Source organism: Herbaspirillum sp. Her4, from assembly GCF_057961335.1.
In genome coordinates this window covers 2,911,696-3,141,572 of record NZ_CM176330.1, presented here as the reverse complement: position 1 = coordinate 3,141,572, position 229,877 = coordinate 2,911,696, and the positions used below count along the sequence as shown (strand labels likewise).

Annotated in this window: 209 protein-coding genes, 3 tRNA genes and 3 pseudogenes (2 of these 215 only partly in view); 78 read left to right on the top strand and 137 right to left on the bottom strand. The window is 61.7% G+C overall.

The features are described 5' to 3' along the window. From ACWFUC_RS14200 to ACWFUC_RS14190, 3 genes are all read right to left on the bottom strand, one after another. Positions 1-311: the 5' portion of an outer membrane lipoprotein gene (locus ACWFUC_RS14200; RefSeq protein WP_034336617.1), read on the bottom strand. It extends 142 nt beyond the left edge of the window; the window shows 311 of its 453 coding nt (coding positions 1-311); its start codon is at positions 309-311; the stop codon falls past the left edge of the window. A gap of 166 nt (positions 312-477) precedes the next feature. Next, positions 478-924, bottom strand: coding sequence for an Mpo1 family 2-hydroxy fatty acid dioxygenase (locus ACWFUC_RS14195; RefSeq protein WP_121039254.1), 447 nt, complete (start codon positions 922-924; stop codon positions 478-480). A gap of 33 nt (positions 925-957) precedes the next feature. Then, a complete protein-coding gene (locus ACWFUC_RS14190) occupies positions 958-1,707 on the bottom strand; it encodes an SDR family oxidoreductase (protein WP_489637203.1) in 750 nt (249 codons plus the stop codon). Positions 1,708-1,963: 256 nt separating this feature from the next. Between ACWFUC_RS14190 and ACWFUC_RS14185 the strand changes: the two genes are divergently transcribed. Further along, entirely contained in the window at positions 1,964-2,485 is a 522-nt protein-coding gene (locus tag ACWFUC_RS14185) for a DNA-deoxyinosine glycosylase (RefSeq protein ID WP_489625540.1), read from the top strand. 120 nt (positions 2,486-2,605) lie between these two features. Here the strand turns inward: ACWFUC_RS14185 and ACWFUC_RS14180 are convergent, their stop codons facing one another. The 3 genes from ACWFUC_RS14180 to ACWFUC_RS14170 are packed head-to-tail and all read right to left on the bottom strand — an operon-like array spanning position 2,606 to position 3,849. Beyond that, positions 2,606-2,782 carry a type II toxin-antitoxin system Phd/YefM family antitoxin gene (locus ACWFUC_RS14180; protein ID WP_489625231.1) on the bottom strand — a complete coding sequence of 59 codons (177 nt, stop codon included), beginning with the start codon at positions 2,780-2,782 and terminating at the stop codon, positions 2,606-2,608. Next, entirely contained in the window at positions 2,779-2,997 is a 219-nt protein-coding gene (locus tag ACWFUC_RS14175; protein ID WP_489625230.1) for a hypothetical protein, read from the bottom strand. The genes ACWFUC_RS14180 and ACWFUC_RS14175 overlap by 4 nt, the downstream gene beginning before the upstream one ends. Positions 2,998-3,033: 36 nt before the next feature. Then, positions 3,034-3,849 carry a MetQ/NlpA family ABC transporter substrate-binding protein gene (locus ACWFUC_RS14170; RefSeq protein WP_209568382.1) on the bottom strand — a complete coding sequence of 272 codons (816 nt, stop codon included), beginning with the start codon at positions 3,847-3,849 and terminating at the stop codon, positions 3,034-3,036. Positions 3,850-4,027: 178 nt separating this feature from the next. On the opposite strand from ACWFUC_RS14170, the gene ACWFUC_RS14165 reads away from it, so the two are divergent. From ACWFUC_RS14165 to ACWFUC_RS14155, 3 genes are all read left to right on the top strand, one after another. Then, positions 4,028-4,852, top strand: coding sequence for a class I SAM-dependent methyltransferase (locus ACWFUC_RS14165; RefSeq protein ID WP_100245612.1), 825 nt, complete (start codon positions 4,028-4,030; stop codon positions 4,850-4,852). Positions 4,853-5,006: 154 nt separating this feature from the next. Continuing rightward, positions 5,007-5,082 (top strand) — tRNA-Lys (locus ACWFUC_RS14160). Positions 5,083-5,154: 72 nt separating this feature from the next. Next, positions 5,155-5,230 (top strand) — tRNA-Lys (locus ACWFUC_RS14155). 194 nt (positions 5,231-5,424) lie between these two features. On the opposite strand, the gene ACWFUC_RS14150 is transcribed toward ACWFUC_RS14155, so the two are convergent. Next, positions 5,425-5,883, bottom strand: a complete 459-nt coding sequence (locus ACWFUC_RS14150) for a helix-turn-helix domain-containing protein (protein ID WP_240733881.1) — start codon at positions 5,881-5,883, stop codon at positions 5,425-5,427. Between the two features lie 80 nt (positions 5,884-5,963). Here ACWFUC_RS14150 and ACWFUC_RS14145 point away from each other — a divergent pair, with 80 nt between their 5' ends. Further along, positions 5,964-6,158: a hypothetical protein gene (locus tag ACWFUC_RS14145; protein WP_489625229.1), complete on the top strand. Its 195-nt coding sequence runs from the start codon at positions 5,964-5,966 to the stop codon at positions 6,156-6,158. A 57-nt stretch (positions 6,159-6,215) separates the two neighbouring features. Here the strand turns inward: ACWFUC_RS14145 and ACWFUC_RS14140 are convergent, their stop codons facing one another. The 6 genes from ACWFUC_RS14140 to ACWFUC_RS14115 form a co-directional block, all read right to left on the bottom strand. Further along, positions 6,216-7,022 carry an alpha/beta fold hydrolase gene (locus tag ACWFUC_RS14140; protein WP_489625228.1) on the bottom strand — a complete coding sequence of 269 codons (807 nt, stop codon included), beginning with the start codon at positions 7,020-7,022 and terminating at the stop codon, positions 6,216-6,218. A gap of 241 nt (positions 7,023-7,263) precedes the next feature. Beyond that, positions 7,264-7,992 carry an ABC transporter ATP-binding protein gene (locus ACWFUC_RS14135; RefSeq protein WP_034330243.1) on the bottom strand — a complete coding sequence of 243 codons (729 nt, stop codon included), beginning with the start codon at positions 7,990-7,992 and terminating at the stop codon, positions 7,264-7,266. 2 nt (positions 7,993-7,994) lie between these two features. Then, complete coding sequence (locus ACWFUC_RS14130) at positions 7,995-9,962, bottom strand: branched-chain amino acid ABC transporter ATP-binding protein/permease (RefSeq protein ID WP_489625227.1); 1,968 nt, start codon at positions 9,960-9,962, stop codon at positions 7,995-7,997. A 4-nt stretch (positions 9,963-9,966) separates the two neighbouring features. After that, positions 9,967-10,857 (bottom strand): branched-chain amino acid ABC transporter permease, encoded by an 891-nt coding sequence (locus tag ACWFUC_RS14125; RefSeq protein ID WP_039786681.1) that lies wholly within the window; start codon positions 10,855-10,857, stop codon positions 9,967-9,969. Between the two features lie 176 nt (positions 10,858-11,033). Beyond that, positions 11,034-12,185 carry an ABC transporter substrate-binding protein gene (locus tag ACWFUC_RS14120; RefSeq protein ID WP_034337699.1) on the bottom strand — a complete coding sequence of 384 codons (1,152 nt, stop codon included), beginning with the start codon at positions 12,183-12,185 and terminating at the stop codon, positions 11,034-11,036. A 156-nt stretch (positions 12,186-12,341) separates the two neighbouring features. Then, the gene (locus ACWFUC_RS14115) at positions 12,342-12,767 is read right to left on the bottom strand and encodes an acyl-CoA thioesterase (RefSeq protein ID WP_088754193.1); all 426 of its coding nucleotides are present in this window, start codon (positions 12,765-12,767) and stop codon (positions 12,342-12,344) included. Positions 12,768-13,208: 441 nt separating this feature from the next. On the opposite strand from ACWFUC_RS14115, the gene ACWFUC_RS14110 reads away from it, so the two are divergent. Further along, positions 13,209-14,885 carry an electron transfer flavoprotein-ubiquinone oxidoreductase gene (locus ACWFUC_RS14110; RefSeq protein ID WP_489625226.1) on the top strand — a complete coding sequence of 559 codons (1,677 nt, stop codon included), beginning with the start codon at positions 13,209-13,211 and terminating at the stop codon, positions 14,883-14,885. 79 nt (positions 14,886-14,964) lie between these two features. On the opposite strand, the gene ACWFUC_RS14105 is transcribed toward ACWFUC_RS14110, so the two are convergent. The 21 genes from ACWFUC_RS14105 to ACWFUC_RS14005 all read right to left on the bottom strand — a co-directional run bounded on the left by ACWFUC_RS14105 (position 14,965) and on the right by ACWFUC_RS14005 (position 34,281). Further along, entirely contained in the window at positions 14,965-15,540 is a 576-nt protein-coding gene (locus tag ACWFUC_RS14105; RefSeq protein WP_134135085.1) for an NUDIX domain-containing protein, read from the bottom strand. A gap of 110 nt (positions 15,541-15,650) precedes the next feature. Continuing rightward, positions 15,651-15,965: a DUF2818 family protein gene (locus tag ACWFUC_RS14100; RefSeq protein WP_259434758.1), complete on the bottom strand. Its 315-nt coding sequence runs from the start codon at positions 15,963-15,965 to the stop codon at positions 15,651-15,653. A gap of 12 nt (positions 15,966-15,977) precedes the next feature. Beyond that, positions 15,978-17,486, bottom strand: a complete 1,509-nt coding sequence (gene nuoN, locus ACWFUC_RS14095; RefSeq protein WP_489625225.1) for an NADH-quinone oxidoreductase subunit NuoN — start codon at positions 17,484-17,486, stop codon at positions 15,978-15,980. Positions 17,487-17,641: 155 nt separating this feature from the next. Further along, positions 17,642-19,132: an NADH-quinone oxidoreductase subunit M gene (locus ACWFUC_RS14090; RefSeq protein ID WP_039786695.1), complete on the bottom strand. Its 1,491-nt coding sequence runs from the start codon at positions 19,130-19,132 to the stop codon at positions 17,642-17,644. Between the two features lie 22 nt (positions 19,133-19,154). Further along, entirely contained in the window at positions 19,155-21,245 is a 2,091-nt protein-coding gene (gene nuoL / locus ACWFUC_RS14085) for an NADH-quinone oxidoreductase subunit L (RefSeq protein WP_034337678.1), read from the bottom strand. Between the two features lie 114 nt (positions 21,246-21,359). Then, positions 21,360-21,668 carry an NADH-quinone oxidoreductase subunit NuoK gene (nuoK, locus tag ACWFUC_RS14080; protein ID WP_013233782.1) on the bottom strand — a complete coding sequence of 103 codons (309 nt, stop codon included), beginning with the start codon at positions 21,666-21,668 and terminating at the stop codon, positions 21,360-21,362. An 18-nt stretch (positions 21,669-21,686) separates the two neighbouring features. Then, positions 21,687-22,349 (bottom strand): NADH-quinone oxidoreductase subunit J, encoded by a 663-nt coding sequence (locus ACWFUC_RS14075; protein WP_034337675.1) that lies wholly within the window; start codon positions 22,347-22,349, stop codon positions 21,687-21,689. 144 nt (positions 22,350-22,493) lie between these two features. Next, positions 22,494-22,982: an NADH-quinone oxidoreductase subunit NuoI gene (gene nuoI, locus ACWFUC_RS14070; protein ID WP_039786702.1), complete on the bottom strand. Its 489-nt coding sequence runs from the start codon at positions 22,980-22,982 to the stop codon at positions 22,494-22,496. Positions 22,983-23,003: 21 nt separating this feature from the next. Further along, a complete protein-coding gene (gene nuoH / locus ACWFUC_RS14065; RefSeq protein ID WP_121039202.1) occupies positions 23,004-24,074 on the bottom strand; it encodes an NADH-quinone oxidoreductase subunit NuoH in 1,071 nt (356 codons plus the stop codon). Between the two features lie 2 nt (positions 24,075-24,076). Further along, complete coding sequence (gene nuoG, locus ACWFUC_RS14060; protein WP_489625224.1) at positions 24,077-26,404, bottom strand: NADH-quinone oxidoreductase subunit NuoG; 2,328 nt, start codon at positions 26,402-26,404, stop codon at positions 24,077-24,079. Positions 26,405-26,486: 82 nt separating this feature from the next. After that, the gene (gene nuoF / locus ACWFUC_RS14055) at positions 26,487-27,782 is read right to left on the bottom strand and encodes an NADH-quinone oxidoreductase subunit NuoF (RefSeq protein ID WP_008327658.1); all 1,296 of its coding nucleotides are present in this window, start codon (positions 27,780-27,782) and stop codon (positions 26,487-26,489) included. Further along, a complete protein-coding gene (gene nuoE, locus ACWFUC_RS14050; RefSeq protein ID WP_006712943.1) occupies positions 27,779-28,270 on the bottom strand; it encodes an NADH-quinone oxidoreductase subunit NuoE in 492 nt (163 codons plus the stop codon). The genes nuoF and nuoE overlap by 4 nt, the downstream gene beginning before the upstream one ends. 88 nt (positions 28,271-28,358) lie before the next feature. Beyond that, entirely contained in the window at positions 28,359-29,612 is a 1,254-nt protein-coding gene (locus ACWFUC_RS14045; protein ID WP_034330584.1) for an NADH-quinone oxidoreductase subunit D, read from the bottom strand. Further along, complete coding sequence (locus ACWFUC_RS14040; RefSeq protein WP_034330585.1) at positions 29,612-30,208, bottom strand: NADH-quinone oxidoreductase subunit C; 597 nt, start codon at positions 30,206-30,208, stop codon at positions 29,612-29,614. Before ACWFUC_RS14040 ends, ACWFUC_RS14045 begins: the two co-directional genes overlap by 1 nt. Positions 30,209-30,217: 9 nt before the next feature. Then, positions 30,218-30,694 (bottom strand): NuoB/complex I 20 kDa subunit family protein, encoded by a 477-nt coding sequence (locus ACWFUC_RS14035; protein ID WP_006712940.1) that lies wholly within the window; start codon positions 30,692-30,694, stop codon positions 30,218-30,220. A 3-nt stretch (positions 30,695-30,697) separates the two neighbouring features. After that, positions 30,698-31,057 carry an NADH-quinone oxidoreductase subunit A gene (locus ACWFUC_RS14030; protein ID WP_006712939.1) on the bottom strand — a complete coding sequence of 120 codons (360 nt, stop codon included), beginning with the start codon at positions 31,055-31,057 and terminating at the stop codon, positions 30,698-30,700. Between the two features lie 119 nt (positions 31,058-31,176). Continuing rightward, positions 31,177-31,261: transfer RNA gene (locus tag ACWFUC_RS14025), tRNA-Leu, on the bottom strand. 109 nt (positions 31,262-31,370) lie between these two features. Next, positions 31,371-31,745 (bottom strand): preprotein translocase subunit SecG, encoded by a 375-nt coding sequence (gene secG / locus ACWFUC_RS14020; protein ID WP_084320059.1) that lies wholly within the window; start codon positions 31,743-31,745, stop codon positions 31,371-31,373. An 88-nt stretch (positions 31,746-31,833) separates the two neighbouring features. Continuing rightward, entirely contained in the window at positions 31,834-32,583 is a 750-nt protein-coding gene (gene tpiA / locus ACWFUC_RS14015; protein WP_489637202.1) for a triose-phosphate isomerase, read from the bottom strand. A gap of 111 nt (positions 32,584-32,694) precedes the next feature. After that, positions 32,695-33,672, bottom strand: a complete 978-nt coding sequence (locus tag ACWFUC_RS14010) for an NAD(P)H-quinone oxidoreductase (RefSeq protein ID WP_489625222.1) — start codon at positions 33,670-33,672, stop codon at positions 32,695-32,697. A 36-nt stretch (positions 33,673-33,708) separates the two neighbouring features. Further along, positions 33,709-34,281, bottom strand: coding sequence for a winged helix DNA-binding protein (locus ACWFUC_RS14005; protein WP_084320063.1), 573 nt, complete (start codon positions 34,279-34,281; stop codon positions 33,709-33,711). 196 nt (positions 34,282-34,477) lie between these two features. Here ACWFUC_RS14005 and pxpB point away from each other — a divergent pair, with 196 nt between their 5' ends. From pxpB to ACWFUC_RS13975, 6 genes are all read left to right on the top strand, one after another. Further along, positions 34,478-35,131 (top strand): 5-oxoprolinase subunit PxpB, encoded by a 654-nt coding sequence (gene pxpB / locus ACWFUC_RS14000; protein WP_489625221.1) that lies wholly within the window; start codon positions 34,478-34,480, stop codon positions 35,129-35,131. Next, positions 35,128-36,162, top strand: coding sequence for a 5-oxoprolinase subunit C family protein (locus tag ACWFUC_RS13995; protein ID WP_489625220.1), 1,035 nt, complete (start codon positions 35,128-35,130; stop codon positions 36,160-36,162). The genes pxpB and ACWFUC_RS13995 overlap by 4 nt, the downstream gene beginning before the upstream one ends. A 9-nt stretch (positions 36,163-36,171) precedes the next feature. Beyond that, on the top strand, positions 36,172-36,912 hold the full coding sequence (pxpA, locus tag ACWFUC_RS13990; protein ID WP_204725291.1) for a 5-oxoprolinase subunit PxpA: 741 nt from the start codon (positions 36,172-36,174) through the stop codon (positions 36,910-36,912). 260 nt (positions 36,913-37,172) lie between these two features. Then, the gene (locus ACWFUC_RS13985) at positions 37,173-37,898 is read left to right on the top strand and encodes a DUF969 domain-containing protein (protein WP_013233768.1); all 726 of its coding nucleotides are present in this window, start codon (positions 37,173-37,175) and stop codon (positions 37,896-37,898) included. Then, on the top strand, positions 37,895-38,881 hold the full coding sequence (locus tag ACWFUC_RS13980) for a DUF979 domain-containing protein (RefSeq protein ID WP_489625219.1): 987 nt from the start codon (positions 37,895-37,897) through the stop codon (positions 38,879-38,881). The genes ACWFUC_RS13985 and ACWFUC_RS13980 overlap by 4 nt, the downstream gene beginning before the upstream one ends. 73 nt (positions 38,882-38,954) lie before the next feature. Continuing rightward, complete coding sequence (locus tag ACWFUC_RS13975) at positions 38,955-39,959, top strand: DUF2891 domain-containing protein (protein WP_489625218.1); 1,005 nt, start codon at positions 38,955-38,957, stop codon at positions 39,957-39,959. 80 nt (positions 39,960-40,039) lie between these two features. On the opposite strand, the gene ACWFUC_RS13970 is transcribed toward ACWFUC_RS13975, so the two are convergent. From ACWFUC_RS13970 to rpsO, 3 genes are all read right to left on the bottom strand, one after another. Next, positions 40,040-41,332: an NAD(P)/FAD-dependent oxidoreductase gene (locus tag ACWFUC_RS13970; protein ID WP_252696316.1), complete on the bottom strand. Its 1,293-nt coding sequence runs from the start codon at positions 41,330-41,332 to the stop codon at positions 40,040-40,042. A 308-nt stretch (positions 41,333-41,640) separates the two neighbouring features. Next, positions 41,641-43,776 carry a polyribonucleotide nucleotidyltransferase gene (gene pnp / locus ACWFUC_RS13965; RefSeq protein WP_039786731.1) on the bottom strand — a complete coding sequence of 712 codons (2,136 nt, stop codon included), beginning with the start codon at positions 43,774-43,776 and terminating at the stop codon, positions 41,641-41,643. A 336-nt stretch (positions 43,777-44,112) separates the two neighbouring features. Next, on the bottom strand, positions 44,113-44,382 hold the full coding sequence (rpsO, locus tag ACWFUC_RS13960) for a 30S ribosomal protein S15 (protein WP_006712917.1): 270 nt from the start codon (positions 44,380-44,382) through the stop codon (positions 44,113-44,115). Between the two features lie 219 nt (positions 44,383-44,601). Between rpsO and ACWFUC_RS13955 the strand changes: the two genes are divergently transcribed. Beyond that, complete coding sequence (locus ACWFUC_RS13955; RefSeq protein WP_121039164.1) at positions 44,602-45,126, top strand: hypothetical protein; 525 nt, start codon at positions 44,602-44,604, stop codon at positions 45,124-45,126. Positions 45,127-45,241: 115 nt separating this feature from the next. Here the strand turns inward: ACWFUC_RS13955 and ACWFUC_RS13950 are convergent, their stop codons facing one another. From ACWFUC_RS13950 to ACWFUC_RS13935, 4 genes are all read right to left on the bottom strand, one after another. Beyond that, positions 45,242-46,594, bottom strand: coding sequence for a GntP family permease (locus ACWFUC_RS13950; protein ID WP_039786736.1), 1,353 nt, complete (start codon positions 46,592-46,594; stop codon positions 45,242-45,244). Between the two features lie 188 nt (positions 46,595-46,782). Beyond that, positions 46,783-47,166 (bottom strand): RidA family protein, encoded by a 384-nt coding sequence (locus tag ACWFUC_RS13945; protein WP_017450656.1) that lies wholly within the window; start codon positions 47,164-47,166, stop codon positions 46,783-46,785. Between the two features lie 111 nt (positions 47,167-47,277). Continuing rightward, positions 47,278-48,768: an N-acyl-D-amino-acid deacylase family protein gene (locus ACWFUC_RS13940; RefSeq protein WP_489625217.1), complete on the bottom strand. Its 1,491-nt coding sequence runs from the start codon at positions 48,766-48,768 to the stop codon at positions 47,278-47,280. 1 nt (position 48,769) lies between these two features. Continuing rightward, positions 48,770-49,654 carry a MurR/RpiR family transcriptional regulator gene (locus ACWFUC_RS13935; RefSeq protein ID WP_489625216.1) on the bottom strand — a complete coding sequence of 295 codons (885 nt, stop codon included), beginning with the start codon at positions 49,652-49,654 and terminating at the stop codon, positions 48,770-48,772. A 157-nt stretch (positions 49,655-49,811) separates the two neighbouring features. Between ACWFUC_RS13935 and ACWFUC_RS13930 the strand changes: the two genes are divergently transcribed. Together ACWFUC_RS13930 and ACWFUC_RS13925 are read left to right on the top strand one after the other, a co-directional pair. After that, on the top strand, positions 49,812-51,104 hold the full coding sequence (locus tag ACWFUC_RS13930; protein WP_489625215.1) for an amino acid deaminase: 1,293 nt from the start codon (positions 49,812-49,814) through the stop codon (positions 51,102-51,104). A gap of 35 nt (positions 51,105-51,139) precedes the next feature. Next, positions 51,140-52,063, top strand: a complete 924-nt coding sequence (locus tag ACWFUC_RS13925) for a sugar kinase (RefSeq protein ID WP_489625214.1) — start codon at positions 51,140-51,142, stop codon at positions 52,061-52,063. 28 nt (positions 52,064-52,091) lie between these two features. Here the strand turns inward: ACWFUC_RS13925 and ACWFUC_RS13920 are convergent, their stop codons facing one another. Next, positions 52,092-53,423 carry a class I SAM-dependent DNA methyltransferase gene (locus ACWFUC_RS13920; RefSeq protein WP_489625213.1) on the bottom strand — a complete coding sequence of 444 codons (1,332 nt, stop codon included), beginning with the start codon at positions 53,421-53,423 and terminating at the stop codon, positions 52,092-52,094. Positions 53,424-53,553: 130 nt separating this feature from the next. Beyond that, the gene (locus ACWFUC_RS13915; protein ID WP_489637623.1) at positions 53,554-55,056 is read right to left on the bottom strand and encodes an aminotransferase-like domain-containing protein; all 1,503 of its coding nucleotides are present in this window, start codon (positions 55,054-55,056) and stop codon (positions 53,554-53,556) included. A 202-nt stretch (positions 55,057-55,258) separates the two neighbouring features. Between ACWFUC_RS13915 and ACWFUC_RS13910 the strand changes: the two genes are divergently transcribed. The 3 genes from ACWFUC_RS13910 to ACWFUC_RS13900 all read left to right on the top strand — a co-directional run bounded on the left by ACWFUC_RS13910 (position 55,259) and on the right by ACWFUC_RS13900 (position 58,006). Then, on the top strand, positions 55,259-55,612 hold the full coding sequence (locus ACWFUC_RS13910; RefSeq protein WP_204725283.1) for a hypothetical protein: 354 nt from the start codon (positions 55,259-55,261) through the stop codon (positions 55,610-55,612). Between the two features lie 179 nt (positions 55,613-55,791). After that, the gene (locus tag ACWFUC_RS13905; RefSeq protein WP_489625212.1) at positions 55,792-57,291 is read left to right on the top strand and encodes a sensor domain-containing diguanylate cyclase; all 1,500 of its coding nucleotides are present in this window, start codon (positions 55,792-55,794) and stop codon (positions 57,289-57,291) included. Between the two features lie 4 nt (positions 57,292-57,295). After that, positions 57,296-58,006 (top strand): alpha/beta fold hydrolase, encoded by a 711-nt coding sequence (locus ACWFUC_RS13900; RefSeq protein WP_489625211.1) that lies wholly within the window; start codon positions 57,296-57,298, stop codon positions 58,004-58,006. A gap of 26 nt (positions 58,007-58,032) precedes the next feature. Here the strand turns inward: ACWFUC_RS13900 and ACWFUC_RS13895 are convergent, their stop codons facing one another. The 8 genes from ACWFUC_RS13895 to ACWFUC_RS13860 all read right to left on the bottom strand — a co-directional run bounded on the left by ACWFUC_RS13895 (position 58,033) and on the right by ACWFUC_RS13860 (position 65,483). Next, positions 58,033-58,518: a hypothetical protein gene (locus ACWFUC_RS13895; protein ID WP_489625210.1), complete on the bottom strand. Its 486-nt coding sequence runs from the start codon at positions 58,516-58,518 to the stop codon at positions 58,033-58,035. 195 nt (positions 58,519-58,713) lie between these two features. Then, entirely contained in the window at positions 58,714-59,574 is an 861-nt protein-coding gene (pssA, locus tag ACWFUC_RS13890) for a CDP-diacylglycerol--serine O-phosphatidyltransferase (protein ID WP_121039133.1), read from the bottom strand. 118 nt (positions 59,575-59,692) lie between these two features. Further along, entirely contained in the window at positions 59,693-60,337 is a 645-nt protein-coding gene (locus ACWFUC_RS13885) for a phosphatidylserine decarboxylase (RefSeq protein ID WP_489625209.1), read from the bottom strand. A gap of 177 nt (positions 60,338-60,514) precedes the next feature. After that, positions 60,515-61,045, bottom strand: a complete 531-nt coding sequence (locus ACWFUC_RS13880) for a vesicle formation protein (RefSeq protein ID WP_121039130.1) — start codon at positions 61,043-61,045, stop codon at positions 60,515-60,517. Positions 61,046-61,166: 121 nt separating this feature from the next. Further along, on the bottom strand, positions 61,167-61,955 hold the full coding sequence (locus tag ACWFUC_RS13875; protein ID WP_489625208.1) for an SIMPL domain-containing protein: 789 nt from the start codon (positions 61,953-61,955) through the stop codon (positions 61,167-61,169). A 222-nt stretch (positions 61,956-62,177) separates the two neighbouring features. Then, positions 62,178-63,194: a ketol-acid reductoisomerase gene (gene ilvC / locus ACWFUC_RS13870; protein WP_034334512.1), complete on the bottom strand. Its 1,017-nt coding sequence runs from the start codon at positions 63,192-63,194 to the stop codon at positions 62,178-62,180. 77 nt (positions 63,195-63,271) lie between these two features. Further along, positions 63,272-63,763, bottom strand: coding sequence for an acetolactate synthase small subunit (gene ilvN, locus ACWFUC_RS13865; RefSeq protein WP_008327594.1), 492 nt, complete (start codon positions 63,761-63,763; stop codon positions 63,272-63,274). Position 63,764: 1 nt separating this feature from the next. Further along, a complete protein-coding gene (locus tag ACWFUC_RS13860) occupies positions 63,765-65,483 on the bottom strand; it encodes an acetolactate synthase 3 catalytic subunit (RefSeq protein WP_489625207.1) in 1,719 nt (572 codons plus the stop codon). 544 nt (positions 65,484-66,027) lie between these two features. Here ACWFUC_RS13860 and ACWFUC_RS13855 point away from each other — a divergent pair. The 5 genes from ACWFUC_RS13855 (at position 66,028) to ACWFUC_RS13835 (ending at position 69,698) form a co-directional block, all read left to right on the top strand. After that, positions 66,028-66,606: an RNA polymerase sigma factor gene (locus ACWFUC_RS13855; protein ID WP_039786760.1), complete on the top strand. Its 579-nt coding sequence runs from the start codon at positions 66,028-66,030 to the stop codon at positions 66,604-66,606. Continuing rightward, positions 66,603-67,010: a DUF3619 family protein gene (locus ACWFUC_RS13850; protein WP_489625206.1), complete on the top strand. Its 408-nt coding sequence runs from the start codon at positions 66,603-66,605 to the stop codon at positions 67,008-67,010. Before ACWFUC_RS13855 ends, ACWFUC_RS13850 begins: the two co-directional genes overlap by 4 nt. Positions 67,011-67,014: 4 nt before the next feature. After that, the gene (locus ACWFUC_RS13845) at positions 67,015-67,887 is read left to right on the top strand and encodes a DUF3106 domain-containing protein (protein WP_489625205.1); all 873 of its coding nucleotides are present in this window, start codon (positions 67,015-67,017) and stop codon (positions 67,885-67,887) included. Between the two features lie 260 nt (positions 67,888-68,147). Further along, complete coding sequence (locus tag ACWFUC_RS13840; protein ID WP_489637201.1) at positions 68,148-68,672, top strand: RDD family protein; 525 nt, start codon at positions 68,148-68,150, stop codon at positions 68,670-68,672. Between the two features lie 96 nt (positions 68,673-68,768). Further along, positions 68,769-69,698 (top strand): esterase/lipase family protein, encoded by a 930-nt coding sequence (locus tag ACWFUC_RS13835; RefSeq protein WP_209581034.1) that lies wholly within the window; start codon positions 68,769-68,771, stop codon positions 69,696-69,698. A 108-nt stretch (positions 69,699-69,806) separates the two neighbouring features. Here ACWFUC_RS13835 and ACWFUC_RS13830 read toward each other — a convergent pair whose 3' ends face one another. Both ACWFUC_RS13830 and ACWFUC_RS13825 read right to left on the bottom strand, forming a co-directional pair. Beyond that, a complete protein-coding gene (locus tag ACWFUC_RS13830) occupies positions 69,807-70,154 on the bottom strand; it encodes a hypothetical protein (RefSeq protein WP_034334487.1) in 348 nt (115 codons plus the stop codon). 124 nt (positions 70,155-70,278) lie between these two features. Beyond that, the gene (locus tag ACWFUC_RS13825) at positions 70,279-71,124 is read right to left on the bottom strand and encodes a ferritin-like domain-containing protein (protein WP_489625203.1); all 846 of its coding nucleotides are present in this window, start codon (positions 71,122-71,124) and stop codon (positions 70,279-70,281) included. Positions 71,125-71,287: 163 nt separating this feature from the next. Here ACWFUC_RS13825 and ACWFUC_RS13820 point away from each other — a divergent pair, with 163 nt between their 5' ends. Both ACWFUC_RS13820 and hslO read left to right on the top strand, forming a co-directional pair. Beyond that, positions 71,288-71,812 (top strand): gamma carbonic anhydrase family protein, encoded by a 525-nt coding sequence (locus ACWFUC_RS13820; protein WP_489625202.1) that lies wholly within the window; start codon positions 71,288-71,290, stop codon positions 71,810-71,812. Positions 71,813-71,832: 20 nt separating this feature from the next. Next, a complete protein-coding gene (gene hslO / locus ACWFUC_RS13815) occupies positions 71,833-72,762 on the top strand; it encodes an Hsp33 family molecular chaperone HslO (protein ID WP_489625201.1) in 930 nt (309 codons plus the stop codon). A gap of 82 nt (positions 72,763-72,844) precedes the next feature. Here hslO and ACWFUC_RS13810 read toward each other — a convergent pair whose 3' ends face one another. Together ACWFUC_RS13810 and ACWFUC_RS13805 are read right to left on the bottom strand one after the other, a co-directional pair. Beyond that, entirely contained in the window at positions 72,845-73,567 is a 723-nt protein-coding gene (locus ACWFUC_RS13810; protein WP_489625200.1) for a pseudouridine synthase, read from the bottom strand. A 1-nt stretch (position 73,568) separates the two neighbouring features. Next, on the bottom strand, positions 73,569-74,396 hold the full coding sequence (locus ACWFUC_RS13805; RefSeq protein WP_134221981.1) for an RNA methyltransferase: 828 nt from the start codon (positions 74,394-74,396) through the stop codon (positions 73,569-73,571). Positions 74,397-74,714: 318 nt separating this feature from the next. Here ACWFUC_RS13805 and ACWFUC_RS13800 point away from each other — a divergent pair, with 318 nt between their 5' ends. The 5 genes from ACWFUC_RS13800 (at position 74,715) to ACWFUC_RS13780 (ending at position 79,174) form a co-directional block, all read left to right on the top strand. Continuing rightward, on the top strand, positions 74,715-75,512 hold the full coding sequence (locus ACWFUC_RS13800) for an inositol monophosphatase family protein (RefSeq protein ID WP_034334500.1): 798 nt from the start codon (positions 74,715-74,717) through the stop codon (positions 75,510-75,512). Between the two features lie 95 nt (positions 75,513-75,607). Next, a complete protein-coding gene (locus ACWFUC_RS13795) occupies positions 75,608-76,132 on the top strand; it encodes a VOC family protein (protein ID WP_039786773.1) in 525 nt (174 codons plus the stop codon). Between the two features lie 30 nt (positions 76,133-76,162). Beyond that, positions 76,163-76,918, top strand: coding sequence for an alpha/beta fold hydrolase (locus ACWFUC_RS13790; protein ID WP_489625199.1), 756 nt, complete (start codon positions 76,163-76,165; stop codon positions 76,916-76,918). 172 nt (positions 76,919-77,090) lie between these two features. Next, positions 77,091-78,626: a DEAD/DEAH box helicase gene (locus tag ACWFUC_RS13785; RefSeq protein ID WP_252696337.1), complete on the top strand. Its 1,536-nt coding sequence runs from the start codon at positions 77,091-77,093 to the stop codon at positions 78,624-78,626. A gap of 62 nt (positions 78,627-78,688) precedes the next feature. Then, a complete protein-coding gene (locus tag ACWFUC_RS13780) occupies positions 78,689-79,174 on the top strand; it encodes a GNAT family N-acetyltransferase (protein WP_039786778.1) in 486 nt (161 codons plus the stop codon). Positions 79,175-79,272: 98 nt separating this feature from the next. On the opposite strand, the pseudogene ACWFUC_RS13775 reads toward ACWFUC_RS13780, so the two are convergent. Beyond that, a pseudogene (locus ACWFUC_RS13775) lies at positions 79,273-79,488 on the bottom strand (arginase family protein); the annotation flags it as partial. 232 nt (positions 79,489-79,720) lie between these two features. On the opposite strand from ACWFUC_RS13775, the gene ACWFUC_RS13770 reads away from it, so the two are divergent. The 5 genes from ACWFUC_RS13770 (at position 79,721) to ACWFUC_RS13750 (ending at position 88,459) form a co-directional block, all read left to right on the top strand. Next, positions 79,721-82,519: a type VI secretion system Vgr family protein gene (locus ACWFUC_RS13770; RefSeq protein ID WP_489637200.1), complete on the top strand. Its 2,799-nt coding sequence runs from the start codon at positions 79,721-79,723 to the stop codon at positions 82,517-82,519. 18 nt (positions 82,520-82,537) lie between these two features. Continuing rightward, a complete protein-coding gene (locus tag ACWFUC_RS13765; RefSeq protein WP_489637199.1) occupies positions 82,538-84,868 on the top strand; it encodes a DUF3274 domain-containing protein in 2,331 nt (776 codons plus the stop codon). After that, positions 84,865-86,535 carry a type VI lipase adapter Tla3 domain-containing protein gene (locus ACWFUC_RS13760; protein WP_489625196.1) on the top strand — a complete coding sequence of 557 codons (1,671 nt, stop codon included), beginning with the start codon at positions 84,865-84,867 and terminating at the stop codon, positions 86,533-86,535. The genes ACWFUC_RS13765 and ACWFUC_RS13760 overlap by 4 nt, the downstream gene beginning before the upstream one ends. Before the next feature lie 82 nt (positions 86,536-86,617). Then, positions 86,618-88,168: a type VI lipase adapter Tla3 domain-containing protein gene (locus tag ACWFUC_RS13755; RefSeq protein WP_489625195.1), complete on the top strand. Its 1,551-nt coding sequence runs from the start codon at positions 86,618-86,620 to the stop codon at positions 88,166-88,168. Positions 88,169-88,192: 24 nt separating this feature from the next. Then, a complete protein-coding gene (locus ACWFUC_RS13750; RefSeq protein WP_034329955.1) occupies positions 88,193-88,459 on the top strand; it encodes a PAAR domain-containing protein in 267 nt (88 codons plus the stop codon). 229 nt (positions 88,460-88,688) lie between these two features. On the opposite strand, the gene ACWFUC_RS13745 is transcribed toward ACWFUC_RS13750, so the two are convergent. From ACWFUC_RS13745 to ACWFUC_RS13720, 6 genes are all read right to left on the bottom strand, one after another. Continuing rightward, the gene (locus ACWFUC_RS13745) at positions 88,689-89,822 is read right to left on the bottom strand and encodes an ABC transporter ATP-binding protein (protein WP_034329957.1); all 1,134 of its coding nucleotides are present in this window, start codon (positions 89,820-89,822) and stop codon (positions 88,689-88,691) included. Then, the gene (locus ACWFUC_RS13740; RefSeq protein ID WP_039786787.1) at positions 89,819-90,469 is read right to left on the bottom strand and encodes an ABC transporter permease; all 651 of its coding nucleotides are present in this window, start codon (positions 90,467-90,469) and stop codon (positions 89,819-89,821) included. Before ACWFUC_RS13740 ends, ACWFUC_RS13745 begins: the two co-directional genes overlap by 4 nt. Positions 90,470-90,479: 10 nt before the next feature. Beyond that, the gene (locus ACWFUC_RS13735) at positions 90,480-91,394 is read right to left on the bottom strand and encodes a glycine betaine ABC transporter substrate-binding protein (RefSeq protein WP_209533330.1); all 915 of its coding nucleotides are present in this window, start codon (positions 91,392-91,394) and stop codon (positions 90,480-90,482) included. Between the two features lie 72 nt (positions 91,395-91,466). Then, on the bottom strand, positions 91,467-92,180 hold the full coding sequence (locus tag ACWFUC_RS13730) for an ABC transporter permease (RefSeq protein WP_489625194.1): 714 nt from the start codon (positions 92,178-92,180) through the stop codon (positions 91,467-91,469). 607 nt (positions 92,181-92,787) lie between these two features. Then, complete coding sequence (locus ACWFUC_RS13725) at positions 92,788-93,495, bottom strand: DUF4197 domain-containing protein (protein WP_489625193.1); 708 nt, start codon at positions 93,493-93,495, stop codon at positions 92,788-92,790. 58 nt (positions 93,496-93,553) lie between these two features. Then, complete coding sequence (locus tag ACWFUC_RS13720; RefSeq protein ID WP_051156462.1) at positions 93,554-94,888, bottom strand: MFS transporter; 1,335 nt, start codon at positions 94,886-94,888, stop codon at positions 93,554-93,556. Positions 94,889-95,234: 346 nt separating this feature from the next. Here ACWFUC_RS13720 and ACWFUC_RS13715 point away from each other — a divergent pair, with 346 nt between their 5' ends. Then, positions 95,235-95,642 (top strand): NINE protein, encoded by a 408-nt coding sequence (locus tag ACWFUC_RS13715; RefSeq protein ID WP_286866817.1) that lies wholly within the window; start codon positions 95,235-95,237, stop codon positions 95,640-95,642. A gap of 28 nt (positions 95,643-95,670) precedes the next feature. Here the strand turns inward: ACWFUC_RS13715 and ACWFUC_RS13710 are convergent, their stop codons facing one another. The 9 genes from ACWFUC_RS13710 to ACWFUC_RS13670 form a co-directional block, all read right to left on the bottom strand. Beyond that, positions 95,671-95,847 carry a DUF1289 domain-containing protein gene (locus ACWFUC_RS13710; protein ID WP_088754304.1) on the bottom strand — a complete coding sequence of 59 codons (177 nt, stop codon included), beginning with the start codon at positions 95,845-95,847 and terminating at the stop codon, positions 95,671-95,673. A gap of 282 nt (positions 95,848-96,129) precedes the next feature. Further along, the gene (gene paeA, locus ACWFUC_RS13705; protein ID WP_134135052.1) at positions 96,130-97,506 is read right to left on the bottom strand and encodes a polyamine export protein PaeA; all 1,377 of its coding nucleotides are present in this window, start codon (positions 97,504-97,506) and stop codon (positions 96,130-96,132) included. 149 nt (positions 97,507-97,655) lie between these two features. Beyond that, positions 97,656-99,161 (bottom strand): sulfite reductase subunit alpha, encoded by a 1,506-nt coding sequence (locus ACWFUC_RS13700; RefSeq protein WP_489625192.1) that lies wholly within the window; start codon positions 99,159-99,161, stop codon positions 97,656-97,658. 8 nt (positions 99,162-99,169) lie between these two features. After that, entirely contained in the window at positions 99,170-100,177 is a 1,008-nt protein-coding gene (locus ACWFUC_RS13695) for an FAD:protein FMN transferase (protein ID WP_489625191.1), read from the bottom strand. 90 nt (positions 100,178-100,267) lie between these two features. Beyond that, positions 100,268-101,098: a DUF4198 domain-containing protein gene (locus tag ACWFUC_RS13690; protein WP_489625190.1), complete on the bottom strand. Its 831-nt coding sequence runs from the start codon at positions 101,096-101,098 to the stop codon at positions 100,268-100,270. Positions 101,099-101,151: 53 nt separating this feature from the next. Beyond that, complete coding sequence (locus ACWFUC_RS13685) at positions 101,152-101,697, bottom strand: DUF2271 domain-containing protein (RefSeq protein ID WP_034333040.1); 546 nt, start codon at positions 101,695-101,697, stop codon at positions 101,152-101,154. Between the two features lie 73 nt (positions 101,698-101,770). Continuing rightward, positions 101,771-102,439 (bottom strand): PepSY-associated TM helix domain-containing protein, encoded by a 669-nt coding sequence (locus tag ACWFUC_RS13680; RefSeq protein WP_489625189.1) that lies wholly within the window; start codon positions 102,437-102,439, stop codon positions 101,771-101,773. Positions 102,440-102,592: 153 nt separating this feature from the next. After that, the gene (locus ACWFUC_RS13675) at positions 102,593-103,537 is read right to left on the bottom strand and encodes an alpha/beta hydrolase (RefSeq protein WP_489625188.1); all 945 of its coding nucleotides are present in this window, start codon (positions 103,535-103,537) and stop codon (positions 102,593-102,595) included. Further along, entirely contained in the window at positions 103,537-105,636 is a 2,100-nt protein-coding gene (locus tag ACWFUC_RS13670; protein ID WP_489625187.1) for a TonB-dependent receptor domain-containing protein, read from the bottom strand. The genes ACWFUC_RS13675 and ACWFUC_RS13670 overlap by 1 nt, the downstream gene beginning before the upstream one ends. Between ACWFUC_RS13670 and ACWFUC_RS13665 the strand changes: the two genes are divergently transcribed. The 3 genes from ACWFUC_RS13665 to ACWFUC_RS13655 all read left to right on the top strand — a co-directional run bounded on the left by ACWFUC_RS13665 (position 105,635) and on the right by ACWFUC_RS13655 (position 108,009). Next, positions 105,635-105,772, top strand: a complete 138-nt coding sequence (locus ACWFUC_RS13665) for a hypothetical protein (protein WP_166675051.1) — start codon at positions 105,635-105,637, stop codon at positions 105,770-105,772. The genes ACWFUC_RS13670 and ACWFUC_RS13665 overlap by 2 nt on opposite strands. A 129-nt stretch (positions 105,773-105,901) precedes the next feature. Next, positions 105,902-106,645, top strand: a complete 744-nt coding sequence (locus tag ACWFUC_RS13660; protein WP_489625186.1) for a response regulator — start codon at positions 105,902-105,904, stop codon at positions 106,643-106,645. 17 nt (positions 106,646-106,662) lie between these two features. Next, the gene (locus ACWFUC_RS13655; RefSeq protein WP_489625185.1) at positions 106,663-108,009 is read left to right on the top strand and encodes an ATP-binding protein; all 1,347 of its coding nucleotides are present in this window, start codon (positions 106,663-106,665) and stop codon (positions 108,007-108,009) included. A gap of 20 nt (positions 108,010-108,029) precedes the next feature. On the opposite strand, the gene ACWFUC_RS13650 is transcribed toward ACWFUC_RS13655, so the two are convergent. Next, positions 108,030-108,701, bottom strand: coding sequence for a glutathione S-transferase family protein (locus ACWFUC_RS13650; RefSeq protein ID WP_121039040.1), 672 nt, complete (start codon positions 108,699-108,701; stop codon positions 108,030-108,032). A 58-nt stretch (positions 108,702-108,759) separates the two neighbouring features. On the opposite strand from ACWFUC_RS13650, the pseudogene ACWFUC_RS13645 reads away from it, so the two are divergent. Beyond that, a pseudogene (locus tag ACWFUC_RS13645) lies at positions 108,760-110,204 on the top strand (aminotransferase-like domain-containing protein). Positions 110,205-110,365: 161 nt separating this feature from the next. On the opposite strand, the gene ACWFUC_RS13640 reads toward ACWFUC_RS13645, so the two are convergent. From ACWFUC_RS13640 to ACWFUC_RS13630, 3 genes are all read right to left on the bottom strand, one after another. Then, positions 110,366-110,650, bottom strand: coding sequence for a helix-turn-helix domain-containing protein (locus tag ACWFUC_RS13640; RefSeq protein WP_489625184.1), 285 nt, complete (start codon positions 110,648-110,650; stop codon positions 110,366-110,368). An 11-nt stretch (positions 110,651-110,661) separates the two neighbouring features. Beyond that, positions 110,662-112,989: an FdhF/YdeP family oxidoreductase gene (locus ACWFUC_RS13635; RefSeq protein WP_121039031.1), complete on the bottom strand. Its 2,328-nt coding sequence runs from the start codon at positions 112,987-112,989 to the stop codon at positions 110,662-110,664. A gap of 505 nt (positions 112,990-113,494) precedes the next feature. After that, the gene (locus ACWFUC_RS13630) at positions 113,495-113,983 is read right to left on the bottom strand and encodes an Lrp/AsnC ligand binding domain-containing protein (RefSeq protein WP_026051927.1); all 489 of its coding nucleotides are present in this window, start codon (positions 113,981-113,983) and stop codon (positions 113,495-113,497) included. A gap of 151 nt (positions 113,984-114,134) precedes the next feature. On the opposite strand from ACWFUC_RS13630, the gene ACWFUC_RS13625 reads away from it, so the two are divergent. Further along, positions 114,135-115,436, top strand: a complete 1,302-nt coding sequence (locus ACWFUC_RS13625; RefSeq protein WP_034337215.1) for a D-amino acid dehydrogenase — start codon at positions 114,135-114,137, stop codon at positions 115,434-115,436. Between the two features lie 93 nt (positions 115,437-115,529). Here the strand turns inward: ACWFUC_RS13625 and ACWFUC_RS13620 are convergent, their stop codons facing one another. Together ACWFUC_RS13620 and ACWFUC_RS13615 are read right to left on the bottom strand one after the other, a co-directional pair. Next, complete coding sequence (locus ACWFUC_RS13620; protein ID WP_489625183.1) at positions 115,530-117,170, bottom strand: methyl-accepting chemotaxis protein; 1,641 nt, start codon at positions 117,168-117,170, stop codon at positions 115,530-115,532. Between the two features lie 156 nt (positions 117,171-117,326). Continuing rightward, positions 117,327-118,139, bottom strand: a complete 813-nt coding sequence (locus tag ACWFUC_RS13615; protein ID WP_489625182.1) for an AraC family transcriptional regulator — start codon at positions 118,137-118,139, stop codon at positions 117,327-117,329. A gap of 170 nt (positions 118,140-118,309) precedes the next feature. On the opposite strand from ACWFUC_RS13615, the gene ACWFUC_RS13610 reads away from it, so the two are divergent. Further along, positions 118,310-119,200, top strand: coding sequence for a DMT family transporter (locus tag ACWFUC_RS13610; protein ID WP_489625181.1), 891 nt, complete (start codon positions 118,310-118,312; stop codon positions 119,198-119,200). Between the two features lie 24 nt (positions 119,201-119,224). Here ACWFUC_RS13610 and ACWFUC_RS13605 read toward each other — a convergent pair whose 3' ends face one another. The 5 genes from ACWFUC_RS13605 to ACWFUC_RS13585 all read right to left on the bottom strand — a co-directional run bounded on the left by ACWFUC_RS13605 (position 119,225) and on the right by ACWFUC_RS13585 (position 124,787). Then, positions 119,225-120,142: an SMP-30/gluconolactonase/LRE family protein gene (locus ACWFUC_RS13605; RefSeq protein WP_489625180.1), complete on the bottom strand. Its 918-nt coding sequence runs from the start codon at positions 120,140-120,142 to the stop codon at positions 119,225-119,227. A gap of 35 nt (positions 120,143-120,177) precedes the next feature. After that, complete coding sequence (locus ACWFUC_RS13600; RefSeq protein WP_489625179.1) at positions 120,178-121,140, bottom strand: ABC transporter permease; 963 nt, start codon at positions 121,138-121,140, stop codon at positions 120,178-120,180. After that, positions 121,137-122,111 (bottom strand): ABC transporter permease, encoded by a 975-nt coding sequence (locus ACWFUC_RS13595; RefSeq protein WP_489625178.1) that lies wholly within the window; start codon positions 122,109-122,111, stop codon positions 121,137-121,139. The genes ACWFUC_RS13600 and ACWFUC_RS13595 overlap by 4 nt, the downstream gene beginning before the upstream one ends. Continuing rightward, positions 122,108-123,628 (bottom strand): sugar ABC transporter ATP-binding protein, encoded by a 1,521-nt coding sequence (locus ACWFUC_RS13590; RefSeq protein WP_489625177.1) that lies wholly within the window; start codon positions 123,626-123,628, stop codon positions 122,108-122,110. The genes ACWFUC_RS13595 and ACWFUC_RS13590 overlap by 4 nt, the downstream gene beginning before the upstream one ends. Before the next feature lie 91 nt (positions 123,629-123,719). Next, complete coding sequence (locus tag ACWFUC_RS13585; RefSeq protein WP_039787515.1) at positions 123,720-124,787, bottom strand: ABC transporter substrate-binding protein; 1,068 nt, start codon at positions 124,785-124,787, stop codon at positions 123,720-123,722. A 1,252-nt stretch (positions 124,788-126,039) separates the two neighbouring features. Here ACWFUC_RS13585 and ACWFUC_RS13580 point away from each other — a divergent pair. The 10 genes and pseudogenes from ACWFUC_RS13580 to ACWFUC_RS13535 all read left to right on the top strand — a co-directional run. Next, positions 126,040-126,687, top strand: coding sequence for a 2OG-Fe(II) oxygenase (locus ACWFUC_RS13580; protein WP_489625176.1), 648 nt, complete (start codon positions 126,040-126,042; stop codon positions 126,685-126,687). Continuing rightward, positions 126,684-127,328, top strand: coding sequence for a DUF6817 domain-containing protein (locus ACWFUC_RS13575; RefSeq protein ID WP_489625175.1), 645 nt, complete (start codon positions 126,684-126,686; stop codon positions 127,326-127,328). Before ACWFUC_RS13580 ends, ACWFUC_RS13575 begins: the two co-directional genes overlap by 4 nt. Further along, a complete protein-coding gene (locus tag ACWFUC_RS13570) occupies positions 127,321-127,812 on the top strand; it encodes a GNAT family N-acetyltransferase (RefSeq protein ID WP_489625174.1) in 492 nt (163 codons plus the stop codon). Before ACWFUC_RS13575 ends, ACWFUC_RS13570 begins: the two co-directional genes overlap by 8 nt. 94 nt (positions 127,813-127,906) lie before the next feature. Further along, entirely contained in the window at positions 127,907-128,893 is a 987-nt protein-coding gene (locus tag ACWFUC_RS13565) for a hypothetical protein (protein WP_489625173.1), read from the top strand. A gap of 15 nt (positions 128,894-128,908) precedes the next feature. Next, complete coding sequence (locus tag ACWFUC_RS13560) at positions 128,909-137,368, top strand: beta strand repeat-containing protein (protein ID WP_489637198.1); 8,460 nt, start codon at positions 128,909-128,911, stop codon at positions 137,366-137,368. Positions 137,369-137,521: 153 nt separating this feature from the next. Beyond that, a complete protein-coding gene (locus ACWFUC_RS13555; RefSeq protein WP_489625171.1) occupies positions 137,522-139,654 on the top strand; it encodes a type I secretion system permease/ATPase in 2,133 nt (710 codons plus the stop codon). A gap of 13 nt (positions 139,655-139,667) precedes the next feature. Then, positions 139,668-141,089 (top strand): HlyD family type I secretion periplasmic adaptor subunit, encoded by a 1,422-nt coding sequence (locus ACWFUC_RS13550; protein ID WP_489625170.1) that lies wholly within the window; start codon positions 139,668-139,670, stop codon positions 141,087-141,089. Further along, positions 141,079-142,548 carry a TolC family protein gene (locus tag ACWFUC_RS13545; protein WP_489625169.1) on the top strand — a complete coding sequence of 490 codons (1,470 nt, stop codon included), beginning with the start codon at positions 141,079-141,081 and terminating at the stop codon, positions 142,546-142,548. The genes ACWFUC_RS13550 and ACWFUC_RS13545 overlap by 11 nt, the downstream gene beginning before the upstream one ends. A 418-nt stretch (positions 142,549-142,966) precedes the next feature. Then, entirely contained in the window at positions 142,967-144,106 is a 1,140-nt protein-coding gene (locus tag ACWFUC_RS13540) for a dienelactone hydrolase family protein (protein WP_489625168.1), read from the top strand. A gap of 300 nt (positions 144,107-144,406) precedes the next feature. Continuing rightward, positions 144,407-144,675 (top strand): annotated as a pseudogene (locus tag ACWFUC_RS13535) (transposase); the annotation flags it as partial. Positions 144,676-145,495: 820 nt separating this feature from the next. Here the strand turns inward: ACWFUC_RS13535 and ACWFUC_RS13530 are convergent. The 4 genes from ACWFUC_RS13530 to ACWFUC_RS13515 all read right to left on the bottom strand — a co-directional run bounded on the left by ACWFUC_RS13530 (position 145,496) and on the right by ACWFUC_RS13515 (position 155,663). Next, the gene (locus ACWFUC_RS13530) at positions 145,496-145,912 is read right to left on the bottom strand and encodes a hypothetical protein (RefSeq protein WP_489625167.1); all 417 of its coding nucleotides are present in this window, start codon (positions 145,910-145,912) and stop codon (positions 145,496-145,498) included. Between the two features lie 9 nt (positions 145,913-145,921). Then, positions 145,922-146,413 (bottom strand): hypothetical protein, encoded by a 492-nt coding sequence (locus ACWFUC_RS13525; protein WP_489625166.1) that lies wholly within the window; start codon positions 146,411-146,413, stop codon positions 145,922-145,924. Positions 146,414-146,601: 188 nt separating this feature from the next. Then, complete coding sequence (locus ACWFUC_RS13520) at positions 146,602-146,991, bottom strand: hypothetical protein (protein WP_489625165.1); 390 nt, start codon at positions 146,989-146,991, stop codon at positions 146,602-146,604. Then, positions 146,988-155,663 (bottom strand): two-partner secretion domain-containing protein, encoded by an 8,676-nt coding sequence (locus ACWFUC_RS13515; RefSeq protein ID WP_489625164.1) that lies wholly within the window; start codon positions 155,661-155,663, stop codon positions 146,988-146,990. Before ACWFUC_RS13515 ends, ACWFUC_RS13520 begins: the two co-directional genes overlap by 4 nt. A 241-nt stretch (positions 155,664-155,904) precedes the next feature. On the opposite strand from ACWFUC_RS13515, the gene ACWFUC_RS13510 reads away from it, so the two are divergent. Both ACWFUC_RS13510 and ACWFUC_RS13505 read left to right on the top strand, forming a co-directional pair. Then, positions 155,905-157,617 (top strand): ShlB/FhaC/HecB family hemolysin secretion/activation protein, encoded by a 1,713-nt coding sequence (locus tag ACWFUC_RS13510; RefSeq protein WP_489625163.1) that lies wholly within the window; start codon positions 155,905-155,907, stop codon positions 157,615-157,617. A gap of 134 nt (positions 157,618-157,751) precedes the next feature. Beyond that, positions 157,752-158,987, top strand: a complete 1,236-nt coding sequence (locus tag ACWFUC_RS13505) for a DNA topoisomerase IB (protein ID WP_489625162.1) — start codon at positions 157,752-157,754, stop codon at positions 158,985-158,987. An 11-nt stretch (positions 158,988-158,998) separates the two neighbouring features. Here ACWFUC_RS13505 and alkB read toward each other — a convergent pair whose 3' ends face one another. From alkB to ACWFUC_RS13485, 4 genes are all read right to left on the bottom strand, one after another. Beyond that, complete coding sequence (gene alkB / locus ACWFUC_RS13500; RefSeq protein WP_489625161.1) at positions 158,999-159,652, bottom strand: DNA oxidative demethylase AlkB; 654 nt, start codon at positions 159,650-159,652, stop codon at positions 158,999-159,001. Then, positions 159,649-160,560: an alpha/beta hydrolase gene (locus ACWFUC_RS13495; protein WP_204725251.1), complete on the bottom strand. Its 912-nt coding sequence runs from the start codon at positions 160,558-160,560 to the stop codon at positions 159,649-159,651. Before ACWFUC_RS13495 ends, alkB begins: the two co-directional genes overlap by 4 nt. 53 nt (positions 160,561-160,613) lie before the next feature. Continuing rightward, on the bottom strand, positions 160,614-161,756 hold the full coding sequence (gene ada, locus ACWFUC_RS13490; RefSeq protein ID WP_489625160.1) for a bifunctional DNA-binding transcriptional regulator/O6-methylguanine-DNA methyltransferase Ada: 1,143 nt from the start codon (positions 161,754-161,756) through the stop codon (positions 160,614-160,616). A gap of 185 nt (positions 161,757-161,941) precedes the next feature. Beyond that, positions 161,942-162,460 (bottom strand): Lrp/AsnC family transcriptional regulator, encoded by a 519-nt coding sequence (locus tag ACWFUC_RS13485; protein ID WP_039785713.1) that lies wholly within the window; start codon positions 162,458-162,460, stop codon positions 161,942-161,944. Positions 162,461-162,607: 147 nt separating this feature from the next. Between ACWFUC_RS13485 and hppD the strand changes: the two genes are divergently transcribed. Together hppD and ACWFUC_RS13475 are read left to right on the top strand one after the other, a co-directional pair. Further along, positions 162,608-163,723 (top strand): 4-hydroxyphenylpyruvate dioxygenase, encoded by a 1,116-nt coding sequence (hppD, locus tag ACWFUC_RS13480; RefSeq protein ID WP_134221953.1) that lies wholly within the window; start codon positions 162,608-162,610, stop codon positions 163,721-163,723. 194 nt (positions 163,724-163,917) lie between these two features. Continuing rightward, positions 163,918-164,265, top strand: coding sequence for a FlxA-like family protein (locus tag ACWFUC_RS13475; protein WP_039790353.1), 348 nt, complete (start codon positions 163,918-163,920; stop codon positions 164,263-164,265). 47 nt (positions 164,266-164,312) lie between these two features. On the opposite strand, the gene ACWFUC_RS13470 is transcribed toward ACWFUC_RS13475, so the two are convergent. The 10 genes from ACWFUC_RS13470 to ACWFUC_RS13425 form a co-directional block, all read right to left on the bottom strand. Continuing rightward, positions 164,313-165,683, bottom strand: coding sequence for an MFS transporter (locus tag ACWFUC_RS13470; protein WP_489625159.1), 1,371 nt, complete (start codon positions 165,681-165,683; stop codon positions 164,313-164,315). 106 nt (positions 165,684-165,789) lie between these two features. Beyond that, positions 165,790-166,638, bottom strand: coding sequence for an ABC transporter substrate-binding protein (locus ACWFUC_RS13465; RefSeq protein ID WP_489625158.1), 849 nt, complete (start codon positions 166,636-166,638; stop codon positions 165,790-165,792). Positions 166,639-166,813: 175 nt separating this feature from the next. Next, the gene (locus tag ACWFUC_RS13460; RefSeq protein WP_489625157.1) at positions 166,814-168,178 is read right to left on the bottom strand and encodes a cytochrome c; all 1,365 of its coding nucleotides are present in this window, start codon (positions 168,176-168,178) and stop codon (positions 166,814-166,816) included. Next, on the bottom strand, positions 168,171-169,775 hold the full coding sequence (locus ACWFUC_RS13455; RefSeq protein WP_039790359.1) for a GMC family oxidoreductase: 1,605 nt from the start codon (positions 169,773-169,775) through the stop codon (positions 168,171-168,173). Before ACWFUC_RS13455 ends, ACWFUC_RS13460 begins: the two co-directional genes overlap by 8 nt. An 18-nt stretch (positions 169,776-169,793) precedes the next feature. Continuing rightward, the gene (locus tag ACWFUC_RS13450) at positions 169,794-170,297 is read right to left on the bottom strand and encodes a sugar dehydrogenase complex small subunit (protein WP_121040314.1); all 504 of its coding nucleotides are present in this window, start codon (positions 170,295-170,297) and stop codon (positions 169,794-169,796) included. Positions 170,298-170,495: 198 nt separating this feature from the next. Next, complete coding sequence (locus ACWFUC_RS13445) at positions 170,496-171,200, bottom strand: ABC transporter ATP-binding protein (protein WP_134224057.1); 705 nt, start codon at positions 171,198-171,200, stop codon at positions 170,496-170,498. Further along, complete coding sequence (gene livG, locus ACWFUC_RS13440) at positions 171,200-171,976, bottom strand: high-affinity branched-chain amino acid ABC transporter ATP-binding protein LivG (RefSeq protein WP_134221947.1); 777 nt, start codon at positions 171,974-171,976, stop codon at positions 171,200-171,202. The genes ACWFUC_RS13445 and livG overlap by 1 nt, the downstream gene beginning before the upstream one ends. Continuing rightward, positions 171,973-173,199, bottom strand: a complete 1,227-nt coding sequence (locus ACWFUC_RS13435) for a high-affinity branched-chain amino acid ABC transporter permease LivM (protein ID WP_121038907.1) — start codon at positions 173,197-173,199, stop codon at positions 171,973-171,975. The genes livG and ACWFUC_RS13435 overlap by 4 nt, the downstream gene beginning before the upstream one ends. A 43-nt stretch (positions 173,200-173,242) precedes the next feature. Then, the gene (gene livH / locus ACWFUC_RS13430) at positions 173,243-174,169 is read right to left on the bottom strand and encodes a high-affinity branched-chain amino acid ABC transporter permease LivH (RefSeq protein WP_034350126.1); all 927 of its coding nucleotides are present in this window, start codon (positions 174,167-174,169) and stop codon (positions 173,243-173,245) included. 99 nt (positions 174,170-174,268) lie between these two features. Beyond that, positions 174,269-175,390, bottom strand: a complete 1,122-nt coding sequence (locus ACWFUC_RS13425) for a branched-chain amino acid ABC transporter substrate-binding protein (protein WP_039790367.1) — start codon at positions 175,388-175,390, stop codon at positions 174,269-174,271. 412 nt (positions 175,391-175,802) lie between these two features. On the opposite strand from ACWFUC_RS13425, the gene ACWFUC_RS13420 reads away from it, so the two are divergent. Continuing rightward, positions 175,803-176,615, top strand: a complete 813-nt coding sequence (locus tag ACWFUC_RS13420; RefSeq protein WP_039790369.1) for a phosphodiester glycosidase family protein — start codon at positions 175,803-175,805, stop codon at positions 176,613-176,615. Positions 176,616-176,984: 369 nt separating this feature from the next. Here the strand turns inward: ACWFUC_RS13420 and ACWFUC_RS13415 are convergent, their stop codons facing one another. Continuing rightward, the gene (locus ACWFUC_RS13415; RefSeq protein WP_034338034.1) at positions 176,985-177,269 is read right to left on the bottom strand and encodes a hypothetical protein; all 285 of its coding nucleotides are present in this window, start codon (positions 177,267-177,269) and stop codon (positions 176,985-176,987) included. A gap of 219 nt (positions 177,270-177,488) precedes the next feature. Here ACWFUC_RS13415 and ACWFUC_RS13410 point away from each other — a divergent pair, with 219 nt between their 5' ends. From ACWFUC_RS13410 to ACWFUC_RS13400, 3 genes are all read left to right on the top strand, one after another. Next, positions 177,489-178,355 (top strand): M15 family metallopeptidase, encoded by an 867-nt coding sequence (locus ACWFUC_RS13410; RefSeq protein WP_489625156.1) that lies wholly within the window; start codon positions 177,489-177,491, stop codon positions 178,353-178,355. A gap of 145 nt (positions 178,356-178,500) precedes the next feature. Beyond that, complete coding sequence (locus ACWFUC_RS13405; protein ID WP_083859771.1) at positions 178,501-178,701, top strand: hypothetical protein; 201 nt, start codon at positions 178,501-178,503, stop codon at positions 178,699-178,701. Between the two features lie 126 nt (positions 178,702-178,827). Further along, positions 178,828-179,307, top strand: coding sequence for a GNAT family N-acetyltransferase (locus ACWFUC_RS13400; RefSeq protein WP_489625155.1), 480 nt, complete (start codon positions 178,828-178,830; stop codon positions 179,305-179,307). A 19-nt stretch (positions 179,308-179,326) separates the two neighbouring features. On the opposite strand, the gene ACWFUC_RS13395 is transcribed toward ACWFUC_RS13400, so the two are convergent. From ACWFUC_RS13395 to ACWFUC_RS13335, 13 genes are all read right to left on the bottom strand, one after another. After that, positions 179,327-180,262: a CysB family HTH-type transcriptional regulator gene (locus ACWFUC_RS13395; RefSeq protein ID WP_121038898.1), complete on the bottom strand. Its 936-nt coding sequence runs from the start codon at positions 180,260-180,262 to the stop codon at positions 179,327-179,329. Further along, positions 180,259-181,338: a sulfate/molybdate ABC transporter ATP-binding protein gene (locus tag ACWFUC_RS13390; protein WP_489637197.1), complete on the bottom strand. Its 1,080-nt coding sequence runs from the start codon at positions 181,336-181,338 to the stop codon at positions 180,259-180,261. The genes ACWFUC_RS13395 and ACWFUC_RS13390 overlap by 4 nt, the downstream gene beginning before the upstream one ends. A gap of 9 nt (positions 181,339-181,347) precedes the next feature. Continuing rightward, the gene (cysW, locus tag ACWFUC_RS13385; protein ID WP_489625154.1) at positions 181,348-182,253 is read right to left on the bottom strand and encodes a sulfate ABC transporter permease subunit CysW; all 906 of its coding nucleotides are present in this window, start codon (positions 182,251-182,253) and stop codon (positions 181,348-181,350) included. A 1-nt stretch (position 182,254) separates the two neighbouring features. Continuing rightward, the gene (gene cysT / locus ACWFUC_RS13380) at positions 182,255-183,145 is read right to left on the bottom strand and encodes a sulfate ABC transporter permease subunit CysT (protein ID WP_204725235.1); all 891 of its coding nucleotides are present in this window, start codon (positions 183,143-183,145) and stop codon (positions 182,255-182,257) included. Positions 183,146-183,305: 160 nt separating this feature from the next. Next, positions 183,306-183,890, bottom strand: a complete 585-nt coding sequence (locus tag ACWFUC_RS13375; protein ID WP_489625153.1) for an RBBP9/YdeN family alpha/beta hydrolase — start codon at positions 183,888-183,890, stop codon at positions 183,306-183,308. A 39-nt stretch (positions 183,891-183,929) separates the two neighbouring features. Then, positions 183,930-184,766 carry an EAL domain-containing protein gene (locus tag ACWFUC_RS13370; protein WP_489625152.1) on the bottom strand — a complete coding sequence of 279 codons (837 nt, stop codon included), beginning with the start codon at positions 184,764-184,766 and terminating at the stop codon, positions 183,930-183,932. Between the two features lie 63 nt (positions 184,767-184,829). Next, on the bottom strand, positions 184,830-185,045 hold the full coding sequence (locus ACWFUC_RS13365) for a TOBE domain-containing protein (RefSeq protein ID WP_006464491.1): 216 nt from the start codon (positions 185,043-185,045) through the stop codon (positions 184,830-184,832). Positions 185,046-185,290: 245 nt separating this feature from the next. Beyond that, on the bottom strand, positions 185,291-186,124 hold the full coding sequence (locus ACWFUC_RS13360; RefSeq protein ID WP_489625151.1) for an ATP-binding cassette domain-containing protein: 834 nt from the start codon (positions 186,122-186,124) through the stop codon (positions 185,291-185,293). Positions 186,125-186,154: 30 nt separating this feature from the next. Continuing rightward, a complete protein-coding gene (ssuC, locus tag ACWFUC_RS13355) occupies positions 186,155-186,994 on the bottom strand; it encodes an aliphatic sulfonate ABC transporter permease SsuC (protein WP_489625150.1) in 840 nt (279 codons plus the stop codon). A 7-nt stretch (positions 186,995-187,001) separates the two neighbouring features. Continuing rightward, a complete protein-coding gene (ssuD, locus tag ACWFUC_RS13350) occupies positions 187,002-188,168 on the bottom strand; it encodes an FMNH2-dependent alkanesulfonate monooxygenase (protein ID WP_329802221.1) in 1,167 nt (388 codons plus the stop codon). Positions 188,169-188,216: 48 nt separating this feature from the next. Next, entirely contained in the window at positions 188,217-189,200 is a 984-nt protein-coding gene (locus tag ACWFUC_RS13345) for a sulfonate ABC transporter substrate-binding protein (RefSeq protein WP_329802223.1), read from the bottom strand. Positions 189,201-189,312: 112 nt separating this feature from the next. Further along, positions 189,313-189,909: an NADPH-dependent FMN reductase gene (ssuE, locus tag ACWFUC_RS13340; RefSeq protein WP_034329678.1), complete on the bottom strand. Its 597-nt coding sequence runs from the start codon at positions 189,907-189,909 to the stop codon at positions 189,313-189,315. Between the two features lie 63 nt (positions 189,910-189,972). Next, entirely contained in the window at positions 189,973-190,986 is a 1,014-nt protein-coding gene (locus ACWFUC_RS13335) for a sulfate ABC transporter substrate-binding protein (protein ID WP_489637196.1), read from the bottom strand. A 331-nt stretch (positions 190,987-191,317) separates the two neighbouring features. Here ACWFUC_RS13335 and ACWFUC_RS13330 point away from each other — a divergent pair, with 331 nt between their 5' ends. Next, positions 191,318-192,103: an IclR family transcriptional regulator gene (locus tag ACWFUC_RS13330; protein WP_489625148.1), complete on the top strand. Its 786-nt coding sequence runs from the start codon at positions 191,318-191,320 to the stop codon at positions 192,101-192,103. A gap of 18 nt (positions 192,104-192,121) precedes the next feature. On the opposite strand, the gene arsC is transcribed toward ACWFUC_RS13330, so the two are convergent. The 5 genes from arsC to ACWFUC_RS13305 all read right to left on the bottom strand — a co-directional run bounded on the left by arsC (position 192,122) and on the right by ACWFUC_RS13305 (position 196,720). Continuing rightward, a complete protein-coding gene (arsC, locus tag ACWFUC_RS13325) occupies positions 192,122-192,547 on the bottom strand; it encodes an arsenate reductase (glutaredoxin) (RefSeq protein WP_489625147.1) in 426 nt (141 codons plus the stop codon). A gap of 40 nt (positions 192,548-192,587) precedes the next feature. Continuing rightward, positions 192,588-193,877, bottom strand: coding sequence for an arsenic transporter (locus ACWFUC_RS13320; RefSeq protein WP_489625146.1), 1,290 nt, complete (start codon positions 193,875-193,877; stop codon positions 192,588-192,590). A gap of 13 nt (positions 193,878-193,890) precedes the next feature. After that, positions 193,891-194,247 (bottom strand): ArsR/SmtB family transcription factor, encoded by a 357-nt coding sequence (locus ACWFUC_RS13315; protein WP_489625145.1) that lies wholly within the window; start codon positions 194,245-194,247, stop codon positions 193,891-193,893. Between the two features lie 173 nt (positions 194,248-194,420). Then, a complete protein-coding gene (gene pbpG, locus ACWFUC_RS13310; RefSeq protein WP_121038858.1) occupies positions 194,421-195,521 on the bottom strand; it encodes a D-alanyl-D-alanine endopeptidase in 1,101 nt (366 codons plus the stop codon). Positions 195,522-195,958: 437 nt separating this feature from the next. Further along, complete coding sequence (locus ACWFUC_RS13305) at positions 195,959-196,720, bottom strand: class I SAM-dependent methyltransferase (RefSeq protein WP_489625144.1); 762 nt, start codon at positions 196,718-196,720, stop codon at positions 195,959-195,961. Between the two features lie 130 nt (positions 196,721-196,850). Between ACWFUC_RS13305 and ACWFUC_RS13300 the strand changes: the two genes are divergently transcribed. Further along, entirely contained in the window at positions 196,851-197,657 is an 807-nt protein-coding gene (locus ACWFUC_RS13300) for a helix-turn-helix transcriptional regulator (protein ID WP_252696805.1), read from the top strand. Between the two features lie 24 nt (positions 197,658-197,681). On the opposite strand, the gene ACWFUC_RS13295 is transcribed toward ACWFUC_RS13300, so the two are convergent. Then, entirely contained in the window at positions 197,682-198,581 is a 900-nt protein-coding gene (locus ACWFUC_RS13295; RefSeq protein WP_039790411.1) for a DMT family transporter, read from the bottom strand. Between the two features lie 44 nt (positions 198,582-198,625). Further along, positions 198,626-199,534: a histone deacetylase family protein gene (locus ACWFUC_RS13290; RefSeq protein ID WP_489625143.1), complete on the bottom strand. Its 909-nt coding sequence runs from the start codon at positions 199,532-199,534 to the stop codon at positions 198,626-198,628. Positions 199,535-199,920: 386 nt separating this feature from the next. Here ACWFUC_RS13290 and ACWFUC_RS13285 point away from each other — a divergent pair, with 386 nt between their 5' ends. Beyond that, a complete protein-coding gene (locus tag ACWFUC_RS13285) occupies positions 199,921-200,484 on the top strand; it encodes a phasin family protein (RefSeq protein WP_134221927.1) in 564 nt (187 codons plus the stop codon). A gap of 81 nt (positions 200,485-200,565) precedes the next feature. Here ACWFUC_RS13285 and ACWFUC_RS13280 read toward each other — a convergent pair whose 3' ends face one another. From ACWFUC_RS13280 to ACWFUC_RS13260, 5 genes are all read right to left on the bottom strand, one after another. After that, on the bottom strand, positions 200,566-201,372 hold the full coding sequence (locus tag ACWFUC_RS13280) for a competence/damage-inducible protein A (protein WP_489625142.1): 807 nt from the start codon (positions 201,370-201,372) through the stop codon (positions 200,566-200,568). A 113-nt stretch (positions 201,373-201,485) separates the two neighbouring features. Continuing rightward, positions 201,486-202,331: an EI24 domain-containing protein gene (locus ACWFUC_RS13275; protein WP_489625141.1), complete on the bottom strand. Its 846-nt coding sequence runs from the start codon at positions 202,329-202,331 to the stop codon at positions 201,486-201,488. Beyond that, the gene (locus tag ACWFUC_RS13270; RefSeq protein ID WP_034340837.1) at positions 202,331-203,317 is read right to left on the bottom strand and encodes a sterol desaturase family protein; all 987 of its coding nucleotides are present in this window, start codon (positions 203,315-203,317) and stop codon (positions 202,331-202,333) included. Before ACWFUC_RS13270 ends, ACWFUC_RS13275 begins: the two co-directional genes overlap by 1 nt. An 81-nt stretch (positions 203,318-203,398) precedes the next feature. Continuing rightward, entirely contained in the window at positions 203,399-204,220 is an 822-nt protein-coding gene (locus tag ACWFUC_RS13265) for a polysaccharide deacetylase family protein (RefSeq protein WP_489625140.1), read from the bottom strand. A gap of 28 nt (positions 204,221-204,248) precedes the next feature. After that, a complete protein-coding gene (locus ACWFUC_RS13260; RefSeq protein WP_134134945.1) occupies positions 204,249-205,241 on the bottom strand; it encodes a YVTN family beta-propeller repeat protein in 993 nt (330 codons plus the stop codon). Between the two features lie 324 nt (positions 205,242-205,565). Between ACWFUC_RS13260 and ACWFUC_RS13255 the strand changes: the two genes are divergently transcribed. Both ACWFUC_RS13255 and ACWFUC_RS13250 read left to right on the top strand, forming a co-directional pair. Continuing rightward, positions 205,566-205,922 carry an FKBP-type peptidyl-prolyl cis-trans isomerase gene (locus tag ACWFUC_RS13255; protein WP_039787583.1) on the top strand — a complete coding sequence of 119 codons (357 nt, stop codon included), beginning with the start codon at positions 205,566-205,568 and terminating at the stop codon, positions 205,920-205,922. An 18-nt stretch (positions 205,923-205,940) separates the two neighbouring features. Beyond that, entirely contained in the window at positions 205,941-206,198 is a 258-nt protein-coding gene (locus tag ACWFUC_RS13250; RefSeq protein ID WP_034340818.1) for an acyl-CoA-binding protein, read from the top strand. A gap of 111 nt (positions 206,199-206,309) precedes the next feature. Here ACWFUC_RS13250 and ACWFUC_RS13245 read toward each other — a convergent pair whose 3' ends face one another. The 5 genes from ACWFUC_RS13245 to ACWFUC_RS13225 all read right to left on the bottom strand — a co-directional run bounded on the left by ACWFUC_RS13245 (position 206,310) and on the right by ACWFUC_RS13225 (position 212,412). Beyond that, positions 206,310-207,290 (bottom strand): 2-hydroxyacid dehydrogenase, encoded by a 981-nt coding sequence (locus ACWFUC_RS13245; RefSeq protein ID WP_489625139.1) that lies wholly within the window; start codon positions 207,288-207,290, stop codon positions 206,310-206,312. Between the two features lie 50 nt (positions 207,291-207,340). Continuing rightward, positions 207,341-208,705 (bottom strand): sodium:proton antiporter, encoded by a 1,365-nt coding sequence (locus tag ACWFUC_RS13240; RefSeq protein WP_489625138.1) that lies wholly within the window; start codon positions 208,703-208,705, stop codon positions 207,341-207,343. A gap of 191 nt (positions 208,706-208,896) precedes the next feature. Further along, on the bottom strand, positions 208,897-209,709 hold the full coding sequence (locus ACWFUC_RS13235) for a hypothetical protein (RefSeq protein WP_489625137.1): 813 nt from the start codon (positions 209,707-209,709) through the stop codon (positions 208,897-208,899). A 79-nt stretch (positions 209,710-209,788) separates the two neighbouring features. Continuing rightward, positions 209,789-210,964 (bottom strand): nicotinate phosphoribosyltransferase, encoded by a 1,176-nt coding sequence (gene pncB, locus ACWFUC_RS13230; protein WP_034340811.1) that lies wholly within the window; start codon positions 210,962-210,964, stop codon positions 209,789-209,791. Between the two features lie 194 nt (positions 210,965-211,158). Continuing rightward, positions 211,159-212,412, bottom strand: coding sequence for an ABC transporter substrate-binding protein (locus ACWFUC_RS13225; RefSeq protein ID WP_329802232.1), 1,254 nt, complete (start codon positions 212,410-212,412; stop codon positions 211,159-211,161). Positions 212,413-212,797: 385 nt separating this feature from the next. On the opposite strand from ACWFUC_RS13225, the gene fdxA reads away from it, so the two are divergent. The 3 genes from fdxA to ACWFUC_RS13210 all read left to right on the top strand — a co-directional run bounded on the left by fdxA (position 212,798) and on the right by ACWFUC_RS13210 (position 216,061). After that, the gene (gene fdxA, locus ACWFUC_RS13220) at positions 212,798-213,121 is read left to right on the top strand and encodes a ferredoxin FdxA (protein WP_039787587.1); all 324 of its coding nucleotides are present in this window, start codon (positions 212,798-212,800) and stop codon (positions 213,119-213,121) included. 313 nt (positions 213,122-213,434) lie between these two features. Next, positions 213,435-214,508, top strand: a complete 1,074-nt coding sequence (locus tag ACWFUC_RS13215; protein ID WP_039787591.1) for an NAD(P)/FAD-dependent oxidoreductase — start codon at positions 213,435-213,437, stop codon at positions 214,506-214,508. 317 nt (positions 214,509-214,825) lie between these two features. After that, on the top strand, positions 214,826-216,061 hold the full coding sequence (locus ACWFUC_RS13210) for a polyhydroxyalkanoate depolymerase (RefSeq protein ID WP_489625135.1): 1,236 nt from the start codon (positions 214,826-214,828) through the stop codon (positions 216,059-216,061). Here ACWFUC_RS13210 and ACWFUC_RS13205 read toward each other — a convergent pair. Beyond that, positions 215,983-216,207, bottom strand: coding sequence for a hypothetical protein (locus ACWFUC_RS13205; protein ID WP_489625134.1), 225 nt, complete (start codon positions 216,205-216,207; stop codon positions 215,983-215,985). The two genes, ACWFUC_RS13210 and ACWFUC_RS13205, sit on opposite strands and share 79 nt — an antisense overlap. Between ACWFUC_RS13205 and rsxB the strand changes: the two genes are divergently transcribed. Together rsxB and nth are read left to right on the top strand one after the other, a co-directional pair. Beyond that, entirely contained in the window at positions 216,191-216,913 is a 723-nt protein-coding gene (gene rsxB / locus ACWFUC_RS13200; RefSeq protein ID WP_489625133.1) for an electron transport complex subunit RsxB, read from the top strand. The genes ACWFUC_RS13205 and rsxB overlap by 17 nt on opposite strands. Further along, entirely contained in the window at positions 216,910-217,560 is a 651-nt protein-coding gene (gene nth / locus ACWFUC_RS13195) for an endonuclease III (protein WP_039787592.1), read from the top strand. The genes rsxB and nth overlap by 4 nt, the downstream gene beginning before the upstream one ends. A gap of 7 nt (positions 217,561-217,567) precedes the next feature. Here the strand turns inward: nth and ACWFUC_RS13190 are convergent, their stop codons facing one another. Then, positions 217,568-218,749, bottom strand: a complete 1,182-nt coding sequence (locus tag ACWFUC_RS13190; RefSeq protein ID WP_489625132.1) for a branched-chain amino acid ABC transporter substrate-binding protein — start codon at positions 218,747-218,749, stop codon at positions 217,568-217,570. 274 nt (positions 218,750-219,023) lie between these two features. On the opposite strand from ACWFUC_RS13190, the gene ACWFUC_RS13185 reads away from it, so the two are divergent. Further along, entirely contained in the window at positions 219,024-219,455 is a 432-nt protein-coding gene (locus ACWFUC_RS13185; protein ID WP_088754068.1) for a DUF1841 family protein, read from the top strand. A gap of 81 nt (positions 219,456-219,536) precedes the next feature. Here ACWFUC_RS13185 and ACWFUC_RS13180 read toward each other — a convergent pair whose 3' ends face one another. The 3 genes from ACWFUC_RS13180 to ACWFUC_RS13170 form a co-directional block, all read right to left on the bottom strand. Next, positions 219,537-219,890, bottom strand: a complete 354-nt coding sequence (locus tag ACWFUC_RS13180; RefSeq protein ID WP_489625131.1) for a c-type cytochrome — start codon at positions 219,888-219,890, stop codon at positions 219,537-219,539. 13 nt (positions 219,891-219,903) lie between these two features. Continuing rightward, the gene (locus ACWFUC_RS13175; protein WP_039787601.1) at positions 219,904-220,224 is read right to left on the bottom strand and encodes a c-type cytochrome; all 321 of its coding nucleotides are present in this window, start codon (positions 220,222-220,224) and stop codon (positions 219,904-219,906) included. 364 nt (positions 220,225-220,588) lie between these two features. Beyond that, positions 220,589-222,838, bottom strand: coding sequence for a site-specific recombinase (locus ACWFUC_RS13170; RefSeq protein WP_489637195.1), 2,250 nt, complete (start codon positions 222,836-222,838; stop codon positions 220,589-220,591). 202 nt (positions 222,839-223,040) lie between these two features. On the opposite strand from ACWFUC_RS13170, the gene ACWFUC_RS13165 reads away from it, so the two are divergent. The 3 genes from ACWFUC_RS13165 to ACWFUC_RS13155 are packed head-to-tail and all read left to right on the top strand — an operon-like array spanning position 223,041 to position 225,721. After that, positions 223,041-223,916, top strand: coding sequence for an AAA family ATPase (locus tag ACWFUC_RS13165; protein ID WP_034335413.1), 876 nt, complete (start codon positions 223,041-223,043; stop codon positions 223,914-223,916). A gap of 26 nt (positions 223,917-223,942) precedes the next feature. Continuing rightward, complete coding sequence (locus ACWFUC_RS13160) at positions 223,943-224,530, top strand: GNAT family N-acetyltransferase (RefSeq protein WP_039787606.1); 588 nt, start codon at positions 223,943-223,945, stop codon at positions 224,528-224,530. A 21-nt stretch (positions 224,531-224,551) separates the two neighbouring features. Next, the gene (locus tag ACWFUC_RS13155) at positions 224,552-225,721 is read left to right on the top strand and encodes a vWA domain-containing protein (protein ID WP_489625129.1); all 1,170 of its coding nucleotides are present in this window, start codon (positions 224,552-224,554) and stop codon (positions 225,719-225,721) included. Positions 225,722-225,725: 4 nt separating this feature from the next. Here the strand turns inward: ACWFUC_RS13155 and ACWFUC_RS13150 are convergent, their stop codons facing one another. Beyond that, positions 225,726-225,926 carry a heavy-metal-associated domain-containing protein gene (locus tag ACWFUC_RS13150; RefSeq protein WP_039787609.1) on the bottom strand — a complete coding sequence of 67 codons (201 nt, stop codon included), beginning with the start codon at positions 225,924-225,926 and terminating at the stop codon, positions 225,726-225,728. A gap of 164 nt (positions 225,927-226,090) precedes the next feature. On the opposite strand from ACWFUC_RS13150, the gene ACWFUC_RS13145 reads away from it, so the two are divergent. The 4 genes from ACWFUC_RS13145 to ACWFUC_RS13130 all read left to right on the top strand — a co-directional run. Next, positions 226,091-228,343: a heavy metal translocating P-type ATPase gene (locus tag ACWFUC_RS13145; protein WP_489625128.1), complete on the top strand. Its 2,253-nt coding sequence runs from the start codon at positions 226,091-226,093 to the stop codon at positions 228,341-228,343. A 2-nt stretch (positions 228,344-228,345) separates the two neighbouring features. Next, positions 228,346-228,768, top strand: coding sequence for a Cu(I)-responsive transcriptional regulator (gene cueR / locus ACWFUC_RS13140; protein WP_134221910.1), 423 nt, complete (start codon positions 228,346-228,348; stop codon positions 228,766-228,768). Continuing rightward, positions 228,765-229,736, top strand: coding sequence for a Gfo/Idh/MocA family protein (locus ACWFUC_RS13135; protein ID WP_489625127.1), 972 nt, complete (start codon positions 228,765-228,767; stop codon positions 229,734-229,736). Before cueR ends, ACWFUC_RS13135 begins: the two co-directional genes overlap by 4 nt. Positions 229,737-229,874: 138 nt before the next feature. After that, a protein-coding gene (locus ACWFUC_RS13130) for an alpha/beta fold hydrolase (protein WP_489625126.1) crosses the window boundary here: on the top strand, positions 229,875-229,877 show its start. Its footprint extends 900 nt past the window's final position; only the first 3 of its 903 coding nucleotides appear in the window; it begins with the start codon at positions 229,875-229,877; its stop codon lies beyond the right edge, outside the window.

Here is a 229,877-nt window from a genome sequence, read left to right as displayed (position 1 = left end):
TTCAGGTGGGCTTCAGCCTGGTTGCCCAGGACGCCACCCGCCAGCGCGCCGACGATACCGGCCGCCAGGGCACCATTTCCGCCGCCGATGTTGGAACCGGCCGCAATGCCGCCCAATGCTGCGCCGCCGAGGGTACCGACACCGCTCGAACCCTTGTCGATGGTGACGTTGCGGATCGACTCGACCACGCCCATGCGCACGGTCTGCTCACCCTGCGCCTGGCGGGTGTTGTAGACGCTGGCCGAGTTGGGGGTTACTGCGCAGCCGGCTACCAGGGAGCCCAGGGCTGCGATCACAATCAATTTCTTCATACTAAAAACTCCGACTGAGAACTGTTTGGCCCGTCTCCGGGCAGCGGGGGGATTCGAGCGTCCGCGCGAACGCAACATGATCGCGCATCCGGCGCGGAAGCACACATTCCTTTACATCTTAATACAAAGAGGCCGCGCGTCGACAATCGTTCCCGCAAGGACGTTTTCAGTAGGCGATGTGCCAACGCCGGTACAGGAAAGCCAGCACAAACAAGGGCCCGACCAGCAGAAAACGCAGGTCCTCGAAGAAGGATGGCTTTTTGCCTTCAATGCGGTGGCCGATGAACTGGCCGATCCAGGCCAGCACGAAAACCGTGGCCGATACCGGCAGGACCGCTCCCAAGGGCAGCCGCGCCAGCACCACCAGCATTACCGCCGACATGGCCAGCATGCCCACCGCAAAGGGCGGCGACAGGCGTAGGTACCAGGCCAGCGTAGCGGCAGCCACCAGCAGGGCCACGGCTGGCGACACGATCCAGCACAGCCCCAGCAGCGAAAACACGATGGCCGGCACGCAGATGCAGTGGATCAGTTCATTCATCGGATGGCGATGGCTCTCGGCATAGCGGGCCAGCAGTACATCGATGCGGCGCGGTGAAACGGTGCTGTCCATGGTGAGCTCCCTGATCAATGGCCGGCCAGACGTTCAGCGGCCACCGGAAACGTCGATGAAAGTCCCCGTGGCATACGAGGACTCGTCCGACAGCAGCCACAGGATGGCATGGGCCACTTCCTCGGCGGTGCCGCCGCGCTTCATGGGGACGGCATCCTTGAGCCGGTCGACACGGCCCGCCTCGCCGCCGCTGGCGTGGATGTCGGTATAGATCAGACCCGGACGCACGGCGTTGACGCGAATGCCCTCGGCGGCCACTTCCTTGGCCAGGCCGATGGTGAAGGCATCGATGGCGCCCTTGGAGGCGGCGTAGTCCACGTATTCACCGGGGCCGCCCAGCTTGGCGGCCATCGACGACAGGTTGACGATGGCCCCACCCTGCCCGCCGTGGCGGGTGGACATGCGCTTGACCGCCTCGCGCGCGCACAGCAGGCTGCCGGTGACGTTGGCGATGAGCACACGGGTGATGCGTTCGGCGCTCATGGCCTCCAGGCGTGACTGGTGTTCCAGGATGCCGGCGCTGTTGACCAAGGCGGTGACGCGGCCCAACTCCTGGTCGGTGGTGGTGAAGAGGCGCAGCACGTCCTCCTCTTTGGAGACATCGCCGGCCACGGTGATGGCGCGGCCGCCGGCGGCTCGGATCTTCCCGGCCACCGATTCGGCGGCTTCGCGGTTGGACACGTAGTTGACGCACACGGCGTAGCCACGCTGGCCCGCCAGCAACGCGGTGGCCGCGCCGATGCCACGGCTGCCGCCGGTGACGATGATGACTTTATCTGTCATGTTCAGTTTCCCTTGAATGAATGGCCCGGCGCGTGACGCCAAGGCAGCTTACGCTAAGATGTGAATTCTTGTGCATTTTGCCGCAAGCCTGACGCCTCTGCAGCCGCGCCATTGTGCACGGACTGGGATGCGGGTAGCGCTTGCTGAAATTCTTTTCATCCCGGCCGCTTCCATGCCTGCTCGCCCTTCCTCTGCCGCCGCCCCTTCGCCTGCCCTTGAGGCTGCCCGCGCTGCCGATACCGCCACTAATGATCCCCTGCTGGCCAGCTTTGCGCCGGTGGTGGCGCCGGATACGCGCATCCTTATCTTGGGCAGCTTGCCGGGAACGGCTTCGCTGGCGATCCGGCAGTATTACGGGCATCCGCGCAATGCGTTTTGGCGGCTGGTGGGTGAAGTAATCGGGGTTGACCTTTACGCGATGGACTATGCCGCCAGGCTTGCCACCTTGCTGCAGCATCGCATCGGCCTGTGGGACGTCATTGCCCAGGCCAGGCGCATCGGCAGTCTCGACAGCGAAATCCGGGATCACAGCGGCAATGATTTGCTGACGCTGATCGCCAGGCTGCCGGCATTGGAGACTATCGCTTTCAATGGCGGTACCGCCGGCAAGATCGGGATCAAGGCACTGGGCGCCAAGGCGGAAAACTATCGGGTGGTGGTGTTGCCGTCGAGCAGTCCGGCGCATGCGGCGTTGGCGTATGAGGACAAGCGTGCGCGCTGGCTGGCCGCACTGCGCTCATCATCGCCGCCGATGTCGCCTGCCGGGCCTCAAAGGTAATGATAGCGACAGGCAAAGCAGCTGAATGATGCGGTTGAGCCTCTTTCTTGTCCCGCGTTTGCCAATACTGGTAGTCGTGCGAGGCTGGCGCCCTGACTGTGCTTCCTCGACTAGCGCTTATTACTCATCCAGCTTCTTTTCCTCGATCTCGGCGGCCCGAAGTTGGGCAATCGAGCGCTCCAGATGGGCGACGTTGGCAGGCGAGCGCAACAGATGAGCCGTTTCCATCGGGCTACTGAAGCAATCGTGCGAGACCAGCTCCCCATTGGGATTGTCGCCAGGCTGTCTTGGCTTCATTTTCTGAAAAACAGATAGTCATAAAACTCCCCCGAAAACCCGCCATTGAAAATCAAATACTGCAACGCCTTCGCGAAAAACACGATGGCGCAGAAGACGATGGCCAGCTTCAGGCAGAGGATGAGGTTCTTGAACATGGCGCAAGTGTAATGGAGCACCGGCCGCCAGCGCACCACCCCGACGGGAAACGCACAAAAAAAACCGCCCGGCCACACGGCGGGCGGTGCACAGAGCTACGCTTGGGGCGGAATTCAGAACGCCGGCACCAGCGATCCCTTGAACTCGGTCTCGATGAACTTGCGCACTTCCTCCGACTGGTAGGCCTGCACCAGCTTCCTGGCCCAGGGCTTGTCCTTGTCCTCGACGCGGGTGGCGATGATGTTGGCGTAACGGCCGCGCGGATCTTCCACGGCGATGGTGTCCTTCTGCAGGGACAGGCCGGCCTTGTAGGCGTAGTCATTGTTGATCGAGGCGGCCGCCAGGTCGTCCAGCGAGCGTGGCAGTTGTGCCGCATCCAGTTCGATCAGCTTGAGCTTGCGCGGGTTGTCGATGATGTCCAGCGGAGTGGCGTTGACGCCGTTTTCGCCCACCCCCGGCTTGAGCTTGATGAGGCCGGCTTTCTGCAGCAGCAGGAGCGCACGGTTGCCGTTGGAGGGATCATTCTGGATGCCCACCTGCGCACCGTTGGGCAGTTGGTCCACCGACTTGAACTTGCGCGAGTAAATGCCCAGCGGGGCCGTGATGGTCAGGCCGACCGGCACGATCTTGTAGCCACGTGCTGCAATCTGGCTTTCCAGGTAGGGACGGTGCTGGAAGGCGTTGGCATCGAGGTCGCCGGAGGCCAGTGCCGCATTGGGCTGGAGGTAGTCGCTGAAGACCACGGTCTGGATCTCCAGGCCGTCGCGTGCGGCGACTTTCTTGACGACGTCGAAGATGGCTTCGGCACTGCCGACCGAGATACCGACCTTGATCTTGTTCTTGTCCTGTGCGCTGGCGCCGTGCGGCGCCAGGACCAGGGTCAGCGCAGCAGCGGCGGCGATGCGCTTGATGATTGCAGCCAATGGCATGGTAACTCCGGAAATGATGAGGCCCGCATCCTCCCATACGCGCGCGCCCGGCAGAAGGAATGATTTCGCATGTCGATATGCGCAAAGCGTGCAGCGGCCGATGGCAGGCTCCCAAGGCAAGGTATCATTCGGCATCCGCAGGCCGCCTCCCCGGCTGCCGCGCCGTTTCATTCATATCATGCTCATCCGAAGAAAATCCATCGAAGCCCAGGCCAATACCAAGGCCGGCCCCAATCGTCGCCGTCACCAGCTGGAAGCCGACGCCAGCAAACCGCGCAAACCGAAATATGCCCCGGTCACGCTCTCCGAGCTGGAAGGCGTACGCTATCTGCACTTCGGCACCGAATGGGTACAGGGCGCGATGCGCATTCGCAAGCCCGACTGGATCGAGCTGGAATACGCCCAGCAGATGATGGCGTGGATGCTCTTCAACCGTACGCCGCGACATATCGTGCAACTTGGGCTCGGAACCGGCGCGCTGACCAAGTTCAGCTACCGGCAATTCCCGCAGGCGCAGGTGACGGCGGTGGAGCTGAATCCGGCTGTCATCGCCATCTGCCACAGCATGTTCAAGCTGCCCGAGCCGGACGAACGGCTGATGCTCATCGAAAGCGATGCCATGGATTTCATCGTCCATGCTGCCACGCACGGCATCATCGATGCCTTGCAGGTTGATCTCTACGACGCCACTGCACGCGGGCCGGTGCTGGACACTCCCGAGTTTTACCAGGCCTGCTATGACAGTCTGGCACCGGGCGGCGTGATGACGGTCAATCTCTTTGGCGATCATCCGAGCTATGCCAAGAACCTGCGGGCGATGGAATACGCCTTCGATACCGTGGTGTCGCTGCCGGAAGTCCATGACGGCAACGTGGTGGCACTGGCCTTCAAGGGCGCAGTGACGTTCGATTTCCCCGAGTTGTATGCGCGTGCGGCACTCATCGAGAGCCAGACCAGGCTGCCGGCCAAGTCCTGGGTCAATGGAATCAAATCGGGCTTGTAACGCAAATTGTGCGCAAAAGGAGGCCGGGCGTGGCGCGGGCGCCGAAGAGATAAAATATTTTCATCTTTTCTCAAAAAAAGCTTGCACCACCCCGACCTCCCTCCTATAATGCGCTCTCTCTTGCAGCACTGAGGCAACAACGAAGTGCAGCAACGGGGCGTTAGCTCAGCTGGTAGAGCAGCGGACTCTTAATCCGTAGGTCCACAGTTCGAATCTGTGACGCCCCACCAAAATTTCAAAAGGCCTCTCAACCCGAGGCCTTTTTCACTTCCCGGTTGGCCTGATCGTTTCAGGAACACCACGGGGCGTTAGCTCAGCTGGTAGAGCAGCGGACTCTTAATCCGTAGGTCCACAGTTCGAATCTGTGACGCCCCACCACTAACGAAAAGCACCACGAGTGATCGTGGTGCTTTTTTCGTTTCTGCGCCTCTTTGCGTGCTTCTGCGAACTTCCTGTCTCAACCCCTCAAGACCCCCTCAAGAATCGCACCTCTTCGCGATCACATTCAGTCTCTTGGTCTTTTGCTCTTGCGCTACCGCCCCCCTTAGCGGCCTTTTTTTACCATCGGCCATTCACTCCCTCATCTGGGCAGAAACGGTAGCGCCAGACTCTTCACCGCTCCCGCTCTGCGCCGATCCCGGTGCGCCCTTGCGCTGCCGCCCCGGACGGATGCGCTTGGCCTCGGAAGCTGCTGGCAGATCGCGCTTCTTCTTCCCCGTCTTGGCCATCTGCGACAAGCCCGACAAGAGCTGAACCAGGGAACTGCGCAGCACCGGATCCACGGCGCGATAGCAGGCAATCAGCTCGCTCTCCTGCTGGGTCGGCGTACTGCCGCGCACACCGGTCAGCACATAGGTAATATCGATCCCGATCTCCCCCAGGCCGTGCAGGTAATAAGCGTCCGGCGCGGTCTCGCCGATCTCGTACTTGATTTGGGTACGTGCCGTGATATCGAGCTGGTCCGCTACCGATTTCTGGGTATGACCGCAGCGGCCACGCTCTTGCGCAAGGCGATCGCCAAGTACTGTCAAAAATTCACTCTTATTCGATGACATATGAAAAGGACCTCTCCTAGAATGTTGCTTTCAGCTCAACAGCGAGGAGACATCTTATGGCACCCAAGCAACAAAACGAACGCAAGCCCGCAAAAGGAACGACGCGTCTGGTGAATTTTCGATTAAATGAGGCGGAATTCGAGGAAGCTGACCTGTTGGCACAACAAACCTACCGCTCGCGCGCTCTTTTCATTCGCACGATATATTTGCTGGGACTGCAGACGTATCGCCGCCAGCATCCTGTCGACTGAGATCGCGCACACGCATTCGCTTGACCAGGATGACGATGAACGGCGCGGCTGAACGGGTCAGATGAGGCCGTGGCGCAGCAGGAACTCCCTGGCTGCCTGCATCACCTGATCCGCTTGCTCGCGGTGCGGGACATGGCCACATTGCGCCAGCAGCCGCGACTCGCCCTGCCCCGGGAACGCTGCGGGCAAGCTGACAATCATGCGCGGATGCGTGAGACTGCCAAACTCATCCAGATCGCCATGCAGCGCCAGCACCGGACAGCGCAGCCGCTCCAGCATGGGGGCCAGCGACCAGTGCGCAAAGGACGGCGAGAGCCAGGTGTCGATCCACGCCGAGAGCACCCAGCGCGCCTGTTGCAGGTCGTTGCCGTGGTACTTCGCCAGGCGCGCGAGTTGTACCGGATCGGCAAAGTGGGTTCGCGCCTCCCGAATGCCCTGCAAGGTCCGCTCCTCCACGAAGGCTTGTGCCGATTCGGTGATGACGGCCAGCACTCGCTGCGGCCACTGTGCCGCCGCCGACACGGCCATGCCACCGCCGACGCTGTGGCCAAACAGGATCACCTTGTCCACTGCGAAATGCTGCAGGACCGCGGACAGCGACGTGGGCGCTTCAGCAGAGATGAAATCCAGCGCCAGTCCATCCGTCCTCGCCGAGGACTGTCCGAAGCCGGCCCGATCATAGGCAATGACGGGAAGTCCGGTCTGCGCCGCCAACCGGGCAGGAAAGTCGCGCCACAAGGCGACCGACCCCAGCGAGTCGTGCAACAGCACAATCGGCGTGCGTGCCTCGGGCGAACCGCCCCACACGCTGGCATACAGGGTTCCGCCCTCGGTCTCGATATACGCGTCCTGCCGTTCGGACATGCTCGCTCCTCTGCTTGGGTACTGACGCATTGCGTGCGGCCGCCGCCCCCCCCCCCTACCTGCACACGGCACCCAAAGGGGCAAACGGCAAATAAAAAGGCGCACCGGGGGGTGCGCCTGAATCAGCCTTCAAGGGGGTATGGCTCCCCCGCAATATACCGGACACGCTATCAGCTTGCGCGACGTGCGAGCCCCAGTATCACGCCAGGCGCATGGCTGATGCTGCTTTGCTTGCAGTCCATCAATGATGCGCGCCGCCGCCCAGATAGGCGGCCTTGACCGCCGGGTCGTTCTGCAGCTTGTCGGCGGGTCCGTGTACGGAGATCTTGCCATTCTCCAACACATAGCCGTAGTCCGCAACATTGAGCGCGGCAGCGGCGAACTGCTCCACCAGCAGCATGGTCACGCCCTGCTCCTTGAGCCGCACGATGATGCGGAAGACCTCATCCACCAGGATCGGCGCCAGCCCCATCGATGGCTCGTCCAGCAGGATCACTTCGGGGTTCAACATCACCGCGCGCGCCATGGCCAGCATCTGCTGCTCGCCGCCCGACAGGGTACCGGCCAGCTGCGTCTGCCGCTCCTTCAGGCGCGGGAACAGCTCCAGGGCGCGTTCCAGGTCGTGCGCGATATCGCCCTTGGGGCGGGCCCGCGTAAAGCGCGGGAAAGCGCCCAGCAGCAGGTTGTCGGTCACGCTCATGGTGGCGAAGACGCGCCGGCCTTCCGGCGAGTGCGCCAGGCCGTAGCGCGCGATGCGGTGCGAGTCCAGGCCGGTGATGTTCTTGCCGCCGAGCGTGACTTCCCCGCCCTTTGGTTTGATCATGCCGGAAATGGCGCGCATGGTGGTGGTCTTGCCGGCACCGTTGGAACCGATCAGGGTCACCACCTTGCCCTTGGGGACGTCCATCGAAATGCCATGCAGCACCTCGACCTTGCCGTAAGCGGCGTGCAGATTGGAAATGGTCAGCATGTTCAGGCTCCCGCGGGGCTGGGTGGGTTGTCGTGGGCATCGCCTGCGCCACTGCCGAGGTAGGCTTCGATGACCTTGGGGTCAGCCTGGACCTGGGCCGGCTTGCCTTCGGCGATCTTCTGGCCGAAGTCGAGCACGGTGACGGTATCGCAGATCGACATGACCACGTCCATGTGGTGTTCGATCAGGATGATGGTGATGCCGGCTTCGCGGATCTTGCGGATGATGGCGACGAGCTCCTTGATGTCCGGCGCCGTCAGGCCGGCGGCCGGTTCATCGAGCAGCAGCAGGCTGGGGTTCAGGCCCAGCGCACGGCCGATCTCCAGCAGGCGCTGCTTGCCGTAGGGCAGGTTGCGCGCCTCCTCGTTGGCCAGGTTGGCCAAGCCGACAAATTCCAGGATCGCAGCGGCGCGTTCCCGTGCGGCCTGCTCTTCGCGCACGTAGCGCGGCGTATTGACCATCACGTCGACCACGTTGCTGTTGAAGGTGTGGTGCAGGCCGACCAGCACGTTTTCAGTGGCCGTCATTTCACCGAACAGCTGCACGTTCTGGAAAGTGCGCGCCACGCCGCCCAGGGCGATGGTCGAAGGCGTATTGCCGGAGATCGGGCGACCGTCGTATTCCACCACGCCATCGGTAGGACGATAGATGCCGGTCAACACGTTCATCATGGTGCTCTTGCCCGAGCCGTTCGGGCCGATCAGGCCGTGCACGCTGCCTTTGCGCACATCCAGGTCAACCCGGTTCAAGGCCTTCAGGCCACCGAACTGCATCAGGATCTGGTTGACCTTCAGCAGCGTTGCGCCCTCGTCCTTGACGGAGTCGGTGGTGATGACGGCGCGCTCCTTGTCACCGGCGATCTGTTGGGCCACGGGCACGTGCTTGCTTAGCATGCGGCCGAACAGGCTGCGGCAGAAGCCGACGATGCCGTCCTGCAGGTAATACACGACGAACAGCGTCATCAAACCGAAGATGGTCAGGCGCCAATCGGTGATGTTTTCCAGCTTGTATGAGAAGGCGGCCATGGCGATGGTCGCCACCACCGGCACCGCGATGCCGCGGGCGGTCTTGGTCCCCTTGGCCAGCTGCACGCCGGCGCCGATCACCACGATCACGGCCAATACGGTAGCGATCTGGCGGAACAGGGCGATGTCAGACAGCAGGCTGGGCAGCATCACCACGATCAACGCGCCGATCAGCGAGCCGATGCGCGACTTGCGGCCCCCCATGATCACCGCCAGCAGGAACAGGATGGTCAGTTCGAAGTTGTAGGTATTGGGCGAGATGTACTCTTCCGAATACGCATACAAAGCGCCCGACAAACCGGCCAGCGCCGCGCTGATGATGAAGGCATAGACCTTGTAGCGATACACCGATACGCCCATGCAGTCCGAGGCGATCGGACTGTCGCGCAGCGCCTGGAAGGCACGGCCCAGGTTGGACTTGAGGATGCGATGCACCACCAGCATGGAGATCACCATCAGGATCGCCACCAGGTAGAAGAACTGCACTTCGTTCATCTTCTCGCCACCCATCATCGGCTTGGCGACCTTGATCCCGAGCGGGCCTTCGGTGAGGAAGGTCATCTCGTTGATCAGGATCTGGATGATGGTCCCGAAGGCCAGCGTCACCATGGCCAGGTAAGGACCGGTCACGCGCAGCGCCGGCAGCGCCAGGATGGCACCGAAGACGGCAGTCACGGCAATGGCCGCCGGAATCGTCACGAAGATCGGCAGGCCCAGCTTGAAGAACAGCACGCCAGCCGCGTAGGAGCCGATGCCGAACAGGCCCGCATGGCCCAGCGAGACCTGGCCGGTGTAGCCGACCACGATATCGAGCCCGAACAGCAGGATGGCGTAGATGAGGATGGTTTCGATCAGGTGCAGGTAATACGGGTTGTGCACCACCATGGGAATGCCGCCCAGCGCGGCGATGCCCAGCAAGGACAGCAGCAGGATTTTCTTGTTCATGGTGTCAGACCTTCTTGATCGCAGTTTTGCCGAAGAGGCCCGCAGGTTTCACCGCCAGCACCAGCAGCAGCAGCACCAGTCCCGGTACTTCCTTGTAGCCGGTCGAGATATAGAAACCGGTCACGGTTTCGGCCACGCCCAGGATCAGGCCGCCGACGATGGCGCCCATGCCCGAAGTCAGGCCGCCAATGATGGCCACCGCGAAGGCTTTCAGCCCCAGTGCCGCGCCCATGGTGGCGCCGGTCAGCGTCAGCGGCGCCACCAGCACGCCAGCGAAGGCGGCCGTGGCCGAAGACAGGGCATATGAAAAAGTGATCACCATGCTGGTATTGATGCCCATCAAGCCCGCCGCATCTCGGTCGTTGGAGGTGGCCACCACGGCCTTGCCATAGATCGACTTGCGATTGAACAATTCGACCGCCGCCATGATGAGCAAGGCACCGATCACCACCAGCACCTGCATCGGCTGCACGTTGGCACCGAAGACCTGGAAGGGCGTGCCGGAGATGGGCGACGGGAACGGCAGGTCGTCCTTGCCCCAGATGTTCTCGGCGACGTTCTTGAAGATGATGGCCAGCGCGATGGTGGACATGATCCAGCCGAATTCGGACTTGATCTTGATGGCCGGACGCACGCCGATCCATTCCACGAACATGCCCTGCAGGGCACCGAAGACCAGCACGATGGGGATCATCAGCCAGTAGTTGAGATAAGGCCCGCCGTGGATGTTGCCCACCACGGAGAGCCCGACCAGCGCGCCCAGCATCAGGGCTTCGCCCTGGCCGAAATTGAGCGTGCCGGACGTGGCAAAGGTCAGTTGGTAACCGAAGGCGATCACGGCATAGATCATGCCGAGCGCGATCCCGGAGAAGACCAGTTGTAAGAGGATGTCCATTGTATTTCCCAAGAAGCGGCTACCGCCGGGTGGCGGCGTAGAGCTGCAACGATCCCGCGGCGACCGCCCCCGGCGCCGTTAGAAATTCGTCAACAGATCGTGTGAAAAAGGCCAGCCCCCGGATCGCAAGGACTGGCCTCTTCGACTGCGTTACGTGAAGTGAAGCGAGTCGATTCTTATTTGCCGAGGATGACGCGGCCGTTCTTGACCTCGCCCATCACGACCATGCCAGGCTTGATGGCTTCGTGATCGTCATGGGTGAACGGCTTGTCATAGGTGGTGACCACGCCTTCGACCTTGGTGTTCAGGTTTTCCAGCGCAGCGCGAACCTTGTCGCCATCAGTGGTGCCAGCCTGCTTGATGGCAGCGGCCAGCAGCAGGATGGAGTCATAGCCCTGGGCAGCCGAGACGGCCGAAGGCATGCGGTCAACCTTGTAGGCCTTCTGGTAAGCCTCGATGAAGGCCTTGCGCTTGGGCGTGTTGCCGTCCTGAATGAAGGTTTGCGGCATGCGGGCACCATTGCCGTTCTTGCCGGAGTTGTCGATGAAGTTGCCCATCGACAGCGGCCAGCTGCCGATGATGGGCACTTGCCAGTTCAGCTTTTCCATGCCGTTGGCGATCTGCGCCAGTTCCGGGCCGATACCGTAGGTCAGCACGGCTTGTGCGCCGCCCTGCTTGGACTTGAGCAGCTGGGCCGTCATGTCCACATCCTTGATGTTGTACTTTTCGACGGCCACCGGGGTGACCTTCTTGTCGGCCAGCACCTTTTCCAGGTCTTCACGGCCGAGCTGGCCGTAGTTGGTGGAGTCGGCCAGGATGGCGACCTTGGTGAACTTCTGCTTGTCGACCGCTTCATCGGCGATCATCTTGGCCTGGATCTTGTCAGCGGCCGAGGTGCGGAAGATGTAGTTGTCCTTTTCCTTCTCGAACTGCTTGGTGATCACGGTGCCGGTCGCCACGTTGTTGATCACCGGGATCTTGGCTTCCTGGTAGAAGCGCTGCGAGGCCAGGGCCACGCCGGTGTTGATGAAGCCGACGGTGGCAACCACCTTTTCCTTGTTGATCAGTTCCTGGGCGATCTGCACGCCGCGTTCGTTCTTGGCTTCATCGTCGCGCTCGACCAGCTGGATCTGCCGGCCCAGCACGCCGCCAGCGGCATTGATCTCGGCCACGGCCAGCTTGACGCCATCACGCATGGACACGCCCATCGGGGCAGAGCCACCGGTGTAAGGGCCGGAAACGCCGATCTTGATCGGATCCGCAGCCTGCGAAGTGAGCGCCAGGCTCATCAGGGCAGCTGCAACAAAGGCTTGGGTCTTGTAGCTCATGTCATCCTCCAGAATGTAATTGTTGGCTAGCACGCGAGCGGGCGTAGCGCTTTTGGAACCCGCTCCGTGTGAACGAATTCTCCGCTCCCCTTCGCTCTGTGGCGAATCCTAGCGGGAGTGTCGGGCCGATTCTGTCCCAGTTTCCTTGCGCCAAACTTACAGGCTTGTCAGGAGCTGTCGCAGCTTCTCAGGCAGTGCAGTGGATTTCTCTTTCTTGAAATCGACCCAGACGATTTTTGCGGCACCGTCAGCATAAATGATCTGTTCATCGGCAGCGTCGCGGATGACATACGTAGTTTCCACACTCGTGCGCCCCAGGTGCCCCGCGCCCATCTGCACCAGGATGCTGGCGGGATACTTCATCTGCCGACGGAAATTGCAGTGCGCATTGACGATCACCGGGCCCTCCTCGCCTGCGATGGTGGGCCCGAACACCTCTTCCAGCCACTCGATGCGGCACTGCTCCATGAAGCGGAAATAGAGCGTGTTGTTGACGTGGCCGAAGGCGTCCATGTCGCCCCAGCGGATGCGCTGCTGCGAGACGTACAGGGGCTTGCTTGCGGCGGCTTCGTGACTGCTCATCGTGTGTCCTTTCCCGGTTTGATTCATCAATAACTGAAATTTTTTTCATGCGCGGCAGGGGGCCGCTGTCGCATTTGCGACGCAATGGCGACCCGCATGCTGCAGCATTTCCAGCGTCATTACCGATTCATGTTGCTCGCCCGCACAAGTTCATGACCTACAGAGGTCATGAGCGCCGGTAATGACATCCGCCGAATACGGCATGAGACCTGCCCTGAAAATCCCATAAAATACGGCACCTGCGGAAACCAACCAGCGCGGCGCGATAGACCGATTGACGCCGGCACCGGCTTCAGTTTGTGTGCATTGTTTCAGACATGAACGAAGGATGCTGAATAAAAAGGCTGCGAAATCGCCATTCCCTCTAGCGTTCCTTCGAAAAATACTTAACAATAGCACGATCGTTCGAAAAACAGGCAGTTCACATAACACGGGACACCCATGACTTCTTCTCAAGACTTGCTCGCACAATACGGCCCTCGCGAATCGATGGAATATGACGTCGTCGTCATCGGCGGCGGGCCCGCTGGTTTGTCGGCAGCGATTCGCCTCAAGCAGCTGGCTGCGCAACAGAACCGGGAAGTCTCGGTCTGCGTGCTGGAAAAAGGCAGCGAAGTCGGTGCCCACATCCTCTCCGGCGCGGTGATGGACCCGCGTGCATTGACCGAACTGATCCCCGACTGGAAGGAACAAGGCGCGCCCCTGAATACACCGGTGACCGAAGACCGTTTCCTGTTCCTCTCCGAGAGCAAGGCCTACAAGACCCCCAACTGGCTGCTGCCGACCTGCTTCCAGAACCATGGCAACTACGTGATCTCGCTGTCCAACGTCACCCGCTGGCTGGGCCAGCAGGCCGAGGCGCTGGGCGTGGAGATCTTCCCCGGCTTCCCGGCGGCCGAAGTGCTGTATCACGAGGATGGCTCGGTCAAGGGCGTGGCCACCGGAAACCTGGGCATCAACAAGGAAGGCGAACCGACCGGGGACTTCCAGCTGGGCATGGAGCTGCACGCGAAATACACCTTCTTCGCCGAAGGGGCGCGCGGCCACCTGGGCAAGCAGCTGATCGCCAAGTACAAGCTCGATGCCGGCCGCGACCCGCAGACCTATGCCATCGGTATCAAGGAACTGTGGGAAGTGAAGCCCGAAGTACACCAGCCCGGCCTGGTGGTTCACACCGCCGGCTGGCCGCTGGCCAATGACACCTATGGCGGCTCCTTCCTGTATCACCTGGAAAACAACCAGGTCGCCGTCGGCTACGTCGTAGGACTGGCCTACCAGAATCCATATCTTTCGCCCTTCGAGGAATTCCAGCGCTACAAGACCCATCCGGAGATCCGCAAGTTCTTCGAAGGTGGCAAACGCATCTCTTACGGCGCACGTGCCATCACGGCCGGTGGCGTGCAATCGCTGCCCAAGCTGGTCTTCCCCGGTGGCACCCTGCTGGGTTGCGATGCGGGCTTCCTCAATGCCTCGCGCATCAAGGGCAGCCATGCCGCCATCAAGAGCGGCATGCTGGCCGCAGATGCCGCCTTCGCGGCGCTGGGCGAGAACCGCCAGTCCGATGAGCTGGCGGCTTACCCGGCCGCCTTCGAGGCTTCCTGGCTGAAGGAAGAACTGCACAAGGCACGCAATTTCAAGCCGTCGATGAGCAAGGGATTGATCACCGGTACCCTGCTGGTCGGCATAGACCAGGTGCTCTTCGGCGGCAAGGCGCCGTGGACGCTGCGCCATACCCACGCCGACCACGAATGCCTGCGCCCGGCTTCGGACTTCGCGCCGATCGCCTATCCCAAGCCGGATGGCAAGCTGACCTTTGACCGCCTGTCTTCGGTCTTCATCTCCAATACCAACCACGGTGAAGACCAGCCCGCGCACCTGACGCTGAAGGACAAGAATGTTCCGGTGCAGGTGAATCTGGCCAAGTACGCCGGCCCGGAATCGCGCTACTGCCCGGCCGGGGTGTATGAATTCGTCAAGAACGAGGACAATTCCGATCGCCTGCAGATCAACGCGCAGAACTGCGTGCACTGCAAGACCTGCGACATCAAGGACCCGACACAGAATATCGTGTGGGTCACCCCGGAAGGCGGCGGCGGGCCGAACTACTCGGGCATGTAAGCGCCCTTCCCTGTCTCGCAAAAACGAAAGCCGCATCCTTGTCAGGGATGCGGCTTTTTTCGTTGGGTCAGCACAGTTCTCAGATGCCGGCCGGGCGTTCGGGCGGGGTCCAGCTGCCATTGATTATCTTCTCCAGCCAGAACACCCCGATCACGGTCTTCACATCCGTGATCTGGCCATTGCGTACCTGTTCCAGCAGCTCGGCCAGCGGGGCCTTGTAGATGTCGAGGAATTCACCTTCATCCAACTCCCGCTCGCCCTCTTTCAAGCCACGCGCCAGATACAGCACCAGATGTTCATCCGAATAGGCGATGGCATTGTGAATGGTGCACACGTATTGCCATTCTGTGGCGGTATAACCGGTCTCTTCCTTCAGTTCGCGCTTGGCGCACTCCAGCGTATCCTCGCCCGGATCGATCTTCCCGGCCGGGAATTCGATGAAGACCCGGTGCAGCGGATAGCGGAACTGGCGCTCCATCAACACGCTGCCGTCCTCGAACAGTGGCAGCACCGTGACTGCACCGGGGTGCTTGATGTATTCGCGGCTGGTTTCCTTGCCGTCCGGGAGCACGATGGTGTCCTTTTGGACCTTGAGGAAATGGCCGTCGTAAACCTGGCGAGTGTCTTTCTGCGTCTCTTTGAGATGGGCGTCCATGAGTTGTGCGAGGGGATGAGGTTGGAGAAGAAAAACGACTGGCCGCGCCCGACCGGCACGCACCAAGAAAAAAGGCGCCAGTCAGTGACCGACGCCTCTTGCAGGCTGCTTCAGGCGTGCTGCTTGCGCAGGTATCGCATCACATAGCCAGGATAGGCCAGCACCAGGAACAGACAAGCGGTGATGGCATAGAATTCCCAGCCCTGCGAAAAGACGTTGCCGATGCCGCTTTCCAGCAGATGGGCAGCGACGCCGACCAGGAAATACAGCACCACCAGTTCCAGCAGCCGCAGCCAGATCGGTTTGACCCAGGCGGCGTCCTTGTTCAGCGGAATCAGGCCGAACAATTGCTGGTTGAAGAAAGGCAAATTGGCCGCCACGGCGGCCAACAGGATGACGATCCAGCTGAACAGGGAAACGTTCATTTCCCTGTTTCCTTACGCCACGACCTTGCTGAGGAAGGTCGCCAGGGTGCTGACGATGGCGTTGGTGCAGGCATCCATCAGGTGCCCCGGCCACAGGCCGATGGCCAGGGCGGCGATACCGTTCAAGCTCAGCACGACACGCATTTCAGGCGTAGCGACGATCTTGCTGGTGTCGGTGGGCTCATCGAAATACATCACCTTGACCACGCGGATGTAGTAGAAGGCACCGATCAGCGAGAAGACCACGGCCAGCACCGGCAGCCAGATCTGGCCAGTGGCCATGGCGGCCTGCAGCACCGACAGCTTGGCGTAGAAGCCCACCAGCGGGGGAATACCGGCCAGCGAGAACATCATGATCATCATCACGGCGGCGAACCACGGGCTACGCTGGTTCAGGCCCTTGAAGTCGTCCAGGGTGTCAGCTTCGAAGCCCGAGCGCGACAGCAGGATGATGACGCCGAAGGAACCCAGGGTAGTGATCACATAGGTCACCGCGTAGAACAGCGAAGAGCTGTAGGCGTTGACGGCCGAGAACAGGTTGCCGTCCACCACGCCCGACAGCATGCCCAAGAGCATGAAGCCCATGTGCGAGATGGTCGAGTAGGCCAGCATGCGCTTGATGTTGGTCTGTGCGATGGCGGTGACGTTGCCCAGGATGATGGACAGCACGGCCAGCACCATCAGCATCTGCTGCCAGTCCACGGCCAGCGGCAGCATGCCTTCGACCAGCAGACGGAAGGTGATGGCGAAGGTCGCCAGCTTCGGTGCGGCACCCAGCAGCAAGGTCACCGGGGTGGGCGAACCTTGGTAGACGTCAGGCACCCACATGTGGAAGGGCACGGCACCCAGCTTGAAGGCCAGGCCAGCCACCACGAACACGATGCCGAACACCAGCGGGGTGCGGTCAACGGTACCGGAGACGATGGCGCGGAAGACTTCGTTCAGTTCCAGGGCACCGCCGGTCGCGCCATAGAGCATCGACATGCCGTACAGCAGGAAACCGGAGGCCAGTGCACCCAGGATGAAGTACTTCATGCCGGCTTCGGTCGAAGCGGCGTGGTCACGGCGCAGGGCCACCAGGGCGTACAGCGACAGCGACATCAGTTCCAGGCCCAGGTAGATGGACAGGAAGCTGTTGCCGGAGATCATGACCATCTGGCCCAGCAGCGCGAACAGCGCCAGGGCGTAATATTCGCCGCCCAGGGGACCACCGGTGATGCCGCGAGCAGTGTTGTACTGGCGCGAGTAGATGAGCGTGACGCCCACCCCCAGGTAGGTGAACAGCTTCAACAGGTTGGCCAGCGGATCGGACACGAACATGTTGTTGAACGTGTAGACCGTAGCGCCCGTGTTGAGGTCGGCAAAGGTCAGTACCGCACACACCACCATCGCTGCCAGGGACAGCAGATAGGTAATGACGCGCTTGCTTTCCGGCAGGAACATATCGATCAGCAGGATCGCGGAAGTCGCGATCAGCAGAAATATTTCCGGATAGACAGGGATCAGATTCATGTTATTCATTTAGTTACTACCGCTTGTGTACGCCCGCTTGTGTCGCGACCTTGATCGCGCCGCCCGACCGGCAATGCCACACCGGCTCGTCTCGTTACTCGTTGTTGCCCAGCTTGGTTGTCGGCGGGACGCGAGCGCCCCGCCCTTCACTTCTTCTGCGCAGATCAGTTGATCTTGGAGACCGCCACGTGCTTCAGCAGGTCGGTCACCGAGGTCTGGATGCTGTCGGTGATGATGCCGGGATAAATACCCATGACCAGGGTAGCGATCGCCAGCAGGCCCAGGATGAAGAACTCGCGGCCATTCACATCCACCAGTTCAGCCACGTGATGGTTGGTCACGGCACCGAAGATCACGCGCTTGGCCAGCCACAGCGAGTACGCCGCGCCCAGGATCAGGGCGGTAGCAGCCAGCAGGCCAATCCAGAAATTGAACTTCACTGCACCCAGGATCACCATGAATTCGCCGACGAAACCGGAAGTGGCCGGCAGGCCGCAGTTGGCCAGCGAGAACAGGATGAAGAAGAAGGCGAAGCGCGGCATCTTGTTGACCACACCGCCGTACTGCGAAATCTCACGGGTGTGCATCTGGTCATACAGCACGCCGATACACATGAACATCGCGCCGGAGACGAAACCGTGCGAGATCATCTGCACGATACCGCCCTGCACTGCCATGTCGTTGAACATGAAGAAGCCCAGGGTGACGAAGCCCATGTGGGCGATCGACGAGTAGGCGACCAGTTTCTTCATATCCTGCTGGACCAGGGCCACCAGACCGATGTAGATCACGGCCACCAGTGACAGGAAGATCATGAAACCCGACAGCGCATGGCTGGCGTCCGGCAGGATTGGCAGCGAGAAGCGCAGGAAACCGTAGGCACCCAGCTTCAGCATGATGGCAGCCAACACGATGGAGCCACCGGTCGGTGCCTGCACGTGGGCGTCAGGCAGCCAGGTGTGCACCGGCCACATCGGCACCTTCACCGCGAAAGCGGCCAGGAAGGCGAAGAACAGGATCTTCTGTTCCATCATCGACAGCGGCACCTGATGCCAGGTCGGGATCTCGAAGCTGCCGCCCGACACGTAGTACAGGTAGATCAGGGCGATGAGCATCAGCAGCGAACCCAGCAGCGTGTACAGGAACAGCTTGAAGGCTGCATACACGCGGTTGTCGCCGCCCCAGACGCCCACGATGATGAACATCGGGATCAGGGTCGCTTCGAAGAAGGCGTAGAACAGCATCGCATCCAGCGAGGAGAACACGCCGATCATGATGCCGGAGAGGATCAGGAAGGCACCCATGTACTGGGCCACGCGCTTCTGGATCACCACCCAGCCGGCCAGCACCACGATGACCGTGATGAAGGCGGTCAGCGGCACGAACCACAGCGAGATGCCGTCCAGCCCGAGGAAGTAGCTGATGCTGAAGCGGTCGATCCAGGGCGTCTTTTCGACGAACTGGTAACCGTGCGCCAGCGGATCGAAGTGCTGGATCAGCGGGAAAGTAACGACCAGGCCGACCAGCGACCCGAACAGCGCCAGCCAGCGGGTCAGGCCCGGATTGCTGTCGCGGCCCAGTGCCAGGACGAGGATGCCGAAGACGATCGGTACCCAGATCGCGAGGCTCAAGATGGGAAATGTTGACTGCATCATGGTTGTTATTTACTCGGACAGCTTATTTGGCGAACGGGAACGGCATGAACCACACCAGGAAACCCAGCACCCCGATGATCATCACGAACGCATAGTGATAGATGTAACCGGACTGCCAGAGACGCGTGAATTTCGAGAACCAGCCGACGACCTTGGCGCTGCCGTTGACGAACAGGCCGTCGATGATGCCACGGTCGCCCACGGTGGACAGTCCGCTGCCCAGCAGGCGGGCACCGCCGGCGAAGACGACTTCGTTGAACTTGTCCATGTAGTACTTGTTGTCCAGGATGGTGTAGATGATGCTGAACTTTTCCTTGAACCAGGCCGGCACGCGCGGGTTGATCATGTAGCAGTAGTACGCCACGACCACACCGGCGATAGCCAGCCACAGCGGCGCGCTGGTGAAGGCGTGCAGCACCATGGCCACCGGGCCGTGGTATTCGTGGGCCAGTTCTTCCATGACCTTGTGATTTTCACCGAAGAAGATCACGCCCTTGAAGAAGTCGCCATACAGCATCGGCGAGATCGCGAAGAAACCGACGATGACCGAGGGAATGGCCAGCAGGATCAGCGGCAGGGTCACCACCAGCGGCGACTCGTGCGGCTTCTGACCCGGGGCCAGGCCGTGATGATGCTCATCGTGGCCGTGATCGTCGTGGGCATCGTGCGCATGGTCGTCATGCACGCCGTGGGCCGCAGCCGGAGCGTGGTGATCGTCATGGCCGTGCGCTTGGCCGAAACGCTCCTTGCCATGGAAGACCATGAAATACATGCGGAAGGAGTAGAAGGCCGTCACGAAGACGCTGGCCAGCACGGCGAAATACGCGAAGCCCGAACCGGCCAGGTGCGACTCGGCCGCGGCTTCGATGATCGAATCCTTGGAGTAGAAGCCCGAGAAGAACGGGGTGCCGATCAGCGCCAGCGAACCCAGCAGCGAAGTGATCCAGGTGATGGGCATGTACTTGCGCAGGCCGCCCATGTTGCGCATGTCCTGGTCGTGGTGCATGCCGATGATGACCGAACCGGCACCCAGAAACAGCAGTGCCTTGAAGAAGGCGTGGGTCATCAGGTGGAACACGGCCACCGAGTAGGCCGACGCACCCAGTGCCACGGTCATGTAACCCAGCTGCGACAGAGTGGAGTAAGCGACCACGCGCTTGATGTCGTTCTGCATGGTGCCCAGGAAGCCCATGAACAGCGCCGTGATGGCACCGATCACCAGGATGAAGGACAGCGCCGTGTCGGACAGTTCGAACAGCGGCGACATGCGGGTCACCATGAAGATACCGGCCGTCACCATGGTGGCGGCGTGGATCAGCGCGGAAATCGGGGTCGGGCCTTCCATCGAGTCCGGCAGCCAGACGTGCAGCGGGAACTGGGCCGACTTGCCCATGGCACCCACGAACAGGCAGATACATGCCACGGTCAGCAGCATCCAGTCGGTACCCGGCAGGGTCAGCTGGGCCAGCTCGGCGCGCTTGTCGAAGACTTCGGTGTAGTTCATCGAACCGGCGTAGGCCAGCAGCAGGCCGATACCCAGGATGAAGCCGAAGTCACCCACGCGGTTGACCAGGAAGGCCTTCATGTTGGCCTTGATGGCGGTCGGGCGGGTGTACCAGAAACCGATCAGCAGGTAGGACACCAGGCCCACCGCTTCCCAGCCGAAGAACAGCTGCAGGAAGTTGTTGCTCATGACCAGCATGAGCATGGAGAAGGTGAACAGCGAGATGTAGGAGAAGAAGCGGTTGTAGCCTTCATCTTCGGCCATGTAGCCGATGGTGTAGATGTGCACCATCAGGGACACGAAGGTCACCACGCACATCATCATCGCGGTCAGGCTGTCGACCATGAAGCCGATCTCCAGCTTGAGGCCGGCCACCGTCATCCAGTTGTACAGCGTACCGTTGTAGGTCGCGCCGTCCAGCACTGCGAGCAGGGTCTGGATGGAGATGATGGCGGCGATCAGCACGCCCAGGATGGTCGCGGTATGCGACACCTTGCGGCCAACCACGTTGCCGAAGAATTTGGTACCCAGCAGACCGGCGATGGCCGAGCCTGCCAGCGGCGCCAGGGGTACAGCAAGAAGAAGATGTGGGTTAAGTTGCCCAGCCATGATGAACCTTATCGCTTATTGGCTGCCCCGCCCGCAGCGCTGCTGCAAGGGGGCCTCCCATCTTTAAATGAAATTCAAACCAGAACGCAAAAACAGGACGCTGCGGATGCCGACTCAGCCCTTGAGGCTGTCGAGGTCTTCCACGTTGATGGTATCCAGGTTACGGAACAGCACCACCAGAATCGCCAGACCGATGGCGGACTCAGCCGCAGCCACGGTCAGGATGAAGAACACGAAGATCTGTCCGCCCGCGTCACCGAGGTAATGCGAGAAAGCAATGAAGTTCATGTTGACCGCAAGCAGCATCAGTTCGATGGCCATCAGCAGGACGATGACGTTCTTGCGGTTCAGGAAAATGCCGACGATCGAGATCGCGAACAGGATCGCGCCGATGATCAGGTAGTGGGAGAGCGTGATTGCCATGATTCTTGTGCGCCCTTCTTAAGATTGTTGACCGGCGGCCGGCTTGTCGGCCGCTGCAGCGGCAGCGTCGGCTGCGGGTGCATTGCGGGTGGATTCGGCCTTCATGCTGACCAGGCGCACGCGGTCCGATGCCTTGACCTTGACGGCCTGGGCCGGATCGAAGTACTTGCTGTCCTTGCGCTTGCGCAGGGTCAGTGCCACGGCGGCGACGATGGCCACCAGCAGGATCACGGCCGCCACTTCAAAGGCGTAGACGTATTCGGTGAAGATCAGCTTGCCCAGCGGCTTGGTCTGGCCCAGCGTGTCGGAGACGGCCGGCACCTGCGATTCGTAGACCCAGAAGCTGTTGAGCAGCACGGCTGCCATTTCCAGCACGATGATCACGCCGATGGTGGCCGCCAGCGGGAAGTAGCCCCAGAAGCCTTCGCGCAGCTTGTCCATGTTGATATCGAGCATCATCACCACGAACAGGAACAGCACCATCACCGCGCCGACATAGACCAGCACCAGCACGATGGCCAGGAACTCGGCCTTGAGCAGCATCCAGAGGCCCGCTGCCGAGAAGAAGGACAGCACCAGGAACAGCGCCGCATGCACCGGGTTGCGGGCCGTGATGACGCGAACGGCGGCGATTACCACCAGCACCGCGAACACGTAGAACAAGACAGTTTTAAATTCCATAATCAACCAGAAGTTGGTTCATCCAATCAGCACGGGGACCGCACAGCAGGCCACCCCATCGCAATACATCCGACACCTTGCCGCAAGCCCTGGACCACCCTGCCCGGCTGCCCCGTATTTCGCAGGGCCACCCGGCAGCACCGATCAACGGTAGGCGGCGTCGGCCGCACGTGCAGCCGCGATTTCGTTTTCGTAACGGTCGCCCACTGCCAGCAGCATTTCCTTGGTGTAGTACAGGTCGCCCCGCTTTTCACCGTGGTATTCCAGGATGTGCGTTTCGACGATCGAGTCGACCGGGCAGGACTCTTCGCAGAAACCGCAGAAGATGCACTTGGTCAGGTCGATGTCGTAGCGGCTGGTGCGACGGGTTCCGTCGTCACGCTGCTCGGATTCGATGGTGATGGCCATCGCCGGGCAGACCGCTTCGCACAGCTTGCAAGCGATGCAGCGTTCTTCACCGTTGGGATAACGGCGCAGCGCGTGCAGGCCGCGGAAACGCGGGGACATCGGCGTCTTTTCCTCGGGGAACTGCACGGTGATCTTGCGCTTGAACAGGTAGCGACCGGTCAGGGCCAGGCCCTTGAACAGTTCGCGGAGCATCAGGCTGCCGAAAAAATCCTTAATAGCTTCCATTTTTAGCCTCAGCCTTCCAACTTATTTCCAGATATTCCAGGGCGACTGGATCCAGATCGCCACGACCACCAGCCAGACCAGGGTCAGCGGGATGAACACTTTCCAGCCCAGACGCATGATCTGGTCATAGCGGTAGCGCGGGAACGATGCGCGGATCCACACGTACAGCGACAGGAAGAAGAAGGTCTTCAAGCCCAGCCAGATCCAGCCCGGGATGAAGTCCAGCGCGGACACCGGAGCCGACCAGCCGCCGAAGAACAGCAGTGCGGTCAGGATCGAGATCAGGATCATCGCGGCGTATTCGGCCAGGAAGAACATGGCGAAGGACATGCCCGAGTATTCGATCATGTGACCGGCCACGATTTCGGATTCACCTTCCACCACGTCGAACGGGTGGCGGTTGGTCTCGGCCACGCCGGAGACGAAGTAGATCACGAAGATCGGCAGCAGCGGCAGCCAGTTCCAGGACAGGAAGTTCAGGCCCATGCCGGCGAACTGCCCCTTGGTCTGGGCCAGCACGATGTCGGTCATGTTCAGGCTGCCGGTGACCATCAGCACCACCACCAGGCAGAAGCCCATCGAGATTTCGTAGGACACCATCTGTGCCGAAGCGCGCATCGCACCCAGGAAGGCGTACTTCGAGTTCGAGGCCCAGCCGGCGATGATGATGCCGTAGACTTCCATCGAGGTAATGGCCATCAGATACAGCAGGCCGGCGTTGACGTTGGCCAGCACGTGTTCCGGCGAGAACGGCACCACCGCCCAGGCGGCCAGCGCCGGCATGATGGTCATCACCGGCGCCAGGTAGAACAGCGCCTTGTTGGCCTTGGACGGCGTCGAGATTTCCTTGAAGATCAGCTTGACGGCGTCAGCGATGGGCTGCAGCAGACCGGCGGGACCCACACGGTTCGGGCCCAGACGCACGTGCATCCAGCCGATCAGCTTGCGCTCCCAGTAGGTCATGTAGGCCACGCACACCAGCAGCGGCACCATCACCACCAGGATCTTGACCAGAGTCCACACCAGCGTGAACAGGGTCGGACCCAGCAGCGCCGGTCCCACATTGTTGATTTGGGCGATCAGGTGATCCATTTTTACGCTTTCTCCACGACGATTGCGCCAAACATGCCGCCCAGTGCAGCGGTGGAGGCGTGCGCAGCAGCGACGCGAACCACGTTTTCCGGCAGTTTCTTATCGATGGCGGCGGTCAGCGCAGCGCTGCCCGAGCCTTGCTTGACGTTGACCTTGTCGCCTTCAGCCACACCCAGCTTGGCGGCCAGGGTAGCCGACAGCCATGCCTTCGGAGCCTGGCCGTCGCGGGTTTCCAAGAGCGGCGGCGAACGGCGTGCGATGGCGTCGGCGAAGTAGATGGGCACATCGGCCACGCGCTCGACACCACCGGCGGCGGCTTGCACAGCCTGCGCTTGTACGCTGGCAATGTTGTTCAGGCGCGCCGACAGGTCGGTTTCTTTGCCCAGCAGCTCGTCGCGGATGGATTCGGCGGTTTCGTAATCGAAGTTTTCCAGTTCCAGCAGGTTGCCCAGCACGCGCAGGACCTTCCAGCCCGGACGCGCATCGCCGGCCGGCTTGACGGTACCGTTGAAGCTTTGCGCACGGCCTTCGGCATTGACGAAGGTGCCGGCGGTTTCGGTGAAGGGCGCGATCGGCAGCAGCACGTCGGCGTAGTCGGCACCGTGCTGGTAGGCCGACATCACCACGACCATCTCGGCCTGGTTCAGGGCGGCACGCGCAGCTTGCGGATCGTAGCTGTCCAGTTCCGGCTCGGCGTTGAGCAACAGGTAAGCCTTGCGCGGCTGTGCGAATGCGGCAGCGGCGTTCGCGCCCTTGCCCGGGGTCGGCACGGCGTTGGCCAGGTAGCCACCGACGGCGTTGCCACCATCGGTCAGCACACCCAGCTTGGCACCGGTCTGTTCGGCGATCCACTGTGCGGCGGCATGCAGTTGCGCAGCTTGCGGATGCTGGACGGCGGCGTTGCCGAGGAAGACGCCACGGCCTTCACCCGACAGCAGGCTGGCAGCGGTTGCCTTGGCAGCGTCCGATGCCACCACGCCAGCGTAGGCGGCAGGAGCAGCCACACCCTTGGCTTCAGCCACGGCCACGGCCACTTCGGCCAGGGCGGACAGCCATGCCGAGGGAGCGGCGATGATCTTGTTGGCGATCGGCATGAGCAGATCGTCGTCGGTGGCGTGCAGCACGCTGACCTTGGCACCGCTCTTGGCGGACTGGCGCAGGCGGGCCGACAGCAGCGGATGATCCTTGCGCAGGAAGGAACCGATCACGAAGACGCGGTTCAGCTGCGAGAATTCGACGATGGACATGCCCAGCCACGGCTTGATCTGGCCATCCAGGCCGAAGTCGGACTGGCGCAGGCGGAAATCGACGTTATCCGAACCGACACCGCGCACCAGCTTCTGCAGCAGGCTCAGTTCTTCCAGCGTGGAGTACGGGGTAGCCAGCGCGGCGATGGAATCAGCACCGTGCTCGTGACGGATGTTGCGCAGGCCATGGGCGACGTATTCCAGCGCGGTCTGCCAGTCCACTTCCTGCCACTTGCCGTCTTGCTTCAACATCGGCTTGGTCAGGCGTTGTTCGCTGTCCAGCGCTTCGTAGGCGAAACGGTCCTTGTCGGAGATCCAGCACTCGTTGACTTCTTCGTTTTCGAAGGGCAGCACGCGCATGACCTTGCCATTCTTGACCTGGACGATCAGGTTGGCACCAACGCTGTCGTGCGGGCTCACCGACTTGCGGCGCGACAGTTCCCAGGTACGGGCGCTGTAGCGGAACGGCTTGGAGGTCAACGCACCGACCGGGCACAGGTCGATCATGTTGCCCGACAGTTCGGAGTCCACGGTCTTGCCGACGAAGGTGGTGATCTCGGAATGCTCACCGCGACCCAGCATGCCCAGCTCCATCACGCCGGCCACTTCCTGGCCGAAGCGCACGCAGCGGGTGCAGTGGATGCAGCGGTTCATTTCCTTCATGGAGATCAGCGGACCGACGTCCTTGGGCTCCACGACGCGCTTTTCTTCCTGGTAGCGCGAGGAGGAACCGCCGTAACCGACGGCCAGATCCTGCAGCTGGCACTCACCGCCCTGGTCGCAGATAGGGCAATCCAGCGGGTGGTTGATCAGGAGGAATTCCATCACGCCCTTCTGGGCCTTGACCGCCTTGTCGCTGGCGGTGCGCACGATCATGCCGTTGTTGACCGGCGTGGCGCAGGCAGGCAGCGGCTTCGGGGCCTTTTCAACCTCGACCAGGCACATGCGGCAGTTGGCCGCGATGGACAGTTTCTTGTGATAGCAGAAGTGAGGGATGTACGTGCCGATCTTGTTGGCAGCGTCCATGACCATGCTGCCTTCTTGCACTTCAACCTTCTTGCCGTCTATTTCGATTTCAACCATGGCTGTTTGCCCAAGCTAAATATTCTTTGCCAACGATACCGACGGAAGGCTTATCGCATCCCGCCAGCATCCCCTGCCTTGTTCAGATGTAAGCCGGAACCAGGCAGTGTTTGTGCTCGATGTGGTATTCGAACTCTTCGCGGAAATTCTTCACGAACGCGCGTACCGGCATCGCCGCTGCATCACCGAGCGCACAGATGGTGCGACCCTGGATGTTGTCGGCTACCGAGTTCAGTACGTCCAGATCTTCCATCTTGCCGTGACCGTTTTCGATACGCTCCACCATGCGGTACATCCACCCGGTGCCTTCGCGGCACGGTGTGCACTGGCCGCAGGATTCTTCATAGTAGAAGTAGGACAGGCGCAGCAGCGACTTGACCATGCAACGCGTCTCGTCCATCACGATCACCGCGCCCGAACCCAGCATCGAGCCGGCCTTGGCGATGGCATCGTAGTCCATGGTGGTGTCCATCATGACGTCGCCACGGATCACCGGTGCGGACGAACCACCCGGGATGACGGCCTTGATCTTCTTGCCGCCGCGCATGCCACCGGCCAGTTCCAGCAGGGTGGAGAACGGCGTGCCCAGCGGGATCTCGTAGTTGCCCGGACGCTCGACGTCGCCCGAGATCGAGAAGATCTTGGTACCGCCGTTGTTGGGCTTGCCCATCTCGGCGTAGGCCTGCGGGCCCACCTTGAAGATGAAAGGCACGGCCGCAAAGGTCTCGGTGTTGTTGATGGTGGTCGGCTTGCCGTACAGGCCGAAGCTGGCCGGGAACGGCGGCTTGAAGCGCGGCTGGCCCTTCTTGCCTTCCAGCGACTCCAGCAGTGCGGTTTCTTCGCCGCAGATGTAGGCGCCATAACCGTGGTGCGCATGCAGCTGGAAGCTGAAACCGGTACCGAGGATGTTGTCACCCAGGAAGCCGGCCGCACGGGCTTCTTCCAGGGCTTCTTCGAAACGCTCGTACTCGGCGAAGATTTCACCGTGGATGTAGTTGTAGCCGACCGTGATGCCCATTGCGTAGCCGCCGATGATCATGCCTTCGATCAATGCGTGCGGATTGTAACGAATGATGTCACGGTCCTTGAAAGTGCCCGGCTCACCTTCATCTGTATTGCACACGAGGTATTTCTGGCCCGGGAACTGGCGCGGCATGAAGCTCCACTTCAGGCCGGTCGGGAAACCCGCACCGCCGCGGCCACGCAGGCCCGAGGCCTTGAGGTCGGCGATGACTTGTTCCGGAGTGATCTTCTCGTTGAGGATGCGCTTGAGCGAATCGTAGCCGCCGCGCTTGACGTAATCCTCGAGATGCCAGTTCTCGCCATTCAGGTCGGCGAGGATCAGCGGTTTGATGTGGCGGTCGTGCAGGCAGGTCATTTCTTCAGTTCCTCCAGCAGCGCGTCGATCTTTTCGTTGGACATCCAGCTGCACATTTGATGGTTGTTGACCAGCATGACCGGTGCGTCGCCGCAAGCGCCCATGCATTCGCCTTCCATCAGCGTGAACTGGCCGTCGGCCGTGGTTTCGCGATAATCGATGCCCAGCTTGTGCTTCAGGTGATGGGCAGCACGCTCGCCACCCGACAGCAGACACGGCAGGTTGGTGCACACGGTGATCTTGTGCTTGCCCACCGGGCTGGTGTTGAACATGTTGTAGAAGGTCGCGACTTCCTGCACGGCCACGGCGGGCATGCCGATGTAGTCGGCAATTTCCTGCTGCAGCTCGGCCGGCAGCCAGCCATGTTCCACCTGGGCGATGCGCAGCGCGGACATGACCGCAGACTGGCGCTGGTCCGCCGGGTATTTCGCGAGTTCGCGATCGATTTTCTTAAGGGCTTCTTGACTTAACAGCATATCGTTGGCCATCCATGCGCATCAGTACTGCGCGGTTATTGGATATTCCCCAAACTTGACGGGCTTCCTGAGAAGCCCGCCTTGACTCTTACACTTCGACTTATCGGTCGATTTCCCCGAACACGATGTCTTGCGTACCAATGATGGTGACCGCATCGGCAATCATGTGGCCCTTGGCCATTTCGTTCAGGGCTTGCAGGTGGGCAAAGCCCGGGGCACGGATCTTCAGGCGGTACGGCTTGTTGGCACCGTCGGAGACCAGATAGATACCGAATTCACCCTTGGGATGCTCGACCGCAGCATACGCTTCGCCGGCAGGCACACGGAAGCCTTCGGTGAACAGCTTGAAGTGGTGGATCAGGTCTTCCATGTTGGACTTCATGTCCGCACGTTTGGGAGGCGCGATCTTGTGGTTGTCGGTAATGACCGGACCCGGATTGTTGCGCAGCCACTCCACACATTGCTTGATGATGCGGTTGGACTGGCGCATTTCGGCCACGCGCACCAGGTAACGGTCGTAGCAGTCGCCGTTCTTGCCGATGGGGATATCGAAGTCCAGCAGGTCATACACTTCATACGGCTGCTTCTTGCGCAGGTCCCAGGCGATGCCCGAGCCACGCAGCATCGGACCGGTGAAGCCCATCTGCAATGCACGTTCCGGCGAGACCACGCCGACGCCGACCAGACGCTGCTTCCAGATACGGTTGTCGGTCAGCAGGGTTTCGTATTCGTCGACATAGGTCGGGAAACGATTGGTGAAGTCTTCGATGAAGTCCAGCAGCGAACCCTGGCGATTTTCGTTCAGTTCGCGGATGGCCTTCTCGTTGCGCACGATGGACGCCTTGTACTGCGGCATGCTGTCCGGCAGGTCGCGGTAGACGCCGCCCGGACGGTAGTAAGCCGCGTGCATGCGGGCGCCGGAGACGGCTTCGTAGCAGTCGAACAGGTCTTCACGCTCACGGAAGGCATACAGCAGCACGCCCATGGCGCCCACGTCCAGCGCGTGCGCGCCGATCCACATCAGGTGGTTCAGCAGGCGGGTGATTTCGTCGAACATCACGCGGATGTACTGCGCGCGCAGCGGCACTTCCAGACCCAGCAGGCGCTCGATGGCCAGCACGTAACCGTGCTCGTTGCTCATCATCGAGACGTAGTCCAGGCGATCCATGTAAGGCACGGATTGCAGGAAGGTCTTCTGTTCGGCCAGCTTTTCGGTACCACGGTGCAGCAGGCCGATGTGGGGGTCGGCGCGCTGAATGACTTCACCATCCAGCTCCAGCACCAGACGCAACACGCCGTGCGCGGCCGGGTGCTGGGGACCGAAGTTCAGCGTATAGTTTTTGATCTCTGCCATTATTTGATCCCGTAGTTTTCTTCACGAATGATGCGCGGGGTGATTTCGCGCGGCTCGATCGTTACGGGTTGATAGATGACGCGTTTCTGTTCGGCGTCGTAACGCATTTCGACATAGCCGGACACCGGGAAGTCCTTGCGGAAGGGGTGACCAATGAAGCCATAGTCGGTCAGGATGCGGCGCAGGTCGGGGTGGCCATCGAAGAGGATGCCGTAGAAGTCGAACGCTTCACGCTCGTACCAGCCAGCCGAATTCCAGATCGGATCGACCGAGGCCACGATGGGCAGGTCGTCATCCGGCGCGAACACGCGCACACGCACACGCCAGTTGTGCGAGATCGACATCAGGTGCGACACCACGGCAAAGCGCGGACCGTCCCAGGCACCATCGCCATAGGTCGAATAATCCACGCCGCACAGGTCCAGCAATTGTTCGAAACGGGTGTCGGCATGGTCGCGCAGCACGCGCATGGCCGACAGGTAGTCAGCGGCCTTGACCACCACGGTGACTTCACCGAGGGCCACGGTCAGGTTCTGAAGATACCCTCCAAGCGCATTACGCAGGGCGGCTTCGAGAGTTTCCAATTTTGTCGTCATACTGCCCTCTTAGCGCGCGATGGTGTTGGTGCGCTTGATCTTGTTCTGCAGCTGGATCACGCCATACAGCAGCGCTTCCGCCGTCGGCGGGCAACCCGGCACATACACATCGACCGGCACGATGCGATCGCAGCCACGCACCACCGAATACGAATAGTGGTAATAGCCGCCACCATTGGCACAGGAGCCCATGGAGATCACCCAGCGCGGTTCCGGCATCTGGTCGTAGACCTTGCGCAGCGCCGGCGCCATCTTGTTGCACAGGGTGCCGGCCACGATCATCAGGTCGGACTGGCGCGGCGACGGACGGAACACCGCACCGAAGCGGTCCAGGTCGTAACGCGACGCACCGACGTGCATCATTTCAACCGCGCAGCACGCCAGACCAAAGGTCATGGGCCACAGGGATCCGGTACGGGTCCAGTTGATTACCTTATCCAGCGAGGTGGTAACAAACCCCTCATTCAATACGCCTTCAATAGACATGGCTTACTCCCAATCCAGGGCACCCTTTTTCCAGATGTACCAAAATCCGACAACAAATTCAGCGATGAAGACCATCATCGTGACGAAACCTTGCCAGCCCAGCTCACGCATGGACACGCCCCAAGGGAAGAAGAAGGCGGTTTCCAGATCAAACAGGATGAACAGGATGGCGATCAGGTAGTAGCGCACATCGAACTTCATGCGCGCATCTTCGAATGCTTCGAAACCGCATTCGTAAGGAGAAGTTTTTTGAGCGTCCGGCTTGTGCGGACCAAGAAGACGACCGAGGAGCTGGGGAGCGACACCGACACCGATGCCGACAAGAATAAACAGGAGGACTGGGAAGTAATTTTCGAGGTTCACGATTGGCCGCTATGCGTTGGTTTATCGATGGGAATGATTCTCAATATCAATCAGAAACTTCCTCGACAAAAAGCCAGCTCAGGCACTAGGACCTTCGCTGGCTTTTCATTTCATTTCTATGGTGCCGACGACGAGACTCGAACTCGTACAGCTTTCGCCACTACCCCCTCAAGATAGCGTGTCTACCAATTTCACCACGTCGGCTTGAAGCAGCTATTGTACCTTCATTTGTTACTCTTGTTCAATGCACAATCAGCGAAAAAGAAAGATTCTTCCTACTTTATTCTTCGATTATTTCAGTATCCGCAAAGGCTTATTTCGGAATCTGGTTCGACTGGTCGCCCGGCTTCGCAGCCTCGGTCGGCGCAGCAGGTGCAGCCGGTGCAGCTTGCTGCGCAGGAACGGCCGGCGCCTGCAGATTATCCATCACGCTGCCGCTTTGTGCAGTGTGATGATTGCCGATGAAGGTCAAGCCCAGGGTTGCCACGAAGAAGATGCCGGCAGCCACCGCGGTCGACTTCGACAGGAAGTTCGACGAGCCGGTCGCACCGAAAAGACTGCCCGACGCGCCGGAGCCAAAGGCCGCACCCATGTCAGCGCCCTTGCCGTGCTGCAGCAACACCAGACCGATGATCGCCAGCGCTGCCAGCACCTGAACTACAACCACTACCAAAAACAAAGTATTCATTTAAACAAGTCCACTCTTGATGTTTCAATCGCCTGCTGCATCTGCGTCAAAGTATCGCTTCCGCAACTGACAAACCCCTTACTTCACTTCAGGCCGCTGCCTTGATGATGGCCAGAAAATCTGCCGCCTTCAATGCCGCGCCGCCAATCAGGCCGCCATCGATGTCGGCCATGGCCAGCAATTGCTCGGCGTTGTCCGGCTTCATGCTGCCGCCGTACAGGACGCGCACCTTGGCCGCCGCTTCCGCACTCTTGGCGCCGAGACGCGCACGCAGCATCGCATGCACTTCCTGGGCCATTTCCGGCGTGGCAGTCTTGCCGGTGCCGATCGCCCAGACCGGTTCGTAGGCCACCACGATGCGGGCCGCTTCTTCCACGCTCAGCGCCGCGAGTACGACGTCGAGCTGGCCACCCACGATTTCGTTGGTCTGGCCGGCTTCGCGCTGTTCCAGCGTTTCGCCCACGCAAACCACCGGCACCAGGCCAGCCTTCAATGCTGCTACCGTCTTGGCCGCCACCGCTGCATCGCTCTCGCCATGATAGGCGCGACGCTCGGAGTGACCCAGAATGACATATTGCACACCAAATTCCTGCAGCATCGCCGCAGACACCTCGCCGGTGAAGGCACCGGAAGCATGCGCGGACATGTCCTGCGCACCCAGCGCCACGGCCGAACCGGCCATCGCGGCCTGCACTTGCGCCAGATAAGGCGCCGGCACACAGACAGCCACGTCACCTACGTCAGCCGGCAGGCCTTCCTTGATACCAGCCACCAGGGCTGCATTGGCAGCCAGGCTGCCGTTCATTTTCCAGTTACCGGCTACGAGTTTGCGACGCATAGGCTGATTTCTACGAGATGGGTGTCAATTTGGATAACCTCGCATTGTAGCCGGTACAGGCGCTTGGCGCAAAGCCGGACTGTCTCGGCCGTGCGCCCTGCGCTCATCCGGTCACAGTTCCAGCATGATCTTGCCGATGTGGGCGCTCGATTCCATCATGGCATGCGCCTGTGCCGCCTGCTCCAGCGGGAAGCGATGATGGATCACCGGCCTGATCTTGCCGGCCTCGATCAGCGGCCACACGTGCTGGCGCAAGTTCGCTGCAATGGCAGCCTTGAAGGCGATCGGGCGCGGACGCAGGGTCGAGCCGGTGATGGTCAGGCGGCGGCGCATGACCTGACCCATGTCCAGCTCGCCCTTGCTGCCGCCCAGCTGGGCGATGAACACCAGGCGGCCATCATCGGCCAGGGACTTGATCTCGCGCGGCAGGTAATCGCCGCCGACCATGTCCAGAATCACGTCCACACCCTTGCCGCCAGTCAATTCCTTGACCACGGCCTCGAAATCCTCGGTTTTGTAATTGATGGCGCGTTCTGCGCCCAATTCTTCACATGCACGGCACTTGTCAGCGCTGCCGGCCGTGGCAAACACGCGATGTCCCAGCGCACGGGCGATCTGGATGGCCGTCACGCCGATGCCGGAAGAACCACCCTGCACCAGCAAGGTTTCTTCACCTGACAGCTGGCCACGGTCGAAGACGTTGCTCCACACGGTGAAGTAATTTTCCGGCAGGGCCGCTGCCTCCAGCGCGCTCAATCCCTTGGGCACCGGCAGGCACTGGGCCAGCGGCGCCGCGCAGAACTCGGCATAGCCGCCGCCCTGTACCAGCGCACAGACCAGGTCGCCCAGCTTGAAACCGCTGTCGCCCAGGTCGCCGGCCACGATCTCCCCGGCCACTTCCAAGCCCGGCAGGTCCGAAGCACCCGGCGGTACCGGATAGTTGCCGGTGCGCTGGAATACGTCCGGGCGGTTCACGCCCGCCGCATGGACCTTGATGAGCACTTCACCTGCCTTCAACTCCGGCACGGACCGCTCACAGGCCTGCAATACCTCGGGGCCGCCAAATTGCTTGATTTCGATTGCGCGCATGTGTCCTATCCTTCAATTCAATGGGGTGTGATGAGCTCAAAGCGAAGCCGCTGCCCGCGCCGCCGTGTCGTACAACCCGGAAGCATTGCGCAGCAGCTGGGCTGCCTCGCCGATGGCCTGGTTGGGGATGCCGCTCTCGACCTGCACCTCAATCAGGCAGCGCTCGCGCACCTCGCGGTACTTCATGCACAGCGCCTGCCCGGCTGGAGTCGTCGAAAACAGCAGTTCCTTGCCCGCCTTCTCGCTCTTGACGTAGCCGGCCTTCACCAGCTTCTTCAAGGCATAGGTGACCACGTGGGTGTCCTCGACGTTCAATACGAAGCAGATATCGGCCAGCTTTTTCTTCCGGTCCCGGTGATTGACATGATGCAGCAGCGAAACCTCGATGGCCGTCATGTCCTTGGCACCGGCGGCGGCCATGCAGCGCACCATCCAGCGGTTGAAGGCATTGCTGGCCATGATGAGGGCGTATTCCAGCTCGGAAAGCTCGGCACTCCGTTCGGACACCAGATGCTGCGACGACACGATCTTGGTCGGACGCGGTGCCGCAACGGCCTCGGGCAATTCAGTCTGGACGGGCTTGGACGTCTCGTTGTTCTCTTGGCTCATGGGAAGCGTGGGGCTCAGGACGACAGAATGGCAACACTATAGCGCAAAGATTAAATAAATAATTTATCGACATATTGTTTATATTTTCTTTGAAATGTAATATCCGCAAAAAAGCAGGGCATCACCAGACGCACCTTGACCCCGACAGCGGCACGGCCGGGTTCTCAACAAAAATCTCAGCCGAGGCGAGAGACACATGCAGCCACCCCAGCTCCACCCCTTGGGCGACCGCGCACTGCTCTGCAGTTTGCCGGCCCCTGCCACCCTGCCCCAGCAGCAACGCATCTGGGCACTGGCCACGCTGGCCAGTGAATGGGAAGAAGTCAGCGAAGTCGTGCCCGGCATGAACAACCTGACCTTGATCACCAAGCGCCCCGTGGCCGACCTGGACATCCTGACGCAACGCGTCCTGAAGAGCTGGCCCAAACTCGCCACCACAGCCAGCGAAGGCCGCACGGTCGAGATCCCGGTGGCCTACGGCGGCAGCGCCGGTCCTGACCTGGACAACGTGGCCCGTCACACCGGCCTGTCGACCAGCGAAGTCATCGAACGCCACAGCCAGGCCGAGTACGTGGTGTATTTCCTGGGATTCCTGCCCGGCTTCGCCTACATGGGCGGACTCGACGCCAGCCTGGCCACGCCGCGCCACACCACGCCGCGGGTGAGCATCCCGGCCGGGTCAGTCGGCATCGGCGGCGAACAGACCGGCATCTATCCGATGGCCTCCCCCGGCGGCTGGCAACTCATCGGCCGCACCGCCCTGCAACTGTTCGATCCTTCCCAGCAACCGCCGACGCTGCTGCGTCCCGGCGACCGTGTACGCTTTACCGTGGAGCGCGTGGCCTCATGATCGACATCATCCAACCCGGCATGCTGGCCTCGGTGCAGGACATGGGCCGCACCGGCCATCGCAGCCTCGGCATCCATCCCGGCGGCGCCCTCAATACGCTGGCCCTGGCCAGCGCCAACCTGCTGGTGGGCAATCCGGCCGACGCGGCCGGACTTGAAATCACCATGGGCGTGGCCGAGCTGCGCTTCACCCGCGACACCCGCATCGCCCTCGGTGGCGACGACATCGGCGCCACCCTCGATGGCAAACCCGTCGCCGCCTGCTGGAGCATTCCGGTGCGCGCCGGCAGCGTGCTCAAGCTGAGCCTGGCGGCCGCCGATTCCCCCGAGCAGGCACCACGCCACAGCATGCGGACTTATCTCGCTGTAGCGGGTGGCATCGATGTCCCTGTGGTGCTGGGCTCGCGCAGCACGGACCTGAAGGCCGGTTTCGGCGGCCATCAGGGACGCGCCCTCAAACGTGGCGACAAGCTCCCCATCGGCGACGCCAGCGCGGCCTCTGCAGCGGTCCACGGCCCCGCCTTCGGCGTGCGTTCTCCGCGCTGGAGCGGCCTGGCCCTGCGCGCCGATGAACACAGCCAGCACGTCACCCTGCGCGTGCTGCCCGGCCCCGAATTCGATCAGTTCAGCAAGACCTCGCGGGAAGCGCTGTGGTCCGACACCTGGCGCGTCACGCCCAACAGCAACCGCATGGGCTATCGCCTCGAAGGCCCGGAGCTCAAGCGCAAGCAAGGCCGCGACATGCTCTCGCATGGCGTCGTGCCGGGCGTGATCCAGGTGCCACCGTCGGGCCAGCCCATCATCCTGATGGGCGATGCGCAGACCACAGGCGGCTATCCCAAGATCGGCGTGATCATTGGTGCCGACCTGTGGAAGCTGGCACAGGCCCCGCTGAACGCCACCCTGCGGCTGGAACCCTGCGCGCTGGCCGATGCCCTGGCCGCCGCCGAAGAACAGCAGCGCTATCTCGATTCCATCCGCGCCACGGTCGCTGCTCTGGACTGGTCGCGCGCCACGCTCTACAAGAAATAAGGGAACGCCATGCATATCGATCTGAATGCCGACCTCGGCGAAGGCTGCGACACCGATGAACAACTGCTGACCCTGGTCAGCTCCGCCAACATCGCCTGCGGCTGGCATGCCGGCGACGCCAGCACCATGCGGCGCAGCGTGCGCTGGGCGATCCAGAACCACGTGGCCATCGGCGCCCACCCCAGTTTCCCCGACCGTGAAAACTTCGGCCGCAGCGCCATGCAATTGCCGCCTGAAGAGATCGTCAGCGGCATGCTCTATCAACTCGGTGCGCTCGATGCCATCGTGCGCGCCGAAGGCGGCCGCATGACCCACGTCAAGCCGCACGGCGCGCTCTACAACCAGGCCGCCAAGGATGCCGTGCTGGCCAATGCCATCTGCGCCGCCATCCGCACCTTCAATCCGGAACTGAGCCTGTATGGCCTGGCCGGCAGCGAACTGATCGCCGCCGCCCGCCATGCCGACCTCAATGCGGTGGAAGAAGTGTTTGCCGATCGTGCCTATGAAGCCGATGGCAGCCTGGTCGCGCGCAGCAAGCCCGGCGCCATGATCGAGAACGATGCCGACGCCATCGCCCAGACCCTGATGCTGGTCAAGCAGAAAAAGGTCAAGGCCATCGACGGCAGCCTGGTCGAAGTCAATGCACAGACCGTATGCCTGCACGGAGATGGCGCGCACGCTCTGGATTTCGCGCGCCAGATTCGGGCACGCCTGCACGCCGAGCAGATTGCCGTGCGCGCGGCGATATGAAGGATTTTTCCGGCGTCGTCGCAAGACGCAGGAAAGTAGGCACCCGCAGTTGAACACGGGGTGCTGCAAGCTGTAGTTCCGTTCCGAAAACAACAAGAAAAGCCGTCAGCCTGAGGCCCGCGAGGTCGCAGGAAAAGTCACGCCCCTACTCTTTGCAGATTCCCGCAAAGCCAGTACGGGCGCGGCTTTCCGCGACATCGCTGGCACGGACCTTGCACCATGGCGGCAGGATTTTTCCTCATTCACATAGGGAGTTTTTCATGGAGAGTACGACACTGTTGCCACTGATCGGGATACCGATCGTCGTGGCCGGTTTTGCCTTGCGTTTCAACCCGCTGCTGGTGGTCACGGTCGCGGGTCTCACCACCGGCCTGTCGGTCGGCATGGACTTCGGCATGCTGCTGGAAACCTTCGGCGAGAAGTTCGTCAACAGCCGTTCGCTGGCGACCTTCCTGCTGATCCTGCCGATCATCGGTCTGCTGGAACATTACGGCCTGAAGGAACGCGCCCAGGCGTGGATCTCCAGCATCGCCAGCGCCACCTCGGCGCGCATCCTGATGCTCTACTTCATCCTGCGTGAAGGCACGGCCGCACTGGGCCTGATCTATCTCGGCGGCCAGGCGCAGACGGTGCGTCCGCTGCTGGCACCGATGGCCGAAGGCGCAGCGGTCAACGCCTATGGCGAAGACCTGCCGCAACACATCCGCGACAAGATCAAGGCCCATGCCGCCGCCTGCGACAACATCGCCGTGTTCTTCGGCGAGGACATCTTCATCGCCTTCGGCGCGGTGCTGCTGATGGATGCCTTCCTGAAGGAAAACGGCATCACCAACATCGAGCCGCTGCACATCGGCCTGTGGGCCATCCCCACTGCCCTGTCGGCACTGGTGATCCACATGTTCCGCCTGACCCGTCTCGACGCTTCCATCCGCCGCGACGTCGATGCGTGGAAAGCCACCCAATCCGCTGCCAAGGTGTCCGCATGAATACGCTCATCTCGATCAACCGCATCTACTACCTCATCGGCATCATCGTCATGATGCTGACCGTGATGACCTTGCGTGACAAGGGCAACCCCAAGCGCTTCACCACGGCCCTGTTCTGGTTCCTGTTCGGCGCCGTGTTCCTGTTCGGCGACCTGCTGGTGGAAAGCCTGGGCAAGTCCATCGCTCACCGCATCATCGGCGGCACCGTCATCATCATCTCGCTCATCGCTGGTACCGGCATGCTCTCCATGGGCAGCTATGCGACCTCCACGCATGACGAACGGGTGGCGTCGGCCAAACGGCTGGGCAACTGGCTGTTCTTCCCGGCGGTGCTGATCCCGGTCATCACGGTGGCCTGTACCGTCCTGCTCAAGGGCGTCTCGGTCGGTGGCCTGATGCTGCTGGACCAGAAACAGCTGACCCTGGCCGCCCTGTGCGTGGCTTGCGTGTGTGCGCTCATCGCCGGTTGCGTGCTCACCCGTGGCACGCCGCTGCAAGCGGTACGCCAGTCGCGCCGACTGGTGGACTCCATCGGCTGGGCCGCGATCCTGCCGCTGATGCTGGCCATGCTCGGTGGCGTTTTCGTCGCCGCCAAGACCGGCACCTCGGTGCAGCAGGTGGTGAGCCTGTTCGTCAATCCGGACAATCGCTTCCTGGTGGTGGTGATCTATTGCGTGGGCATGGCGCTGTTCACGATGGTGATGGGCAATGCCTTCGCCGCCTTCCCGGTGATGAGCGCGGGCATCGCGTTGCCCTTCCTGATCCTGGGGCATCACGCCGATCCGGCACCGCTGGTGGCCATCGGCATGTATTCCGGCTATTGCGGTACGCTCATGACGCCCATGGCCGCGAACTACAACATCGTGCCGGCCGCGCTGCTGGAACTGAAGAACAAGTACCAGGTCATCAAGGTGCAGATCCCGACTGCACTGACGCTGCTGACCGTGAACGTGTTCCTGATGTACTTCCTTGCCTTCCGCTGATCTGAACGGAAGGCCTGACCTGGCCGCATTCACTGTTGCGGCCCGGTCGCCCCACTTGCTTCAAGGAGTCCCCATGCAACTCACTCTCGACCGGGCGGAACAATTTGCCCGCATGCCGCTGGCCTATCTGCGCCAGGAATATCCCAACCACATCATGCATCTGCTCAACGATGAGGGCGATGTGCTCTCCCCGCGCGCGATGCATCCGGTCTTCTACGGCTGCTATGACTGGCACTCGGCGGTGCATGGCTACTGGCTGCTGTTGCGCTGCCTGCGCCAGTATCCGTCGATGGCGGTCACTGACGAGATCACGGCGATCTTTGACGAGCATTTCACCCCTGAGCTCATGGAGCGCGAAACGGACTATTTCCGTGCGCCCAATCGTGCGCCCTTCGAACGCCCCTACGGCTTCGGCTGGTTGCTGGCACTGGACCAGGAACTGTTGATGTCGGCCCATCCCCGTGCGGCCGAATGGCATGCTGCGATGAAAGCGCTGACCACCGAGATCAGGCGTCGCCTGTTCGACTATCTGTCGAAGCTGAGCTATCCGATTCGCGTCGGCACGCACTTCAACACGGCGTTTTCACTTGCCCTGGCATTGGATTACGCGCGTCACGTCACCGATACCGAACTGGAAGCGCTGATTGTCGATTGGTCGAATCAACACTACGGCAAGGACACCGACTATCCGGCTCACTATGAGCCGGGTGGTGACGAATTCATCTCTGGTGCGCTGACCGAGGCCTTGTTGATGAGCAAGGTGCTCTCGTCCGATGCATTCACCGCATGGTTCGATCTGTATCTGCCTCGCATTGCCGAAGTCACCCAGATCACGCATCCCGCCTACGTATCCGACCCGACTGATCCGAAGGTCGCGCACCTGGATGGCCTGAACCTCTCGCGTGCCTGGTGCATGAAGAACGTGCTGCGTCACCTGCCCGCCAATCACGCGGCACGCAGTGCGATCGAAGCGGCGATCCAGCGTCACATCGCGGCCTCCATCGACCAGGTGGTCGGCAGCCATTACAGTGGTGGCCACTGGCTGGCCAGCTTCGCCATGCTGGCGCTGGAAGACTGATCCACACGCCGCGCTCCTGCGAAAAAGCCCTCGCTCCCGATGACGGAAGCGAGGGCTTTTTGCTGGAATGCGGACCGGATCTACTCAGCCACTTCCTTGCGCAAGGGCGTCTGCTCGGTGTGCGTTGGCATGGTCGCCGAGATCACCCGCGCACTGCGCTTGAAGGTGAAATACGCCCAGGCCCAATCAGCCATCACCATGATGCGGTTGCGGAAACCAATCAGGAAATACACGTGCACGAACAGCCAGAACAGCCAGGCCGGATACCCCGAGAACTTGAGCTTGCCGACCATGGCAATGGCCGCGCGGCGACCGATGGTGGCCAGCGATCCGTAGTCCTTGTAGACGAAGCTCTCGGCCGGCTGTCCGGCAATGTGATGCTTGATGTTGCGCGCGGCCACGCGGCCCATCTGCTTGGCCGCCGGTGACACGCCCGGCACCGGCTTGCCGTCCGACTGTGCGGCAGCCAGGTCACCGATCACAAACACTTCGTCGTGGCCACCGATACAGAGCTGCGGCGTGACCGGTACACGACCAGCACGGTCCACCGGTACACCCAGTTGCTTGCCCAGCGGCGAGGCCGCTACACCTGCCGACCAGATCACGGTGCGCGTGGCCAGGCTCTGCTCGCCATCGAAATTGGCATAGCGCACGCAGGTCTCGTCGATGTGCACCACGCGGCAACCGGTCCGCACGTCCACACCGAGCTTGTGCAGCTGTTCGCGGGCTTTCTCGGAGAGGTCCTCGGGATAGGCCCCCAGCACGCGCTCCGAGCCTTCCACCAGCACCACGCGTGCCGAATGCGGATCGATATTGCGGAATTCGCCCGAGAGCGTATGGCGCGCGATTTCCACCAGCGTACCGGCCATCTCGACGCCCGTGGCCCCGCCGCCGATGACGGTGAAGGTCAGCCATTCCTGGCGACGGCGCGCATCGGTCTCGCGCTCGGCATGTTCAAAGGCCATCAGGATGCGCTTGCGGATCTCGAAGGCATCCTCCAGCGTCTTCAGGCCCGGCGCCAGCGCGCTCCATTCATCGCGGCCGAAGTAGCTGTGCGTGGAGCCTGCGGCGACGATGAGATAGTCATAGGACAGCTCGCTGCCGTCTTCCAGCGTGACGGACTTGCCGGCGGTATCGATCCCGGTCACCGCCGCCATCAGCGTGGTGAGGTTGCGCTGCTGCGCCAGGATGGCGCGGATCGGCGCGCTGATGGCCGGGGCCGACAGCCCGGCCGTGGCCACCTGGTACAGCAAGGGCTGGAACAGGTGGTGGTTGCTGCGATCGATCATGGTGATGCGCACATCGGCGTGGGCCAGTTCGCGCGCAGCGGCCAGACCGCCGAAGCCGCAACCGATGATGATGACGTGGGGCATTGCCTTCCTTTCAAAAGTAACGTGTTGTTCTGTCCGCGCAGGCCGGTCAGGTGAATCTGGCCTGGCCGCACGGCTGTCCCCTACTCTCTATTCGGATCTGCGGATCTGCCTGTTGGCAGTACCACGCCCTCCCCTGATGAGCGCGGCACACCGGAACCTTGATGTCCCTCAAAGCAGACGGACAGAATCGCATACTTTTGGTTCGAAATCACTTGGGCAGATTGTCCGCATCAACTTGCGCGCATAAAAAAAAACCCCCGGCCTTGCGGCACGGGGGATTTTCTTGTTGCCTGTTCAGGCAGAAGGGATTACTGCGCTTCTTGCGGAGCGGCAGCGTCGCCTTCTTCAGCCTGGGCAGCCTTCATCGACAGCTTCAGGCGGCCGCGGTCATCGGTTTCCAGAACCTTGACGCGCACTTGCTGGCCTTCCTTCAGGTAGTCGGCCACGGCGTTGACGCGCTCGTTGGCGATCTGGCTGATGTGCAGCAGGCCATCCTTGCCCGGCAGGACCTGGACGATGGCGCCGAAGTCCAGCAGCTTCAGGACGGTGCCTTCGTAGATCTTGCCCACTTCCACGGAAGCGGTCAGCTCTTCGATGCGGCGCTTGGCTTCCTGGCCAGCCGACGCATCCACGGAGGCGATGGTGACCACGCCTTCGTCGCTGATGTCGATCTGGGTGCCGGTTTCTTCGGTCAGCGCGCGAATGACGGCGCCGCCCTTGCCGATCACGTCACGGATCTTTTCCGGATTGATCTTGATGGTGATCAGGCGCGGGGCGAAGTCGGACAGCTCGGCACGGCCAGCCGGCACGGCTTCCTGCATCTTGCCCAGGATGTGGTGGCGGCCTTCCTTGGCCTGCTCCAGCGCGACCTGCATGATTTCCTTGGTGATGCCCTGGATCTTGATGTCCATCTGCAGGGCGGTAATGCCGTTGGCAGTACCGGCCACCTTGAAGTCCATGTCGCCCAGGTGATCTTCATCGCCCAGGATGTCGGTCAGCACGGCAAACTTGTTGCCTTCCTTGATCAGGCCCATGGCGATGCCGGCCACGTGGGCCTTCATCGGCACACCGGCGTCCATCAGTGCCAGGCAGCCGCCGCACACCGATGCCATCGAGGAGGAACCGTTGGACTCGGTGATTTCCGAGACCAGGCGCACCGAGTAGCTGAACTCGTCAGCAGCCGGCAGCGCGGCGATCAGCGCGCGCTTGGCCAGGCGGCCGTGGCCGATTTCGCGGCGCTTCGGGGTGCCCACGCGACCGGTTTCGCCGGTGGCGAACGGAGGCATGTTGTAGTGGAGCATGAAGCGGTCGGAGTATTCACCCAGCAGACCGTCGATCTTCTGTTCGTCGCGTGCGGTACCCAGGGTCGCGATGACCAGGGCTTGCGTTTCGCCACGGGTGAACAGGGCCGAACCGTGGGTACGCGGCAGCACGCCGGTACGGATCGAGATCGGACGCACGGTGCGGGTGTCGCGGCCGTCGATGCGGGGTTCGCCTTCCAGGATCTGCGAACGCACGATCTTGGCTTCCAGGTCGAACAGGATGGAACCGACTTCGGCAGCATCCGCAGCCACGCCGTTGTTGGCAGCGGCTTCAGCGACCAGGGCTTCGTTGACCTGGGCAGTCACGGCCTTGAGCTTTTCGGTACGGGCTTGCTTGTCCTTGGTCTGGTAGGCTTCGCGCAGCGGGCCTTCGGCCAGTTGCGAGACGCGTGCGATCAGGGCTTCGTTCTTGGCCGGGGCGGTCCACTGGACTTCCGGCTTGCCGCCGTCACGCACCAGGGCGTGGATGGCTTCGATGACGGCCTTGGACTGGTCGTGACCGAACACGACAGCGCCCAGCATGACTTCTTCGGACAGTTGATCGGCTTCCGATTCCACCATCAGCACGGCGGTTTCGGTACCGGCCACCACCAGGTCCAGCTGCGAGGACTTCAGCTGCGAGGTAGTCGGGTTGAGGACGTACTGGCCGTCGATGTAACCCACGCGGGCTGCGCCCACCGGGCCATTGAAGGGGATGCCGGCCAGCGACAGGGCTGCCGAGGCACCGATCATGGCGGGGATGTCCGGATCGATTTCAGGATTCACCGACAGCACGTGGATGATCACCTGCACTTCGTTGAGGTAGCCTTCCGGGAACAGCGGGCGGATCGGACGATCGATCAGGCGCGAGGTCAGGGTTTCCTTTTCGGAAGGCTTGCCTTCACGCTTGAAGAAACCGCCGGGGATGCGGCCGGCTGCATAGGTCTTCTCGATGTAGTCGACCGTCAGGGGGAAGAAGTCCTGGCCGGGCTTGGCTTCCTTGCGGGCCACCACGGTGGCCAGGATGACGGTGTCTTCCACCGACACCACCACGGCGCCAGAAGCCTGGCGAGCGATTTCGCCGGTTTCCAGGGTCACTTGATGCTGACCGTACTGGAAGGTCTTGGTTACTTTATTGAACACGGTATTTCCTTTCTTTTATGGAGCCGGCCCCGACTGTGTCCGCGGTGCACGGCTTCCTTTTGCCGACAGATTTTCAGGCGCTGTCGTTCACCTCACCACAGTGGCCGGCGAAACCGGTCACTCACGACGAACGCGGCATTGATCACACAAACAGCCTGCCGCGATGAAACGATGATGCATTCCTGCCCCGAGGGAGGGCGTTTTGCGAGGATGCTTGCCCCGGCTTATGCCTGAGCTTGCGGAATCGCAAAAAACAAAATGCCCGCGTCAACGAGTGACGCAGGCATTTCGTGGTGGTCCGGGGCGCAAACCCCGGGACCCAGACGCGGAGTCAAATTACTTGCGCAGACCGAGTTTCTCGATCAGGGCGCGGTAACGATCAGCGTCCTTGTTCTTCAGGTAGGACAGCAGGCTCTTGCGACGGTTGACCATCTTGATCAGGCCACGACGGGAGTGGTGATCCTTGACGTGAGCCTTGAAGTGGCCGTTCAGGTCGTTGATGCGTGCGGTCAGCAGCGCGACTTGCACTTCCGGAGAACCGGTGTCGTTCGTGCCGCGAGCGTTTTCGGAGATAATGGCAGCCTTGGCTGCTTTTTCGATGGACATTGCTTTTACCTTTCACAAGCGGTGTGCGGAGCGTCGAAAACTGGCCTGCCCTGCATACCGTGAACAAAAAATGAGAATCCGGTCAAACCGACCGGACGCGAAATTATATAGCAAAAAACCATTCCGACCAACATTGGCAAGCACAGCCGCACACTTGCCGCCAATGACGCTGCGTCCCTGCCACAGCCGGACGGAATGACAACTTACTCAGGAGTCGACATGCCTTCCCCCGTTTCCCTCATGCAACGCGCCCGCCCCAGGCTGGCTGCCGCCCTGCTGGCCGCTGCCGCCCTGTCCGGCTGTGCCTCGCTGCTGCAACCACCGGTGCAGCCGGGCGAGCCCGAAGAACAGGTCGTGGCCCGCCTGGGCGCGCCCACCAATGTGTATCCGGATGGCAACGGCCGCGTCTTTGAATACGCTGCCGGTGCCTTCGGCCAATACCAGTACATGGCCCGCATCGGTCCCGATCATCGTTTGATTTCCTACGAGCAAGTGTGGACGCTGCAGAATTTCCACGCCATCCGCGCCAAGCAGGACACCAAGCTGGATGTGCTGCGCCGCGTGGGCCGTCCCACCGAAGTGACGCGCTATGCCCGCATCCCCTTCGAGGCGTGGAACTATGGCTTCAAGGAAAGCGGCGTCTGGAATTCGCAGATGACCGTGTATTTCAACGACCAGGGCATCGTGGAGAAGATCGAGAACGGTCCTGATCCGCGTTTCGATGATTCGCGTTTCCGCAACTGAGCACGCGCATCCCCTGCCCTGCACCTGCACCTGCACCTGCACGATGAAGAAAGAAGAAAGGCTGCCCGGATCACCCCGGGCAGCCTTTTTTTTCAGCGCAAGCACTGCAGCGTACTTACACCACCGTCGCCAGCGCCAGCGTGAACAGCAGGGCCAGCACCGAGACCAGGGTTTCCATCACGGTCCAGGTCTTGAAGGTTTGCGGCACGGTCATGTTGAAGTATTCCTTGACCAGCCAGAAACCGCCGTCATTGACGTGCGACAGGATCAGCGAGCCGGCACCGGTGGCCAGCACCATCAGCTCCGGACGCACGCCACCGACCGTGGAGACGATGGGCGCCACGATACCGCAGGCGGTCGTCATGGCCACCGTCGCCGAACCGGTCGCCACGCGGATCAGCGCAGCGACGAACCAGCCCAGGATCAGCGGCGACAAGTGCGCATCGGTAGCGATGCCGACGATGGCCTTGGAGACGCCGCCATCCATCAGGATGCGGCCAAAGCCCGCACCCGCACCGACCACCAGCGTGATACCGGCGATGGGCGCCAGGCACTCGTTGGTGAATTTCAGGATCTGGTCGGCACCGAAACCACGGGCGCGGCCGAAGGTCCAGAAGCTCACCAGGGTGGCGATCAACAGCGCGATCACGGAGTTGCCGATCAGGCGCAGGAAATCATTGGCGAAGGTCTTGGGGGCGAAGAACAGGTCCGCCCAGCTGCCGATCAACATCAGCGCCACCGGCAACAGGATGGTGAAGAGCGTGATGCCGAAGCCCGGCAGTTCACGATCCTTCTTGCTCTCATCGACGAATTGCGAGATCAGCGGATTGTCCGGATTGGGAATCACCACCTTGGAGATCAGCTTGCCGAAGATCGGACCAGCGATGATGGCCGTAGGAATACCGACGATCAGCGCATACAGGATGGTGCGGCCGATATCGGCGCTATAGGCGGTCACCGCCAGCAGCGCTGCCGGGTGCGGCGGGATCAGGCCGTGCACCACCGACAGGCCGGCCACCATGGGAATGCCCACCAGCACCATATTGGTCCCGGTGCGCTTGGCGACGTTGAAGGCGATCGGCACCAGCAGCACGAAACCGACTTCGAAGAACACCGGCAAGCCGACGATGAAAGCCACCGTCATCATGGCCCAGTGCACGTTCTTTTCACCGAAGGCCTTGATCATGGTGTTGGCGATGCGCTCGGCGCCGCCCGATTCGGCCATCATCTTGCCCAGCATGGTCCCCAGGCCCACCACCAGTGCGATGTGGCCCAGTGCATTGCCGACGCCAGTCTCGAAGGCCTTGACGATATTGCCCATGGGCATGCCCACGGCCAGGCCCAGCACCAGCGACACCACGATCAGCACGATGAACGGGTTCATCTTGAATTTGGCGATCAGCACGATCAACGCGATCACCGCTACCAGTGCATAGACCAGTAGCGCACTTCCTTGTACAGCCTCCATCTGTTGCTCCTCTTCAGAAGGTAAAAGACACCGCCGGCGATACGACACCCCTGCCGGCAAATTGGCACTGCGAAATCGGAAAATCTTTTAAATCTTTTATATCGTTTATTCTTTTTGTTCTTCTTGTTCCGTCTTGCCCGGCAAGGGGCAGGGCAAGGCAGTTCCACAACTGCCCTGCCCCTGCTGCATCAGCGCTTGAAGGCGACGCAATCGACCTCGACCTTGCAGTCCACCACCATGCTGGAGACCACGCAGGCACGGGCCGGCGGGTTGGCACCGAAGTATTCCTTGAAGACCTTGTTGAAGGAGGGGAAGTCGCGTGCATCATCGAGCCACACGCCACAGCGCACCACGTGCTCGGGGCCGTAGCCGGCTTCCTTCAGGATGGCCAGCACGTTCTGGATGGCCTTGTGCGACTGCGCCACGATGCCGCCGTCGATCACCTCGCCGTTTTCCATGGGCACCTGGCCCGACACGTACAGCCAGCCATCGGCGGCCACTGCGCGTGCGAACGGCAGATGCTGGCCACCGGTGCCGCTGCCACCTTCCACACCAAATCGTTGAATGCTCATTGCTGCTCCTTTACTGAACTTGGATTGAACTCGGATACCAATCTGAAAAATGAATCTGAAAAGCGATTTGCAACTTGAAGTTGATAATCGCCCGCTGATGTTTTCTGCAACTCAGGCTGACGTTTTCTGCACCGTGCGCGCCAGGAAGCGTCCGGCGCGCGCGCTGGTGGATTGCTTGTCCTGGCCGCGATAGGCCAGTTGCCCGTTGACCCACACCGCCTCGATGCCATGCGCCGGCTGCATGGGATCAGTAAAGCTGGCGGCATCACGAATGGTCTCGGGATCGAACAGCACCAGGTCGGCGTGATAACCCTCGCGCACGAAACCGCGCTGTTCCAGGCCGAAGCGCTGGGCCGACAAACCCGTCATCTTGTGCACGGCAGTGGCCAGCGAAAACAGTTTCTGCTCGCGGCTGTAATAGCCCAGCACCCGCGGGAAAGCGCCCCACAGGCGCGGATGCGGCAAGGGATCGTTGGGCAGGCCATCGGAACCGACCACCGTGGCCGGATGCGAGAGGATGCGATTGACGTCGTCATCCGACATGCAGTGATACACGGCCCCGGCCGGCATCAGGCGCGCGGCAGCGGCGTGCAGGTCCACGCCCCAGTCGGCGGCGATCTGCTTCAACATCTTGCCGCCCTGCTCCGGATGCGGCTCCGACCAGGTGACCTGGATGTCGTAATCGGCGGTGACCTGTTTCAGGTCCAGCGTGGAAGAGCTGGCGGTGTAGGGATAGCAGTCGCAGCCCACATGCTGATGGCGCGAGGCGGCTTCCAGTGCCTGCAGCACTTCACTGCTGCGGCCCCAGTTCTCCACGCCCGCGCACTTCAGGTGCGAGATCACCACCGGTACCCGTGCATGCTTGCCGATGCGGAAGGCTTCCTCCATCGCATTGAGGATGTCGGCGAATTCGCTGCGCAGGTGCGTCGCGTAAAGCCCGCCGAACTCGGCCAGCGGCTCGGCCAGGGCCAGCACTTCTTCCGTGGGGGCGTTGATGGCATTGCCGTAGGCCAGTCCCGTGGAAAGACCCAGCGCACCATGCTCCAGCGCCTCGCGCAATTGCGCGCGCATGCCGTCGATTTCCGCATCGCTGGCCGCACGATCGAGACGGTCCATGTGGTTGTTGCGCAAGGCCGTGTGACCGACCAGCGCAGCCACGTTGATGGCCGGCTGCGCGGCATTGACGGCCTCGACATAGCTGGCAAAGCTCGGATAGTGGAACGCCTCGGACTTGCCCAGCAGGTTCATCGGGTCCGGCGGATCACCCTTGAGCGTGACCGGTGCGGCACTGATGCCGCAGTTGCCGACCACCACCGTGGTCACGCCCTGCGACAGCTTGGGGAACATCTCCGGCGTGCGGATGACGTTGGTATCGTCATGCGTGTGCGCATCGATGAAGCCGGGCGAGAGCACGCGCGCGGCGCCGTCGATTTCCTGCTCGGCCTGCCAGCCCGCAAGCTGGCCGACGGCGACGATGCGGCCATTGCGCACCGCTACGTCGGCGGGTACCGGCTCGGCCCCGCTGCCATCGATGACAAGAGCGTGGCGGATCAGAATATCGCAGTGCCGGGGGCTGCCCGACGATTGCTGCGTGGATGTCATGTCAGTCTCCCAGTGGCTGGTGCAAGTCGCCGCCGCCACGATGGGCATCGAGCACGTACTTGAGGCGGCGCAGGCGTTCCTGGCTGCTTTCCTTGTGCAGCAAGGCCAGCTCCAGCACCAGCATGTCCAGCGTCGCCATCATGGCGTAGCGCGACGAGGACGGTTTGAAAATCAGGTCGGTTTCCAGCGTCTTGATGGGCAGCAGCACGTCGGCCATCTTGGCCAGCGGCGATCCGAGGGTGGTGATGGCGATCAGCTTGACGCCGTATTCGCGCGCCACCTCGCAGCTGGCCAGCAGCTCGGGCACGCTGCCGGTGGTCGAGAAGACCAGCAGCACGTCGTCCTTGTCGAGGGTGGCCGCCACCATCTTCTGCAGCACCGCATCGTGATAGGTCGCCACCGGACGGCCCAGGCGCACCAGGCGATAGCGCGCCTCGTCGGACATCATGGTGGAGCCGCCGCCCATGCCGAAGCAGTAGATCATGCGCGCGCCCAGCAGCAGGTGCGCGGCTTGCATCAGCATGTCGGGGTTGAGCATGGCACGGTTCAGTTCCAGCACCGCGTGGATGTCGCGGTAGACCACGTCGGCCAGTTCCGGCGGCTGCTCGGAGGGCACCGTCTTGGCACCATCGAAGAAGCGCTGCCCCACCGCCACCGCCTGGGCCAGCAGGAACTTGAATTCGCGCACGTCGCGGCAGCCCATGGCTTTGGCAAAGCGGGTCACGCTGGCCACCGAGACGCCCGCCTTCCCGGCCAGCTCGCCGATGCTGGCGCTGGCAGCAGCGGCCAGATCGCCCAGGATCGCTTCAGCCACTTTCTGTTCAGCCAGGCGCAAGGTACTGCTGCGCTCGGTGATGCGGGAAATGATGTCCAATGTCTGCGCCATGGGAAGGAAAATTCAGTCTGCGGGAATGGGCGGGCCATGCAACCAGCGACCCCGGAAGGTGCCGCGCAAACAATTTATGTTATTTACTAACACGGCGCAAACATAGTAAATTCAAGGCTATTATTACGTCAATCCTAATTTCACAGGAATTAAAGCGATGAGTGATACAAACTACCAGAGCCAGTTTCAGGCCGGCATGATCGACCCGCTCAACAAGGGCCTGGGTGCGCTGGCGCAACCCCTCACCCCGCAACAGGCGGGCAAGGTGCGCTGGAACCTGCTCAATGAAGACATCAGCCTGCCGGCTGCGGTGTTGTATGAAGAAAAGATCGCCCACAACCTCAAGTGGATGCAGGACTTCGTCGGCCAGTACCAGGTCAAGCTGGCCCCGCACGGCAAGACCACCATGGCCCCCAAGCTCTTCGCACGCCAGCTCGACACCGGCGCCTGGGGCATCACCTTGGCCACCGCCCACCAGACCCTGGCCGCCTATCACCACGGCGTGCGCCGCGTCATCATGGCCAACCAGCTGGTGGGCAAGCGCAACATGGCCATCATTTCGGAGTTGCTGGCCGATCCCTCTTTTGAATTCTTCTGCCTGGTCGATTCGGCTGCGCTGGCCGATCAGCTGGGCCGCTTCTTCGCCGAGCGCAAGCAGACCCTGAACGTCCTGCTGGAACTGGGCCCCGCAGGCGGCCGCACCGGCGTGCGTGACGACGCGCAGCAGCAGGCGGTGCTGGCCGCCATTGCGCGCTGGGACAGCCTGGCTCTGGCGGGTGTGGAGGTTTATGAAGGTGTGCTCAAGGAAGAGGACGACATCCGCCGTTTCCTGCAGCGCGCGGTGGCCTGCCTGAAGGATCTTTCCGCGCAAGGCCAACTGGCACGCCGCCTGGCGCAGGGCCCGGCGATCCTGACCGGGGCCGGTTCCGCCTGGTACGACGTGGTCGCCGAGGAATTCGGCCAGGCCGACATCGGTGCCGCGCTGGACGTGGTGCTGCGTCCGGGCTGCTATCTCACCCATGACGTGGGCATCTATCGTGCCGCGCAATCGCAGATCCAGGTCCGCAATCCGGTGGCGCACAGCATGCGCAGCCAGCTGCAGCCGGCGCTGCAGCTGTGGGCCTACGTGCAATCCATCCCCGAGGCCGACAAGGCCATCATCGCCCTGGGCAAGCGCGATGCCGCTTTCGATGCCGGCCTGCCGGCCCCGGTCACGCGCTTCCGCCCGGGCCAGGATACCCAGCCGCAAGCCACCCCGGCGCACTGGGAAGTGACCGGCATGATGGACCAGCACGCCTACCTGAAGATTGCCGAGGGCGACGATATCCAGGTCGGCGACATGATCGCCTTCGACATCTCCCACCCCTGCCTGACCTTCGACAAGTGGCGTCACCTGGTCGTCGTGGACCAGCGTTTCGATGTGACCGACATCGTGCAGACCTTCTTCTGATCGATGCCCGGGAAAGAAGAGCGAAAGAACAGCACATGAACAAACCCATCCTCGCCTACGGCGAAGCCATGGTCGAATTCAACCAGCGCATCGACACGCCGCGCCAGTACCTGCAAGGTTTTGGCGGCGACACCTCCAACTTCGCCATCGCGGCAGCCCGCCAGGGTGCCGCGTCGGGCTATGTCAGCGCCGTGGGGGACGACCACTTCGGCCAGGACCTGCTGGCGCTGTGGCAGCGCGAGCAGGTCGACGTACAGCACGTGGCGGTGCAAGCCAATGGCAGCACCGGCCTGTACTTCGTCACGCACGACGATCAGGGACATCACTTCCACTATCGCCGTGCCGGCTCGGCAGCCAGCCGCTACACGGTGGGCGACTTGCCTTTGCAAGCCATCGCCGCAGCGGGTGCCCTGCACCTGTCAGGCATCAGCCTGGCCATCAGCGAGAGTGCCTGCGACGCCGGCCTGGCTGCGATGGCGCATGCGCGCGCCGCTGGCGTAACCACCTCGCTCGATACCAACCTGCGGCTGCGTTTATGGCCGCTGGAACGCGCACAGGCGAAAATGGCCGAGGCCTTCCGCCTGTGCGATGTCTGCCTGCCGAGCTGGGAAGATGTATCGATGCTGACCGGACTCAATGACCGGGACGCCATCGTCGATCACCTGCTGGATTACGGTGTGAAGCTGGTGGCCTTCAAGCTGGGCCATGAAGGCTGCTATGTAGCTACCCGCCAGGAGCGCCGCATGGTCTCGCCCTATCCGGTGCAGGCGCTGGATGCGACGGGTGCGGGGGACTGTTTTGGCGGGGCCTTCATGGCCGAGCTGATGGCCGGGCGCGATCCCTTCCAGGCAGCGCGCTATGCCAACGTCGCGGCCGCCCTCTCGACCACCGGCTACGGCGCAGTGGACCCCATCCCTCGGCGTGAACAGGTGGAAGCGACGCTCAAGGCCGCAGCCTGACCGATGCCGTCCCTCGTGGCGCGTCGCTTCACTGCCGGCGCGCCACGAACAGCATGCCGGCCACTGGCTGGCGCACTTCCTCGCGCAATACTTCATCACGCTGATGCAGCGGCTCCATGCCCTGTGCCTGCAGCAACGTGCGCACATAATCGCGGCCATGGCGGTAGCGTCCGCTGGCATGCAGCCGATGGCCTTGCTCCACCCCGTCCTGGGGCGTGAGCACCTCCACCGTGAAGACGAAGTACCCGCCCGGTTTCAAGACAGCAGCAACCGCCTTGAACACGTTCTCCAGATCCCCGAAATAGATCATCGTATCCGCCGCCGTGACCAGGTCGCAGCTTTGCGGATGACGCAGGAGGTAGTCGGTGATCTCGGCCTTTTCCAGCTGATCGTAGTGGCCGGTGGCCGCGGCCTTTTCCAGCATCTTGCCGGCCAGGTCCACGCCGGTCAGATGCTGCGAATAAGGCCGCAAATAGGTCCCGCACAGCCCGGTCCCGCAACCGATGTCGATGGTGACAAACTGGCGCGCCGCCTGCGTGACCAGGCCCACGCCCTGCCCGATCAGGCTGGGGCCGCGATAGCCGAGGCTGTGCAGCAAATTGGTTTCAAACGTCTCGGCGTAGCGGTCGAAGTGCGATTCGAGGTAACGATCCGAGGCGCGCGTGGGCACATCCAACTGCGAGCAGGCGGCCAGCATGTGGGCCGCAATCGGATTGTCGGGTTCGCTGGCCAGCCAGGCGCGATAGGCTTCTGCGGCTTCGTCCAGGCGGCCGAGGAAGTAGAAGGAAATGCCGACCATCTCCCAGGACTTGCCCTCCATCGGCGGCAACACGTAGGCGCGGCACTGATAGTGCGAAGCCTGCATCTTGTCGCCGGCAGCCTCGAAGAGATTGCCCAGGTGCAGCAGCGCCGGCAGGAATTCGGGGGCGATCTCCACCGCACGCTGAAAGGCGGCAATGGCCTCCTCATTGCGGCCCCGCTGCATGTGCGTGGCCCCCAGGTTGTTCCAGATCGTGTGATCTGCGGGCGCGGCTTCCAGCGCCGCTCGATACGCCTGCGCAGCACCGTCCAGCTCGCCCAGCGCAAACAGGACATTGCCCAGGTCGTTGTGCCAGGCGGCATTCTCGGGTTCCAGCGCACTGGAGAGCTCCAGCTTGTCCAGCGCCTCGGCATGGCGTCCGGCCTGGTGCAGCCAGATGCCGTAGAAGTGCAAGGCGACCGGCTCGATGGGATCGTCTTCCAGCACGGCTTCGTAGACGGCGCGGGCTTCTTCGCGGCGGCCCGCCATGTGGGCATTGATGGCCGCGTTCAGGCGGACTGCGTGCGGTGACTGGATCTGCGTAGTCTGCTGCTCAGGCATGAACGGCTCCCCTCGTAAAGCGCATGGAGGCACCGGACGAAAAGTCCGGCGCTCTTTACATTGTCTTTACAAGTCTGCAGCAGACTGCCCTTTCGGGCAATGCCTGATTCTCCTGAAAGCTTGCCAAGCTCTACAAGAAAGCCAGGCTGTGCCCGATGCTGCCCAGTCGGCGCAGGGCCTGGTCGAGTTCGCGGGTGAAGGGATGGCCGCAGCAGATGCGCAGGAAGTGACCGTAGCGGTTGGAATTGGAGAAGATGGCCCCCGGCGACCCCCCCACGCCCTCCAGCAGCGCCCGCTCGAACAACTGCTGCGAGCAGACCTGCGCCGGCAGCTCCACCCACAGCCCGACGCCGCCATTGGGAACATTCAGGCGCGTACCTTCCGGGAAATAGGCTGCGATCGACTCGGCCATGCGTTCACGCTGTTCCTTGAGCAACTGGCGCAGGCGGCGCAGATGGCGGTCATAGGCGGGGCTGGCGATGAAGTCGGCGGCGGTGACCTGGGTCCATTCCTCGTTGGCGCGGGTGTGGGTGAACTTGAGCATCTTGACCCGCTCATGCCAGCGCCCGCCATTCATCCAGCCCAGCCGCATGCCGGGCGCCAGCACCTTGTTGAGCGACGCGCAATAGATCACATTGCCGCTGCGGTCGCGGCTCTTGAGGCTGGAGGGCGGCACGTTGCCGTCGGCCAGCTCGGTATAGGCGTCGTCTTCGATCAGGGGCAGGCGCAATTCTTCACACAGGCGTACCAGCTTGTCCTTGTGCTCGTCGGGCATGATGCAGCCCAGCGGATTCTGCAGATTGGGCACCACCACCACGCCCTTGATGTTGCCGTAGGTGCGCACGGCCAGTTCCAGCGCTTCTACCGAGATGCCGGTGTGCGGGCTGGTCGGGATTTCCAGCGCCTTCATGCCGAGGTTTTCCAGTGCCTGCAGCAGGCCGAAGTAGGTCGGCGACTCCACCGCGATCGTGTCGCCCGGCCCCGCCACCGCGCGCAGGGCCAGGTTGAGCGCCTCGATGCAGCCGTGGGTGACGACCACTTCTTCATGATCGATGCGCATGCCGTGATGCAATGCGCGCCGCGCCACCGCCTGGCGGAAGGTAGCATTGCCGTTGTGCGGCATGGCGCTGGTGAGCAGTTCGGGGCGCTCGCGCAGGGCCCGCATGGCGGCCTGCTTCAGGGTTTCCACCGCATAGAGCTCGGGCGCACAGGTCATGCCGGACAGGTCGATGCGCGGTGCCCCGCTCTGGCGCAGGGCGATGTACTTGGAGACCTTTTCGTGGATGCCCGCATATTGCTCGGGATCGATGGCCATCAGGCTCTTGGGCTCCTGCACCGGCCGGATCGCCGAACGGCGCGGCTGGCGCACGAAGTAGCCGGAACGCGGACGCGCTTCCAGCCAGCCGCCCTCTTCCATATGGCGCAGCGTCTGCAAGGACGTCGACAAACTCACCTGGTGCTGGCGCATCAGGTCGCGCACCGAGGGCATGCGGTCGCCGGCCACCAGGGTGCCGGACTGGATGGCTCCTTGATAATGCTCGGCCAGACGACGGTACAGGGGCTGGCGTCCGTTGTCGGGGGCGGCGGCAAGGGCGGCCGATGCAGTGGCCGGCGGCGGTGCCGCGGGCTTCATGTCGGGGAGGTGCGGGCGGGTATCCATAACAGTCATCATCTTCGTGAGGACGAAACCAGAACAGATACAGAGTAGGCGAAAAGCAGGGGTAACAGAGCAAAAAGCTGCAGCCTGTTACGCAGCAGAGTGAATTTTCCTGTGCCTGTTGTCGCCGCGCCGCCCTCCCTAGACTGCAGGCTGGCCCATCAACAAGGAGAACACCATGCCCGCCCCGCTGACCGCCCGTACCACCACCCAGGTCCTGCCACTGGCCGCCGGCCAGCATCTGCAACTCTGGCTGCCTGCCGGCAGCCAGCTGCTGTGCCAGGCGCCGCAAGTGCGCGTGACCGAATCGGCGCAATGGCAGGCGGACCGTCTGGTGAGCCGCCAGACCCGGCTGAGCGACGGAGAAAGGATGGTGCTGGCGCACGAGGGCTGGATCGGTGTGCTGGCCACGCACGAGGGTGAACTGCTGTGCCTGCGTCCGATAGCGCAGGCATGGTATGCGCCCTTGGTGGTCTGGCTGCGCACGCTGCGGAGCGGGCGGAGCGCGCCGGAATGGGGTCCTGGCCATTGAGCAATCAGGCCACGGGCAGCCGGATGGATTGATGAAAATTAACTTTTAGTTAACGATTTCGCATCATTCGCGCTTTTCGAGCAATAAAATTGCGCAAAACGGGGTGAACGGGCGATGGAAGAGCTGCAGGAGTTTCCGTAAAACTATTACACTTCATCATCAGCAAAAGATGAAGTGTCATGCAGAACGAATCCTCCCTCGCCCGCTCCGTTCCGGCTTCCATCCCGGCCCTTTCCGAACAAGAGACCTTCGACCTCACGCCCATTTCCTTATGGAAAGAGGACTACAGCGGCCTGAAGCGCCTGTTCGACCAGTGGCGCGCCGACGGCGTGACCGACCTGCGCAGCTATCTGACCGTGGATCCCAGCCGCGCCCAGGCCTGTGCCATGCAGATCCGCGTGGTCGACGTCAACCGGCGCACCCTGGAATGGTATGAAGCGCGCGACCTGGCGCACCTGGTGGCCAACCTGGACAAGATCTTCCGGGATGACATGCTCGACACCTTCATCGATGAAATGGTGCAGTTGTGGAATGGCGGCACGACCTTCTCCAGCTATACCGTCAACTACACCCTGGGCGGCAAGCGGCTGGACATCCAGCTCTCCGGGCGCATCATGCCCGGCAGCGAAGAGAGCTGGGATTACGTGCTGCTGGCCATCGAGAACGTCACCGAGCGCGAGACGGCCCGCAAGAAGCTTTCCCGCAGCGAAAACTATGCGCGCGGCCTGTTCGAATATTCACCCATTTCCTTGTGGGTGGAAGATTTCAGCGCGGTCAAGCGCCTCTTCGACGACCTGCACCGCATCGGCATCACCGATTTCCGCACCTTCACGGATGTGCATCCGGAATTCGTGGAGCGCTGCATGCAGGAAATCCGCGTCATCGATGTGAACCTGCAGACACTGTCCATGTTCGCTGCCCCGGACAAGGCCACCCTGCTCTCGCGGCTGTCCGACGTGTTCCGCGACGACATGCGTCCGCATTTCAATGAACAGTTGATCGAGCTGTGGAACGGCAACCTGCTGCACCACCGTGAGGTAGTGAACTACTCGCTGACCGGTGAAACCCTTCACGTCCATCTGCAGTTTTCTGTCTTCCCCGGTCACGAGAAAAACTGGGACCTTGTGCTGGTGGCGCTCACCGACATCACCGCCCGCAAAAAGGCCGAAGCCTATCTGGAATTCCTCGGCAAGCACGATGAACTGACCAAGCTGCACAACCGCGCCTACATGGTCGACGAACTCAACCGCCTGGAGCGCAAGGGTCCCTTCCCGGTCAGCGTGATCGTGGCTGACCTCAATGGCCTGAAGGAAGTCAACGACGAGCTGGGCCACGCCACCGGCGACGCCCTGCTGCGCCGCGTGGGGGAAGTGCTGGGCAAGGCGGTGGAACGTCCCTGCAGCGTGGCGCGCACCGGCGGTGACGAATTCGCCATCCTGCTGCCGGCCACCGACGAGCGTGGCTGCCAGTTGCTGATGGACCAGATCCAGAAACTGGTCGAAGTGAACAATCAGTACTATTCGGGCGTCTCGTTGAGCCTGTCGATGGGCGCGGCTACCGGCGTTCCCGGCGAGCGTCTGGAGCAGGTGGTGCAGCGGGCCGACAGCCTGATGTATGAAGCCAAACGCCATTATTACGCCAGCACGCCAGGCCTCGAACGCCGTCATCCGGACGCCTGAAAACGTGTCCGCGCGCTATCCCTGCCCGCGTGAAGAACTGGCCCTGGCGGCGGGCGCGGAAACGCTGGCGGCCGATATTCTGCGCAGCGCGCCCGGCCAGCCCGTCCATACACTGGTGCTGCACGGGGCCGGGCAAGGGGATCGGCAGCGCCAATGGCCACTGCGGCAGGCCCTTGCCGCACGAGGCTGCGGCAGTGCCGCCATCGATTTTTCCGGCCATGGGCAAAGCAGTGCCCTGCTGCCCAATTCCCTGTCCAAACGCCTGGTCGAAGCGCAAGCCGCGCTGGACCGCCTCACCGTCTCGCCGCGCACCGTCGTGGGCGTGAGCATGAGCGGCGAAATCGCCCTGCGCCTGGCCTGCCGGGCGGAAAACCAGATCGCCCATGTCGTCACGCTGGTCGGTGCGCTCTATGACGGTGCCGCCTTCATGTTGCCTTTCGGGCCGGCCTTCAGCGCGGCCTTGCGGCGCCCGCACAGCTGGCGGGATGCCGAAGTGCTGCAGATGATCCGTGCTTATCGCGGACGGCTCACCCTGATCCGCGCCAGCGAGGATGCCGTCATCCCGGCCGAGATCGCCGAGCTGATCCGCCAGCACGCCAGCTCGGCCAGCGACTGCCGCATCGTCGACCTGCCGGGCGTGGATCATCGCGTCAGCGAACGCAGCGCGCAGGATGCCGCGCTATGCGCACAGCTGGCCGCACTCATCACCGACTGAACTGCCAGGAATAAAGGGACGCCGCCTCAGGCCATGGTCGAGATCAGGCCGCCGACCACGTTCTGGTTGACGATGTCCTCGACGATGGAACCGGTCAGATCAGGCTGGGATTTGAGTAGCAGGGAGAGCTGCGAACTGAGCTCCTCGCCGGCGAACACGCCTGAGCCATCATAGATGCCCGAAGTCGTCCCCGGCGTGACGATGCTGCCCAGCACCCCCTGGTAATAGCTCTGGGTGGCCTGGTTCTGGGTGAGATCGGTGGAGGTGCCGGCCGACGAACCGGCATTGACGATGGAATCAAACAGCCCCGCCGCATTGTAGGTGAGGCCGGAATTGGCGGAGGACCCGCCGCCCAGAGTCACGATCACCGAGGCCTCCGACGACAGCTCGACCGCCTGCGCTACGGCCGCAGGATTGCTGGCTGCAGTCACCGGATTGGAAGTGCCGCTGCTGCCCAGGCCGTAGGGATCCAGGCTGCCCAGCGTGGTCAAGGTGGAGGATGTGATCGCCATGTTCATACCATCAACGCGCGATATGCAGCAACGCGCTTACCATGGGATTCTAGGAAACTCTGCCCCGCTCGGCAAGGCAGACGTGACGGTGCTGACCGGCCGATGCCCGGCGCAATGCAAAACACCCGGCCGGGGCCGGGTGTTTCTTGTCCTGCGGGAAGATGCTCGGTGAACCTCAACGGGCATCACCGGGCATCAGTGCGGCAGATCGCCATGCTCATCCTTGGTCTGCACGATACTGACCGGCTTGCCCTTGATGCGGCGCCAGATGTAGACGCCATAGCCGGACAGGCCATACAGCACGAACAGCCCGAACAGCACCTTGGACGGATCGCTGGAAATGAGCACCAGCGCCACCACCACCAGCAGTGCCGCAATGAAGGGCACCGGCTTGCGGAAGTTGACATCCTTGAAGCTGTAGAACGGCACATTGGTGACCATGGTGATGCCGGCGTAGAGGGTGATGACCCAGCCATACCAGCTCAGGTCAGTGCCGGCAAAACGCAGGTCATCCATCAGCCAGACGAAGCCGGCCACCAGGGCCGCAGCCGCGGGGCTGGGCAAGCCCTGGAAGTAGCGCTTGTCGACCACGGCGATGTTGGTATTGAAGCGAGCCAGGCGCAAGGCACCGCCGGCGCAATACACGAAGGCTGCCAGCCAGCCCAGCTTGCCCATGCCGCGCAGCGACCATTCATAGACCACCAGGGCCGGGGCGGCACCGAAGGAGACCATGTCGGAAAGGCTGTCGTACTGGGCGCCGAATTCGCTTTGCGTATTGGTCATGCGGGCCACACGGCCATCCAGGCTGTCGAGCACCATGGCCACGAAGATGGCGATGGAGGCGTAGTCGAACTTCAGGTTCATGGCCATCACGATGGCGTAGAAACCGCAGAACAGCGCGGCCGTGGTGAAGGCGTTGGGCAACAGGTAGATGCCGCGCGAGCGCCGCCGTGCCACTACCTGCCCGGCCTCGTCCAGTTGCGCAGCCTTGGGGCGGCGCAGCGATTTCGGGAAGGGAATGCCGGCTTTGGCCTTGCGTCGTCGTAATGTGGGCATCGATGTCTATCAGTGAGGAGGACGGAAATCGCAGCACGCAGTCTGCGCCGGGGCCTCATCCGTGACGCCGCTGCAAGCACAGGCTGGCGCGCGGCACGGTGAGGCCTTCAGGGTGTGATCAGAGTTCGGCCAGAATGGTTTCGGTGGCCGAGACCTTTTCACCGACGGTGACCTTGGGGGTGGCCGTCAGCGGCAGGTAGACGTCCACACGCGAACCGAAGCGGATGAAACCGTAGCGCTGACCACGGGCCAGGGTATCACCGGCCTTCACATAGCAAAGGATGCGGCGCGCGATCAGGCCGGCCACCTGCACGCAGGTCACGCTGTGACCACTGGTAGTGGTGATGGCCAGGGCATTGCGCTCGTTTTCCAGCGAGGCCTTGTCGAGGTCGGCATTGACGAACTTGCCGGGGAAGTACTGCACCTTCTCGATCTTGCCATCCACCGGGGCACGGTTGGAGTGGACGTTGAAGACGTTCATGAAAACGCTGATCTTCAGGGCTTCGCGGTCGGTGTAGGGGTCATGGGCGCGGGCCACGACGACGATGCGGCCATCGGCCGGGGACAGCACGGCATTGGCGGATTGCGGGATCACGCGCGGCGGATCGCGGAAGAACTGCAGGACGAACAGCGCGATGATCCACAGCGGGAAGGACCAGGCGCCGCAGAAATAGGTTGCCAGCGCTGCCACGACCACGGCGATGGTCAGGAAGGGCCAGCCTTCGCGGGCGATGATGGGATGGGGATAGTGGTTATTGTTCAATGTTGCTCCAATGATCGCGCGGTACTCGCGGAAAGTTCAAAAGTAAAAGCGTGCCTATTCTAGTCCAGCGCCCGTTAAATGCAATGAAATGCACCGCCATCCGGCCGGTGGCGGTGCATCTCGGGGCATCCAGGACAATTTTTCGAGAACCGGGCCCGGGCATTGCCCGGCACGGGCTCAGCGCGGCTGCGGGCGGGAGAAGCTCAGCTTCAGTTCATTGCGCGCCAGCCCGCGCGGACCGGTCAGTTGCATCTGTCCGATCAGGATCGTCACTTCGGCATCGGCATAGTCCAGGCCGGTGACTTCGGTGATCTGGCGCAGGTCGCCTTGGCGGCGTTCCTGCGGCTCGTCGGCGATGATGCCTGGCGGCTCCTTGGCCAGCGGTGCACAAGCCTTCACATCGTTGACCAGGCGCTGGTAGGCACGGCCCATGTCAGCTGGCGTCGAATAGCGCCAGATGCAGGTATAGACCGAGGAATTGTCGGCAATGGCGCAGCTCTCGGCACCATCCAGCATGAAGTTGGAGAGATAGACAGGGCCGCGCTTGTCGCCCTTCATGACGGCATCGGGGCCGTCTTTCTTCCAGCCGTCGAAGTGCGATTGCGACTGCTGGTGGATGGCACGCAGGTCGGCACAGATGTCGGCATGCGCCGTGCTGGCCACCAGTGCGGTGAAGAGTGGCAGCAGCAGCTTGGTGATGGTCCGCATGATGAGATGATCTTCTTGAAACGGAAAAGGAGGCCGATTATAGCCTCCCTTCCCTGCCGACCCGAGCGGGTTGACGATTCTTGATATGAACTGTCCGGCGCGAACAGTCCGGTATGTTCGCTTACTTGAAGCGCACCTTGCCCACCAGACGCATGCTCACGGTGGATTCACCAGGTTCGAAGCTGGGCTCGGCCACCGTCGTGCTTTCCTGGACCATGTCGGCACGCATGGCCTTGGCCATCATCGGGGCGGGAGCGGGCGCGGCGTAGTTGCCCGAGCCTTCGAAGTCCACGGTTTCAATCACGGCATCCGACGGGGCGCGATGCATGGCATTGGCGATGAAGCCGATGCGCTCTTCCAGGTTGCGGTAGGTGGCGTGGACCAGCGTGGCATCCAGCTTCTTGGCGGCCGCCGGGCTCAGGCCGAATTGCAGGCCGTTCAGGCTCATCAGGGCCTGGGCCGAAGAGACGGTCTTGGGCAGCGCGGCCAGGTTCTCGGTGGTCATCTCCAGATACTGGCCGACGCGCCATCCCACGACTTGCCGTGCCTTGGCTGGCTGGCGGGGCTGTTGCGACGTGACTTGCGGCGGTTCAGCATAGACCGCATAGGTGTAATAGCCGTAGCTCTTCAACGCCGCTTGCGGGTCCTGGCGCTTGAGCAGGTCAATGCCCTGCTTCATCTTCTGGTTCACGCGGGAGGCGGCAGCGGCCTTGTCCTTGTCCTGCTCTTCCACTTGCAGGGTGACGCGAGCCTGGTCGTTCGGTACGCTGATCTCGCCGTTGGCTGGCACCACGACCATGGTGCCGGTGGTCGGGACCGGGGCCGGCGCGCTCATGGCGGTCTGCGCCTGGGTGGCAATACAGGCGGTGGCCAGGACGGCACCCAGCATCAGTTTGCGGGAAGGTGTCATAAGGGATCCTCTTTATTCTTGGTCGGTGACGGGGTGATGATAGCTTCATAGCGAAAGCATCAACCCTGCACTTCGACGAGCGCCGTCAAGGATTGGTTCTTGGCCAAGTGCAACAAGGCGTAACACAATGACAATTCCACCACCCTTCCCTGGCTCACGGACCAAAAAAAAACGCCACGGCGAACCGTGGCGTTTTTCTCGATTGCAGCTTGTAGCGGCAGATCAGTTCTTGGTCTGGTCGACCAGCTTGTTGGCCTTGATCCAGGGCATCATGGCGCGCAGCTTCTCGCCCACGATTTCGATCTGGTGTTCGGCGTTGATACGACGACGCGACATCAGGGTCGGAGCACCGGCCTTGTTTTCCAGGATGAAGCTCTTGGCGTATTCGCCGGTCTGGATGTCTTCCAGGACCTTCTTCATGGCAGCCTTGCTCTCGGCGTTGATCACGCGCGGGCCGGTCACGTACTCGCCGTATTCGGCGTTGTTGGAGATCGAGTAGTTCATGTTGGCGATGCCGCCTTCATAGATCAGGTCGACGATCAGCTTGAGTTCGTGCAGGCACTCGAAGTAGGCCATTTCCGGCGCGTAACCAGCTTCGACCAGGGTTTCGAAACCGGCCTTGATCAGTTCCACGGTGCCGCCGCACAGCACGGCTTGTTCGCCGAACAGGTCAGTTTCGGTTTCTTCGCGGAAGTTGGTTTCAATGATGCCGGCACGGCCGCCGCCGTTGGCGGTCGCGTACGACAGGGCCAGGTCACGGGCCGAGCCGGACTTGTCCTGGTGCACGGCGATCAGGTGCGGCACGCCGCCACCCTGGCTGTAGGTCGAACGCACGGTGTGGCCGGGGGCCTTGGGGGCGATCATGATGATGTCCAGGTCAGCGCGCGGCACGACTTGGCCATAGTGGATGTTGAAGCCGTGCGCGAAGGCCACGGTCGCGCCTTGCTTGGCGAAGGGAGCGACGTTTTCTGCGTAGACCTGACCGATGTTTTCGTCCGGCAGCAGGATCATGATGACGTCGGCGTCCTTGACCGCGTCGTTGACTTCGGCGACCTTCAGGCCAGCCTGTTCAGCCTTGTTCCACGAAGCGCCGCCCTTGCGCAGGCCGACGGTCACCTTGACGCCGGAATCCTTCAGGTTCAGGGCGTGGGCGTGGCCTTGCGAACCGTAACCGATGATGGTCACGTTCTTGTTCTTGATCAGGGACAGGTCTGCGTCTTTGTCGTAGAAAACTTTCATGATTTTTTCCTATGTTCCGAGTAACTCGAATTTGAATGTATGTATGTGTGTGTGATGCGTACTGCTGGCGCGGTCGATCAGATCTTCAGGATCCGTTCGCCGCGGCCGATGCCGGAGCCGCCGGTACGGACCGTTTCCAGGATCGCGGTGCGATCCAGGGCGTCGATGAAGGCGTCCAGCTTGCTCTTGGCGCCGGTCAGCTCGATCGTGTAGGTCTTCTCGGTGACGTCGATGATGCGGCCGCGGAAGATATCCGCCGTACGCTTCATCTCTTCCCGTTCCTTGCCCACTGCGCGCACCTTGATCAGCATCAGTTCGCGCTCGATGTGCGCGCCTTCGGTCAGATCGACGACCTTCACCACCTCGATCAGGCGGTTCAGGTGTTTGGTGATCTGTTCGATCACATCATCCGAACCCGAGGTCACGATGGTCATGCGCGACAGGGTCGAATCTTCGGTGGGTGCAACGGTGAGCGTTTCGATGTTGTAGCCGCGTGCGGAGAACAGGCCCACGACACGGGACAATGCGCCGGCTTCGTTTTCCAGCAGCACAGAAATGATATGGCGCATGTTAGAGATCCTCCGAACCCAGCAACATTTCAGTCAAACCCTTGCCCGCCTTGACCATCGGCCAGACGTTCTCGGTTTGATCCGTGATGAAGTTCATGAAGACCAGCCTGTCCTTCATGGCGAAGGCTTCGCGCAGCGCGCCGTCGACATCGCCCGGTTTCTCGATTTTCATGCCGACGTGGCCATAGGACTCCGCCAGCTTGTTGAAGTCCGGCAGCGAATCCATGTAGGACTCGGAATAGCGCGAACCATAGTCGATCTGCTGCCACTGGCGCACCATGCCCAGGAAGCGGTTGTTCAGGAGAATGATCTTGGGCGTCAGGTGATACTGCTTGCAGGTCGCCAGTTCCTGGATGCACATCTGGATCGAGGCTTCGCCGGTGATACAGGCCACCGTCGCATCGGGGTTGGCCATCTGCACGCCCATGGCGTACGGCAGGCCCACGCCCATGGTGCCCAGGCCACCGGAATTGATCCAGCGGCGCGGCTTGTCGAAACCGTAGTACTGCGCGGCCCACATCTGGTGCTGGCCGACGTCGGAGGTGATGAAGGCATCGCCCTTGGTCACTTCCCACACCTTCCGCACCACGGATTGCGGCTTGATGAATTCGTCGGAGGTAGCGAACTTCAGACAGTCACGCTTGCGCCATTCGTTGATCTGCTTCCACCAGGCATCCAGCGCCGCGCCGTTCTGGCGGGTCTCGGCTGAATCCAGCTGCGAGAGCAGTTCCTGCAGCACGTCCTTGACGTTGCCCACGATGGGGATGTCGACCTTGACGCGCTTGGAAATCGACGAAGGGTCGATATCGATATGAATGATCTTGCGGGCGTTCGAGGCGAAGTGCTTCGGGTTGCCGATCACGCGGTCATCGAAGCGCGCACCGATGGCGATCAACACGTCGCAGTGCTGCATGGCCATGTTGGCTTCGTAGGTACCGTGCATGCCGGGCATGCCGACGAACTTGTCGCTGGACGAACGATACGCGCCCAGGCCCATGAGCGTGTTGGTACAGGGATAGCCCAGGCGATCGACCAGCTTGTTCAGCTCGGGCGAAGCATTGGCCAGGATGATGCCGCCGCCGGTATAGATCATCGGACGCTCGGCCGACAACAGCAGCTGCAGCGCCTTGCGGATCTGGCCCGAGTGGCCCTTGTCGACCGGCTTGTAGGAACGCATTTCCACCGCCTTCGGATACTCGTAGGCGCAGGTATGCATGGTGATGTCCTTCGGGATATCGACCAGAACCGGGCCGGGACGGCCGGTGGTGGCGATAAAGAAGGCTTTCTTGACGGTCTCCGCCAAGTCCTTCACATCCTTCACGAGGAAGTTGTGCTTGACGCAGGGGCGGGTGATACCGACGGTGTCGCACTCCTGGAACGCGTCCTGGCCGATGGCGGTCGACGGCACCTGGCCGGAGATCACCACCATGGGAATCGAGTCCATGTAGGCCGTGGCCAGGCCGGTGACCGCATTGGTCACGCCGGGGCCGGACGTGACGATGGCCACGCCGACTTTCTGCGAGCTGCGCGAATACGCATCAGCGGCATGCACGGCGGCCTGTTCGTGACGAACCAGGATGTGCTGGAATTTGTCTTGCTTGAAGATTGCGTCGTAGATATAGAGGACGGCGCCACCAGGATAGCCGAAGACGTGTTCAACACCCTCTTCAGCGAGGCAACGGACGAGTATGTCCGCGCCGGTGAGTTGCTCAGCACTCATGCTGCTTCCTTTCAAGGTCCATTGGAAATTGATCGGATGTTCTCTCCTGACGGAATCGCATTCATCGTCTTGCCGGCAGCATCCCTTTATTGTGCGGTCACGCCGTTTCTGCGCTCCAACCGTAGTGGAGTTTGAAACGCCGCTCAACGCGACTCGTTCAGCCTTGGTACAAATCGACTTCTACAGATTCCTCGCGCTTGTGGCACGGGTTAGAACAAACAAGCTTTAAACCTATAAAGCGTTTCCTCGAACCGGCACGACCTTATGTGAAGCACCGGCAAGGAACAAAAACGCCCCAGATGTGGGAGGCGGGAAACAGGACAGTAATGCGTTGCATCATTTTGGTCAAGCGAATTCCTGTGAAATCGTTGCCAATACTCGCGTTCGCTGGGGCCGCCGAGGATAAACTTCAGGACAAAGAGGACCATTTTTGCTAGCATTCGGTCTGCTTTTTGACGATTTCTTGCATTTTTCGCATCTACGCCGGCCAGGATGCAGGTTTTTAACTGATCTGACCGGTGACCCATCCGGCACACCGTATTGCATGGCAACTGACAAAGAACTCTCCGATTTTCTTGAAAGTGTCGAACGCCGCGCCTTCAAACAGGCGGTGTATGCCGTGCGCAAAGATGAAGCCGCGTTGGACATCGTTCAGGATGCAATGATCAAGCTGGCCGAGAAATACGGCGACAAGCCTGTCGATGAACTGCCGATGCTGTTCCAGCGCATCCTGCAGAACACCATTCATGATTTCTTCCGCCGCGAAAAGGTGCGCAACACCTGGGTGAGCCTGTTCTCCAGCTTCGGGGGCAATGGCGGCGACGGCGAGGGCGGCGACGATTTCGACCTGCTGGAAAGCCTGGAATCGGAGGACGGCTCTCAGGCCGCCGAATCCAGCGCAGACAAGGTCGAGCGCGAGCAGACGCTGAACCTGATCGACGCCGAAATACAAAAGCTGCCAACGCGTCAACGGGAAGCATTCCTGATGCGTTACTGGCAGGACATGGACGTGGCGGAAACAGCCGCCGCCATGGGTTGCTCCGAAGGTAGCGTCAAAACCCATTGCTCCCGCGCAACGCACGCGCTGGCTCAAGCTCTCAGAGCCAAAGGAATCTCATTATGAACAACAAGGAAATGCAATTCGCCTACAAGGTGAAGCTGGCGCTTGACGCCAATCTTGACAACCTGTCCGACGACACCTTGCAAGGCCTGTCGGCCGCGCGTCGCGTGGCCTTGGCGCGCAAGAAACAGGCCCCGATCCACAAGCGCGTGGAACAGCCGGCGCTGGCCGGTGCCTTCGGTGGCACCATGATGTCGCCCGAGAAACCGTCGTGGTGGAGCCGCCTGGGCGTGGCGGCACCGCTGCTGGTGGGCATCATCCTGTTCGCCGGCATCTATCAGCATGAAAACGCCAAGCGCGTGAGCTACCTGGCCGACATCGACGCGGCCGTGCTGTCCGACGAGCTGCCTCTGTCGGCGTATCTGGATCATGGTTTCAACGCTTTCCTGGCTGAAAAGGGACAATAAGACGATGCACAAGACCACCGGCACTCCTTTGAAGGCTTCCGTCCGCCTCTCGCGCATAGCGCTGGCGCTGGCGGTGCTGGCCGGTGGATTGAGCTGCGCCTGGACCGTGGCGCAGAACGCGCCCTCCACTGCAGCGGCACCGTCGGCCACGCCCGCCACACCTGCACCAGCCGCCAGCCCCGCCGCAACGGCACCAGTGGCCGGCACACCCGGAACAGCTGCAGCACCTGCCGCACCGGCCGCCACCCATGCCAGCAAATCCGCCGGCAGGTCCATAGCACGCAAGCCCGAGAACAAGCTGGCCTGGTCCAATCTCTCGCCCGCCCAGCATCAGGCGCTGGAACCGCTGACCGGCGAATGGCCGCGCATGAGCGAACTGCAGAAAGAAAAATGGCTGGAAATCGGCAAGCGCTACGCCAAGATGAAGCCGGAAGAACAGCAGCGCCTGCATGAACGCATGCGCGACTGGGTCAAGCTGACCCCGGCCGAACGCAGTGCCGCCCGCACCAACTACGCCCGCGCCAAGAAGCTGGATGCGGAAGAAAAGCACGAGCAATGGACCAAGTACCAGCAACTGTCTGAAGAGCAGAAAAAGAAACTGGCCGAGTCCAAGTTGCCCAAGCGCGTGGCCAAGCTGCCGACCTCGCCGTCGGCCGCCGCACCGACCATCCAACTGCCCACCGAGGCGCTGGATCGCTCTCTGCCCGTGACACCTGCTCAGGTCCCGGCTCCGGCGGTGGCTCCCGCGCCGTCTCAGGTGCCTGGTTCGCAAGCCACGCCAGTGCCTGCGATTGCACCGACTGCGGCGCTGCCCACGACCGTGGCCGTCAGCGCTGCGGTGACTCCTGTGGCAAGCACCGCCAGCGACGGCAAGTAAGCCTACCTCTTCCGCTCCGCCTCCTCCGCCAGATTGATTGAAACCGCCCCCTTGGGGCGGTTCGCGTTTCCACCCTCGTCAAGACCGTGCGTGAAGCCGCAAAGGCATACCTCCCCTGCCACGCAGGCTTGCCCCTTGCTCTGCCTCAAGCCTTCACATAGGCAAGCGCGCCTGATTGCATTACCATCTGCCGGCCACAGCGTGCACGGTGTGCGCTGCTTCTTCACTCCACCCTAGCCAGAACGGAACAAACAGGAACCATGCCGGAATTCACCACGCCCTCCCTGCGCCGCCGCATGAGCAGCATGCTGTACGAATCCATGCTGCTGTTTGGCGTACTGTTCATGTCGGGCTGGCTGTTTTCCACGCTGCTGCAGCAGCGTCATGCCCTGTATCTGCGCCATGCGCTGGAAGGCTGGCTGTTCCTGGTTCTGGCGATCTATTTCGTCTGGTTCTGGACCCATGGTGGCCAGACCCTGGCGATGAAGACCTGGCGTTTCCGCGTGGTCGACCGCGACGGCCAACCCTTGCGGCTGGGACGCGCGCTGTTGCGCTTCGTGCTGGCCTGGCTGTGGATCCTGCCAGGACTGGCCCTGGCCTCGCTGGCAAGGGGCCCGGCCTGGTTGCTGGTGCTGATCCCCGCCGCCAACCTGCTGTTATGGGCCATGACGTCGCGCCTGGATGCGCAAGGACAATTCCTGCACGACCGCCTGGCCGGCACCCGCCTGGTCGACATCACGGCCCAGCCCAAGGCCACCGGCAACACGGCCGAGGCCAAGTCATGAAGCGGACATGAGCGCCTCGCCGCGCTCTGTTATGCTCTCGGGCGAACGCATGCAGCCGCATGCCCTTGGACCTGATCGCCTCCGACCGACGCCCGCATGATTTCACGCATCTCCAGAACCCTGCTCCTCATCCAGTTCGGCATTGCGATCCTGCTCTACTTCCTGCTGCGGCATTTCGACTGGCCCATCCTGGCCGCAGCTGCCGGCGGCGTACTGATCGTATTGCTGCTGCGCGCCCAGATCACCGCCAACAGCTTCTTCCTGACCTGGCCCTATCGCGGCCGCACCTCCAACCCGGTAACCATCACCTGGCTGCAGATCGCCACCCTGTTCCTGCGCGAATTTCGCGCCACCATGCTGTGTTCCTCGTGGGGCATGCCCTTCCTGCGCTTCGACCAGTTCAGCTATCCCGACACCACCTCGCTGCCGGTGCTGCTCATCCACGGCTACGGCTGCAACAGCGGCTACTGGCGCTGGCTGAGCCTGGAGCTGCGCGAAGCTCACATCACCCACTATGCGCTGGACATGGAACCGGTGTTCGGCAGCATCGATGAATACGCCCCGCTGGTGCATGCCGCCGTCCAGCGCGTGCTGGCCGAGACCGGACAAAAGAAGATCGTCATCGTCGCCCACAGCATGGGTGGCCTGGCCGCGCGCGCCTACCTGCGAGACCACGGCTGCGACAGCGTGGCCCGCGTGATCACCCTGGGCTCGCCGCACCATGGCACGGCCATTGCCAACTTCGGCATTGGCATCAACTGCGGTGAAATGAACTGGCTGGGCCGTTATGAAGAAGGACGCAGCAGCGAATGGCTGCAGAAGCTCGCGGCCACCGAAGAAGCCGATGCGCTGGGCCACATCGTGTCAATCTATTCCCACCACGACAACATCGTGTCGCCGCAGACCTCAGCGCATCTGGAGGGCGCCTGGAACATCCCGGTCATCGGCATTGGCCACGTGGCGCTGGCACTGGAACCGTCCATTCACAAGATGGTGATCGAACTGATCCACAACGCCCGCGACTGACGCAGGCGCTCGCGGACACCGCAAAGCAAAATGCCGTCCCGGCACGAAGCGCGGGACGGCATCTCGGTGACAACGAGGACGCGCCCAGCGGCTGCCCCCTCAACGGACTTACTTCTTGGAAGCGTCCTGGATCTTCTGCCCGGCCTCTTCCACCTTTTCACCGGTCTTCTGCGCCAGATCCTTGGCACCTTCCTTGGTCTTTTCGTAGGCTTCCTTGGCGTCGGCCTTGGCCTTGTCCAGCGCGCCATCGAGCTTGGAGCCGGATTCAGCGGCCTGATCCTTGGTCTGGCCGGTCACTTCATCGAGCTTCTTGCCGGCATCCTGCACGGCACCGTCTATCTTCTTGCCCAGCGCTTCGGCCGGACCCGGTTCTTCCTTCTTCTGGCAGGCTGCCAGCAGGGTAATGGCGGCCACGCTCACAGCAACACCGGCCAGCAGTTTGGACATCTTGTTCATGTTCTCATCCTTTCCGTTCATATTTGACGATCCCGATCTGTCGGGATTCGAGGTGAAGATAGCACAGCAGCATGTGTCGGCCTGCCGCTGCCAAATTTGCTTACATTTCTTGCAAATACGTCGATCATCGCGAAACATCGCTGAACATCAGCATTTCCTCTTCTGAAAAACCCGCCGCGCGCCGCGCTTCCAGATTGAAGGGGCCGCGCAAAGGCGGTGCGCGATGGCGCTGGCACAATTCGGCGAAAGTCGTCACCGGGTCCAGCTGGCGCTGCTCGCACAGCCAGTTGAACCAGCGATTGCCGATCAGCACATGGCCGACTTCGTCACGCATGATGATGTCCAAGATCTCGGCGGCCGCCAGGTCGCCCGCCTGCGCCAGCTTGGCGCGTACCGGCGGGGCGGCATCCAGCCCGCGCGCTTCCAGCGTGCGCGGGACCAGGGCGATGCGGGCCAGGACGTCATTCTTGGTGGACTCGGCCATGTCCCACAGGGCGTTGTGGGCGGTGAAGTCGCCGTAGGCATGACCCAATGTCTTCAGGTGATCGGCCAGCAAGCTGAAGTGATAGGCTTCCTCATCGGCCACCTGCAGCCAGTCATCATAGAACTCGCGGGGCATGCCGGCGAAGCGCCAGACCGCATCCAGCGCCAGGTTAATGGCATTGAACTCGATATGCGCCAGCGCATGGATCAGTGCTGCCCTGCCCTCTGGCGTGCCCATGGAACGGTGCTTCACCTGCAGCGGAGAAACCAGCTCGGGCCGCGCCGGGCGGCCAGGAATGCCGCTGCCGGATTCGGCGGCGGCCAGGTCATCGGTTTCCAGCGCTAACTGACCGGCCTGCCAGGCGGCACGCAAGGCCCGCACGGAACTGCACTTGACGGCGGGATGCATTTCCTTCAGGCAAGACAACGCGGCGCTACGCACGTGGGTGAATGAAAAGACTTCATCTGGGGACGAGACGTGATCCAAGGAACTGACTTTCAGGGAAGGTAAAATACGCGGTTGAGGACGCCGGCTTTGCCACCATATGAAGATAAATGTCCAATCTTGCAATACAGGGACAAGGCAAGGACAAGGCAAACAAGCCCGGCACCATCCACCGACCAGCAGGTAACGAGGAGACAATTTTATTATGGCGATCTACCAATTGGCGCAGGACATTCCCGAGATCCACGAGACCGCCTTCGTGGCCGAGTCGTCCACGGTGGTGGGCAAGGTCAGGATGGAAGCCCATTCCAGTGTCTGGTTCAACGTCGCCATTCGTGGCGACAATGAACTCATCACCATTGGTAAGAACAGCAATGTGCAGGAAGGTGCGGTATTGCATACCGATCATGGCTATCCGATGGTGATCGGCAAGAACGTCACCGTGGGACACCAGGCCATGCTGCACGGCTGCACCATCGGCGAGGGCGCGCTGATCGGTATCCAGGCGGTGGTGCTCAATGGTGCCAGGATCGGCAAGAACTGCCTGGTCGGCGCGGGTGCCCTGGTGACCGAAGGCAAGGAGTTTCCCGACAACTCCCTGATCATCGGTGCGCCTGCCAAGGCGGTTCGCCAGTTGAGTGAAGAAGATATCGCGCGCATGCGGGCTGGCACCGACAGCTACGTGCAGCGCGCGCAACAGTTCAAGACCCAGCTCAAGCGCATTGCCTGAGCGGTCAAGCAAAGGAAACGATGAAAGACACGCTGCAAAAATTCCTGGTCGACAACGCGCCCGTTCGCGGCGAGCTGGTCGAGATTTCGGACACCTGGCGCCAGGTGCAAGCCCGCCGTGACTATCCGGTCGCGGTGCGCACGCTGCTGGGCGAGATGCTGGCGGCGTCCGCCCTGCTGTCGGCCAACCTGAAGTTCAACGGCATGATCGTCATGCAGATCCATGGCGACGGCCCGGTCAAGCTGCTGGTGGTCGAGTGCGACTCCGAACTGCAACTTCGCGCTACCGCCAAGCTGTCCGATGATGCCGAGATCGCTGACGATGCAACGCTGACCGATCTGGTCAATGCCAATGGCAACGGCCGCTTCGTCATCACCCTCGACCCCAAGGACAAGCTGCCCGGCCAGCAGGCCTACCAGGGCGTGGTCCCGCTGGATGGCGAGAGCGTGGCCACCGTCATCGAGAATTACATGCTGCGTTCCGAACAGCTCGATACCAAGCTTTGGCTGGCAGCCGATGAAAAGGTCTCGCGCGGCCTGCTGCTGCAGAAGCTGCCGTCCATCGGCGGCAATGCGGCTCCGACCGCCAAGCCGGAAGGCGAGCTGGAAGACTGGAACCACATGGTCATGTTGGGCGACACCCTCAAGCGCGAAGAACTGCTTTCCACCGATATCGCCACGCTGATGCATCGGCTGTTCTGGGAACAGACCATCCGCGTCTTCGATCCGGTGCATCCGCAATTCCACTGCTCCTGCTCGCGCGAGAAGGTTGGCAACATGCTCAAGATGCTGGGCCAGGAAGAAGTGGCTGAAGCCTTGTCACAGATGGAAAAACTGGCCATCGACTGCGATTTCTGCGGCCAGCATTACGAGTTCGATGCGGTGGACTGCGCGCAGCTGTTCGTGGCCGATGTGGGTGGCGCGAGCGAGGCGAGCGACGCGCGGCATTGAACCATCCATGACGGTCGCACAGCAATAAAAAAACGCCATCGGCTTGCCGATGGCGTTTTCCTTTGTGGACCGCACTCGCTGGTCACTCCGCATCCGGCACCAGCAAGGCCATCTGCTCCGCATCCAGATAAGTCCACTCCCCTTCTTCCAGTTCCAACGCCTGCAGCTGCAAGCCGCCGATGGCAGTGCGCCGCAAGGCACTGCAATGATTGCCGGCCGCGGCCAGCATGCGCTTGACTTGGTGATACTTGCCCTGCTCCAGCACGATTTCCAGCAGGTTCTCACCCAGTTGGCGGCAACGGGTCGCGGCCAGCGGCGCCGGCTCATCATGCAGTTGCACACCGGCCTTCAGTTGCGCGATCAAGGCCTCGGTCACCGGCTCGGCGGTGGTGGCGGCATACACCTTGGGTACGTGGCGCTTGGGCGAGGACTGCGCGTGAATGAAAGCACCATCATCCGACATCAACAGCAAGCCGGTCGTATCGTGATCCAGCCGGCCCACCGGCTGCACGTCGCGCCAGGTGAACTGTTCCGGCAGCAGCGTCAACACCCCCGGATGATGGCTGGGCTTGCGCGAGCATTCGATGTTCTGCGGCTTGTTGATGGCGATGTAGACGTGCTCGCGGTATTCCCACTCTTCCTCGAAGATGGTCAGCACCAGGCCACTGGTATCGGGTGTAGCGCGGTAATCGTCCACGACCTCGCCATTGATCGACACTTCACCATCCTCGATCAGCTCGCGGCAATATTTGCGCGAACCGAAACCCTGCGATTGCAGGATGCGGTCCAGGGTCAGCTTGGCCATGTCAGCCTTCTCCTTGTTCGTTTTGTTCTTGCCGGCCGGCCTTGGCCTGCTTCGGTTCCAGGATCTGGCGGGCGATGCCGCGCAGGATGTTGACCTCTTCGGTCTCCAGCTGGGCGCGCGAAAACATGCGTTTCAGACGCGGCATCAGCTTCTTGGGATTGTCGGGATTGAGGAAATCGATGGCCACCAGCGCCTGTTCCAGATGCGCGAACATGCCCTCGATCTCGGCCACGCTGGCACTCTGCCCATGAAAACCCACCTCGCCCGGCGCGCGTGCATCGCCACTGGTCTGCATGGGGCCACCCTGCAGTTCCAGCTCGGTCATGCGGCATTCATAAGCCAGCACCTGCACCGCTTGCGACAGGTTCAGCGAGGAATAGTCCGGATTGGCAGGGATATTGAGCAAGGCATTGCACTTCTGCACCACCTCATTGGGCAGGCCAAAACGTTCATTGCCGAACAAGAGGGCGGCATTCAAGCCGGTATCACGCGACAGCTGCCCCGCCAGCTCGCGCGGCGAGACCACCGGCGGCGAGAATTCGCGCAAACGGGCACTGACGGCCGCGGCGAAGTTGCATCCCTGCAACGCTTCTTCCACGCTGCCGACGATGCGTGCATTTTGCAACACATCCAGCGCACCACTGGCGAAGGCAATGGCTTCATCTTCCTTCACCGCGTCCGGAAAGCGCGGATTGACCAGCACCAGCTCCGAAAAGCCCATGGTCTTGATGGCCCGTGCGGCCGAGCCGATGTTGCCCGGACTGCTGGTATTGACCAGCACGAAACGCAAACGGCTGAAAAGAGATTGTCCTGACACTTGCTTGTTCATTTAAAATAGCTGGATTCGCGCCCCAGGATCAGATGTTGGCAAAACGCCAATGTTGCAGCAAGGCTGTCAACCCAGGTCGACTTTGTTCGCCGACTTGACCGACGCCACTGCCCCTGGACTGCCTGGCAAACCCGCAAGCATAACAGCCGCGGGCGGCGCAACGCTCATTAATTTCATCGTCGCACTGGTTTGACTGCCGGGTTTCGCCTGGCCAGCTGTTCCGCATGCTTGTCGCGGAAGGCTGGCTGGTCGGCCATGGCGACGATGAGCAACGCAGCCATCGTCTTCGGTGGCCGCAATTTTAACGGAACCATCGGAATGATCATCCCACCCATGCTCAATACGGCGATCAAGGCAGCCCGCCGCGCCGCTACCATCATCAACCGCGCGTCCTTCGACGTGTCGCTGCTGAAAGTGTCGAAGAAGTCGCACAACGACTTCGTCACCGAGGTGGACAAGGCAGCCGAGGATGCGATCATCGACGTGCTCAAGAACGCCTACCCCGACCACGCCATCCTGGCCGAGGAATCGGGTGCGTCCGACAACCTGCACGATGAAAACGAAAACGTCTGGATCATCGATCCCTTGGACGGCACCACCAACTTCATCCACGGTTTCCCGCAATACTGCGTCTCGATCGCCCTGCAGCAGCGCGGCATCATCACCCAGGCGGTGGTCTATGACCCGACCCGCAACGACCTCTTCACCGCCTCCAAGGGTGCAGGTGCCTACCTGAACGAAAAGCGCATCCGCGTGGGCAAGCGCGACAAGATCGCCGATGCCCTGATCGGTACCGGGTTCCCCTTCCGCGACCTCGATGGCCTGAACGAATACGTCAAGATGTTCAAGGTCATGACCGAGCACAGCGCCGGCCTGCGCCGTCCGGGTGCCGCTGCCCTGGACCTGGCCTATGTGGCCGCCGGCCGCCTGGACGGCTTCTTCGAGAAGGGCCTGAAGCCCTGGGACATCGCCGCCGGCTCCCTGCTGGTGACCGAAGCGGGCGGTATCGTGGGCACCTTCAAGGGCGACTCCGACTACCTCTACAAGGGCGACGTCATCGCCGGCAGCCCGAAGATCTTCGCGCAGCAAGTGAACCTGCTGTCTGAATTCGCCTGATTCAGCCGGATCGTTTCTCCTGCAACAAACCGTCTCCTCATTGCGTCCGGCATTGCTGCTATAGTGCGGCTACCGGCGCAGACCGAGGAGACGACATGAACCTTCCTTCCCAGCAAGCCAGCAACGACCAGGCCACTTGCGCGTTGCCACCCGGCTACCACAGCGTCACCCCCTACCTGATCGTCAAGACATCCGCCGAGGCCATCGCCTTCTACCGGCGCGCGTTCGACGCGGCCGAGATCATGCGGCTCGACGGTCCGCACGGCAAGGTCTGGCACGCAGAGATCCAGATCGGCAATGCCCGCGTGATGCTGGCCGACGAACATCCCGAACTCGGTTTCCTCAGCCCCCAGACCCTGGGCGGTGCAGGCGTGAGCCTGCTGGTCTACGTGGCCGATGTCGATGCCGTCTTCACCCAGGCGCTGGCCGCAGGTGCAGTCCAGCTGCGCCCCGTTCAGAACCAGTTCTACGGTGATCGCTCCGGCACGCTGCGCGATCCTTTTGGCCATGTATGGTCGATCGCCACGCATATCGAAGACCTCAGCAATGAAGAAATCTGCGCGCGCTCGCGCGAGATGCTGGCGCGCCGCTGCAAGAAGCTGGCCGACGAGAAGAACTGACCCAACCTGACCAACCCTGCACGCATACACATGCCCTTTGCCCTCAGCGACCACCGCAAGATCCACTACCAGATCGAGGGCAACGGCCCGCCCCTGCTCCTGCACCACGGTTTCACCAGCAGCCTGGAAGCCTGGCGCTTCTTCGGCTTCACGGAGGTGCTGCGCGAGCATTTCCAGGTCATCCTCTTCGACGCACTGGGCCACGGTCAAAGCGACAAGCCGCACGATCCCGCCGCCTATACCCAGGTGCAGCGCTGCCGCGATGCCCTCGCGGTGTTGGATGCCGCCGGTATCGAGCGCGCCCATTTCTTCGGTTATTCGCTGGGCGGCTGGGTCGGCTACGGCCTGGTGCGCCATGCACCGCAGCGCCTGCGCAGCCTCATCCTGGGCGCAGCCCATCCCTATGAAGATCGCAGCTGGGACGGCTTCCACGGCATCGACGGACGCGATCCGGAAGCCTTCATCGCCACCTTCGAAGGCCTGCTCGACGAGCAGATCTCGCCGCAGGTGAAGATGCTCATCCGCGCCAACGACCTGGTGGCACTGGCCGCCGCCGCCCGGCAGCCGCGCCCCTCGCAGGAAGACCTGCTGACCCGCATGGACCTGCCCTGCCTGCTCTTCTGTGGCGATGCCGATGCGCGCCATGCAGCCGTCCAGCGCACGGCGGCGCTGTTGCCGCAGGGTGAATTCGTCAGCTTGCCGGGGGTGACGCACTTCGGCGGGCTGATGCAAAGCGCGCTGGTTTTGCCGCACGTGCTGCGCTTTTTGGCGCAGCAACAAGGATGAGCTGAGCCTCACGCTTCCTCAAAATAATTCCCTTGGTGCGCGGGCTGCGCTGTTATACTGCGGCCTGCGCGGCGTATAGCCAGTCAAGTCCGCGCCCTCCTCAAGTTCCAACCCGTTTGCCTGCGACTGGCGCCCTCACGGGGCCACAGGCCAAACCCAATTTCAGAGTCTCATGTCATTTTCCGCGCTCGGCTTGTCCGACGAAATCGTTCGTGCCGTTTCCGAACAAGGCTATACCTCCCCTACCCCGATTCAGGCTCAAGCCGTTCCCGCCGTACTTTCCGGTGGTGACCTGCTGGCCGGCGCCCAGACCGGCACCGGCAAGACCGCCGGCTTCACCCTGCCGCTGCTGCAACGCCTGTCGGCCATGCCGCGCCAGAAAATCAACGGCCACCTGCCGATCCGCGCGCTGATCCTGGCGCCCACCCGCGAACTGGCCGCCCAGGTCGAAGAAAGCGTGCGCCAGTACGGCAAGTATTTGCCGCTGACCTCCGCCTGCATCTTCGGCGGCGTCGGCATCAATCCGCAGATCACCCTGTTGAAGCGCGGCGTCGACATCCTGGTGGCCACCCCTGGCCGCCTGCTGGACCACATGCAGCAAGGCACCGTGAACCTGCAGCACATCCAGATCCTGGTGCTGGACGAAGCCGACCGCATGCTGGACATGGGCTTCATCCGCGACATCCGCAAGGTGCTGGCCGCCCTGCCGCCCAAGCGCCAGAACCTGCTGTTCTCGGCCACCTTCGCCGACGAGATCAAGAAGCTGGCCGACAGCCTGCTGAACAACCCGGCCCTGATCGAAGTGGCACGCCGCAACTCCACCGTGGAAGTGATCGCCCAGAAGATCCACCCGGTCGACCGCGACAAGAAGCACCCGATGCTGGCGCACCTGATCAAGACCCACCAGTGGAAACAGGTGCTGGTCTTCACCCGCACCAAGCACGGCGCCAACAAGCTGGTCGAACAGCTGGCCCGCGACGGCATCACCGCCATGGCAATCCACGGCAACAAGAGCCAGTCGGCCCGCACCAAGGCCCTGGCCGAATTCAAGGACGGCAAGCTGACCGCCCTGATCGCCACCGACATCGCTGCTCGCGGCATCGACATCGACCAACTGCCGCACGTGGTCAACTATGACCTGCCCAACGTGCCGGAAGACTACGTCCACCGCATCGGCCGTACTGGCCGCGCTGGCGCCACCGGTGAAGCCGTGTCGCTGGTCTGCGTGGATGAACGCGATCTGCTGCACGACATCGAGCGCTTCATCAAGCGCGAGATCCCGGTCGAAGTGATCGCCGGTTTCGAACCGGACCCGACCGCCAAGCCGCAGCCGATCCAGCTGCGCAGCGGCCAGGGCCGTCACCAGAACGGTGGCGGACGCGGTGGCCAGCGCAGTGCCCCGCGCAAACCCGCCGGCAACGGCAATGCGGCGGCACCGAAGCCGGCTGGCGGCAACGCCGGCCATGGCCAGGCAGCCAAGCCGCGCGCGGCAGCCAATGGCAATGGCAACGGCAACGGCAATGCCGCCCGAGGCCAGGGTGGACGTGGCAATGGTGGCAATGCCGGCAACGGCGGCAACAATGCCAACCGCGCACCCAAGCCGGCCAATGCCAATGGCCAGCCGCGCAGTGCCGGTCAGCCGCAACGCCAGGGTGGTCCGCGTCCGTCGGCCCTGACCCATGGCGGCCAGCGCGCAGCCGGCAAGTAAGCAGGCTTCAAGCCGCTTTCCGGGCAGCATCGTTCATCGTCCATCACAAGAAAAGGAAAGACATGAGTGTGACCGTCATCAAGGCCGACCTCGGCAACGCTGCCCACGCGGCAGCGCTGTTCGAGACCCTCAATGCCTACGCTTCCGACGCCATGGGCGGCGGCAAGCAGCTCTCCGACTACGTGCGCGAGAACCTGGCCGCCGAGCTGAAGAAACGTCCCACTGCCCATGTCTTCCTGGCCTTCGATGGTGAAACGCCAGCAGGCCTGGCGACCTGCATCGAAGGTTTCTCGACCTTCGCCTGCAAGCCGCTGCTGAACCTGCATGACCTGGCCGTGATGCCTGCCTATCGCGGCCAGGGCGTGGCCAAGCTGCTGCTGGCGGCGGTCGAGGACCAAGCCCGCCAGCTGGGCTGCTGCAAGCTCACGCTGGAAGTCCTGGAAGGCAATGCCGTGGCGCGTTCGCTGTATCGCGCCTGTGGCTTCGAGGGGTACGAACTCAAAGCCGAAACCGGCAAGGCCATGTTCATGCACAAGCCACTGGCCTGAACACTGCCCGCCTGATTGCTTAAAAAAATGCCCGCATCAACCGATGCGGGCATTTTGCTTTTTGGCCTGAAACTTCACATCCCATCCACCCTGCTGACTCAGGCGCGGTATTTCACGCCCGGCAGGATGCACAACATTTCATAGGCCAGATTGGCGGCCACCAGTGCGGTGGTCGCGGCCTGGTCATAGGATGGCGACACCTCGACCACCTCGGCCGAGACGATATCGAGCCCCTTGCAGCCACGGATGATCTCCGGTCCAAGCCCATGGATATCGCCGGGCAGACAAGCCTGCACCGCCCGCTCGGGATCCAGCAAACTTGTTCGCAGGCACGCCGGAAGGACATTCTGTGCGCGACCCAAGTAAAAATTTCAGTCAGCACACATCCGAAGTGAAACCTTCTTCACATTCCCATAGTCTGATAAGCGACCTTTGACGAGCTTTGTGCAACATCGTTCGTCCCTCGCGTCAAAAAATTAAAACTATTGCAATTGGGAGCGCCACCATGGCGACATCATTCATTCCCGCGTCGACCGGAGCCGCGCCATGAATCTGGCCGACGCATTGCAGGCATTTGCCTCCTCCTCCCTGAACCAGAGCAACCGGGCCATCCGGCTGCACTGGGGCAAGGCGCAAAGCACGCTGGAACAGGTGCTGGTCGTACAGCGGATCGACATCCGGGAAGGCCTCTACACGGGCATCGAAGGACACCTGACCTGCCTGTCCACCCGCTCCGACCTCCCCCTTAAAACCTTCCTCGGCCTGCCGGTGGCGGTGCGGCTGGTCACGGATCGCGGTGCCCTGCACGAGATCTGCGGCCTCATCACCGATGCCCGGGCCGGGCAATCCGACGGTTCGCTGGCGACCTATCAGCTGACGATCCGCGATGCCTTGTCCGTCCTGGAGAGGCGGGTCAACACCCGCATCTTCCGCAGCAAGAGCGTGCCGGACATCATCGACACCCTGCTCAAGGAATGGCAAACCCGAAGCCCGGCGCTGGCCCGCGCGTTTGATTTCGACCTGGCCGCCACGGATCGCAGCCGCTATCCGCAGCGCGAGATGACGCTGCAGTTCAACGAATCCGATGCCGACTTCATTCGCCGCCTGTGCCGCCGCGAAGGCATTGCCTGGTTCACGGCCGCCGGCAAGCGCGCTCAGGAGGCGGCCTCTTCCGGCGACGCCGGATTGCCGATCCACACGCTGGTCTTCTGCGACGATCCGATGAAACTGCCCCAGGCGAGCGCCGGCATCGTGCGCTATCACCGCGAGGCCGCAACGGAAGAGCGTGACGGCATCACGCTGTGGTCGGCCTCGCAGCACATCGTCTCCGGCAGCGTCCAGCGCGCCAGTGCCGACTACAAGCACGGCGCGATGGATCAGTCCTCGCAGGTCAGCATCCTCGACCAGGGAGAGGCCGGCAATGACCTGGCCCAGCTGCTGTCTGACAGCTTCATCGACGTGCCGCACGCGGCCGACTCCAGCGACGACTACCAGCGCCTGGCCACCGCCCGGATGCTGTCGCACGAACTGCGCGCGGCCAGCGTCGAGGGCAGCAGCGGCGTGCGTGACCTGGCCGTGGGCCGCTGGTTCGAGCTGACGGGTCACCCGGACGTCAGTCAGCTGCCGCCGGAACAACGCCAGTTCATGGTCACGCGCCTGCATCATCGCGGCCAGAACAACCTGCCCAAGGCGCTCAACGAACGGGCGCAGCTCCTCTTCGACAGCAGCCGCTGGAGCAGCGGCCTGCCCGATCTCATCACGCAGTCGGCCACCTCCGCCACGGAAGAGACCCGTTATCAAAACAGCTTCAGCTGCGTGCGGCGCGGCGTTGCCCTCACGCCGACCTATGATCCGCGCATCGACCTGCCGCGCGTTCACCCGATGACGGCACGGGTGGTCGGTCCGAAAAACGAAGAGGTGCATTGCGACGAACTCGGCCGCATCAAGGTCCAGTTGCTGGGCCTCAATCCTGAGGATCACGCGCACGCCCAAGGCGCGGGCACCAGCGGCACCGATGCCGACAGTGCCTATGTGCGCGTGAGCAGCAGCTGGGCCGGCAATGGCTATGGCCACGACACCTTGCCGCGTGTGGGCATGGAGGTTGCGCTGGATTTCCTGAACGGTGATCCGGACAAGATGTTCGTCACCGGCGTGCTGCACAACGGACCGAACAAGCCGGCCACCTTCAGCCATGCGGGCGGCTTGCCGGGCAATCGTTTTTTGTCGGGGATGAAGACCAAGGAGATCCTGGCCAACCGCTACAACCAGTTGCGCTTTGACGATACGCCCGGCCAGATCAGCAGCCAGCTGGCCAGCGAACATGCGGCCAGCGAACTGAACCTGGGCTACCTGACCCAGCCGCGCACGGACGGCAACGGCCAGGCGCGCGGCGAAGGGGCCGAGCTGCGCACCGACGCTGCCGCCTCGCTGCGTGCCGCGCAGGGCATCCTGCTGACCACCTATGCGCGCAACAAGGCAGCGGGGCAGATGCTGGATCGCGACGAACTCAACGAGCTGCTCGGCCAATGCACCGAACTCTTCAAGTCCCTGGGTGACTATGCCGGCCAGCACGGCGGCCAGGCGGCCGACAGTGGCGGCCAGAGTGCGCTGGCGGGAGCCTTCCGGAACTGGGATGCGGGCAGTACCAGTGGTGGACAGGACAGCACCGCATCTGCCACTTCTGCCGCGCACGCCATCATGGCCTTCGGCGCGGCCACGGGTTCGGTGGCGGTGACGCCCAAGACGCAGCTGAACTATGCCGGTGAGAACATCGACCAGGTCGCGCAACAGCATCTGCAACTGATGAGCGGCCAGCGCTTCAACGCCACGGCGGGCCAGGGGATGCAGCTGTTTTCTCGTGGCACCGGCATCCAGGCGATTGCGGGCGAAGGGCCGGTGCTGCTGCAGGCGCAGAACGCAGCGCTGACTGCCAATGCGCAGAAAGGCGTGAAGATCAGCACCAACGAAAACGAAGTGCTGATCACCGCGCCGACCATCCGCCTGGTGGCGGAAGATGGCAGCTACATCAAGATCGGTGGCGGCGTGACCATGGGGACCCAGGGCGACATCAAGCTGCTATCGGCGTCCCATCAGTGGGGCGGTCCGTCGACGCAGCAAGCGGCCAAGACCAGTTTCAGCAATGCGCCGACGGATCAGCGTTTCCGTTTGCATTATCCGGGCGAGTCCGCAGAGACCGCGCCTGCTGCGGCCAATCAGTCTTACCGCATCACGCTAGACGATGGCCGGGTGATCGAGGGCAAGAGCGATGCGAACGGGCTGACTGAATTGGTCAAGGATGATGCCATGCGCATACTCAAGATCGATATTTTGAAACCTGCGTTATAAAAAGGAACAAGAATCATCATGGCACATGCCAACGACGAATATCATGTGATCGGAGAAGGGGCGGCTGTCACCTTTGCCAACCGAGGAAACGACAGGCCAGCAGAACTGCCTCGGGACTTGCCCGGCATTGTGATTTTCATTCACGGGGTCAATGATCCTGGGGCTGTTTATTCCTTTGTTGAGGAGGGGCTTTGTCAAGGGCTCAATGAACGATTGGATCGTAAGGACTTGAAGCCAGGAAGCTATGGCGCGCAGTACAAAGAGATAAAGGCAAAGAAAAATCCCGGCACGCTAGATCAAGACAAGTTGTCTGATCCTGACACCTATCTTTACCAGCGCAACGAGATCGCCGGGTCGACGAAAAGCGTCTTCATTCCTTTTTATTGGGGCTACCGGGCACAAAACGATGAAATTGCGCGCTTCGACTCCAAGGGAAAGAGCAATACCGCTGAAGTAAAGGGCGGGGTCGATGACGGACAAGGCTTCCAGACGATCCGCGGCCAGTATCAGGACATTCACGGAAATCGCCTTGATAAACATTTCGGTAAAGCAGGTGGTTTCTTTGCCAATGCGACAAATAATATTCCGGACATGTATGGTGCCGGATTCAGGGCGGACTGGAAGACTCGCAGGGTGACTAAAAACACACTGGGAGGCAATTCGATGTACGCGGCAGATGGGCCTGATCGCCGATACTTCGTACTCGCAGCGACTCGCCTGGCGCATCTGATCAACCTGACGCGATCAATCAAGCCCTCTGCCGTGGCCAATGCACATGGCATGCAGCCGGAACATGAAACCATCACCATCATGGGGCATAGCCAAGGAACCATCCTGACCCTGCTCGCGCAAGCGATTTTAAAAAAGAATAATCAGCGCTGTGTTGATTGCATCATTATGGTGGATAGCCCCTACAGCCTCTACGAGACCAGCGGCTGCAACCAGACCGGTTCCGCCAAGCTTCAGACCCTGATCAACATCGTCAATGCCGTGACGGAACAGCCGTACAAGATTCCAGATCTTGCTCAGATGCTGATCGACCATGACAAGCATGGTGGACGAGCAGGAGTGAACTGGAGCGCGACACAGGGCAAGCGACTGGACAAGAGCGGCAAAAACTGGGTGACCTTTGATGAGCGAGATAATCGTGGCAAGGTCTATTTGTATTTTTGTCCGGAAGATACGGTCGTGGGGCTCAGTACTGTGCGCGGCATAGGAACCTTTGGGGTACCAGATGAGGTGCCCGCAGATGCGATACCCGCAGACGAGGAAGCAAAAACTGCTAAAAACAAGACCATGGGTGCCATGAGTGTGTTGGAACACAAGCGGTTTTTCCAACGCATGTGGACACGTATGGAACGTGATAAAAACTTCGACGGGAAGTACAAGAAGGTGCTGGTCGGCACCAAGCCCGAACGCGTACCGGTGCGCGATCAATTCGAACGTTTGTCTCCTGGACCTGATGCCGGACCTAAAAATATGCTGGTCAACGCTGCTCTACAGACAAATTTCAAAAGAAACGATATTCGCTTCATCAACGGCGAAGAGTTGAAGCCCCCCTGCGAACCGAATCTTTATGGCGGTGAAGTCAAGGGAAGGACAGGTGGCCCCAGGCCCGGGCATGTTGACCAAGCGGGAATGATGGCACCAGATGACGTCACCAAGGATGTTATCGTGGCGAATCAGTACGTTACGTTGCAATGGAAGACGGTAGAACGCACCGTGAACCCGTTTTATGACCTGAACAAAGCAAAAGAGGCTTTCAATGCCGGCAAGCCACTGGACGAGCAGTCTCACAACTGGCGCATCACTCACCCACTTGCCGTCGCCGGACTGGTAGGGGCCTATGGCGTAGTAGAACGCGAAGAAACACCCCAAGAAGCAAAAAATCGTATGGCCACTACGGCGGACGAATACGAAGCCAATAACTACCACTCGGGCATGTTGCATGCTACAGAAAATCATCGCTGGGTCACGGCGATGGATGTGGCTATCGGTCAGGCGATTACACTCGATGATCCAGTCTGGCGTGATTTACTGATACGTATTGCGGATTGGAAGATGGATAAACAGGCCTTTTCTACGATTAGCCAAAATAGGGCATACAAAGAAAAACTTTCCCAGGACGAAAAGGACTTTATAAAAGCCTGCAGCAATTACTATCAAAAAGGCATATTTCCCGGAGAGCAATTTGTGTCGATGGCGATGCCAAAGTTGGTGACCAGTGAATTAACGCGAGAGGCGACTCAAGAGCAGCAACGCGCTGCTGCTCTTGAGAGAGAGGCAGAAATGCGTTTCTATCAGAATCAAGTGCCCCAAGGCATGGCCAACTTGGGGAATTTACGATGAAACCGCGTATCTGGCCTTATGCGGTCGCATTTTTAGTTGGCGTGTTTCTCTGGACCGGCAACATCATGAACGAGAGCTACCATTATTGGCAGACAACAGGACAGGAGATGGTGGATATGGGAAGCAGTATTCGGAACGGTGTATTAGCTGTACTTGGCATCACAGTGTTAGCTTACGCCGGAAGCTGGGCTTGGATACATCGCACTTCGAATGGAAGCACAGATGCAGCCACGAAGGCACAGGTCGCTCCAGCAGCGGTCGAAAATAATCTTTCCGAGAGCCAGGCAATGCTTGCTCAAATGGGGAAGAAATTTGTGCTGGAAGTGCGAGGCATGGGCGTCGTCGTCGGCGAAAACACTGACGAAGAGATATGGCGAGCCATTGAAAAGAAGGCAGACAATCATGCTACTTACCTTTCGCAGAATCCGGAAGACTATACAAATAGCGCCGACCAGCGATTATCAGATTTAGGCGCGGTGACTGGATTGTCTTTTAAACGAGCGGCAGGCCGTGCGGTAGATCAGTGGCCGCTGCCTGTGATTATCTGGTATCCACCAAAGTCGCAGCGCACCCATCGTCCATCAGAGGATCTCGCCGGTCTACGTCAACAAGCGGGCCTGGGTGTAACGCTTCTGCTATGGCAAGAGGACGCCAACACTGATGACGGTGCGGCCATGATTGAAAAACTCTTCTCCTTCTTTGATACGCATCCAGATGTTCCGGCAGCATTGATATACAGCGAAGATGGCTCCCTGACGCGTTCTCTAGTGGCAACGCCTGGCCACGTGGACACACCCGAAGTTGGCCATGTTATTCCAGCGATGCCGGATAGCGTGGCCGCATTCTTGGTCACCAGATCAGATCGCGTCGATAAACTCATCAGGCCTTTCGCAGTCCAGCAGCGGTCTAACATCAACAAGAACGACACCGAATACGACATCGTCAAGCTGTGGAATTTCTTTTGGAAAAAAAATGACGACCAAGGCCCCAATAGCTTCGACGCCCAGTATGTCAAAGAAGAGAAAGCAGCCGGAGTAGACACGCCCTCCTCGGGAGCAATGTCCTCAACCTGGTGGCACGCCCAATTACCAGAGTTATGGAAAACCATCAGCAACCAAGGCCCGGGCGATTTCAAGCCAACACCGTATATCCCCGTGCGATGGACTGATTGGCAGCTGAAGCAATACGACAGCGCCCCCCTGCTCGGCTATCTCCATCGCCCAGTCGACGTAAAACTCACCGATGACAAAGGCCAACCGCTGAAAACCGCCCTACAAGCAGCCGCCCTGAAAGCCGGCTGGGAAGCGGCCATCGCCGGCTTGCCTGAAGCCACCGAACCCAAACGCGTCTTCTACGACACCACCGGCAACAAGCAATGGGTCATTCCGCTGAACCAGGCCTTAATGCAAATGGGTGCCTCGGCACCGCATCCAGACGAGGTCAAGGAAGGCTACGACATCGGCGCACGCATCGGCAACACCGGCACCAGCTCACCCATGGTACAGATCGGTCTCGGCCTGATCGCCAGCTATCACCAGGGCGGTGCCAGTGCGACGGTGAACCGCCGCCCGAACGGCATGGCCAGCATCATCATGGTCAGCCCGCCAGATGAAACGACCAAGGCTACGTGGGCCAAGAATCACGCGGGCAAGAGCCCGTTTGATTGATGATTACAAGACGCGTTGATGCCTGCATCAACGCGTGACGATAAGAGAGACATGATCTTGCAACTTCAAGTCATCAGCGGATATGGCAAATAGTTTTCGGAATAGTGCATTAGCTGCGCTTGGCGTTGCCGTCCTCGCATTTGCTGGAAGTTGGGTCTGGATGCATCGTTCATCGAATGCAGCCAATGGTGAAACAGCTCAACAGCAGCTTACGTCGGAGGCGGAGACACATCATTCCAGCAACCAAATCATGCTAGCGCAGACAGGACAGAAGTTTGTGTTGGAAGTAAGAGGAATGGGCGTCGTCGTCGGCGAAGATACTGACGAGGAAATATGGCGACTTATTGAGAAAAAAGCCAACAACCAAGAGAGTTATCGCTCAAAAAATCCGGACGACTACACGAATAGTGCTGACGAACGCTTATCCAAATTGGGTGTTGTAACTAGCGTTTCTCTTGAGAGAGGCGCTCGACATGCCGTCGACCAATGGCCCCTCCCCGTCATCATCTGGTATCCGCCGAAGACAAAGGACGGAACACGACCCGCCGCAGACTTGGCAGGCCTGCGTCAAATGGCAAGTCTCGGTGTGACCTTGCTGTTGTGGCAGGAGGATGCCAATACCGAGGACGGTGCGGGGATGATAGAAAAGCTGTTCGCCTTTTTTGATACTCATCCAGATGCGCCCGCAGCACTGATCTTCAGTACTGACGGCTCAATGATGCGGTCGTTAGTAGAGACGCCAGGTCGCGTGGACACACCAGAAGTAGGCCATCACATTCCAGCGATGCCGGACAGTGTCGCAGCCTTCCTGGTCACCCGCTCGGACCGGGTCGACAATTTAGTCCGCCCCTATGCTGTCAAGCAGACTGCCAACATCAATAAAAACGACACCGAGTATGACATCGTCAAGCTATGGAATTTCTTCTGGCGAAATAGCCACGATCAAGGCCCGGACAGTTTCAATGCGTATTTCATCAAGAAAGAAAAGGAAGCCGGGGTCGCCAATCCTTCGGCCATCGGTGTCATGTCCGCAAAATGGTGGCAAGAAAAATTACCGGAATTATGGAAAACGATCAGCAACCAAGGCCCCGGCGACTTCAAGCCCTCCCCCTACCTCCCGGTGCGCTGGACCAACTGGCAAGTCGAGCAATTTGACGATGCTCCCCTGCTCGGCTATCTTCATCGCCCAGTCGACGTAAAACTCACCGACGACAAAGGCCAGCCGCTGAAAACCGCCCTGCAAGCAGCCGCCCTGAAAGCCGGCTGGGAAGCCGCCATTGCCGGCCTGCCTGAAGCCACCGAACCCAAACGCGTCTTCTACGACACCACCGGCAACAAGCAATGGGTCATCCCGCTGAACCAGGCATTGATGCAAATGGGTCCCTCCGCTCCGCATCCAGACGAGGTCAAGGAAGGCTACGACATCGGCGCACGCATCGGCAACACCGGCACCAGCTCACCCATGGTGCAGATCGGTCTCGGCCTGATCGCCAGCTATCACCAGGGCGGTGCCAGTGCGACGGTAAACCGCCGCCCGAACGGCATGGCCAGCATCATCATGGTCACCCCGCCGGATGAAACGACCAAGGCTACGTGGGCCAAGACGCACGGCGGCCGGAGCCCCTTTGAATGACATCACCCCACAAGGACCACTGACATGCGCGGCATCATTCGTCTCGGCGATTCCACCAGCCACGGCGGCAAGGTCGTCACCGGACAAGACAAATCCATCGTCATGGGACGCGCCGTCGCCTGCGTCGGCGATCACTGCAGCTGCCCGATCTCCGGCCATCACGATTGCGTCATCGTGGAAGGCGATCCCAACGTGCTGATCGACGGCAAGGCCGTCGCCTTCGAGGGCCACAAGACCTCCTGCGGGGCCTCGCTGATCTCCAGCATGGAGTCGTCAGGACGAACCGCGTAAATCATTTCGCATCGGCCCGCATCCCGCAGGCCAGACTGCATTGTCGGAGTCGCACATCTTGAGCGAGAATGAGCGCCGGCAAGCCTTCCTCGACGATCTGCAGCAGGCACGATAAAAAAGGGCAATGCCTGCGCATTGCCCTTCTGCTTTACTAATGTCTTGCTGTCCTGCTGTCCTGCCTTGCGTTTTTGCCGTTTGCTTCACATCGGCAATCGCATCAATCGGGCCATCAAGCCGCCATCGCCATCCCGCGCGACTTGCCGGAGCTCAGGTAGCTGGCGATGGAATCCTGCGTCACTTCGCCCACGTAGCTGCCATCGTTGGCAATGACCGGCATCCAGCTGGTGCTGTGCTTGTACATCTTGGAGAGCACCACGCGCAGGTTCTCGTCCGGATCGGCATTCATGGTGAAGGGACGCACCATGTCCTCGGCCACACCTGTGTTGCCGCGCACATCCCGGCGGGTCAGATAACCCAGGGCACGGTTGTCGGCATCGATGATGGTGAGATAGCGCGAATCCTGGTCATCCATCAGCGCCAGCGCCTGGTCGCACGATACGTCCGGGTGGGCGGTGGCCGGGGTGGTCGCGGCCTCGCCGGCACGCACCAGCAGCAGGCGCTTCAAGGTGTGATCCTGACCCACGAAGGCGCTCACGAAATCATCCTTGGGACGGGCCAGCAAGGTGTCCGGATTGTCGAACTGCACCAGCTTGCCGGCGCGGAACACGGCCACCTTGTCGCCCAGCTTGATGGCTTCGTCGATGTCGTGGCTGACCATGATGACGGTCTTGTTCAGCTGGCGCTGCATCTGGAAGAACTCGTTCTGGATCGATTCGCGATTGATCGGATCGACCGCGCCAAACGGTTCATCCATCAGCAGCACCGGCGCATCGGCCGCCAGTGCGCGGATGACGCCGATACGCTGCTGCTGGCCACCAGACAGCTCACGCGGGTAGCGCTTGAGGAATTTCTTCGGGTCCAGTGCCACCATGGCCATCAGTTCGGTGGCACGTTCCTGGCAGCGCTTCTTGTCCCAGCCCAGGAGGCGCGGGACGATGGTGATGTTTTCTTCGATGGTCATGTTGGGGAACAGACCGATCTGCTGGATCACGTAGCCGATGTGGCGGCGCAGTTCCACTTCATCGATGCCGGAGGTGTCCTGGCCGTTCAGCAGTACGCGGCCGGAGGTCGGGTTGATCAGGCGATTGATCATCTTGAGGGTGGTGGTCTTGCCGCATCCCGAGGGGCCGAGGAAGACGCAGATCTCCCCTTCAGCCACCTTCAGGCTGACGGCGTCCACCGCCTTGACCTGCGTGCCATCCTTTTGAGTGTAGGTCTTGCTCAGTTGGTCCAGTTCGATCATTTTTGTACTCCTTTCGGTGTCAGGATTTTCTGCAGACGTTGCAGCAGGGTGTCCGCAATGATGGCCAGCACGCTGATCATCACCGCGCCCACCACGAGTTTTTGCATGTTGCTCTGGCTGATCGCATGCAGGATCAGCACGCCCAGCCCACCAGCACCAATCACGGCCGCAATGGCCATGACGCCGATGTTCATCACGACGGCGGTACGCACGCCGCCCAGGATGACAGGCACGGCCAGCGGCAGGTCCACCATGCGCAGGCGCTGCCAGAAGGTCATGCCGATGCCGATGCCGGCTTCCTTGATGCCGGCTTCAATGTTCTCCAGCGCCAGATAAGTGTTGCGCATGATCGGCAGCAGCGAATACAGGAACACGGCGGTGATGGCCGGCAAGGGGCCGATGCCGGCACCGAATTGCGAGAACACCGGAATCATCAGGCCGAACAGTGCGATGGAAGGCAGCGTCAGCACAATGGTCGCCAGCCCCATCAAAGGACCGGCCAGCCAGCGCACCCGCACGATCAGGATGCCCAGCGGTACGCCGATGGCAATGGCCAGGCTCACCGCAATGCCCACCAGTTCAAGGTGCTGCAGGGTCAGGTCGAGGATGTTGCGCCAGTCCGATTGCAGGTATTGGAAGATGTTCATGGTCCCCTCCTCAGATCAGGCCGGCTTGCTTCAGGAAATCGGCCGCCACCTTGGCCACCGGTTCCTGGTCGATGTCGACGCGCTTGTTCAGCTCGGTCATGGTCGCCGTGTCGATCTTGGCGGCCAGGGCGTTCAGTTGCTCGGCCAGCTTGGGGTTCTTGTCCAGGATCTCCTGGCGCACAACCGGGGTGGCCTTGTAGGCGGCAAAGTAGCCCTTGTCATCCTCCAGCAGCTGCAGGTCGAAACCCTTGATGCGGCCATCCGAGGCGTAGGTCAGGCCGACGAACAATTGTTCGTTCTTCAGGGCCGTGTAGACCAGACCCGGGTCCATCTGCTTGACTTCGCTGCGATCCAGCTTGAAGCCATACAGCGCCTGCATCGGGCCCAGGCCGTCGGGACGGGAAGCGAATTCATAGTCCACGCCCAGCAGATGCTGCTTGTTGCCTTCCTTGTCGTCTTCATTGATGCGGTTGGCGAGATCCTGCAGCGAGTGGATGTGATACTTCTCGGCCACTTCACGCGGCATGGCGAAAGCGTAGGTGTTGTTCAGCTCCGACTGGTTGAGCCAGGTCAGGCCGCGCGGCGCGTCCAGTTCCTTGACCTTCTGGTAGATCTGGTCGGGATCGAGCTTGTCCTCGATGTGGTTGTAGACGATCAGGGCGGTGCCGGTGTAATCCCAGACGATGTCGATCTGGCCGCTCTCCAGCGCCGAGCGCATCAGGGTGGTGCCGAGGCCGTTCTTCAGGTCGGTGTCGTAACCCTTGGCGCGCAGGTATTGCGCGGTCATGTCCGATAGCAGCAGCTGCTCGGTGAAGTTCTTGCCGCCGATGACCAGGTTCTGGGCCTGAGCGCGGGCCGTGCCGAACATGGCCAGGCCAAGCGCCAGGGCGCACAGGGCATATTTTGCGATGGTCTTCTTTGTCATGCTTTCCTCTCTACCGCTGTGCCGGAAAGGGCTGGCGTGCGGTCGTTCTTGTGATGGGAATGAGCTGCCGGATCAGGTGCGCAGCCCGCGACGCGCCAGGTAGAAACCCGACAGCGAAGTCACCAGGGCATCCAGCACCAGCGCCAGCAAGGCGGTGGCGGCAGCGCCCAGCAGCAGCTGGCCGTGATTGTTCAGATAGATGCCGGGGAAGATCAGGCCGCCGAGACTCTCGCCGCCGATCAGCATCGACAGCGGTGCGGTGCCGACATTGATCGCCAGCGCAGTACGCACGCCACCGACGATGATCGGCAGCGCATTGGGCAACTCCACGCGGAACAGGATCTGATGCGGCTTCATGCCGATGCCGCGAGCAGCTTCCTTCATGGCGGCCGGCACGTTCTTCAACCCCTCGTAGGTGTTGCGCACGATGGGCAGCAACGAAGCCAGCCACAGGGCCAGGATGGTCGGGCCATTGCCGATGCCGAAGGCGGCCAATGCCAGCGCCAGCACGGCGATGGAGGGGATGGTGTTGCCGATGTTGAAGATCTGGATGAACTTCTCTGCACTGCGTTGCGCGCCCGGGCGGGATAGCGCGATACCGGCCGGAATGCCGGTGACCAGGGCCAGCACCATCGAACTGAAGACCAGTTCCAGATGCTTGCCGGTGTAGTAGACCAGGTCACCGCGATACTTCTGGATGACGTCCGGACCGATCCACCAGACCAGGCCTGCAATAACCAGCGCAAAACCGAACGCGCCGGCGAAGACGTGACGAACACGTGTCATGTTACCCCCTGTTGGTATAGCCGACACGACATGACGCCGCGACGACGGGTTTCTGGGATCAAGTTGTATAGGGTTCGCTTGCCCCGTTGGGCGTATCGTTTGGATGCGAACCGAAAGCTGCAAGGGCAGCGATGAAACCGAAGCGATGAAACCAGCCTCGGCATAGTGCACACCGGACAGGGATGGGAACGGTTCACCGTGGAGAACGGGAGGGCGTTCGCGCTGCCAGCCGGAAATTCGGACAACCCGCACACTGCGGATCGGACACTGCTAAGAGTCGTTGTTGAACAAGTGATTTCGCGAGCAAGATGCCGCGAAAGAACGATAGTTTAAAGCAATCGCTTAATGCTGTCCAGCAATGTAGCAATGTGAATCGATAACTTACAGATCTGAAGCACTTTTAAAAGTTCCCAACGGCGGTCAATATGCCGTTAAAAGTGGTCATCCTGAAAACCGCCAGCGCGGCGCTATCCCTTGCCCCATGCGGCTCCCGCCGAGCTTGACTAATGAGCAACATGGGGCAAAAAAAATCGCCGGACCTCTCTGCGAGGCCGGCGAAAAATTTTTCAGAAGCGCGGCAGGAGGTCGCCGCGTCGGTGCTGCGCTGTCAGCGCATGGCGCCGAACACCTTGCCCAGAATGGCGCTGCCGGTCCCGACCGGATCCTTGCGGATGGCTTTTTCTTCCTCGCCGATCATCAGGAACAAGCCATCCAGCGCACGCTGGGTGACATAGCCTTCCACGGTGCTCTGCTCGGCGCTCACCAGCCCGGATTTGGCGACCTGGCCCCTGACGGCGTTGTAGCGGCCGGAGAGGCCGTTCTTGTCGGTGATCTGCTTGACGATGGGCAGGAACTTCACGGCCAGTTCGGCCGAGGTTTTCTGGCGGAAGAAATCGGTCACGGAGGTATCGCCACCAGCCAGGATGTTCTTGGCATCGCTCACCGACATCGACTTGACGGCATTGACCAGCAGCGGCTTGGCCATCGGCACGGCGGCCTCGGCGGCGTGGTTCATGTCGGCCACCAGGCCATCGACCTGGCCGCCCATGCCGGTCATGCGCAGCAGCGGCATGGCCTGCTCCAGCGCACCGGGCAGCTGGATCTTGACCTTGTCATTGCCGAGGAAGCCGTTGGGCCGGCCCAGGTTGGCCACGGCGGTATTGGCGCCCTTCTCCAGCGCGGCTTTCAGGCCAGCGGTGGCGTCCTGGTTGCTCAGGTCGGACAGCGAAAAGGCCAGGGCACCGCAGCTGGCCAGCAAGAGACTGGCCGCCAGCGTGCGGCGCAGTGCGGAAACGGGGAAACGGGAAAAGGACATGCGCGACTCCAAAGTTCAGGATGCCGGGATGATAGCAGCCCGGCATGACGGCACCAGCTCACTTGCCGCGCGAGAGCTCCAGCCCGGCATTGTGCGGCAGCTTGCCGCTGATCGGCACCGAGGCCACCGAGAACAGGCCGATGACCAGGAAGGCCGGCCAGAAATCGGCCTCGACGATGCTCGCGTGCCCCTGCAGATGATTCGACAGTTGCAGCACGATGCCCGCCACCGTCACGCCCAGGCCCAGCGACAGCTGCTGGATCACGCTGGCCAGGCTGGTGACGCGGCCGGCGTCGCGGCTGTCGATGTCGGCATAGGCGATCGAATTGAGGCAGGTGAACTGCAGCGCCGGGAACACCCCGCCCATCAGCACGATGGTGACAATGAGCAGATAAGGCGTATGCATGCTGAAGATGCCATAAGCCGCCAGCGCGATGCCGGCGAACACGGCATTGACCATCAGCACGGTGCGGAAGCCATAGCGGCGCAGCACCCGGCTGGCCAGCAGACGGATGAAGAGCGAACCGAAGGCCGAGGCACAGGTGATGCTGCCGGCCTGGAAGGCGGTCATGCCCAGCCCTTCCTGGAGCGCCAGCGGCAGCAGGAAAGGCACCGCGCCCAGGCCGATGCGAAACAGCGAGCCCCCCACCACGCTGGCATGCAGCGTGGGAATGCGCAGCAGGCGGAAGTCCAGCAGCGGATAAGGGATCTGGGTGGAATGACGGTAATACATCACCAGCGCAATGGCGCCGATGGAACACATGGCCACCGGCGTGGCGCCGTCGACCAGCTGGCTGCCGAACAGCGACAGACCCAGCATGATCATGGCCGCGCCCACCGAGGTGAGTACAAAACCCTTCACATCCAGCGGGGCCGGATTGTCTTCCTTGAAGTTCTGGATGAAGCGCTTGGCCAGATACAGGCCCAGGAAACAGAACGGGATATTGATCAGGAACACCCAGCGCCAGTGAAAGTAGGTCGTGAGAAAGCCGCCCAGCAGCGGCCCGACCACCGGTCCCAGGAGCGCCGGCAAGGTGAGATAGCTGACCGCCTTGACCAGTTCGGACTTGTCGACCGAACGCGCGATGATGACCCGCCCCACCGGCACCATCATGGCCCCGCCGATACCCTGCAGAAAGCGCGCCGCCACGAAGGTCACCAGCGAGCCGGAGACGGCGCACAGGATGGAGCCGGTCATGAAGACGATCATGGCCCAGCTGAACACCTTGCGCGCGCCCAGCTTGTCGGCCATCCAGCCGGAGATCGGGATGAACACGCCCAGCGCCGCGACATAGGCGGTCATGGCCAGTTTCAGGGTGATCGGGTCTTGATGGAGATCGCGCGCGAGCGCGGGGAGCGAGGTGGCCAGCACGGTGGCGTCCATGTTTTCCATGAACAGCGCACAGCCGACAATGAGCGGAATGAGCAGCGAGGGTCGCACGGTAGGCAACGGGGCAACAGAGCGGGTGACAGTGGCGGAATTCCAGGGAGGCTCTTCGTTGCACGGCCTCCTGAAGAGTCATAGTTTAACCCAGCTGGCCTTTTCTTGCGGGCAAGCCGTCGGATCGCCGCAACGATGTGAAGACTTTGGCAGACAGTCGGCCGCCATCGGACACGCCACTTCACTCTGCGCAAAGGGCACTTTCAGGATGAGCCCATGTCACAATGCAGCACGGCGCATCGTGCGAAACAATCTTCATATCACGCTATAACCTGCCCCACCCTCATTTGGAGCCTGGATGAACAACAACATCAACAACACCCACAGCAAAACCCTGGGCTATCTGCTCTGGATCTTCGGATTTCTCGGCGCGCACCGCTTCTACTACGGCAAACCCGTCACCGGCACGATCTGGTTCTTCACGCTGGGCCTGTTGGGCATTGGCTGGATCGTCGACCTGTTCCTGATCCCCTCGATGGATCGCGAAGCCGACCGCCGTTTCGTGGCCGGCGAGGTCAACTATTCGGTGGCCTGGCTGCTGCTGACGTTCCTGGGCATCTTCGGCGCGCACCGCCTGTACATCGGCAAGTGGATCAGCGGCATCGTCTATTTCTTCACCGGCGGCTTCTTCCTGCTGGGCGTGCTGTACGACTTCTGGACGCTCAACGCCCAGATCTCCGAACGCAACCACGGCGCACGCGCCTGAACCCTGCCGGCGGCCCTTCCCGGCCGCCCTACTTCTTTTTCAATGCCTTCATGCGCTTGGCGGCCAGCTCCACGGTGTGGAGCTGCTCCTTGCGCTTCATCGATTTCCAGTCCTTGATTTCATCCCGGGTGCGGCCGCAGCCGGTACAGACTTCGTGCTTGAGCTTGCACAGCGAGACACAGGGGCTCTTGACGTCTTTTGCCACTTGCGGATTCCACTTCATTCATATTCAGACAGTCCTGACTGTACTGCAATGCCGGAAAGCCTGCTGACGCCCTGCCCCATGAAAAAGGCCCGCATCCTTGCGAATGCGGGCCAGCCCACGACTACCTCTGCTACGGTTACTACAGTGCTACAGGTACTGCAGCCGCCTGCTTTCCCCGAGTACCAGTCTTTCAAGCAAGCGACTGGACGGGAGTATCCCGGTTTACGGCGTTCATGGGCATAGGAAAAGTCTGAAAAAACGAGATCAAGTTGTGCCGGACTGCTATTCCGTTTTGCCGGACTGACTTGTCTTATCGGATTTGTCCGATTTGTCCGTTTTATCTGCCTTGTCCGATTTTTCTCCCTTGTCCTGCTTGAAGCGGGTCACCAGCAACTGGTTGATGCGATTGCCTTCGATGTCCACCACCTCGAACTTGAAATCGGAGAAGAGCACGAAATCGGTCTTCTTCGGAATCTTGCGCAGCATGTACATGATGAAACCCGACAAGGTCTCATAGCCCACCGGGTTGGGATACTCGTCGATGTCCAGTTCGTTCATGACATCGTTCAAGGGCGTCAGGCCATCCATGAGCCAGGAGTTCTCGTCACGGCGCACGATCTGCTGCTCTTCCTCGGTGATGGCCAGCAGATTGCCCATCAAGACGCCCGTCACGTCGGTGATGCTGATGATGCCGACCACCAGTGCATATTCGTTCACCACGATGGCCAGGTCTTCATCCATGGCCTTCATGCGTTCCAGCACTTCCCACAGGTTCAGGGAATCGGGAATGGACAGCGGTGTGTGCACCAGACCCTTGTCGGCCAGGGAGAACTGTTCACCCTTGAGCAAGCGCTTGAGCACATCCTTGCTGTCGATGTAGCCCAGCACCGCATCGATATGCCCATCGCAGACCAGGAAGCGCGAATGCGGGTGATCGATGATCTTCTGGCGGATCATGTCTTCGCTGTCGGTCAGCAGGAAGTAGACGATGCTGTCGCGCGGCGTCATGGCCGAGGGCACGTAGCGGCTTTCCAGCTCGAACACGTTCTCGATCAGGTGATGCTCCTGCGTCAGCAGCACACCAGCCTGCGCGCCCGCATCGACCATGGCGTGAATCTCGCTGGGCGTGATGACGTCCTGGCGCACCTGCGGCAAACCGAACAGCGTGAAGATCCACTTCGACAGACTGTTGAAGAACCACACCAGCGGCCTGAAGAGCGTTTCCAGCAGCAGCATGGGCTGCACCAGCGCCACCGCGGCGCGCTCGGGTGCGGCCATGGCCAGGCGCTTGGGCATGAGGTCGGCAAAGAGGATGAAGAAAGCCGTCACCACCAGGAAGGACATCGCAAAGCTGATGTTCTCCAGCAGCGGGCCGACGTAGAAGGTGCTGACGATCTCGCGCATGTGCGGCGTGAGCGCCGGCTCGCCGACCACACCGCCGAGGATGGCCACCGCGTTCAGGCCGATCTGCACCACCGTGAAGAAATTGCCCGGCTGGGCTTGCAGCGAGAGGACCCGGTCGGCGTTGTGCACGCCCTCCTTGGACATCATCTCAAGACGGATCTTGCGCGAGGCGGCAATGGAGATCTCGGCGCAGGAAAGAAAGGCGCTGACCACGACCAGGAGCAGGATCAGCAGCAGACTGGTGAATATGCTCATGTTGTTCATGTTGTTCTTATCTCATTGATTTGACGTGACATTCTCTCGCGCAACGGGGAGAAAAAGCAAATTCACGCCAATCAACGGCCAAGTGAAGCCTCCTGCCGGCCGCGCAGCAGGGGCCTCCAACACAAACTTCGCTCACTGCTTCAATACACGTCGCGCCGGTAACGCCCTTGTTCCGCCAGCGCCTGCAGGGCGTCCTCACCCAGAATCTCCTGCAGGGCCAGTGCCACGCCCCCTGCCATGCCCTGCAGGCTGCCGCAGACGTAGAGGCTGGCACCCTCCTCCACCCATTGCCGCAGGACATCGGCGGCTGCGCGCAGCTTGTGCTGGACATAGATACGATCGGGCTGGTCACGCGAGAAGGCCAGGTCCAGCCGTTGCAGCCAGCCTTGGGCCTGCCACTCCTGCAGCTCCTGCTGATGGAAGAAATCGTGCTCACGCGAGCGCTCGCCGAACAACAGCCAGTTGCGCCGCTGACCCGCCGCCACGCGCTCGCGCAGATGCGCCCGCAGGCCGGCCAGCCCGGTGCCGTTGCCGATCAGGATCAGCGGGCGATCATCGCCGGGGCCATGGAAACTGCGGTTGCTGCGCACACGCAGGGCGATCTCCTGCCCCGGCTGCGCATGCAGCCCCAGCCAGCCGGAACCCAGACCGGCGCGGCCATCGGGCAGGCGCATCAGGCGCACCATCAGTTCGAGAGCGCCATCGGCGGGCAGTGAAGCAATCGAATAGGCGCGATGCGGCAGCGCTGGCAAAGCGGCCAGCAATTCCTCATCGGGCAAGCTGCGCAATGCGGCGAGCTGGTCAGCCTCATGCGGCAGCAGGCGCGTGGCCAGCGCTGCGCGCAGGGAATCGTCCTGGCGGCCAATCGTTTGCAGGAAGGTATCAACAGCCGCCCCGCTGTTGTGCGGGCCGATCTCGGCGATATCCCCGGCCTGCCATGGCGGGGATGGCAGATCCAGCGGCGTGAGGCTCAGGTGAAACACCGGCTCCCCCGCGCTGCCCGGATTGAGCACGCGCCGCCCGGCCAGACGCCAGCGGCCATAGGCCGGTGCTCTCCAGTCGGCTTCATCGCTATGGCCACTCAGGACACCCAGTTGATGCTGCCAATGCCGCAGCGCGCCCTCATCCCCGTTGTCCACCTCGATGGCATCGAACAGCGGCTGCGCATGGCGGCGGCACAGCCAGGCGTGCAGCGCGTGGCCGAAGGCGCAGTATTGCTGATAGCTGCGGTCGCCCAGGGCCAGCACGCCGAAACGCAGGTCCGGCAATGCGGCACTGTCGCAGCGGCCCAGTTGGCGGGCCAGTGCGGATGCGTCATCGGGGGCATCCCCCTCACCGGTGGTGCTGGCCACGAACAGGGCCAGGCGTGTGGCTTGCAGATCGGCATCGGTCAACTGTCCGGCAGGCAGCACGCGCACCACCAGGCCACCTGAGCGCAAACTTTGCGCGGTCTGCCAGGCCAGTTGCTCGGCTGTACCGGTCTGGCTGGCAAAGACGACCAGTACGGTTTGCGGGCCAGTGGCCTGTACAGTTCCCCACTGGGCCAGCTGCAACTGCTGCGCGCGACGATGCCGGAGGAAGGTCATCACGCAGAACACCAGGTAAGTCAGCGCCACCAGCGCGGCCATCAGGTATCGGGTCTGCATGGCGTCGCTCACTGCAACATGGCGGCCAGGGCCGGGGTGAGGCTCTCACGGAAGCCATCGGCTTCGCGGGTGATGAAAAGAGCGGCAATCCCGCGTTCGCGGGCAAAGGACAGTCCGTCTTCCTCGCCCAGTACAGTCAACACGGTCGCCAGGGCATCGGCCACCATGCATTGCCGGTGCAGTACCGTGACAGACGCCAGTGCACTGCGCACAGGTGTACCGGTACGGGGATCGATGGTGTGGGCGTAGCGCAGGCCGTCGTGATCGACATAGCGGCGATAGTCGCCCGAGGTGGCGATGGCCAGGCCGTGCAAGGCGACCACCATGCCGGCGCTGTCATCCTGCGGCGGGCGTTCCAGCGCCACCCACCAGGGCTGGCCATCGGCCTTGACGCCCTCCCCGACCAGTTCGCCGCCGACCTCGACCAGCCAGCTCACGCAGCCGCAATCGCGCAGTGCCTGCGCGACCAGGTCCACCGCATATCCCTTGGCGATCCCGGAAAAATCCAGATGCACGCCGCCCGCCTGCTGTACCTTGCGCTGCGCACGGTCGAACACGAGACGCTGCCAGCCGCAACGCTGGCGGGTCGATTCAAGCAAAGTCGGGTCTGGCAGGCGCAATGCGTCGCGCTGCACGCTGCCCGCGCCGAATCCCCACAAGTCCACCAGCGGACCGACCGTGGGATCGAAGGCCCCGGCGCTGTCCACGGCCATGGTGAGCGCGGCATCGAGCACGGTGAAGAAGTCCTCCGGCAAGGCATGCCAGCTGCCCGCAGGGGCGCGGTTGAAACGGCTGATGAGGGAATCGGCTTGCCAGGTGCTCATCTCGTCGATAACCCGCTGCAGCCGGGCCGCGATGGCCGTTGCGATCGTCTCCTGCGTGACGCTGCGCGAGGCCAGCGCCTGCACGCTCCAGGTGGTGCCCATGGTCTGCCCGGACAGGCGCTGGAGCGCCACATCAGGCGGCAGGAGGGACGGGGCTTGCAGGTCGACGGGGATCAGGACGCGGTGGGACATCGTCATCTTCAGCAATGAAAACGGCACCTGCAATGCAGGTGCCATCGGGGTCAATCAAATGCCATCAAAGGCGATCAAGCGATCACGCGATCAGGGCAGCACTTCGATGGTGGCGATGTAGGTGGCACGACGTTGCGTGGCCTGCGGCAGCGATGTCTTCTGGTCGGAGACGCTGGCTTCCATCCAGTACATGCCCGGGCCGGTCCACTTCACGCTGAACTTGCCGTCGGCATCGGTCTTGAGCTTGCTGTCCAGCAGCTTGTCGCGATAGCGGATGCCGCCGGGTACCAGTTCCACTTCCACATCCGACGCCGGCTTGCCATCGAGCAGCAGCTGGAAAGTCGCGGTGTCGCCCGCCACCAGGTCGGTGGGATGGGTCACCGGTTGCAGCTCCAGGCCCACGCCGGTCGGGGCCAGCGCGCCCTTGCTCGGCTTGCCGGCGGTGACGAAGGTTTCCACGCGGCTGTTCATCTGGGTCACCTTCAGATCGGTGGCATTGGCCGGGATTTCCTTGGCCAGGGTCTCGGCGGTGCCGCGCCAGCGCTTCTGCTGTCCATCCACCTTGTAGCTGGCGAAGACGCCATTGTTGACCACGGCAATCTTGTAGGTGCCGGGCTGGCTCAGCTGCACGTCGAAGGTGCTGCGGTACTTGCCGGTGGCGGCGTTGACGGCTTGCACCGGCTTGCCTTCGGGGCCGGTCACGACCAGGCCGTCCAGGCGCAGCGGGAAGTGTTCGAAGTAGAACAGGTCATTGGAAACGGCGGCGTCCACCGTGACCCAGGCTTCATTGCCCGACAGGACGGTGGCCGAGGGCAGCAGCCACTGGCGGTGTGCCTGGGCCGACAGCGGCAGGCTGATGGCCAGGGCCAGGGCGGCGATCTTCATGGAGCGGCCGGCGAAATGCTTGAGGGAAAACGACATGGCAGGTTCCTTGTTCTGGTTGATCTTGTTGGGGAGTCAGAGATGGCAAGCCATCAGGGCTTCAGTTCCAGGGCCACGGCACCCAGCTCGCTGCTGCCTTGGGCCTTGGCGCTCTGGGCGGCCTTGGGCGGCCACTGGAACGGCACCTTGACCAGCTCGCGGCCGCCGACTTCACGCGCGGCTTCCACCATCAGCACATAGTCGCCGGGAGCGAGATTGGCGAGCGGTCCCTTGCCGGAGCCGAAATTGAGTTTCTGTTCACCCGGTGCACGGGTCGCACCGCTGACGCCATCGATGGGCATCTGCTGCTCACGCCCGCTGCGACGCCACCATTGGCGCATGTCCTTCAACCACTTCTCGCCTTCCTTGTCCTTTTTCTTCACGTCGTACCAAACCGCCAGGTTGGCGGCCACGCTCTGGTCGGCGCGTTCGATCCAGGCGGCAAGATAGGGCCGGTGATATTCGGCCACGTTCAGGGTCGGGATTTCAATCTTGACGTTCATCTCCGCTGCGCCGGCCGGGGCGGCAGCGGCAAACAGCGCCGCCATGGCCAGGGCCAGGGCGGTCGGTTTCAACAGGGCGGACTTGCTACGCTTCATGGGACCTCGCTAAGAAAACAGGATGACTGGCTGCAAGCCGCAAGGGCCTGTCTGGCTAAGGGAAACGACGAATTCAGTGAATGAAGACCAGCGCCAGCAGCAAGGGCGCTACCAGCCCCAGCGCCACCAGCGGCCAGGTAGCCGGGCGCTTGCCGGCATGCATCTGCAGCAGGAACAGGCCGGTGATGCAGAACACCAGGCAAGCCACCGCAAACACATCGATGAACCAGCTCCAGGCGGCGCCCGTATTGCGGCCCTTGTGCAGGTCATTGAAATAGGAAATCCAGCCACGGTCGGTCTTCTCATACTCGACCTGGCCGTCCTCCAGCGCCACGCGCACCCAGGCATCCCCGCCCGGCCGCGGCAGCGCCACGTAGACTTCATCGGCCGACCATTCGGCGCTCTGCTGGTCCACCGTCACCGCCAGTTCTCGGCCGACCCAGTCGCGCACCGCGGGCGGCAGCGCGGCCTTGCTGCTGCCTTTGGCATCGGCCGCTTCGGCCTGTTGGCGCAGCGGGGCCAGCAGGGATTCGGGCAGCGTGGCCTTGCGATGGGTGACCTGCGGCTTGGCCTCGATCTGCGCCGCGTGATTGAGCGTGAGACCGGTGGCGGCGAACACCAGCATGGCCACCAGACAGATGCCGGAACTGATCCAGTGCCATTGATGCAGATGCTTGAGCCAGAAGGCACGGCGTTTCTGGTCGGCAACGGCAGGCAGGGAATGGGCGGCAGCGGGCTTCATGAGACGGCAGCAGAATCGGGAAGAAGGAGCAGGACGAGGACCCTCGGATCTCGCACCAAATAATAATAATTCTCAATTATATCTGGACTCATCCATGCCTCGCTAGCCGGCCGGCGGACTTTTACTTTGCGATACATGAGGATACAAATCCCATCAGGGAGCCAGCCCCGCCGCGATACGCAGCGCCGGTGCCAGCGAGGCCGGCAGCATGGGACCATGGGCCAGTCCCGGAAAACTTTGCCACTGCACCGCCAGGCCGTGCCGGTCGCGCAGACGGCCGGCCAGTTCCGGCAAGGCCTGCGGCGGGATGGCTGCGCGCGCGGCCAGCATGGCGCGGGTACGTGCATCGTCCGCCTCTGCGGGCATGCGCTCGCGCCGTTCTGCCTCCCCCGCCATCAGCCACATCCGGGCGCCGGGCGCTCCCGGAAAACCCTGCTCTTCCTGCAGGATCACCCCGCCCTGCCACCACAGCGAGGGACTGGCCGCGATATAGCGGCTGAACAGGCCGGGCCGGGTGAACAAGGTGTGCAGCACGCACAGGCCGCCATAGGAGTGGCCCCACAGGCTCAGTTGCGTGGCGTCCAGTGCCACCTGCTGGCGCACCTGGGGCAGGATGCGATCCTGCAGCAGATCCAGGAATACCGTCGCGCCACCGCCCCGTCGTCCGCGCGAGGTTTCCTCATCGACCTGACCGGCAGGGATGGGCGGCGTGTAGTCATACGCGCGGGCAGCCACGTCGAAGCGCAGCGCCGTGTCGTAGCCCACGGCCACGATGACCGGTGGCGAGCCCTCCTGCAAGGCCTGCAACTGCGGCTCGTCGATGGCCGCCAGCGCCGCATTGCCATCGAGCAGCACGATGGCCGGATAGCCCTGCCGCGGTGGCGGACGCAGCGGCACGCCCAAGGTGATGCGGTAGCTGCGCTGACCATCCACGGAACCCAGCGTGAAGCGACTGAAGCGATACCAGGCCGAGCCCGTGTCAGCGATGGTGGGGCCCAGCGGACGCGACAGATCCGGCTGGGCCGTCGCCCGGATGGGCAGGCAGGCGAGCATCGCCGCCCCCAGGATACGCCGGCGGCCCGGCAGCAGCGGCGCCATCAGAAGCGCTGGGTCAGGCTGACCCACAGGCGGCGGCCCTCGCCGACGGTGTTGAAGCTCTGCTCGTCCAGGCGCTTGTCGGTGAGGTTGTAGATGGCCGCGCTCACCGAGGTGCGCTGGTTGATCGCATGCGTCACGCCCAGATCGGCCAGCGTATAGGCTTGGTACTCCTTCACGCCCGAGGACGAGATGGTGGTCCCGGCCGTGCCCACGCGCGCGGCGGCGTTGACTTCCTTGCCGTGGTAGTTCAGCGCGGTCCACACCGTCCAGGCGTCGGCCGGGGTCCAGTCTGCGCGCAGGTTGAACATGTGGCGCGGCGTGCGGGCCAGCGCATAGCCATCGTAGCTGCCGCCCTTCTGGCGCGAATCGGTGAAGGTGTAATTCGTCTTGAAAGCCAGGCTGCGCGTGGCCTGCCAGCGACCGCTCAGCTCCAGGCCCTTGATGGTGGCGCGATCCACGTTGTAGCTGTACCAGAGACGGTAATTGTTGTTGGCCGACCAGCGGGCGATGGAGCCATCGGCGTTGTAGACCAGGGCATTGCTGACCTTGTCCTTGAAGTCGGTGTAGAACAGCGTGGCACCGCCGGAGAGGCCGGCATGGTTGTCCCACAGGGCGCCCAGCTCCCAGCTGGTGCTGGTTTCCGGTTTGAGGTTGGGGTCGCCGATGATGACGCCGCAGGTGCCGGTGGGACCGACGGTGCAGCCGGCACCGCCGGTCGTGTAGGCGTAGCCCGGCGCGATGGTACGAATGTCCGGTGCCTTGAAGCCGCGCGAGACCCCGCCCTTGATGGTGAGCTGCTCGCTGCCATGCCACACCGCGTAGAGGCGCGGGCTCCAGTGGTTGCCGTAGACCTGGTGGTTGTCCAGGCGCAAGCCGCCGGTCAGGGCCAGGCGCTCGGTGAGTTTCCACTCATCCTCCACGAACAGCGCCTTCTGGGCAATGCGGAATTCCTGCACGCGGGTACTGCTCACGCCGGGATTGACGTCGGTGAGCGTGGCCTCGTTCCACTGCCCGCCCAGCACCATCCAGTGCGCGCCCAGCGGCACGGACAGCTTGCCGTCCAGTACCAGATTCTCGATCTTTGGCGCGCGCGTGGCCTGGGTGTAGCGATCGCTGCCGACGGGACTCTCGGTATAAGTTTTGCGTTGCGCCTTCTCGTAGGCGATCGAGACATCCGAGGTGGCCCAGCCGTAGCGGCCCGTATGCGACAGTGCCATGTGGTCGCGCGGGTTTTCGGTATAGCTGTCGGCGGTGGTACGGGTCGCGGCCAGCGTGTGATCGCTGGAGGCGTCGCGGCGCACCTGGGATGTGCCGATCTCGGCCAGGATGTCGTGATTCTTGTTGGGCGTGAGCGCCAGGCGCGCGGTGAAATCAGTATCGAGCGCCTTGGTATTGCCGTTGAGAATGCGATCTTCCTGGCGCTTGTAGACCTTGCCCCACAGTTGCAGGCCCAGGACATCGCTGGCGATCGGACCGTTGACGTAGAACTGGCCCTGATAGGCGTCGCCCGAGTCGCCGTGCTGCTGCAGCGTGGTGTCTACGCTCAGCGAGCCGCCCCATTGCCGCGCCACTTTCTTGGTGATGATGTTGATGACGCCCCCCATGGCATCGGAGCCATACAGTGAAGACATCGGTCCGCGTACTACCTCGATGCGCTCGATGGCCTCCAGCGGCGGAATGTAGGACTGCTCGAAGCCGGAATTGCCATTGGTCCGCGCATCGCGCGTGCTCTGGCGCTTGCCGTCCACCAGGATAAGCGTGTAGGCACCGGGCAGGCCACGAATGAAGATGTCCTTCTCGCTGGCCGTACCGGTGATGGTGACGCCCTCGACATCACGCAGGGCATCGGTGAGATCGCGGAAAGGACGCTTCTTCAATTCCTCCTGGCTGATGACGGTGATGCTGGCCGGTGCGTCCACCACCTCCTGTTCGAAGCCGGTGGCGGTGACCACCACTTCCTTCAGGCCAGCCCCGGCATCCTGCGCCACGGCCAGGCCGCAACCGGAGACGTACAAGGCCAGCGCCGCCGCTACCGCCTGCGTCATGCGCGTAACGGACAGCGCGCCAGGCGCAGGAAGGTGATGGTGCGGATGATGCATGATGAATTCCCCTGTGGTGATGACGAGCCAGGGTCCGGGCGCAAGTCCGCCCCTGCAGGCGGCAACGGCAGCCCGCATCGATGCGGATGCATGGGAAGGCGAACGGGACCGGCACGGCCCGGACAATGGCGATTGATTTGCGAATGAGAATTATATTCATTTAAAATTGGCAAAAGTTTGTCAAATTGTGGCAAGCCGCACGGTGCGCGCGACCCATCCGGGCGCATTGCGCGCACCGCCGTCATCGAGGGGAAGGAACAAGAACATGCACGCGCAACGTCACGTCCTGGTGGTGGACGATCATGCGGACATCAGCGAGCCGCTAGCGGCCTACCTGCGCCGGCAGGACATGCAGGTCAGCCTGGCCGCCAATGCGGCGGAGGCACGGGCGTTGCTGCAGGTGCAGGCATTCGACCTGGTGGTGCTGGATGTGATGATGCCGGGCGAGGACGGTCTTTCGCTGTGCCAGAGCATCAGCCAGCAGCATGGCACCCCGGTGATCCTGCTCACTGCGCTGGCAGCCAGCAGCGATCGCATCCGTGGCCTGGAGACCGGTGCCGACGATTACGTGGTGAAACCCTTCGATCCCCATGAGTTGCTGGCCCGCATCCGCAGCGTATTGCGCCGGGTGGCACGACAGTTGCCGGTCCCGGCCAAAGCGGCCAGTACCGGCACGGTGCAGCGTTATGTCTTCGACACCTGGACACTTGATGTGCAACGGCGCGAACTGCGCGACCGCGACGGCACCCTCGTGACCCTCTCCAGCGTGGAATATCGCCTGCTGCGGGCGTTGGTGGAGCATCCCAACACGGTCCTGTCGCGCGACCGCCTGCTGGACCTGACCGCCGGCAGCGACGCACTGGCCTTTGACCGCAGCATCGACAGCCAGGTCAGCCGTCTGCGCAAGAAACTCGAACCCGATCCGCGCAAGCCCGGCCTACTCAAGACGGTCTGGGGTAACGGCTACCTGCTGGCCGCGCACGTGAGTGCCGACCCGGCCACGCCATGAGGGCCTGGCCGCGCAGCATGACCGCACAATTGCTGGCCCTGCTGCTGCTGGGTCTGGTGGCGGCACACCTGATCGGACTGCTGCTGGTGCAACCGAATGGCACGCGCATCCACGTCATCTCGCGCGACCAGATGGCCGAGCACGCTGCCGTGGCCTGGCGCCTGGCGCAGCTGCCGGCGGCGCAAGCGCAGGAGGCACTGGCACGTGCCAGCGACGGCGACACGCGCTACCGGCTCGATCCGGATCCGCAGATCGATGCCGCCCATGAAGAGGGCGGCGACCAGGATCTGCTGCGCCAGCGACTGCAGGCGCGACTGGGCCTGCCGCCCGAGGCGCTGCGCATCAGCCTGCGCGATGCCGACGATGGCCCTGCCCTGCTGCGCATCGCGCTGCGTACGCCAGCGGGCCTGTGGGTCAACACGCAACAGCAGCCCTTGATCACGCAGGGCTGGGTCCGGCCACTGCGGTTTTCAGTCCCCGTGAGCACCCTGCCGGTGTTGCTGATCGTGGCCTTGTTCCTGCGCCGCATCCTGCGTCCGGTCAAGGCGCTGGCCCAGGCGGCAGAACGGGTGAGCCGCGGCGAGGAAGTGGCGCCACTGCCGCTGACCGGCCCGCAGGAAGCGCGCGAGGTCAGCGCTGCCTTCAACCTGATGCAGCAACGCCTGCGCCGCTTCGTCGAGGACCGCACCCGCATGCTGGCGGCCATCAGCCATGACCTGCGCACCCCGATCACCTCACTGCGCCTGCGTGCGGAACTGGTCGATGACGCGGCCCTGCGCACGGCGATGATCCGTACTTTGGACGAGATGCGGGTGATGGTGGAAGAGACCGTGCGCTTCGCACGCGATGATGCGCATGCCGAAGCCACGCAGGAAATCGACCTGGCGGCGTTGCTGCAGGAACTTGCTCAGGAGCACGCCAGCCAAGGCCGCGATGTACAGATCAGCGTGCAGAAAAATGTGCAGCAGAAAGTGCAGAACAAGGTAGCGCATGACCCCCTGGCGCAGCAGGACGCTCCCCTGCGCTATCGCTGCCGGCCCGTCCATCTCAAGCGCGCGCTCTCGAACCTGGTGGACAACGCCGTGCGCCACGGCCAGCGGGCGAGATTGTCATTGATCGTGGAGCACGATGGCAGCCTGTCCATCTTCGTCGACGATGACGGCCCCGGCATTGCGGAGGAACACTTGCAGGAAGTCTTCAAACCCTTCGTGCGCCTCGACCCGGCACGCTCCGGCGGCAACTTCGGCCTGGGCCTGGCGATCGCCCGTTCCTGCATCGAGGCCCATGGTGGCCGGCTGGAACTGCGCAACCGCCAACAGCCGGGCGACCAGGGCCTGCAAGCCTGCATCAGCCTGCCGGCCTGAACCGGAGCAATGCGCAGGCCTCAGCGCAGCAGTTCGTAAGGCCCGCCCTTCTCCAACGCACGCTGATAGGCCGGGCGCGCATGGATGGCTTCGAGGAACTTGAGCAGATTGGGATGGCGGCCATCGAGCCCGCCACGTGCCCGCATGCCCTCCACCGGGAAGCTCATCTGGATATCGGCCCCGGTGATGCTCTTGCCGGCGAACCAGCCATCCTTGCCCAGTTCGGCTTCCATGTAGCGCATCTGCCGCTCGATCTGCGGTGCCACCAGACGGCTGCGCATGCCCTCGGACAGCATCCGAGCAATCGGACGGATCAGCGCCGGCACGGCCTTGGGCATCTTGCTGAAGATCAGCCCCAGCAGCAGCCAAGGCATGGCCGAGCCCTCGGCAAAGTGCAGCCAGTAGCGGTAGCGCAGGCGCTCGGGCGTCCCGGGTGCGGGCAACAGGCCGCTGTCGGCACCGTAACGCTCCAGCAGGTATTCGACGATGTTGCCCGATTCGGCCACCGTCAGATCGCCATCGGTGATGACCGGCGACTTGCCCAGCGGATGCACCTTCAGCAGCTCGGGGGGGGCCAGCATGGTCTTGGGGTCGCGCTGGTAAAACTTGATCTCGTAGTCCAGGCCCAGCTCTTCCAGCAGCCACAGCACGCGCTGCGAGCGGGAGTTGTTCAGGTGATGCACGGTGATCATGGCGCGGTCCTTGTAAAATGCGAAGCGACAACTCTAACACCATCAAGAAACCCGCCCCATGGCCGTCACGCCTCTTTACAAACAATTTGCCGACCAGCTCGCGGCCTCCATCCGCGACGGCGTGCTGCGCCCGGGCGAGCGCATCGCCTCGGTGCGCATCGCCAGCCAGCAGCACAAGGTCAGCGTCACGACCGTGGTGCGCGCCTACGAACTGCTGGAAAGCCGCGGCATCATCGAGAGCCAGCCACAGTCCGGCTACTTCGTGCGCGAACAAGCCGAGAGCATTCCCCGCCCCGTCATCAAGCCGCCCTCGCAGGCCGATCATCCGGCCTGGCAGGAATCCACCGAGGTCGACGTCAGCCGCCTGGTGCTGGCGACCCTGAAGACCATCCAGCAGGACGGCACCGTGCCGCTGGGTTCACCCTATCCCAACCCGGCACTGTTTCCTTCGCACCGGCTGGCGCAATACGCCGGCCGTATTGCGCGCCACGCCAGCCAGTCCAGCGTGTTCGACGACCTGCCCCCGGGCCATCCGGACCTGCTGCGCCAGATCGCGCGCCGCTATCTGGAAAACGGCCTCAAGGTCGATCCCGAAGAAATCGTCGTCACCGTCGGTGCCACCGAAGCCATCAATCTCTGCCTGCAAGCCGTGGCCCGTCCCGGCGACACCATTGCGGTGGAGACCCCGACCTTCTACGCCATGCTGCACGCCATCGAGCGCCTGGGCATGCGGGCCCTGGAAATCCCGACCGATCCGCAGCGCGGCCTCGATGTCGGGGTGCTGGAAGAACGGATGAAGACGCAGCCGGTGGCGGCCTGCATGGTGATGCCCAACTTCCAGAATCCGCTGGGTTTCCAGATGCCGGACAGCGAAAAGGAAAGACTGGTGCGCCTGGCCGAACAGCACCAGATGCCGCTGATCGAAAACGCCGTCTACAGCGAGCTGTATTACGGCAATGCGCATCCGTCGTCGCTGAAGAACTATGACCGCGAGGGACTGGTGCTGCATTGTTCTTCGTTTTCCAAGAGCCTGACCTCGGCCTACCGCATCGGCTGGGCGATGCCCGGGCGCTATCGGGCGCAGGTGGAAAAACTCAAGTTCCTCAACACGCTGGCCACGCCGACCGCGCCCCAACGCGCCATCGCGGAATACCTCACGCAGGGCGGCTACGAACGCCACCTGCGGCGCGTGCGCCGCGTCTTCGCGCAGCAGCGCGACATGATGCGGCACTTCGTGCTGCGCTTTTTTCCCGGCGGGTACGCAGGTGTCCGAGCCGCAAGGCGGTTATGTGCTGTGGGTGGAATTGCCGCAGGGGGTGGATGCGATGGAACTGTATCGCCGCAGCCTGGCGCTGGGGATCACGGTGGCACCGGGGGCGCATCTTTGCGGCGACCAACCGGTACAGTCATTTCATTCGGCTGAACTACAGCTATGCCTGGTCCAAGGAGACCGAGCAGGCATTGAAACTGGTGGGGAAACTGGTGGAGGAACTGGCAGGGTGAATTGAGTCTGCGCGCCTTCGATACGGCGCGTTGCGCCTACTCAGTCCGAACGGATTTTTGTTTGCGGCTGCATCCATACAACCGTTCGGACTGAGTAGGCGCGGGAGCGCCGTATCGAAGCCTGCCCTGAGCTCGTCGAAGGGCCGCTCCGTCAGCAATGCTTACTGAGGCGACACCAGCAAGCTCACGCTGCCGGTTCCATCCTCATTCATCTCGACCTTCACCACCCCGGCCTCTTCCAGCGCCGACAGGAAGCGCCGCAAGGTACTCATGCGCAATTGCGTGCGCTTGGACAGGCGCGCCAGCGACAGCGCCCCGCCCTCCTTCTCTTCGGCATCCGCCTGCAGGGTTTCCACGATCAGCAGCACTTCGGGCGGCACGCCCATCTGCTGCGCGCGGGCCTGCAGATCGGCGTCCTCCTGGGCGGGCATCTCGGCCACACTCATGTCGGCCTCCATCACGCTGCAGAGCGCTGCACCGCCGAACGCGACAACAGCACCGGAATGGATTTGGAAGTGGGCGTGCGCGCCTTGTCGGCAAAGCTTTCCAGCGGCACCAGCGGATTGGTCTCGGGATAGTAACTGCCGATACAACCGCGCGGAATGTCATATTCCACCAGCAGGAAACCATCGGCACGGCGCTCCACGCCGTCATCCCAGACGCTGGTGATATCGACCCATTCACCATCCTTCAAACCCAGCATCTGCAGGTCCGCCGGGTTGATGAAGACCACGCGGCGCTGGCCGAACACGCCGCGATAACGGTCGTCCATGCCATAGATGGTGGTGTTGTACTGGTCGTGCGAACGGGTGGTCATCAGGGTCAGCAGCTTCTCGCCATGAATCGCGCGGGCACGATGGATGGGCGTGTCCTTGGGAATGTCATGGACGATGAAGTTGGCCTTGCCGCTGCCGGTCTTCCAGACGCGATCGCGCGAGGCCACGCCCAGGTGGAAGCCGCCCGGATTGGCGATGCGCTCGTTGTAGCCCTTGAAGGCGTCATACACCTTCTCGATGGCGTCGCGGATGCGCGAATAATCTTCGGCGTACCACAGCCAGTCGATCTTCGGACCATTGTTGCGCGACTTCATCGTCGCTTCGGCGAGATGCGCCACGATGGCCGTTTCCGACATCAGGTGTTCGGACGCCGGCTTGTTGATGCCGTAGGAGACGTGGACCATGCTCATCGAATCTTCCACCGTCACGCCCTGCGGACCGGACTTCTGCACATCGATCTCGGTGCGGCCCATGGTCGGCAGGATCAGCGCATCCTTGCCATGCACCAGGTGGCTGCGGTTGAGCTTGGTGGTGATGTGTACCGTGAGGTTGCAGGAACGCATGGCCTCGAAGGTGCGCGGCGTATCAGGCGTGGCCATGGCGAAGTTGCCGCCCAGGCCGATGAAGACCTTGGTACGGCCTTCCAGCATGGCCATCACCGAACCGACCGTGTCATTGCCGTGATGGCGCGGGGCCTTGAAACCGAATACCTGTTCCAGGCGATCCAGGAAAGCTGGTGTCGGCTTCTCGTCGATGCCGACCGTGCGGTCGCCCTGCACGTTGGAGTGGCCGCGCACCGGGCACAGGCCCGCACCCTGGCGGCCGATGTTCCCGCGCAGCATCATCATGTTCGACAGCAGCTGGATGGTGGCCACCGCGTACTTGTGCTGGGTCAGGCCCATGCCCCAGGTGGCGATCACGGCCTTGCCCTTGACGTAGACCTGGGCCAGTTTCTCGATGTCCTCGCGGGAGACGCCGGACTCGGCGATGATGTCGTCCCAGCTTTCGGCGCGCGCCTGGGCGGCGAATTCCTCGAAGCCGGCGGTATGTTCCTCGATGAACTTGACGTCGATCACGCGCTCGGCACCGGCCGCCTTGGCCGCGTCATCCAGTTCGATGGTGCGCTTGATGACGCCCTTGATCAGGGCCAGGTCACCGCCCAGCGTGGGATGGATGAACATGGAACTGATGCGGGTGCTGCCCATGGTCAGCATCTCGACCTTGCTCTGCGGATCGGCAAAGCGCTCCAGGCCGCGTTCCTTCAAGGGGTTGATGGCCACGATGGTGGCACCGCGCTTGGAGGCGTGGCGCAGCTCGCCCATCATGCGCGGATGGTTGGTGGCCGGGTTCTGGCCGAACAGCAGCAGCGTGTCGCAGTGATCGAAATCTTCCAGCAGCACCGTGCCCTTGCCGATGCCGACCGTGCCCGGCAGGCCCACGCTGGTGGGTTCGTGGCACATGTTGGAGCAGTCGGGGAAATTGTTGGTGCCGTACTGGCGCACGAACAGCTGGAACAGGAAAGCCGCTTCGTTGCTGGCGCGGCCGGACACATAGAAGTCCGCCATGTCCGGATCGGGCAAGGCATTGAGATGCTTGGCCATCAGCTCGAAGGCAGCGGACCAGTCGATCTTCTTGTACTTGTCGGTGGCGGCGTCATACACCATCGGATGCGTCAGGCGGCCGTGTTCTTCCAGCTCGTAATCCGATTGCTGCATCAGCTCGGTGACGGTGTGCTTGTCGAAGAACTCGGGGGTGACACGCTTCTTGGTGGCTTCGGCGGCCACGGCCTTGACGCCGTTCTCGCAGAATTCGAAGGTGGAAGTGTGCTCGCGGTCCGGCCATGCGCAACCGGGGCAATCAAAGCCGTCAGGCTGGTTCTGCGACAACAGGGTACGCAAGCCCTTGCCGTCGGCTACGTGTTCCTTGACCAGGTTCAGCGCGACATACTTCAGTGCGCCCCAGCCGCCTGCGGGTTGATTGTATTGCTCGATTCTTGGTTTGGAAGGCATGTTGTCTCGGGATGGAGTGGAGTCTAGGGCCTGTTCACATTCAATCTGTGAGATGCGTTGCCCCCAGAAGGCGTGGTGGCAAGGCGCGCGTCAGGGCTGGTGGTGGTGCCACCAGTCCTGACGTGCAACGCGGCCAGCGCGCCTTCTGGGGGCAACCCTCCGGGAGAGGCCGCCAAGCGTCGCCTGCCGTTGTTGCAGCTCCTTGCCGTGGCACCACCACGGCGCGTCGCCGCGCCTAGGCAGTCAACGCTTGGCGACCTCTCGCACTCACAGATTGAATGTGAACAGGCCCTAATGTAGGTGAAGTCTAGGACACGCACGCTGCAACCGGAATGCACAGGGAGCGGCGACGGATTCAAGCACAGTGCCTGTCAAGCCGCGCGCGCAAAGACTCGCCGACGATGTGTACAGTAGCTGAAGTTGCGGGTGTCTGCTTTTCTGTACCGGAACTGTCCGGCCACTGTACTGTTATCCGTACGCCCATCCGTACCGGCTGCTGCCGGGCTCAGTCATCCAGCGGCAGCGCCAGCGTCTCCTTGATCTCTTCCATCACTACATAGCTCTTGGACTGCGCCGCCCCCGGCAGCTGCAGCAGGATGTCGCCCAGCAGCTTGCGGTATTCCGCCATGCCCCGGATGCGTGCCTTGATGAGGTAGTCGAAGTCGCCCGAAACCAGGTGGCATTCCTGCACTTCGGGAATGCGCAGCACCTCGCGGCGGAACTGCTCGAACATGTTGCCGGACTTGTGATTGAGCGTGATCTCCACGAACACCAGCAAGGTCGCCCCCAATGACTCGGGATTGACGCGCGCGTAATAGCCGCTGATGACACCATCGCGCTCCATGCGCCTGACCCGTTCGATGCAGGGCGTGACTGACAAACCGACCTGCTCCCCGAGCTCCTTCATGGAAATGCGGCCATCCTTTTGCAGCACGGCCAGGATGCGGTGATCGAGCTTGTCGAGGGTGCGGATGGACTGTTGCTGAGTTCTCATGAAATTTTCCCGTTTCAGCGCGATTTTCATGAACCGTTCATGAAATCAGCCATAAATACGCGAACAAACACTATTTATTCACCCATATGATAGCTGAATCTTCTAATCCAACAGCCTTTTGCAGCGGCATCAACGAAACGGGGAGTTCAGCATGCGCGTCGTCATTCTTGGAAGCGGTGTCATCGGGGTCACCAGCGCCTGGTATCTGGCCAGGGCCGGTCACGATGTGACCGTGCTGGACCGCCAGCCCGGCCCCGCGCTGGAAACCTCCTTCGGCAATGCCGGCCAGATCTCTCCCGGCTATGCCTCGCCCTGGGCCGCGCCCGGTATTCCCCTGAAGGCCATCAAGTGGATGTTCCAGGAACATGCCCCGCTGGCCATCCGCCCGGACGGCACGCTCAACCAGCTGCGCTGGATGTGGCAGATGCTGCGCAACTGCAACGCCGAAAGCTACGCCGTCAACAAGGAACGCATGGTGCGCCTGGCTGAATACAGCCGCGACTGCCTGCGCGACCTGCGCGCCGATGTCGGCATCCCCTATGAAGGCCGCCAGCAAGGCACGCTGCAACTGTTCCGCTCGCAAGAACAGCTCGAGGGTGCCGCCAAGGACATCGCCGTGCTGCAGGAAGCCGGCGTCCCCTTCGAACTGCTGACCCCGGAACAACTGGGCGGTGCCGAGCCGGCGCTGGAGAAGGTGCGCGGCAAGCTCACCGGCGGCCTGCGCCTGCCCAATGATGAGACCGGCGACTGCCAGCTCTTCACCACCCGCCTGGCCAAGATGGCCGAGCAACTGGGCGTGAAATTCCGTTATGGCGTCTCGATCGACGCCCTCACCATGGCCGGTGGCAAGATCGCCGGTGTGGTCTGCGGCAAGGAACTGGTGCAGGCCGACAGCTATGTGGTCGCCCTTGGCTCCTACTCGCCGCAACTGCTGCGCGACATCCCCGGCCTGCCGGGCATTCCGGTGTATCCGCTCAAGGGTTACTCGATCACCGTGCCGATCACCGATGCATCGGCCGCACCGGTCTCCACCATTCTCGACGAGACCTACAAGATCGCCGTCACCCGCTTCGATGACCGCATCCGCGTCGGCGGCATGGCCGAGATCGTGGGCTATGACACGGCCCTCAAGGCCAAGCGCCGCGCCACGCTGGAACTGGTGGTCAACGATCTGTTCCCCGGTGCAGGCGATACGAAGCAAGCCAGCTTCTGGACCGGCCTGCGCCCGATGACCCCGGACGGCACGCCCGTGGTCGGTGCCACCCCGGTCTCGAACCTGTACATCAACACCGGTCACGGCACGCTGGGCTGGACCATGTCCTGCGGTTCGGGCCAGCTGCTGGCCGACCTGATCTCGGGCCGCCGCCCTGCCATCGCCCATGAAGACCTGTCGGTGGCGCGCTACATGGCCTCGGGCAGCACCGTGCAGACGCCGCGTCTGGCAGGGGCCTGATCGCTGCAACAGGACATCCTCGATAGTCTCTTCTGCATCCCTCGCAGAATGGTTGGCCGGAGTGAAATGCTCCGGCCTTTTTTATGCGCGCAGTCAAGCCAGCGACAAGGCCCTTGAAACGGGCACCACCGCTGTCGAAGAAGCCGCCACCGCAGTCGGCACGTCCGCTTCGCCGGGCAATTTGAAGGCCTGCATCAGCGTCACCAGCCGGCTGGCCTGCGCGCTCAGGCTTTCCGCAGCGGCGGCCGATTGCTCCACCAGCGCGGCATTCTGCTGGGTGACGTCATCAAGTTGCTGCACGGCGGTCCCGACCTGCGAGATGCCCTGGGTCTGCTCCTGCGTGGAAACGCCGATCTCGCCCACCAGCGCCGCCACCTGGCGCACCTGCGTGACCACGCCACCGATGGCCTGCGAGGCTTCTTGCACCTTGGCGTAGCCGCTGTCGACCTTGTCCACGCTCTCTTCGATGAGGGTCTTGATTTCGCGCGCGGCCTGCGCAGAACGCTGGGCCAACGTACGCACTTCCGAGGCCACCACCGCAAAACCGCGCCCCTGCTCGCCGGCCCGCGCCGCCTCGACCGCCGCATTGAGGGCGAGGATGTTGGTCTGGAAAGCAATGCCATCGATCACCGAGATGATCTCCTTGATGCGCGCCGAACTGGACGCAATGCCCCCCATCAGATCCACCACGCCCGCCACCGCTTCGCCGCCCTGGCTTGCGGCCTGGCTCACGGCATCGGCGCGCTGGACGGCCTCGCCCACGGTCTGCGCATTGTGCCTGACGGAGCCGGTCAGCTGCTCCATCGAGGCCGCCGTCTCTTCCAGGTTGGAAGCCTGTTCCTCGGTGCGCTGACTCAGGTTGAGGTTGCCGTCGGCGATCTCGGAAGCGCCGGTATCAATGGCGTGGCAGCTCTTGTAGACCTCCTGTACCAGATGCGACAGACGCAGGCGCATGCCTTCCATGGCGGCCAGCAGGCTGTGCTGATCGCCCTCACGCAGACGCACCGCACTGGCCAGATCACCCTGCGCGATGGTCTGCGCCACCTCCATCGCATAATGCGGCTCGCCGCCCAGCTGGCGCGTGATCGAGCGCTGGATCAACGTGGCGAAGGCCACTCCCAGCACCACCATCGCACCGAGCAAGGCCACCAGATACCAGGCCGTGCGTTCGACGCTGGCGGCGGAACGATCGATATGGTCCTGCACCGCCTGGTCATAGATCTTGACGATCTTCAGGAAGACGTCGCGCAGCTTGACGTGCGCCGGATCCGTATTCTTCTGCAACTCGGCCAGCGCGCCGGCGGTATCGCCCTGGTCGGCCTTTTCCATCAGGGTCTGGAAGGACTGGCGGTAGACCGGCCAGGCCTGGTTCAGGGCTGCCACCAGCGGCTCCAGTTCAGGGGGCTTCTCGGTGCGCTGCAGATAGTCGAAGGCCTCCTGGATCTGCGCTTCCGCCTTCTGGTTGAAGGTCCGGGTGCCGATGCGCGAGTTGGGATCGCCGGCATTCGGATAGAGGTAGGAATAACCGCGCCGGAAATGAATCGCCATGGCCAGCGCGGCGGTATTGAGCGTCTGCATCGGTGCCAGCCGCTCCCGGTACATCTCCCGTTCCTGCGCACTGATGCTGCGCAGACTCAGAATGCTCCAGCTGACCATGACCAGCATGGCGACCAGAAAAAGGGCAGACAGCAAGGCCAGCCGCGCAGAGACGCGCAGCGATTGCAGAAATGACATGGTGAATCCTCCCGAGTATGGCGAACTATCGTTGTTGTTTGCTGCGCACCCCTGCGCGAATGCCATCGTTACGCCGGTGGCCGGCAAGTTGTACGATGTCGGTCTAATTTACACCAGAGTGAGCCAGAATATGAAGTAATTTACCTAACAAGCGGCTCACGGGTTGCCACGATGCGCCGCCAGAGCCGCCACATGGGCGGAGGGGACCTGCCCCGTCATGCGTTTGAACATGGTCGAGAAGGTCGCCGGCTGTTCGTAGCCGAGGTCGTAGGCAATCGCCGTCACCGAATGTCCCAGCGCCAGCCGCGAGATCGCATTGACGATGCAGGCGCGCAGCCGCCATTGCTGGAAGCCCATGCCGGTCTGCGCCAGGAATCTGCGGGTGAAGCTGCGCTCGCTCATGTGCAATTGTTCGGCCCACTCGGCCGGGCGCGCGCGGATCGAGGGCGATCGCATGAAGTCGCGACACAGCGCCCCCAGCTTCTCCTCCTGCGGCAGCGGCACGTACATGGGAATCTCGCGGGCGCGGGCGATCTCCTTGAGCAGCAGGTGCATCAGCGCCTCCTCGCGGCTATCGGGTGCGTAATGCGGATCGATGCGGGTGGCTTCGATCAGCAGCTCGCGCAGCAGTGGATGCACCTCCAGCACCTGGCAGGTCCGCGCGGCGCGCGGCGCATGTTCGGGCTCGACGAAGGCGCTGCAGGTCGTCACCGGCAAGAGCATGCGGCTCTGGTGCTCGCGCCCGGAAGGAATCCACACCGCGTGCTGCGGCGGCACCACCCAGGCCCCATCCTGCGTCACCACCTGCATCAGTCCCCCCAGCCCGAACAGCAACTGCGCCCGGCGATGGCTGTGCCAAGCCTGCAGCGAATCGCGCGCGTAATCGGCGCCGGCGGCCACCACCGGGCGCGCGATGCGGTCCACCCGGTCGATGGGCAGCGGGGAACGGGAGGGAGAAGGCTTGCGCATGGTCTGGTCTCACTTGGCGTACATGCAAAGATGACGCACCGATGATGGAAACTCCGCCACCACGAAGCTTGCCTCGCAGCTTGGCGTAAATTCAAACATTCTTGACCCAAGTACGAAAGTCAGTCAACCGGCCCTGCCCTACTGTACGGTTTTCATCCAACGATTTCGCCATGCCTCCTCCCCTCCTCTCCGGCATCCTGGTCGCGCTCATCTGGGGCCTACAGCCCGTGATCTCGCGCTACGGCTTGCAGCAAGGGCTAACGCCCCTGGATGCGACCTTGATGCGCTTTCTCACCAGCGGCCTGCTGATCCTGCCCTTTGCCTGGCGGCGCGGGCTCTGGCAGGCCTGCGGTGTCGGCTGGGGGCGCGGGCTGGTGCTGTTCCTGCTGTCGGGCCCCTTGTTCAGCCTGGTGCTGGTGGCGGGCGTGAACTACGCGCCGGCTTCACATGGCGCGCTGATCCATCCGGCCCTGACGCCGCTGTTCGGCATGGCGATCAGCCGCTTCGCCCTCGGGCAGCGCGAACGCATCTCCCTGTGGGGCGTGCTACTGCTGCTTGCCGGACTGGTACTGGTGGCGCTCAATGGCATCCTCGCCAGCGGCGGACTGGCTCCCGATGGCGCGTGGCGCGGCGATCTGCTGTTTGTGCTGTCGGCGCTGATGTGGTCGAGTTACCTGATGCTCAATCGCGCCTGGAAGATTGCGCCCCTGGATGCGGTGGCGCTGACGCAAGTGCTGTCGCTGGCCTGCATGCTGCTGGCGCTGCCGTGGCTGGGCACGCAGACTTTCAGCAAGCCGGCCTCGGCACTGCTGCTGCAGAGCGCCTACCAGGGCGTGCTGGTGAGCATCGTCAGCGTGGCCATGTTCAACTGGGTGGTAGCGCGGCTGGGCGTGAAAGCGCTCATGCTCAATGCGCTTTCGCCGCTGTTCGGCGTACTGGCCTCGGCGTGGATCCTGGGCGAGACGCTGTCGGTGTCGATGATGACGGGTGCCGTGGCCATCGTCGCCGGACTGGGCGTGACCATGAAAAAGAAACGCCCGGTGCGCACACCGGGCGACTGATGCAGACGGCGCGCCTGCGGCCGCTCAGGGCCGCACGGCCCCGTTGACCGCCAGATACACCGCATACAGCGAGGTGGTGGCGGTGATGAAGAGGCGATTGCCGCGCGGCCCGCCGAAGACCACATTGGACACCACTTCCGGAATCAAAATCTTGCCCAGCAAGGTGCCATCCGGCGCATAGCAATGCACGCCATCGCCGGCCGAGGTCCAGATGTTGCCCTGGGCATCGAGCCGGAAACCATCGGCCAGCCCCGGATCGATGGTTGCAAACACCTCGCCGCCCTTGAGCGTGGCGCCCTCCACCACATCGAATACGCGGATGTGATGCGGCCCGCCCGCACGGTGCGTGAGGCCGGTATCGGCGATGTAGAGGCGGCTTTCATCGGTGGAGAACGCCAGCCCATTGGGGCGCTCCAGGTCGCTGCTGACGATGCTGATGTCACCGCTGTCGCCATCGATGCGATAGACATTGCACGCACCGATTTCGCTCTCGGCCTGATAGCCTTCGTAATCGCTGTTGATGCCGTAATCCGGATCGGTGAACCAGATCGAGCCATCGGACTTGACCACCACGTCATTGGGCGAATTGAGACGCTTGCCCTGCCAGTGCGAGGCCAGCGTGGTGATGCTGCCATCGTGTTCGGTGCGGACCACGGCGCGGCCACCGTGCAGGCAGCCGACGATGCGGCCTTCACGGTCCAGCGTATTGCCGTTGTTGAAGTTGGAGGGCTCGCGAAATACGCCCGCCCCTGCGCCCTCGGACCAGCGCATCAGGCGATTGTTGGGGATGTCGCTCCAGATCAGTTCCTGCGTGGCCGGCAGCCACACCGGGCCTTCGGCCCAGCGGCAGCCGTGGTAGAGACGATCGACCTGGGCGGTGTCGATGACCATGCGGCGAAAGCGCGGATCGAGATGCTGGAAGGGGGTATCGGGCAAGGACATGCGTTCTCCTTTTCGGTGTAATTGACGCTGACGCCTCAGCGATACTGGCGGCGGCGGCCGGAACAGACGATCACGGCGATGATGATGAGCCCCGACAGCACCGAGCGTTCGCCCGCCGACAGGCCCACCACGTTCAACAGCGTATTGGTGAAATACAGGAACAGCGCCGCGCCCCAGATCCCGGCCACGCTGGGCCGGCCACCGGTGACGCTGGTGCCGCCGATGACCACCACGGCCACCGACATCAACAGGTATTCATTGCCCATGTCGAGCGAGGCACCGCCCGAGAACCCGGCGATGAGCAAGGCGCACAGCGCCGCAAAGACCGCGCACAGCACGTAGCACAGGCAGCGGATGCGTTCCACGCCGATGCCCGCCAGCCAGGCTGCACGGGCATTCTGGCCGACTGCCGAGAGGAAGCGGCCGAACAGCGTGCGCCCCAGTATCCAGGCCAGCCCCAGCGCCACGGCCAGCACCAGCCAGGCCAGTTGCGGAAGGTGCACCAGCCATCCGGTCGCGAAGCTGGCCAGCAATTGCGGTGGCGTGATTTTGAGGCCCTGCCCGACATGAATCGCCAGCGACTGCAGGATGAAGGACGAGGACATGGTGGCAATGATGGGCGGAATCTGCAGCAGACGGATCAGCAGATAATTGGCCAGCCCGATGCCGACACCCACCCCGAGCGTGACCAGCAGCCCGAGCAGGATGCCGCCATCCTCGCCGCCCATGGTACGCAAGCCCAGCGCCCCGGCCAGCGCGATGGTGGACGGAATGGAGAGATCGATGTTGCCTGGCCCGGTGGTCACCACCAGCATCTGCCCCAGGCCCACCAGCACCATCAGCGCCCCGAAAGAAAACGCAGACAAGCCGATATTGAACGCCGCCTCCGGCCCGGCCACCGCCAGCGTGGCCAGCCACAGCAAGGCCGCCCCCATGAAGGACCAGACCCAGGGCCGCTGTTGCAGCGCGGCCCCCATCGTTGCACGCGCGGCGCTCATTGACGTTCTCCCCGTGCCGACAGCAGGATGCGCATCGACAACACGATGATCAGGATCGCGCCCTGCAAGCCGATCTGCCACTTCGGCGCGATGTTGAGGAAGGACAGGAACGAGGCCGCAATCCCCAGCGTGATGGCCCCCAGCGTGGCACCGATGGGCGAGACCTTGCCGCCGATGAAGCTGCCGCCGCCCAGGATCACGGCGGCAATCGAGATCAGCGTGTAGCGCTGCGCAATATTGGCATCGGCCGAAGTAGTGATGCCGACCAGCGTCAGTGCAGAGAGAATGCCCAGCACGCCGGCCAGCCCGTACATCAGCGCCTTGGCGCGCACCACCGAACCGCCGCTGCGCACGATGGCCTTGGGATTGCCGCCGGCACCGCGCAGCCGCACGCCCAGCGAGGAACGCATCAGGAACCAGTGTCCGCACAGCGCGATGACGACTGCATAGACGATGGGCGTGGGCACCACCGGAATGGCCAGGTTCATCACATCCTGTATCCATTGCGGCGTGGCACCGCCCGGCATGGGCAGCAGGATCAGCGCCCATCCGCCCCAGACGAAGGACAGGCCCAGCGTTACCACGATGGACGGCAGATCGAACAATTCCACCAGCGCGCCGATGGCCGCGTACAGCAGCAGGCAGGCAATCAACGCCGCCACGCCCAGCAGCGGACGCTCCGGCAACCAGGTCACGGCGATGCAGGAGACCAGGCTGATGAAGGCACCGATGGACAGATCCAGGTCATTGACGGCAATGATGCACAGCTGCGCCATGCTGGCCAGGATCATCGGCACGGCCAGATTCAGCAGCAGACCCAGCCCGAAATAACTCATCGTATTGGGATTGATCCAGAAGATCGGTGCCAGCACCACGGCCAGCGTGGCCATGGGCAGCAGCAGGGTCTGGATCTCGTGGCGCGACAGCAGGCCGTGGCGCGCGCGCACGGGGGTGCGGGCAAGCGTAGTCATGCGCGGGCTCCTTCGAGTGGGGGTGTGACGGTGGCGCCATCGGCGCGCACGTTGCCGAAGGACGCGGCGATGATGCGTTCCTCCGAGAGTTCATGGCGGGCCAGTTTCAGGGTGACCCGCTGCTGGTAGAAGACGTAGGTCGCATCGCAGTATTCGAGCTCGTCGTTCTCGGTGGTGTACCAGACGAAGCTGCGGCCGCGCGCCGCTTCTGCGCGGATCAGGCGATACATGTCGACCTTGGTGCCGAAGTCGACGCCGCGCATGGGATCGTCCATCAGGATCAGTTCCGCATCCGACGACAAGGCCCGCGCAAACAGCACCTTCTGCTGGTTGCCACCGGACAGCGAGAGGATATTGTTGGACAGGTCCGGCGTACGGATCGCCACACGTTCATGCCACTGGCGGCCCAGTTCGGCTTCGGCGGCACGATCGATCACGCCGCCGCGCGCCAGATGCGGCAGCTCGCGGATGCTCAGGTTGCGCAGGATGCTCCACAGCGGGAAGTTGCCATCGCGCGCGCGATCCCCGGCCACGAAGGCCACCCGCATCTTGCCGCGATATTGCTCGAAGAGCCGGATCAGCATCTCGGTCTGCCCCTGCCCTGCCAGCCCGGACAATCCGACCACCTGGCCACGGCGCACGCCCAGTGCACCGACCGGTGACGCTGCCGGCAGTTTCACTTCCAGCAGTTGCTGGCTTTGCACGTCTGCGGACTCCGATTCCTGCTGCGCCTGCTGTTCGGCCTGACGCTCGATCTGCTTCTGGTCGGCGTGGCCCATGGCGTGGACCAGCGCATCACGCGTGAGATGGGCGGTGTGATCCTGCAAGACCAGCTGTCCATCGCGCATGACGGCAATGCGATTGCAGCAGTCAAAGATCTCGCCCAGCATGTGCGAGATGAAGACCAGGCTCATACCGTCTTCAAGACGCCGGCGGATGTAGGCTGTCAGCCGCGCTGCCGTTTGCGCATCGAGACTGGAGGTCGGTTCATCGAGGATCAGCAGGCGCACCGGCGCATCGACCACCGTGAAGGCGCAAGCGATTTCCACCATCTGGCGCTGGGTGATGCTGAGTTCGCCGACGATGCGATCGGGATCGATGCCATGGCCGGGGAAGATGTCATCGAGCTTCTCCGTCACCAGCTTGCGCGCCCGGCGCCGCCAGCCCCAGCCCTTGAGCTGCGGATGAAACACGCAGAGGTTTTCGGCCACATTGAGGTTCTGGCACAGGGACAATTCCTGGAAGACGCAACGCACGCCCAGCCGGTAGGCGGCCTGCGTGGTGTAGTTCTGGCGCGCCTGACCGTCGATGATGATCTGGCCGTCGTCACCGGGCAGCACGCCGGCCAGCACGTTCATGAGGGTGGACTTGCCCGCGCCGTTGTGACCGACCAGGCCCCAGCATTCACCGGGCTGGATGTCCACGCTCACATCTTGCAGCGCCTTGACGGGACCAAAGGACTTGCGGATATGCGACAGGCTGCACAAGGCGGCCGAGGGGGGATGGCTGGCGTTCACGCTGGATCACCTGTGTTCTTGAGGCAGTGGATGCGCCCATGGCCCGCGCGCCACCTTCATTGAGGCGGTCTGCGCGGGGATGGGACAGGACTTACTTGGACTTCGGCGTATCGAGCAGCTTGACGGTATCGGCCTGGGAGAAGCCGATATCGGCCACCCCGCCCTGCGGCGTCTTGGCCAGCGCATCCGGCAGTTGTTCCGCGGTCAGGTAGAGCAGCGGTGCCACGATATCGACGTCCTTGGGGATCTTCTTGCCGGCCAGCACCTGCTGCGCCACCCAGAAGGCCACCGTCACTGCGCCGGGCGGATTGGAAGCGGAATAGGTCTTGTAGCCGCTGGGGATCTGGGTCTTCCACCATTGCAGTTCGTCCTCGCGGTTGCCGAGGATGATGATGGGCAGTTCGCGATTGGCGGCCTTGAAGGCTTGCGCCACGCCGAAGCCATCGCCGCCCTGGGTGACCACGCCATCGACCTTGGGCAGGGTCGGCAGAATGCCGGCCACGGCCTTCTGGGCCACGGTCTGCGCCCAGTCGCCGTTGACGGAGCCGACGATCTTGAGGCCCGGATGCTTCTTGAGGCCGTCCATGATGCCGGCGTGGATTTCACCATCGACCGACACCCCGGCCAGGCCGCGGATTTCGAGGATGTTGCCCTTGCCGTTGAGACGCTCGGCGAGGTAGTCGACCTGGCGTTCGCCCATCTTGCGGAAGTCGAAGGTGACGCGATAGGCACAGGGTTCGGTGACCACGCCGTCATAGGAGACCACCACCACGCCGGCGGCGCAGGCTTTCTTGATGGTGCCGTTGAGGGCCGTGGGCGAAGCGGCATCGACCACGATGGCCTTGTAGCCTTGCAGGATCAGGTTCTGGATCTGCTGGGCCTGTTCGGTGGGCTGGTTTTCGGAAGTGGTGAAAGCGGGGGCGGCGGCCACCAGCTTGCGTTTGACGGCATCGTCGGCGGTCGCGGCCCAGGTCTTGAGCATGGACTGACGCCAGGCATTGGCCGCGTAGTTGTTGGACAGGGCGATCTTGGCTTGCGAGGTATCGCCGGTGGCGACCTGCGCGTTGGCGTGGCCGGCGCCGAGGATGAGGGTGGCCGAAGTGGCTGCGATGGCCGCGAGATGCAGCCCGACGCCACGGCGTCGTACCAATGCGTTCATATTGTCTCCGTTGTTGGCTATCAAAGCGGACTTGTTGAACGTCCGCGTATTGCTGCAATTTCTTCTTATATGAAACGATGGCCTCGTCGTTCAGAGGTCAACTTGTATGACGATTTATTCTAGAGAGCAGGGTCAGGGATGTCAAATGGTCAGACCACATGGCCGGACGCTGAGCTAGGAGTGGGTTTTTGGGGGATTGGTTCTCGCAGGATGGGTGGACTGCGGGAGTTGTGAGGATTTGAGATGAAGCGGGATATGAATTTTCTGACTTTGTCGGGCTGCTATCGGGGTGCAGAGCTTCATATCGGCATTTCACGCGTCCGGGAGCGCTGGTGGGCGCTGCTGAGAAAGAACATTCATTTCATTGCGCCACCGTTAATCCGGAGACATCCAGTTCGGGCAGATCTTCTTTTGAATGGTCCGTTTGATCGAGGACTGAAGGTGGCGAAGAGTTGCTGGAGCTCCGGGAGGGCGAAAGGCACTACCGCAGATAACTCCAGCAAACGGAGAATCCGGGAATGACCCGCACCCTGCATTGAACACGGCCTTGTACATCGAGGCTGGCCAGCAGGTATGGCCCGATGTTGTCCGTCAACAGGGCAAGCTCCTGCAAACCATCCAAATCCATCCGCATCTCTTCCCCCGTCTTCATCACCAATGAGGTCATGAATGACGGCATGTAATGACCCACTAAAAACCTGAACAAGGCCAGAGGGCGCGGCGCTTTCAATGAGCTGACGAAATGGTGCTATCCGTCTCGTCCTTTCGGACTTTGCGTGACACGCCGAGTGCAAAAGCCAGTAAAGATCGCGTAACTATATATTTCTATGTCTTGAGCGCTTTCGGCGTCGTCGAAACTTGATGCGAAGAAAAATATTATATTTTTCAAACACTTAGAGTAATTTTTTATTACATTTTTCGGGCCTTGAATGTAAAACATTTCCTAACGAACCCTGGCGAAGAGTTAATGGCCGGCGCCGACAGCTATTCGTCAGTATTTGGTCAGTAGTTGGTCAGGTATCAAATCCGAAATCACGTCAAAATCTTACAAAACTTAATTTCCCGTCTGACAGGAGCTGCTGAGCTGATGTGGCTTGGCATTGTTAGTCGGTAGTCGGGATGGCTGCCAGGTGGAAATCCGATAGCGAAACTGCTTTAAACGGGGCTGGGTGGAGTGTTAACGACTCGGTTCTTTCTGAGCAGCTTCTTCTAACCAGTACAACGATATAAAAATTTCTAAATAGGTGCTGAGATGGAGATCAAGTCTTTCCCAACGCATCTGGGACCACTTTTGGTCACCGATGATTTTGTGCCGGCTCAACTACAGCACGCTTTATCGGAGATGATTCGGCAACCTATCTGGAAATATGGATGGCGTTCTAACACTAGGCGAGATCGTTATTGCTACTGGCACGCACATGTCGCGGGCGGAGACGGTGCTGCGCGTATTAACTGCGAGCCCGAGTTGGCTGCACAGCCCGCCTATTCTGCAATCTATGCTTTGTTTAAGATTCTTCAGGCAGGGCCCCTAAGAGGGCATGAACCTGTGCGGGTCTACATGAACAGTCATACCTTCGGCATCGAAGGCTATGTGCATCAAGACAATACCGATACGGAAAACTATTTTTCGACCGTCTACTACGCACATCCGGTCTGGCACCAGAATTGGTCGGGGGAGACCGTGTTCTACAACCGCGACGAGAGCGACATATTAACCAGCGTGTTTCCTCGCCCGGGGCGCGCTGTGACCTTCCATGGCGCTGTCCCACACTGCGCTCGCGCACCCAGCCGGGACTGCAATGAGCTGCGGGTATCGATAGTGATAAAGACGCAGCGTCAGGCGCAGTCAGTTGGTAACGCAAACCCACTGGCTGGACTGACCGGCGAAGGTGGAAGATGAGCGTATCTCCAGTCATCAACGGCTCTTCGGTGCTACCTGACATTAGCGGTTTATCCAATGAGGTCATGTCGTTGTTGCGCCAATGCGGTGCAATGCAACGTCCGCATAGCGGAAGAACTCTGCTCGATCATCTGGTCGGAACGCATGAACTCCTGCGTGCTTGGGGAAATTCTTCAAGCGTATGCCTAGGTGGCCTCTTCCACAGTATCTATGGAACGAATGCGTTCCGCCATGAGAGCTTGTCTGAGCGAGATCGCCCTCTGCTGCGTGGCGTCATCGGATACGAGGCGGAAAGTCTGGCATGGGACTTTTGTCACGTCGATAGACCAGCAGCGATCATTGCCGCCATTCATCAGGGACGCGATCACTCGGCTGCGAATCCAGCATCAATGCTTGGGAGTGTGGTAGGGCCCGATTGGATTTCGCTGGCAGAGATAGAAGTGGCCAATCTGCTTGAGCAGGGAAGTCATAGTCCTGCGTTGCGCCAGCTGTTTTTTCTGGGGATCGAGAAGTTGGGCGTATTGAGTTCGGGGGCGCAAGCAGCCCTCAAGAACACGCTGTCCGCCCAACTGCGAATGAACACCAAGCCACCCGTTCTGATACCTTCCACCGTGCTCATCTGCGGAGGCAGAGATGAGTGAGGTACGGTTTGCACGAATCGAAGATATTCCCTTACTGGTCGACTTCGGCAGGAAGCTGCACGTGCAAAGCCGCTATGCGTGGATGCAATTCAACGCAACTCGTCTATGGAATAGCTTGGAGGCCGCAATCAGTAACAAGCAACACTGCGTGATCGTAGCTATTCGTACCCATCAGGAGACATCGGCTCAGGGCGATACACAAGAGGTGATCGGCGTGTTGTGGGCATATGCCGTGGCACTTCCGTTCAGTAGCGACTTCGTTGCACATATTGACTACCTTTATGTCCTTGCACGATATCGCGGGACGCCAGTGGCCATGAAGATGATGGCAGGACTGCGCCGTTGGGCGAACAATCGACAAGTATCAGAACTATTGCTGGCTAACGCTTTTGCTGGTGATCCGACATATAGCGGGAAGTGGCTGGGGAAGCTGGGGATGAAGCCGGTAGGTGGGCTGCATTCGATGTGGACGGATCGCCAATGAAAATTTCGTTGCTGCGATGTGCCGGAATTTTTCTTAGAGCCGTTCTCTAGATTTTCCTGATTCTTCATAGGTAGTTCACACAGTGGAAATCGAGGTGCGTGTTCCATTCGTTGTGATGTCAGGCTCGGTAGAAGAAGTGCTTTCTGAATCAAGTTGGCAGGGAAAAATGATGAAAAAAATCATAGAACGTGTCTTGGTGATTACATCGCTTTTGCTCACTGCTTGCATGGTGACTGCGTGTCACGATGAGACTGAGTCACAGGCTATAGAAGACACATCGCCGAAAATTAAAGCGACTCCCAACATGGATTTATCCAGGTTTTCGGTGCGGACACGGTTGCCATTGAGGGCCGGTGAGATTGCTGATCCCAATAGTGATTTTGTCAAAAAATGGACCGGAAAGAGTATGCCGGTGAAGCTAAATGAGCACTTGGTTTTAGCTGTTCCGGAGGAGTACAGAGAGTTCTGGAGGCCACCTTACCCCCGTGAAGAGAATTACAGCGACCCAGCCGTTTTTAATGCGCTACCTACGAACACTTTCTTCAGCGTGTTTATGCATATGCCCGACATGAGTGGATTCACGCTTCAGAATTTCGAATTAACGAAAGATGGCGTTTCTTTTGACGACAGTCTGATTCGGGTCATTGGCGTGAATGCAAACGAGGACAGAGCAATTCCGAGGATTCCCGACTCGGTAGCCGATTTTCCTCCAACGGCATTTAAAAGGCTCTCGAGTGGAGATTATCCGCGTATCGATCTTTTGCACTACGAAGAAAAATATGGACTTAGATGTTACGGACTTCCACCTGAAACCGAAATGAAACTGGTGACGAAGGATAACAAGCGCTATTGCTATGGCTTAAAAGATAAGCAGTCCGGGGAGTACATATTGTTGCAGACCACCTCTCCTCTTTATGAAGAAAATAGTCCCTTCAATAACATGGAGGCGCACTATTTCTCACCTCAATATGGTGGTGTCACCATGTGGTGGGTAGCAAGTATGAAGCATTTCTCTCAATGGAAAGAAATCGATTCCGGAATATGGGAAAGGTTTCGCGAATGGAACATCGTCAAAAACTAACCGGAATCAACCATTATGGCTGACGCAACTACTGGAAACTACCTTGCCATTCCCTCTTCTGTAATGGCTCAAATAAAAATAGCAGGTGATGCGGGTCGTTACAATGAGATGTACTCGATAATTGCTAATGCAATGTCGTCAAACCAAATCTCGGGGTGGACTCCCGCACAGCTATATTGGTTTCAACAGGCTTCGCAGATTAATCAAGGGATTAACGCCGGGCAGTTTTCATCCGCATCCGCTTTTTTTATTAATGATATCGACAGGATCGCACTAAGTGGTCAGAGCAGTATTGATTCCACTATCGTGAACATGACGAACAACATTGGTCTAAACGTCTATCAAAGCATAATCAAAGGTGATCCAAGCCAAGGAGGTGCGGGTAATCAAATTCCTCCCTTCTCCGCCCAGCTCACGGCAGATATTCAAGCTGCTACTGACATCGGGAAAATGAGCATCGGCTCCTGGGGCGGGGCATTCTATTATTGGAACCAAACATTTACGCCGTCGAACTCGGTCGTTCCAACGACTGTTGGACAATACATATCGAGTGATCCCAGTCGCCTCAGCCAATTCGTGACAAATACAGCACGTGCCATGGCTGATACCGTTGAGAACATCGGATCAACAGTCGGACTAAGCAGCGAAAATGGGAAAGCTGCCGTTAATGCTTTTCTCCAGGGGTTTCAAAATTTTGGTCCTTCTTCAGGCTCATCGCTCATCGGGAGCGCAATTTTTGGAAAAGTCGTCGCCAATATTGTGCAGGATAATCCTGTTACCTCAGTAGTAGTTCTTGGCTTTGTATCAGAAGACTTGGCGATAGCTTTGGGGGCGACTCTAGTTGCCAACAAAGCACTATCTTATTTCCATATGTCTGATAGCGATGCCACTGCGCTTGGTGACTATGCATCCACCATCGCGTCTTCCATTTATCCCGACTCATCAGGACCTACAAGTGATTCCGGTGTCAGCGCCAAATCGCTATTGGCTTCCTCAGTCAAGGAAGAACTCTCCAATCTGAGTGGTGATGTCAAGGTATACCAGGATGGAAGCAACGTCATTCTGGTAGGAGAGAACGGTGTTTCTACGGTCAGCTTGACAGGCGCGAGCAAGGTGTCCGTACTCGTTAGTGGCAGCGGTTCGATTCAGACAACCACGAATTACAACACCTTTTCCGGAGCAGTCAGTTCGGTTTCTGCGATAGTTTCAGGGCAAGGTATTGTGAGCGCCATCAATGGTGCTAGCGTTACCCTGAATCAGGGCGCCTCTGCGATTTTCACCGGGAGCGATAACATCTTTAGCGTCGCGCCCGGCGCCACTCTGCAAATCGCCGAGTCGAGCAGCAATAGTACTCTGCAGTTTGGTAGCCCTGGAGCTGTCTTGTCGGTTAGCTTGGGGGCCGGTGGTGCGCAGGTGTCGGTCAGTGCCGATGGGAGCGTGATGAATGTCCGGGATGGCTCCGGAAGTTTAAAGACGAACATCGCCGTTGCTCCTGCGACGGATAGCTCTCCTATTTCTACGACACGAACTGACTATCCAGATTCCAATGATCTGAATGTCAGGAACATCACCATTTATGATGCATCCGGAAATGTCTCGAATACGAGTACCATTTCTCAAGCAATTGATACCGTTGTCGATAGCCCGACTTTTGGGCAGGTCGTGCCCAATCTTTACAATATCGTCAATAGGGACGCCAATGGAGAAATCCTCTCTACTGGCCAACGGGAGCTGAACCCTGTTGATAAAAGCTACCAGGATTCACTGATACAGTCTGCCTCACCCGACAATCCCAATGGGGCCTTGACGGTAAACGTCACTAATAGCCAAGGCGTTACCACTACATTGCTCAGCCAGGCGGCTCTTGCAAATTTGGGTAACGCAGTATCCGTTCTGGGAGATGAGTTTGCGATTGTCCAGGCGATAAAAAATGGCCAACCTCTTCCGCTCGTTGCTTCAGGTTTGCACTTGGCAAATGACGTTGAACATAGTGGGGTGTGGTCATTGAACATGGCCAGCAATGCGGCAAGCATCGTTACTACTTTGGTCGGCCTGGAACAAGCAGTCAAGTCTGGGGACGGTCTGGCGGCTGCAGCCGATACTGTAAATTTGATTTCAGTCGCAGGAAATACCTATGTAAGTGCATTGGGCTATAGCGCAAGCCTAGCCGCCGATGGGACGCAGATCACGGCTTTACAAGCGGCGGCGGCAGACAATGCAATTTCCTCTCAAACTGCCACATTTGTCTCGGACGCAGGGGAGATTGCTCCGTACCTGACTATCGCTGTCGATCTGGAACATGGCGACTATGTTGGTGCAATCGCCACCGGTATCGGTTTCGCAATGGGAGGCCCAATCGGTGCGGCGATCGGCAGCGTCGTTGGCTCCATATTTGACGACATCTTCGGTGATGATCCGCCACCACCGTGGGGGAATGCCTCCGCATCCTGGAATGGAGCTACTACCACGATTAAGATCGATACGGTGGGAGACCAAGGGGGCGACACGGTGGCCCGCAACGTATTGAGCAATTTGATTGGCGGCTTGCAAAACGTCGCTAATCAATACAACAGTCTCGGCCAACCCGGGCTGCAGCTGGGCATCATTCCGGAGCGACTCGGCAGCATTTCTTTCAACAACAATCAGTTTCAGGTCAATACCGTCGATGCTGTAACGGGCCAGTCGATCAATCCGGATCTTTACTACGATACCAATGGTAACGTCGCTTTTGGTAGCAGCTACGACGGGAACAATGCCTATTTCCAGACACTCAACCAGTACTATGCGAACAACGCTCTTGCGCGTCAGGCCATCGCCCCAGAATGGGAAGTGCAAACTGCAGAAATGCAGGCGGCTGCAGGATTGTCCAATGCAGGACTGACGGAAACACAACGTGCAGCTAATCTGGGAGAACTGGCATCGGCAGCAGGCAGCGGTTCTTCGGTGGAGGAATGGAACCCGATCGCATTGGATTTCGGCGGTGGTCTCTCGACCACATCCCTGGCATCCAGCAACATCCAATTTAACGTTGATGGTACTGATAATCTCGACGCCAATTTGATCGGTACAGCTGATACACAATATCTCCATCGAACCTCCTGGTTGAACAAAACGGACGGGTTCTTGGTCTTGGACGAAAACTTGGACGGGTCCATCGACAATGGCGAGGAAATGTTCAGCGACAGCAAGGTTGCCGCCGGCTATCGCGGGATCGCCAGCTTGACAACCTATGATGCCAATGGAGATGGGGTGATCAACGCGACAGATCCGGTGTTTGCCCAGTTAGGCGTTTGGATCGATGCGCAGGGCACTGGGCAGATGACCTCAGCGAACTACCATAGCTTGGCCAGCTTGGGCATCGCCAGTTTGAATTATCGTTTAGGGACCTATACAAGAAATGATGGCAGCGTGCATGAAATGGGCACGCTCAGCTTGCAGGCCGATACCCTGGGAACCAGCTATACGCCTGCGCCGAACGGAATACAACTGACCACTACCGACGGACAAGTCACCTTGGAAGTCACCCGTCTCAATGACCTCTCCAGTGTTCAGGCCAATGAAGTGAGTTTTGCTACCGACGAAGATGTACCCGCAGTGATCCAGGTGCGAGGCAATGGCAGCTCGGTTCAAGGCCTGCTTGATACCGACAGCGTGAGCAATGCTCCTAACGCCATTCTGCAGCTGCAAAGTGTTCAAAATTCCCAGGGCGGAACGGTGACCTATAACGCCCAGAACGGGACCGTCACTTTTACACCCACGACCGGCTACTCTGGCACGGCAGGATTTGACTACACCATCGATGCCGGTGCATATGGAACGGCTACGGCCCACGTACAGGTCGATGTAGCGCAAGTCGACCATCCGCCTATTATCACGGGCGACACCTTGCAGCCAATCCCCATCTACGGATATGAATATACCCAAGACAGTGCTGGAAACGTCTCGTATCTGCCGATATTTCAACCGGGCTCGGGCTTCGGTGATTCTAATGGTGGTGGGGGGTATTCATACCGCTCGACAGCCGTTGGCTATCAGCAAAATCCTGATGCAGGGACTTTGTCCGTCACGGACAAGGACTTCCCGGCCAGCGCGTTGACCTGGAGTGTCATTGACCAGGCGCGATATGGTACGGCCTCGATCGATGCCAACGGTGACTGGTCGTTTTCACCCACTAACGCTATCGGCGGAACGGACGCGTTTGTGGTTCAGGTCCGTGATCCGCTGGGTGGCGCTGCGCAGTACACGATATCAGTCCCATTACCATCGCCTGCGCCACCGCCATCGGACGGCGGTGTAGATGGCGGTGGCGAATCTGACGACTCTGATTCAGACTCAGATTCCGGCGGTGGTGACGGCGGTGGAGACGGCGACGGTGGTGACGGCGGGGATCCGCTGATTCTCGATCTTAGAGGCAATGGCTTCCATTTCTCCTCCGTGAATGACTCGAACGTATTCTTCGAGCAAGCAGCTGATGGATTGCGTCACCAAACAGCTTGGTTTAACGGCGGAAACGGTGTACTTGCCTACGACAAATATGGTGATGGCAGCGTCCGGGATAGCAGCCAGATCAATTTCTACAACCAGGTAGCTGGCGCTACCAGTGACTTGCAAGCTTTGCAGATCCTCGCTGGTGGCGCGTCTAAGCTCGACAGCTCCAGCGCGATCTGGTCTCGGCTTGGGGTATGGGTCGATGCCAACGGAGATGGGGTATCCGAAGCAGGAGAATTCGAGACCTTGTCTCAGTTGGGCATCACTTCCATCAATTTCAACGCACAACCGTCATTCTCACTCAATGAAGGCGTAGTCATCCACGAAATGGCGACGTTCACCTATGCGAACGGGACGGTCGAAAACATGGCAGAGGTGACGCTGCCGTTCTCGAACAACGTGCTTGTGTCGGATGGCAACGGAGGAACGCGAGTTACACAGCTGAGTCAAGGCTCGCTGGCTCAGCCGATCACTGTAGGCGACGGAAATAATCTGGTGTTGGGCCATGTTGGAGACAACAATATCAGTGCAGGAAACGGTAACAACGTCGTTATCACCGGAACGGGGAATGATCTCATCAAGGTGGGAGATGGCAATAACACGATTCAAACCGGTTCTGGTGCTGACCTGATTGTCGCCGGCAACGGCGACAACACTATCCTGTTGGGGGCAGGGCCACAAACCGTGATTGTCGGAGGTGGCAATAATCTGGTTACCGGTGGCGGAGGCAATGACATCATCATGGCCGGGCAAGGCAACAACGTCTTGTATGCTGGTAATGGCAATAGCCTGGTATCCGCGCGCGATGGTGCCAATACACTCGTCGGCGGCGCTGGTTATGACGAATTGATCGCCGGGAACGGGAGCAATATTTTCATGGATGGCGGCGGCAGGGCTGACATGAGTGCCGGGACGGGTAGCAACACTTTTGTTGTCACGAATACGCTCGATACCATTACAGTCGCAGCTCCATCAGGAACAACGGCGGTTGGCATCAATACAGTCAAATCCAGTGTCAACTGGACCTTGGGTGCTAACCAGCAAATTCTCTGGGGCACCGGAGACAAGGCATTGACGCTTACCGCGAATAACGCCGGTGATCAATTAATCGGCAACGGCGCAGCCGACACACTGATCGGTGGCAGCGGCAACGATACGCTAGCCGATAGCGGTGGTGCCGCCCAGATGATCGGTGGTGGCGGTAATGACACATTCGTTGTGAGTAACACTGCCTCGGTGGTCCAAGAGACTGCCAACTCCGGTATTGCCACGGTCAAGACGAGCGTCAGTTACAGCCTGCCGGACAACGTTCAAAATCTGATCGGCACTGGTAATGCGGCGGTAATCCTGCGTGGAGGTGCGCAAGATGGCACGACCATCACCGCCAACGACGCCAATGACACACTCATCGCGGGTACTGGTGTCAGTACGCTGATTGGTGGAGCCGGTAGCGACACCTTCGTCGTCAATAATGTCAACGATATCGTGCAAGCACAGGCTGGCGGGATCAACACCGTTCAAACCAGCGTGAACTATACCGCCGGTCTCCACGTGCAAAATCTGGTAGGGACGGGGGCAGCTGATTTGATCCTGACAGGTAATGGCGCAGGCGACACGGTCCAAGCCAACGCTGGTAATGACACGCTCATTGCTGCTGCAGGTGCTGATAGCTTCATCGGTGGTAGCGGCAATGACACCTACCAGCTTGGAGACGGTAACGAATCGGTGCTTCTGGGAGCAGGCAATAGTATCGTTACGGGCGGTCGGGCCAATGCTGTTATCAATGGTCTGGCCAGCGGGGTTGCGAATATCACATTGGGCGACGGTCAGGTACAAATCGATCTCTCCCAAAACAATCAAGCCAATGCCATTTCCTTGGGTAATGGCGCTGATTCTGTATCGTCAGGCAATGGCAACAATACGATCAGCGTCGGCGATGGTACGGATCTCATTACCACAGGCGATGGTAACAACCTCGTCAATGCCGGCAACGGGAATGATGTAATCACCGTCGGCAACGGTAACAATCGAATTGCGATCGGTTCAGGGACAAATCAAGTCACTGTAGGCACCGGTACTGATGTCGTGACGAACTGGAATGGCAATGACACACTGCTGCTGGAACAAAATGTTCCTGCCGACACCGTGAACTTTGTCAATCTCGGCAACGACATCCAGATCAATGAGTCCTTGAGCAATGGCAGTGTGCGAGTCGTTGGCGCAAGCGCTACACCTTCGTCGGCGCTAGGCCGATATGTGCTTGGAAACGGCAATGACACGGTCTCGCTGGACGCGAGCAGCTATCAAATTCGCGCTGGAAACGGTAACGACAACATTACCGGCCTCAATGCCAGCGAAACCTTGAGCCTGGGTAATGGCAACAGTCAGGTCACGTTGGGCGACGGTAGTAACCAGGTCACCGTCGGCAACGGAAATAACACGCTTTCCTTTGGCAACGGCGATAACAGCATCGTCAATGGAACTGGAAATAATCTGATCCGTTTTGGTGTGGGCAACAATGCGCTGGCCAACAATGGAGGATTTGATCAAGTTACCTTTGATGCTGGTTCCAATGGTGGCATCGTCAACTACACAGTCAGCGGGCAGGACGTAATTGTTGGTTCCCCTTCGTGGGCTGCCGGTGGTTCGGTAAAAGTTCTCAATGCCCAATCCAGCGGCGCGGGAACGACCGAGTTTGTGTTCGATAACAGCAACTACGATGTCGGTTTCGGCACTGCCAATGCTGGATTCAAGGCCGGCAATGGCAATAACACGGTCATCGGTGACGACGGCAATGATCTGGTTGCGTTAGGTAACGGAGTCAACTACGTCCAGCTTGGCAATGGCAATGACAAAGTCACGACTTCCGATATCTCTTATGTCACCAACACGATCATGCTGGGAAATGGTAACGATCAGGTTCAGGTCGGGGACGGCAATAACTATGTGTCAGTCGGCAGTGGTATCAATACTCTTACCGGTGGCGATGGAAATAATGATTTCGCATTGGGCGCAGGACGTAATCAAGTCAATATAGGCAACGGAAACAATTCTGTCGTTCTCGATCAAGGCCTGGACCAGCTCACCCTGGGCAACGGCAACAACACGCTCAAGGGTAGTGAGAATGCTGGGGTCAGCAAGACGGTGGTCGCTGGGAACGGCAACGACCAGATCTCCCTCGGGCAGGGAGACGACACACTTTCATTGGGCAGCGGTAGCCTAACTATCACGCTTGGCGACGGTAAAGACAGTATTCGGGCGCAAGATATCTCGACCAGCACCAGCAGCATCACCGTTGGCAACGGAGCCGACACCATTACCCTGGGCGATGGTGCTGACAACATCTACCTTGGTAATGGTAACGACCAGGTTTCTGCCGGCAATGGCAACGATCAAGTCTATGGCGGCTCAGGCAATAATCAGGTCAGCCTTGGAAATGGCAATAGCACCGTCTCTCTGGGCGATGGTAATAACAAGATTAGCCTGGGTAACGGGAACAACGTTGTCGACCTTGGCAACGGCATCAATGTTCTTTCGGTCGGTAATGGTAACAATACGATCAATCTGAATGGAAGCGCGGGCAGCGATATTCTGATCCTGGGTAACGGTGCCGATACGGTCAGTTCAAGTGGCAGCACGCAGGATTACCAACTGGGTTCGGGGCAGTATGTCATCAATAACTGGAGCGGGCTGGACAACATCACCTTGACCACGGCCAATGCTTCTCAGCTTTGGTTCCAGCAGCAAAACGGTGATCTGGACATCACGGTGCTGGGCTCAAATGAGAGCGTCAAATTGACCAACTGGTTCTACGGTAGTGCGGCTAGCAGCATCACTACGGCGGACGGGGCCACCATTGATGACGCGACCGTCGCTAACCTGGTTCAGGCAATGGCAGCGTTTTCACCACCCGCCCCCGGACAGACCAGCTATACCGCTGCCGAACAGTCAGCAATTGAACCTCTTTTGGCTTCCAGTAGGCATTAACCGAAACGGTGGCAGCGGGTCGGGTATCACGAGCCCGCTGTCGACTAGACTGGCTTAATACAAGGTTGTCCGAGCTGTTTCATGCCGTAAGCAGAACTGGGACCTCATCCCAAATGAGGTCCCGTCCGCTCTACGCGTTGAGGTAGGGAATTCATGCAACAAACCGTCTTACCGCCATTGGGGGCCGAGCGCGATCCCGGTCTCGCTGCGCTTGTACTGATTGCGCGCTTTCATGGCATCGCTGCGGATCTGGAGCAGATCCGCCATCACTTCGCCATTGTCAACGGAGCGGCAAAAGAACCGGATCTGGTATTGGCTGCCCGCTCCATCGGCTTAAAAGCCCGTAGCGTAAAGCTGGCATCCGACCGCATATCCACTACGCCGTTTCCCGCCCTTGTGTTGTGCAAAAGCGGTCAGCACTTCATCCTCGCAGGCGGAGATGCGGAAAAGGCGTTGATCCTAGAGGCCAACGAGAGCTCTCCCCGACAGGTTCCAGCCAGTGAAGTGATGGAACGTAGCCTGGGACGCATGCTGCTGTTTGCCTCCCGCGCTTCGCTGGCAGGTGAACTCGCGCGCTTCGACTTCTCGTGGTTCATTCCCGCAGTCGTCAAATACCGCCGGTTGCTGCTGGAGGTGTTCGCTGTCTCAGCCGTGCTGCAACTGTTTGGCCTGGTTTCTCCCCTGATGTTTCAAGTCGTTATGGACAAGGTGCTTGTCAACCGAGCCTTTAGTACCTTGAACGTCGTCTGCTTCGCATTGCTGGTGAGCGCTATCTTCGAGATCCTCCTGACCGGATTGCGAAACTACGTTTTCTCTCACACGACCAATCGTATTGACGTCGAGCTAGGGGCTCGACTTTTTCGACATCTTCTTACGCTACCTCTCAGTTATTTCGCAGCCAGGCGCGTGGGTGATACGGTGGCCCGGGTGCGCGAGCTGGAGAATATTCGCAACTTTCTGACCGGTCAGGCGCTGACCGCTGTACTGGACTTGATCTTTTCAGTGATCTTCATCGGTGTAATGTGTTTCTACAGCGTCTGGCTCACATTGATTGTGGTCATTTCTTTGCCGATGTATGCGGTCATCTCGGCAGCGATCAACCCTGCATTGCGGACCCGTCTCAATGAAAAATTTGCCCGCAGCGCCGACAACCAGTCCTTTCTGGTGGAAGCGGTGTCCAGCGCTGAGACGGTCAAGTCGATGGCGGTCGAGCCGCAGTTCATACGGCGCTGGGATGATCAGCTCTCTGCTTATGTGGCAGCTGGATTTCGCGTTAGCTCCCTGGGCAACCTGGGGCAACAGCTTATTCAATTCATCGGCAAGCTCGTCACGCTACTGACTTTGTATTTCGGTGCGAAGCTGGTCATCGATGGAAAACTGTCGGTCGGTCAGTTGATTGCCTTTAACATGATGTCGCAGCGAGTCGCCGCCCCTGTACTGCGGTTGGCCCAGCTGTGGCAGGACTTTCAGCAGGTCGGGCTGTCAATGCGGCGTCTTGGAGACATCCTCAATACCCGGAATGAACTTCCCCAGAGCCGACAGGCACTACCGCCCATCAAAGGCGATGTCAGCTTCGAGGACATCCGCTTTCGCTACCGTCCGGATGGCCCACCTATCCTCAATGGAGTTTCCCTCCATATCCAGCCGGGCCAGGTCATCGGGATCGTTGGCCGCTCGGGCTCAGGCAAGAGCACACTGACCAAACTGCTGCAGCGGCTATATGTCCCGGAGCATGGACGAGTACGCGTAGACGGCATTGACCTTGCTCTGGCCGACCCGGCATGGCTGCGACGCCAGATCGGTGTCGTGCTGCAGGAAAACGTCCTTTTCAATCGCTCGATCCGAGACAACATTGCCGTCACGGACGCGGGCATTCCACTGGAACAGGTCATCCACGCCGCCACACTTGCCGGTGCTCATGACTTTATTCTGGAGTTGCCGCAAGGTTATGACACGATTGTGGGCGAACACGGGTCGGGGTTGTCCGGAGGGCAGCGTCAACGTATCGCAATTGCGCGTGCCCTGGTCAGCAACCCACGCATCCTGATTTTTGACGAGGCCACCAGTGCGCTCGACTTCGAAACTGAGCGAATTGTTCAGCAAAATATGCGCGCGATGTGCCAAGGACGGACCGTCATCATCATTGCCCATCGACTGACGGCTGTTCGACACGCGGATTGCATCATTGCGATGGACAAGGGCGCTATCGTGGAGAGCGGAAGTCACGATCAGCTTATCGCGCAGGCGGGATATTACGCGCATCTGGTTTCCTTGCAGAATAGTTGATTGGCCTTCCTACATGCGATTTCCTCATCTCACTGCAATAGCAGATCTGGCTCACCGCTATCACTCTGTATTCAGGACTGCATGGTCGATCCGCCGGCAGCTTGATGGCAAGTACCGACTTTCGCACGAGCTGGCATTTCTCCCATCGAATCTCGAACTAGTCGAAACACCCGCGCATCCAGCACCTCGATGGACCATGCGAATCATCGTGTTGTTGGCAATGATAGTGGTCGCCATTGCTTTGTTTGGCCAACTGGATATCGTCGCTTCGTCCAAGGGAAAACTTTTGCCGGATGCCCGGGTAAAGATCATCCAACCAGCTATTACCGGCGTGGTTCGGCATATCTGGGTACATGACGGCCAGCGCGTTGCCGCGGGGGCGGTACTGATGGAATTGGATCCGACGCAGGCTGCCGCAGACGCCGACAATGCGCGTTCCGCAAAAATCAGCGCTCAGTTAGCGATGGCTAGATCCCAGGCCCTGCTAGATGCACAGAGGACCCAGCAGTCGCCCAAGGTGGCGATCGTGGCTGGTGCCCCGGAGGAAGATCAGCGACAAGCCCAGCATTTTGCCGATGGCTTTTATCGTGAATATCAAGACAAATCCGCCAGCGCCCAGGCTGAACTGGCCAAGCGGGTCGCCGAACTGGATAACACCAACAAGGAAATTGCGAAGCTGGAGGCAACCGCGCCATTGGCTCGCCAGCAAGCCAATAACTATCAAGCGCTGTTGGCGGATAAGTATGTCGCCAAAAACGACTATCTCGACAAGGAGCAGACCGCGTTGGGGCAAGAGCATGAACTGGCAGCATTGCGCAGTCATGCGCACCAGCTCAACGCGGCAATACAGCAACAAAGGGCGGAAATATCGGCCTTGAACTCGCAGTTCCGTCGCGAGCAGCTCGATTTCCTGGACAAGGCCAGTCAGCAGTTCACCCAAAACGCAAACAATGAGACCAAAGCACAGACACGCCAAAATCTCATGCGTCTAACTTCACCTGTGGCAGGTACCGTCCAGCAATTGGCTATCCACACCTTGGGCGGCGTCGCTTCAGCCGCTCAGCAGGTGATGGTGATTGTTCCTGACGATGGCGTAGAGGTAGAGGTCAGTGTCGAAAATAAGGACATTGGTTTCGTCAAGGCTGGGCAGCAGGCGGTGGTCAAGCTGGAAGCCTTCCCTTATACCCAATATGGCTACCTGACAGGAACAGTCGTCTCGGTTTCCAACGACGCGGTACAAGACAAGAAGCTCGGACTTGCTTTCCCAGCGCGTATTCAGCTGCCCAGCAACAAGATACGTATCCATGACAAATGGGTCAATTTGACTTCCGGGATGGAAGTGACAGCCGAAATCAAGACCGGTACGCGCAGCGTAGCGCACTATTTCCTTGATCCGCTGGTGCAGACAGCGCAGGAGAGCATGCGTGAACGTTGAACGTACTGTAAGGCTGAATTGGCTCTGTCTTTTTGTCTTGAGTGTGGTTCTGCTATCGCAACCGGCCGTTGTCAAGGCGATCGATATATTTCGTACCGATCTGGCGGTTCCTCCCGAACCCTCGGGAGCTATGCTGGAAGGCATCGAGAAGAGGGATGCCTGTGAATTCGAGGCGCTTGGAACGACGCTGGAGCTCGGTGAAGCGCTGGAGCGAGCACTGTGCAACAACCCGAAGACGCGCGAAGCATGGACGTCCATCAAAGTTCAGACTGCCGCCGTAGGGATTGCGAAGGCCCCGTTCTTGCCTACATTGACCGGTTCCTGGCAAAAGACCCGCAACGACAATGCAACCACCGTGGAAGGCTTCCCTACCCTCAGTTCTCAGCAAAAAGCGACTGAGCGTGCCTATAGCGCTTCATTGAATTGGATTCTCTATGATTTTGGCGCGCGTGGTGCCGCGCTAGAAAATGCTGAACAGCTTTTGGCGGCTGCCCAGACTAACCATGATCAAGTCTTGCAGGAGACATTCATGAACGTCGCCAAGGACTTTTACGCAGCGCAGGCCGCTTTCGCGAGCCTGGCGGCATCCACTGATATAGAGAATATCTCCAAGCAAAGTCTTGCAGCTGCAAGCGGCCGGGTTGACAAGGGAATTGCGCCGATCAGTGACCAGCTCCAGGCGCAGACGGTATATGCGCAGGCTGTATTCAGCCGTACCAAAGCGCACGGGGATTGGCTCATCGCAGTCGGTGCGTTAATGTCTGACATGGATATGGATCCCCGCGCGGATATTCAATTTCCGGACATCGAGGAAATGATCATGCCTGTCTCGGACTTCGCTCGCTCATTGGACGAGCTGATTGCCCAAGCGAAGGAAGACCATCCGAGCGTGAGGACAGCGTTTGCGCAATGGAAAGCTGCGTTAGCCAAGGCTGACCAGGCAAAGGCCGAGGGGCTGCCGAACGTCAGCATGATCGGGAAATACAGTTGGAATAATCAACCAGTCAGTCCTTCGATAGGGCAACCGGGACTGCCAGCCTGGGCCAGCGAGAAATATATCGGCATTCAAGTGAATGTGCCAATCTTTGATGGCTTCAATCGCACCTACCAAGTAAGGCAAGCTCAGGCCCAAGCTGAACTCGCGAAAGTCACCTTGGAAGAGGCTCAGCGTAAGGTGGCGTCAAATGTTTGGTCCAGTGAGCAAGCCTTACGCACTGCCACGGAAAACATCGGAAATAGCGCGTCTCTGCTGGACATCGCACAAAGATCATATGACGCCGCCCTACATCGCTATCTGTCAGGCGTGGGCAATGTGATTGAGTTACTCAGTACTCAATCAGCTCTAGCGACTGCGCGCAAGCAGCGGGTTCAAGCTTTGGCTGATTGGCGTACGGCGCGCTTGCAACTTGCAGCTGCGTTAGGGCGTATAGGCATGCGGAGTCTTAGAGCCGGCGAATAATTATCTGCCCAGAGTCCACTTGGGTAGAGATTGCTGCGGGTGGTGAAAAACGCCAGCTCTACAGTCTGCGTTATGAAAATAATCACGGTCTTCGCGATCCACTCCGAATATCACATCAACTCCGGAACTGAAAGACGAACGAATGTACTTTAATCAAATTTCCCCTCGTGGCAAGCATACTTGGCATGTGCTTTTTTCTCTTTGGCTAATGTTCTTTTTCCAAGACGCTCGTTCAATGGACTTCAGAATTAACGTCCCTATCGTCTAGCTGAAGCATTTTGCTGGCTTCGACATTTAGGATATTCGAAAGAGTGACTAGTCTCTGGGACGGAAAACAGGCGGATCTCTTTACGGCAATGTGTGATCCGACCAATTCTTGTGATCTGTGCGGACTTTTTCTTATGTACTGCCCTCAAAAATGAATAAAAAAATATTTATCGCATTGACGATGGTCCTCGGTTTTATACAGTTGCCGGCTTCAAGCGCAGAACCCCCGTTGAATAGTCGTTTGCGGGAAGAAATTATTACGATTCCGTCAAAAGCTGGACCATTCACTGTGCAACTACAGGCGACTACTTATCGACCGCCAGGTGAAGGTCCATTTCCGCTGCTCATCATGAATCACGGAAAAGATCCTGGCCTACCTTCATTCCAAGGGCGTTATCGGGGGCTAGTCATCGCAACGGAATTCGTCCAGCGCGGATATGCGGTCATCCTCCCCATGCGTACCGGATTCTCGAAATCCGAAGGAATGTATGTGGACGGAGGCTGCAATATCACTAGTAACGGTGTCGCACAGGCCAAGGACATACAGGCGACATTGGACTATGCCAGCGGGCTACCATGGATTGACAATAGCAAGATTATCGTGATGGGCCAGTCCCATGGCGGATTGGCTACCATGGCGCTGGGAGCGAGTAATCCTTCCCATGTAAAGGCCTTGCTTAATTTTGCCGGCGGGCTTCGCTACGACATGATTGGCTGCTCTTGGAAAGATGCACTCATTGACGCCTTCGCGTATTACGGTAAGACTACAACGATCCCGAGTCTTTGGTTCTACGGTGAAAACGATAGTTTTTTCAATCCCGAAGTAGTTCGCAAGATGTTCGTTGCCTATACCAAAGGAGGTGCGGATGCAAAGTTGGTCGCGTATGGTCCCTTCAAGAACGATGCGCACGGTATGAGCGGAAGCCGCGATGGAGTTGCAATCTGGTGGCCAGAAACCGAAGCGCTTTTAAAGCGGATTGGTCTGCCAACCGAAAAGACAATCAGTCTCGCCACCAGACTGCCCAGTAGCGGTTTCGCAAAATTGGAGGACAGCGCTTCCGTTCCCTTCTTGAACGAAAGAACACGCGAGTTCTACGAAAAATTTCTCAAATATGAACTACCTCGTGCATTTGCCATATCACCTTCCAATCACGTTGGCTGGGCTTGGGGCGGAGACGATCCTTCGCAGCGAGCTCTCGAAAATTGCCAGAAGAATTCGAAGGATCTCTGCCAGCTATACGCTATCGATGAGGATGTCGTTTGGCAAAAAAGCGGAGCTGCTGGGAAGTAGGCGAGGAAGCGGTCCCCCGAGAGATATAGTACTGTTAAATGGTCTAATTACTCAGACAGCCTGGCTGGCGCTAGCACCCCTTCGATCGCAACTAAGAGACTGTTGCAAAATTAGATTTCTGGGCTGTTAACTTGCCCGACTTGATGTTGACTTCCTGTCTTGTTTTACCTGACGGTATGTGACCCTACCCCAATAAATAGTACCGCTTAGAAATAGAAATTCCGGCATGCTTTTGATCTCAAAAAGAGGAGTCATGCCATGAAGAGAAGCAAATTTACCGAACAACAAATTGCCTAAGCATTGAAGCAGTCCGAGTTGGGAACGCCGGTAGAAGAGGTGTGCAGGAAGATGGGAATTTCGGATGCGCCCTTCTACAACTGGAAGAAGAAATACGGTGGATTGGGGCCGTCAGAAGTAAGACGGCTAAAACAGCTGGAAGAAGAGAATACCAAACTCAAAAAGCTGGTAGCAGACCTGTCTCTGGACAAAGCCATGCTTCAGTATGTACTGGCAAAAAAGCTCTGAAGCCTTCTCGCAAGCGGCTGCTGATTGAAGAGTTGCGTAACCGATGATGGCCTGGCTGCTGCTGTCATCCGTGGTCACGGTACGCGAGGCCAACATGCCGCCGCTGTCGCTATTCTTGTGCTGATCTCGCGCACTGGCCGTGCTCACATCGGTACCGATATTGACGTTATTGCCTGCTGTAGCAGCGAGTGCGCCTTCGGCGTTGACGTAGGCTGCCTGCGCATTGATGTCGCGGCTGGCCGTGACGCTGATCTCCTTGCCTTGGACCGTGCTGCCAATGGCGTTGTGACGGTTGACTTCGGCGCGGTTGTTGTTGTCCCAGGTGATTTTTTCTTGAGACGTTTCGTGCACGGTCGACAGGTTCACGTCACGTTGCGCAACCAACGTCACGTTATCCGCAGAGGTGCTGCGGGCCTTGAGATTGATGTCGCGCCCGGCTACGGCAGTCAACGAGCCATTGCTCTCGGACACCGACATCGACGCATTCTGGTTGATGTTGGTCCCGCTGGTGACCGCATTGGCCGTCGCTACCGTTGTGGCAGCGCTGTTGATGTCACGACCCGCACTCGCTACCAGCGTATTGCGCGCATAGATAGTGCCGCCGATGTTGTTGATGTCCTGCGCCGCCGCCACCGTCACGTCACTGCCGCTGATGCGCCCGCCCAGGTTCTGCACATTGTTGCCCGCCAGCGAAACACCCTGCCGCCCCGCAATCGTGCCGCCACTATTGACGATATCCTGCGCCGCTTGGAAGGCCACATCATTGCCCGCGATCAGCGTGCCTTGTCCGGTCACCTGCCCGGCAATGCCTTCCGCGCCGCCTTAGATCAAAGATTTTTAAGGCGCGCTTTCAGCCTTGCATTATCAGTTTTTATCGCTGTCGGGTCTCAATTCTTGCAGTGACTGATTAATCTCTTCACCACTGATAGTCTCATCACTTTCCTCATAGTCGGACGGTTTCGAGTAGTCGAATTCGATGTCAAATTTTCCATCCGAGAACAACGTAAAAGTAAGCCCCCAGATACGATGACCAGTATTTTCAAGCATTACATTACGAATATAAATTGATGCATCCAATCCATTCCAAATTGCGTCGTCATCAGCTTCGAAGCCACCACTTTCATGAACTTCCCCTTTGTATTCAAAGCACTGATCACCTCTCGCCATATTTTGAAATATAGCCATCTTGCACCTGGCCATATCCCAAGCTCGTGATCCGACAAAGGCCTGCAAATATATGGCAAGTGCCCTGTACGCTTCCTCTAAGCTCTCAAATTTCATTGCAATACCTTATTGTTGAAATCTAAATGGCACAGACTTTCCGTCATTCTTTGCCCGCACCGTATCGCCGACCGAATAGATCAACCCGTGCTCGCTGTTGTTGACCACTCCCGCGCCGATGTCGAGGCGGTTGCGGGCCGCAATGACCAGCGCACTGGTCACGCCGTTGACGGTCTCGGCCTGGTTGTTCAGCAGGTCCGCATCTATGGCGATGTTGTCGCCATAGATGCGGCCGGTACCAAGGTTGTTGACGGTGCTGCTCTCGATGACGGTATTGACGCCATCGATCAGGCCACGGTTGATGAAGGTGTGAACGTCGGTGGCCTTGAGCTTCAGGGTATTGCCCACCAGCGAGCTGCTGGCCTGGTTGTCGATGGTGGCGGCGGTAAGCATGAGCGTGCCGCTCGCACCGACCGCGCCGGCATTGGCGAAAGCGCCTGCGGTGCGCAGGTCGATGTCACCGCTCGCCCCTATCTGGCCGGTATGAAGAATCGACGCCACCAGATCGATGCGCAGGTCCTTCTGGCTGAGGAACCTGCCGCTCCCCGTGAAAAATCTGATATACGTTGAAGACTCATGCCGACACCGATTCGGTGAAGCGCGGCGATCGCCAGCGTACTGCTTACGCCGTTGATGGCCTCGACGTGAATACTGAACTGGGTAATCGAAAAGCTTTTTTATGTACCTCGCTATGCAATCGCCGATACAAAATTCACATCAATTCGATCAACTTCCCATTCAACCATTTTCCCGTTGAGTTGTCCGAATTCAGCCAACAACACGTCATCATAAAAATTCACATCACCAACATTCAGACAACCATCGATCAGCCGTCCACACATAATGCAAGTGAAGCCTGAACCAACCCGAACAATGCTGGGGGAACAATCTTCGCTAATCTCTCTGACAAAGTAATCATCAAATACTTGAGCTTCCAGCTCGACCATATATGATTTCCCCGTTTCGATTCTGAATGGACATAGCGTGACAAAACATGTGATCTCCAAATCATGGATTCGCAACAATACTTCCTCTTCAATATCGTCGCCTAGATACTTTATTTGGGCTGAATAATTCATGGCTTCGGATTTATTACTTTATCGATATTTCCATTATTTAGCATCTTCCAGAAACTGTTACCGCTCTCAATATGAATCGTAGTTATTGCACCGTCGGAGTTTGTTCCGACAAATCCGAACTTTGACTCTCCGTTTTTTCTGTTCCCCATGAATTGAACAAATCCAGTTCGTGGCTCACCCTTGTAAATATATTCAACTTTTTGCCCTTGCTCCATAATCTGTTGCCCCACTTTCAAGTAGTCTTCTGCGGTTTCGCTGCCAAACTCTGTTCCATGTCTTTTAAAATGGTCGATCAGTTTAGCTTCGTCCGCGAAATTACCTACCTTAGAAATCTCTGCAGCACCGACAGCATGCTCAGTGTTTTTTGAAATTTTAGTGGATCCGGGCACCTCAGAAGCGGCCCTTTTTAGCACGCCTTCTTCTGCTCCCATCAGGATATTAGGGATATATTTCCCCAGTACCTGAATCAAAGCGCGCTTCCCCGCCTCAACCCCAATTTCCTCAAGCGGGATACGCTCGCCGGGATACGTCTCGATGTCGAACGACGCAATAACTCGCTGTCCTTCCGTCGAACGATAAGCACCAAACAGCGCTTGATTACCCTCCTGCGCCTGGTCATTTGATGTCTTAGCGATGAAAGCACCTAGCGGGATAGTAGCGCAGCTCGCCCCGGCACTAGGTCCACACAGGGCAAGCCCTCCAACCGCAAGCCCGCCACCACCGACCATCCCTATCGTTCCAGCGACTAGATCAGACAGCCCCTTCGCCCGCTGCCTGTATTCACTGTTACGAGTAATGAAATCCGAGATGTCATCAAAACGAGGAATATAGACAAACTCTCCCGTCTTGCGTAGGGTCTCCAACTCATTCTGATAAGTCGCCCCTTTATCCTGCAACCCCTTCAAGAGGCTGTAATACGGATCATTCGGCGGCACCCCATCAGCGCATCTCACCAACGCACAAGCCGCCGCATTCAAACGCTGCTGCTCTTCGGGTGTCTTCCCCTTCTTGAGGGCCGACAGTTTCTCCGATTCGGACTCATGCAACTGCCGATTGTTTGCCTCAACATGAATACCGGCAGCCAGTCCAGATGCTCCCCCTGCAAGGCCGCCCAGTGCTGCGGCTGCCGCCTGCGCCATCGCTTGCCTTATCGGCAAGGGCAAATCAGTGTTAGCGATCAGCTTGGCAAGCTGCGGCATTGCCACTGAAGAAGTCGCTGCACCAATAGCGCCACCGACACCACCACCAAGCAATCCGGCAGCGGTATGCAAAGCGGTTCGATACAAGCCACCTTCGCTCCAGTTATCACGCTCCGCGATCAACGCAGCCTTCTCGTCCTCACTCTGCGCAACTTCAATTTTGGCGTTGAGTTCGTTGACTTTGGTTGTCGCATAACTGCCGATTTCCTTGGCCGCATTCTTCCCAAACAATTCCGTAATCTGCGCCTGCGCCTGCACATCCGCCTGTAAAGCCTGCGCATCCCATTGTTTGGTCAACTTGCCACTGGTATCCCGGTCACTGCTCACATCCGTATTGATGCTGGCAATGGTCTGCTCAGCCGTCTTGCCGGTCTTGGCCTGCTGGCCCTTGTCGTCCGTGATCTTGATATCAGCCTGGCTGATACCGCTGCGGGTCGTGCTGCTTTCACTGCCGCTGCTGGTACCAAAACCAATTCCCGTCCCATTCATCGACGACTTGCCGCCGGTGAAACCTCCACCGACGCTGAAACTCTGGCTTTCCGCCTTGTAGTCGCTCCGGTTCTGGATATCGGATTGGGTGAGGGTCTCGGTCTTGAGGCTGTTCTTGCCCTCCACAGCTGCCTTGTCGGTACTGGCGATCTTGGCACCTACCAGATCCGTATTGCCAGCCACATTGATCTGGAATCCACCGTCGCCCGCGCGAATCCCCGATTGCTCGTTGACGCTCGCATAGTTGCCGTCGACACTGCTGCGGCTTGCACTGATGCTGCCGCTCATCTTGCCCATACCGACCGAGATGCTACCGCCCAGGCTCTGCTGATTGCTCTTGTAAGTACTGGTGTCCTGCAGGCTGGCAATCTTCAAATCACCGTGACCACTGGTGCCCACGTCCATCACGACCTGCTTGCCACTGACTACCGCCCCACTCAGTGTGGTGTCCGTACCCGAGCTGATCGTGAGCTTGTTGCCCGCATCCACGTGCGTATTGACCTGTGTCACGTCACTGCCGTCACCACGTCCACGGCTGCCAGAGGCACTGGCGTTGAACATCAGACCGTCCGTGCCAATCGATACACCAACCGAACCGGAGCTACTCTGGTTGTTGCTATGCTGTTCGGAGGTATTCTGTGCTGCCAGCAGGCGCACTTCATTGGCGGCCTTGAGCGTGGCGTTCACGCCCGCTTTGATGTCGCTGCCCTGGATGACGATGTTGCTGTCGGCGCCACCGCCTTGTGCGCTGATATTGATACTGCCGCCAGCAGTAACAGACGAGCCGCGCACCGTATTGCTGGACTGTTCAGAACGGCTTTCGCTGCTACTGCTCCCAACGCTCAAGGCGAGATTGATGCCACCAGCCTTGTCAGCATCATTGGCATCCCGCGACGGCGTCTTGCCGGTGATCGGGTCGGTCGGTCCGGTAGCGATCTGGTTGGCCTTACCGTCAATCGTGCTGCCTTGGCCGGCCTTGATGGCATCACCTGCGTTCTTGGCCGCAAATCCCATGTTGGCCACTGCCAGCGCCTGCATCCGCCCATCCTTAGTCTTGCTCGCAGCATCAGCCATCTGATCCACCGTCTGGATCGCCGAGATCACCGGACTGGTGACCGCGACCGTCAGGCCACTTTGCTTGAACTTGTCTTCGGTGGTGGTTTTGCTGGCTTGCTCTGCCGCACGGATTTCGACCGACTTGGCTGCGATATCAATGTCGCCCTTCGGTGCCATCACATCGCTGCCTACTTGCGTGTAACGATTGCCTGCAACGATGCTCACGTTCCCATCCGTACTACCCACGGTCGAAGCAGACGCCGTCTGTCCCTGCGTCTTTCCGTCATGGCTCTGCTCGCGTGTGCCTATGGCCACACCGAAGCCTGCGCCCATCACGCCACTGGTAGTCTCCTGACGGAAGTTGTTTTGGGTGCTGCTGTCAACAGCGGCCACGATATTGACGTTATTGCCAGCCGCCATGCCGGTCCCCAATGTGGAGACCACGTTGCTGCCCTTGACATTGATGTCATTGCCCGCCCGCACCGCCACCGTATTGCCGGAGAAGGTCGTCGCTTGATTGATGGCCTGGCTGCTGCTGTCATCCGTGGTCACGGTACGCGAGGCCAACATGCCGCCGCTGTCGGTCTTCTTGTGCTGATCTCGCGCACTGGCCGTGCTCACATCGGTACCGATATTGACGTCATTGCCTGCGGTAGCAGCGAGTGAGCCTTCGGCGTTGACGTAGGCTGCCTGCGCATTGATGTCGCGGCTAGCCGTTACGCTGATCTCCTTGCCTTGGACCGTGCTGCCAATGGCGTTGTCTCTGTTGACCTCGGCGCGGTTGTTGCTGTCCCAGGTGATTTTTTCTTGAGACGTTTCGTGCACGGTCGACAGGTTCACGTCACGTTGCGCAACCAACGTCACGTTATCCGCAGAGGTGCTGCTGGCCTTGAGATTGATGTCGCGCCCGGCCACGGCAGTCAGCGAGCCATTGCTCTCGGACACCGACATCGACGCATTCTGGTTGATGTTGGTCCCGCTGGTGACCGCATTGGCTGTTGCTACCGTGGTGGCAGCGCTGTTGATATCACGACCCGCACTGGCCACCAGCGTATTGCGCGCATCAATGGTGCCGCCGATGTTGTTGATATCCTGCGCCGCCGCCGCCGTCACGTCACTGCCGCTGATGCGCCCGCCCAGGTTCTGTACATTGCTGCCCGCCAGAGAAACACTCTGCCGCCCTGCAATCGTGCCACCGCTGTTGACGATATCCTGCGCCGCCTGGAAGGCCACATCATTGCCCGCGATCAGCGTGCCCTGCCCGGTCACCTGCACATTGGAGGCATGAATGTACACCTGCGGCACCAGCACTTCCTGCGTGCTGCCATCAGCCAGCGTGACAGTCTGCTTGACCAGCCAGACAATATCCGTCTTCAGTTCCGCAATCTGCGCATCGGTCAGCGCCACGCCCAGCGTGTAGCGCTGTGATTGCGCCACCTGTACGCCCGCGTTCATCAAGGCCTGGTATTGCGCTTCATTGCTGCTGTATCCGGCCAGATACCGTTGGCCGGTGATCTGCTGCACCTGGCGCTGGATCAGTTGCTGTTCATAGAACCCATCCCCCAGCTGTCGCACGCTGGCCGTCAAGCCCAGTTGATTCAACATGAAATCCGACGACAGCCAGCTGCGCGTGCCAACGAACTGCGGATCGGTCTGCACGAGGAAGCGCTGCGCCGGGCCCGCATTGATGCGGAAGAGCGCATTGTTGGGCAGCGTCAGGTCGAGGTTGGCGATGCGGATGCTGGCCGCGCCTGCGCTCGCACCCGAGGCTCCCGATACCGACGAGGCCACCGCGCGTACCGAATTCTGGCGATTAGGTCCGGCTCCGCTGGTCGGCGTGATGTCCAGCTGGAAGTTGGTGACGATGTCCTGCGATTGATACGGCGCATCGTCGTAGCGCCGATCATCTGCGCTGAAGGTGTGGCTCTTGATGTAGGTGTAACTGGCCGAGCCCGTCGAGACCACGCGCTGGCGGCCCAACGGGCCGGTGTTGTTGAGGTTGGTGCCGTTGACACTGTCGCCGGCCACCGTGCCGCCCGCGATGAACTGGCTGGCGTAGTTGTTGACGGTACCAGCGGCCAGGCTCATGTTGCCGCCGGACGTGATCATGCCCGGATCGCTCTTGGTGACGACCGTGCGCGTGATCTGTTCGGTACCGTCGTAGATGGTCCATTCTCGATAGGAACGGCTGCGGACGTTGTTGTTGAAAGCGATGATCTTGTCATTGAGCGCAAGCGTCGCCGCCATGTAGGCATCGTACTTGGGCTTCCAGACTGCGTACTCCGCCTTGTACTTGGCCATCTCTTCCGCACTGGGTAGCGTCGTGCTGCAAGACTCATAGCAGTTCTCGGTAGGAAGCGGCATGATGGGAATGGGCCCGAGCGCCTCCGGCGGTGTCACGCCCATCACTTGCCAGACGCGATCCGTCACCTCGTAGTTGAAGATGGCCGGATGATCGACGATGGTCGAATCGCCGCCCGCACTACCGTCCTGCCATCCCGGGAAATAAGCTGGCGCGATGGCATCGTCGCCCCCCTTGACACCCTTCGAATAAGTGAAAGGAGGACCATAGCGTTCCGCTGGATAAGCCGATGACGGCAGGACAAGACGAAAATTGTCTTCATCGCCCATGGCCCGCCAGTTGGTCGGTCCTACCACCTGTCCCGAACCGATGTTGACCAGACTGGCCGTGTTCCCATCAATCAACGTCGACGAACCATTGACGCGATAACTGACAATGCGATTACCCGGCCCCGTCTGGTCCGTCGTCTCCAGATGCGCATTGGTGTTGTTGATGCTTCCCGCCGCAATGCTCAGGTTGCCATCGGCATTGATGGTGGCACTGCTGTTGTTGATCTCGCGGGCGCTGCCGGTGGCTTTCTTGTTCGCATCCAGCGCGCCGCCAATGGCCATGTCGCCGACCGAATAGATCAGCCCGTGCTCGCTGTTGTTGACCACGCCCGCGCCGATGTCGAGGCGGTTGCGGGCCGCAATGACCGGCGCACTGGTCACGCCGTTGACGGTCTCGGCCTGGTTGTTCAGCACGTCTGCACCGATGGCGATGTTGTCGCCATAGATGCGGCCGGTGCCGAGGTTGTTGACGGTGCTGCTCTCGATGACGGTATTGACGCCATCGATCAGGCCACGGTTGATGAAGGTGTGAACGTCGGTGGCCTTGAGCTTCAGGGTATTGCCCACCAGCGAGCCGCTGGCCTGGTTGTCGATGGTGGCGGCGGTGAGCATGAGCGTGCCGCCCGCACCGACCGCGCCGGCATTGGCGAAGGTGCCTGCGGTGCGCAGGTCGATGTCACCGCTCGCCCCTATCTGGCCGGTATGAAGAATCGACGCCACCAGGTCGATGCGCAGGTCCTTCTGGCTGAGGAACCTGCCGCTCCCGGTGAAGGAATAGGCCAAAACGCTGGTCTGCTGTCCGGCGATGACGGTGCCGTTGCTGTTGTCGATGACCAGCGCACGGCTGGCCGGGTTGGCATCCGTGAGGCTGGCGCTGTTGGTGGCGGAGATCAAGCCGGCGTTGTTGTCGATGCGGGCGCCGGCGGTGAGCGTGATGGCGTCACCGCGCATCGCGCCCTGGCGGTTGCTGATGTCGGCCGCGCTGACGCTGACGGTGGCGCCTTCGATGCCCTGGTTCTGGCCCTGGGTGCTGTCGTTGCGGACGGTCCCGGCCTGCACGTTGACGGTGCCATCCGAGCGCATCAGGCCCGCGCTGTTGTCCACGCTGCCACTGCCCACCTGCAGATCCACGCCCTGTCTGGCCTGCAGCGAGCCGCCGCGATTGCTCACGGCACTGCCCTCCACCGTCAGCTTGCCATTGGCACCGATCACGCCGGCATCGTTGTCGAGGCCGGTGGTCTTGAGGCTGATGTCGCCGTTGGACGAAACATTGCCCCGATTGACCAGCGCCCCTGCCGTCACGCTCAGCGGACCTTGCGCCACGATGCCGCGCGCGCTGCCGGAATTGGCGTTGCGCACGGTGTTGCTGCCGGCATCCAGGCTCAACGCATCGCCCGCTTGCAGCAGTCCGCCGTCATTGCCGAGGTCGCCGCTGCGGAGGTCGAGCTTGCCCTGCGCGACGATGTTGCCGCTGCCGTTGTCGAGCGCGCCGCTGGCGATGCGGACGTCACGCTGCGCGGCGATGTTGCCTTGGCGATTGTCGAGGGACTGGTTCTGGCTGTCGATGCGGATGTCGTTGGCGCTGAGCTTGCCGCTGTGGTTGTCGATGCCTGCCGCTGTCAGCGCGAGTGCTTGTGCGGCATTCACCTGGCCCTGGTTGGCCAGGGTCCCGCTGGTCGTCACGTTGACCGCATCTGCACTGGAGGCCAGCGTTCCCCGGTTGGCCAGGCTGGCGGCTTGCACGGCCACGGGTCCATTGGCGGCCAGGGTGCCGTCGTTGCTGACGCTCTGTGCAGCCTCGATGCGCAAGCGCTCGCCGGCATTGACGCCGCCGCTGTTGGCGAGACTGCCGACCTGCAGGTTCACGGCCTGCGCCGCTTCCATGCGTCCGCTGTTGCCGGTGCGGGCGCTGCTGCTGACGTTCAGCGCACCCTGCGCCGCACGCACGGTGCCGCTGTTGTCCACGCTGGCAGCGGTGATGCTGGCATCGGCATTGGCCTGCAGCGTGCCGCTGTTGCTGAGGGAACCGGCGGCCTGCACGGCCAGGGTGGTGCTGCTGCCGATGCTGTTGCGGTTGTCGATGCTGGCGGCGGCGATCTGCACATTGCCCTCGCCGCCGACGCTGCCGGTGTTCTGCAGCGCGCCGCTGGCCTGCACCGTCAGCGCACCGGCACTGGCGATGCTGCCGCTGTTGTCCAGCGCTGTGGTGTTGAGGCTGGCCACGCTCTTGCTGCCCAGTTCGCCCGCATTGCTGATGCCGCCTGTGGTCTGCACCGCCAGCAGGCCGGTAGCAGTGAGACTGCCGCTGTTCTCGAGCCGGCCATCGGCCGTCACCACCGCCTGGCCTACCGACGCGCCGATGTTGCCCGCGTTGCGCACGCCCACGCCATGCTCGGTGGAGGTCAGATAGATGTGGCCGGCATACATGCCGCCCAGTTGCGCCACGTCGATGGCCACCGCCGGTGCGGCGTCGGTGGCGGCCACACCGGGAACCACGCTGGCGTGATCCGCGCTGACGGTGTTGAGGCCCGCGCTGACCTTGAGTTCGGGTGCCCAGATGCCGGCATTGACCTGCACGGCGCGCGCGATGATCTCGGCGTAATCGGTGCGGCTGGCATCCATGCCGTTGCCCTCGATGCGTACCGCACCGCTGGCCACGCGATAGCTGTCCAGATTGCCGTTGAGGATCTGCGGTACGCCCGTGGTGAGCGTGGCGCGATTGGCATTGATGAAGCCGCAGCCGGAACAGGTGATGCCCGCCGGATTGGCCACCACCACCTGCGCCCGCGCCCCTGCCACTTCCAGGTAGCCGCGCAGATAGCTGGGATTGGCCGAGTTGACCTGGTTCACGATCACGCGCGCTGCGCCCGTGGCCAGCCATGGATTGCCCGCCACATAGCCGCCCAGCTGGGTGGCCGTAGTGCCCTGCGCATTGTTGAGGATGGCGCCATTGGGGCCGACATCGAATTGCCGGTAGCTGTTGAGCGACACCCCCGCTGCACCCGGCGTCTGGATGTTGACCACCGGCACGCCATTGGGCGTGGCCAGCACGGTCGGCTGCTGATTGCGCGGAGCGTTGCGGTCGCCCAGGATCTGCGCATGGGCCACCGTGTTCATGGCCAGGGCCAGCGCTACCGCCAGCAGCGAAAAGCGCAAAGCGGACGGTAACAGGTCCGGCATCGCCGCACCGTTGGCCGATGTGCGGCCGTGATGCTGGATGCTGGAGGCGATTTCTGCAACGGCCATCAACTGGCCACGATGCCGGTTGAAAACCAGCTTGTAACGCTGACGATTCATGAAAACCCCGAGTGCTGTTGTCGTTATGACCGGTCACGACAACGAACCCCGATTCGTTGTTTTCCGTTTCCGGTTAGCAATATTTTGCTTGCCAGGGTCGGGATGTTAATTTAGGTTAACGAGGAAAGGTGATTTTTCAGTACACGAGAAGCTTTCCTGTAGGCAAAAACCAACACTTGTTTTGCCAGCCCTCCCATTTCTTTTGAATCCCTTGCCCAGTGTGGCTTTGGGACGACTCACCATGTTTCCGATGTCTTCCATCTTCCGTTCGCCGTCTCCCCGATTTGTACTCATCCTTGGTCTGAATCTGGTCATTTCCCTTGCCCACGGGCAAACCGCCGTCAACCAGGAGCAGTTGCAGCGCGAGCGCGAACGCGCCCTGCGCCAGCAACAGGAGCAGCGTCCTGACGTGAATCTGGGTACGCCCGCCGCCAGCGCGATGGCGCAGGATTTCCCCGAGCAGGAGCAACCCTGCCGCAGGATTACGGCGATTGCGCTGGAGGGTGAACAGGCCGAGCGTTTTCGTTTTGCACTCGACAGCGTCACCGGCGAACGTGGCGCGGTGGGCCGCTGCCTGGGCTCGCAAGGGGTGAACCTGGTCCTGGCCCGGGTCGAGAGCGCCATCGTCGCGCGCGGCTACACCACCACGCGCGTGCTGGCGCGTCCGCAAGATCTGTCGACGGGACGGCTGGTGCTGAGCGTGGTGCCGGGGCGCGTGCGCCACATCCGCTTTGCGCCCGACGCCGATGCGCGCGGGACCGCCTTCAATGCCCTGCCCATCAGCCCGGGCGACATCCTCAACCTGCGCGATATCGAACAGGGCCTGGAAAATTTCAAGCGCCTGCCGACCGTGCAGGCCGACATCAAGATCACGCCCTCCGAGGACAAGGGTGCCGAGGCGGGCGACAGCGATCTGGTGATCCAGTACCAGCAGGCTTTCCCCTTCCGTCTCACGGCATCGCTGGACGATGGCGGTGCCAAGGCCACCGGCAAATATCTGGCCGGGCTGACCTTGTCCTATGACAATTGGTGGACCCTCAATGACCTCTTCTACGTCAGCGTCAGCCGCAGCCTGAATCACTACGGCGACCACGGCAGCCATGCCTACACGCTGCATTACTCGCTCCCGCTGGGCAACTGGATGGCGGCCGTGACGATGTCGGGCAACCGCTATCACCAGACGGTCGCGGGAGCCTTCGAGAATTTCGTCTACAGCGGGCGTTCCGAAACTACCGAATTCAAACTGTCTCGCCTGCTCCATCGCGATGCCGCCGGCAAGACCACGGCCTTCGGCAAAGCCTTGCTGCGCAAGGCTTACAACGCGATTGATGAACTCGAAGTCGGCGCCCAGCAACGCCGCACCACGGCGTGGGAAGCGGGATTGAATCACCGGCAGTTTCTGGGCGATGCGATTGCCGATGCCACGCTGGCCTATCGCCGTTCACTCGATACGCAAGGAGCCGAGCCCAGCTCGCCCTTCGACCTGCCGCAGATCGGCACGCGCTATGGTCTGTGGCTGCTGGATGCCTCCCTCAATGCGCCGTTCCAGCTGGCCGGTGCGCGCCTGCGCTACAGCAGCACGCTGCGCGCGCAGTGGAACCGGGGCAGTCTGCCGCCGCAGGATCAGTTCTCCATCGGCGGCCGTTATACGGTGCGCGGTTTCGACGGCGAACTGACGCTGCAGGCCGAGCGTGGCTGGTTCCTGCGCAATGAACTGGCGCTGGGCCTGGGTGAGAGCGGGCAGGAAGTGTTTGCCGGCATCGATACCGGCGCGGTCGCAGGGCCCTCGGCGCAATTCCTCACCGGCCAGCGACTCACGGGGGCGGCGCTGGGCTTGCGCGGCAACCTCGGCAAGCTGAGCTATGACATGTTCGTGGCCACGCCCCTGGCCAAGCCGCAAGGCTTCCAGACGGCGGCCGTGACGGGCGGCTTCAATCTGCAATGGGCGTTCTGAGCCGACCTGCCTGCCGGAAAAATCCCACACCATCCCCGGCCGATGGCTGACTGCCGCGCCACGGCGCTTGCTCAATAATGGCCCGCATGGACGGCCGCCGGATCTGCCGGCGGACAGCGTCCGAGGAGACCATCATGGATCGTATCGCCGCAGCGTCCGAACAATCTTCATCATCATCATCGCCGTCGCCTTCGGCTCCGCCGCCCGCCGATGCCCGCCATCAGGACGAGGCCATCGACATCGCCCGCGCCAACCAGCTGCGCTATGTCAACGACGGCATGCCGGGCATACGCCGCCGCCGGCGTGGCAAGGGCTTCGCGTATCACGATGCGCACGGCGAGCTCATTCGTGATGACGATGTGGTGGCGCGCCTGAAGTCTCTGGCCATCCCGCCCGCCTGGGAAGACGTCTGGATCAGCCCGCACGCCAACGGCCACATCCAGGCCACCGGACGCGATGCGCGCGGGCGCAAGCAGTATCGCTATCACGCACGCTGGCGCTCGGTGCGCGATGATGCCAAGTACCTGCGCATGATCAGTTTTGCGCGTACGCTGCCGACCATCCGCCGCGTGGTGGAGCAAGACCTGAAACGTCCCGGCCTGCATCGGCAGAAAGTATTGGCCGCTGTCGTGCATCTGCTGCAGACCACCTTCATGCGCGTGGGCAATGACGAATACGCCAAACAGAATCAATCCTTCGGCCTGACCACGCTGCGCCATCGCCACGTGCGCGTGGATGGCAGCGATGTGCTGTTCCGCTTCCGCGGCAAGAGCGGCGTGCAGCATGACATCAAGCTGCACGATCCCTACGTGGCCCGCATCATCCGCAAAATGCGCGAGTTGCCGGGGCAAGAACTGTTCCAGTACGTGGATGACGAGGGCGAGCGCCACTGCATCGATTCGGGTGACGTGAATGCCTATCTGCGTGAAGCGGCGGGCGAGGATTTCAGTGCCAAGGATTTCCGCACCTGGGCCGGCACGGTGCTGGCCACGCTGGCGCTGCAGGCCTTCGAGCGGGTGGACTCGCAGGCGCAGGCCAAGCAGAACGTGGTGCGCGCCATCGAGAACGTGGCGCGCCGCCTGGGCAATACGCCTTCCATCTGCCGCAAGTGTTACGTGCATCCTGCCGTCATCGAAAGTTACCTGGACGGTAGTTTTGCGGAGCGGCTGGAAGAACGGGTGCAGACCGAACTGGTAGAAGAGTTGCAGGATCTGTCACCGGAGGAAGCCGCTGTACTGGCCTTGCTGCAACAGCGTCTGCAAGAGGCGGAACAACCACCGTCACGCAAGCCACGTCGCAAACCTGCCGCGCGCACTGCTACTGCTTCGGTGCCGCGCAGAAAAGCGGCGCGGCCAACGGCACGCGCCTGAACCGGCAGCGCTCAGCGCGCGCGGCGGAAAGTCAGGTTGTAGCGGCAGCGCCCGGTCAGCGGGTGCTCGCCGTCGCGCAAAGTATCGACGCCATGGAAGGCCAGCCGCGCCGGGCCACCCCACACCACCACATCGCCATTCTCCAGCCGCATGCGCTGCGGCTTGTCGGTGCGCGCCATGCCACCGAACAGGAAGGTCGCGGGCAGACCGAGCGAGACCGAGACGATGGGCTGGTCCATGTCCAGTTCATTCTTGTCCTGATGCAGCGACATGCGCGCACCGGGTTCGTAGCGATTGATGAGGCAAGCGTCAGGATCGAATCCTGCAAACCCCGCCGCCGCTGAGGCGCGCGCGGCCAATGCCGCAAAGGCCTCAGGCATGGCTGGCCAGTCGCGCTCGGCCAATGGATCTAGTGACTGGTAACGATAGCCACGGCGATCCGTCACCCATCCAAACTGGCCGCAATTGCTCATCGCCACCGACATGCGGAAACCGCCCGGGGTCTGCATGTGGCGCAGGGGCGAGGCGGCCAGAACCTTGTCGATGGCCGCCATCAAGGCTGCGGCTTCCTCTTCGTCGACAAAGGCGCGCAGCAGCAGCGCACCTTCGGTGATGGTCTCCACCGAAGGGTCACGTGCCAGGCCAGCGAAGAGGTCACCCGTCACTTGGAAGGCTCCGGACGCGGTGGCGGATTTTCAATGAATTGGCTCACTTCTTCGAGAGTCGGCGCGATGAAACGCAACGGCCGAGAGAGGCTGCCCACCAGCGAAGCGTGCGAGGTGTTGTCGAAGTAGCGCTCCACCACCGGCACCTGCTGGGCGCGCAGCAGTTTGGCCAGGCCACCGGTATTGCGTTCGGCGCCCACCAGCTTGTCCTTGTGCGAGGCGATCAGCAACGCGGGCGGCGCACCGGCTTCCACGTGCCGCACCGGTTGCGAATCCGGTGGAGAATCGGGCGCGAAGAAGACCGGTTTCACATCCTCGTTTTCGATGGGCAGGAAGTCATAGGGTCCGGCCAGGCCGATCCAGCCGCGCAGCTGTGCGGGCGAGGCCCCGGCTGCGCGCAGCCAGCGCGCATCGAGCGCCACCATGGCGGCGTTGTAGGCACCGGCACTATGTCCCATGACAAAGACGCGCTGCGGATCGCCGCCCAGCTCGCGCACCGAGCGCAAGGTCCAGGCCACGGCCTGGGCGCTGTCCTTCACGAAATCGGGATAACGCACTTCGGGATAGACGCGGTAATCAGGCAGTACGGCAATGAAACCGCGTGAACTCAGGGCCTCGCCGACGAAGGCGTAATCCTTGCGGCTACCCTCGTTCCAGCTGCCGCCATAGAAGAACACCACCACCGGCAAGCCAGGACCGGAGGCCGTGGCCGGGGCGTTGGCGGGACGATAGATGTCCAGCTTTTGACGCGGGTTATCGGTGTTGGCGTAGGCCACCCCTTCGGTCTTGACGTAGGAAGAAGCGGGCGTAACGGCATTGATGGCCGACAGCGGCGAACAGGCGACCACACCACCCAGGATCAGTACCGCGCCCGCGAATGCGAGACCAGCCTTGCCAAGAACATGCATGCGCAACTCCAGCGATGAAGGAAGGCCTATTGTAGCCGCGCAGGGCAAAGGCTTCAGGCGCGCTGGTCTTTCGGGCTGGCGGCGTCTTCCCTGCCCTCGGCTTCGCGCGCCAGCAAGGCGCTCTTGCGCGCGATGCCCCAGCGATAGCCGGAGGGCGCGCCATCGAGCCGGACGATGCGATGGCAGGGAATGAGCACGGCGATCTCGTTGCGCGCACAGGCATTGGCCACCGCCCGCACCGCTGCAGGCTGGCCGATGCGCGCGGCCAGTTCGGCATAGGTCAAGGTGACCCCGGGCGGCACTGCGCGCAGTGCCTGCCACACACGCTGCTGGAAGGCGGTACCGCGCACGTCCAGTGGCAAGGCGGCACCCTGTCGCGGATCGTCCAGCGCGGTCAGTACCTGTGCCAGCGTTTGCTCGAAGGCGGCATCGCCAGGGGCGAGATCCGCATGGGGGAAACGATCCTGCAGTTGCCGCAGCAACTCCTCCGGCTCGCTGCCCAAGGTGAGCGCGCAGATACCCTGCTCCGTGGCCGCCACCAGCAAGGCTCCCAGCCAGCATTGCGCAACGGCGAAGCGGATTTTCTCGCCACGGCCGCCACGACGATAGGTCGCCGGCTGCATGCCCAGTTGCGCCTTGCTCTGAGCATAGAAGCGGCCACTGGAATGGAAGCCGACGTCATAGAACGTCTCGGTCACGCTGGCACTGCCGCCGAGTTGCGCGCGCAGGCGGCCGGCGCGATGGGCATCGGCATAGGCCTTGGGAGTGAGGCCGGTGTGCTGCTTGAAGACCCGATGAAAATGATGACGGCTCAAGCCCGCGGCCTGCGCCAGCGTGGCCGTATCCGGCTGTTCCTCGGCCTGCGCGATCAGGCGGCAGGCTTGCGCGATGGCCTGTGCCTGGCGCTCTTGCAAGGGCGGCTGGTCCGGCTTGCAGCGCTGGCATGGACGAAAGCCCGCTGCTTCGGCCGCAGCGCAGCTGGCGTGGAAGGCCACGTTCTTGCGCAAGGGTGTGCGTGCCCCGCAGGAGGGCTTGCAGTACACGCCGGTGGTGCGCACCGCATACCAGAACCGGCCATCGAAAGATGCATCGCGCTGCTGCACGGCTTGCCAGCAGGTGTCGGGATCGAGTCCGTTGACGTCGGCGGCGGAGGCAGCGGAGCTAGTCGGCGGAGGAGAAGAAGTGATGGTCAGCATGGAGCGCTCCCGGAATCGGATGCCACTGATTCTAGGCCTGCGCTGACGGGGCAGCACTCCGGCGATTGCTTTTGAATTCCTGAGCCGGATCAGAGGCGGAGCAAAGCCTGATAAAAAGCATCATTCGATTATTCAATGATTGAGGCATCCAATCATTGAATAACGACATCATGCTTTTTGAAACCTCACTGCGAGAAGCGGATGCGCTGGCGCGACTTCACCGGCTGCATCACGTGTTCCAGCGGCAGTTCATGGGATTGCTTGACCTTTTTGAGGGTGATGTTGGACTTGACGTTGGTCACGCCCGGCAGGCGCAGCAGGCGCGTCATCATGAATTCGGAGAAAGCGGCCAGGTCGGGGGCCACGATGCGCAGGATATAATCGCCCTCGCCCGTGACGGAGAAACATTCGGTCACTTCCGGCATCGTTTCCACGGCCTTCTCGAAGAGTTCGCCTCGGGTTTCGCCCTGGCGGTCCAGGGTCACGGTGGTGAACGCGGTCACGCCCAGACCGACCACGGCCGGGTCCAGCACGGCGGTGTAGCGTTCGATGACATGGGCTTCTTCCAGCCGCTGCACGCGACGGCTGATCTGCGAAGTGGACAGGTGGACTTTCAGACCGAGGGCGCTATTGGTAATATGGCCATCTCGCTGCAGCTCGGTCAGCAAGGCCAGGTCGTAGCGGTCCACGTTGATGATGCTCATTTGTCTCTCCAAAGTTCATATTTAAGAATTATTTGTGCATATTATCTAATATATCGCGCAAAAAACAATCACAAATTGCAGTCTTGACGCAATAAACTCCTCGCATGGGCCGCGCTTGGCGGCCCTCCCCACACGAGGAGACACCAGATGGGCCACGCAGACACCCAGTTCGCCACCGCAGCCGCCAATTCCCCTGTCCGCGCCAGCGGCGACCTGTTCGACAATCCCATGGGCACCGACGGCTTCGAGTTCGTCGAGTACACCGCCGCCGATCCGGCCGGCATTGCCGCCGTGCTGGAGCTGATGGGTTTCACCGCCGTGGCGCGCCACCGCTCCAAGAATGTCACCCTGTATCGCCAGGGCCAGATCAACTTCATCCTCAACGGCGAACCCGGCAGCAATGCCGCCGCCTTCGCCCAGGTGCACGGGGCTTCGGTGAACGCCATGGCCTTCCGCGTCAAGGATGCGGCCCATGTGTACAAACGTGCACTCGAACTCGGTGCCGAAGGCGTGGAAGCCAAGCTGGGCCCGATGGAACTGAACATTCCTGCCATTCGCGGCATCGGCGGCTCGCTGCTCTATCTGGTGGACCGCTATGGCGACAATGGCTCCATCTATGACGTCGACTTCCAGTTCTTCCCTGGCGTGGAGCGCAATCCCAAGGGCGTGGGCCTGACCTACATCGACCACCTGACCCACAACGTCATGCGCGGCGCGATGGACACCTGGTCGTCGTTCTATACGCGCCTGTTCAATTTCCGCGAGATCAAGTATTTCGACATCGAGGGCAAGGTCACCGGCCTGCGTTCGCGCGCCATGACCAGCCCCTGCGGCAAGATCCGCATTCCCATCAACGAGAGTGCCGACGACAAGTCGCAGATCGAGGAATTCATCAAGCAGTACAACGGCGAAGGCATCCAGCACATCGCCCTGGGCACCGACGACATCTACCAGACCGTGCGCGCCCTCTATGCCCGCGGCGTGCCGCTGCAGGACACCATCGCCACCTACTATGACCTGGTGGAACGCCGCATCCCCGGCCATGGCGAAGACCTGGCTGCCTTGCGTGAACTTAAGATCCTGATCGACGGCGCACCCACCGATGGCCAGGGCCTGCTGCTGCAGATCTTCACGCAGAACCTGATCGGGCCGGTGTTCTATGAAATCATCCAGCGCAAGGGCAATGACGGCTTCGGCGAGGGCAATTTCAAGGCCCTGTTCGAATCCATCGAGCTGGACCAGATGCGCCGTGGCGTGATCTGATCCCCTGACCGCAGCCACTGCGGGCCGCCCTGAGGACGCCCGCATGTCGAAGGCGCAGCACCCTTTACGGGACTGCGCCTTTTACTTTTTTTACTTTCCGTGGCTCAAGATGTCCGCGTGGCTGCCGTAAAACAAAGCGAAGGCACTATCGCAGTCCCCTTGCAATCCTTGCGCCCCTGTGGGCTGGAGTTCGCATGAACGTCGCGTATGAACAAGAACAACCTGCCCACGCTGAAGTCGCAGTGGCAGACACGCTGGACCATGACCCCGCCGAGCTGGTGGCGCAATTGAGCCACCGCATCCTGCTCCTGCAGCAGCAGGCGCAGTCCCTGGCGCGTTTCCCGGGCAACCGGGATGGCAAGCAGCAGCGCCAGTTGCTGCAGCAGCAGATCCGCAATCTCTACCAGCAATTGTTTGCGCTGGAACAGCAGCAGGCGCAGCAGCGCCGCCGCAGCGAAAACTATCTCAGCATGGCGCTCTCCGTGGCGGCCCATGCCGCGCACCAGCATGCCCACGGCGAGACGGTGGCACCGGCGCTGTAAGCCCGGCAAACCCGGTCTCAACGCCCTGCCCTGCCCGGTCCTCCCGCTCAATAACGCAGCCGCGACAGGCTGACCAGGCTGGCCGCGCCCGCCAGGGCGGCGGCAAAGCACAGGACCAGCGCATACGGCGAGCCCGAGAACCCCATCAGCATCGCCACCACCGACGCCCCGACGGTCTGCCCGGTCAGGCGTGCCGTGCCCAGCATGCCGCTGGCTCCGCCGGTCCGTTCACGCGGCGCGGCACTGATCATGGTGCGGTTGTTGGGCGACTGGAACAGTCCGAAGCCGATACCGCACACCGCAAACATGGACAGCATCAGGCCATCGGGCGTGCTGCGGTCCACCGTCAGCAAAGCCAGCAATCCCAGGCACATCACGGCCAGCCCGATCCCCCCCAGCAAACCCGCAGCGACGCGGTCCGACAGCTTGCCGGCCACCACGCCGGTCAGCGCAACGGCCACCGGCCAGGCCGTCAGCAGCATGCCCGCACGCGCGGCGCCCATACCCAGATGATTCTGCAGCATGAAGGGCAACATCACGAAGACCGCCATCTGCGCTGCAAAGGAGCAGAACGAGGTCCCGATCGACAAGGCAAACAAGGGGATGCGCAGCAGGTCCAGCGGCAGCATGGGCGCGCTCGGCGACTGCAGCTTGAGCAGCAATGCCAGGCTGATGGCGGTCAGCAGCGCGCAGCCCGCCACCACCCAGCCGCCTTGCAGGTGGCCGATGGCATCGATGGTGTAGAGCAGCAAGCCGATGAAGGCCATGCACAGCAGCGCCGACTGGCGATCGAAACGGCGGGCCGACAAGGGATTGAACGGCAAGGCGCGGCTGCCCACGGCCAGCGCCGCCAGCCCCAGCGGGATGTTGATGAGGAACAGCCAGTGCCATGAGCCCAGATGCAGGATGACCCCGGCCACGGTGGGCCCCAGCGCATTGCCGGTCCCGGCCACCAGCGCGTTGTAGCCGATGGCCCGGCCCAGCTGCCGGGCCGGATAGATGAAGCGGATCAGCGCGGTATTGACCGACAGGATGCCGGCCGCCCCCAGCCCCTGCAGCACCCGCGCCAGGCTCAGTTGCAGCATGTCGCCGCTGGCTGCACACGCCAGCGAGGCCAGGGTGAACAGAAACAAGCCGCCCAGGTAGACGCGCCGATAGCCGATCACTTCGCCCAGGGAGGCCAGCGGCAGCAGGCACACCGCCATGGCGATCTGGTAGCTGTTGATGACCCAGATGGCATCGGCATCGCTGGCTTTCAGGTCGGTGGCCATGACCGGCAACGCCAGATTGGCGATGGAGCCGTCGAGCACCGCGATGCTCAGGCCCAGCACGACGGTGGCGATGGCCAGCAGCCGCTGGCGCGGCGGCAGGCCATCATGATCGGGGGAAGTGGAAGACGATGCGGAAGTAACTGCCATGAACCTGCTCTATCGCTCTGTTCTCTATTGCTCTGTTGCTCTGTCCGTGCGCGAGGAAAACGAAGCAAGGAAACGGACGCCGCTGCGCCCGGATCGGATGATGCCGTCAGCCCGCCTGGAGGAATGCCGAAATGGGCGTGAGCTTCTTGTCGCGGGGAATATTGAACTTGGTCTTGGGACCGAACCACTTGGTCCACATGGCGTCAAACTCGCCGTCCTTTTCCAGCGCGGCCAGCGCCTTGTTGACGGCGTCCAGCAGTCGGTGCTCGCCCTTCTTGACACCCAGCGCCGTCGGCTCCCAGGCCAGTGCGCCTTCGACGAAGCGGAAGCGTCCGCCCGATTCGTTGACGAAGCGGATCCCCGAGGGCATGGCCACGGCCATCGCATCGGCCTGCCGCTGGGCCAGCGCCAGGAAGGTTTGCGGGGTCTCAGGGAAAGTCAGCAAGGTGGCCTTGCGCAGTACGCGCCGCACCGCCTGCTCCGGGGTGGAACCGCGATTGGCGCTGATACGCTTGCCTTCCAGGTCGGATACCAGATTCAGTCCGGAATCGCTGTACACGAGCAGCTTGATCGGCGTCTGGTAATGCGAAGCCGTGAAATCGATCTGGCGCGCCCGCTCGCGGGTATAGCCCAGTGCGCCCGAGACCAGGTCGACCTCGCCCTCGATCAGCGCCGGTAGACGGGCCTCTATGGTCAAACTGCGCTGCCGCATCTTGACGCCCAGCTTGGCGGCGATGGCACTGCACATGTCCACATCGAAACCGACGATCTGGCCGCTCTGCGGATCGGGGAAACCCAGCGGCTCATTGCTGGCCAGCGTGGCGCAGATCAGCGAGCCACGCTCCTGGATCTCGCCGAGCCGGTCCGCGTGTGCCGCAGCGGGAATCATCCAGGCGCTGGCCAGCAGCAGGCTGCCCATGCCCAGTTGCTTCAGGTGCTGCGAAATCTTTTTCATGCTTTTCCTCATCGAATGTCGAGGATAGCCCGAAACAATCCCGAATGTCACTCGCAGCAGACCATTGCCACACAAAAGCCGCCACGCAGCACAAAAAAAGAGCCGCCCGGTGTGGTGTGGGCCGGGCGGCATCTGGTATGACATGTCAGGAGCGTTGGAAGGTCATCCTTCGGCTTCAGCCTGCCGTGCCGGGCTTGCGGCGACGACGCCACCAGACCGCCACGCCCAGCAGGACCAACACCAGCAGCACCATGCCGCCGCGCGCCACCCACAACAGCGGCGAGGGCTCACCGCCGGCCCGCAAGGCTTTGACGCGCTCGGCGCTGATGCTGACCTTGCTGCCACCCAGATCCTGCATCAGGTAGTTGGTCACCGCCGCAATCTCGCCATCGTTCAAGGTATGGGCAAAGCCGATCATGCCTTGTCCGTGCTCCGGCAGCACGCCTTCGAGGATGGCCATGGCCACGTTGTCGGCATTGGGCTGGCGCAGCAGCGGATGCTGCTGCAGGGATGGCAGGCCGTTGAGGCCCTGGCCGCCGGTGTTGTGGCAGGAGGCGCAATTGTTCATATAGACACGTGCACCCATACTCATGGCGGCCAGCGCCTGGGGCGTATCGTCGCCCTGCACCGGGGTCAGCGCAGGGACGGCAGCAGCCGGCGCAGTCGCGGACGCCGGAGCCGCCTCGGCCGGACTGGCCGGCAGCAGATAGGTGGCCATCGCATCCAGATCCTCACGGGTCATGCGCGAGAAACTCTTTTCGATGGCTTCCAGCATCGGTCCGCCGGCGGTGGCCCCATTGGCGGCGTGGCCGCTGGCCAGGTACTCGGCCAGCATGGCGCGGGTCCAGGCCGGCTTGGCCTGCAAGGCAGCGGGGCTGATGTCGGGCGCGTACCAGGTGCCGAGCGAGGCCCCTTGCAGGCGGCGCTCCAGTTGCTCGGCCATGAGCACATTGCGCGGCGTATGGCAGGTGCTGCAATGGGCCAGGCCCTGCACCAAATAGGCTCCGCGATTCCACTGCGCCGATTGCGCCGGGTCGGGCTCAAAGGGCTTGGTGTCCAGGAAAAGCCAGTTCCACGCCTTCATCGACATGCGGATGTTGAACGGGAACGGCAGCGCCGTCGCCGGCGGAGCCTGGTCCACCGGCTGCACGCTCTGCATGAAGTAGGCGTACAGCGCCGCCACATCCTCATCGTTCAGTCGCGCATAGGCGGTATAGGGCATGGCCGGATACAGGTTGCTGCCATCGGCACGCACGCCGCGACGCAAGGCCGCGGCAAATTGCTCCGGCGTGTACTGGCCGATGCCGTGGGTCTTGGAGGGCGTGATGTTGGTGCTGTAGATGGTGCCAAGGGGACTGCTGATCGGATGCCCGCCGCTGAACGGGGCGCGTCCCCTCTCGCTGTGGCAGGCAGCGCAGTCACCGGCGACGGCCAGGTACTCGCCGCGCTTGATCAACTGCGCATCATTGGCCGCATGAGCCAGCGCGACCACGCCCATCAAGGACAGCATCGCCAGCAGGCGCTTGAACGGCTTACGCATGGCGGCTCTCCTCGATGATCTTGTCGGCCGTGCGCAGCGCCAGCGCCATCGCGGTCAGCGTGACGTTGCAGGTGCCGACCGTGGGCATGACGCCGGTACCGACCATGAACAGGTTCTCGTGGTCGTGTGCGCGGCCCCAGGCATCGGTGACGCTGGTGGCCGGATCCAGGCCCATGGAGAGCGTACCGGTGATGTGCTGGCGATTGGAGAACGCCCCGCTCTTGCTGTGCTTGATGTTGGTCGCACCCAGCCGGGCCGCGATGGCGTCGTAGGCGGCGCGGGTCTTCTCGGTGCCTTTGACGACGTAGTCGTCCACGTTCCAGTACAGGGCCGGGACGGGCAGGCCAAGTTCATCCTTCTTGTCGCCCAGGGTCACGCGGTTGTTGCGGTCCGGCAGTTGTTCCAGCGCGTTCTTGATGCTCAGGCGGCGTGCGGCGCGGAACAGGATCTGCTCTTCCAGGCGCTTGCCGAAGTAACCCTCGGCGAGCACTTCCTTGGTCACCGAGGCCACCTGCGAGGCATTGGAAATATCGATGCGGAACGGCGCGTGCTCCGCACGAAAATCGCCATCGCGGAACTGGCCGATGGAGCAAGGGCTGACCGGACCACGGCCGGGCCAGATTTCTTCATCCACATCGAAGGTCACGCCGATGGCCGGGTGGTCGCACAGGTTGCGGCCGACATTGTCGCGGGCGTTGGCAATCCCCTGCGGGAACTTGTCGCTCACCGACATCAACAGCAGTTTGGGGGTCTCGATGGCATTGGCGGCCAGCACGAAGGTCTGGGCGGTGATGCGGTGGCTGACCTTGTTCCAGTCGTAATAATGGACGGCGGCGATGCGGCCTTTTTCGTCATGTTCCAGGCGATAGACCACAGCCTCGGTGATGACCTGTACGCCGCTGTCTTCGGCCTGCTGCGCAGCCAGCCCGCCGTGATACTGGGCATCGATGGGACACAGCGGCATGCAGTTGTTGTTGCCGCAGCAGGCCGGACGGCCGTCATAGTTGCGGCTGTTGCGGCCGGTGCTGTCGTCGAGCACGGTGAATTCCGGCGCCAGGCGGGCGGTCACGCGTTGCTGCAGCCACGAGGCCGGCACCCGCTCCATCGGGAAAGGATGCTTGCGCGGCGAGCCGCTCTCGGGCGAACCGCCGACGCCGGCGATGACCTCGGCCTGGTAGTAATAGTCTTCCAGGTCGTCATAGCTGATCGGCCAATCCTTGCCGACGCCATACAGGCTGTGCTGGCGGAAGTCGTTGGGTACATAGCGCCACAACTGCGCCGCCCAATGCCAGCTGGTGCCGCCGAACATGCGGATGTACTGCGCATTGAAGGCATGCGGCCCCTTCTGCTGCAGGTAGCCGTTGGGCTCCGGCGTATAGCGCGGGTGCGGTGCCAGCGGCGAATACGGATACGGCGCCATGAAGTCGGACTTGAAAGCCGAACTGCGGAAACGTTCGACCAGTTGGTCGCGGCCCATGCGCGGGCCGGATTCCAGCAGCAGCACCGACTTGCCGGTCTTGGCCAGGCGCGTGGCCAGCAAGGCACCGGTCACACCGGCGCCGATCACGACCACGTCGGCGGAATTGGGATTACTCATGAATGTCACTCTCGCAAATCAGGGCTGGCGCGACCAGCTGCCGCAGGGACCATAGGAAAAACTGGGCGGCACCAGCTTGCCGCTCACCAGTCCGTTGGAGAGCGTATTGATGTAGGTGACGTACTGGGCGTTCTTGCCCTTGCCGACCACGCCGTCGTACCAGGCGCCGAGGATGACGCGGGCCAGCTTTTCGCTGTCGCCCTGCTCGGCCGGGAAGGCCAGGCGCTCGGCTTGCAGCAGCGCCGGCTGGGCTTGCAGCAGGCCCTTGAGCGATTGCAGGCGAGGTGCCAGGTCTTTTTCGGTTTTGGACAGGGCCAGCAGCAAAGCCGCGCCCAGCTTGGGACTCAAATCCTGGCGTTCAGTCAGTTGCCGGGAAACCTGAAGAAAATCGTCCACCGGCACGGTCGCCGGATTGTTTTGTGCCGTAACCCGGTGCGGCAGGGACCAGAACAGGCCGGCAGCGCCGGCACCTGCCATCAGGCCCGCCACTTTCAGTACCCGGCGGCGTGTGGGGTGTGTCATGTCGTCGTCCAAATGAAAGGCCCCCAAAGCACGCTCAAGGTGCCGCGCCGTCGCGCCGGGGCCAGGATGGGCCGGTATTCTACGCACTTTGTTGCTGCTCTGCAGCAAAGGGCGCAGCAGCTTTTCAGGATACTGGAAACGACACGGCCCGGCCATGTGCATGGCCGGGCCGTGGATCGGGTGGCGTCGCTGCCGGTATCAGCCGTGGCCGAGATAGGCCTTGCGCACGTCGCTGTTGGCCAGCAGGTTGGCACCGGTATCGGACATGACCACATGGCCGTTTTCCAGCACGTAGCCACGGTCGGCCACGCCCAGCGCCTTGTTGGCGTTCTGCTCGACCAGGAACACGGTCACGCCGCTCTCGCGGATGGTGCGAATGATCTCGAAGATCTGCGCAATCACCAGCGGGGCCAGGCCCAGCGTAGGTTCGTCCAGCAACAGCAGGCGCGGCTTGCTCATCAGCGCGCGGCCGATGGCCAGCATCTGCTGCTCGCCGCCGGACATGGTCCCGGCCCGCTGCGCCGCGCGTTCCTTCAAACGCGGAAAGAGTCCGAAGACGTACTCGATGCCCCGTTCGATGTCCTCGTTGCTGGCGAAGAAGGCGCCCATTTTGAGGTTTTCCAGCACGGTCAGGCTGGGGAAGACGCGCCGGCCTTCGGGCGAGATCGCCAGCCCGCGGCGCATGATCTCGTGGGTTGGCAGCTGCGTGATGTCCTGCCCTTCGAAGAGTACGCGGCCACTGGAAGCGCGCGGACGGCCGCACAGTGTCATCAGGAGCGTGGTCTTGCCGGCACCGTTGGCACCGATGAGGGTAACGATCTCGCCCTTTTCCACCGTCAGCGATACGCCGTGCAGGGCCTCGATGGCACCGTAGTGGGTATGCACCTTGTCAAACTGCAGCATCATTCTTCTCCCAGGTAGGCCTTGATCACACGTTCGTCGCTGCGCACCTGTTCGGGGGTGCCGGTGACGATGGGCTTGCCGTGCTCCATCACCAGGATGCGGTCGGAGATGCCCATGATGAGGCTCATGTCGTGTTCGATCAGCAGCACGGCCACGCCATGTTCGCGGCGCAGACGGTCGATGAGCTGCGACAGCTCCTGCTTTTCCTGCGGGTTCAGGCCGGCCGCCGGTTCATCCAGCAGCAGCAGGCGCGGCTTGGTGATCATGCAGCGGGCGATTTCCACGCGGCGTTGCAGGCCATACGAGAGCGTGCCCGCCTCGCGGTTGGCCAGCGCCGTCAGGCCCAGCTGGTCCAGCCAGTAAGCTGCACGCTGCAACGCTTCCTGCTCGGACTTGCGATAGGAAGGCGTCTTCAGCAGTCCCGACAGCAGGTTGGTATTGACCTGCTGGTGTTGCGCCACCAGCAGGTTCTCCACCACGGTCATGGACTTGAAGAGGCGGATGTTCTGGAAGGTGCGCACCAGCCCCTGCTGCGCCACCTGGTGGCTGGGCTGGCGGGCAATGGAGACGCCATCGAGCGCAATCTCGCCCGAGGTCGGCTGGTAGAAGCCGCTGATGCAGTTGAAGACGGTGGTCTTGCCGGCCCCGTTGGGACCGATGATGGCGAAGACTTCGCGCTCCTGCACGGCCAGCGAGACGCCATCCACGGCCAAGAGGCCACCGAAGCGCATCGACAGGTTGGACACTTCCAGCATGGTTTTCACGGACGGGTTCATTGCGGCAGCTCCACGTGCGGACGGGTTGCAGGAAGCAGTCCTTGCGGACGCCACATCATCATCAGCACCATCACCAGGCCGAAGATCAGCATGCGGTACTCGGCGAAGCTGCGCGCCAGTTCCGGCAGCACGGTCAGCAGGATCGCCGCCAGGATCACGCCCAGCTGCGAACCCATGCCACCCAGCACGACGATGGCCAGGATCAGGGCGGATTCGATGAAGGTGAAGGATTCCGGCGTCACCAGGCCCTGGCGGGCGGCGAAGAAGGAACCGGCCAGGCCGGCGAAGGCCGCACCGAGCGTGAAGGCCGAAAGCTTCACGCGGGTCGGGTTGATGCCCAGCGAGCGGCAGGCGATTTCATCTTCACGCAGGGCTTCCCAGGCGCGGCCCATGGGCATGCGCAGCAGGCGGCTGGTGACGAAATACGTAAAGAGCACCATCAGCAAGGCAAGGAAGTACAGGAAGATCACCATATGGCCGCCCTGGTAAGTCAGGCCCAGCAACTGGTGGAAGGTGGTGCCATCCTCGGTCAGCGGATTGCGCGCCATCACCACGCCGAACACGGTCGGCTTGGGGATGCCGGAGATGCCATCCGGGCCGCCGGTGAGGCTGGTCATGTTGTTGAGCAGCAGGCGGATGATTTCGCCAAAGCCCAGCGTGACGATCGCCAGGTAGTCACCGCGCAAGCGCAGCACCGGGAAGCCCAGCAGGAAGCCGAACAGTGCGGCGGCGGCAGCCGACAGCGGCACGCATTCCCAGAACGAGAGGCCGAAGTACTGGTTGCACAGCGCATAGGTGTAGGCACCCACGGCATAGAAACCCACGTAACCCAAGTCCAGCAGGCCGGCGAAACCGACCACGATGTTCAGGCCCAGGCCCAGCACCACGTAGATCAGCGCCAGGGTCATCACGTCCACGTAGCCGCGCGAACCGAAGAAGGGCCACACCAGCGCGGCCATCAGCAGGATCAGCACGGCCGCGCGCTGCTGGCCCGGCTGCATGCGCGGCAGCGCAGGCAGCTTGATGCCGGCGCTGGTGCGCGAGAGCGCAGGCTTGGCCAGCTGGAACAGGAACACGGCCAGCACCGCCACCAGCACCGGGGTCCAGTGGGTATTGAGGACCACGCGGTAGCCCTCCAGCTGCAGCTGCATGCCCAGCAGCGGGATGGTCAGTACGGCGGTCACCAGCGCCGCCGCCACGGCATTCTTGAAAGTCTCAGGCATCACGCCTCCTTGAATATGTCGTTGTCCGTCGAGCCGTGCGGGCTCAGACCTTTTCGATGTCGGGCTTGCCCAACAGGCCCGTGGGACGGAACAGCAGGATCAGCACCAGCAGCCCGAAGGACACCACGTCCTTGTATTCGGAAGGCAGGTAGCCGGCCGCGAAGGTCTCGGCCAGCCCCAGCAGCACGCCGCCCAGCATGGCGCCGGGAATGCTGCCGATGCCGCCCAGCACCGCCGCCGTGAAGGCCTTGATACCGGCGATGAAACCGATGTAGGGATTGAGCTTGCCGATGGTCAGGGCAATGAGCACACCGCCGACCGCGGCCAGCATCGCACCCAGGACGAAGGTGAAGGAAATCACCTTGTTGGTATCGATGCCCAGCAGGTTGGCCATGCCCATGTCTTCAGCGCAGGCGCGGCAGGCGCGGCCCATGCGCGAACGCGCGATGAACAGCGTCAGGGCCACCATCAGCACCAGCGTCACGCCCACGATGACCATGCGCGAATACGGCACGGTGACGGTGAAGTCGCTGCCCATCTGGAATTCCAGCGCGCCCGAGATCAGCACCGGCACCGACATGTCGCGTGCGCCCTGGCCGATCTGCACATAGTTCTGCAGGAAGATGGACATGCCGATGGCCGAGATCAGCGGTACCAGGCGCGGGCCGCCGCGCAGCGGGCGATAGGCCACGCGCTCGACGGTCCAGCCGTACAGGCCGGTCACCAGCACCGAGACGATCAGCGCGCCGCCCAGCAGCAGCGGCAAGGGATAGCCGGACTGCACGCCGATGGCGGTCAAGGTCACCAGGCCGACGTAGGAGGCGATCATGTAGATCTCGCCGTGGGCGAAGTTGATCATGCCGATGATGCCGTAGACCATGGTGTAGCCGATGGCGATCAAGGCATAGATCGCACCCAGCGACAGCCCGTTGACGAGCTGCTGGGTCAGTTGAGGGAGCAATTCATTCATGAGGGAACCCATAAAGTGGAAATGCCCCATTCCGACTGCAATGGGGCATTTCGCGGTTTGACGTCAGGTCAGACAGTCAGGCCAGCGATTCGGGGCGAATCACTTGGCTTCGGTCTTGGTGGCGTCCTTGTGCCAGGTGAAGACGACGAACTTGAAGGCCTTCAGGTCACCCTTCTTGTCGTATTCGACGTTGCCGATGGGGGTCTTGAAGCTGTTGCCGTGGATGTAGGCGGCGACCTTGTCCGGATCGGTGGACTTGGCACCGGTGATGGCGTCGGCAATGATCTTCACGGCCGAGTAGGCCGGCATCTGGAACGGGCCGTTGGCGTCACGCTTGGCGGCGGCGAAGGCCTTGACCAGGGCGGCGTTGGCCGGATCGGCGGCGAAGTCGGCCGGCAGGGTCACCAGCATGCCTTCGGAGGCGGGGCCGGCGATGGCGGTGATGTCCTTGTTGCCCACGCCTTCGGGGCCCATGAAGACGGCCTTGACGCCCTGCTCACGCGCCTGGCGCATGATCAGGCCCATTTCCGGGTGGTAGCCGCCGAAGTAGACGAAGTCCACGCCCTGCGACTTCAGCTTGGTGACGATGGCCGAGTAATCGCTGTCACCGGCGTTGATGCCTTCGAACACTACCACCGGCACCTTGGCCGCCTCCAGCGCCGACTTCACCGACGACGCCACGCCCTGGCCGTAGGACTGCTTGTCGTGCAGCACGGCGACCTTCTTGGGCTTGAGCTTCTCGATCACGTAGCGGGCGGCGGCAGGACCTTGCTGGTCGTCGCGGCCGATGGTGCGGAAGATGAACTTGTGCGGCTTGGCTTCGGTCAGCTGCGGCGCGGTGGCCGACGGGGTGATCATGACCACGCCTTCGTTCTCGTAGATGTCGGAGGCGGGGATGGTGGAGCCGGAGCAGACGTGACCGATCACGTACTTGATGCCCTGGCTGACGATCTTGTTGGCCACGGCCACGGCCTGCTTGGGTTCACAGGCGTCGTCCATCATGACGGCTTCGAACTTGTTGCCGTTGGCGCCGCCGGCGGCGTTGATCTGTTCGATGGCGGTGAGGGCACCGGCCTTGACCATGTCGCCGTACTGGGCCACGGCACCGGTCAGGGGACCGGCGATGGCGATCTTGACGGTTTCGGCGTGGGCCACGCCGGCGAAGGCGGCAAAGGTGGCGGCGGCCAGGGCGATCTTGGTCAGACGGCTTGCAAACTTCATTGTCGTTTCCTCCAGGATGGAACGGATTCAAGAGGCGCCGTTACCTGGCGAACAGGCCGGCGCGCGTAGGGTTGTGGATACCTGACCCCGTTTTACGGGAGGCTGGCCGCAACATGGGGGCAGAGTGTAACACTGCCGTCATATGGGGCAAATTTTTTTTGAAATTTCGTCAAACCCCATCATTAATGCGCTGTGGTCTTCGATTTTTCGCACATTTCATGCTGTTTTTCTTCATTTTCCCATATTCGGTGCAGAATTGCACTGCAGCATGAGCGAATTCGGTGCATCGCCTGCAAAGTCTTGATGGGACTGGATTTGCGGCCAGAATCCGTTTTCCCGTGGCAAGCCCGGCTTGCGCCATTTACAATACCGCCTCGCCCTCCGCATTCCCGCAGAACAAGACCTGGTTTCGATGCTTCGCTCCCCTTCCCTCCCTGCCCCTGGTTTCCGCCGCACACTGCTGCGCCTGCTCGCATTGACCGGCCTGGTACCGGCGCTGCTGCTGGGATCGGGCAGCCCGCCGGCACAGGCGGCCGAGGTGCGCCAGTACCAGTATCACCAGGTCTTCATCAGCACCTGCCGCGCTGATCCGCGCAGCGACACCATCCGCATGTACTGGAAAGATGCCGCTGGCACGCCGCTGGGCAACTTCAGCCGGCTCGATGCGCATCTGCGCAGCCAGGGACAGGAGATGGTGTGTGCCACCAATGCCGGCATCTACGACAAGCAATTGCAGCCGCTGGGGCTGTACGTGGAAGGCGGCAACCAGCTGCGCCGCCTCAATACGCGCAAGAACGCGTATGGCAATTTCTATCTGCAGCCCAATGGGGTATTCGTGTTGAGCGAGCGCCAGGCCTACATCGTCGAGACCTCCGACTATGAAGCCGAACTGGGCCTGTGGAATGGCGTGACGCGCTACGCCACGCAATCGGGTCCGCTGATGATCGTGGACGGCAAGATCAATCCGCGCTTCGATCCCGAGTCAGCCAACACGGTGGTGCGCAATGCGGTGTGCCTGGATGCCGCGGGCATCGTCACGCTGGCCATCGCGCGCAATCCGATCAGCTTTTACGATTTCGCCAGTTTCCTTCGTGATGAGCTCAAGTGCAGTGACGCCTTGTACCTGGATGGCAGCATTTCGCGCATGTATCCCACGCTGGAAGCCAATATGGGTCCGGCGTTCGGGGCGATGATTGCGGTGGTGAAGGGGCATGGGGGGAAGTAGTCCGCACCGCTGCGAAAACACGGTAAAGACACGCAGTTTCGCTTTCCCGTCGGAGGGACGAAAAAAAGCCCGCAGCCAATGAACTGCGGGCAAGTTCCCTATCAAGAGGGAGGTTGAAGGAACAGTTCAACCACCTGTACGACTGCAAGCCGCAAAAAAAAGTTCGGAAAGATTTTTCCAGCCAACGCGCAAATTGCCCCCAAGAGCCAGGTGCTTGGCAAGATCCTTCACATTTACCGCAAAAACCACCTTTCCAGCCCCCCAAAAGAAAACGCCGCGACAGTTGCCCGTCGCGGCGCATGCAGTGCTGTTCCCACTGCGGGAGAGGGTGCGGCGCTTGCCGTCTTGTTGGCTCTTGTTGTGAGGCGTTTACTTTTGCGTACCACTGTCGCCAGAGGCGGCCGGGGTGCTCGGCGTAGTGGCCGAGGAATCCGAAGGCGTAGTCGGGGTCGGGGTCGCCGGCGTAGCCGTCGAGCCCGCAGCCGTACCGGAATCAGCCGGTGCCGGCGTGGTCGGGGTGCTGCTTGCCGGTGCCGGTTCCGAAGCGGCCGGCGGGGTGGCGGCAGGCGTTGCAGGCGCTTCGTCGCGCTTGTTGCAACCAGCCAGCACAGCAGTGAACACGGCGGCAGCCAAGAGGGTGTGGCGAATCTTCATATGTTGCCTCCTAAAGTTGTTGAGGGGGATTTGCCGAAATGCGGACAAACAGGCACAGAGCACGTGCTTGCCGGAATTCGACAGCTTCTGGACACCGATTATTCCCGTTCCGCCGTTCCCACGCTGTCAGAAAACGGCGCATCTTGATGTCAGCCATCACAGGCAATCTGACAATCCTGACAAAGCATTTCCCCCTGAAAACCCGTATCATCGCCTCCCATGATGACCTTCACCGCCCGCTTCCCCGCCCTCGCCCGCATGACCCTCCTGCGCCGCGCGCTGGCCCTTCCCGCGACCGTGCTGGCGATGGCACTGCCGCTGGCCGCCCAGGCCGACATCACGCCGGTTTCCCCCGCGCAATGCGCCCAGATGCGGGCCAGCAAGGTCATCACCTCCGGCAATCCGGTCCCCTGCACGCGCCTGGCCACGGTCAGCTTCGACTACACCGATTTCGGCGGGGCCACCCGCCAGGGCAGCGTGGTGGTGCTCGACGCGCTGGCACCGCAGGTGGAGGCGCTGTTCGGTGAGCTGCTCTTGCGCTCCTTCCCGCTGGCCGGGGCGCAAGGGCTGGAAGCCTATGACGGCGACGACCAGCGCTCCATGGCCGCCAACAACAGTTCGGCCTTCAATGGCCGGCCCATGACCGGCGGCGGTGGCTGGTCCAAGCACGCCTATGGCGCGGCCATCGACATCAATCCGCTGCAGAACCCCTATGTGAGCAAGGCCGGCAGCCCCGAGCAGGAAGTCCTGCCGCCGCAGGGCGCGGCCTACTTGCAGCGCGCGCCCCTGCAGCCGGGTATGGCCGAGGAGGTGGTCAGCGTGTTTTATGAACACGGATTCCTGGTCTGGGGCGGCCAGTGGAAACAACCCATCGATTACCAGCACTTCGAGATCGGCAGCCGCAGCTTCATCCTGAAACTGGCCAGCCTGCCCAAGGCCCAGGCGCGCGCCGAGTTTGAACGCTATGTGATGCGCTATCGCCAGTGTGCGCATCCCGCCACAGTCACTGCCGCCCCGCCCGCCGACGACGATGCGCCCGAAGACACCCGCCTGCGCGACCAGTGCGCCGCACGCTTGCGCAAGTAAGCAGCCCTCAGTCCATGCCGAACAGGTAAAGATCGGCAAGTTTCGGTAAACCAGCGCAGCAGCTTCATGGCGCGCCCCTATACTGCCCCGGCAATACCGGTCTGGGCGCTGGCCCGGGGGACAGCCTTACTTGAGGAGTGCACGCATGTCGACCAATTCCATTTCCGCCGTCTATCACGGCAACGCACCGGCAGGCGGCCAGCAGGCTGCGAAGAAGCCGGCCGTCAATTTCAATGACGTCCTGAAAGCCGCCGGACAGTCCACCCAAGTGGCCCAGTCCACTTCCGCACAGCCCAGCAGTACAGATACCAGTACCTTCACCACGACACCGACCCGCACGGTGTAAGCGGCATCACCCTGCCCGCAATGACAAAGGCCGGAGAGTGCGCAAACACTGTCCGGCCTTTGTCCTGACACTCCTGGAAACTGGCCCGGTACGGCTATACTGCGACCTCAGACGCCAGGAGCCGCCATGCCAGATCCGCTGCACCCCGAAGCCCTGCACATCCGACTTGCCCGCCAGGACGACTACCCGCAATGGAAGATCCTGTGGGATGACTACAATGCCTTCTACGGCCGCAGTGGCGCCACTGCCCTGCCCTTGGACATCACCCGTTCCACCTGGTCACGCATCCATGCAGCCGACGAGCCGGTGCATGCGCTGGTGGCCGAATCCGGCGGACGGCTGCTGGGATTGGCGCATTACCTCTATCACCGCAATACCATTCTGATCGGCCCCACCTGCTACCTGCAGGACCTGTTCACCACCGAAGCCGCACGCGGCCGTGGCGTGGGACATGCACTGATCGAAGAACTGTACCGGTACGCCGCAGCGGACGGTGCCGAGCGAGTGTACTGGCACACCCATCACACCAATGCCACGGCCCGCAAACTTTATGACCACCTGGCCGTGGATTCAGGCTTCATCGTCTATCGCAAGAACCTCAGATAGCTGCTGATGCCCGCCTGCTTCACGCCTGGGCGTTGGCCTCATTGAGCGCATTGACGATGTCAGCGCGCTTGAGATCCGGTGCAAACTGCTGGATGAAATCGAAGGCATAGCCGCGCAGATAGGCACCGCGCCGCACCGCCAGCCGGGCGATGTTGGCCTTGAACAGGTGGGAGGCATTGATGGCCACCATCTCCGTGTGCTTGCCCTGGTCCACCGCCATCGAGGCCACCAGGCCCACGCCCATGCCCAGCGAGACGTATTGCTGGATCACGTCCGAATCCATGGCGGTGAGCACGATATCAGGCTCAATGCCGGCCTGGCGGAAGGCTTCATCGATGTGGCCACGGCCGGTAAAGCCGACGTCATAGGTGATCAGCGGCCAGGTACCCAGGTCTTCCAGCGACACCTGTTCCAGCCCCAGCAGCGGATGGCCCTTGGGAACCACGATCACGTGGCTCCAGGTATAACAGGGGAAGGACACCAGTTCCTTGAACTGCGACAGGCCTTCGGTGGCGATGCCGATGTCGGCCTTGCCCGAGATGACCCATTCGGCAATGTGTTCCGGCGCGCTCTGCTGCAGGGCGATGCGCACCTGCGGGAAGGCATCGCGGAAGGCCTGCACCACGCGCGGCAGCACGTAGCGCGCCTGGGTGTGGGTGGTGGCGATGGAGAGCGTGCCGCTCTGCTCGCCTGCGTATTCCTTGCTGGCGCGGCGCAGGTTCTCGGCTTCCAGGAGGAGCCGCTCGACGATGCCCAGGATGCCCTTGCCGGGTTCGGTCAGGCCGGTCAGGCGCTTGCCGTTGCGCTCGAAGATTTCCACGCCCAGCTCTTCTTCAAGCTCGCGGATCTGGCGGCTCACGCCGGGTTGCGAGGTGAAGAGCACATTGGCCACTTCGGTCAGGTTGAAGCCGCAGCGCGCGGCTTCGCGGATGGAACGCAGCTGCTGGAAATTCATCGTGCCTGCCCTCCTTCCTGCTGCGCAAAGACCTGCAGCCGGCGCGGACGCACGACCAGCGTCTCGCCATTCTTCAGGCCCAGTTGCGCGAAACGTTCATTGGGGATGACGGCCTCGATCAGCTCGGCATTGTCATCGCGTTCCAGTTCCAGTTGCGCCAGCGGACCGATGGCATGCGAGCGGCGCAATTGCACCACGATGCCTTCGGCGCCGGGCGAGTAGCGCTCCACGTCCAGGTCATGCGGCCGCACGAAACCGACACCGGCCGCATCGCGGATATCGCCGTGGCCGGGGGCCTCGAAGCGCGCACCGCCCGCATCCAGCACGCCTTCATGCAGGCGGCCATGGAACAGGTTCACATTGCCCAGGAAGCCGTAGACGAAGGGCGAAGCAGAATGGTTGTACACCGTCTCGGGCGTGCCGATCTGCTCCACTTGCCCCTTGTTCATCAGCACCACCTGGTCGGCCACTTCCAGGGCTTCTTCCTGGTCGTGGGTCACGAAGATGCTGGTGACGTGCAGTTCATCGTGCAGGCGGCGCAGCCAGCGGCGCAGTTCCTTGCGCACCTTGGCATCGAGCGCGCCAAAGGGTTCGTCCAGCAGCAGCACGCGCGGCTCCACGGCCAGTGCGCGGGCCAGCGCGATACGCTGGCGCTGGCCGCCGGAGAGTTGCGGCGGATAGCGGTCGGCCAGCCAGTCCAGCTGCACCAGCTCCAGCAGGCGCTTGACCTTCTCGCGGATCACCGCTTCCGAGGGACGCTGGGCGCGCGGTTTCACGCGCAGGCCGAAGGCGATGTTCTCGAAGACGGTCATGTGCTTGAACAGCGCATAGTGCTGGAACACGAAACCGACCTGGCGTTCGCGCACGTGGCGCGCCGAAGCGTCTTCGCCATCGAGCAGCACCTGGCCCGAATCGGGCGATTCGAGACCGGCGATGATGCGCAGGAGCGTGGTCTTGCCGCAGCCGGAGGGACCCAGCAAGGCCGTCAGTTCGCCCGCCGGGAAATTGAGGGACACGTCGTTGAGCGCGGTGAAGCTGCCGAAACGCTTCTGGATGTGATGGACTTCGATGCTCATGATGACTCCTTAAGCTTGTTCGCTGGCGGCTTGCTGCTGGTGCAGCCGCCACTCGATGACGCTCTTGATGGCCAGCGTGACCACGGCCAGGAAGGCCAGCAGCGACGCCACGGCGAAGGCGCCGGTGATGTTGAATTCGTTGTAGAGGATCTCGACCTGCAGCGGGATGGTGTTGGTCTCGCCGCGAATGTGGCCGGAGACCACCGAGACGGCACCGAACTCGCCCATGGCGCGCGCATTGCAGAGGATCACGCCATACAGCAGGCCCCACTTGATGTTGGGCAGCGTGACGTGCCAAAAAGTACGCCAGCCGGAGGCGCCCAGCACCAGCGCGGCTTCTTCCTCCTCGCTGCCCTGCGACTGCATCAGCGGGATCAGTTCGCGCGCCACGAACGGGAAGGTCACGAAGATGGTGGCCAGCACGATGCCCGGCACGGCGAAGAGGATCTTGATGTCATGCTCGCGCAGCCAGGGGCCGAAGTAACCTTGCAGGCCGAACAGCAGCACGTAGATCAAACCCGAGATCACCGGCGAGACCGAGAACGGCAGGTCGATCAGGGTCAGCAGCACGTTCTTGCCACGGAACTCGAACTTGGCAATCGCCCACGCGGCCGCCACGCCAAAGACCAGGTTCAGCGGCACGGCGATGGCGGCGGCGATCAGGGTCAGCTTGATGGCGGACAAGGCGTCAGGCTCGGTGATGGACGCCACATAGACATCCCAGCCCTTGCGCAGCGCTTCGTAGAACACCGCCACCAGCGGCACGAACAGGAACAGGGTCAGGAAGGCCAGTGCGATGCCGATCAGCAGCGCACGCACCCACCAGGGTTCGGTGATGGCACTGGGGGTCAGCGGCGGCTCGCCACGGGCAATCGCGTTGGCTTGCGGGGCAGCGGAAACGGGGGCGGCACTCATCTCAGGTCCTTTCCGACTGGCCACGCTTGCGAGTCCAGGCTTGCAGCAGGTTGATGGTCAACAGCAGGATGAAGGAAACCAGCAGCATGACCATCGCAATGGCGGTCGCACCGGCATAGTCGTACTGCTCCAGCTTGGTGACGATGAACAAAGGGGTAATTTCAGAAACCATGGGCATGTTGCCGGCGATGAAGACCACCGAGCCGTATTCCCCCGAGGCGCGCGCAAAGGCCAGCGCAAAGCCGGTCAGCAAAGCAGGCAATACGGTCGGGAAGATCACCTTGGTAAAGGTCTGCCAGCGGCTGGCACCAAGGCTGGCGGCGGCTTCTTCGAGCTCGCGCTCGGCTTCTTCCAGCACCGGCTGCACGGTACGCACGACAAAAGGCAGGCCGATGAAGGTCAGCGCCACCAGCACCCCCAGCGGAGTGAAGGCGACCTTGATGCCCAGGGGCGCCAGCAGCTTGCCCAGCCAGCCGTTCTGCGAATACAGCGTGGTTAGGGCGATGCCGGCCACCGCCGTGGGCAGGGCGAAGGGCAAGTCCACCAGGGCATCAATGATGCGCTTGCCGGGGAAACGATATCGCACCAGCACCCAGGCCACGATGCCGCCGAAGATCACGTTGAGGAAGGCACCGATCAGCGAAGCGCCGAAGCTCAGGCGATAGGACGCCATCACCCGGGGCGAAGTCACCGCGTCGATGAAGCCGCCCCAGGTCAGGGTGAAGGTCTTCAAAAACAGCGCCGACAGCGGGATCAGCACGATCAGCGCCAGGTAGAAGATGGTGAAGCCCAGCGACAGCCGGAAACCGGGCAATACGCGCCGGTTGGCGCTGCCCGCCGAGCGGGCTGGCGCGGCCGCTGGAGCGGCAAGGGAAACGGGGGATGCGGACATGTCGATCTCTTATTATTACAAATGCGACTATAGGTGATCGATATTCGCACTCACCAGTTATAAAGAGAACGAAACTTTTTGCATGTCCTTAGAAGAAAAGCGCATAAAGCCGGGCTGGAATCCGTCTTTATGCGCTCATGGAGAGGTGAAGAAAAAAGCTTCAGGCGATGCGTTCGAGCAGCTCCAGCAGCCACTGCTGCCCTTCGGTCCAATCGCCCAGGCCCGATTCGGAGTTGATATGCCCGCGCGCGCCCACCGAGCGGAACTGCGCGCCCCAGGCCTCGGCCCAGTGGCGGGCGCGCTCGGCACTCATCCAGGGATCGTTGTCGCTGCCCACCACCAGGGCCGGATACGGCAGCTTGTGGCGCACCGCTGCGCTCAGGCTGAACTTGACCGGATCGGCCGGCGCCACCAGCAAGGCCGCCACGATGGGATGCGCGGAACCCTCGGAGGCCGCTTGCAAGGCCGCCGTCCGATGCACGGTGGTGAGACACCCGAAGCTGTGCGCCACGATCACCGTAGGGCGGCCATCACGCGCCAGCACTTCGCCCAGGCGGGCCGACCAGCGCGGCAGGTCCGGGGTTTCCCAATCATCCTGCTTGACCCGTTCGAAGGCGGGATAGAGCCGCTGCCAGCGCGATTGCCAGTGTTCCGGCCCGCTGCCGGAGAGGCCCGGTGCCACCAGCACCCGGAAATCCGCCAGCCGGGCCGGTGTCGTGGAAGAAGAAGGAGAAGTCAGACTCATGCAGGCCCCGCAGCGAGTGATGAAGTCATGCAGTATGCCTTACGCGGCATCCTTCAGGCGAAGCAAGGTGTCCGGCAGGCGTGCGGCCGGTACATCCCACAGATAGCCTTGGGCCAAAGTGGACTGGGCCAGTGCCTGACAGTACCAGGCCAGTTTGTCGAACACTTCCTTGTTTTCGACCCGTTTGAAGAAGATGCGCACCCCCTGCTCGGCCGCCCGCAGCAGCAGCAAAGCCACGCTGTCGGGATCAGCCAGCTCGCGCGCATCGACCTTGATGAGATCCGGCTTGACCTTGTCCAGCAGGCCCAGTGCTTCCAGCGGGCTGTTGGCCGAAACGCCCAGGCGGAAGCCGTTGCGGCGGTAATTGTCCAGCACGTAGTTGAGCAGCCAGCGCTGGTTGGGCGTGACCACCGGCAGTTGCAGCACGATGCGTTCGTGCGGCAGTTCCAGGGCGGCCAGGATGCGCCGATAGGCCACGCCGTGATTGTTGTTGACCGCGGCCAGCAGGCGCGCATGCACCGAGAGGTGCAGTTCGGGCGCGTCTTCGCCGACCTGACGGTAGTAGTTGATGGCGTGCAGCATGCGGCACAGCCGGTCCAGTTCCACCGACTCGTCGTCGCTGGCGGCCTGGTCCAGCAGTTTCCACAGATGCAGGCCGTCGTCGACGGCCGAGTGGCTGCGGGCGAAGGCCTCGCAGGCGACGATGTGGCCATCGTCGAAGCTGCGCACCGGCTGGAAGGCCGAGGTCAGCGAAGTATTGAAGAAACGCCCCGCTGCGCGCCCCTGTTCATCCAGCCAGACCTTGGCGGACGGGGTGCCACCAGTATGCTGCGCATCGAGGCGGGCCAGATAAGCCTTCAGTGCCTGATATGCCATCGGGCCTGCTCCTGAAAAAAAGACACCGCCCGGCCGGCATCACCGGCCAGGACGGCCAGACGATCACAGCTTGGCGATCGAGACTTCGGTGGCCTTGACCAGTGCCACCACTTCGCTGCCGATGGTCAGGCCCAGGTCCTTCACGGAGCGGGTGGTGATGACCGAGGTCACGATACCGGCCGGGGTTTCCACATCCACTTCGGACACCACCGAACCTTCGATGATGGCCTTGACCTTGCCCTTGAACTGGTTACGGACGTTGATTGCTTGAATGGTCATGCTCTGCTCCTTGATGAAACGGCGTCGGCACCTGCCGCGCCGCATGGGTTGAAATCAAATCGGATAAAACTCTAAAAAAAACTGTACGTAATCCATCAGAAGCCGTTCGGACTGAGTAGGCCCGTGAGGGCCGTATCGAAGACACACAGGCGCGCCTTCGATACGCGGCTATGCCGCTACTCAGGACGAACGGTAACCGTGGCACAACTTGGCCAAAACGGATGAATCTTTCATGGCGGTCAAACTCACACCGCCCATTGCACCTGATGTACGCCACGTGGCGTGAAGAAATCTTCAGATGGCTCTGTAGCCGCCTCACTGCCGGGGTGCCGCAGCACGCGCCCCAGGATGGCTTCCTCCAGCGCGGCAAACTGGGCTTGGCAGCGTGAACGCGGACGCGCCAGTTCGATGCGCTGGTCCAGCGCCACGTGGCCATCCTCGATCAGCAGCACGCGATCGGCCAGGGCGATGGCTTCCTGCACGTCGTGGGTCACCAGCAAGGCGGTGAAACCGCGTTCGCGCCAGAGCGACTCGATCAGGGCCTGCATTTCGATGCGGGTGAGCGCATCGAGCGCGCCCAGCGGTTCGTCCAGCAGCAGCAATTGCGGGTCGTGTACCAGCGCACGCGCCAGGGCCACGCGCTGGCGCTGGCCCCCGGAGAGCACCGCCGGCCATTCGCCGGCACGCTGGTCCAGGCCGACCTGGCGCAGGGCATTGAGTGCCTGCGGCGCGGCCTGCTTGGGCAAGCCCAACGCGACGTTGGCCTGCACCCGTTTCCAGGGCAGCAGGCGCGCATCCTGGAACATGATGCGGATCTCGGGCTCGCCGCTGCCTTCGTGTTCATAGACGACCTCGCCGCCGCTGGCGCCATCGAGCTGGGCCACCAGGCGCAGCAAGGTGCTCTTGCCGCAGCCGCTGCGGCCGACGATGGCGACGAATTCGCCGGGTTCGATGTCGAGGTCGATGTCGTGCAGCACCGTGCGTCCGCTGAAGGACTTCGACAAGGCGCGCAGCCTGAGGCCTACGCCCCGGCCGGCGGCTCGGCTGACTTGCTGGTGTTCCTGGGTGTCATTGCGCATGATGGTTTCCTGATGCATTCATGGGGCTCGTCATTGGTAGCCGGGGTGCCAGCGCAGGAAGTAGCGTTCCAGTGCCCGCGCCGCGGTATCGGCCAGCTTGCCCAGCAAGGCGTAGAGCAGGATGCCCACCAGCACCACGTCGGTCTGCAGGAATTCGCGGGCATTCATGGTCATGTAGCCGATGCCGGCCTGCGCCGAGATGGTCTCGGCCACGATCAGCAGTACCCACACCAGGCCCAGCGCAAAGCGCAGGCCGACCAGGATGGAGGGCAAGGCGCCCGGCAGGATCACGTCGCGATACAGCGGCCAGCCCGACAGGCCGTAGCTCTTGGCCATCTCGATCAAACCCTGGTCCACCGAGCGGATGCCGTGGAAGGTATTCAGATAGACCGGGAAGAACACGCCCACCGAGACCAGGAACAGCTTGGCCGTCTCGTCGATGCCGAACCACAGGATCACCAGCGGGATCAGGGCCAGTGCCGGAATGTTGCGCACCATCTGCAGGGTGGTATCAAGCAGCAGTTCGGCTGAACGCAGGCTGCCGGAGAGCAGACCCAGAATCAGACCGAGCCCTGCGCCGACCGCAAAGCCGGAAGCGGCACGGCCGCTGGAGACGGCCAGGTGACGCCACAACTCACCGGAGGCGGACAGATTCCACGCCGCCTTCAGAACCGCGAACGGTTCCGGCAGGATGCGGCTGGACAGCCAGCCGGCCTGCGCGGCGATCTCCCACCACACCAGCAGTAGCAAGGGCAGCAGCCAGCCGACCCAGGTACCACGCGGCTTGCGTGCGGCCTTGGCAGCGGCCTTGGGACGCGCCTGCTCTTGCGGCGCAGTGCTGGCGAGCACGGTATTGGTTGCACTGGTCATGCCGGCCTCAGCTTGCCGACACGCGCACCGGCGCGGGCTTGGGCAGTTCGGTATTGCCGACGATCTCGCCGAAGGGACCGGTCAGGTTGTGGCCGGCCAGGCCTTCGCGCTGGGCGCGCGGCAGCAGCGGGAATACCAGTTCGGCAAACCGGTAGGATTCTTCCAGGTGCGGATAGCCGGAGAGGATGAAGGTATCGATACCCAGGTCCGCATACTCCTTGATACGGGCAGCCACGGTCGGGCCATCGCCCACCAGCGCGGTACCGGCACCGCCGCGTACCAGGCCGACGCCGGCCCACAGGTTGGGGCTCACTTCCAGCTTGTCGCGACGGCCGCCGTGCAGGGCGGCCATGCGGCGCTGCCCTTCCGAATCCATGCGGGCGAAGTTGGCCTGGGCCTTGGCGATGGTCTCGTCGTCCAGGCGGCTGATGAGTTCATCGGCGGCGCGCCAGGCGGCTTCATTGGTATCGCGCACGATCACGTGCAGGCGGATGCCGAAGCGCAGCGTACGGCCGGCCTTGGCGGCGCGTTCGCGCACGCGGGCAATTTTTTCGGCCACGGCGGCCGGCGGTTCGCCCCAGGTCAGGTAGACGTCGACCTGTTCGGCGGCCAGGTCGATGGCTTCGTCCGAGGAGCCACCGAAGTACAGCGGCGGATACGGTGTCTGTACCGGAGGATAGAGTGCCTTGGCGCCCTTGACGCTGAGGTGCTTGCCCTCGAAGTTGGTTTCTTCGCCGGTGTGGGTCTTGGCCAGTACGTCGCGCCAGATCTTGAGGAATTCGTCGGACACTTCATAGCGCTCGGCATGGCTGCCGAAGATGCCATCGCTCTCCTGCTCGACCGGATCGCCACCGGTGACCACGTTGATGAGCAGACGGCCATTGGAGAGGCGGTCGAAGGTCGCGGCCATGCGCGCCGACAGGGTCGGTGCCGTCAGGCCGGGGCGCACTGCCACCAGGAATTTCAGGCGCTGTGTCGCATCGATCAGGCTGGCTGCAGCTACCCAGGCGTCTTCGCAGGAACGTCCCGTGGGCAGCAGCACGCCATCGTAGCCCAGGGTATCGGCCGCCACGGCAATCTGTTTCATGTAGTCATGGGTCACCGGGCGCGCACCTTCGGAGGTGCCGAGATAGCGGCTGTCGCCGTGAGTAGGGATAAACCAGAAAACGTTCATGCTTGACTCCTGAGCTGCTGGACTAGAGGTGGTCGATGTCAGTGTTGTTTATTTGAGGACGGCGTCGCTGACCTTGAGCTGCTTGGGGATCAGCTTGAGTTCAAAGAAGGCGTCGGCGATTTTCTGCTGCTCGGCCAGCACCTGGGCATCGACCGGCTTGTAGACGTGCGCATAGCGCTTCAGGCCGGTCTGGATGATGTCGGCATCCAGGCCCTGGATCGGGGACAGCTGGGCGGCGGCTTCAGCGGTGTGGGTGCGGACCCATTCGCCTTCACGGGTGATCTCTTCCAGCAGGATCTTCTCGACCTGTGGATTCTTCGCCGCGAAGGGACGCGCGCTCAGGAAAAACTGGTGGTGACTGACCGCCCCCACGCCCGAAGCCAGGCGGCGTGCGCCGACCTGCTTTTCAGCGGCGGCCTGGAACGGATCCCAGATCGCCCAGGCATCGACCGCACCGCGTTCGAAGGCGGCACGGGCGTCTGCCGGGGCCAGGTAGACGGGCTGGATGTCGCTGTACTGCAGGCCGGCCTTTTTCAGCAAGGCCACTACCAGCCAATGCACGTCCGAACCCTTGTTGAAGGCGATCTTCTTGCCCTTCAGTTCGGCCACGCTCTTGATCGGTGAATCCTTTTGCACCAGCAGGCCTTCGGCCTCCGGGGTCGGGATTTCATAGGCGGTGTAGACGAAGTCGGCACCGGCCGCTTGTGCAAAGACCGGCGGCGCTTCACCGACGTAGCCGAAATCGACCGAGCCCACGTTGAGCGCTTCCAGCAGTTGCGGACCGGCCGCGAACTCGGCCCACTTCACTTCCACGCCCAGCGGCTGCAGGCGCTTTTCCAGCGCGCCGTGGGCTTTGAGCAGCACCAGGGTATTGGCGGCTTTCTGATAGCCGATGCGCAGCAGCTTGGTTTCCTGCGCCTGCACCGGGGCTGTGCCCAGAGAGAAGGCCAGTGCGCCCAGGGCGATGGCCGAGAGGCGCTGCAGGGTGCGGCGACGCGGGAAATGAATGGTCTTGTTCTTGTTGGCGGACACGATGTTTTCTCCAGATTCCAGAATGCGGGCGTGCAGAGGGCCATCCGCTCTACCAGCCGGTTCTTTTTGCAAGTCGGATTGCGCTGCCGGATCAGGGCCGGCCAGCTTCAGCTCAGTACGACACGCTGTACTGCAGCTGCGAGAACGGAATCTCGCGGAATTCTTCAGGTGCGATCTTGTGCAGCGCTTGCAGGCTGGCCGAGAGCTGCTCCACGCCTTCATTGACGCGGGCTTCGATGGGCGCATCCAGCACCAGGCCGTTTTCTTCACTCCAGGTCACCTGCGCCTCGGTGGCGTAGATGCTGGGCAGCACGTGCTTGGGGTTCAGCGACGACAGCACCGGGCGCAGCGCATAGTCCAGGGCCAGCATGTGCGACTGGCTGCCACCGGTGGCCAGGGGCAGCACCAGCTTGTTGGTCAGGCCGAACTGCGGCAGCAGGTCCAGGAAAGCCTTCAGGATGCCGCTGTAGGCCGCCTTGTAGACCGGGGTGGCGACCACCACGGCCGAGGCTTCTTCGACGGTAGCCAGGGCCGCCTTGATGTCCGGATCGTTCCAGTCGGCGCGCAGGATGGCCTGCCCCGGCAGGTCGCGCACATCCAGGCGCGCGTAGCGGTGGCCCAGGTGGGCCAGCTTGTCGCCGACGTGGTGCAGCAGACGGGTGGAACGGGAGGGTGCCGAGGGGCTGCCGGCCAGTAACAGGATGGTCATGTCGTGTGCTTGTGCTCAGGGGTGGATGGAACCGGCCGGGCCGGTCCCTCTTGCAGGTTCAGGTCACTTCTTGTTGGGTGCGTAGAGCTGGTCGAAAGTACCGCCGTCAGCAAAGTGCGTCTTCTGCGCGTTCTGCCAGCCGCCGAAATCCTTGTCGATGGTCACCAGGTTCAGCTTGGGGAATTGCGAAGCGTACTTGGCAGCGATCTTGGGATCGATGGGACGGTAGTAGTTCTTGGCGATGATTTCCTGGCCCTGTTCCGAGTACAGGTACTTCAGGTATTCCTCGGCCACCTTGCGGGTACCGCGACGGTCTGCCACCTTGTCCACCACGGCCACCGGCGGCTCGGTCAGGATGGATATCGAGGGCGCGACGATGTCGAACTTGTCCGGACCCCATTCCTTGAGCGAAATCAGGGCTTCGTTTTCCCAGGCCAGCAGCACGTCACCGATGCCGCGCTCGACGAAGGTGATGGTGGCGCCACGGGCACCGGAATCGAGCACCGGCACGTTCTTGAAGAGCTTGGCGATGTAGTCGCGGGCGGCGTCATCGCTACCGCCCTTCTGCTTGGCATAGGCCCAGGCCGCAAGGTAGTTCCAGCGGGCACCGCCCGAGGTCTTGGGGTTGGGGGTGATGACGGAGACCCCCGGCTTGATCAGGTCGCCCCAGTCCTTGATGCCCTTGGGATTGCCCTTGCGCACCAGGAACACGATGGTGGAGGTATAGGGCGAGCTGTTGTGCGGCAGGCGCTTTTGCCAGTCGGCCGGCAGCAGCTTGGCCTTTTGCGAGATTTCGTCGATGTCGTAGGCCAGGGCCAGGGTCACCACGTCAGCGTCGATGCCGTCGATCACCGAACGGCCCTGCTTGCCGGAACCGCCGTGAGAAGCCTTGATGGTGACGTTGTCGCCGGACTTTTCCTTCCAGTACTTGGCGAAGGCCTTGTTGTAGTCGGCGTAGAGTTCGCGCGTCGGGTCATAAGAGACATTGAGCAGCGAAATATCGGCCGCGTGCGCCAGCGAGGCGGCTTGCGCCAGCACCAGGGCGGCGGCGACCGATTTGATGATCTTCTTCAGCATATCCGTTCCCGCATGTTCTGTTGTTTTGGAGCACACAGGTTAATGAGCCTGCAGACCAAAAAGAACGAATACTTTCTTCTCTCGATATGCGAAAAACAGATATGAAAGAACACGGCGCCGGAATAAGGATCCCGGTCTATATAACCAAAGTCTTGGTTGAGGAGACGAGCGTGCTGAAATCGTACCAGGCTGCCCTCCCCGCCCGACGCGGCTTTGCGGCCCGCACATCGGGCTATGTGAAGCTCCCGTCACGCAAGAAAAGCACGACCGGACTTTTTGTTCTTTTCACATTGTGGTATAACCTTCATATTGCAACGCACCAGGCCGCGCCATGAAAAAAGAATCTGCAGGCGAGACAGAACAGATTTCAATCCAGGTCATCGAGCGCATGGTGTCGCTGCTCGACGCGCTGGCGGAATATCCCGACCCGGTGAGCCTGAAGGAATTGTCGGCGGCGACCGACCTGCACCCGTCGACAGCGCACCGCATCCTCAATGACCTGGTGGTCAAGCGTTTCGTGGACCGCGTGGAGCCCGGCACCTATCGCCTGGGCATGCGCCTGCTGGAGCTGGGCAACATCGTCAAGAGCCGGCTGTCGGTGCGGGAAGCGGCACTGGACTTCATGCGGGCGCTGCATCGCAAGACGCACCAGACGATCAACCTGTCGGTGCGGCAGGCCGATGAAATCGTTTATATCGACCGCTCCTTTTCTGAACGTTCCGGCATGCAGGTGGTGCGCGCCATCGGCGGCCGCGCGCCGCTGCACCTGACCTCGACCGGCAAGCTGTTCCTGTCGGTGGACGATCCCAAGAACGTGCGCGCCTATGCCACCCGCACCGGGCTGGCTGGACACAACAAGAATTCCATTACCGACCTGACCAAGCTGGAGCGCGAGCTGTCGATGGTGCGCGCGCTGGGTTATGCGCGCGACAACGAGGAACTGGAACTGGGCGTGCGCTGCATGGCCGCCGGCATCTGCGACGACAGCGGCAAGCTGGTGGCGGGCCTGTCGATCTCGGCCCCGGCCGACCGCCTGCAGGATGAATGGGTGGATGACCTGGTCAGCACGGCGAGCCAGATTTCATCGGCGCTGGGATATCGCAAGGATCGCGGCTGAGCGCGACCCCCTGCAGACTCACCGGGCAGCAACGCGCTGGCCGTCCGCATTGACCACCACTTCCCCATCTTCCTTCGTGAACGAACCTTGCTGCGGATGCGGCAGGATGTCCAGCACCAGTTCGGAAGGACGGCACAGGCGCGTCCCCTTCGAAGTCACCACGAAGGGCCGGTTGATCAGGATCGGATGGGCCAGCATCGCATCGAGCAACTGCGCGTCCGTCACGGCGAGATCGTCCAGGCCTAGTTCGGCATAAGGTGTGCCCTTCTGGCGGATGGCTTCGCGCACCGCAAGACCAGCCTCGCGGATCATCGTCGCCAATTGTTCGCGGCTGGGCGGCTGCTGCAGGTACTCGATGATGGTCGGTTCTTCACCGCTGTTGCGGATCATGGCCAAGGTATTGCGGGAGGTTCCGCAGGCAGGATTGTGGTAGATGGTGGTCATGGTGAATCTCTGTGTTGAAGTGGATGGCATCCCTGGATGATCAGGCCCCGGCACCCAGCCTGAGCGCCAGTGCCGACAAGGTGACCAGCAGCACCGGCAGCGTCAGCAAGGCGCCCGTGCGGAAGTAGGCACCCCAGGAGATATGAATGTTCTTGCTGTCCAGCACATGCAGCCAGAGCAAGGTCGCCAGGCTGCCGATGGGCGTGATCTTGGGGCCGAGGTCGCAGCCGATGATGTTGGCGTAGACCATCGCTTCCTTGACCACACCTTGCGCCGACGTGGCGTCGATGGATAACGCACCGACCAGCACCGTAGGCATGTTGTTCATGATCGAGGACAGCAAGGCCGTCAGCACACCCGTGCCGAGGGCGGCACCCCAGACGCCGTGCGTGGCGAATTCATTCAGTACACCGGTGAGGGTGTTGGTGAGCCCGGCATTGCGCAGGCCATAGACCACCAGATACATGCCCAACGAGAAGAACACCACCTGCCACGGTGCTCCCTTGATGACCGCACGGGTGGAAATGACGCGCCCTCTGCCGGCCACGAACAACAGGATCAATGCCCCGACAGCCGCCACCACACTGATCGGCAAGCCTTTTCCTTCCAGCCAGAAGAAGCCGGCCAGCAGCAGCGCCAGCACCCAGCCGCCGGCAATGAACGTGGCGCGATCGCGGATCGCGGAGGCGGGCGTACGCAGCTGCGCCAGGTCGTAGCGGGCCGGCAGGTCGCGGCGAAAATGGATCAGCAGCACCAGGAGAGTTGCCGCCACCGAGACCAGGTTGACCGGCACCATGACCGAAGCGTATTGCGCAAAGCCGATGTTGAAGAAATCCGCCGAAACGATATTGACCAGGTTCGATACCACCAGCGGCAAGCTGGCGGTATCGGCGATGAATCCCGCCGCCATGACGAAGGCCAGTGTCGCCGCCGGCGAGAGGCGCAGTGCCAGCAGCATCGAGATGACGATGGGCGTGAGAATCAGCGCGGCGCCGTCGTTGGCGAACAAGGCCGAGACCGCCGCCCCCAGCAGGATCAGCAGCACGAACAGCATGCGGCCACGTCCGCCGCCCCAGCGGGCTACGTGCAACGCGGCCCATTCGAAGAAGCCGGCCCGGTCCAACAACAGGCTGATGATGATGATGGCGATGAAGGTGCCGGTGGCGTTCCAGACGATATGCCAGACCACCGGGATGTCGGCGAGGTGGATCACGCCGCAGGCCAGCGCCAGGGCGGCACCGCCACATGCGCTCCAGCCGATGCCCAGTCCCTTGGGCTGCCAGATCACCAGCGTCAGGGTCAGCAGGAAGATGAATAAAGCGGTCAGCACGTTCTCTCCTGGCTCAACACGGTTTGGCCGCCTCTCCAGCGACGCCGCTGGAGGGTTCGCAGCAGGCGGCGACGGGCGTACAGGGATTGCCGCCGCAGCAGTTGTCGGTCAGGAAGCGCAAGACTTCATTCATGCGGGAATAATCGGCCGCGTAGATGACGAAGCGCCCCTCCTGGCGGGCAGTCACCAGTCCGGCGTGCGACAGTTCCTTCATATGGAAGGAAAGCGAGGATGGTGCGATGGCCAAGGCCTCGCCGATCTTGCTGGCGGCGCTGCCCGCGGGCCCGACTTGCACCAGATGACGGAAGATGGCCAGTCGCGATTCCTGGGCCAGGGCAGCCAGGGCCGCAATGACGAGGGCGGTTTCCATACGCTTCTCCTATCAATTCAATATTTCAATTATTATTGAAATATTGAATTGATACAAGCGTTTCGGACACTCAGGCGTGATGACAAAGCTTGCATGGCAAGCGACGGGCATTAAAAAAGCGAACCATCAGGTTCGCTTTTCATTTGCAGCCGGTGAAGCAGATGAAGAAAGAATCAACCCTCGTCCGCCCGCACCATCTTCACGCGGGTCAGGTTGGGCTGGTCTTCCACCAGCCACTTGCGCATGCGCGCGGCATCGCCCACATGCGACAGGCGGCCCTTGGAGTCGAGGAACACCATCACGATGGGACGGCCTTCGATGCGCGTATACATTACCAGGCAGTGGCCGGCTTCGTTGATGAAACCGGTCTTCTGCAGGCCGATATCCCACTCCTTGTTGGAGGTCAGGCGATTGGAACTGTTGTACTGCATGGCGTGGCCGCTGGGCTCGACCATGTATTTGGGATCGGTGGAGTACTGGCGGATGATCGGATAGTTGTAGGCCGCCACCACCAGCTTGGCCAGGTCACGGGCGCTGGCCACGTTCTGGCTGGACAGGCCGGTCGAATCGACATAGCGGGTATCGGTCATGCCCAGCGAGCGGGCCTTGGCGTTCATGGCCGCCACGAAGGCCGGCAGGCCGCCCGGATAGTTGCGGCCCAGCGCCGAGGCGGCGCGATTCTCGGAGCTCATCAGGGCGATATGCAGCATGTCATCGCGGCTCAGGGTCGCGCCCACGCGCAGGCGCGAGCTGCTGTGCTTTTCGCGGTCGACGTCGTCATCGGTGACGGTCAGGGTTTCTTCCATGTTCAGGCGCGCTTCGACCACCACCAGTGCGGTCATCAGCTTGGTGACCGAGGCAATGGGGAGCGCAACTGAAGAATTCTTCTCGAACAGCACTTGCGAACTGGCCTGGTCGATCACCAGCGCCACGTTGGAGCGCAGTCCGACCGGATCAGGGGTGAGATTGAGGCCGGCCAGATCACCGGCGGTCATCACCGGCGGCACCACCGGAATGGACGGCGCGGCCGAGACGCGCTGGTAGCTGATGTGACGCTTGCCCTTGACCACGCTGACCTTGCGGACCAGTTTTTCGCGGTTGTTCAGGGAGCCTTTGGCCACCGTCTTGCTGACGGCCTGGGCCGGGCGTTTGGCCACGACTTTCTTGGCCGGCGCTTTCTTGGCGGCATTGTTGACCGTCTGGGCAGCGGCAGGAGCCAAACCAGCGTGGATGAACAGAAGTGATGTGAAAATGGCCAGCGCTGATTTGATCATAGGTGGAACTCCCCCCAATTTACCCTGAAAGTACACAAGAGAAACGTTGGCAGTGTAGCAAAATGCAGATTTTTCGCAAGAGAATTAAGACGTTAGCGCATTTTTTTAAACGCGTTTCTATCTCCGCGCCCGATCCGGTGCCCCACACTTTTTCGGGATTTACTGCAAATTTGCCGGGTGGCTGCTAGATGTTTTTCGAATTTTCTCAAGCAAAACCCAGGCCAACGAGACGGCATATTACCAGTCTAGCTGTCAGCTTTCGGTCACAATCACGATAACAGACGGCAATACTGACCCCAGATGTTCGCTTTACCACAATCCAAAGTGAATTGATAACGAGGCAGTGTCACATATCGTTGACGCCCCGTCTCCTGCCTTCAAGGGCGGGGACGGGGGCATTTTCACTGGCCGGGATTGAACGCGCCGGCCTGGTCCGGTCAAGGCTTGCGCGCATCCAGCATGGCTACGTCGATGGAGAAGGAACAGGCCGCGTCGAGGGCGAAATACTCCTTCACCTCGCTGGGCGCAGCCTGCCACAGGGCGCGAATGGCGGTGATGCTGTCTTGCGGAGTACGCATCCGGGCCACCCATGTATCAAATTCCAGGCGCAGCTTCCAGGTCTTGTCGCTGGCGATGGCAAAGCCGGCGCCGCGCAGCAGCTTGCGCCAGGAGTTCAGGCTGACATTGCGTACATGTGAAGTATCGCGCAACAATTCGATGGCCTGCACATAGGTATCCGCCAAGACATCCGCCGGCGCGGCAGTGTCGATGACGATGAAGCGTCCACCTGGCTTGAGCACGCGAAACGCTTCATTCAGGGCCTGCGGCAACTGACGCCAATGGTGGGCCGAAAAGCGCGTGCAGACCAGGTCGAAGCTGGCATCAGGAAAATCCAGCCGGTCGGCACTGCCCTGGCGCACGACCAGATTCTCAAGGCCGCGCTCGATTGCGGCGCTGGCTACCACCTTCAACATCTCTTCGGACAAGTCATAGGCAATCACCTTCTCCACCACCGGTGCCACGGCAAAACTGGCGTGGCCGCCGCCGCAGCCCAGGTCCAGCACGCGTGCGCCAGGGATGGAGGCAGCGATCTGCGCCAGCTCCTGCAGGTCGGCCCCTTGGGCATGGACGCTGCTGGTGAGGTAGGCGGCGGCGGTACTGCCAAACTGTTCGGTGACGACTTGCTGATGGCTGCGCATGGCGGGGCTCCGGGGTGATATGAAGGAAAAGACAGCAGTGCTGTGAAGGAAACGCCAGTCTAGCGAATTCTTATCCTGTTACAAGTGAAGCATTTATACTATTACCCCGACCACCACCCTGCCCGTCTTCATGGAACCCGACCTCGCCCGCCGCGCCCTTGGCGACTTCCTCAAATCCCAGCGCGAACAGACCGCACCAGCCCAGGCCGGCCTGCCGCATCTGGCCCATGGACGGCGCCGCACCCCCGGCCTGCGGCGTGAGGAAGTGGCGCAACTGTGTGGCATCAGCGTGACCTGGTACACCTGGATCGAACAGGGGCGCACGGATTCGGTCTCGCCCCAGGCGCTGGCGCGCATCGCCGATGCGCTGCACCTGCCGCGTGCCAAACGGGCCTACCTGTTTGAATTGGCGGGAAAGAAAGATCCGGTGTTGCCGGAGCAGCAGGCCGCCACCGTGGTGGCGCCGGAAATCCTGGAAGTGGTCAGCCAGTTCCGTGCCCCGGCTTATTTGCTGGACCGCTATTGGAATGCCGTGGCCTGGAATCCGGCGGCGAGGAAGCTTTTTGCAGGGTGGCTGGATGGCAAGGAAAAGCCGCCCAACCTGCTGCGCTTCATGTTCAGCAGCGCGGCCGCGCAATCATTGACGGTGGAATGGGAACAACGGGCGCGGCGGCTGGTGGCCGAATTCCGCGCCGATAGCGCCAGCCTGCTGGATGATCCGGAACTGCTGGGGCTGGTGGAGGAATTGTCGGCCGCCAGCCCGCTCTTCCAGCGGGCCTGGCACCTGCAGGATGTGATCGAACGTGAAGGCGGCGAGCGCCGCTTCCAGCATCCGCAGCTGGGGGAACTGCTGTACCGTCAGGTCAATTTCCGCGTGGCCAACCGACCCGACCTGAAGCTGGTGACGCTGATGCCGGGCGCGATGACGCCCGGCTGAAGAACGTCACCACACCGCAATGGATTACTTGCGCACCACGAAGGCCACGCCGATCACACCCACCAGCATGCCCAGCGCACCGATGAGGCTGAACGCTTCACCAAACATCAGCCAGGCCATGACGGCCGTGGTCGGCGGCGTCAGGTACAGCAGACTGGTGACGCTGGTGGCAGCGCTGCGCCGGATCAGCGCAAACAGCAGGAAGATCGCGCCAATCGACAGCGCCAGCACCGACCACAGCAGTGCGCCGATGAATTGCGGTGTCCAATGGACGTTGCTCAACTGCCAGTCCAGTCCTTCGACGGCCACGGCAAAGGGCAAGACGACGACGATGGAAGCCATGAACTGGATCGCCGTGCCGGTGCGCAAATCGAAGTGGGCGCAATAACGCTTCTGGTACAGCGTACCGGCCGTGATGCACAGCAAGGCAAAGACGCACAGCGCGATGCTGGCAGTGGACAGGCCAATCAGTGAAATCTTGTTGGCCACCACCAGCCCTACCCCGCACAAGCCCAGCGCCAGGCCAATCCACTGCCGGCCCTTCACCGACTCGCCCAGCAAGGGGGCGGCGAAGGCTGTGAGGATGGGTTGCAGCCCGACGATCAGGGCCGACAAGCCGGCCGGCATGCCGATCTTGATGGCGCACCAGACCCCGGCCAGGTAACCTGCCTGCAGCAGGACACCGGCCACCGCGACATGGCGGATGCGGCCGTGCGGCCACGGGGCGCGGAACAACAGGACCAGCGGCAGCAGGACCACCAGCACCCCGGTGAAGCGCAGCAGCAGGAACGTCAACGGCGGCGCATACGGCAGGCCGAACTTGGCCACGATGAATCCGGTACTCCAGATCAGCACGAACAACAAAGGCACCAGGCTCATCAGGAGCTGGCGAGGCCGGCGGGCACCGGCGGCGGATTGCATCATTTCTTTTCCATCAGCGGGCGCACGGGGGTGCTGCCCGGGTCATCTCATCGTGCGCTCCAGCGGGCAGCGTGGAGGCTGGCGAGTCTTATCGTTTGTATGTGTACGGCGACGGTCTGTTCGATATCTCGTCCGTAACCGCCCGCCATCGTAACCGCAACCGGGATTTTATGCTCGCGGGCGTAGCCAAAGACCGTCTCGTCGCGGGCCGCCAGTCCGCCCAGGGTCAGCTTCATCTTGCCCAGGCGGTCGCCCTCATGCGGGTCGGCCCCGGCCAGATAGATCAGCAACTGCGGGGCGAAACGCTGCTGCAGGGTGTGCATGGCGTCGCGCAGAGCTTGCAGGTAATCGGCATCCCCCACGCCATCTGGCAAGGCCACGTCGAGGTCGCTCTGCTCTTTCTCGAAAGGATAATTGTTCTCTCCGTGCAGCGACAAGGTGAACACTGAATCATCACGCGCCAGGATGGAAGCGGTGCCGTTGCCCTGATGCACATCCAGATCGACGATGGCCACCCGCGCCGCACGGCGTTCCGCCTGCATCAGCCGGGCCGCGATGGCGGCGTCGTTGAAGACGCAAAAACCTGCACCATGATCGGCGTAGGCGTGATGCGTACCGCCGGCCAGGTTAATCGCGATTCCCTCGCTAAAGGCGGCGCGGCAGGCGGCAATGGTGGCACCGGAAGAGCGGCGCGAGCGTTCTACCATCTGCGGCGACCAAGGGAAGCCGATCTCGCGCTGTTCGGCGGCGGTCAGTTGGCCGGAACTGGCGCGGGCGATATAGTCCGGATGGTGGGCCAGCGCCAGTTCGCCGTCGCTGGCGGGCTGAGCCTCGTGAAAGTCCAGATCCGGCACGGCAGCCGCAGCCCCCTCCCGGATCATCCGGTACTTCACCATCGGGAAGCGGTGGCCCGGTGGCAGGGGTAAAACGAAGTGATCACTGTAGTACGCTTTCACATTGATTTTCCATTACGTTGAAATGATTGCCGCATTGCAACAAAACGCTTTGCTGCGCAGCGCAAACGATTGCGCGACCCGCAACGATAACTGCTTTTGATGCTGCAATGCAAAAGCTCATCCGGAATGACATCTCTTTTCAGAAAATTCCCAAAACAGCGCTAAGTCCTTGATTAGACTTGGATCAATTTTGAAGCGCTTTTTATGATTCCCGTGCATTGAAACGTTTGACTTTATGCACGATTGAACTAGAATCCGCCTTGTGCATCGCATCATATTCAAAGAAGAAATTACATCGGAGATCCACCTGTCAACACTGATCGGTCCGTAAGCAATCACTGTCGCTGCCTTGTCCATCAACCCATCAACGAGAAGGATGTTTCAACATGACGACCTACACCGAGCAATTTTCCGCCGCTGCCAAAGCCAACGCTGAAGCGCAAATCGCCCTGTTCAACCAGCTGGCCAGCAAGACCTTTGAAGGCGTGGAAAAACTGGTGGACCTGAACCTGAAGGCTGCCAAGTCCTCGCTCGAAGAAACCCAGGCTGCTGCGCAAAAGCTGTTCTCGGCCAAGGACCCGCAGGAATTCTTCACCCTGACCAGCTCGCACGCCCAGCCGACGCTGGAAAAGTCGGTGGCCTACGGCCGTCACCTGAGCGGCATCTTCTCCAGCACCCAGGCTGAACTGACCAAGGCTGCCGAAGCCCAGATCGCCGAAGTCAACCGCAAGGTCGTGGCGATGATCGACGAAGCCGCCAAGAACGCCCCCGCCGGTTCCGAGCAGGCCATTTCGATGTTCAAGTCGGCCATCGGCAACATGAGCGCTGGCTACGAGCAGTTCACCAAGAACGCCAAGCAAGCCGCTGAAGTCCTGGAAGCCAACGTGACCAACGCCGTGGACCAGATGTCCCAGGCTGGTGCCAAGGTGACTCGCGCTGCCAAGAAGTAATCTCCGGGTTCTCCCGCAGAAACGAATGCCCCGGTCTTGCCGGGGCATTTTTTTTGACCTGCGCCAACGCCAGCAGCGGCCTCAGTTGCTGATCTGATACTCGGCGTGCAGCGCGCGCAGGCCTTCCTGCATTTTCTCGAACGCAGGTTCGACCTGGGCGGGGTCACCCTTGACGCCCAGGTCGATGTGGCGGCGGGTCTTGTCGTCGCCCACGTGCGGCAGGCTGAACACCTTCACCAGCGGGAATTGCGCTTCGATGGCTTCCATCAGCGGGGTCAGGGTCGACTCCATTGCCTCGAACACCAGCATGGAGCGCTCGGCCCAGGCCTGGCGGTGGAACTGGTCGGCGTAATGGGTCTCCAGCACCCATTCGAACATCGGCCAGGCCATCACCGGGAAGCCCGGCGCAAAGTAATGCGCGCCGGTGCCGCTGGTGTTCTTGAGCCAGAAACCGGGGATCTTGTTGTAGGGGTTGGGGATGATGGAGGCGCCCTGCGGAAATTCGCCCATCTTGAGGCGGTGCAGATTGTCCGCTGCGTTGAAGTCGGGGGTGGCGCCGGCTTCGCGGGCCATGTCGGCGATGCGCTCCTGGATCTTTTCCTTGGCCTCGGGATGCAGCACCACCGGCACGCCCAGTGCAGCGGCTGCGCACTGGCGGGTGTGGTCGTCAGGGGTGGCGCCGATGCCGCCGGTGCAGAACACCACGTCGCCGGTGGCAAGAGTGCGCTTGAGGGTGGCGGTGATGCGTTCGGGGTCGTCGCCGACGTACTCGGCCCAGGACAGTTGCAGTCCGCGCTGGCTGAGCAGCTCCAAGACCTTGGGGAAATGCTTGTCGATGCGGCGGCCCGAGAGGATCTCGTCGCCGATGATGATGAGTCCGAATGCCATGAGTCTGTCTGCCCGATAGGTTGATGAAACACTGCGGCGATTATGCCCGATTCGGGCCGGGGACGGATTGCCCTGCCCCGGGTTCGTCTCGGGCAGGGACCATCAAACCGGCGTCAACGTGGCGTCACGTCTATGACGTTGGTGTCGGCCAGACCATCGGGTGCCTGGCCGCTGCGATAACGCAGCAGCGCTTCCAGGCAATAGAACTGGAACCACAAGCCGGTGAAGACAAATACGACTACATACAGCCAGATCGCCACCGCCGCCAGCGCCGGCAGCAGGATCACCGACAGCACCCCGCCCAGCCACAGCAGCGTCGGTGCCGCACCGAGCGCACCGGCGATGGTACCCACGGCCAGCAGCGGCCAGCGATGCAGGTGCAGGACGGCACGCCGTTCTTCGGTGCTGGCGTAGTCGGCCAGGGTGTCATAGGCCATCACGCGATAGGTCAGCCAGCCCCACAGCAGCGAGTGAATGACGAAGGCCAGGGGCGGGATCAGGAATACCCAGATCGTGGCCAGCCACAGCACCGTGAAGACGGCGAAGCACCACAGCGAGGTCCACAGGCTGCCGGCCACGCTGCCGCCGTGGCGCTTGTCCAGCATGGGATAGTGGCGGGTGCCGATGTGGCGGGCGATGGCCGGGATGGTGAACAGGCCGACGAACACCAGCGCCGTCAGGATCATCAGCGGCAGCAGGGTCCACATGGCCAGCAAGGGCACCAGTACCGTCTTGAGCGCACCCATGCCAAACCAGGCCAGCATGCCGCCGATCTCGCCGAACATGCCGTGAGAGACGAAGTAGCCCTGCAGCCAGTCGATGATGGGTTGCAACCCCAGCCACAGGCAGACCGCCCACAAGCCCAGCGACACGACGAAGGGCAGCACTGTCAGCCACAACATGCGGATATGCAATTGCGCCAGCAGGGCACGCCCGAAGGAAGCGATGAACAGGCGCATCAGCGGGGCTTCCTGCGGGTGAATTCGACCAGGCGTTTCAAACCCAGCCATTGCTGCGCCCAGAAGCCGCGTCCATAGTCGCGTCCCTTGCCGGCCGGCGGTGGCAGCTGGTCGCGCACGCCGGTCATGGCGAAGCCCTGGCTGAAGTGGGCCGTGCGGAAGAGCACATCCCAGATCGGGAACAGCACCGCGAAGTTGTGTCCGCCCAGCGAATTGCGACCCCGGCTTTCATGGCCCAGCCCGATGGCGTGATGGGTCCGGTGAAAGCGCGGCGACACCAGCAGGTATTCGCCCAGGCGGCCGAAGTGGATGCGCACGTTGGCATGCTGCAGGCTTTGCAGCATGCGCGAGAGCGACACCAGCAGGATGTATTGCGAGGGCTCCACGCCGATCAGGACGGCAATCAGGCCGAAGATGATGTCGTGCACCAGGTTGTCCAGCATGTGGTTGCGGTCGTCGCTCCACAGGTTCATGTTCTGCTGGCTGTGGTGCAGGCTGTGCAGCGCCCACATCCAGCGAACGTTGTGCTGGGCCCAGTGGTAGATGTATTCACACAGGTCCAGCACCACCATGTAGAGCAGGAAGCTCACCAGCGCGCGGTCGGTCACGCCGGGCCAGACCTGGTCGAGGTTGAAGGTGCCCCAGCCTTCCAGGTGCAGGGCTTCGGAAAGATACGACAGCGCCGGATCGAGCAGCAGGAAGGCGATGATGGGGATGATGCCCAGACGCTGCAGCACGGTGTAGATGAAATCGTTCCAGCGGGCGCGCGGGTCGGTGATGGGATGCACCGGGATGGCAGACTCCAGCGGGCGCAGGATCAGGAACAGGATCACCAGCTCACAGATGCCTACCAGGACGAATTCAGTGCCGGTGAAAGCTTCTTCGACGAATTCCCCCATGCCGATGAAGAACACCAGTGGTTGCACCAGTGTTTCGAAGAGCCAGCCCTGGACGGTGGCAAAGAGGTCGGAAATGGTCTGGATCATGGATAGCGTTGATTCGGTGTGACGATGGCGGCGGCAGCTCCCCTCCCCTGGGCCGGCGCCGGTTTGGACTGGTGTCCGGGATCAGTGTTCCTTCCCGGCAGCGAACAGGTGGCGGTAGGACGGATGCTCGCGCAGCGTGGCAAAGCAGAACCCCTTCTGCTCCAGCCCGCTGATGAGCGGCTCCAGCACGGCTGGCGCCCACGGATCCTGGCGCGACCAGATACCCATATGGGCCAGGAAGATATCACCATCCTTGAGGCCGTCGAGGGCTTTCTTCAACAGCATCTCGTTGGGGAATTTGTCGCTGGGCAGTTCATCGCCCGAGAAACCGGCGGGGGCCCAGGCCACATGGGCATAGCCGCAGGCTTCGCCGGCCTTGAGCAGGTTGTGGGTCAGTCGGCCACCGGGCGCACGCCAGAGCGGATCAAGCTTGTGGCCGGTCAGTTGCTGGAAGCGTTGATCGACACGCTTCATTTCCTCGCAATACTGGGCCGGCGTCCATTGCAGCTTCTTGCCGGCTTGCGCCCCGAACTGCGGACGTACCTCGATCTTGCCCTCGGGCAGGTCGCGCACCACGTAGACGTGGTCGAAGGTATGGGTGCCGAAGGCGTGCCCCTCGGCCACCAGCCGCTTCCACAGCGGTGCCCAGGCAGGATCGAGGGAATAGTCGCCGTGGATGGTCTTCTCGTTGGCGAGGAAGAAAGTAGCCTTGATGTGGTGGCGCTGCAGGGTCTGTTCGATGAGTTCGGCCTGGGACTGGCTGCCGGTATCGAAGGTGAGGTAGATCCTGCCCTTGCAGGCGGATGCTTCCGGCGCCGCCGGTTGCGCAACGGCCTGGCCGGCCGCCAGGATGGCGAACAGGCACAGGCCGCGCAGGGAGGGCTTCAAAGGACGCAACGTCATCGGCAGGTCCTCCACGATGCGTCCGTCATTACAGATCCGGCGCGCGGTTGTACAGGTAGATGCCGTGCGGCGAGCGGCCGACCGGAATCACCTTGGTCACCGAGCGGGTTTCTAGGTCGATCACGGCGACCTTCTTGCTCCAGCGCAGGGTGGCCCACATGGTCTTGCCATCGGCGGTCACTTCCATGCAGTCCGGGCCGCCGGGGACCTTGATGGTGCCGACATTTTCCAAAGTGGTCATATCGACCACGCTGATGGTGTTGGCCACGCGGTTGGAGACGTAGACGTAGCGTTTGTCGCCCTGACCACGGAAGTTGTGGGCACCGATGCCGGTCTTGATCTTCTTGACCATCTTCTGGGTGCGCCAGTCGATCACTTCGACGTAGTCGCTGCCCATGATGCCGACCATCAGGTACTTGTTGTCGGGGGTCATGATGATGCCGGCCGGCAGCTTGCCTACCGGCATGGTCCACTTGACCTGCTGGGTGGCGAGGTCGATGGCGCTGATCTGGTCGCTGCCCTGCTGGGTGATGAAGGCGGTGGTGCTGGCGTTGTCGAAGGCGATGTGGCTGGGGGTCTTGGCCAGCGGGATGCGCTTGGACAGCTTCAGGTCCTGGCCGTCATAGCTGTAGACATCGACCCGGTCCAGACGCAGGCCGGTGGCAACGAACCACTTCTGGTCGGGCGTGAAGCCGATCTGGTAGGGATCGATGATGTCGCGCAGCTTGCGCTGCACGGCACCGGTCTTGGGATCGAGGAAGAGCAACTGGTTGCCGGTGGCGCTGGCCACGATCAAGGACTTGTTGTCCGGCGTGGCCATCAGGTGGTGCGGCTCCTTGCCCACCGAGAAGGTCGACAACTCCTTCTCGCCGGTTTCGTCCAGCAGCGATACCGAAGCGTCACCGGAGTTGAGTACCACGACGACGTTGGCATGGGCCGGGGCGGCCATACAGGCCAGCACGGCCGAGACACAGGCGGCGCGAAGGGAAAGGGATAAGAGTTGGCTGAATCGACGCAACATGAAGAACTTTACTCAAAAATGCCTGATCTATCGTGCCAGAGCAGCCCCTGGAGCACGTCCTCGGCTCTTAACGCTCGCTGCAACGATCCCGCTGACAGCCCACTGAAGCAATATGAAAAATTTCTAGATTTTTGGTTTACACTGCCTGCCGATCCGGTCGCATGACGCCACCGGGGCGGCCTGAACACCAGTCGCAGCGCACCTGCGACGCCTGATGCACGGTCTGGCACACGCAATGTTTCCATGAAGCATTTTGCATGGTCAGCAGTCGTCAGGAATCTGGCCATGCGGCCGCCAACCCATCCCCTCACCGAAAGGAAACCGATGTCCATCATCACCACAGCTTCCGGGCTGCAATATGAAGAAATCAACGTTGGCGCTGGCGATGAAGCCAAGGCCGGCAGCCACGTCACCGTGCATTACACCGGCTGGCTGCAGAACACGGACGGCACCGCCGGCAGCAAGTTCGATTCCAGCAAGGACCGCAATGATCCGTTCGCCTTCCCGCTGGGCGCTGGCCACGTCATCAAGGGCTGGGATGAAGGCGTGCAAGGCATGAAGGTCGGCGGCACCCGCAAGCTGATCATCCCGGCAGGCCTGGGCTATGGTGCCCGTGGCGCAGGCGGCGTGATCCCCCCGAATGCCACCCTGATCTTCGAAGTCGAACTGCTGGCCGTCTGAGCCCGAGGGAGGAGAGACATGAGCACCCTGCAAGAACAGTTCGAAGCCGCCGTGGCAGAATCCAAGAGCCTGCCCGAGCGTCCCGACAACATGACCCTGCTGAAGATGTATGGCCTCTACAAGCAGGGCAGCAACGGCGACGTGCAGGGCGAGCGCCCCGGCATGACCGACTTCGTGGCCCGCGCCAAGTTCGACGCCTGGGCCGCCCTCAAGGGCAAGCCACAAGCCGAAGCGCAGCAGGAATACATCGACATCTTCAATGAACTGAAGGGTTGATGCAGGCATGACGGCGGCATCCCCGGATGCCCGCCGCCTGCCGATGAAGAAACGGGCGCACCTGGTCTCAGGTGCGCCCGTTTTGTTTGATGCTCCGGCAGGAGCGGCCGATCAGCGCGCCGCCACGTCCGGGTTGAGCAGGTTGGGCGGACGCTGGCCCGACAGCGCCGCGATCAGGTTGTCAGCTGCACAGTTGGCCATGGCCAGGCGCGTGGGCGTGGAGGCGCTGGCGATATGCGGCGTCAGCACGACGTTGCTCAGGTCGAGGAATTCCGGCTTGAACGACGGTTCATTCTCGAACACATCCACCCCGGCGGCCGCGATACGGCCTTCACGCAGGGCGGCGATCAGCGCTGCATCATCGACGATGCCGCCGCGCGCAATGTTGGTGAGCGTGGCGGTCGGTTTCATCAGCGCCAGCTCCGGGGCGGCAATGGTGTGGTGCGTGTCCTTTGAGTAAGGCAATACCAGCACGACGTGGTCGGCCTGTTGCAGCAGCTCTTCCTTGCTGACGTAGCGGGCGTTGTTGGCGCGCGCTTCCAGCTCGGGTGCCAGGCGCGAACGGTTGTGGTACAGCACCTGCATGTCGAAGCCCAGCGAACGGCGGGCGATCGCCTGGCCGATGCGGCCCATGCCGATGATGCCCAGGGTGGCCCCATGGATGTCCGGGCCGACGAAGCTGTCGTAGCTCCACTTCTTCCACTTGCCGGCACGCAGGAAGTGCTCGGATTCGGTGATGCGGCGCGCAGCCGCCATCATCAGGGCCCAGCCGAAGTCGGCGGTGGTTTCATTGAGCACGTCGGGCGTGTTGGTGGCCATGACGCCGGCTTTTGTAGCGGCAGCAACATCGATGTTGTTGTAGCCCACGGCCATGTTGCAGACCGCCTTCAGTTGCGGATTGGCGGCGAACAGCGCGGCCGTGACCGGCTCGCTCGGGGTGGTGAAGAGGCCATCCTTGCCATTGGCCTTGGCCAGCAGCTCATCGGCGCTGTAGATGCGGTCATCCTGGTTGGATTCGACCTCGAAATGCTGCTCCAGGCGGGCCAGAACTTCAGGGAAGACGGCGCGGGCGACGAAGATCTTGGGTTTCATGCGGGTCTCGTGGTCTCGGTTTCGTTATCGGAAGAAAGCGGCGGTAGCACTCAGAAGAACAGGAAGCTCATGACGATGAACAGCGGCACCAGAATGCCCACCGACCACGCCATGTAGCCGAAGAAGCTGGGCATGCGAATGCCGCGCTCCTCGGCGATGGCCTTGACCATCATGTTGGGCGCATTGCCGATATAGCTGTTGGCCCCCATGAAGACGGCACCGGCGGAGATGGCCGCCAGCGTCGAGGCCAGCGGCCCCATCAGTTCCCGCGCATCGCCGGAGGCAGTGTTGAAGAACACCAGATAGGTCGGCGCATTGTCGAGGAAGGAAGACAGCACGCCTGTCATCCAGAAATACATCACGTCGTCCGGTTTGCCGTCCGGCCCGGTCACGGCGTGCACCACGGCGGCAAACGCGCCCTGCTCGCCCGCCCGCAGCATGGCGATCACCGGGGCGATGGTCAGGAAGATGGCGGCAAAAAGCTTGCCCACTTCCAGCATGGGCCCCCAGCCGAAGTCATTGCCAGCGCGGGCAGATGTTGGCGTGAGCCACAGCGACAGCAGGATCACGCCCAGCAGCGCGCCATCGCGCAGCAGGTTCTGCCATTCCAGCGGCGTGCCCAGCACCTCGGTCGCCACGCCAGGTTTCCACAAGCCGCTCATCAGTACCAGACCGACCACTGCGCCCAGCAGCAGGAAATTGAACTTGCCTTCCAGCCGCAGCGCCGAGTCCGGCGTGGGATCGAGCGGGCGGCGCTCTTCGTGGTTGAGATAGAAATGGCGATCCAGCAGATAGAAGATCAGCAGCAACGCACCGCACAGGAAGGCCATCGGACCCAGCAGATGGCGCGCGGTCCAGAAGAAATCCACGCCCTTGAGGAAGCCCAGGAACAACGGCGGATCGCCCAGCGGCGTCAGTGAGCCGCCCGCATTGGCAACGAGGAAGATGAAGAACACCACGACGTGGACCGTGTGCTTGCGGTCATCGTTGGCGCGGATGAGCGGGCGGATCAACAGCATGGCCGCACCGGTCGTGCCCATGACGCTGGCCAGCAAGGTGCCCAGTGCCAGCAGTCCGGTATTGAGTGCGGGCGTGCCATGCAGGTTGCCGCGTACGCAGATGCCACCGGCCACGGTGAAGAGCGCGGTCAGCAGGATGATGAAGGGAAGATATTCCGCCACCAGCGCATGCACGCTGATGGCCAGGGCCGCATGCGCACCATGCAGGGCCGCAAACGGCAGCAGGAAGGCCAGCGCCCAGGCACCGGCGATCTTGCCGAAATGGTGATGCCACATGGCCGGGGCCAGCAGCGGCAGTACGGCAATGGACAGCAGAACGCCCGCGAACGGCAAGGCCCAGGCCAGGGACAGTCCGGCACCGTCCAGATCGGCGGCTTGGGAAACGGCGGGCAGCATCGATGCCAGGATTGCGGAGAGACGAATTGTGAGAGCTCTGATCTGCAAATGAAGGTCCTGATGGCAAATAGAGGTGGTGGCCGTCACGCGAGAATCTGCGGCCAGAGGGAGCCACACTATACCAGCCACGCGAGCGCGTCCGAAGCGAAAGCCGGGCATGCGAAAAAATTTCAAGTATGCATGCCCCTGCGTCAACTGCGCAGCTGGCTCCACACCTCACCAAGCGTGACTGCATCGGGCCATATCAAGGACAGCAACAGTCCGCTCGCGCTCACCAGCAACAGGACCGCGAGGAAGGGTCGCCAGGTGCGCTGCACGGCCGTCTCCAGCCAGTGGCGATCGGTACGGTAGCCGAAGCGCCGATACAGCCCGGCCGCCAGCAATGCGTCGAAGATCAGTTCGGAAAACAGCACGGGGGCCATGCCCAGCATGGTGACGACGGAATACAGCGCGGCAGCGATAAGCGAGACCACCGACACTGCGAAGATCAACAAGCCCAGTGCTTCGCCCAGATCGATGCCGTCCGCCAGGCCCGCCGCATCGCCCCCGTCAGCAAGACTGAAATCCACATTGGCGCTGGCCCCGCCGCCGTCGAAGCTGCCACCACCGCCCTGCCACTGTTGCGCAGACTTGGACAGAGAAATATTGAGGGGTATATCGCCGACGAAACCGGCGTCGATTCCGGAGCCGTCATTGCGGCGGTTGCGCCCGTCCTGCTCCGGCTGCACGCCTGACGCGAACTGCGCGCCCGCGCTGGCCGCCACCCCGGTCCCGGCCAGCGCCCTGCACCGGTCGCCACGGCGCAGCAGCCATAGCCATATCGACAGCATCAACAGGAAACCCGGATACGCCACCAGGCAGGCCAGCCCATAGCGCAGCCCCATGTTGCGCCAGCCATGCCGCAGCATCCATGCCGAGGCGAGCAATCCGAGACTGGCGGCGAGCGTGATGAGCAGCAGCATGAACAGGCGCGGGAAGCCCCGATGGCTAATCTTGCGGCTCAACCGCAGCGTCCGTACCCGACGGAACAACATCGGCTTCTTCAAGCCCCGCCTCCCCGATGCCGCATCACTCCGTCTCCGGTCAGGCCTTGATCTGGAACACCTGGCGCAGATAATTCACATAGGCCGGGTCATCGCACATGTTCTTGGAAGGCGTATCGGACAGCTTGGCCACCGGCTGGCCATTGCAGCGGACCATCTTCATGACCACCTGCAGGGGCGTGTAGCCCAGGTCATTGGTGAGATTGGTACCCACGCCGAAGGCCACCTTGGCGCGATCCTTGAAGCGCAGGTAGAGCGCACGCACCTTGTCGAAGTCCAGGCTGTCGGAGAACACCAGCACCTTGCTGGACGGATCGACACGGTTGTCACGGTAATGCTGGATCAGGCGCTCGCCCCACTCAAACGGATCGCCGGAATCATGGCGCGCGCCGTCGAAGAGCTTGCAGAAATACATGTCGTAGTCGCGCAGGAAGGCATCCATGCCATAAACGTCCGAGAGCGTGATGCCCAGGTCGCCGCGATACTCGCGCGCCCACATCTCAAAGGCGAACGTCTGCGAATCACGCAGGCGCGGACCGAGCGCCTGACAGGCCTGCAGGTATTCATGCGCCATGGTGCCCAGCGGGGTCAGGTCATGCTGCATGGCGTACATCACGTTGGAGGTACCGGCGAAGTGGTCCCCCATATGCTGCTTCATCTCGTCGATGACCTCGGCATGCCAGCTGCGCGAGAAGCGGCGGCGCGTGCCGTAATCGGCGATCTTGCAGCCGGCCAGTTCGGCATCATCGGTGATGACCGACATCTTCTTGCGCAGGCGCGCCCTGCCCTCTTCCAGATCGGGCGAGCGCTGGGTCGCGCGGAAATACACTTCATTGACGATGGCCAGCACCGGCACTTCGAACATGATGGTGTGCAGCCACGGCCCCTTCACCTGGATCTCGATCTCGCCATTGCCGGCCGGATCAGGCTGGACCGTGATGTATTTTTCGTTCAGGTGGAACAGGTCGAGGAAGTCGACGAAGTCGCTCTTGATGAAGCGCAGGCCGCGCAGGTAATTCAGTTCATCTTCCTTGAAACGCAGGCGGCACAGCGCGGCAATCTCGGCACGGATCTCGTCGACATAGGGTGTCAGGTCGATGTGCTCGTTGCGGCATTTGAACTTGTATTCGACCTGCGCGCCGGGGAAGTGATGCAGGACCACCTGCATCATCGTGAATTTGTACAGGTCAGTGTCGAGTAAGGATGTGATGATCATGAAGTCCGGATGCGGACATGCCGCATGCTGCCATGTTGATGGTCCACGTGCATGAGGGCTGCCCCGGAGCGCGCCGCATCATGCGTTGGCCACGCCCTGAAGCGTCGCGACCGCTATCTTAACCGAGATCGCACAAAGCAAAGCCCCCTGCCATGAGGGGGCTTTGACAGGGCCGAGGGCGGCGAAAGACCGGATCACTTGCCCGCTGAAGCCGGACGGCGTCCACGCACATAGGTCGGCGGCGGCAGGTAGGCCGTACCATCGAGGTAGCGCCATTCGCGCATGGTGCTGCGTCCATCCTTCTGGGAGACCAGGCCGATGAAGGCACCCATCGTGGATTGCTGATCCAGCGCGCGGAAGCTCAACTCACCCAGCGGCGAGGACCAATGCAGGCCACGCAGGGATTCCAGCAGCACTTCGCCATCCCCGCCTTCGCTCTTCTTCAGGCCGCCGGCAATGGCCATCATGGTGCTGTAACCCAGCACCGCCGACAGTTGCGGACGTTCGCTGAATTTCTTGAGATAGGCTTCCAGGAAGCGCTGGTGCTCCGGCGTATTGATCTGGTCCCACGGGTAACCTACGGCCACCCAGTCGCGAATGGCTTCACTCTGGCTGGGATCGAGGCTCTGCGCACCGGCCGAGCTCATCGACACCACCCGCACGCCGGCAAACAACTGCTGGCGATTGCCGGCCTGCACGAACTTCTGCAGGTCCTCGCCGAAGGTGGCATTGAAGATGGCGTCCGGACGCGACTGGCGGATCGCCCGCGCCACATCGTCGGCCTTGATCTTGCCCATGGCCGGCCACTGGTCGCTGACGAACTCCACATCCGGACGCGCCTGCTTCAACAGCATCTTGAAACTGGCTACGGCGCTCTGGCCATATTCATAGTTGGGCGCCACCATGGCCCAGCGCCGCCCGGGCATGCGTGCAGCCTGCTCGGCCAGCATCGCGGCCAGCATGTAGGTCGAGGGACGCACGCGGAAGGTGTAGCGATTGCCCTTGTCCAGCGTGACCGCATCGGACAGGGCATCGCCCACCACCAGCACGGTCTTGCTGCGCGCGGCTTCGCGCGCCACGGCCAGGGCCACATCGGAGAGCATGGTGCCGGTCAGCACCTCCACATGCTCCTTGCTGACCAGTTCGCGGGCATTGCGGGCGGCCTGGTCGGCATCGCCCTGGTCGTCGCGGCTGATGAGCTGCAAGGGACGGCCATGGATGCCGCCGGACTCGTTGATCTGTTCCAGTGCCAGCGACAGTCCGTTGCGATAGGCCTGTCCGGCAGTGGACGCCCGCCCCTGGCTGTTGATCTCGCCGATACGGATCGGCTCGACAGCACCAGCACTCAAGGGCAGCACAAGGGAAACGGCGACGGCCAGCGCACCGAGCAAGGCCGGCAGCAGCGAAAGACGGAATCGGGGGGAGGACTGGGGGCCTGCAGCGTTCACGCCGGGACTTCCTTCTGGTGATGTGCGACAAGCGGCGCCATGCCGGCGGACCTGGCTCCATGGGCTGGAACCGCAGGCCACAAGACCCTGGCGGCGGCTGGGCTTATCGCGAGCTTGTTTATTTACTTATACGTAATCTGTATAAGCCTCATTTGTGGGAAAAATCGAATTACCTTAAAATACAAGGCTTTGCGGCGGGTTGCGCAGCAGCATCATGAGAGGCTTCCAGAGTCCTTCACGACAGCGTCCACAAGACGCCGGATGCCGGCCCAAGCACCTCAACCACAGGTTGACCAGCCGCAACATGATTTTAACCGTGCCATATTGCCATCAATTGCGGCGCAGTTAGCCATCGGTTTGAAGAAATTTTACAGATAGGACAGTTATGACCCACGTTGTCACCGATTCCTGCGTCCGTTGCCGCTATACGGATTGCGTGGATGTTTGCCCGGTGGATTGTTTCCGCGAAGGCCCCAATTTCCTCGCGATTGACCCGGACGAGTGCATCGACTGCGCCGTCTGCGTGGCCGAGTGCCCGGTCAATGCGATCTACGCGGAAGAAGACGTGCCGGCCGACCAGCAGCAATACATCGCCCTGAACGCCGATCTGTCCCGCAGCTGGCCCTCCATCACCAAGACCAAGGCACCGCTGCCGGAAGCCGAGGAATGGAAGGACAAGACCGACAAGCTGCAATACCTGCAGCGCTGATTCCTGCGGAGAATCAAGTGGACCGGGCCTGTCCCGGTCGACAATGGCGGTTGCGCATCCAGCCCGGCAGTTTCGTCGCCACGCCAGATGCGCAGCCGTTTGCATTTGGCCGCCAGCAATACCCCTGAGAGCCTCATGGCCGGGCTGAACTGCCCGCTGCCTTACCGTCCTGTGGCGCTCTCGGCAAGCATTTCGCATCGCATTTACCTGGCCTCTCCCCCGCCAGCGGCCCCGCCGCCAGCCAGCGCCCAGCGCCAGAGGGAAAAGCCGCTCTACTGATCTGATCTACTGAAACAGGAATATCAAGAAAATCATGGAAAACAATGTCCAGACTGCGGCAGTCAACGGTGTCATCGATGCCGACGCCGTCATCATCGGCGCCGGCCCGGTCGGCCTGTTCCAGGTGTTCGAACTCGGCCTGCTGGAAATCAAGGCGCACGTGATCGATTCGCTGCCGGTGGTCGGCGGCCAGTGCGTGGAGCTGTATCCGGACAAGCCCATCTATGACATCCCCGCCGTGCCCGTGTGCACCGGCCAGGAACTGACCGACAACCTGCTGAAGCAGATCGAGCCCTTCTCGCCCACCTTCCACCTGGGGCAGGAAGTGACCCTGGTGAACAAGCGCGAAGATGGCCGTTTCGACGTCGAAACCTCCACCGGCACCAAGTTCATCACCAAGACCATCTTCATCGCGGCCGGCGTGGGCTCGTTCCAGCCGCGCACCCTGAAGGTCGAAGGCATCGAGCAGTTCGAAGGTTCGCAGGTGTTCTACCGCGTCAAGGACCCTGCCCTGTTCGAAGGCAAGAACATCGTCATCTGCGGCGGCGGCGACTCCGCCCTGGACTGGGCCCTGAACTTCGTGGGCAAGGCTGAATCGGTGATCCTGCTGCACCGCCGTGAAGAATTCCGCGCCGCGCCCGCGTCCGTGGCCAAGATGAAGGAACTGTGCGAACAGTATGAGATGCAGCTGGTCATCGGCCAGGTCACCGGCACCGAGATCAAGGATGGCAAGCTGTCCGAAGTCAAGGTCACGGGCGCTGACGGTGTCACCCGCCGCCTGCCGCTGGACATGCTGCTGGTGTTCTTCGGCCTGTCGCCCAAGCTGGGCCCGATCGCCGAGTGGGGCCTGGAGATCGAGCGCAAGCAACTGAAGGTGATGGATACCGAGAAGTTCGAGACCAACGTCCCGGGCATCTTCGCCGTGGGCGACATCAACACCTATCCGGGCAAGAAGAAGCTGATCCTGTCGGGCTTCCACGAAGCCGCGCTGGCCGCCTTCGGCGCTGCGCCCTACATCTTCCCGGAAAAGAAGATCCACATGCAGTACACCACCACCTCGCCCAAGCTGCACAAGATCCTGGGCGTGGAAAGCCCGGTCTTCGACTGATTTTCCGTCGCCAGACCACCCGTGCCGCTGCAAGCGGCCTGCAGAGCCCCCGTCCGGTACGGGGGCTTTTTGTTTATGAAGGTTTTTGCAGAAACCTGTGGGGCCCGCACCACTGGTCTGACCAGCAAGCGGGGCGTAAGGCAAAGCATGCTATGCTACCGCGTCGCAACAAGGAAAAAGTTGACAGAGTAGACATAATATGAAGTCTGTCAGCCGATGATCGTCGCCAAACGTTTGTGGCACATGCTTGCTGCGCACCTGGTCCGGGTTATCCATCTGGACGGGAAAGCCAGCCGGTGCTTGTATAAAGGTCAGCTATGCTTTATCAACTGCATGAACTCAATCGCGCGTTCCTGAACCCCATGATGCAATGGGCCGAAACCTCGGCCAAACTGTTCTCGGACCCGGTTTCCCCGCTCGCCCACACCCCTTTCTCGCAACGCATCGCCGCCGGCTATGAGTTGCTGTATCGCCTCTCCAAGGAATACGAGAAGCCCCTCTTCAACATCGGCGAAGTGCCCGTGGACGGCAAGCCGGTCAGTATCACGGAGGAAGTGGTCGAAGAGAAGCCCTTCTGTCGCCTGATCCATTTCAAGAAGGACCTGTCGGCGCGCCAGAGCACCGCCTTGAAGCAGCCTACCGTGCTGGTGGTGGCGCCCCTGTCCGGCCACCACTCCACCCTGCTGCGCGAGACCGTGCGCGCGCTGCTGCAGGAACATGACGTCTTCATCACCGACTGGACCGACGCCCGCATGGTGCCGGTCGAGGCCGGTGAATTCCACCTGCACGATTATGTTTATTACGTGCAGGACTTCATCCGCACCTTGGGCCCGGACGTGCACGTCATTTCCGTCTGCCAGCCCACCGTGCCGGTGCTGGCGGCCATTTCGCTCATGGCCAGCGCCAACGATCCCAAGCTGCCCAAGAGCATGACCATGATGGGCGGGCCCATCGATGCCCGCAAGTCGCCCACCGCCGTCAACGACCTGGCGACCGAGAAGCCCTTCTCCTGGTTCGAAAACACGGTGATCTACAGCGTGCCGGCCAATTACCCCGGTTTCGGCCGAAAGGTCTATCCCGGCTTCCTGCAGCATGCCGGCTTCGTGGCCATGAACCCGCGCCGCCATGCCCAGAGCCACTGGGATTTCTACATGCACCTGCGCGATGGCGACGATGCCTCCGCCGAAGAGCACCGCAAGTTCTACGACGAGTACAACGCCGTGCTGGACATGCCGGCCGAGTTCTACCTGGAGACCATCAAGGTGGTGTTCCAGGACTTCAACCTGGCCCGTGGCACCTGGGAAATCGAAGGCAAGCTGGTGCGCCCGCAGGACATCAAGTCGGTCGCGCTGTTCACCATCGAAGGCGAGCTCGATGACATCTCCGGTTCCGGCCAGACCCAGGCGGCGCAGGAACTGTGCAGCAGCATCCCGAAGACACGCAAGCAGCATTTCACGGTGCCCAAGGCAGGCCACTACGGCATCTTCTCGGGCCGCCGCTGGCGCGAAATCGTCTGCCCGAAGATCGGCGAATTCATCCGCGCCAACGCGTAACGCAGCGCGTTGAGCCTAAACGGCACCCCGTCTCCACGGTGGTGCCGTTTTGCTTTGTGGCTGCGGCATGACTTGACGGCGGTTTGGCCGGATAATAGCGCCCTTGTCCCGTTGAATTGCCTGACCGCCGTGCCGCCATCCGCCACCACCGCCTCTGCCACCCTGGCCGACCGCCTCGAAGACCTGCTGCCGCAAACCCAATGCACCAAATGTGGCTACCCGGCCTGCCGTCCCTATGCCGAGGCCATGGCCGAGGGGCTTGCTTCCTATAACCAGTGCCCGCCCGGTGGCCAGGAAGGCGTGGCGCGGCTGGCACAACTGCTGGGCAAACCGGTGATCCCGCTCAATCCCGCCAACGGCAGCGAACAGCCACGCCGCCTGGCGCTGATCGATGAAGCCATCTGCATCGGCTGCACGCTCTGCATCCAGGCCTGCCCGGTCGATGCGATTGCCGGTGCGGCCAAGCAGATGCATACGGTGATCGAATCGCTCTGCACCGGCTGCGACCTGTGCGTGGCCCCCTGCCCGGTCGATTGCATCAGCATGGTCGAGGCCACGCCGGGGCGCACCGGCTGGAAAGCCTGGAGCCAGGAGCAAGCCGATGCCGCCCGCGCGCGACATGACTGGCGCACCCTGCGCCTGCAGCGCGAGAAGGAAGAGAACGATGCCCGCCTGGCCGCCAAGGCCGCGGCCAAGCTCAAGGAAGTGGAAGCAGCCGCGGCCGGCACGCCCGAGGAACAAGCCGAACTGGCCCGCAAGAAAGCCATCATCCAGGCCGCCATGGAACGCGCGCGCCTGAAGAAACTGCAAGCCGAACAAGCCAGCCCCCAGCCCGACAGCCCACTACCATGAATCCGACCAAACGCCGCGAGATCTTCGAGCGCCTGCGCCAGGCCAACCCCACGCCCACTACCGAACTGGAATACACCACGCCGTTCGAGCTGCTGATCGCCGTGCTGCTGTCAGCCCAGGCGACCGATGTGTCGGTGAACAAGGCCACGCGCAAGCTTTATCCGGTGGCCAACACCCCCGAGGCCATCTACCGCATGGGTGTGGACCAGCTCATGCCCTATATCCAGACCATCGGGCTGTATCGCACCAAGGCCAAGAACGTCATCGAGACCTGCCGCATCCTGATCGAGGAACACGGCGGCGAGGTACCGGAGTCGCGCGAGGCGCTGGAAGCCTTGCCGGGAGTCGGCCGCAAGACCGCCAACGTGGTCCTCAACACGGCCTTCGGCCATCCCACCATCGCGGTGGATACGCACATCTTCCGCGTCTCCAACCGCACCGGCATTGCACCGGGCAAGGATGTGGACGAAGTCGAGCGCAAGCTCATCAAGTTCGTCGCACCGGAATTCCGCCAGGATGCGCATCACTGGCTGATCCTGCATGGCCGCTACACCTGCATCGCGCGCAAGCCGCAATGCTGGAACTGCCTGATTGCCGACCTCTGCGAATTCAAGCAGAAAACGCCACTTCCGGCCAAGGGCGTCTGAGAAGGACCTAGCGCGGAAGCCCGTGCAGACGGGTGACCGGCATCCAGCGCTGGTCCTGAACTTCATACAGGGTAAAAGTCGGGTTGAGCAGATCGCCTTCCTCGTTGAAGGCCACCGGTCCGCTCACGCCCTCGAAGCGCAGGCGGTGCATGGCCCGGGCAACCGCATCCGGATCGGTGCTGCCGGCCTGGCGCAGGCCTAGCAGGATGGACTGCGCCGCTTCATAGGCGAAGACCGCATAGAGGTCGATGTCGGAATCGAAAGCTTCGCTGTAGCGCTGGCGGAACTGCCGCCAGCCGGGCATCTTGTCCTGCGGCGGCCCGGGTTCAAGGACCAGCGCGCCATTGGCATCGGGTCCGGCGCGCATCAGGAAGGGCAAACCCAAGGTCCCGGGCGAAGCCATCAGGCGCGCTTCCAGCTTCAACCGGCGGATGGACTTGGCCAGCACGCCGGCCTGCCAGTCCAGTCCGCCGAAGAAGATCAGGTCCGGCTTGAGGCTGCGCGCCTGCATCAGCGGGGCGTTGAAGTCAGAGGTCTTGTCGCTGACGTTGTAGCGCGCCAGCACCTTGCCACCCTGCGCCTCCACCTCGCGGGCAAACTGCTCGGCCAGCCCCTGCCCGAAGGGCGTGCGGTCGTCAATGGTGACCACGGAGCGCACGCCCAGCTTGTCGACGGCGTAACGCGCGGACCAGCGGCCGATGCTCTCGTTGTTGGGAATGGTGCGGAAGATGCGCGGATAAGACAAGGCCGTCAGCTTGCGGCTCATCGCCGAGGGCGTCACCTGGATCACGCCAGCGGCATGGTAGACCGGGGCCGCTGCCAGACTGGTGCCGCTGGTCCAGTGGCCAACCACACCGATGACGCGCTGGCCGACCAGATAGCGTGCTACATACTCCGCCGTGCCGGGATCAGCCCTGTCATCCTGGGACACCAGCTTGAGCCGGTAATGCTTGCCGGCGATGACCACACCGCGCCGGTTGGCCTCATCCAGCGCCAGTTGCACGCCATTGCGCATGCTGCGGCCCACGCCCATGGAGGGGCCGCTCAAGGGGCCGGCAAAGCCGATGCCCAGGGTGGATTCGTCAGCCGGCTGCTCGTCGCTGGCCATGCTCGCCTTGGCCGACGCCGAAGGAGCCGCCAGCGCGGCCTGCGCGCAGCAGCCCAGCAGGGCCAGCGCGATACAAAGCAAGGGCCGCGTCCATGTCCGTGGACGGCGCACAGGCCGGATCAGGCTTCCGCCAAAAAACATGCATGCTTCCTTCTCGCTGCCCGGCCTTGCGTTTCCCCCCATCGCGCCAAGGCGATGCGGCCGGGTACTGCATTGGATGGATTATTCAGATGCTTGTCGTAGGGAAAGAATATTACTTCATCTGGACCTGTCGTGCCGCAGGCCTTGGCCGGCCTCCTGAAGCGGGCGGCAGACCAGCGTAGAATAGCGCTTTATCCCCGATTGATGCACCGCCATGTTCACGCCGTCCCAGCACGATGTCCGCCGCTTTTTCTGCGAAGCCTACCGCAAGCACCAGGGCAACCAGGTCCTGACGCCCCTGGAAGCCATCGCCCGCGACTGGATCCTGCAACATCCGGAATACCACGATGCCCTGCGCGACGTGGATGAAGCGCTGGCGGCCGACTATTCGATCGAACGCGGCCAGAGCAATCCCTTCCTGCACCTGTCGATGCACCTGTCGATCACGGAACAGATCTCCATCGACCAGCCCCCCGGCATCCGTGGCGCCTTCCAGCTGCTGGCCCAGCGCCGCGGCTCGGAACACGATGCCCATCATGAAATCATGGAAGCCCTGGGCGAGATGATCTGGAACGCCCAGCGCAATGGCTTGCCGCCGGATGGGGCGGCTTATATCGAGAATATCAAGCGGCGGGCGCAGGGATAAGCCTTCACGCGCACAACAAAAAGCCACACCGCAACTCTCTTGCGGCGTGGCTTTCTTTCATACGCAACCAACAGACGCAGCTTACTTGCGCACCACCAGGCTGCCCGGCAGACTGTGCAGATAAGCCGCGATATCGTTGATGTCGCGATCCGTAAGCGGCTTGGCCTGCCCCGACATGATGGCATTGTTGCGGCCATTCATGGCGGTGTCGCCCCGGCGGTAGGCCGTCAGGGCATGCTTGAGGTAGTCCGCATGCTGACCGGCCAGCTTCGGGTAGCCCGGATCGATGGGCGAGTTGTAGTCCTTGCCGTGGCAGGAGGCGCAGTTGTACTTCTCCACCAGCGCACGGCCATTGGCTACATCAGCAGCGCTGGCCGCTTGCGACAGCAGCGCGGCGGCACCCAGCAGCGACAGGGCAATCAGGTTCTTCTTCATCTCGTGGCTCCCCTCACTTCTGCTGCGAATAGTAGGCGGCCAGGTCGGCGATGTCCTGGTCCGACAGGCTGGCGGCCACGCCCATCATCGAAGGATGCTTGCGTTCCCCCTTCTGGTAGGCGCGCAGCGCGTTCTCGATGTACTTGGCGGACTGCCCGCCCAGCATCGGCACCTGGTAGACCTCGGGATAGCTGGCTTTGTAGCCGGGGATGCCATGGCAACCAATGCACATGGAGACTTTGTTTTCAGCGGCCTTGGCATTGCCGACGATGTCGGCCGCGGACGCGCTGCCGAGCACGCCAGCCAAGGCAAGAAACACGAGGTGTTTTTTCATGTGAGCAGGGTAAGTGATTGGACTTCCCATCCGCCCCGCCTCAACCTCGGCGCGGCGGACACCCGACGAAACGCATCTTTTGCTGCCAGCGGCAAACTTTATCGTGCTTGTTCGATTGCCCTGGTATTGCAGGTTTGGCTCTTCTGCTATGGCTCAACCGGTGTTTCGGCTCAAGCTTGTCTCTCCACTCCCCCTGCCTTGCGCAAAAAACGCTTTCGATTCTAACCAATAAAACCGGCAGCGTCATCCCTGCGCACAAACCCTCCCCGACAGACGCAATCGCCCGCCAGGCAAGGCCGGGCGGGCGATCGACGCATTATATGCACTGCAATATTACCGCTATGGCATCTGGCTGATGCCAACGTTAGGCGACATGCCGCGTAGCCTGGACGTGCATATCGTGCCCAGGCTCAAGTGAAGCCAGGCGCGGTTGCCGGTTGTCCTGGCGCGCGCCGCCCTGGCCGTCATCGTCGTCGTCCTCGTCTTCTCCGGCGTCATCCTGCACTGCCGCATCCGTTTTTTGCGGAAGAATGAAGAACAAGGGCCGGACGACGAAACGGCGCAACACCGCCCGCATGGCGATATTGCGGGCGCGGCGCGGCAAGTCGCGCGAGCGCAGCGCCAGCGCCAGTGCGCAGGCGAAGGCCACCGCCACCGACAACAGGGCCGTCGCAGCCACACCGCCGGCAGCCAGCCAGAAGGCGGGCGTCATCAGGATTTCCCAGCCGAGGCTGAAGACTGCGGCGGTGAGCGTACCAGCAGCCAAGGTCACATGGCGGATATCCAGCGGCAGGCTGAAGAAGGCCGCCACCACCGGTGCCAGCCCCAGCAGCACGGCCAGCGAGAGGCTACCGGCAATGGTGGCCACGTTGCGCTCCAGCCAGGCGGCGCAGCGCTGGGCGCGCATGGCGCCAAGACCGTGCACCAGGCGGCGATGGTTGGACACCACTTCCCGTACCCGGCGCAGAGCGAACCAGTTGTCGGCAAACCCGGCCGCGAGACTGGCCAGCCACAACAATACGCCGGTCAGCGCGGCATACAGGGGTGTGGGGCCTACCAGCGAGAGCGCAGCGATGGCCTGGCGCGCCTCGCTGGCCGGCATCGGCTGGCTGCCCAGCGCGAACCAGCCCAGGGCACACAGCGCGGCGGTGACCGGAATCACCGCCAGCAGATTGCCAAAGATACCCGCCGACTGCGAACGCAGCAGCTGGCCGGATTCGGCGATCAGGTCACGCATGCCCTCCGCATCCAGGTCCCCCATGCGCGAGGCCAGGGCCGGTGCGGTCACGGCCGGCTGGCGCGTGGCCAGCACGCCGCCCAGCGCGGCAATGAGCAGGAAACTGGCGGCATAGTTGAGCGAAGCCAGCGCACCATCGACGAAGTGCACCACGCCCAGCGTCGACAGGCTCTGCTTGACGAGGGCCGTGGCGGCGATGATCGCACCGCCCACCAGACCGGCCCGCATCACCCGGCGATAACCGGCACCGTCGCGGGCGATGGCCTGCTCCCGGTGATTGGCATTGCGCTCGACCATCTTGCGCGCCAGCAGGGCAAAACTGCGCCGCATCAGGCCGCGCACCGAGTCGCGGTGATGGTGGGCGGAGATCAGGTCGCACAGCAGCAACTGCATGCGCCCGGCCCCGGCCAGCGCCGCCGGCGGCGCCACCATGCCGGGCACGGCCGGGCTGATGACCGGACCAGGCACGCCGGAACGCACATCGATGAGCCGCCCGATGCGCTGCAAGTGCGCGCGCATGCGTTCGACGCGATACACCAAGCTCACCGAGACGCCGTATTCATCCAGGTGCGCGTAGATGCGGTCGGTCTGCGCATGGCACACTGCGACCAGCATGCGCACGCTGCGCAAGGCGCCGAGGTCGCCCGGCTGGGCGCGCAGCCAGGCTTCCATCTCGCGCCGCAGCGCCAGGAAGGGCGTGGCGCGCATGGGCATCTTGGGTTCCAGCCGCTGGCGGAAGGCCGGGCTGATGCCATCGGCCACCACCGTGGTGGTCAGATAGGTGATGGCTTCCTCGATCTGCTGCCAGTACATGTGGGAGATGCCATCATCGGCCATCAGCTTCCACAGCCGCTGCAGCAGTTCATTGTCCAGCTCCAGCAGCCAGGCTGCGTCGTCCGGATCGGGGAACATGGCCGTGAACAGCGAAGAGAGGTCAGTGGGCGAAAGGTGGCGCGGCAGGATCAGCCGGGCCAGGCGTTCGCTCAGTTCGCCGAAGAAGCCGGGTTCGTGCGGCAGGCCAGTGGTGGAGAAAAGTTCGGGGCCGGTGGCTTCGCGCAGGGTCTTCTGCAGCGCGTTCTGGACCGCGCGCCGCACGTCGCGGTGCTGGTCCAGCCAGTCCAGCATGATGGCCAGCCGCTGGCGACGCACCTGGTGCCAGGCCTGGCGGTCCAGCAGCGACACGGCCGGGCGATGGCGCAGCCATTCAGCCACGTCGATCATCCAGTTGGCCCGCTCGTGCCAGCTGGCAGCCGGGTCGATGCGGCGCATCAGGACTTCCAGCTGCCGGCCGACATCATGCCGGTCCATGTAACGCGCCTGCATGCCGTGACGCATTCGTCTCCACACCACCAGCATCTTGAAGAAAAGAAATTTCATGGGCAGTGAGCGCCTGGGGCGCTGTCAGTTTGTTGCATGCGTAGCCCTTGATATAGGAACGATTGAGCAGAATTCAAGCCGTCGCAGGTGCGCCGGATTTGGCCGGCTTTTCCCTTATACTCGAAGAAATGTCCGGCGCGGCTGCTGCAATGCCGCATCTTCCCGGCAATCCAACCACAGCAACCTGACAAGGACAGCATCCATGCCAGATCATTCCGCCGCTTCATCCCATCCAGGCAAATTCACCGGCAGCGACAACTACGTTGCCACCGACGACCTCAAGCTGGCGGTCAATGCCGCCCTCACCTTGCAGCGTCCGCTGCTGATCAAGGGCGAGCCCGGCACCGGCAAGACCATGCTGGCCGAGGAAGTGGCCGCCGCCCTGGGCCGCCCGCTGCTGCAGTGGCACATCAAGTCCACCACCAAGGCCCAGCAGGGCCTGTACGAATACGATGCGGTCTCGCGCCTGCGCGATTCACAGCTGGGCGACGAGCGCGTCAAGGACATCCACAACTACATCGTCAAGGGTGTGCTGTGGCAGGCCTTCACGGCCGAGGAGCCGGTGGTGCTGCTGATCGACGAGATCGACAAGGCCGACATCGAATTCCCCAACGACCTGCTGCGCGAAATCGACCGCATGGAGTTCTACGTCTATGAGACGCGCGAACTGGTGCGCGCCAGACACCGGCCGCTGGTGGTCATCACCTCCAACAACGAGAAGGAATTGCCGGACGCCTTCCTGCGCCGCTGCTTCTTCCACTACATCAAGTTCCCCGACAAGGAGACCATGCAGCAGATCGTTGACGTGCACTTCCCGCACATCAAGCGCGACCTGCTGGCGCGCGCGCTGGACGCTTTCTACCAGGTGCGCGAGGTACCGGGCATCAAGAAGAAGCCCTCGACCTCGGAACTGATCGACTGGCTCAAGCTGCTCATGGCCGAGGACATCCCGCCAGAAGCCCTGCACAGCCAGGACAACAAGGCCGTGGTCCCGCCCCTGCATGGCGCGCTGCTCAAGAACGAGCAGGATGTGCACCTGTTCGAGCGCCTGGTCTTCATGTCGCGCAACAACCGCTGAACCTGCCGCCATCCACCGGAGCCGCCATGCAATTCCTCTCGCCGATCACCTTGAAGGGCCAGTTCGCCACGATCGAGCCGCTGCATCCCGAGCACCACGATGCGCTCATTGCCGCCGTGTCGGATGGCAAGCTGTGGAAGCTCTGGTACACCGCCATCCCCAAGCCGGAAAACATGCGTGCCGAGATCGAACGCCGCCTGCACCTGCAGCAGCAGGGTAGCATGCTGCCCTTCGTGATCCGCCGCAATGACACCGGCGCGCTGTGCGGCATGACGACCTACATGAATGCCGACGTGGCCAACCGGCGCGTGGAGATAGGCTCCACCTGGTATGCCGCCAGTGCCCAGCGCACCGGCATCAATACCGAGTGCAAGCTGATGCTGCTCACCCACGCCTTCGAGGACATGCACTGCATCGCCGTAGAGTTCCGCACCCACTGGATGAACCAGCAGTCGCGTGCCGCCATTGCGCGGCTGGGGGCCAAGCAGGACGGCATCCTGCGCAATCACCAGCGCATGCCGGATGGCTCCTATCGCGATACGGTGGTGTTTTCCATCATCGAATCGGAATGGCCAACGGTGCGCCGCCATCTCCAGTTCAAGCTGGGCCGCTGAGGCGGCTGCGGGATTGCATTCATGCTCATCGATTTCTTCTACACCGTGAAACAGGCTGGCGTACCGGCCTCGATCAAGGAATTCCTGACCCTCCTGGAGGCGATGGACAAGCAGGTCATTTCCCCTTCGCTGGATGAGTTCTACTTTCTCTCGCGCCTCACGCTGGTGAAGGACGAGGCGCACTTCGACAAGTTCGACCGTGCCTTCGGAGCCTACTTCAAGGGCATAGAAACGATCTTCGAGAAGCGGCCGGAGATTCCGCTGGAATGGCTGGTCAAGCAATTGCAGCGCGACCTCACGCCCGAGCAGAAGGCCGCCATCGAGAAGTTCGGTTACGACAAGCTGATGGATCGCCTCAAGCAACTGCTGGAAGAACAGAAGGAACGCCACGAAGGCGGCAGCAAGTGGATCGGTACCGGCGGGGTTTCTACCTTCGGCCACGGCGGCTTCAACCCCGAGGGCATCCGCATCGGCGGCAAGGGCGGCCAACGCAGCGCGGTGAAGGTGTGGGAAGAACGCGAATACAAGGACTACGACGGCGAACGCGAACTGGGCACGCGCAACATCAAGGTGGCGCTGCGCCGTCTGCGCCGCTTCGCGCGTGAAGGACTGGACGAAGAGCTGGCGCTGGACGACACCATCCGCGCCACCGCCAGCAATGCCGGCTACCTCGACATCCGCATGCAGCCCGAGCGCAAGAACAAGATCAAGGTGCTGATGCTGTTCGATGTGGGCGGATCGATGGATGACCATATCGCCCGCACCGAAGAATTGTTCTCGGCCGCACGGACCGAGTTCAAGAACATGGAATTCTTCTACTTCCACAACTGCGTGTATGACTACCTGTGGAAGAACAACCGCCGCCGCCACGCCGAGCGTTTCCCGACCTGGGATGTGCTGCGCAAGTACACGCCGGACACCAAGCTCATCTTCGTGGGCGATGCCACCATGAGTCCTTACGAAATCGTGCAGCCGGGCGGTTCGGTGGAATACAACAATGCGGAGGCGGGTGCAGAGTGGCTGCAGCGCTTCACCAGTACCTTTCCGCATTTCGTCTGGCTCAATCCCGAGCCGGAAGGCCTGTGGCAATACCGGCAATCGATCGCACTGATCCGCCAGCTCATGAACAACCGGATGTTCCCGCTGACCATGGATGGGCTGGAAGGCGCGATGCGATTGCTCAGCAAGTAGCTGCTCAGGCTGCGACCGGGGTATAGCCCGCTTCCTCGATGGCCTCGGCAAACTGCTGCGCCGGCAGGCTGCTGTCGATGACCACGCGCTTGTCGGCCACTGCAATATCGACCTTGGCATTGGCGTCCACGTCCTTGACAGCCTTGGTGATGACGCCTGCACAGTGGTTGCAGGTCATGTCGTTGACGGTGAAGGTGGTGCTCATGGCGTTTCCTTTCATGAAATGAAGTCAATGACGGAAGCTTAAACCTTCCCACCACGGCAAGGTCAAGCGCAGCATTGTGCATCCATGCGACAATCGGGCTTGACCTTGCCATCATGGGAAGGATGATGATGCAGGCCTTGATCCATCCTTCCGGAGTCGTTGCCATGCCCTCTTCCTCCCCTGCCGCCGCCGAGATCAGCCTCGATATCGAAGGCATGAGCTGTGCCTCCTGCGTGATGCGCGTGGAGAAGGCGCTCAAGAAAATCCCCGGTGTAACCGAAGTCAGCGTCAACCTCGCCACCGAACGCGCCAGCATCGCCACGGCCGCACCCGTGGCCCCGGCTGCCCTGATTGCCGCCATCGAGAAGGCCGGCTATCAGGCGCACCAGCACATCCCTGAAGAAACCGCCGCGCCGGCCAGCGCCAAGAAACAGCTGCCAAGCTGGTGGCCCGTGGCCGTCTCGGCCGCGCTGTCGCTGCCGCTCTTGCTGCCCATGCTGCTGGCCCCGCTGGGCATCAGCTGGAGCCTGCCCCCGCTGTGGCAATGGCTGCTGGCCACGCCCGTGCAGTTCTGGCTGGGCTGGCGTTTCTATCACGCCGGATGGGGCGCGCTGCGCGCGCGTTCGGGCAACATGGATCTGCTGGTGGCGCTGGGCACCAGTGCAGCTTACGGGCTATCGGTCTGGCAATGGCTGAGCATGCCGGACATGGGCGAGCACGCCATGGCCATGCCGCATCTCTATTTTGAAAGCTCGGCCGTGGTCATCACCCTGGTGCTACTGGGCAAATGGCTGGAAGGCCGCGCCAAGCGCCAGACGGCCGACGCCATCGCCGCCCTCAATGCGCTGCGCCCCGACCGTGCCCGCGTGCGCCGCGACGGACAAGACATCGAGGTCCCGCTGGCCCAGGTGCGCGTGGGTGACCTGGTGGTGCTACGTCCCGGCGAGCGGGTCCCGGTCGATGGCATCGTCAAGGAGGGCCGCAGCCATCTGGATGAAGCCCTGCTGACCGGCGAGAGCCGCCCGCAAGCCAGGCAAGCCGGCGACCGTCTGGCCGCCGGTGCCATCAATGCGGAAGGGGTGCTGGTCTTCGAAGCCACCGCCATCGGTGCCGAAACCATGCTGGCGCGCATCGTGCGCATGGTGGAACAGGCGCAGGCGGCCAAGGCCCCGATCCAGCGCCTGGTGGACAAGGTGAGCGCGGTCTTCGTGCCTGCGGTGCTGCTGCTGTCGGCCCTCACCTTCCTCGGCTGGGGCCTGGCGGCAGGCGACTGGCAACAGGCCCTGCTCAATGCGGTGGCGGTGATGGTGATCGCCTGCCCTTGCGCACTGGGCCTGGCCACGCCCACGGCCATCATGGCCGGCACCGGCGTGGCAGCACGCCACGGCATCCTCATCAAGGATGCGCAGGCGCTGGAGATCGCGCATCGGGTCGACGTGATCGCTTTCGACAAGACCGGCACGCTCACCGTGGGCCGTCCGCGTCTGACTGAACTGCACGCCGCTGACGCCACCGGAGAGGAACAGGACAATGCCTTGCTGGCCCTGGCCGCCGCCCTGCAAGCCCGCAGCGAACACCCGCTGGCGCGGGCCGTGCTGGAGGCAGCTGCGGCACACACCGACATCTCGATCCCGCAAGCCGACCAGGTCCGCAGCGTGGCCGGACTGGGCATCGAAGGCCATGTCGATGGCCGCGCACTCTGTCTGGGCAGCAGCCGCTGGATGCAGCAATTGCAAGCCAGCGCTCCGGCCCTGCAAGCGCGTGCGGACCAGTTGCAGGCGCAGGGCCGTACCCTGTCGTGGCTGGCCGAACGTGAAGCGGGCCATGTGCGCATCCTGGGCCTGCTGGCCTTCGGCGACGAGATCAAGCCCGGCGCGCAGCAAGCCATCGCCACCCTGCATGCGCTGGGTATCCGCACCGCCATGCTCAGTGGCGACAACCGGGGGGCCGCACAACAGGTGGCCGCCACACTGGGCATCCAGGATGTGCGCGCCGAAGTGCTGCCCGGCGACAAGGCCGAAGCGGTCGCTGCCCTGCGCGACAACGGCGCGCATGTCGTGGCCATGGTCGGCGATGGCGTCAACGATGCCCCGGCGCTGGCTGCCGCCGATGTGGGCATCGCCATGTCCACCGGCACCGACGTGGCCATGCAGGCTGCCGGCATCACACTGATGCATGGCGAACCCGGCCTGGCGGCAGACGCCATCGACATCTCGCGCCGCACCTACGGCAAGATTCGCCAGAACCTGTTCTGGGCGTTCATCTACAACCTGGTCGGGATTCCGCTGGCCGCGCTGGGCCTGCTCAACCCGATGCTGGCCGGGGCAGCGATGGCGTTTTCCAGCGTGAGCGTGGTCAGCAATGCCCTGCTGCTGCGCCGCTGGCGTCCGCATGGCCCCGCAAAAATGGAGAAGTGAACATGAATATCGGAGAAGCCGCTACTGCCTCGGGTGTCTCGGCCAAGATGATTCGCCATTATGAAGAAACGGGCCTGATCCCCAAGGTCGGCCGCACCGATGCCGGCTACCGCGTCTATGCCGAGCGCGACGTGCACCTGCTGCGCTTCATCCGCCAGGCCCGGCAACTGGGGTTTTCCATGGCCCAGGTGAGCGACCTGATCGGGCTGTGGCTGGACCAGTCGCGCTCCAGCCGCAAGGTCAAGCAGCTGGCCCAGACCCACATTGGCGAACTGGAGCAGCGCATCCGCGAACTGCAGACCATGAAGGGCACGCTGGAACGCCTGGTGCAGGACTGCCATGGCGACCATCGCCCCGACTGCCCCATTCTCGATGCCCTCGGTGCGCAGCCGGACTGCTGCGCCCACGCGGAGTCGCAGGCATGAGCGTGCTGCGCTGGGGCATCATCGGCTGCGGTGCCGTCACCGAAAAGAAAAGCGGTCCGGCCTATCGCAGCACGCCCGGTTTCGAACTGGCCGCCGTCATGCGCCGCGACGCCGCCCTGGCCGCCGACTACGCGCAGCGCCACGGCGTGCCGCGCTGGTTCGACGATGCCGACGCGCTCATCGGCGATCCCGGCATCGATGCCGTCTACATCGCCACCCCGCCCGATACGCACCTGCACTATGCCTTGAAGGTCGCCGCCGCCGGCAAACCCTGCTGCGTCGAAAAGCCGATGGCCCCCAGCCATGCCGAATGCCTGCAGATGCTCGATGCCTTCGAGGCGGCGCAACAACCGCTGTTCGTGGCCTATTACCGGCGCTCGCTGCCGCGTTTCGAGCAGTTGCGCCAATGGCTGCAGGAGGGCCGCATCGGCACGCCGCGCCACGTGCACTGGCAACTGGCGCGCACCCCGCATCCGGATGACCTGCGGGGGCGCTACCGCTGGCGCACCGATGCCCGCATCGCACCGGGGGGCTACTTCGATGATCTTGCCAGCCATGGATTGAACCTGTTCTCGCACTTCTTCGGCGACGTGGCGCAGGTGACCGGGGCCAGCGCCAACCAGCAAGGGATCTACAGCGCCAGGGATGCAGTGGCGGCCAGCTGGCGCTATCAGAGTGGCGTGACCGGCAGCGGCAGCTGGCACTTCGGCAGCTTTGAACGGGCGGACCGGGTGGAGATTACGGGCAGTGCGGGCAAGCTGGAATTTTCCATCTTCGAGGAACGGCCGCTGGTGCTGACTACGCCGGCCGAACGCATCGAGCTGGCCATCCCCAATCCGGAACACATCCAGCAACACCACGTGGCCAACCTGCAACGGCACTTGAGCGGAGGTGCGCCTCATCCATCCTGTGGCGACAGCGCTGCGCAGACGGCGTGGATGATGGAAGCGATCCTGGAAAAACGGTGAAATCCTTCACCTGCATGAAAAATGCATGGCTCGCAGCACGCATCCCGACTTGCGATGATAATTACCCTTCATATATCACTAAAAATTACGTTATCCAGCTAGTACCAACAACAGCAAATCACGGGGGGGCCGTCCGACATG

Coding starts and splice junctions, on each gene's coding strand:
- ACWFUC_RS13445 (WP_134224057.1), bottom strand. CDS start 171,200: ATGCTGCAGTTTGACAAGGTGCATACCCACTACGGTGCCATCGAGGCC.
- nuoK (WP_013233782.1), bottom strand. CDS start 21,668: ATGGCAATCACGCTCTCCCACTACCTGATCATCGGCGCGATCCTGTTC.
- ACWFUC_RS13735 (WP_209533330.1), bottom strand. CDS start 91,394: ATGACAAAGAAGACCATCGCAAAATATGCCCTGTGCGCCCTGGCGCTT.
- ACWFUC_RS13180 (WP_489625131.1), bottom strand. CDS start 219,890: ATGAAGAAGAACCTGATTGCCCTGTCGCTGCTGGGTGCCGCCGCGCTG.
- ACWFUC_RS13980 (WP_489625219.1), top strand. CDS start 37,895: ATGAATACGCTCATCTCGATCAACCGCATCTACTACCTCATCGGCATC.
- ACWFUC_RS13720 (WP_051156462.1), bottom strand. CDS start 94,888: ATGGAAAACATGGACGCCACCGTGCTGGCCACCTCGCTCCCCGCGCTC.
- ACWFUC_RS14010 (WP_489625222.1), bottom strand. CDS start 33,672: ATGCGCGCAATCGAAATCAAGCAATTTGGCGGCCCCGAGGTATTGCAG.
- ACWFUC_RS13155 (WP_489625129.1), top strand. CDS start 224,552: ATGCTCATCGATTTCTTCTACACCGTGAAACAGGCTGGCGTACCGGCC.
- ACWFUC_RS13905 (WP_489625212.1), top strand. CDS start 55,792: ATGCAGAACGAATCCTCCCTCGCCCGCTCCGTTCCGGCTTCCATCCCG.
- ACWFUC_RS14170 (WP_209568382.1), bottom strand. CDS start 3,849: ATGCCATTGGCTGCAATCATCAAGCGCATCGCCGCCGCTGCTGCGCTG.
- ACWFUC_RS13660 (WP_489625186.1), top strand. CDS start 105,902: ATGCACGCGCAACGTCACGTCCTGGTGGTGGACGATCATGCGGACATC.
- ACWFUC_RS13395 (WP_121038898.1), bottom strand. CDS start 180,262: ATGAATTTCCAGCAGCTGCGTTCCATCCGCGAAGCCGCGCGCTGCGGC.
- ACWFUC_RS13185 (WP_088754068.1), top strand. CDS start 219,024: ATGTTCACGCCGTCCCAGCACGATGTCCGCCGCTTTTTCTGCGAAGCC.
- ACWFUC_RS14035 (WP_006712940.1), bottom strand. CDS start 30,694: ATGTCTATTGAAGGCGTATTGAATGAGGGGTTTGTTACCACCTCGCTG.
- pssA (WP_121039133.1), bottom strand. CDS start 59,574: ATGCCCACATTACGACGACGCAAGGCCAAAGCCGGCATTCCCTTCCCG.
- arsC (WP_489625147.1), bottom strand. CDS start 192,547: ATGACCACCATCTACCACAATCCTGCCTGCGGAACCTCCCGCAATACC.
- ACWFUC_RS13570 (WP_489625174.1), top strand. CDS start 127,321: ATGAGTGAGGTACGGTTTGCACGAATCGAAGATATTCCCTTACTGGTC.
- ACWFUC_RS13465 (WP_489625158.1), bottom strand. CDS start 166,638: ATGAAAAAGATTTCGCAGCACCTGAAGCAACTGGGCATGGGCAGCCTG.
- ACWFUC_RS14180 (WP_489625231.1), bottom strand. CDS start 2,782: ATGAAGCCAAGACAGCCTGGCGACAATCCCAATGGGGAGCTGGTCTCG.
- ACWFUC_RS13730 (WP_489625194.1), bottom strand. CDS start 92,180: ATGACACGTGTTCGTCACGTCTTCGCCGGCGCGTTCGGTTTTGCGCTG.
- ACWFUC_RS13995 (WP_489625220.1), top strand. CDS start 35,128: ATGATCGACATCATCCAACCCGGCATGCTGGCCTCGGTGCAGGACATG.
- ACWFUC_RS13800 (WP_034334500.1), top strand. CDS start 74,715: ATGATCATCCCACCCATGCTCAATACGGCGATCAAGGCAGCCCGCCGC.
- ACWFUC_RS13895 (WP_489625210.1), bottom strand. CDS start 58,518: ATGGCGATCACATCCTCCACCTTGACCACGCTGGGCAGCCTGGATCCC.
- ACWFUC_RS13605 (WP_489625180.1), bottom strand. CDS start 120,142: ATGTCCTTGCCCGATACCCCCTTCCAGCATCTCGATCCGCGCTTTCGC.
- hppD (WP_134221953.1), top strand. CDS start 162,608: ATGGGCCACGCAGACACCCAGTTCGCCACCGCAGCCGCCAATTCCCCT.
- ACWFUC_RS13640 (WP_489625184.1), bottom strand. CDS start 110,650: ATGAGTGTGGCCGAGATGCCCGCCCAGGAGGACGCCGATCTGCAGGCC.
- ACWFUC_RS13420 (WP_039790369.1), top strand. CDS start 175,803: ATGCTTCGCTCCCCTTCCCTCCCTGCCCCTGGTTTCCGCCGCACACTG.
- ACWFUC_RS13585 (WP_039787515.1), bottom strand. CDS start 124,787: ATGAACGCATTGGTACGACGCCGTGGCGTCGGGCTGCATCTCGCGGCC.
- ACWFUC_RS13240 (WP_489625138.1), bottom strand. CDS start 208,705: ATGCTGCCCGCCGTTTCCCAAGCCGCCGATCTGGACGGTGCCGGACTG.
- ACWFUC_RS13930 (WP_489625215.1), top strand. CDS start 49,812: ATGAGTGATACAAACTACCAGAGCCAGTTTCAGGCCGGCATGATCGAC.
- ACWFUC_RS13780 (WP_039786778.1), top strand. CDS start 78,689: ATGAGTGTGACCGTCATCAAGGCCGACCTCGGCAACGCTGCCCACGCG.
- ACWFUC_RS13550 (WP_489625170.1), top strand. CDS start 139,668: ATGCGATTTCCTCATCTCACTGCAATAGCAGATCTGGCTCACCGCTAT.
- ACWFUC_RS14120 (WP_034337699.1), bottom strand. CDS start 12,185: ATGAGCTACAAGACCCAAGCCTTTGTTGCAGCTGCCCTGATGAGCCTG.
- pbpG (WP_121038858.1), bottom strand. CDS start 195,521: ATGATCAAATCAGCGCTGGCCATTTTCACATCACTTCTGTTCATCCAC.
- ACWFUC_RS13750 (WP_034329955.1), top strand. CDS start 88,193: ATGCGCGGCATCATTCGTCTCGGCGATTCCACCAGCCACGGCGGCAAG.
- ACWFUC_RS13950 (WP_039786736.1), bottom strand. CDS start 46,594: ATGGAGGCTGTACAAGGAAGTGCGCTACTGGTCTATGCACTGGTAGCG.
- ACWFUC_RS14195 (WP_121039254.1), bottom strand. CDS start 924: ATGGACAGCACCGTTTCACCGCGCCGCATCGATGTACTGCTGGCCCGC.
- ACWFUC_RS13250 (WP_034340818.1), top strand. CDS start 205,941: ATGAGCACCCTGCAAGAACAGTTCGAAGCCGCCGTGGCAGAATCCAAG.
- ssuD (WP_329802221.1), bottom strand. CDS start 188,168: ATGAACGTTTTCTGGTTTATCCCTACTCACGGCGACAGCCGCTATCTC.
- nuoH (WP_121039202.1), bottom strand. CDS start 24,074: ATGGATCACCTGATCGCCCAAATCAACAATGTGGGACCGGCGCTGCTG.
- pxpA (WP_204725291.1), top strand. CDS start 36,172: ATGCATATCGATCTGAATGCCGACCTCGGCGAAGGCTGCGACACCGAT.
- ACWFUC_RS13760 (WP_489625196.1), top strand. CDS start 84,865: ATGAAACCGCGTATCTGGCCTTATGCGGTCGCATTTTTAGTTGGCGTG.
- ACWFUC_RS13215 (WP_039787591.1), top strand. CDS start 213,435: ATGGAAAACAATGTCCAGACTGCGGCAGTCAACGGTGTCATCGATGCC.
- fdxA (WP_039787587.1), top strand. CDS start 212,798: ATGACCCACGTTGTCACCGATTCCTGCGTCCGTTGCCGCTATACGGAT.
- ACWFUC_RS13390 (WP_489637197.1), bottom strand. CDS start 181,338: ATGAGCATCGAAGTCCATCACATCCAGAAGCGTTTCGGCAGCTTCACC.
- ACWFUC_RS13690 (WP_489625190.1), bottom strand. CDS start 101,098: ATGTCGTTTTCCCTCAAGCATTTCGCCGGCCGCTCCATGAAGATCGCC.
- ACWFUC_RS13650 (WP_121039040.1), bottom strand. CDS start 108,701: ATGATCACCGTGCATCACCTGAACAACTCCCGCTCGCAGCGCGTGCTG.
- hslO (WP_489625201.1), top strand. CDS start 71,833: ATGAAAGACACGCTGCAAAAATTCCTGGTCGACAACGCGCCCGTTCGC.
- ACWFUC_RS13850 (WP_489625206.1), top strand. CDS start 66,603: ATGAACAACAAGGAAATGCAATTCGCCTACAAGGTGAAGCTGGCGCTT.
- ACWFUC_RS14040 (WP_034330585.1), bottom strand. CDS start 30,208: ATGACGACAAAATTGGAAACTCTCGAAGCCGCCCTGCGTAATGCGCTT.
- ACWFUC_RS13755 (WP_489625195.1), top strand. CDS start 86,618: ATGGCAAATAGTTTTCGGAATAGTGCATTAGCTGCGCTTGGCGTTGCC.
- ACWFUC_RS13335 (WP_489637196.1), bottom strand. CDS start 190,986: ATGCTGAAGAAGATCATCAAATCGGTCGCCGCCGCCCTGGTGCTGGCG.
- ACWFUC_RS13915 (WP_489637623.1), bottom strand. CDS start 55,056: ATGAAGCCCGCGGCACCGCCGCCGGCCACTGCATCGGCCGCCCTTGCC.
- ACWFUC_RS13330 (WP_489625148.1), top strand. CDS start 191,318: ATGAAAAAAGAATCTGCAGGCGAGACAGAACAGATTTCAATCCAGGTC.
- ACWFUC_RS13360 (WP_489625151.1), bottom strand. CDS start 186,124: ATGCGCAATGACACCCAGGAACACCAGCAAGTCAGCCGAGCCGCCGGC.
- ACWFUC_RS13795 (WP_039786773.1), top strand. CDS start 75,608: ATGAACCTTCCTTCCCAGCAAGCCAGCAACGACCAGGCCACTTGCGCG.
- ACWFUC_RS14005 (WP_084320063.1), bottom strand. CDS start 34,281: ATGAGCCAAGAGAACAACGAGACGTCCAAGCCCGTCCAGACTGAATTG.
- ACWFUC_RS13365 (WP_006464491.1), bottom strand. CDS start 185,045: ATGACCATTCAAGCAATCAACGTCCGTAACCAGTTCAAGGGCAAGGTC.
- ACWFUC_RS13700 (WP_489625192.1), bottom strand. CDS start 99,161: ATGCAGACCCGATACCTGATGGCCGCGCTGGTGGCGCTGACTTACCTG.
- ACWFUC_RS13925 (WP_489625214.1), top strand. CDS start 51,140: ATGAACAAACCCATCCTCGCCTACGGCGAAGCCATGGTCGAATTCAAC.
- ACWFUC_RS13785 (WP_252696337.1), top strand. CDS start 77,091: ATGTCATTTTCCGCGCTCGGCTTGTCCGACGAAATCGTTCGTGCCGTT.
- ACWFUC_RS13985 (WP_013233768.1), top strand. CDS start 37,173: ATGGAGAGTACGACACTGTTGCCACTGATCGGGATACCGATCGTCGTG.
- nuoN (WP_489625225.1), bottom strand. CDS start 17,486: ATGAATAACATGAATCTGATCCCTGTCTATCCGGAAATATTTCTGCTG.
- ACWFUC_RS13405 (WP_083859771.1), top strand. CDS start 178,501: ATGTCGACCAATTCCATTTCCGCCGTCTATCACGGCAACGCACCGGCA.
- ACWFUC_RS14145 (WP_489625229.1), top strand. CDS start 5,964: ATGGCACCCAAGCAACAAAACGAACGCAAGCCCGCAAAAGGAACGACG.
- ACWFUC_RS13255 (WP_039787583.1), top strand. CDS start 205,566: ATGTCCATCATCACCACAGCTTCCGGGCTGCAATATGAAGAAATCAAC.
- ACWFUC_RS13940 (WP_489625217.1), bottom strand. CDS start 48,768: ATGACATCCACGCAGCAATCGTCGGGCAGCCCCCGGCACTGCGATATT.
- ACWFUC_RS13425 (WP_039790367.1), bottom strand. CDS start 175,390: ATGAAGTTTGCAAGCCGTCTGACCAAGATCGCCCTGGCCGCCGCCACC.
- cueR (WP_134221910.1), top strand. CDS start 228,346: ATGAATATCGGAGAAGCCGCTACTGCCTCGGGTGTCTCGGCCAAGATG.
- ACWFUC_RS13260 (WP_134134945.1), bottom strand. CDS start 205,241: ATGTTGCGTCGATTCAGCCAACTCTTATCCCTTTCCCTTCGCGCCGCC.
- ACWFUC_RS13510 (WP_489625163.1), top strand. CDS start 155,905: ATGTTTCCGATGTCTTCCATCTTCCGTTCGCCGTCTCCCCGATTTGTA.
- ACWFUC_RS13910 (WP_204725283.1), top strand. CDS start 55,259: ATGCCCGCCCCGCTGACCGCCCGTACCACCACCCAGGTCCTGCCACTG.
- ACWFUC_RS13805 (WP_134221981.1), bottom strand. CDS start 74,396: ATGAACAAGCAAGTGTCAGGACAATCTCTTTTCAGCCGTTTGCGTTTC.
- ACWFUC_RS13160 (WP_039787606.1), top strand. CDS start 223,943: ATGCAATTCCTCTCGCCGATCACCTTGAAGGGCCAGTTCGCCACGATC.
- ACWFUC_RS14135 (WP_034330243.1), bottom strand. CDS start 7,992: ATGCTGACCATTTCCAATCTGCACGCCGCTTACGGCAAGGTCGAGGTG.
- ACWFUC_RS13455 (WP_039790359.1), bottom strand. CDS start 169,775: ATGAGTAATCCCAATTCCGCCGACGTGGTCGTGATCGGCGCCGGTGTG.
- ACWFUC_RS13835 (WP_209581034.1), top strand. CDS start 68,769: ATGATTTCACGCATCTCCAGAACCCTGCTCCTCATCCAGTTCGGCATT.
- ACWFUC_RS13165 (WP_034335413.1), top strand. CDS start 223,041: ATGCCAGATCATTCCGCCGCTTCATCCCATCCAGGCAAATTCACCGGC.
- ACWFUC_RS13840 (WP_489637201.1), top strand. CDS start 68,148: ATGCCGGAATTCACCACGCCCTCCCTGCGCCGCCGCATGAGCAGCATG.
- rpsO (WP_006712917.1), bottom strand. CDS start 44,382: ATGTCCATCGAAAAAGCAGCCAAGGCTGCCATTATCTCCGAAAACGCT.
- ACWFUC_RS13170 (WP_489637195.1), bottom strand. CDS start 222,838: ATGAAATTTCTTTTCTTCAAGATGCTGGTGGTGTGGAGACGAATGCGT.
- ACWFUC_RS13470 (WP_489625159.1), bottom strand. CDS start 165,683: ATGGCAGTTACTTCCGCATCGTCTTCCACTTCCCCCGATCATGATGGC.
- ACWFUC_RS13920 (WP_489625213.1), bottom strand. CDS start 53,423: ATGCCTGAGCAGCAGACTACGCAGATCCAGTCACCGCACGCAGTCCGC.
- ACWFUC_RS13515 (WP_489625164.1), bottom strand. CDS start 155,663: ATGAATCGTCAGCGTTACAAGCTGGTTTTCAACCGGCATCGTGGCCAG.
- ACWFUC_RS13575 (WP_489625175.1), top strand. CDS start 126,684: ATGAGCGTATCTCCAGTCATCAACGGCTCTTCGGTGCTACCTGACATT.
- ACWFUC_RS13555 (WP_489625171.1), top strand. CDS start 137,522: ATGCAACAAACCGTCTTACCGCCATTGGGGGCCGAGCGCGATCCCGGT.
- ACWFUC_RS14105 (WP_134135085.1), bottom strand. CDS start 15,540: ATGGACGCCCATCTCAAAGAGACGCAGAAAGACACTCGCCAGGTTTAC.
- ACWFUC_RS13620 (WP_489625183.1), bottom strand. CDS start 117,170: ATGTCATTTCTGCAATCGCTGCGCGTCTCTGCGCGGCTGGCCTTGCTG.
- cysT (WP_204725235.1), bottom strand. CDS start 183,145: ATGTCCGCATCCCCCGTTTCCCTTGCCGCTCCAGCGGCCGCGCCAGCC.
- ACWFUC_RS13880 (WP_121039130.1), bottom strand. CDS start 61,045: ATGCGGACCATCACCAAGCTGCTGCTGCCACTCTTCACCGCACTGGTG.
- ACWFUC_RS14165 (WP_100245612.1), top strand. CDS start 4,028: ATGCTCATCCGAAGAAAATCCATCGAAGCCCAGGCCAATACCAAGGCC.
- ACWFUC_RS13505 (WP_489625162.1), top strand. CDS start 157,752: ATGGATCGTATCGCCGCAGCGTCCGAACAATCTTCATCATCATCATCG.
- ACWFUC_RS13375 (WP_489625153.1), bottom strand. CDS start 183,890: ATGAGTCTGACTTCTCCTTCTTCTTCCACGACACCGGCCCGGCTGGCG.
- ACWFUC_RS13725 (WP_489625193.1), bottom strand. CDS start 93,495: ATGTCCTTTTCCCGTTTCCCCGTTTCCGCACTGCGCCGCACGCTGGCG.
- ACWFUC_RS13460 (WP_489625157.1), bottom strand. CDS start 168,178: ATGCGTAAGCCGTTCAAGCGCCTGCTGGCGATGCTGTCCTTGATGGGC.
- cysW (WP_489625154.1), bottom strand. CDS start 182,253: ATGAGTGCCGCCCCCGTTTCCGCTGCCCCGCAAGCCAACGCGATTGCC.
- secG (WP_084320059.1), bottom strand. CDS start 31,745: ATGAATACTTTGTTTTTGGTAGTGGTTGTAGTTCAGGTGCTGGCAGCG.
- ACWFUC_RS13315 (WP_489625145.1), bottom strand. CDS start 194,247: ATGGAAACCGCCCTCGTCATTGCGGCCCTGGCTGCCCTGGCCCAGGAA.
- ACWFUC_RS13295 (WP_039790411.1), bottom strand. CDS start 198,581: ATGATGCAATCCGCCGCCGGTGCCCGCCGGCCTCGCCAGCTCCTGATG.
- ACWFUC_RS13685 (WP_034333040.1), bottom strand. CDS start 101,697: ATGAAGCGTAGCAAGTCCGCCCTGTTGAAACCGACCGCCCTGGCCCTG.
- ACWFUC_RS13370 (WP_489625152.1), bottom strand. CDS start 184,766: ATGGCATATCAGGCACTGAAGGCTTATCTGGCCCGCCTCGATGCGCAG.
- ACWFUC_RS13975 (WP_489625218.1), top strand. CDS start 38,955: ATGCAACTCACTCTCGACCGGGCGGAACAATTTGCCCGCATGCCGCTG.
- ACWFUC_RS13410 (WP_489625156.1), top strand. CDS start 177,489: ATGATGACCTTCACCGCCCGCTTCCCCGCCCTCGCCCGCATGACCCTC.
- ACWFUC_RS13400 (WP_489625155.1), top strand. CDS start 178,828: ATGCCAGATCCGCTGCACCCCGAAGCCCTGCACATCCGACTTGCCCGC.
- livH (WP_034350126.1), bottom strand. CDS start 174,169: ATGAATGAATTGCTCCCTCAACTGACCCAGCAGCTCGTCAACGGGCTG.
- ACWFUC_RS13830 (WP_034334487.1), bottom strand. CDS start 70,154: ATGAACAAGATGTCCAAACTGCTGGCCGGTGTTGCTGTGAGCGTGGCC.
- ACWFUC_RS13540 (WP_489625168.1), top strand. CDS start 142,967: ATGAATAAAAAAATATTTATCGCATTGACGATGGTCCTCGGTTTTATA.
- ACWFUC_RS13280 (WP_489625142.1), bottom strand. CDS start 201,372: ATGGCATTCGGACTCATCATCATCGGCGACGAGATCCTCTCGGGCCGC.
- ACWFUC_RS13435 (WP_121038907.1), bottom strand. CDS start 173,199: ATGCCTGAGACTTTCAAGAATGCCGTGGCGGCGGCGCTGGTGACCGCC.
- ACWFUC_RS13560 (WP_489637198.1), top strand. CDS start 128,909: ATGGCTGACGCAACTACTGGAAACTACCTTGCCATTCCCTCTTCTGTA.
- ACWFUC_RS13630 (WP_026051927.1), bottom strand. CDS start 113,983: ATGAGAACTCAGCAACAGTCCATCCGCACCCTCGACAAGCTCGATCAC.
- ACWFUC_RS13520 (WP_489625165.1), bottom strand. CDS start 146,991: ATGAATTATTCAGCCCAAATAAAGTATCTAGGCGACGATATTGAAGAG.
- ilvC (WP_034334512.1), bottom strand. CDS start 63,194: ATGAAAGTTTTCTACGACAAAGACGCAGACCTGTCCCTGATCAAGAAC.
- ACWFUC_RS13970 (WP_252696316.1), bottom strand. CDS start 41,332: ATGCCCCACGTCATCATCATCGGTTGCGGCTTCGGCGGTCTGGCCGCT.
- ilvN (WP_008327594.1), bottom strand. CDS start 63,763: ATGCGCCATATCATTTCTGTGCTGCTGGAAAACGAAGCCGGCGCATTG.
- ACWFUC_RS14090 (WP_039786695.1), bottom strand. CDS start 19,132: ATGATGCAGTCAACATTTCCCATCTTGAGCCTCGCGATCTGGGTACCG.
- ACWFUC_RS13275 (WP_489625141.1), bottom strand. CDS start 202,331: ATGCGCCTGTTCATCGCTTCCTTCGGGCGTGCCCTGCTGGCGCAATTG.
- ACWFUC_RS13610 (WP_489625181.1), top strand. CDS start 118,310: ATGCCTCCTCCCCTCCTCTCCGGCATCCTGGTCGCGCTCATCTGGGGC.
- ACWFUC_RS14100 (WP_259434758.1), bottom strand. CDS start 15,965: ATGAACGTTTCCCTGTTCAGCTGGATCGTCATCCTGTTGGCCGCCGTG.
- ACWFUC_RS14125 (WP_039786681.1), bottom strand. CDS start 10,857: ATGGACATCCTCTTACAACTGGTCTTCTCCGGGATCGCGCTCGGCATG.
- nuoL (WP_034337678.1), bottom strand. CDS start 21,245: ATGGCTGGGCAACTTAACCCACATCTTCTTCTTGCTGTACCCCTGGCG.
- ACWFUC_RS13615 (WP_489625182.1), bottom strand. CDS start 118,139: ATGCGCAAGCCTTCTCCCTCCCGTTCCCCGCTGCCCATCGACCGGGTG.
- ACWFUC_RS13860 (WP_489625207.1), bottom strand. CDS start 65,483: ATGAGTGCTGAGCAACTCACCGGCGCGGACATACTCGTCCGTTGCCTC.
- ACWFUC_RS13820 (WP_489625202.1), top strand. CDS start 71,288: ATGGCGATCTACCAATTGGCGCAGGACATTCCCGAGATCCACGAGACC.
- ACWFUC_RS13680 (WP_489625189.1), bottom strand. CDS start 102,439: ATGAAGCCCGCTGCCGCCCATTCCCTGCCTGCCGTTGCCGACCAGAAA.
- nth (WP_039787592.1), top strand. CDS start 216,910: ATGAATCCGACCAAACGCCGCGAGATCTTCGAGCGCCTGCGCCAGGCC.
- paeA (WP_134135052.1), bottom strand. CDS start 97,506: ATGAGCATATTCACCAGTCTGCTGCTGATCCTGCTCCTGGTCGTGGTC.
- ACWFUC_RS14110 (WP_489625226.1), top strand. CDS start 13,209: ATGACTTCTTCTCAAGACTTGCTCGCACAATACGGCCCTCGCGAATCG.
- ACWFUC_RS13855 (WP_039786760.1), top strand. CDS start 66,028: ATGGCAACTGACAAAGAACTCTCCGATTTTCTTGAAAGTGTCGAACGC.
- ACWFUC_RS13810 (WP_489625200.1), bottom strand. CDS start 73,567: ATGGCCAAGCTGACCCTGGACCGCATCCTGCAATCGCAGGGTTTCGGT.
- nuoE (WP_006712943.1), bottom strand. CDS start 28,270: ATGGCCAACGATATGCTGTTAAGTCAAGAAGCCCTTAAGAAAATCGAT.
- ACWFUC_RS13475 (WP_039790353.1), top strand. CDS start 163,918: ATGAACGTCGCGTATGAACAAGAACAACCTGCCCACGCTGAAGTCGCA.
- ACWFUC_RS13715 (WP_286866817.1), top strand. CDS start 95,235: ATGAACAACAACATCAACAACACCCACAGCAAAACCCTGGGCTATCTG.
- pncB (WP_034340811.1), bottom strand. CDS start 210,964: ATGATCATCACATCCTTACTCGACACTGACCTGTACAAATTCACGATG.
- ada (WP_489625160.1), bottom strand. CDS start 161,756: ATGCTGACCATCACTTCTTCTCCTCCGCCGACTAGCTCCGCTGCCTCC.
- ACWFUC_RS13790 (WP_489625199.1), top strand. CDS start 76,163: ATGCCCTTTGCCCTCAGCGACCACCGCAAGATCCACTACCAGATCGAG.
- ACWFUC_RS13265 (WP_489625140.1), bottom strand. CDS start 204,220: ATGACGTTGCGTCCTTTGAAGCCCTCCCTGCGCGGCCTGTGCCTGTTC.
- ACWFUC_RS13625 (WP_034337215.1), top strand. CDS start 114,135: ATGCGCGTCGTCATTCTTGGAAGCGGTGTCATCGGGGTCACCAGCGCC.
- ACWFUC_RS14130 (WP_489625227.1), bottom strand. CDS start 9,962: ATGAACAAGAAAATCCTGCTGCTGTCCTTGCTGGGCATCGCCGCGCTG.
- ACWFUC_RS13635 (WP_121039031.1), bottom strand. CDS start 112,989: ATGCCTTCCAAACCAAGAATCGAGCAATACAATCAACCCGCAGGCGGC.
- nuoG (WP_489625224.1), bottom strand. CDS start 26,404: ATGGTTGAAATCGAAATAGACGGCAAGAAGGTTGAAGTGCAAGAAGGC.
- ACWFUC_RS13305 (WP_489625144.1), bottom strand. CDS start 196,720: ATGCGCAGCCATCAGCAAGTCGTCACCGAACAGTTTGGCAGTACCGCC.
- ACWFUC_RS13210 (WP_489625135.1), top strand. CDS start 214,826: ATGCTTTATCAACTGCATGAACTCAATCGCGCGTTCCTGAACCCCATG.
- ACWFUC_RS13415 (WP_034338034.1), bottom strand. CDS start 177,269: ATGAAGATTCGCCACACCCTCTTGGCTGCCGCCGTGTTCACTGCTGTG.
- ACWFUC_RS13770 (WP_489637200.1), top strand. CDS start 79,721: ATGAATCTGGCCGACGCATTGCAGGCATTTGCCTCCTCCTCCCTGAAC.
- ACWFUC_RS13745 (WP_034329957.1), bottom strand. CDS start 89,822: ATGATCGAACTGGACCAACTGAGCAAGACCTACACTCAAAAGGATGGC.
- ACWFUC_RS13270 (WP_034340837.1), bottom strand. CDS start 203,317: ATGATCCAGACCATTTCCGACCTCTTTGCCACCGTCCAGGGCTGGCTC.
- ACWFUC_RS13670 (WP_489625187.1), bottom strand. CDS start 105,636: ATGCATCATCCGCACCATCACCTTCCTGCGCCTGGCGCGCTGTCCGTT.
- ssuE (WP_034329678.1), bottom strand. CDS start 189,909: ATGACCATCCTGTTACTGGCCGGCAGCCCCTCGGCACCCTCCCGTTCC.
- ACWFUC_RS13530 (WP_489625167.1), bottom strand. CDS start 145,912: ATGAAATTTGAGAGCTTAGAGGAAGCGTACAGGGCACTTGCCATATAT.
- ACWFUC_RS13845 (WP_489625205.1), top strand. CDS start 67,015: ATGCACAAGACCACCGGCACTCCTTTGAAGGCTTCCGTCCGCCTCTCG.
- ACWFUC_RS13765 (WP_489637199.1), top strand. CDS start 82,538: ATGGCACATGCCAACGACGAATATCATGTGATCGGAGAAGGGGCGGCT.
- ACWFUC_RS13665 (WP_166675051.1), top strand. CDS start 105,635: ATGATGAATTCCCCTGTGGTGATGACGAGCCAGGGTCCGGGCGCAAGT.
- ACWFUC_RS14045 (WP_034330584.1), bottom strand. CDS start 29,612: ATGGCAGAGATCAAAAACTATACGCTGAACTTCGGTCCCCAGCACCCG.
- ACWFUC_RS13675 (WP_489625188.1), bottom strand. CDS start 103,537: ATGGCGCCGCTGCTGCCGGGCCGCCGGCGTATCCTGGGGGCGGCGATG.
- ACWFUC_RS13955 (WP_121039164.1), top strand. CDS start 44,602: ATGCCTTCCCCCGTTTCCCTCATGCAACGCGCCCGCCCCAGGCTGGCT.
- ACWFUC_RS13145 (WP_489625128.1), top strand. CDS start 226,091: ATGCCCTCTTCCTCCCCTGCCGCCGCCGAGATCAGCCTCGATATCGAA.
- ACWFUC_RS13580 (WP_489625176.1), top strand. CDS start 126,040: ATGGAGATCAAGTCTTTCCCAACGCATCTGGGACCACTTTTGGTCACC.
- ACWFUC_RS13135 (WP_489625127.1), top strand. CDS start 228,765: ATGAGCGTGCTGCGCTGGGGCATCATCGGCTGCGGTGCCGTCACCGAA.
- ACWFUC_RS13595 (WP_489625178.1), bottom strand. CDS start 122,111: ATGACTACGCTTGCCCGCACCCCCGTGCGCGCGCGCCACGGCCTGCTG.
- ACWFUC_RS14075 (WP_034337675.1), bottom strand. CDS start 22,349: ATGGAATTTAAAACTGTCTTGTTCTACGTGTTCGCGGTGCTGGTGGTA.
- ACWFUC_RS13945 (WP_017450656.1), bottom strand. CDS start 47,166: ATGAGCATTCAACGATTTGGTGTGGAAGGTGGCAGCGGCACCGGTGGC.
- ACWFUC_RS13655 (WP_489625185.1), top strand. CDS start 106,663: ATGACCGCACAATTGCTGGCCCTGCTGCTGCTGGGTCTGGTGGCGGCA.
- ACWFUC_RS13495 (WP_204725251.1), bottom strand. CDS start 160,560: ATGCATGTTCTTGGCAAGGCTGGTCTCGCATTCGCGGGCGCGGTACTG.
- ACWFUC_RS14115 (WP_088754193.1), bottom strand. CDS start 12,767: ATGAGCAGTCACGAAGCCGCCGCAAGCAAGCCCCTGTACGTCTCGCAG.
- ACWFUC_RS13935 (WP_489625216.1), bottom strand. CDS start 49,654: ATGGCGCAGACATTGGACATCATTTCCCGCATCACCGAGCGCAGCAGT.
- ACWFUC_RS13485 (WP_039785713.1), bottom strand. CDS start 162,460: ATGAGCATCATCAACGTGGACCGCTACGACCTGGCCTTGCTGACCGAG.
- ACWFUC_RS13150 (WP_039787609.1), bottom strand. CDS start 225,926: ATGAGCACCACCTTCACCGTCAACGACATGACCTGCAACCACTGTGCA.
- ACWFUC_RS13740 (WP_039786787.1), bottom strand. CDS start 90,469: ATGAACATCTTCCAATACCTGCAATCGGACTGGCGCAACATCCTCGAC.
- ACWFUC_RS13175 (WP_039787601.1), bottom strand. CDS start 220,224: ATGAAAAAACACCTCGTGTTTCTTGCCTTGGCTGGCGTGCTCGGCAGC.
- ACWFUC_RS13875 (WP_489625208.1), bottom strand. CDS start 61,955: ATGACACCTTCCCGCAAACTGATGCTGGGTGCCGTCCTGGCCACCGCC.
- ACWFUC_RS13285 (WP_134221927.1), top strand. CDS start 199,921: ATGACGACCTACACCGAGCAATTTTCCGCCGCTGCCAAAGCCAACGCT.
- ACWFUC_RS14190 (WP_489637203.1), bottom strand. CDS start 1,707: ATGACAGATAAAGTCATCATCGTCACCGGCGGCAGCCGTGGCATCGGC.
- ACWFUC_RS14140 (WP_489625228.1), bottom strand. CDS start 7,022: ATGTCCGAACGGCAGGACGCGTATATCGAGACCGAGGGCGGAACCCTG.
- tpiA (WP_489637202.1), bottom strand. CDS start 32,583: ATGCGTCGCAAACTCGTAGCCGGTAACTGGAAAATGAACGGCAGCCTG.
- nuoF (WP_008327658.1), bottom strand. CDS start 27,782: ATGACCTGCCTGCACGACCGCCACATCAAACCGCTGATCCTCGCCGAC.
- ACWFUC_RS13300 (WP_252696805.1), top strand. CDS start 196,851: ATGGAACCCGACCTCGCCCGCCGCGCCCTTGGCGACTTCCTCAAATCC.
- livG (WP_134221947.1), bottom strand. CDS start 171,976: ATGAACCCGTCCGTGAAAACCATGCTGGAAGTGTCCAACCTGTCGATG.
- pxpB (WP_489625221.1), top strand. CDS start 34,478: ATGCAGCCACCCCAGCTCCACCCCTTGGGCGACCGCGCACTGCTCTGC.
- nuoI (WP_039786702.1), bottom strand. CDS start 22,982: ATGGAAGCTATTAAGGATTTTTTCGGCAGCCTGATGCTCCGCGAACTG.
- ACWFUC_RS13695 (WP_489625191.1), bottom strand. CDS start 100,177: ATGTCCCACCGCGTCCTGATCCCCGTCGACCTGCAAGCCCCGTCCCTC.
- ACWFUC_RS13600 (WP_489625179.1), bottom strand. CDS start 121,140: ATGAGCGCCGCGCGTGCAACGATGGGGGCCGCGCTGCAACAGCGGCCC.
- ACWFUC_RS13245 (WP_489625139.1), bottom strand. CDS start 207,290: ATGAAACCCAAGATCTTCGTCGCCCGCGCCGTCTTCCCTGAAGTTCTG.
- ACWFUC_RS13450 (WP_121040314.1), bottom strand. CDS start 170,297: ATGACACACCCCACACGCCGCCGGGTACTGAAAGTGGCGGGCCTGATG.
- ssuC (WP_489625150.1), bottom strand. CDS start 186,994: ATGACCAGTGCAACCAATACCGTGCTCGCCAGCACTGCGCCGCAAGAG.